This window comes from Roseburia sp. 1XD42-34 (assembly GCF_009917385.1).
In the GTDB taxonomy this organism is placed as follows: domain Bacteria; phylum Bacillota; class Bacilli; order Bacillales; family Amphibacillaceae; genus Virgibacillus.
In genome coordinates this window covers 1-230,686 of the sequence record NZ_QWLJ01000002.1, presented here as the reverse complement: position 1 = coordinate 230,686, position 230,686 = coordinate 1, and the positions used below count along the sequence as shown (strand labels likewise).

Below are 230,686 nucleotides of genomic sequence, written 5' to 3'. Positions count from 1 at the left end.
AACGTGCGCTCAGGATTCCAGCCTAATATTCTTTTAGCTTTTTCCGAGGTAGCAATTAATGCACTCGGATCACCAGCTCGCCTTTTACCGATTTGCGCAGGTATTACTTTACCTGTTACTTCTCTTGCAGTATGAATAATTTCTTTTACTGAAAATCCTTGACTGCTTCCTAAATTGAATACATTACTTTCTCCACCGCGTTGCAAGTAATCTAAAGCAAGCAAATGGGCAGCAATTAAATCTTCTACGTGAATATAATCACGAATACATGTACCATCTTCCGTATCATAATCATCCCCAAAGATGGTTATATGATCACGCTGTCCTAAAGCTGTTTGCAACACAATAGGGATCAAATGTGTTTCCGGTTGATGATCTTCGCCAATTTCTCCAGTTTCACGGGCGCCCGCAACATTAAAATATCTTAACGATACATAGTTTGTTCCATGCGCTTTTTCTGTCCATTTCATCAGCTTTTCCATCGTCAGTTTCGTTTCCCCATAAGTGCTTGTCGGATTGGTAGGCATGGTTTCAGTTATTGGCACTGCTTCTGGCTCCCCATATGTAGCAGCTGTAGATGAAAAGACAATCTGCTTCACGTCATATTCTGTCATGACTTGTAATAAAACTTGTGTACCGTACACATTATTATCAAAGTATTTCAAAGGTTTTTCCATCGATTCGCCGACAAGGGAATTGGCAGCAAAATGAATAACAGCCTCAATCGATTCGTTAGCGAAAACCGTTCGTAAAAAATCCTGGTTACGGATATCCCCTTGATAAAACGTGGCTTTTGGATGAATCGCTCCTAGATGACCGGTTTCTAAATTATCTACAACAACTACTTCTTCCCCTTTATCCATTAATTGATATACCGCATGTGAGCCGATATAGCCAGCGCCGCCTAACACCAATATACTCATACTCATTCTCTCCTTTTGTATGAAATATGTGTTCAAAAAAGAAGATAAACCAGTTAAAAAGCTATCTTATTTTTTCTTTATTATACGCATGTATCGTATAGTTTTTGGTAAATTAACCTTCTATTACCTTCAACCGACTAATTTAACCGATTTTTTTGAACACCTTTCTTGACGTACACGTTTTCATTATAAATCTTCTTTAGAGATATTTCACCTATCACCTTAAATTGCTTTAGTTTCTACAAACAACATAGTTCTTTATTTATACTAGAAGCATTTCCACTTTCCTAATCACAAAAGCATACAGATCGCTGTTTATCTTTCTTAATAATTGGATTTTACAAAGATCAGCTCCCATTTTAAAATATATACTTCTAATTCTCTGTTTGATGCATATATATCATTGGGTGCAGGAGTAAAAACAAAATGAGGAGGAATAATGCATTGCCTAACACCATTTGTAAAAGAAATATCACCATGAACATAGAAGACATTTGGAGATTTATCAGTGATCTTAATAACTGGGCACCATTGGTTCCCGGATATGAACAACATAAAATGATCGATCATGAAAAGTCCATCTGGGTTTGTAGGGGAAAAGTCGGAACCTTTCAAAAAACCGTTCATTTAACTGTCATGATTACAGAGTGGGCGGAGCCGAACAAGATTGCATTCACATTATCTAGTAGCAATAAACAGCTTACAGGCAAAGGGACTGTTTGTGCAAACAAGCTGAGTAACAGCGAAACAATTATCATTTTCTCACTTACGATTACCGCAAAAGGCTTAGCCGGGAAAATGGTAAATGGTTCTTTACGAGCGTTTTTACCAAAATTAACGAGCCATTTTATCGATAATATGATTTTGCAAATGCAAACAAAAAAGCCATCTGCTATTGCCTATTCCCTATAAAATGAACCTTCCAGCAGTGGGGGTTGTCAATCACCCCACGACTTATTAGTAGCCCAAGAGTATGACGTAAAGGCCACTTACGAAATCGGACATTTAGATGCTGTTATCTCCTTATTAGACTTGTTGCAGTACACAGATTATCCGACTTCTAAAGTCGCGTACTTTACAGCACCCTATACAGGATAAACTATAGTGATTAGCGAAGAAACTTGTGTACGTTTTTGAAATTTACACTAGTTCTTTGCTAGGTCTGACTATCATACTAGTTCAGCTCGTCCATATTTTCCTACCTTTCTATAAACCAAAGTCGACAGTCTATATCCTTCATGTTAGAATGATATCCGTGTTACTTTGCTTTTTAAAGAGAGGGAATTATGTAAATGACGACAATTACAAAAAAAATGAATCCAACAGTACTCGCATATTCACAAATTATTATTGGTGCTACACTGGTAGGTTTAGCTTATAATATCTTTTTACTACCTGCTAAATTAGCAGCAGGTGGCATATCGGGTGTTAGTACGATTCTTTTTGAATTATATCAAATTAGCCCAGCTACGGTTCAATTTTTAATTAATATTCCGATTTTTGTTATCGGCTGGATAGCGTTAGGAAAAGATTTTAGTTGGAAAACGTTAGTAGGTACATTTTGGGTCCCGTTCATTATCTGGTTAAGTGCAGATACCCCAATAACTTTAACAAATCCTTTACTTAGTGCGATCTATGGTGGGATTATCTTGGGCGCTGGCTTAGGCATTGTGTATAAAGGGAATGGCTCGACTGGCGGTACAGCTGCTATTGCACAAATTGTAAAGAAGTTTACAGGCTTATCCAGCGGCTACTCTCAATTAATCGTTGATGGCTTAGTAGTCATTTCTTCTATTGTCGTATTCAACTTGGAATTAACACTGTTTGCCTTAATGTGTATTTATATTACAAGTAAAACGATCGATATCGTTCAGCTACAAACATCGGCTACAAAATTGATCATGGTTATTACGGATAACGAAGAACGAATTCAATCACTGATTCGTAAGGAATTGGATCGAGGTTTAACAAAAGTTCGATCGATTGGCGGTTACTCTGATAAAAAGAAGACAATGATTCTGTGCGTTGCTGAACAACAAGAAGCAGTTCATTTAAAAAAGATTCTGCAACGCGAAGAAACCGATTCGTTTGTTATCTTCTTAAATGCCTCTGAAATATTAGGTCGAGGATTTTCTCTTGATAAGTATTATGGGCAGAAGCTTTAGCCCCAGAGGAAGCTGAAGAGACCTGCGAAAAGCGAAGTATGTTGACATAAAAATTAATACAAATAAGCCGAACAATGTGATAAATGGATTGTTCGGCTTTTGCTATATCGTATTTACTTATATCCCAGCCTCGCCACTTGTTTTTAGCCGCCAGTGACGTGCACTTGGTTATCCGGTTTATTATGAATAAACAAGCTCGCGGTTGGATGATTTTTCAGCCAGCTGTTGTATTTTAGGCATGGTACTAATATCCATATTTCCTCCACTTACAACGACGCCACAATGTCGGGAGTTAATCTGCTTGTTATGGGCGAATAAGGCAGCAATTGCCGCAGCTCCCGCTCCCTCCATCAATGTTTTATTTCGTTCCAGCATATAAACAATAGCTGAGGCAATGGTTTCGTCTGAAACAGTTACGATATCATCCACATATTCTCGAATGATTGGTAACGTTCGTTCACCTGGTTTTTTGACTGCAATTCCCTCTGCAATGGTATGAACAGAGTGAAGATTTTCTATTCTACCAGTATGATAACTTTTATAAATAGCGTCAGCCCCTTCAGCCTGTACACCAATAATTTTCATGTTACGATTTACATGTTTTGCTGCAACAGCGATTCCGCTAATTAATCCACCACCACCTATTGGAACCAATATAGTATCAATGCGATCCTCTTGTCGCAATAATTCCATCGCAATTGTACCTTGACCAGCCATAACATCATAATCGTCAAAGGGGTGAATGTATTCAGCTCCTGTCTGCAATTGATGTTGAAGAGAAGCTTCATACGCTTCTTGAAAAGTTTCTCCAGATAAAACGACTTGAGCTCCATAATTACGCGTTGCATTTACTTTTGCTAGTGGTGTTTTCTCAGCCATAAAAATGGTTGCTTTTGCCCCTAACTTAGCAGCCGCATAAGCTACTCCTTGAGCATGGTTTCCAGCTGAAGCCGTGATAACGCCCTTATCCAATTGTCGTTTCTTTAACTGCATTAATTTGAATGTAGCACCTCTAAATTTAAAAGCACCTGTTTTCTGCTGATTCTCCATTTTAAAATAAACATGTTTCCCTAAAAAATTATTTGTCGTTTGTGATGTTAATAAAGGTGTTCGATGAACAAGCGGAGCAAGTCGCTGCAACGCATTATATACCTTTTCGCCTGTTAAGCAATCCCCAATCTCTCCACACTCCTTATGGAAACTATCATTTTCCTCTTTTGTAAGTTTCATTTTAGCTCATACTTTCTTCATACTGCGCAATTTTTTCTTTGAGTTGTAGAGTTAACGCAATATCGTCCCAACCATTGATTAATTTTTCCTTATGATAAGAAGGAATTTCAAATGGATAGACCATATCTTGCTCGGTAATTTGCTGATTCTCCAAGTCTACATCTAATATAAGTGCTTGCTGATCGGCTTTTTTCATCCATTGATTCGCCTGCTCTTCGGTAACCTGAATAACAATTATGCCGTTTTTTAAAGCATTATTATAAAAAATATCTGCAAAACTCGGCGCTATAATAACGCGAAAACCATAGTCTAACAAAGCCCACGGAGCATGCTCCCTAGAAGATCCACACCCAAAATTTTCGCCTGCTAGTAAAATCGAGGCGTGTTCGTAGCGTTTCTCATTTAGATTAAAGCCTTTACGCAACTTTCCATCATCATCAAAGCGCCAATGATAGAAGAGATATTGCCCAAACCCTGTTCGTTCAATCCGCTTTAAAAATTGCTTGGGAATAATTTGATCCGTATCTACATTTGTTCGGTTCAAGGGATATACCAATCCTTTATGCCTTTGGATGACTTCCATTGCTTCCCCTCCTTCTTCGTAAATTTTCACTGCTTCGAATGCCTGATTTACGCAAAACTATCGGACATTATTTCCGTCGTTTCTTAGTCATTAAAGTGCCTCTTCAATTGGCAGAGACTTTTTACCGCTGACGACTAGTACCGCGAATGTATGACCTTAAGATACAGAACAGAATCGAGTATTCGACTTGCAGGTAGCTCCTCTCTATTTATCCTCCCAGGTTTACCTCAGGAGCATGTAATGGCAGTAGGTCTTACTGCCATTACATACCGGATAAAAGAGCGCCTTTTCTTTTTAACGCTGTGCAATTGATGAAGTTAGCCTATTACCAATGCCGGTGAATTTCTTACAGCAGTTTCCATTTTATAAAGTAATTTTCGCACTTGCATAATCACGTACATCTACAAAGTGTCCTTCAATCGCAGCTATGGCTGCCATCTCTGGACTGACAAGATGAGTCCTAGCTCCATTTCCCTGTCTGCCTTCAAAATTCCGATTGGAGGTAGAAGCACAACGCCCGCCTGGGGGAACAACATCATCGTTCATAGCCAAGCACATGCTACACCCGGCATCACGCCATTCAAACCCTGCTTCCAGGAAAATTTTATCAATTCCCTGCTCCTCTGCCTGCAATTTTGTACTGAATGAACCTGGTACAACGATTGCCCGTACTTCTGGATGCACTTTTTTGCCTTTTACAATGGAGGCTGCTTTTTGCAAATCGCTTAACCGAGAATTTGTACATGAGCCGATAAAAACATGGTCAATATGAATCGATGAAATCGGCTGATTTTCAGACAACCCCATATAATCAAGTGCCCGCTTCACATCTTCTGGATACGCTGTTTCGTCTATCCTCGGAGTCGAACCACTTACAGGTACACACATGGAAGGATTGGTTCCCCATGTTACTTGTGGCTCCACTTCATCCCCACGAATGCTCACATAATGATCGTATTCTGCCCCGTCGTCTGTAGCTAAAGCGAGCCATTGTTGAGCTACTTTTGCAAATTCCTCTCCTTGTGGTACATGTGCTCTTCCTCGCAAATACTCTACCGTCGTTTCGTCGGGGCTAATCAATCCTGCACGCGCTCCAGCTTCAATCGACATATTGCAAATTGTCATCCGCCCCTCCATGGATAGATTTCGGATCGCTTCACCCGTATACTCTATAACGTAACCCGTTCCGAAACGAACACCAAACTTAGCGATTATTGCTAAAATTAAATCTTTGGCAGTGACACCTGGCCCCAAATCTCCTTCTACATGAACATTTAATGTTTTTGGCTTCTCCTGCCATATGGTTTGTGTAGCTAAGACGTGCTCTACTTCACTCGTGCCAATTCCAAATGCAAGTGCACCAAAAGCACCATGTGTGGACGTATGACTATCCCCGCAAACAATCGTTTTCCCAGGTTGCGTTAAGCCTAGCTCCGGACCAATTACATGGACAATCCCCTGATCAGGATGAAACATATCGGCTAAAGGAATATTGTTTTCCATACAGTTTCGCCGCAATGTTTCCATCTGTTTACGAGAAACAGCATTCTTAATAACATCCCTATCCTTCGTTGGCACATTATGATCCATGGTGGCATATGTCAAATCTGGACGTCGTACTTGTCGATTATTTATTCGCAGTCCTTCAAAGGCCTGTGGGGAAGTTACTTCATGAATTAAATGCAAATCAATATACAACAAATCTGGTTTCCCTGTTTCCCGATGAACGGTATGCTGCTCCCAAATTTTCTCGATAATCGTTTTTGCCTTTTCCAATTTTCCACCTCCTCTACATTATGCATAGGAATTACAAATACACTTTGATGCTTCATTCGTCGCTAAGTTTCCAATTACCAAGTCTGTCATTTCCACTGTACCGACAACAGTGCCATTTTTAATCATTAAATCAGGTGTATGGTAGCCCTGTTCTAGTGTCGTTTGAATGGCGCTTTCGATCTCGTCTGCTTCCTGTTCCATCCCAAAGGATTGACGTAGCATGGAACTGGCAGAAAGAAGCATGCCGAGCGGATTTGCAATCCCTTTTCCAGCAATATCAGGTGCAGAGCCATGAACAGGTTCATATAGGCCTACCCCGTCTGTTCGAACACTGGCGGAAGGGAGCATGCCTAACGATCCAGTCAGAACAGACGCTTCATCACTTAAAATATCGCCAAACATATTTTCTGTGACGATGACATCAAATTGCTTTGGATTCGTAATTAACTTCATGGCTGCAGCGTCTACAAGTAGATGGTTAACAGTGACATCTGGGTATGCTTTGCTCTTTTCTTCTACCATCTCTCGCCACATCCTGCTTGACTCCAACACATTCGCTTTATCCACAGAGGTTACATGCTTCCTTCGTGTTCTCGCGGTTTGAAAAGCTTTATCAATAATTCGCTCTATCTCTTGTTGGGTATAATATAACGTATCAACGACGGCATTTTCTTCCGGGATTCTTTTTTTCGGCTCACCAAAATATAACCCACCTGTCAATTCACGAATAATGAGAATATCACTCCCATTAACAAGTTCTTCCTTTAATGGGGATGCATGAAGTAATGGACGAAACGCTTTAATCGGCCGTAAATTGGCAAATAAGCCTAACTCTTTACGAATACTCAATAACCCCTTTTCTGGACGTTGGTCTCCAGGTAGTGAATCCCATTTTTTACCTCCAACTGCACCTAGTAAAACTGCATCTGCTTTTTTGCAAGCTTTAATCGTCGCTTGCGGCAATGGCAATTGACCTTGATCAATCGCAGCACCTCCTATAAGCTGCTCGGAAAAGGTAAAATGATGGTTAAAATTTTCTGCAATCACTTGTAGGACACGTACAGCAGAATTCATAATTTCTTTGCCAATTCCGTCACCAGGAAGAACAACAATCTGCTTATTCATACATCCTTTCCCCTTTTCTAATGAGATTTCACAATTTCTTTCTTCCCTGCATTCACCCGTTGAATAATATACCGATTCACTGCATTTAAATATGCTTGCACGGAAGCCTCCATCACATCTTGTGCTGAACCTCTGCCATTAACGGTTTCTCCATTAACCTTTAGTTGAACACGTGATTCTGCTAATGCATCTTTTCCGCCGCCAACAGAGTTAATTTGATAATCAATTAATCTTGTTTCTTCCTCGGTTAGCGCTTCTAACGTCTTATACAATGCTTCTACACTTCCTTGACCCGTACATGCGGTTTTCACCTTTTTTCCCGAAGGTGTTCTTAACTCAATGGCAGCTGTCGGGATATTATTGGATCCATATTGCAGTTGAAACATTTCCAACGAATATTTATCCACTGCAGACGTATTTGTCTGGATTTCAGTTACAATCGTAAAAATGTCATCATCGGTTACTTCTTTTTTATGGTCAGTTAATCGCTTAAACGACTCAAACGCTTTTTTAATATTTTCCTCTGATAGCTCCATACCTAGTTCCTTAAGCTTATCTTTAAAAGCATGACGACCAGAATGTTTTCCTAAAAACAACGTATTTGCATGGACACCTACTAGTTCAGGAGTAATGATTTCATACGTGGAAGCATGCTTTAACACGCCATCCTGGTGAATTCCTGATTCATGTGCAAACGCATTTCTTCCAACGATCGCCTTATTTGCTTGGATATACATTCCTGTCAATTTTGCCACCATATCACTCGTTCTTTTAATTTCTTGTAATTTCAAGTTCGTTTGATACGGATAAAAGTCGGAACGAATTTTTAGAGCAACAGCAATCTCTTCCAAGGAAGCATTACCGGCTCGTTCCCCAATCCCATTCATGGTTCCTTCAATTTGTGTTGCCCCATTTTCAACAGCAGCAATTGAATTCGCAACTGCCATACCAAGATCATTATGACAATGACAGGAGAGGATAGCTTTATTGATATTTGGGACATTTGAGCGAATAAACTGAAACATATCTCCATATTCTTTGGGCGTTGTATAACCAACTGTATCTGGCAAATTAATCACTGTAGCCCCAGCATCAATCACTTTTTCAATGATTTGTGCTAGAAAGCTCCAATCAGAACGTGACGCATCTTCTGCTGACCACTGTACTTGTGGAAATTTTTCCTTTGCATAAGCAACCATTTCTTTTGCTGTTGCAATCACTTCATCAGGAGTTTTTTTTAGCTTATACGTCATATGGATGGGGGATGTCGCTAAAAAGATATGAATACAAGGTTCATCTGCCTCTTTTAACGCTTCCCATGCAATGTCAATATCGGATTTTACTGTTCGTGCCAAAGCAGTGACGGAGGTGTTTTTAATCGTATCCGCAATGGACTTAACTGCTTGAAAATCGCCTTCAGAGGAAGCAGGAAATCCTGCCTCCATCCGATCAACGCCTAACCGCTCTAACTGTTTCGCGATTTCTAATTTTTCCAATTTGTTCAGATTGACACCAGGTGACTGTTCTCCATCTCGAAGTGTGGTATCAAATATGTTAATTCGTAACATGAACATGCACATCCTTTTGTTTATTTTGCTTCGCTTGTAACGGTTCTGAAACAAAAGGCATTAATGCTCGTAACTCCTTTCCTACCTGTTCAATTGGGTGCTGATTCTCTTTTGCATTAATTGCATTAAACTGTGGACGATTCGCCTGATTCTCTAAAATCCAACCTTTAGCAAAAGCACCTGTTTGGACGTCTGTTAAAATTTCTTTCATTCTAGCTTTCGTTTCTTCGTTCACTACGCGTGGACCTGATACGAAGTCGCCCCATTGAGCCGTATCCGAAATCGAATAACGCATGTTTTCCAAGCCACCTTCATAAAGAAGATCAACGATAAGTTTCATCTCGTGCAAGCATTCGAAATAGGCTACTTCTGGCTGATAACCTGCTTCTGTTAATGTTTCAAACCCTGCTTTAATTAAGCTCGTAACTCCTCCGCATAGCACAGCTTGCTCGCCAAAAAGATCCGTTTCTGTTTCTTCTTGAAAAGACGTTTCTAGCACCCCAGCCCGAGCCGCACCAATTCCTTGTGCATAAGCCAAAGCAATTTCTTTTGCTTTTCCAGAAACGTCCTGATAAATGCCATAAAGTGCTGGAACTCCTGCTCCTTCTTCATACGTACGGCGAACTAAATGCCCTGGTCCTTTCGGTGCTACGAGAAATACATCGACATGGGACGGCGGTACGATTTGACTAAAATGAATGTTAAATCCGTGTGCAAACGCAAGTGCATTTCCCGCTTGCAAGTTTGGTTCAATGCTTTCTTTGTATACAGCTGTTTGCAACTCATCCGGCAACAGGATCATAACTACTTCTGCCTGTTTTACAGCCTCAGCTACGGAAAGGACAGTGAACCCATCCTCTTCTGCTTTTACTTGAGACTTCCCAGGTCTAAGTCCTACAACAACATCCAAGCCGCTTTCTCTTAAATTCAGGGCATGGGCATGACCTTGTGATCCATATCCGACAATCGCAATTCGCTTATCCTTCAAAACCTCTGTGTTTACATCCTGCTCATAAAGTACTTTTGACATGTTTGTTTCCTCCCTTTCATTAAATCGTAAATGAATTCAGTTCTGTTACTTGCGCTGGCTGCTGTCCACGTAAAAATGCTGTCACACCTGTTCTTGTTAATTCTTTAATTCCATATGGTTTTAATAAAGAAATAAGTGCTTCTACTTTGTCAGGTCTTCCTGTTACTTGAATAGTTAAGCTATCCCTGCTCACATCGATAACGGATGCACGAAACGGTGTAATGATTCCTTGTATTTCCGCTCGTAACTGCCCGCTTCCAACGACTTTAATTAATGCTAATTCTCTTGCTACAATCGCTTTTTCCGTAATGTCAGAAACCTTTAGTACATCGATCTGCTTATTTAATTGCTTTGTCAGCTGTTCTAGCTTCTGATGATCCTCGATTTCTACAACGAACGTCATTTTAGAAACCCCTTCTGTCTCTGACGCACCTACAGAAATACTCTCAATATTGAATTGTCGCCTATACAACATCCCTGTAATTCGATTCAGTACACCACTTCGATTCTGTACCGTTGCTGTAATAATCCGCCTCATTTCCTCACCCCGATCATTTCGTGGATTCCCTTGCCAGGGGCAATCATTGGATAGACAGACGTTTCCTGTACGACACGACAATCAACTACAACAGGACCATCGTACGTTAACGCTTCTTGTAATACTTGTGGTACATCTTTTTCTTTCTCAACCCGCATACCATGGATGCCATAACTATCGGATAATTTGACAAAGTCTGGATTTTCCATAAATAGAGATTCCGAGTAACGTTTTTCATAAAAGCTTTCCTGCCATTGCCTCACCATCCCTAAAGCCTGATTATTAACGATGATCACTTTCACCGGAAGACTTTTTTCTTTTACTACCGACAATTCTTGAAATGTCATTTGAAATCCGCCATCCCCGACAATAGAAACAACTAATTCTTCTGGAGCACCAAGTTGTGCTCCAATCGCTGCCGGAAAACCAAAGCCCATTGTTCCGAGCCCACCTGAGGTAACCCAGCGATTTGGCTTTTCAAATGGATAGTACTGTGCTGCCCACATTTGATGTTGCCCAACGTCTGTCGTGACAATTGCTTCGCCATTTGACAGCTTGTGCACTTGTTCAATTAGCCACTGTGGCGAAATAAATCCTTCCGATCGATCGTACCAAAGTGGATACTCCCTTTGATATGTTGCTAAATGATCACGCCATGATCCTTGATCGCCTGGTTCTGCAGAAGTATTAAGCAATGCTTGTAAAGCCTCTTTTGCATCTGCTACAACTGGGATTTCCGTTGGTACGTTTTTACCTATTTCCGCCGGATCGATATCAATATGAGCTACTTTAGCTGCTGGGGCAAAATGATTTAAATTACCAGTCAAACGGTCGTCAAAACGAGCGCCGATATTAATTAACAAATCACATTCATAGATTGCCATATTAGCTGCGTAAGTCCCATGCATACCAGCCATCCCAAGTGATAGTTCGTGTGATCCTGGAAAACTGCCAAGTCCTAACAATGTATTTGCTACAGGAAGTTTAAATTTTTCCGCAAACGCAATTAATGGTTCACTGGCTTTTGCAAAAACGACTCCTGCACCTGCTAATATTAATGGTCGCTTAGCTTTATTTAAAGCTTCGGCAAGCTTCGTAATCTGTAACGGATTCGGTTTTTTATTTGGTTGATAACCAGGAAGTATAAAGTGATCATCGTACACAGCATCAGAAAGCTGGGATGAAATATTCTTTGGTATATCAATGACTACAGGACCTGGTCTGCCAGTAGAAGCAATATGAAATGCTTCCTTAACAACTTTTGGTAACTCTAATAAATCCGTTACTTGATAATTATACTTTGTAATTGGTGTGGTGATCCCCATGACATCCGCTTCCTGAAAAGCATCCGTTCCGATAACGCTGTTAGCTACCTGTCCTGTAAAAATGACAATTGGTAAAGAATCCATCATGGCATCCGTGATACCAGTTACTAAATTGGTGGCTCCTGGACCAGATGTCGCAATCACAACTCCTGGCTTCCCAGTAACTCGAGCATACCCTTCTGCTGCATGAATGGAACCTTGTTCATGACGGGAGAGAACATGCTCAAATGGAGCATTACTGCGATAAATAGCATCATAGATTGGTAATACAGCTCCACCCGGGTAACCAAAAATAGTATCAACTTTCGCTTCAACTAAAGCATCGATTAACACATCAGCACCTGTCACTAATTTTTTTGTGCTTTCCATTTCCTGCTTTGCCTCAACTTTCACTGCTACGTGCCTCCTTTGATCAGAATGAGTATAAGAAAATCCGACTCTATATTTAGAGATTTTTGGATTATTCAAATATTAATACATTGCTTTTTGACAGAACGAGTAGGACCTGCTCTAGTTTGGCTTACTAATTAGGAAGACCAAAATAATAAAAAACGCCCTCCTCCCCATATGTCTGCAATATTCATTACAGTATTGGGGAGAAAAGCGTCTGCTATTCACGGTACCACCCAGATTTTTAGCATCCTCACGAATACTAACTTAGCGAGTCCAATGGTTATTGTAATCCCTAACTACATAACCTATACTCCTTTGGATAACAGGTACATATCATTTGCACCTGGCTGGCCTATTAAGTCACCCGTTCAGTCCAGCACTCAGAGATGATGTCAGAGTATATTGTATTTCCGGGCTTCCAGCAACCCCGGATCTCTGTGAATACAATGCCTATACTCCTTTTTTCCCTTCATCGTGTTCCGTAATTATTCATCATTTCTTTGAAACATTGAATTTTAAAAATTCTCGTTTGTTTAAATTTATTTTTTTGATATTGCCGTTAATAATATACTGTTTTTATCATTGCGTCAACAGATTTTTTGAAGTTTTTTGATATTTGGCATTTGAATGACTTATTGTATACGCTTACAGCATTATCAATCTTCACTTTACTCTTTTTATTACAATTTCTTTACAAAGACGATATATCAGTTAAAACATTGAAATAACAAAATTATAGGCAAAAAAATAAAGCGCAATATATCTTTAACGTATATGGCGCTTTTAGTAAATCTCAGAAAAATTTTATTTAACAAATATATTAATTTTTAAACGACATTATTTATTTAAATAATCTGTAATAGCACCCAATGAAGAACAAGACACATTATGTGCGTATTTACCTAATACCCCTTTTTTGTATAATGGTGGTGCCGCCCACTGTTTCTTTCTCTCCTTTATTTCTTGATCTGATACCGAGAAGGAAATTTCCTTTTTGTCAGAATCAATTGTTACCATATCACCCTCTTGTAAGAAAGCAATTGGCCCTCCATCCTGTGCTTCAGGTGCAATATGACCAACAACCAACCCATGGGTTCCACCAGAGAATCTACCATCTGTTAATAGAGCAACCTTTTCCCCTAATCCTTTTCCTACTAAAATAGCAGAAATAGACAGCATTTCTGGCATCCCCGGTCCGCCCTTTGGTCCAACATACCGGATTACAAGTACATCGCCTTCGTTTATTTTATTATTCATGACCGCTTCCGTTGCTTCTTTTTCGGTATTAAAAACCCGTGCAGGTCCCACATGACGACTTACTTTCACACCAGACACTTTTGCAACCGCACCGCTTGGAGCAAGGTTTCCTTTTAACACAATAAGTGGACCATCTTTACGTTTTGGATTTTCAAACGGCATAATGATTTCTTGCCCTTCTTGTAATGAAGGTGCTTCCTGCATATTTTCCGCAACGGTTTTGCCCGTTACTGTTAAACAATCTCCATGCAAATAGCCATGTTCATAAAGCAGTTTCATTACAGCTTGTACACCACCAACACGATGTAAATCTTGCATCACATACTTGCCACTTGGCTTTAAATCTGCTAAATGTGGCGTTTTAGCTTGAATACGATTAAAATCTTCCATGGTTAAATCAACTTCGATAGCATGAGCAATAGCTAGTAAATGCAAAATCGCATTGGTTGATCCACCTAGTGCCATGACAACAGTAATCGCATTTTCAAATGCTTCTTTAGTCATAATATCTTGCGGATAAATTCCTTTTTCTAATAAACGATAAACTGCTTTTCCCGATTTGACGCAATCTTTGGATTTTTCTGGTGATTCCGCAGGGTTGGAAGAACTTCCTGGCAAACTCATTCCGATAGCCTCTATAGCGGAAGCCATTGTATTTGCCGTATACATCCCGCCGCATGAACCTGCTCCAGGACAAGCACTACACTCTATTTGGCGTAATTCTTTATCGTTAATCGCACCATTATTATGCTTACCAACCCCTTCAAAAACCGAAACTAAATCAATGTCTTTACCATTTAGGGAACCTGGCGCAATTGTTCCGCCATATACAAAAACGGCAGGTACTTGGGCGTTAGCAATCGCAATCATACAGCCAGGGATATTTTTATCACAACCGCCAATAGCTACTAAACCATCGAGGTTTTCCGCACCTACAACTGTTTCAATGGAATCACCAATCAAATCTCTACTCGGCAAAGAATAACGCATTCCTTGTGTTCCCATCGAGATGCCATCAGAAACAGTGATCGTATTAAAAATTAATGGAACTCCTCCCGCTTCTCGAGCCCCTTCTTTTGCCTGCCGAGCCAATTCATCGATATGTATATTACATGGGGTTACTTCACTCCATGTGCTGGCGACCCCTATCATCGGTTTTTTAAAATCATCATCTGACACACCGACAGCTCGCAGCATCGCCCGATTCGGCGCTCGCATGACACCATCACTAAATACATGACTTTTAATTCGCAAATCTTTATCCAATGAAACCCCACCTTTCTTTCGGATTATTATATGCCTAATTATCAAATACTTCAATGTATTTTTTTAATGATGTAAAGAAAAAGAGGATTTCCTCTTGATTATCCTCAGTCAAAACTATTAGGATTTGTGCCACTTCGTTCATTTTTATTTAAACTATTAATTTGTTTCATTTCATCTTCCGTTAGTGAAAAATCAAATATAGCAGCGTTTTCTTTAATTCTACTAGGTTTGGTAGATTTCGGAATCGTGATAACCTCATTTTGAATATTCCAGCGCAAAATAATTTGCGCAGCTGTTTTTCCATATTTTTTGCCTAAACTTGTCAAAAATGGATCATCCAATAATTGACCTCGCTTCAAAGGTGACCATGCTTCTAGCTGAATTCCATGTTGTTTACAAAACGCATGCAATGTCTCTTGTGTTAAATGCGGATGATATTCTACCTGATTAATCGCAGGAACAATTTCCCTATTAGCCATTAGATTTTCTAAATGGTGTTGATGGAAATTACTAACACCGATTGCACGTACTTTTCCGCTATGATAAAGCTCTTCCATTGCCTTCCACGTGTCCACGTACATCCCTTTTACTGGCCAGTGAATTAAATATAAATCGATATAATCTAAACCAAGCTTTTGCAGACTACGTTCAAAAGCTTTTTTCGTTGCTTCATATCCTTGTTGGTCATTCCATACCTTTGTCGTAATAAACCATTCTTCACGAGGAAGATTCGCTTCCTTGAGGGCTTCTCCAACCCCTATTTCATTATCGTAAAAAGAGGCTGTATCAATTAAACGATAACCATTTTCCAATGCTGCGTGGACTGCTGTTTTAACTGTTCTTCCATTCTTCACTTTATACACACCTAGTCCAAATCCCGGCATTTTCACTCTATTATTTAACACAACTGTATCTTGTAAACGCGTAATCATTTCTCAACCCCCACTTCGACTACTTCTATTATTAGCATAAAGTACATCTTCCATCAATGAAGGGATTCCTCAATAATAAATCGATCCCTTAGCATGAAAGGCAACTCTTACGACCAATTCCAAGTAAGACAAAATAAGATGTTCCCTTCTAAAGCGTTTTCACTTCGGTATGATACTATTTTTATATAAATAAGTGTTGTTGCATAATCAACGGGGTATAGACAAAAATACAAAAGGGAGTGAAACCATTTTGATACCAGAAATTCAACAATCAAACATAACCATTCTTGCTATTTCTTTAATCCTCATTTTTAGTATTTTAGCTGTAAAATTCTCTGCTAAAGTGAACTCCCCTTCGCTGGTCTTTTTTATTGCTATTGGTATGGTTTTAGGCAGTGATGCTATTCATTTATTTCAATTTAGTGATCCTGCAGCAGCTCAGCTGATTGGGATGCTAGCTCTCGTTATTATATTATTCGATGGTGGGATCCAGACCAACTGGCAATCTATCCGCCCCTATGCCGGTCCAGCGTTGTCACTTGCTACGGTAGGTGTTTTATTAACAAGCTTTATAATCGGTGTTACAGCTAAACTACTATTTTCTTTTAGCTGGCCAGAAGCATTTTTATTAGGCGCCTTAGTTGGCTCAACAGATGCCGCTGCCGTTTTTGCTATGCTTAAAGGGAAAAATATGCCTAATAATATTACTTATACGTTGGAGGCAGAGTCTGGTGCAAATGACCCGATGGCCGTTTTTCTAACAACCTCTCTGATTGCAATAATAACGAACGAAAGTCCTTCTGGCTTAACCTTTCTCGGACAATTTGCTTGGCAAATGGGCGGGGCGGTCATACTTGGTTTTATTATTGGTAAATTTGGGAGTAAAGGACTGCATCGTATGTCGTTATCTTCGAGTGGTTTATATCCTTTATTGGCACTTTCTTTTGCACTGTTTGCTTACAGTTTTGGTTCTTTACTTCAGACAAGTGGTTTACTAACAGTATATATTGCAGCTATTGTTATCGGTAATCATCCTTTACAACAACGGCATACCATTCTCCGTTTTAACGAAGGAATAAGCTGGATAGCACAGATCGGGATGTTTGTGCTGTTAGGTATGTTTGTTATTCCATCTGACTTGTTTTCCATTTCGATCATCATTAAGGGCTTACTCCTTTCTTTTACATTGATGCTCGTGGCTCGCCCAATTGCAACTTACATCGCTGTAATAGGTGCAGCATTTAACTGGAAAGAAAAATACTTTTTATCATGGGCAGGCTTGCGCGGTGCTGTTCCCATTGTGCTTGCGTTGTTTCCAATGCTTGCCCGATTAGAGCATAGTCAGCTTTATTTCAATATCATATTCTTTATCGTGTTAACATCCAGTGTCATTCAAGGAACTTCATTACCTTGGCTTGGTAAAAAACTTGGTTTAGCAAAGCCAACAGGTACAAATCCACTACACATTGTAGATCTATTATCTGTAGGAAAAAAAGAGCTAGAGGTAGTAGAATATCAAATTGGAAAATCCAATCGGATAAGAGGAAAAACAATTGCTGATATTGACTTTCCGTCTAAAGCCAATATCATTTTAATTGTACGCGAAGGACAAACTCTCTCCCCAACAGCAAAAATGAAACTGCGGAATAAAGACATCGTCTACATTTTAATTCCTTATAGAGAAATCTCAAAAATAGATGCACTTTTACGTGATGAGAGGGAATAGCTTACGCAGGAAGCAAACGAAAAATATACAAATTAGGCAAAAAAAGCTTTAGTCAAGTTCTAGTGTTTGTGGGAACTTTGAGACAAAAGTTACCAATCATAAATGCAAGAGCTTACTTTGGCTAGAACGTGGCAGACTAAAATATCAATTAAGAATGTCCTTCACTATGAACTGTTTCTACATGAATGGATTCCGATTTCGTGTGATTATGTAAATCACAATAATACACGATTGTTTTTACCTTTTGAGATATGTCACAAGTTCGCGTATGCCTCATAAAATTTTTCCAATACGTAAACTCATGGCTTCCCGTATGTATCCTATGTACATCTGTACTGTCTTGCTCCCATTCATGCAGAGGAGCCGCATGGGAACTGCTTGTTTTTTCCAACCACTCAACCATTAGAGTGCATAATAAAATCGCGCAACAAACTTGCAAAAATCGCCTGTACACTATATAAATCACCAACTTATATTTAGGTTTTTTTATTTTGATACAGATGATTAAGATTTATACATGCTCCTTTTATGCAGTGTTCTTTCTACTTCGATATGAAAAGGTGAATAATGTGTAGTTTATTCAGTAGGATTTTTTCATCTCCTACTGAATGTTAGTAATGCAAAGATAGCTTAAATTCTATAACATGGTATGTTTTACGTATGCGACACAATAAATTCTGCATCTCCAATTAATCGATACGTACTTATACTGTGTGGAAGAATAAAATTATCTCCTTTTTTCAAAGCATATACTTTTCCATCAATTTCAATTTCTGCTGTTCCTGAAATGATACTACATTGCAGAAAATCAACATCTAATTGCTGCGTCACTCCTCCCTTTATTTTCCAATGATATACAGTAAAATATTTTTCTTGAACAAGGAGTTTCATTTGTAAATCTTCTTTTTGCGTTAGTTTCTGGTCAATAACCGGAGTTTGATGTGGAATATTGGTAACCTGCTTTGCCTTATCTAAGTGTAGTTCCCTTGTATTTCCATTGTTATCCACACGTTCATAATCATACACTCTATACGTAATATCTGAGCTTTGCTGCGTTTCTAGTAAAACAATTCCTCTACCTATTGCGTGAATGGTTCCACTAGGTACGTAAACAAAATCACCTGCTGTCACAGGTATCCGCCGTAACAATTGATCCCACTTACCCTCATCCATCAATTTTGTTAATTCTTCTTTTGTTTTTGCATAATGTCCTAAAATCAGTTCTGCTTCCGGCTCTGCTTGTAAAACGTACCAGCATTCTGTTTTCCCATAAGGTTGTTTTTCTACTTCTCTTGCATATGTATCATCTGGATGTACCTGTACAGACAGATTATCATTTGCATCTAATATCTTCACCAACAACGGATACGCTTCATTATTATTAGAATCTTTGTTAAAAAGTTCATGATGATTGTTCCAAGCATCTGCTAATGTCTGACCAGACAGAGGTCCGTTCACAATTTCACTTGGCCCGTTCGGGTGAGCAGAAATTACCCAAGCTTCCCCTGTTTGGTTAGATGGGATATCATACTGAAACAGAGGCTTTAATTTGTCTCCTCCCCATATTCGTTCTTGAAATACAGGTTTTAAAAAGATCGGCTCTTGATACACATTTCATTCCTCCAATTGTATAGACTCAGTTGAAATGCGGTCCAAAACTTCAAACGATGCAGCTACGTTTTTTCGACAATTAAATCGCCTAGCTAAATACACAACCTACTTAAGCTGTTTTACTTCGCATTGACCATGCCCGCTTCATGTAGAAACTATCTACCGCTAAGATTATTCGACAGTTTGAACCGCCTTTATTATACCAGAGAAAGAGATGGAACTAAAATCTCTTTCTCTTTCACATTAAGCCTTTCAGATTCCATTTAGGAAGAAATAGAAAATAGGGAGCAGCCCGTATTTTCCAGCCTATATATAAGGTGCTGTAAGATCCCCTTTAGGAGTTGGATCATCTGTACTGCAACATGTCTAAGTGGAAGATAGCAGCACTTAAATGTCCTATTCCAATCCATAAGAGCCCTTAAGACCATACCTTTTCGGTTCTAACAAACCGTAGGATGAATGAAAACCCTACAGATTAAAGGTTCACTTTTTTTGTTCGTCATTTATAAAGTGCATCATCAACGAAATGGACGCTGTCGGCAAAAATTTTTATGTTTATTGAATTTCTGCTAATAAATGATACGCTTCTTCTTTTGTTGTTACATTTAGCAACCTCTGTCTGTAATTGTCATCCATTAATTTACGTGATAGCATTTGCAAGATTTTCAGATGATCGTCACCCGCTTTTTCTTTTGGAACAGCTAACATAAATATTAATTTAGCCGGAGCACCGTCTAAGCTCTCCCAATCAACGCCAGAACGCTGAATTCCAAAGGCAACAGCTGGTTTTCGCACTGCTTCAGATTTCCCATGCGGAACAGCAATATGCATGCCCATTCCCGTTGTACCTTCATTCTCACGTGCGATGACAGCTTGCTTATACACTTTCGCATCACTTAATATTCCGGAGTGCTCCATGCTGGCTATGAGTTCATCCATTACTTCTTCTTTTGTCGAGCCTTTAAGATCTGCATGAATTAAATCATTTGTTACAATATCCGTTAGCTTTGTAATTTTGGTTGATGTAGCTTGATCATCTTTTGTTCTTTTTTGTTGATTTGTACCACCTTTTGCTTTGCTCTCTCCGATAACATCTTTTTTAAGAAAATTAACTAACAATGCAGTAACAACCGTACCGATGATCGCAGCAACAAAAAACATGAGCACATTGTCAACAGCACCTAAAACAGCAACAATAGGTCCACCATGAGCTACCCGATCGCCGACATTTCCCACCATAGCTATCACTGATCCTGTCATGGAGCCAACCATAATACTTGGAATAACCCGGAGTGGATCTTGAGCAGCAAACGGAATCGCTCCTTCGGTAATTCCAAATAAGCCCATTGTAAAACTTGCCTTCCCAGCTTGTTGTTCCGCTGCTTGGTATTTACGCTTATTGATAAATGTCGCCAGTCCCATACCTAATGGTGGTATACAAATTGCTACAGCAATTGGACCCATAATTTCATAGTTTCCTTCTGCGATCATAGCAGAGCCGAATAAAAAAGCAACTTTATTAAAAGGTCCACCCATATCAATTGAAATCATAGCTCCAAGAATCAAAGCCAGCAATATGGAACTTGCTCCCTGCATTCCTTCCAACCAAACAGTTAACGATTCAAACACTTGGGCAACTGGTGCTCCAACAACATATACAAATAGTAAGCCGACTGTTAAGGTTGCCAAAATTGGAATAAAAATTATCGGCATTACCGGTTGCATGACCTGAGGAACTTTAATTTTTTTAATAGCTAACGTAATATATCCTGCAAGAAAGCCTGCAATGATCCCGCCAATAAAGCCAGCACCAGCTTCACTTCCATAGAAGCTACCATTCGCAGCTATAAAACCACCAATAATTCCTGGCGCTAAACCTGGGCGATCCGCAATACTAACCGCAATGAAACCAGCCAATATAGGAACCATAAAGCTAAAGGAAGCTGCCCCAATTTCTTCAACCTTTTTCCAGAATGAATCTTCAGGAATAACGATTCCCCCTGGCGTTTGTTCACCACCTAAGGTTAGTGCAAGTGCTATTAACAATCCACCGACTACAATAAATGGAATCATATAAGAAACCCCACTCATTAAATGGCGGTATATTGGATTTTCTTTTTTCTGCTTTTTCACGTCTTCTACTGACATTAAATCAGCTTGATATACAGGGACGTCTTCTGTAGCAAGTCGCTTTATTAATTCTTCCGGCCTTTTTATCCCATCCTGCACCCCTGTAGCAATTAATCGCTTTCCAATAAAGCGTTCCTTCGTTACTTCTTTATCACTTGCAATAATCACTCCATCTGCTTCTTCAATATCCTTATCGGTTAATGCATTTTCTACACCAATGGACCCTTGTGTTTCAACTTTGATTTCAACACCTAGTTTTTCCCCCGCTTTTTGCAAATTCTCAGCTGCCATATACGTATGAGCAATGCCTACTGGACAGGCTGTAACAGCAATTATTTTCATAAACATGCCCTCCTACTTATCTACTTATAAATTAACAATGCTTATAAGTGTAGTATATAGCAGGTCTAGCAAATATATATTCTCTATTATTTCCGGAACTGGGGAAGTTTTATGTTTTTTATTTTCGTTGCAGTTCATTCCTTTTATTTATTACACTATAGCCATATAGTAACAATGTCTATACATTATAATTGTTTTTCAGTCAAAATTCGGATAAATTCCTGCTTGTCATTAGCACTTAATAAAGCATTCAATGTTATTGGATCTTTGGAAAGGGCGGACAATTTATGAATAATTGCTTTAATTGGGTTCGCTTTTTCATTTGCTAAAGCTAACATAAAAACAATGGATACTTTTTCTTTCCCCCATTCCAGCGGTTCGTTTAAAACAGCCACCGCAATGGCAGATGTAAGAACAAGTGTAGGGTCGCCATGTGGAATAGCTATTCCTCCTCCAATTGCTGTAGCCGATTTTCTCTCTCGTAAAAGTGCTTGGTGAACATAGGACTGCTCTACTTTTTCCCGTTTAAATAATGCATTACCAAGCGTTTCCACTACTTGAAAACGATGCTGTGGATAGATATTAATAAATAGTAGGTTCTCGTCAATAAACTCATATATTACATGAGGAGCCGCGGATAAAACAGAAGCTTCTACCGTTTTTTTCTTGAGAAATTTTTGCAGTTTTTCTTTGTCGGTTTCTTCTAGCAGCGGGGATATAATAACGATGGGAACACTTATTTGTTCCAAGGGCGTCGTCGATATAATTAAATTCACTTGCTTTTGCTTCATAAAATCTTGAACTTCAGCTTTACTAATAGCTCCTACAATTTCCAATTCCTGATACTGTTTTTCTATTTTAGCTTGAAGTAACCTGGACATACCTATTCCCATATCACAAACAATTAATACTCTAGGGATGACGTGTTTTTGTGCGTCAATTCTTTCTATGGAAGCCTGAAAATGAAGAACAATATAAGCAGCCTCTTCTTCAGGTATATCGTATTGAAATTCCTCCTTTACCTTCTCCATCGTAAGTGTCACCATGCTAAACATGTATGGATACATCTTTTTAATATCCTGTAACAAAGGATTTGTAATAGGCAAGCCATGTATGAAACGATGAATGACAGCCTCTAAATGAATCACAAGCCCATTCATTAATTGTTCATCTTCAGAAAAAGATACACGGGTTAAATGGTGCATCGTTTCAATAATGATGGATAAAATTTGTTTCGTTCTTTCTTCTTTGGATGACGTTTGCGCTGAATACTTCTTACTACCACGTAAATGCCACGTTAAATAAGTAATTTCATCGTTTGCAAAGGAAATTCCGAACTTTTCTTGCAATTGCTGTACACACCAAACTGCTGCTTGGTATTCTTTCGTCTTCATAATGGACTGATTTTTGTCCTCAATGTGTATAGGAAACTTATGCTTCGTTCTCTGTACAATAATAAGGATATGAACAACTAAATTTTCCATGGCATTACTTGTAATTGGGATCTCCCAAAGATCAATCATCCTATTCAATGTTTGCCTCACTGTAGCAATTTCAAACGGAGCGAATATATGTGATAAAAACGTCGTTGACTGATTGGTCACTTCTTCTATATGTGCCAAAGCTACGCGCTTATTTAGTTCTTCTCCCTTTACATAGTGTCCTAGTTTTTGCCTCGACTCTATTACTAGTCCAAAAGTATCGAACCATTGTTGGATCGATTCGATATCATTTTTTATAACAGTATGATTGACATAATGCTCATTGCTTAGTTGTTGCAAAGTAACTGGTTTTTCATTACTGAGTAAGCGATAAGCAATTTCCATAACCCGTTCATGCTCTGATTTTCCTTTATGAAAAAGTGCGTGGAATAAATTTGTTTGGTCGGTTTTTTCTATTTCTAAATATACACCTGTTCCTGGCTTTCGAATTAAATTAGCTGATGCATAATTTTGAAGATATGCATCAATAATTTGTAAATCATTACGGACCGTTTTCTCTGAATATTGGAGTTGGTTAGCAAGATCTTTAATTAATAATGCACGTTTATCATTGGATAATAAAATTACTAACAACTTTCTTTGTCTGTTATTCATTGCCACACCCACTTGTGTCGTCATTTAACTAGTTTGTTTAGAATACGGATTTAAAAAGACACGTTTAGAAATGGAGAATAAAAAAGTCTTAGACTGAGGCACGCGTTCAGATCTTTCCCCCTCTCTACCTACTACCGTACCACATCCATAACAGTAATGTCTTTTGTACCAACCTTATTTATGTAAACGACCCCTTCCCTAAGACAAATTAGAATGGATGATTACATCCCGCAAGTATAAAGTGAATGTTCAAACAGTGGATGTTCATTCGTCTTGGTTCAATTGAAGTTTTTTCGTTCCATCGCCGTACTATATGCAAAGCAAAATATCCAACCTCATTTTCATCAATCCCACTTCCGGTCATCCCTTCAATAAACTGATAGACTTTCTTACTGAACATGCTAATAGAATATGCTTCATTATTGCTTCCTCCTCATTTATCATTTATCTTTTTTATCTTTAGTTTATGAAAGCGGAAAACTAAACAAAGGCTTTTTCCGTCTTGAGACAGAAACTGTTACTTTTCGATAGACAACAACCTATCAAGATGCAAATGTTTTCTTTCTTCTTTATGAAGGAATATACTAGAATAAAGTGAAATTTCATTCAGAAGGAGGTTTCCTTTATCTTATATTGAATGTCTTTGTACCATAAGGGTATTAAAAGCTCTTGAACGAATTTGGCATTCAGGTGCTGTGATCAGCCACTTTGACTTTGTTTGTATTGCCACCGCCTCTTAAAAGAGGAGTAATACAGTACCCTACATGGGGGATAAATATAATTTTAATCTCATAAAGAAAGGAGTTTCCATTTTGGCAAACAAAATTATGGTTAAAAACCCAGCTACTGGGGAAGTTCTTGAGGAAGTAAAAGCTTGGTCGGTCGAGGAGGTTAAGGAGGCTCTCTATCGGGGGCACGCTTTTTTTCCGATTTGGGCGAAAACAAATGCGCATAAACGGTCGGAGTTACTACAAAATTGGGCGTTACAAATCAGGGATAAGAAAGATGAACTTGCGGAACTTATGACAAAAGAAAATGGAAAACCACTAAAAGAGTCTTATGGAGAAGTGGAATATGCTGCAAGCTATATTGATTGGTACGCGGAAGAAGCTAAACGCATCTATGGCAGAACGATCCCAGCAAATACAGTATCAAAGCGAATCCTCATCCGTAAACAACCAGTTGGTTTAGTTGCTGCGATTACTCCTTGGAATTTTCCAGCAGCTATGATGACTAGAAAGGCTGCACCTGCGCTTGCTGCGGGATGTACTTTTATTGTCAAACCTGCTTCAGAAACCCCACTTACTGGAATTCGCATCATTGAATTAGCCCATAAAGCAGGTATACCACAAGACGCTATTCAATATGTAGTCGGAGCAGGCAAGCAAATTGGAGATATATTCACAGAAAGCGAATATGTGCGAAAAATCACCTTTACTGGATCTACTGCTGTCGGGAAAAAATTAATTAAAAGCAGTGCGGATACCGTTAAACACGTGACGATGGAGCTTGGGGGGCATGCTCCTTTAATTGTTGCTAAGGATGCAGATATTGAATTTGCAGCAAAACAAACCGTTGCTTCGAAATTTCGTAATGCTGGACAAACTTGCGTATGCGCCAATCGTATTATTGTTCACAAAGATATTGCAGAGCAATTTTCTGAAGCATTTGTAAAGTATGCTGAGCAATTAACAGTAGGAAATGGCTTAGAAGAAAATACGGATATCGGACCAATTATTAATGAGCAAGGCTACGATAAGATCATCGAACAGATTAACGATGCAAAGCAAAAAGGTGCTGAAGTGCTATTAGGTGATACATTTGAAGCAAATCGTGAAAAGGGGTATTATTTTGTACACCCTACAATACTGAATCATGTGACGGAAGATATGACAATTATGCATGAGGAGACGTTTGGACCAGTAGCTCCGATAACAACATTTACGGAGCTTGAAGAAGCGGTTACCATTGCGAACAACACACCATTTGGTCTTGCAGCATACTTTTTCACAAACGATTATCGGACTGGCGTTTATTTGTATGAGCAATTAGATTATGGAATTGTTGGCTGGAATGACGGAGGTCCTTCGGCAGCTCATGCGCCATTTGGAGGCATGAAAGAGAGTGGGATCGGTCGTGAAGGTGGTCATGAAGGCATTGAACCGTATTTAGAAACAAAATACGTATCAATTGGTAATCTAAATTAAACGTTTTACCATGAAGCATCTTTGTACCAGAAAAGTGATCAACAAGGGAAATTTCCTATTACTGGAATTTCCCTTGTTTAAGCATATATGGGTTATTCCATTCCTCTACAGTTCTCCATGAAAACTAATAAATGACCGGCTGAAAATAGGCTTCATTTTCAATAAACATGTCCTGAAGTAGTGCATGTGCTGTTTCAGCTGACGGGACAAATGGATGAAGCGCCAGTGCTTGGATTGCTACGCCAATATTTTTGGAGATACCCGCTTCCACCGTTAATGATTCATAAGCTTTTATATATTGTAATAGCCCACGTATATGAGGTAAAACCTCGCTTATTTGTACGGGTGTAATCCTATGTCTCTCCACTACACTATTGACTTGAATACAGACATGATCAGGTACCCCCTCTACTGCTCCATTATTTCTAATATTGACCGCCAGTACTTGTTTCAAATCGTAGTGGATGGTCTTCATAACTTGAATAACCGCTTCCGAACAACCAGCGCCTCGTCGTTTTTCTATTCCCTTTGGCAATTCAATCGTTTTTGTATGTTTATATATAGAAAATAATTGCTTTTCTTCTTCCTGTTCAAAATCAGAAGGAAGGTCCCCCTGTTTGTACGCTTCTAATTGTTGTTCTAAAATTTGGTCAGCTTGGTAATAGTATGGCTGATATTCGCCTCCTATGGCACCAAATGTTTGTAAAAAATACGGATCCATTGCAATATCCTTTTGATTACGCATATGCAATTTTTTATAAAGCATCGCATCTGTTAGCTTCGCTTTTCCTTGAACGTATAATTCTGTAACCCATAGCAATTGACTTGTCCCTATTAGCTGCATACTTATATCTTTTTTCGCTACCCCATATGTTTTGGAAAAACGGTTACGAAAAACGGTAGGCCCCTCATTTATACCAACTACTTTAACATTGGTATAATTATCAATTGCCTCCGTTACAATACTACAAGGATTCGTCAAATTAATTAACCAAGCGTCAGGCGCAAGTTCTTCAATGTCTTCACAAATATCAAGTAGGATTGGAATGGTTCTCAGAGCTTTCATAAACCCAACTGGGCCTGAAGTTTCTTCAGCTATTATCCCATGCTTCAAACATAATTCCTCATCCACGCGCCTCATCTTTACTCCGCCAACTCGGATTTGTGTAATAATATAATTAGCATCCTTAATCGCTTCTCGCCTGTCAAGCGTTTCAATAATTTCTATATCACAATCTGCCTGTTTAGCCATACGCTTTGTAAATGAAGCCATAACCGATAGACGTTCTCTCCCAGCTAAAATATCTACAAGATAAATTTTTTTGACAGGTAAAGCTTCATACTGTTGAATAAATTCGTTAATCAATTGCGGTGTATACGATGATCCTCCTCCAATAATCGCTACTTTCAAGTTGTTCATGGATCCTGCCCCCTTTATCTTAAGCATTTATAAAGTATATGAAGGGAAACGAAGATTTAGTAGTTTCCTTTGTTATTTGCTCGTTAAAAAACGTAATAAGGCAGAAGTACTGGGTATTTGAGTATAAAACCAAATATGCCACGTTTCACAAAACTTGCACTAGAACACATACGCTAAAATCAACACATACTACTGGGCGAAGCGCAAAGTCGCGGGCGCCCGTTTAGCAACGTAAGCGATGGAACGAATCAACGAAAGATAAAGTGAACCTTCCACCAGCGGGTTTTTTTCATCCCCTTGATGGTTAGCACCGCAAGGGTATGACCTAAAGGCCCTTGAACGAATGGGGATTTAGGTGCTGTTACCTCCTACTTCGACTTGCTCCGCTCGCATCTCCCATTCTTAGACCTTGGGAGTCTACAATGCCTTTTTATGGAATAAAGGAATCATGCCACTACAACTGGGGTATGCCGACGTCTGGGCGGCAAGCCTGTTTTTAGTCGACCTTCCTCTTACAGCGAACCAATGATGCCTTATCGGAAGGAGATGGAGAGAAGTCGCATCGTTGCTGAGCTCACGTGCCAGCCGTGGCTAGTCGGTTATTTCGTTATCCATAAGCACATCATTTTATACTTTCTTATATTATGAAAAAGCCAATTAGGGTAACAGACCCTAATTGGCTTTTGAATTACAATTTAATAATATTTCCCTCTTTCGCTTCTACTTTACCACTTTTTTCAAGTGTTACTTGTTGACCTTCTTTTAAGTTAGTAAATACAATCGGTGTAATTGTCGGCATTCCTTTATCTTGAATAAATGACAAATCAGCTTTTAGCAGAGGTTGTCCTGCTTCTACTCTTTCTCCTTCTTCAATAAGAGTTTCGAAGCCCTCTCCTTTTAAGTTTACCGTATCAATACCTACATGGATAAGAATTTCCTTTCCTCCATCCGATTGTATACCAATAGCGTGCTTCGTTGGGAATACATTGACTACTTTACCATTTAAAGGTGCAACGACGAGACCGTCTTCTGGAGCAATTGCAAAGCCATCACCCATCATTTTACCCGAAAATACCTGGTCAGGAACTTCCGTAATTGGAAGTAATTCCCCTCTCATTGGGGAGACAATTGTCTCTCTTTCCTCTTCATTTTGCAATGCTTCCGGATTTACTTCTTCAATCTGCTGTTGAACTTCAGCTTCCTGATCTGTTTCAATTGGGCGTGGTGTTTTTCCAGACATAATATCTTGCATTTGACCTTTAATCGTTTCTGAACGTGGTCCAAAAATAGCTTGAATATTATCTCCAACTTCTAAAACACCTGAAGCACCTAATTTCTTCAATCTTTCTTTGTCAACCTTCTTTATCGAATTAACAGATACACGTAAACGAGTAATACATGCGTCCAGATGGGCAATATTTTCTTGTCCGCCCATCGCTTCCAGTACATCAAAGGCAAGCTCGCCAGTTTGACTAACGTTGGTTGTTGTTTCGTCCTCTACTTCTTCACGACCTGGTGTCATCAAATTAAATTTCTGAATGAAGAAGCGAAAAATCACGTAGTAGATAACAGCAAACGCTAACCCAAGCAGAATCGTAATCCACCACGGCTCTTTATTTGGCAAAATGCCAAATAAAGCAAAGTCAATCGCACCTCCGGAGAATGTATAACCTACATTCACGCTAAACAGTGTCATTAATACGAATGAAAAACCATCCAGTAAAGCATGTAAAAAGAATAAAATTGGTGAAACAAACATAAATGAAAATTCAAGCGGCTCTGTAATACCTGTCAAAAATGAGGTTAATGCCGCAGAACCTAACAAACCAGCTACTACCTTTTTCTTTTCAGGTCGAGCAGCGTGATACATTGCTAATGCTGCAGCTGGTAATCCAAACATCATAATTGGGAATTCACCAGCCATAAAATTGCCTGCTGTTATTTCCACACCGTCTTTCAACTGTGCGAAAAAGATAGTCATATCACCACGGACCAAATTACCTGCTTCGGTAGTATAGGAACCGAACTCATACCAAAATGGAGCATGGAAAATGTGGTGGAGCCCAAATGGAATGAGTAATCTTTTTATAAAACCGAAGAAAAATACAGCTAGATACGTTCCTTCTTCAATTAACCAGTAAGAAGCGCTGTTCATGGCATCTTGTACAGGTGGCCAAATAAATAATAGTGCAATACCTGTAATAAATGAGAAAGCTGCTGTTACAATCGGTACAAATCTTTTTCCAGCAAAAAATCCAAGAAAAGATGGCATCTCAATATCGTGATAACGATTATAACAAAATGCAGCGATTAAACCGACAATAATCCCGCCAAACACTCCTGTTTGTAAGGTAGGTATGCCTAAAACCGAGGCAAATCCTGGATCAGACTCAATCATTTCCGGTGTTACGTTTATCCACGATCCCATAACCTGGTTTAATACTAAGTAACCAACTAGTGCGGCTAATCCGGCAGCTCCATCACTAGCTAATCCAATTGCCACACCAATGGCAAAAATCAGTGCTAAATTATCAAAAATAATACCTCCAGCATCTTCCATGACGGTCGCAACGAGCTGAATCCAATCCGCTTCTAAAAACGGTAAATATTGCAACATGGTTTCTTGTTGTGCAGCATTACCTAAGCCTAATAGCAAACCTGCTGCTGGCAACAAGGCCACTGGAAGCATCAATGCCTTACCGACTTTTTGTAAAACACCAAAAGCCTTTTTAAACATGCTAGTTCCTCCTTTTATGTCAACAAACATTAAAAATAGTTTAAGAAAACAACACTGCATCTATTCCCATGGGACATTTCCCCTTAAAACTATACCCTTTACCAAAAACAAAAAAAGCATGAGCAGAGATCAGAAATAAGCAGTAGGATTTTTAGTATGTCCTACTGTCCTAGTTCATAATCTTTCCACTCATGCCTGATCGAATCAGTAACACGGAAAATTAAAATTATGATTCATATTTTTGATATAGTCGCTGTAAGTGCATCGTTAAATACACGGCTTCTGCCTCATAAACAGGTTGTTTCAACGTTTGTTGCATCATTTTAATCAATTTCCAAGCTAGATTATAACACGTTGGGTATTCCCTTTTCAAGAGAGAAGCAATTTTTGCTGGCTCTGCTACCGTTTCTCCCTTTAACACTCGTTCTATGGTATAGCGAATATGGCGAACAAGTCGGGTATACTCAATTCCTGTTCTATCTACTTTGATTTTTAATTGTTTTTCAATAATGTCCACAAATTGGGTGACGAGTTGCGAATACTTATTAATTTCCGAGAGGTTTTTATTGGTAATGGCACTATGGACATGTAATGCAATAAAACCGATTTCTCCATCTGGTAATTGCACCTCTAAATGTTGATTCAAATAATCAACGATTTCCGAAGCAATCTCATATTCAAATGGATACAATACCTTTGTTTCCGATAGAAATGGGTTTTTAATTTCCAAGCCTTTGAGCATGCGATTGTACGCAAATACAATATGATCCGTTAAAGCAACATGAATCGATTCATTCAGCATAACATCTGATCTTTTCCGTATCATATCAATAACAGCTATGATAGAATGCAGCAATGTTTCATCCACTCTAGGAAGTAATTGCTTGTATTGTTCCTGTTCCTGCTCATCACGTAACACAAACAGTTTTTCTATTTCTGATTTATGGATGATATCTTTTTTCTTATAATGAAAACCAATTCCACTTCCGATCAAAACAACTTCTTTTTCTTGATCGTCTAAAGCAATCAGTACGTTATTATTTAAAGTTTTCTTAACCGTAAACGTATTCAAGATGTTTATCTCCTTAAAGCAGTATTTACAATACATATGATAATAACATAGTTTTCGCTACAGGGAACATTATGCATATGCACAAGAAATATTGCAAGCAGTTACCTTTATTTGCGTCTATTACGGGTACGCAAGTCCCTCTTACCATGTAATTTTATTTGATGAACAAAGGCGCAAGACGCCCGTTTAGTAACGTAGCGACTGGAACGAATCAACGAAAGATAAAGTGAACCTTCCATCAGCGGGGGTTTCTTCATCCCCGCCGATGGTTAGTACCACCAGGGTATGAAAGGCCCTGGAACGAATCGGGATTTAGGTGCTGTTATTTCCCACTTACAGCACCTTATTTGGGGGATAAAAATAATTTGGTTTTTGAATGGTATTGTCATATGGCTTATGAAAAACATGGGTCGTTGCCGGTGACAGAGGGGGAATTAACCATGCCCAATTACCGGTAACCGTTCTCCCTGATTTTTGTTCCTGTTTTTCAAATACTTCAAATTGCTTCGCAGCCGTATGGTGATCCACGATTGAAACACCTGCTTGCTTAAATGACTCCAATACAGCAACGTTCAGTTCTACCAATGCACGATCTTTCCAAAGTGTATTTAAATGCTTCGTATTCAACCCTAACTGTTCAGCTACCAAAGGCAATAGATTATATCGGTTCTCATCGGCAAGATTTCTTGCACCGATCTCCGTACCCATATACCAACCATTAAATGGAGCAGCCACATAATTTAAGCCTCCGATTTCCAAGCGCATATCAGAAATGATCGGTACACCATACCATTTGACATCCTGACCGGCGAAAATATCTTCCGTAGGATGGTTAATCGGAACTTCTATTACAATGTTATTGGGTATCTCTATCCATTCAGGCTTACCATGATTGACTTGAATCACTAATGGTAATAGATCAAAAGCGGTCCCTTCCCCTCTCCATCCTAGTTCTTGGCACTGCTTTGTAAATGTTACGGAGGCAGGATCTCCTACAATACCATACTCTGTTTCATATCCAGCATAACGCATCAGTTGATGGTTCCATATTTTAACAGGTTGATAACTATCTTTAACTGGAGCAAAAATGGTAATTAATGGTTTAATTTTCCCGTCATTACCTGCATAACGAATATGCTCAATTAGTCGGGCAAAGACTTCTTCACTGTTAGTGACTAAACGAGCATCTATAACTTCCATTCGCTCCCAAAACAACCTACCAATACACCGATTAGAGTTACGCCAAGCTACTTTTGCTCCATATGCTAATTCTTCATATGTATGTTCATATGTACCTGTTTTTTCTATTTCACACTGTACTATTTGCAATCTTGCTTCTAGCTGATCTTCTAATTCAAGTTCACGGTGATACAATTGCAAAAACTGTACTGCTTCTTTCCATAATTGTTCTTGATCGTAATTCATATATTTATCCTCCGATGCTTGAGCTTTCTCCATAGTTTATCAGACCATTATTCTTCGTGTGTGACAAACTTCCAACATTTTTTCATGTATAAACATTTTAGTTTATAAGCAAACTTGTTCACGGTTGGATGAACGGAGTGAAGTTTTGCTTTATTTGACTTCAGCTAGTAAAATAGTTTAACTTACGTCTAAACTTGAAAAAACATTGACGTTTATCACTTCCTTCGTTTTTTCTATCCAGTTGTAGTAATATAGATTTGGAAGTATGAATGAAGGAGATTAGAATGGACGATTTACTGCATGATTTACTTAATGAGCAGCTTATTTTAGTTTTTGTTATTTTGTTTCTTGGATCATGTTTAGGGCAATTAAAATTTAAAGGAATCGGCTTAGGATCAGCGGGTGTTTTAGTTATTGCGATGATTTTTGGTCATTATGGCTATCAAGTATCGACAGCGATTCAAAATTTAGGTCTTAGCTTATTTATTGTTGCTGTTGGACTACAAGCCGGACCACGTTTTTTCCGGATGATGCGTTCTAATGGAATTGTTTTTTGCCTTATTTCTTTATTTATTGTCATCAGTGCAGTCCTATCCTCTGTAGCCGTTGCAAAAGCATTTGACCTTTCCACGCCGCTAGCGATTGGATTAATGACAGGTGCTTTGACGAATACATCAGGATTAGCGGCAGCTCTTCAAGCAACAAATGATCCTATTGCCTCGGTTGGCTATGGGATAGCCTATCCGTTTGGGGTGCTTGCCATTATATTATTTGTGCAACTATTACCTCGTGTAGGCAAAATAAACCTTAAGCAAGATTTAGAAAAAACAAACAATCCTATCAAGACGGAACATTCACCAGAAGTAATGACATTTAAAGTAACTAATCCAAAACTGCATAAAAAAACATTGCGAGAGCTTGACTTTAGTCGTAAATCTGTTGTCATTAGTCGAGTCATTCGCGGTGATCATACGATAATCGCCCTTCACGACACAACCATTTTATTAGGTGATTTCCTAGTTACAGTCGGTGAAGATCATGAATTAAGATCTTTTGGAGAATTTGTCGGTGAACCTGTAGATGCAACAATGGACAATCCTGATAATATACAATTACGAAAAATCACAGTTGAAGATGAGGACTTAGTTGGCAAAAGCATTAAAGAACTTAAACTCAGAAGAAAATATGGAGCAACTGTAACAAGAATTCAACGAGATGGAATTGAGCTTAATCAAAATCCAAATACGCCTTTGCTTCGTGGAGACGTTTTAACGATGGTAAGTAGTGAAGATCGACTGGATGAAATAGAAAAATGCTTTTCACGAAAAAAACTATCTGTAACTAATATTCACATCTTATCCATAAGTATTACACTATTAGTAGGCATCTTGGTCGGAATGATACCAATCCCTATTCCTGGACTTGGTACGATGCAACTTGGTTTAGCAGGCGGGCCCTTAATCGTAGCTTTAATTATTGGTCATTTTGGCAAACTTGGACCGATTCATGTACGATACTATGGTCCAGCAATTCATGTTATCAGCGAATTAGGGCTTGTGTTATTTTTAGCTGGTGCAGGGACGACAGCTGGACAAGGGTTAGTAGAAGTCATTCGAGATCAGGGACTAGAATTAGTTATTAGTGGTACGATTATAACAATGGTAACGATTTTTAGTGGTTATATTGTAGCTAGAAAATTCTTTAAATTTGGGGTTGTGTATTCTCTAGGTACATTGTGTGGCGGTAGAACCTGCACCCCAGGATTAGGAGCTCTTAATCTTCTAATAGATGCAGAAGACCCGGCAATTGCCTATGCTGCTGCTTATCCGTTTTCCCTTATTTTTGGAACCATTGCAGCTCAATTCGTTTTGATTTTCTATTAACATTTTCATTTATGAACTTGGTGGTTAACAACAGCCGATGTCAAACAAAAAGTATACAGCCAATCTACATCAATAATTTTATCAGTAACATCGCTGACACTAAGTTCATCATTACACAAGTAATCACCGTATTTGCTGTTTTAACACAAAGCTTCATTTCTCATGTAAAAAATGCAACATTCTTAAAAGGATAAAGTGAAACTAACATTCAAGGAGGTTTTTTCTCCTTGAATGTTATTTTAAACGAATTTGACATTTCATCATTATATGGTAAGAGAGAGACAATTCCTTATATGCAGGATAAATGTAAATGATGTGTAATCAGTTCAAGGAATACCTCTTATCCCTAAACTAGTTTATTTTTTAAACACTTTCCTAGTTATGGCATGTTTTTCTACTTCATCTACCAATACGTCATAACCAATTCCTGGGCGATCATTCACAGTTAGGATGCCATTTTCCGCAACTACTTCAGGTACAATGATATCCTTGTCCCAATATCTGGATGAGGAAGCCGTATCTCCAGGCAATGTAAAATTAGCAAGCGAAGCGATGGCAATATTATGCGCACGTCCTACTCCAGATTCCAGCATCCCTCCACACCATAATGGAATACTAGCTTGTTCACATAAATCATGAATCCGTTTTGACTCTGTCAGTCCTCCTACACGACCGATCTTCAAATTAATAATTTTACAACTTCCTAATGCAATCGCTTGACGAGCGTCTTCATAAGAATGAATGCTTTCATCTAAACACACAGGTGTTTTAATTTCCTTTTGTAATTTTGCATGGTCGATAATGTCACCAGCTGCAAGCGGTTGTTCAATCATCATTAACTTAAACTCATCCAATGCTTTTAATGTTCCAATATCTGCGAGCGTATAAGCAGAGTTTGCATCTACCATTAATGGTATTTCAGGAAAATGTTTTCGTACTTCTCGAACAACGTCAACGTCCTTACCTGGTTTAATTTTAATTTTAATTCGTTTATAGCCTTCATCCACTTTTCCTTGAATATTCTCTAGCAACTTTTCATAACTATCCTCTATTCCTAGACTAATACCTACTTCAATATGTTTTTTTGTTCCCCCTAGCATGGTAGATAAAGATTTGCCCTGTTGCTTTGCATATAAATCCCATACAGCACCTTCTAGAGCTGATTTAGCCATATAATTTCGCTTATACGGTTTATACAGTTCCTGAAGGTCATCTGGATGACTTATTTCTTGTTTCAACGCCTCAGGAATTAGAAATTGTTCTAGCATGGACCAACTTTGCTGAGTAAATTCTTCACTATAAAGCGGGCGTTCAGAAGCTACCCCTTCCCCCCAGCCAGAAAGACCACTGGAATCCTTCACTTCAACTAGTAAAAAATCACGATCCTGTTCTGTTCCAAAACTAGTTGTAAATGGATGTTTCATTCTCATTTGCATGTGATACAATTTAATTTCGCTAATCTTCATCATCTATCTACTCCCTTATCCATTATTAAGCTTTAATAACTCTGGTTTAGCAATCTCATGTAACCATGATAGATAAACGTCTAATTATGGTGACTTAGTTTCTATGTTACCATGTATCTTCCCTTCATGGCTTTTTAGACCATTTACAGTAAACCTATTTAATTTCCTCTTTCTGCTTTATACTAGACACAAATTCGTCCTCTTTATAAAGCACGCCTTACACAGGACCCCAACCAATCCATACCGCTACTGTTAAATAAATGACACCAATTAAAAACCAAATAATTACAAGGGGCATAATAAATTTTATCCACTTCACCCAGGAAACACCAGCTATCGCCAAAGTTGCCATTAGGATTCCGGAAATAGGAGTAATCACATTGGAAAATCCATCTCCTAGCTTATATGCTTGAACCGCTACCTGCCTTGGTATTTCCATCATATCAGCTAAAGGCGTCATAATTGGCATGACGATTACTGCTTGTCCACTCCCAGAGGAAACAATTATATTAAACAGAAAATTAGCTAAAAACATCATATTTGCACCCAAGACACTTGTGAACGGATCCATAACAGTAGCCATTCCTTGAACAATCGTATCCAAAATTTGGCCGTTTTCCAAAACGACAACAATGGAACGAGCCATACCTATTATTAATGCTCCATAAACTAACCCTCTGCATCCGTTAAAGAATTGTGTCACCAGTTCATTCGGAAGAATTCGAGCAATTACCGCTGTTCCAATAGCAATAACGATAAACATAGCGGCCATTTGGTTTAACGACCAGTCATACTGGAAAACACCAAAAACATAGATTGCTATTCCAATACCAAGCCATGCCAATACAAGTTTATGAACTATGGTTAACTGCGTGGGAGCACTTGCAACATCCTTTTCCCCTGATTTTGGAAATGGATTGTCTCCTAAAACACTCTTCAACGGATTTTTTTTAATCCGATTAGCGTACCACAAAATATAGCCAATCGTTGAAACAAGTACAGTTAAATAAATTAAAACTCGCAATTTAATACCAGAAAACAAAGGAACTTGAGCTATTTCTTGTGCCATACCAGTCGTTAAGGGATCAAGAAATGCAGTGTTAAATCCTGCATAGGCTCCTAAGTAAATAATGGATATCCCAACAATGGCATCTAGTTTCATAGAACGCGCAAGGATAATTCCAATTGGTATAAATGCAATAACTGCATTTACAATAATACCTAAGGCGCCAAATATCGAAAATAACGTACTAACAAGAATAATCAGTAAATATTCCTTGTTTTTTGTTTTGTTAATTGTCTTCATAATTAAAGCATCAATGGCTCCTGTGTATTCAATAACTCCAAAGGCGCCACCAATTATCAGCACTAAAAAGATAAGCCCAGCTGAATCAATCATTCCTTGCTGTATGGCAGTAAACAGATCAATAAATGCTGACGGTTGCTGCTCTGTTTGTTGGTAACTATTAGGTACAACCGTTGTAACTTTATTAACTGTCTCTCTCTCAAACTCCCCTGCTGGGATGATATACGTAGCTACGGCTGCTAGTACTAAAATAGCAAATAAAATAACATAAGCGTCTGGCAAACCAAACTTTTTTTTCTCTTTTTGTTTGAATCCTGATGTATTTTCCATAGTACCCTCCTAATTTTCATAATTTTTTCAACTTGCATTGTATTATAATAAAGGATATAATTTATTTCAACACTTAATAAAGCTAATACTTCAAAAAATGAATAAAGTGAACCTTCAATCAGCGATGATTTTCATTCGCCCCTACTGATTGTTAATACCGTAATGGCATACTTAAAGGTCTCTGAATAAATCGAGTATTTAGGTGCGATTATCTCCCACTTAGACGACTTGCAGTAAGATGGATCCAATTCTAAAGTAAGAGGCTTACAGCACCTTATATACGAGATAAACGTAAAATTCTATCCATCATTTATTTCAATACTATGAAAGGAGATAGTCGATATGACTGACATAGAACAAAAAGTTAAACAAACTTTTCATTACTTGCATACACATGCAGAAATTAGCTGGGAGGAAACTGAAACTACGAGGTATATTGCAAATATCCTAAAAAAAAATGGCTGTGAAGTCTCGACGTTTTCAGATCATACTGGTGTTATTGGTCGATTTGGCAACTTTGAAAAAGAACTGCCAGTTGTAGCCATTCGAGCAGATATGGACGCGCTTTGGCAGGAAGTGAACGGTACGTTTCAAGCAAACCATTCTTGTGGGCATGATGCACATATGGCCATAGTGTTAGGTGTATTGTGGGAATTAAAAAAGCACTCTGCTTTACATGAAAGCATTGCAATTAAGTTTATTTTTCAACCTGCTGAAGAGAAAGGCACCGGTGCGTTAAAAATGGTGGAAAAAGGCGTTGTAGAAGATGTCGATTATTTATTTGGCGTTCACTTGCGTCCTAAGCAAGAAACAGCTATGCACCATGCAGCGCCAGTCATTGTCCACGGAGCTGCTAAAACGTATCAGGCTATAATTAAAGGCGTAGACGCACACGGAGCTAGACCACATTTAACTACGAATGCGATTGAAGTAGGCGCGCAGATCGTACAAATGCTAAACAAGATACATTTAGATCCAACCATTCCTCATTCTGTAAAAATGACTAATTTTCAAGCTGGTGGCAAAAGCACGAATATTATTCCTGGGAATGCTTCCTTTGCAATTGATATGCGGGCACAGACGAATGAAGCAATGGTTGATCTTGATAAACAAGTAATAGCAATTTTTGAGTCTCTGCAAAGCCTTTACCCTATTGACATAGAAATTATAGAAAATCATGGCATCGCTGCAGCCAAAACAAATAAGGAAGCGATTGCTATAATGGAAACAGCAATTACCAATGTATTGGGTAAACAAGCTGTCGCGCCCCCGTTAGTTACTCCCGGCGGAGATGATTTTCATTTCTATACCATTAAGAAGCCCGAATTAAAAGCAACCATGTTAGGACTTGGCTGTGATTTAACTCCAGGATTACACCATCCACAGATGACGTTTAATCAAGAAGCGCTTATGAATGGTGTTCATATTTTATTAGAAGCAGTTCGAGAGGTATACCAAGTATCCTAAAGGGAAACTTCATTCAGTAGGAGTTTTTTCTCTCCTACTGAATGCTAGCACTACAAGAGTATAACTAAAAGCCCTTGAGCGGATCGGTCATTGAGCTGCCATTTTCCCCGTTTAGACTCACGTATGAATGCCCGTTTGAAGTAGTGACATAAGACATCTTACGTGCGAGTTAAAATAATATTTTCAACCCGGAAAGTTTTTTATTTCCCTCTACCTACTAATTGGCTTGTGTGTTACACTTCTCCTTATAAGTCCCACCTCGTAAAATGGAACGACAGGTATTACCGCCGGCTACACACATAATAAACGAAGCCTATTTTACTTGAAATGATCCCCAATATAGGCACTTTTTTTTATGCTGTGATCCTTTTCTGCTCGTAATTTTTTTCTTGCCTCCCTTCCCCAACTTTTTACTGCATCCTCGGAAACTCCTTCTTGTTCAGAAATCGATTTAATAGAGCGTTCTTGCAATAAAAATTGCTGAAACCATTTTAATTGATTTCTGCTTAATAACTGTTGGGCTTGTTCGATAATGGGCTCTATGTCCATTTCCTCTCCTGTTAGAGGTTGGACAAATTGCCTCTGGCTGCCAGTCTTATAATAGTTTCCACTTGTCCGTATGTTTTTTTGTATTGCTATATAAGCATTTAATCGTTCCTGTTCCTTTCCCTTTTTACGAATTAAATCTATCAATCGATTGCGAATGGTATAATTAAAATAGGTCGCCATTGGTCCCTTATCTGGTTGATATGTTTCATAAGCATTCCACATAGCTACTAAACCTTCCTGATAAAATTCTCGATGTGGATCGCGAATATTTAATTTATGCAACTGGTAATAAATTCTCCGTTCATTTTGCTTTACAGTTTCTTCAAATGTTATGTGAGCATTATATTTTTTATCCTCCATGATTCATCCCTCCAATTGAATACCTTCACTTCTATTTTCGTAGTTTAGCTTCATGAAGTAGCAAAAAATTGCAAATATTATATGCTATTACACAAAAGTTTTCCTTGTTTATTAAGATATCGTGTCTTAAATCCAAATTTTTGCAACAAAAACCAACATAAGGATATATGAAGCGGTTTCCATACTCACTTGTTCACGGAAGCTTGAAAAATTATTGAACAATCAGAGGGAAAGGGAGATTTTATAGGTGATTGTAGTAAAATAGAGTGTATGAATGAAAGAGGAGAGAAAAATGGAATCTTTACTACATGATCTACTCAATGAACAACTTATTTTAGTTTTTGCTATTTTACTTATTGGCTCCTTCCTTGGCCAAATTAAATTAAAGGGAGTAAGCTTCGGATCTGCTGGAGTATTACTTGTTGCTATGGTTTTTGGGCATTTTGGGTACCAAGTATCACCAATCATTCAAAATTTAGGATTAAGCTTATTTATTGTTGCAATTGGCTTGCAAGCTGGGCCGCGATTTTTCCGAATGATCCGGTCTAACGGCATCGTATTCTGTGGTATTTCTTTATTTATAGTCACCAGTGCTGTAGTAACCACTGTTATTGTTGCAAATTTTTATGATCTTTCAGCACCATTAAGCGTTGGATTGATGACTGGCGCATTAACAAGTACACCTGGTTTAGCTGCTGCATTACAGGCAACCAACGATCCTATAACCTCCGTCGGTTACGGAATCGGCTACCCTTTCGGCGTACTGGCTATTATATTATTTGTTCAACTTTTGCCTCGTTTTAGTAAAGTAGACCTAATGAAAGATTTGGAGGAGACGAATAATCCAATTAAAAATGAACATTCTCCTGAAGTGATGTCTTTTAAAGTTACAAACCCGAACCTCCATAAAAGAACCTTAAAGGAACTTGCAGTAAGTAAAAAGGATGTTGTGATTAGCAGAATTATTCGTAATGGGCATACAATGATTGCACTAAGTGATACTCCTGTATTAATCGGGGATAGTCTAGTTACGGTTGGTGAAGAAAAAGAACTGAAATTATTTGGCAATTACGTTGGTCAGCAAGTGAATACCCAGCTTAAAAACCCAGATAATATCCAATTCAAGAAAGTAACCGTAGAAGACGATACAATCATTGGAAAAAGCATTAAAGAGCTGAAGCTCCGAAGAAAATATGGAGCGACAGTGACCCGAATAGAGCGAGAAGGACTGGAACTAAATCAACATCCTAATATGCGCTTACTTCGTGGTGACGTATTAACAATCGTTAGCACAGAAGATCGATTAAACCAGGTAGAAAAACTGTTCTCACGAAAAAACATGACAGTTACCAATGTTCATATTTTCTCGATGAGTATAACGCTATTATTAGGAATCATAGTTGGTATGCTCCCCATTTATATTCCAGGATTAGGAACCATCAAACTTGGAATAGCTGGTGGTCCTCTCTTTGTCGCCTTGATTATTGGTCATTTTGGTAATATCGGTCCGATTCATGTACGCTATTACGCTCCTGCAAATCATGTTATTCGTGAATTAGGTCTAGTACTATTTCTAGCGGGTGCAGGTACAACAGCGGGAGATGGTCTCGTAAATGTAATACAAACAGAAGGCATTAAACTTGTAGTTGGAGGAACAATCATCACACTTGTTCCACTCTTTTTCGGATATGTAGCAGCGAAAAAACTGTTTAAGCTTAGCATTGTGCATTCACTTGGATCACTTTGTGGAGGCAGGACAAGCACACCGGCTTTAGGTGCATTAAACCAACTAGTCGACTCAGATGATGCCATTATTGCCTACGCTGCCGCCTATCCCTTTTCACTTATTTTTGTCGCTATTTCAACACAATTAATGATGTTTTTTCTATGATAACATGTTCACTAGTGAACAATATATGCTTATTTTACTAGCTTTATAATACACTAGAAGCAGTTATTAAAAGTAATTTATTACTAGATTTTAAAAAACATACGTTCAACTTTTTAGAAAAACTTGGCTTGTCGCCAAGTCTTATGGCGGAAGCCTTTGTTTTCCTTATACTATAAACCAAAAAAATCTTATACTTTCCTATAGTGAAACAAAGGCGTGGGACGCCCGGTTAGCAACGCAGCAACTGAGATAAAGGAATAAAGGAACCACGGTGAGGCATGAACCGATGGTGACTTATCCGTAGGGCGATTCGTGAAGTCGCATCGTTGATGGGCTCATGCGCAGGATGTGACTAATTGATTACTCTGTTATCCCCAAGCACCTCATTTTATACTTTCTTATCTTGAAACAAAATATAACAGCTACCTTCTTCTAAAAACGATAGCCGCATTTTTTGTAGACTATATATGATTTAAATTTCTTTTATCCCACTTTCATTTATAATTCTTTACAATCCTTTAACCAATTATTTACAGTCCCTCCAGTATACTTGTACATATACGTACATAGGGAGGGTAATGAATGACAAAAAGCAACGTCCGTGCAATATTTGCCGCATTAATTGCTATTGTGATTGTAATCACTAACTTTTTGCAATCAACAACCATTGCTTATGCTACTGTTTCCACACCGAAAATGGAAGTGGCGACAGAAGAACAGAATCAAGCAAAACAATTATCGAAAGAAGGGAAAAACGCTCTAGACAGGTCCGAAGAAGCTAGTAAAGAACCGCTAACGATTCAACATGAACCACCGAAAGCTATTGCCTATATGGAAAATCACCAATTAGTAGCAACCATACCTCATGCAGAGAAAGCAACTCTGTTTTATCAAACAACCAATGTTTCAAAGCCGGTAAAAGTGGAAATGAGGAAAGGGAATAATGGAGAATTCATGGCAACCGTTCCAGCTGCAGCACTTTGGGCTGAAAATGTAACGTACTGGTTTGAAGCAACAACAGATAGAGAGCAAGTAAAAACAGATACGTATACGGTACCTGTCCAAGCGCAAAGTAGTCATAACGTTGCAGCACTCCCAAAGCTAATGATCACAGAGGCGACATTTGGAAAGCAGCCATTTATTGAAATCTATAACCATACAACATTACCTATTAACTTGCAAAGCTATGCTCTTTTTCTAGGGGAAGAAAAAGTCTCCTTTGAGCAATCAAAAAACATTCCATCAGGAAAAAGCCATATTATTTGGTTTGCAAATGATGATCAGAAAATTGAAACTTTTAATCGATATTATGGGACCAACTTAAGTAATGAACATATAACAGCAGTAAGCGCAGTCCCATTTCCCATCACAGATCAAAAGATCTCCTTACGAGATAACAGCAAAAACGATATAGTGACGGAAGGAAACATCACTGTGGCTGAAAAGGCAACAGGACAGATTTTTTATTACACAAATCAAAAAACATGGGTCAATGGTGGTTTTACGACAAAAGCTACTCCAGGTGAAATTCTAGTAGGACAAGTTCCTACTGAACGCATGGAGGTTGAAGAAAACCAGACAGAAAGTAATCAAGAAAATGAATCAGCAGAAGATTCACCTACAAACCAGCAAAATAAACAACCGTTAAATGAGTCGAAACCAGAGGAAAAGAAACAAACGGAGTTGGCTAGCAATGAAAGCCTTATTCAACATGCTCCGACAAAGCAAGCAATAAATACAGAAGACCTTACTATCAAAGCAACTGCTTCCGATGACGTAACACAGCTTTCACTCCAATTCCAAACAGGACAACAAATGAACATCAAAGAATTGCCATTTACTAAAGCTGAAGGATCAAACACCTTTTCAGTTACTGTGCCTAAAGAAATGCTTTGGTCACCAAACTTTTTCTATCAAATCGTTGGCAAAACGATAGATGATACAGAAATAACCTATCCAGAAAAAGAATTCATACATGTGAACGTAGAACAAACAGAGAAAATAGATACACAAACCGTGCCCCCTATATTAATTACCGAAGTCACTCCAGATACATCGAATATAAATAAACAAGATGGCTTTGAATTTATTGAAATTTATAACAATACAAATAAAGCTATTCATATGAATGATTATCAATTAATCTATCGCTACCCAGATGGAAAATCTGATCAAATATGGGAGATTACCGAAGATAACGAAATCAAGTCACAGGAGAGCTTCATTGTTTGGATAAAAAATGAAGGTAATCAAGATAAAACAGTGGCAGATTTCAACGCTCACTACGGTCTAAGCTTGTCGGAAAGTCATGTAGCAGAAATTCAAAGTGATGGTATGTCTAACAGCGGAGCACGTACATTAATCGTTGCTGATAAATTCAATAATGAAATGGTTTCAGCAACGTACAATGATACAAAACAAGATGACACACAACCTGATCAAGGCCTTGTTTATCGTTATCCAAAACAAGGTTCCAGCATGAAAAAAACTGGTAGCGGTGAAACTATTACGCCATTAACAATTGTGCCTGGTCAAGTTCCAAAACAACCTGTCATCATTGAGGAAACCGGAGAAAAACCTAGTATTGATGAACCTAAATTTACGCTTAATGACGAAGCCCTTACGATTAAGGTTAACATATCATCAAAGCAACCATTGTTAGGAGCCACGCTTTCCATTTTACAAAGCGACAAAACGGAATATCAAACATGGCAATTAGAAGCTTCCAAAGATGAATCAACAACATATTCAGTGAAGATACCGCGGGAAGAAATATGGAGTGAAAATATAACGTATTATTTTGCTGCTTCCAACGAGGCTGGAGAAACACAAACAGAGACAAAGTCTTATCAACTACCAACAGAAGAAATAGACTATCAGCAAGTGCCACCACTAATTATTACGGAAGCAACCCCAGACACGACAAATAGTAATGGGGCCGATGCCTACGAGTTTATAGAAGTATATAACAATACAACGGAAGCAATTAACTTTAAGGACTATTTAATCCGTTACCGATATCCAAACACGGGAGCAGGAAATGATTTACTTTGGGGTCCGAAAGAAGAGGAGCAAGTTATTATTCCATCTGGTGAAACTGTCGTATTTTGGATTATTAATCACGGAAATACCGAAAAATCAGCAGCTGATTTCAATAGTAACTACGGTACACATTTAACAGAAGGTAAAAACCTGTTTAAAATGTATAATAATGGCATGGCAAATAGCAGTCATCGTACATTAGTTGTTGCTACTAAAGCGGGTAAAGAGCTTTCATATTCAAGTTATAACGATGAACTTGGTGTCGATGATACAACAGCAGATAAAGGGATGGTCTACCGTTATCCTACAGATGGCGGTTTGCACACAACAAAATTAAGTGCAGGAGAATGGGATGCTACACCTGGTTCTGTTTTAACCGAACAAATACCTAGTGAGAAAGTGATGCTGCCAAAAGATACCGAAAAACCTGTGATTGAAACTACAACTGAAAAAGAGGCGATTACTTCTGAACAACCAGTTACACTATCAGCAGCGATTACCGATAATGTGGATGTTAAATCCGTATCTATTCACTATCGTACAGATAATGGAGAGTTTAGAAAAGTTAACTTGGAAACACAACCAAATAACCGCTATGAGCACATCGTTTATGAGCCTGAGTTAATCGGTAAAAAGACATTAGAGTACTATTTCGTAGCTAGTGATGGAGGAAATAAATCAACTTCTGCTACGAATACAATGGATATTAATAACCCTTCTATGCAAGAAGGACTACGCTTGAACGTCCAAGATAAAGAACTTCTTTCTGGAGAAAAAGTGATTAAAGCAACAGCTGATGAAGCAAAAGATGAACCGATCCTATTCATTGATCAACAGGAAGTAAAAAACACCTTTAAAGCTATAGAAGCAGATGCTTATTTTGCATTTGATGTAAAAGAAACAAATATTTACTTTAAAAATGGTGTCACCATGGGAGATAAAATTCTTCACGTCTTCGATGATACACATACAAAGTTCACCACTTTAACTGTACCTGTTTCTGCTGATAAATTAAAGCAAGGGGAAAACACAATCTCCATTCGAGCAGGTAACAAAGTTGGACCGTTTGATGAAACGTCCAAAGAAAACCGTGATGATTTTACAATTAAAAATATTCGTTTAGTTCTATCAGACGGGACAACGATTTATGACCCAGCTTACAGTGATCCAGATCAAGATTACTCCATTGGGGATAGTGTGGGTAAGAAACCTGTTTACGATTTCACGTTCACTTTGGATCAAGCAACATTTGCTTCCACTGCCTATGTGTTTAATACAACTACAGTCCAAGATGGAGAACATGAAATAAAAACAATATTAGGTGATGACGAAATAACAAAACAAGTTGTTACAGATAACACCGCTCCGATCATAAATCCCTCTATAAAGGACGGTGAAACATACAAGGGGGATTTTACCATTGATGCAGAGGTGGATGATGCAACGAGTGGGGTTCAGTCTGTAACTGCACAATTGGATGGAGAATATATATCTTTACCTTATAACACTTCTTCCTCCCTTTTAGATCCTGGAAAACATGAAATCATCTATCAAGCTACGGATGATGCAAATAATATTGCAGAAAAGAAAATCACGTTTTATGTAGTGGAAGAGCACCCGTTATTACCAGATTGGCTAGGTTCTGATTCTGAAAACACAAGTGCAAATCTTTCTGTTACCGTAAAAGATCCAACCAATGATGTCATGGATGTTGATTTTTATCAATCTTATCAATATACGGCAGAAGATACTAACATGGTAATTTCCCAAAACGCGACAGACACGGAGCCACCAAAAAGCTATCTTCCCGATGGCGAAGAAAGGCTAACAGATGCCCAACTTAAACAATTGCAAGCAGTTGATGGTAAAACAATAGATACTACATCGGATTACCAATTTCCTTATCACCGTTTTGATGTTACGGTTGATAAAAAGGTCGGTCCGGATGATGAAGTAGAAATTGTTTGGAATGGTTCTTCCCTAGAAGGTCGAAAAGTAACGATGTATGTTTGGAACTATGCAACAAGTGAATGGGATGATCTCGTATCCACCATTGCTGGAAAAGAACCATTTGAACTTATTGGTTCAGTACAAGGTACAGAATATGTGCAAGATCAAAAGGTCAGTGTGATTGTTCAAGATCAAATTGCTGATGTTGGAGAAAATTTTAGCTTTGTTTGGATGGCAGATACCCAATACTATTCAGAAAGCTATCCTTATATTTACGAAAAGCAAACAGAATGGATTGCCGAAAACAAAGAAATTTTAAATATTGAGTATGTTTTCCATTCAGGTGACCTCGTAAATGTGTACGATGACTTAGAACAGTGGGATGTTGCTGACCGTTCGATGCAAACATTGGATGATGCTAATATTCCTTATGGCGTAGTTGCAGGAAATCACGATGTGAACAATAAAAGCCGTGACTATAGTTACTATGGACAATTCTTTGGCGAAGATCGCTTTAAAAATAATGCCTATTATGGGGGATCGTTTAAGGATAATCGTGGACATTATGATTTAATATCTGTGAATGGAATAGATTTTATTATGGTTCATCTTGGTTGGGGAATTGAAGAAGATGGAATAGAATGGTTAAACGATGTTTTACAGGCCCACCCAAATCGTAAAGCTATTCTTAATGTACATGAATATCTTTTAGCGACTGGAAGCAGAAGCCCTACTGGCGATCAACTGTTTGAAGAAGTCGTAGTTTCAAATGAAAATGTGTTTGCCGTCTTATCCGGTCATTATCATAACGCGCAAACGTTAATCGATGAAATAGATGACAATGGGGACGGAATAGCTGATCGTACTGTTTATCAAATGCTAGCAGACTATCAGGGTGGCCCTGAAGGGGGACAAGGTTATTTACGTATCTTGAATTTCCATATGGATACAAACCAAATTGGTGTGAAAACATATTCACCATACTTGGACGATTACAACTATTATGATCCAGAAGAATATCCTGAAAAAGATGAATTCTCATTTGACTTTAATACGTCGGCACAAACAAAACAAGTAGCCACAGATTATGTGGAAGTAAATGTATATACGGATGAAAAAATTGGTTCCGTAAAAAATGTGCCTAGCGGTGAAAAAGCATCGGTCGTTTGGGAAGGGTTAGATCCAAATAGTGAGTACTTCTGGTATGCCGTAGCTTCCGACCAATACGGTGGAGAAACACGCTCTGATATTTGGAGCTTCCTAACCGTTGATGGTGAGGTTGTGGAACCTGAAAAGCCAGAAGAACCTGAAATTCCGGAAAGACCTTCGACTGGAGATAATGGAGATGGAAAGGATCAAAATGACCAAGGGTTCCCTGACACTGTTCCGAACGAGGATGACAAAAACGAAGAAAAACCAATTATAGAACAACCAACCGCAGATAATCAAGAAAATAATCATATAGATAAGAATGACAACGAAGTACCAACGATTGAAAATACCTCCAATCATAACGATTCAGACTCATCCTTGCCAAATACAGCAACAAATATGTTTCATGCTTTATTTATTGGATTGCTGCTATTGCTTTTGGGTTCAGGGGGTTGGCTCATTCACTCATATCGTAAAAAGCGCCAAGCTTTAAGTTAAATGGATAAAATCGGGAGCCTTTGATCGGCTTCCGGTTTTTCTAATAAGATAAAAAAGTATAAAACGAGGTACTTTTAGATAACGAAATAACCGAATAGCTACGTCCGGCTCCAGCACCCAGCAACTAGGCGACTTCACGAATCGCCCTACGATAAGTCATCATTGGTTCGTACCTCACCATGGTTCCTAAAACTTTAGTTGCTTCGCTCCATTCGCTACGTTGCTAAACGGGCGCTCTGCGCCTTTGGTTCCGTATTTAATTTCCTGTCAAGGAATGAGCATGATGAAATTATTTGGGATAAAATTATCCCCACTATTGTTTACTGATTGTTCCACATGTTTACAAATGATTGATAACACGATAGAATGGATCAAGTGAGTCAATCCCCTCTGGTTAAGAAAATAATCGCATGTTATGTTACCGCTTCTAATTTAATTGGTAAGAAGCGGTTTACTATTTCATCCCTATCATGTTGCAAAGCTAAAAACAATCATGAATCTGCACCTATAGAATAAGAGAATCGCCGATATAATGAAACACCAGTTATTATGGATTTTTTCCACTGCTGGTTAGCACCTCCAGGATATGTTCTAAAGGATCTGAACAAAATCGGACATTTGCAGTTGGCTATCCCTCTCGCGCTAACCTTTTTGCATGGAAGTAGAGAAAGTCTTATAGAGTTACATGTGGAAAAAGGCACCTCTCGTATATATGAAACATATTTACTGCCTATTTTCTTCAACCAAAAATTATTATTTATACACCATATTATTCAACAGGAGAGATGAACATTTGAGTAATGAAGCAAAAATATGGACGAAAGATTTTATTAGTATTTCACTGACACAGTTTTTGATCTTTGTCGCTTTTTACACACTATTAACGACCCTGCCTATTTTTGTTATCCAAGAATTGGGAGGGACAGAGGCTGAGGGTGGGCTCGTTGTAACATCGATGTTGCTTGCCGCCATTATTATGCGACCATTTTCCGCCTTGTTATTACAAAAAACAGGAAAAAAACAAGGGCTGATCTTAAGTGTAACACTGTTTGTAATCATTACTTTTCTTTATGTATTTGTTGACAGCTTTATCCTATTATTAAGCGTACGTTTTGTGCATGGTTTAGCGTTTGGTATTGTAACTACAGCAACTGGCGCGATTGCCGCAGACATTATTCCTTCTTCACGTCGTGGTGCAGGGCTTGGCTACTTTGCCATGGCGATGAATCTTGCTGTTGTTGTTGGGCCATTTATTGGTTTGACCTTCATACAATACACCAGCTTCAAGCAACTATTTCTAGTATTAGGTCTATTAATGGTTGTGACTATCATTAATGCGACCATGATCCAAATGGATGAGCAAGTGCCTAAATCACAGGACATAGCAAAAATGAAATGGACGGTTCATGATTTTCTTGAATTACGGTCCCTACCTATTGCATTCATTTGTAGCCTGATTGCCTTAAGTTATTCCAGTGTGATGGCCTTTATATCCGTTTATAGTAACTCACTAGGACTTGCTTCGACGGCAGGTTATTTCTTTGTCGTTTTCGCTGTTGTAATGATTGCTTCTCGACCCTATCTTGGCAGGACGTTTGACTTAAAAGGTCCGAAGTACGTTATCATCCCATGTTTATTTATTTTTGCACTTGGACTTTTTGCTTTAAGCGTCACAGAGTCAGCTTGGATGTTGCTATTATCAGCAGCTTTGATTGGCTTGGGATTTGGTACATTATTACCAAGCTTTCAAACCATGGCCATTCAAGCAGCACCGAATAATAGAAGCTCGCATGCTACGAGCACATTTTTTATATTATATGATAGCGGAATGGCAACTGGCTCGCTTATATGGGGAGCCATTATTTCTTTTATTGGCTTTTCTAGCCTTTACTTACTAAATGCATTCATTATTTTAGGGGTTATCTTATTATTTCATTTTTATCATTCTAATTTTCGTTTTCCATTCGTCAGCAAAAAGCGTGAAAAAACAGGCTAATGCAGGCTCCTGTTTTTTCGCCTATCCCTTTTATTCAAACAAATAAAAGGCATTTCCTGCATAAGATTTCTTGTTTGTAACTCTGTACAAAAATAAGCACTAATCATCTTTGGATAACTTGCTTCCTATGTCTTCCTATAAAGAACATGCCCATTACACTATATTTGTTAGCGTACATATGATACAAATCTTGACTACTTTTACTTCCTGCAGGTCAACCTACACTATGAAAGTACTCTTTCCTCCTCTTTTCGTTTTTGTATTCGATGACATGCTACAAGATGTCCATCGTTTATTTTCTGAACAACAGGCTTTTCTCGCTTGCAAAGTTCATAAACATAAGGGCATCTAGCTTGGAAAGCGCATCCTTCAAGAAACTGTGAAGCATCTGAAATCTCCCCTTGTATCTGCATTACTGCGAAGCTATTTTCTATTGTTGGTAGCGCAGAAAACAGCGCTTCTGAATATGGATGTTCTCGTGCTTTTATTATGTCCGCTGTTTTTCCAAGTTCAACGATTTCTCCTAAGTACATAACAGCAATCCGATCACAAAAATATTGCACCACATTCAAGTCATGGGAAATAAAGAAGTAAGTTAAAAGATATTGTTGTTGTAAATCTTTTAGGAGATTTAGGATTTGGGCTTGCACAGAAACATCTAGCGCAGAAACACCTTCGTCGATAACGATAAATTGCGGCTCTAAAATCAACGCAGCTGCAATCGCTATCCGCTGACGCTGTCCGCCACTAAGCTCATGAGGATAACGCGACAGATAAGATTTATCTAAGCCAACATCGGATAATGTTTGAAGCATCTTTTTATAACGAGATGACTTATCTCCGAGCTTATGAAGCGCTAACGGCTCATGCAATATCCATTGTACCGTTTTTTTCGGATTTAACGAAGAATAGGGATCTTGAAAAACAATTTGCACTTCTTTGCGCCAAGCTTTTAATTGTTTGGCTGAAAATTTAGAAACATCCTTTCCTTTAAAACGGATTTTCCCTTCTGTTTGTTTCAATAATTGAACAAGCAACTGACCAGTAGTCGTTTTACCGCTGCCACTCTCTCCGACTAATCCAAATGTTTCTCCTTCATACAAAGAAAAGGATATACCATTAACCGCCTTGATTAACGAATCTTTTCCCCACAACTGTCTATGTGTTTGTTTGTAATATTTTTTAACTTCTTCTACCTCTATAAGTGGTTTCAATTCCCGTCACCTTCTTTAGCAAATAAATGGCAAGCAACCGTATGTCCGTCGTCAAATTCATATGTGTCTGGGAATGACGTTTCACACTGCTTTAATTTATATGTGCAACGATTTGAAAATGGACATCCTACCTGCCTTTCTTGCAAGTGCGGGACAGTCCCGGGGATGGTATATAATCGTTGTCCACGTTTTGTAGCGTCAGGGATGGACTGAATAAGACTCTGAGTATAGGGGTGTTTCGGTTCGCTGATCAGTTTCTCTACCTTCCCTTGTTCTACAATTCGTCCTGCATACATGACGATTACCTGATCACAAACTGCCTGTATGACGCCCAAATCATGGGAAATAAATAATAATGATGTGCTGTGGTTTTGCTTGATTGTTTGGAATAGATCTAATATTTGGGACTGAATAGTTACATCTAAAGCAGTTGTAGGCTCATCCGCAATCATAAGCTTTGGTCTACTAATTAGCGCCATCGCTATAGAGACGCGTTGGCGCATTCCACCGGAAAGTTGATGAGGATAAGCTTTCCATAATGCTTCAGCTCGTGGTAAACCTACCTCGTTCATTGTTTTAATCACTTGCTGCTTTCTTTCTATTTTCGAAAGCGATGTATGTTTTTTTAATACTTCTGCAATTTGTCTGCCAATCGTCAATACTGGATTAAGCGATGTCATTGGTTCTTGAAAAATCATCGTTAGCTCATTTCCTCTTAACTCCTGCCATTCTCTAGAAGATAAATCGTTTAACGAACAACCTTGAAACGAGATGTTACCATGTTTGATGCTGGCAACTCCCGGGAGTATCCCCATAATTGCTTGCGATGTTAAACTTTTTCCACAACCGGACTCGCCTACAATTCCGACCACTTCATTCGGATATATATGGAATGAAATGTTTTCCAAAGCAAGAAACTCCCCTTCAGGAAGCTGAAAGGCGACATCGAGCGCTTGAACCGATAATAAAGGTGCCATCACTATTTCCCCCCTATGCCTTTTTATCATGGACATCACGTAACCCATCGCTTAATAAATTGAATCCTAACACCAATATGGTAATCACCATTCCAACAATGATAACATACCATGGAGCGGAAGTAATATAAGGCTGCGCTTCCTTTAGCATTCTTCCCCAGCTCGGATCCGGTGGTTGCACACCTAAACCTAAATAACTTAAACCAGATTCCGCCAATATGGAGCCTGAAAAACTTAAACTGGCTGCAACTAATATTGGAGAGACGGCATTTGGTAGAATATGTTTGATCATAATATGAATAGCACCTCCACCTTTTGCAATGCTAGCTTTAACAAAATCATAGGATTTATATTGAATAAAACTGCTACGAATAATTCGGGCAAAGGCAGGTATACTCATAATCCCTAACGCAATGACCGTATTCTTCATCCCAGGCTCAAAAACGGCGATCAGCATAATCGCTAACAATATCCCTGGAAAAGCTAACATCGCATCAATAAAGCGCATGGTTAGTTCATCTATCCAGCCCCCGAAGTAACCTGCACTAGCACCTAACAGAAAACCCAAAAATAAACCAATGGAGGCTGCAACCGTTCCAATTAAAAATGCAGTCTTCGCCCCTTCCATTACACGACTAAAAATATCCCTGCCAAAATTGTCTGTTCCAAATAAGTGTGTCAGTGAAGGAGAAGCAAGTCGATTCGTTGGATCAATTGCATTAGGGTCATATGGTGTATAAAACAAGCTAATCAGCATCATGATAAAAGCAATAGATACAAAAGTTAACCCAATATATAATGGGAGTCGGTGTTTTTTAATCACCTGATCACCCCTTCTGCCTTATTCTTGGATCGATTAGTTTATATAATAGATCGACGGTAAAATTGATCACTAATACGATAACAGCAATATAGAGCACCATAGATTGCACCAGTGGAAAATCTCTGGACGTAATCGATTGAATAAGTAAGCTGCCTAACCCGGGCAGCGCAAATACATTTTCAATAATAATACTGCCCCCAAGTGTATCTGCAGTAATTAATCCCATGATTGTGATTACTGGAATTAGTGCATTTTTTAGCACATGTCCATATAAGACTGCTCGTTCGGATAGACCTTTGCATGTTGCTGTTCGTACATAATCCATCTTCCTCTGATCTAAAATCGTATTTCTTAAGTAACGAATAACAATAGCAATATTTGAAATCGCAATGGATAGGGATGGTAAAAAATGGGACCTTAGTGCACCAAAAAAATCATCCGACCAAGATACGTATTCAAATGATGTAACCCAATTTAAGGTGACGGAAAACAATAAGATGAGCATAAAACCAAACCAGAAAGAAGGAATTGATATGCCTAATTGCGTGATCATTGATAGAAACACGGATATTATTTTTCCGTCTGTCCGTGCAATTAGAATTCCTAATGGGATACCAATAACAACCGTGAGTACCGTTGCTAAGATTGCAATAGAAGTTGTAACAGGGATACGGTCAGCAAGCACTTCGCTCACAGGTAATTGATAACGTAACGATTCCCCTAAGTCGCCTTGAAATACACCAGCTATCCAATCAATATACCTTTCTATTGCTGGTTTATCCAGTCCTAATTCTTGCTCTAAATGTCGCACTTGTTGCTCATCCGCATCCAGCCCAAGAATGATTTGGGCTGGATTACCTGGCAATAGCTGAAAGACAAAGAAGATGATGAGGGAAACCATAACTAGTGTTATGCCAAACATAGAAAATTTGTATAGATAATACCTCACAGTGGATATCCCCTTTACGTGACGGTTATTGTGTGTAATATAAGTCTTCTAAATTAAACTTTTGAATCGGATACATCTTCCACCCTTGCAAACCCTTCTTCATGGCAACCGTTCGGTAAGGATCCATAATAAATACAGAAGCTGCCTCCTCTGCCAACATCGTTTGCGCTTGTTTATAAATGTTTGCCATTTCTGCTTCATCGGTAGCCAGCAACGCATCATGAATGAGTTTATCATATGCTTTATTTTCATATTGTACAAAGTTATTATCATAATCACTTACATACCTACGCAGGATTTCATATGGATCTAGTTTTCCAGTAAAGCCAATAATGGTGCTTTCGTATTGCGCTTCATTATAAACTTTTTCCAACCATGTACTGAACTCCATTAATTTAATTTCTACTTGAATTCCTACTTGAGCCAATTGTTCTGTAATGACCTGAGCTGTATCAACGTGAAATGGATAATCAGATGGAACCGTTAATTCTAAATCAAATCCATCTGGATATCCTGCTTCTGCTAATAATTTCTTAGCCTCATTGATATTCGTTTGATACATATCTTCAAGACCTTCCTGATAGTAAAGCTGCATCGAAGGACTAAAATTAGATCCTAACTTCACTCCATCTCCTTCAGCTACTATATCGATGATCATATCTTTATCAATGGCTAAATTAATTGCTTTCCGTACATGGATATCATTTAACGGCTCTACTTGATTGTTTAACGCCATTAATTGCACCATGTTTTGTGGAGCCGATATAGTCTCAATCGTATCACCAAGCTGTTCCTTACCCTGAGAAGAAATCCCCGGAATGACATCTATTTCACCAGATTGCATCGCTAGAATAGCAGATTCGGAATCAGGCATGATCTTAAACAATACTTCATCCAAGTTTGGTATTTTTTTTTCATTATAATAGTCTTCGTTTTTTACTAAGCGTAACTCTTGGCCTACTTTATATTCAGCAAATTTAAATGGTCCTGCACCAATCGGCTTTTCGCTATGGTTATCGTAATCCACAGGCAAAATCGGACGAATAGTTGCAGCTAAAAAAGCAGAGTTTTTTTCTTTTAATGTAATGACGACTTCAAAATCGGAAGGGGTTTCAATTTTTTCAATTACTTCATATTGTGAGGATATTGGCTCTTCTCCACTTAGGCCAGCTAGCTTTTCGTAAGAATATTTCACATCTTCAGCAGTTAATGGAGTACCGTCATGAAACGTTACATTTTCTTTTAATTTAAATGTATATACAAGACCATTCTCGGAAATGTCGTAGGATTCTGCAATTGCAGGTATTAATTCACCCGTTTCGTTCGTATCTAATAAACCATCATACACGTTATCCATTATCGACATTGTATCGGTTGCCGCTGATTGATAAGGATCTAAATTATCTACCTCTGTACTCATTGCAACTCGAATGGTACCACCCATTTTTTCTTCATTTTCATTTGCTTTAGCTGCCTGTTCGCCAGCTTCATTCGCACCTTTATCTGAACATGCTACGAGTAATACAGAAACAAAGAACAATAACAGAAAAGCTTTGCCTCCAACTTTTTTCACAATAAAATCCTCCCATTTATATAGTGATGGTAAGTCCTTCTTTCGCAAGATAAACAGATTGATCTGTTTTAGATTCCACTTCTGCTTTCAACTGGTTAATATCCCCATAGTGAGGAAAATGTGTAAGGATAATATTCTTCACAGCTGCTTTACTAGCAATTTCAGCTACTTCATAGCTAGCCAAATGACCTTTTGTTAACCCTTGTTGTTCAGCATAAAAACTGCACTCAATCAGTAATGTATCCGCTTTATTTGCGAAATCAATTAACCTTTTTGAGTAGCCTGTATCAGCAGAATATACGAGTACACTGCCCTGTGGATCACTTATTTTCATCGCACAACACGGAATTTCATGTATCGTTTCCGCAAAAGTTACGCTTAGCGATCCGATGTTGATAGACTCAGATAGATGAATTGGATGAACACGCATAACATGTGGAAACTCAAATAATAAATCACTAACGTTATCTGTGTACACATACACATCCAACGGCTCTTTTCTTTTCCCAAGCTGATGTAAAATGAGCATCGCATATTCCAAACTGTAAATATCCGCCATATGATCCGTATGCGTATGGCTAATCAATACTGCATCTAATTCCTCTAACTTGATTACATTTTGTAATTTAGAGAGTGCACCACTGCCGCAATCCAGTAATATTTTCGTCTGATTGTCTTCTATAAGGTAGCACGATGTTGCTTCGTTTATATTGGGATACGCACCCCAATAACCAATCGTATGTAATTTCATTATTCCATCCTCCTATTAAGATTCGCTTTTCTCTAAAAAAGCTGGATAATTTGCTTCAATTTGCTTAATATTTTTTTTAACCCGCTCACCTCCTAGATAGGATATTTCATTTACAATGGCCTGGCACACAGAAAGTGCAGCTGTATAAGAGTCTAGAAATCCTTTTGATGTTGTCCTTACAAATAAAGCGATATCTGCATATCTACAAGCCGGACATAATGATGAATCAGTTAAAATAATAATCTGTACTCCTTTGTCTTTTGCCAATTTAATTATTTGAAGTGTTTTACGATCATAACGTGGAAACACACTTGCGATGAGAACATCAGCTTTTTTAAAATGGGCGCTGTATTCAGCAGCCTCTCCTTGTGGGATTAAGGTGGAGTTACCTAACATATATGAAAAAACAAATCGCATATAAGTCGTAATAGATAGGCCTAGCCTCCAACCAGCAATCCATATATGCTTTGCTTGCAAAAGTTTTGCGGCGGTAGCCTGAATATCACTTTCCGTCACTGTTTTACTAGTATAAGCAATATTATCTGCTTCCTGCAGAAAATGCTTTTCTAACCAAGAATCTGGTTTTTCAGCTGTTGTAGTGAGCAAATTGTTAAGTGCTCGTTGGTTATTCCGTACGGTTGTATGGATGGCTTGTTTTAATTCTATAAAACTGGAATATCCTAAAGTTTGAGCGAAACGATGGACAGTTGCTTCACTTACATCAGACAAGGTAGCAATCTTCTGGGCTGATAAAACAACAACTTCCTCCATGTTTTTTAACATATAACGAGCAACCTTCCGTTGTGCCTCACTTAATTGGTCATATTTTTCCTGGATAAGTTTCTTCATTCATTGTCGCTCCTTAAAAAGATTGGAATAATAGAAACGGAAATTCAAGTTTTAGATCCACTTCGTTTTTCAATCGTTTACTTCATAAACATAGCATAAAGTGAATCTTCCATCAGCGGTTTTTTTCAACCATCCCTACTGCTCTAGTAGTCCAAAACGATGACCTAAAGAATCAGACACTTTGGTGCGGTTATCGCCGACTTAGAATTTCTACAGTACTGATTTATTCAACTCCTAAGGGGGGTTGAATAGTACTTGTATACGTGATAAGAATTGTAATACATCTACTTTCTTCATTCATATATATCTATTCCTACTTCAGTCCTGCTTCTTATTTGTAGAGTTTCCTACAAATAAGAAAGAAATGAGTGATTCCCTTCACATGTATATTTATGAACGTTATCAAAATTTATTTGAACGCCCCCCATATAGTATGCTTTTGATTTTTTCCAACCATCGAACCTATCTCCAAATCTCTGGAAACTTTTTCGAATAGTATAACACATATAAATTACATTGTGCGCAATAAGATGGAAAGGAATCATTGCTTTGTTTTATGGAGTTTTTCCTTCATCGCCTTTATAGGAAACATGTTCTTCAGAGTTTGAAAAAAGAAGCACGCTTTTTCTGTGTCCAAGTTGTTACTGATTCTTATCCTTAAAAAAGATTTTAAACCTATCTTTAGACTTTTTATTTAAAATGATGACTGGTAGAATTTAGTTAGGAAAGGAGTGCTTACAGTGGGAAAATGGATAAAAGAAAGCAGTTTGATTATTATTGGGTCCTTTATTTTTGCGTTTGGAATTAATTACTTTGCGATCCCCAACAACCTATCAGAGGGCGGTGTCATTGGTATATCAATTGTCACTTACTATTTATTTGACTGGTCTACCGGCATCGTTAACTTCGCTATTAACGCTGTTTTGCTAGCTATCGGTTACCGATATTTTAGTAAACGTGTCATGATTTATACGATTTTATCTATCGTATTTTCCTCCTTTTTTTTACATATAACAGAAAACATTGGCAAAGCTGGAAACGGAGATACGCTACTAGCTGCCTTATTTGCTGGCTTAACTGTCGGAATTGGGTTAGGACTAATTTTTAAAACTGGCGGAACCTCCGGTGGAACTGCCATTATTGTTCGATTACTTAATCAATTTATTGGCTGGAGTTTCGGAAAAGGAATGCTACTCACAGATATTGCTGTAATTGGGATTTCTGCATTTGTCATTGGGCAGGAAAAAGCAATGTATACCTTGATCTCTGTTTACGTTGGTGCCAAAGCTATTGATATTATTGTGGAAGGGGCAAATGAACGTACTGCTGTTCTTATTATTTCTAGTCACCCGGATGAGGTTTTAGAAAAAGTAACCAACAACATGTCGCGCGGGATTACTGTTTTAGAAGGAAAAGGAGGTTATACGAAAGCCAATAAAGAAATTCTTTACATTGTAATAAACAAACAAGAAATCGTTCATTTAAAACGGATCATCGAAAGAGTGGATAAAGATGCTTATATAACGGTTCATAGCGTACAGGAAATAAATCGCAGAGGATATAAAGGAAGATAAATGGGTTTTAAAAATTTTGTCGAAATCGTATCGTTCCTTATACAATATATGTAAAACATTTGAATAAATGGGATTTCATGATATAATTTTTGATTGTGGGGAGCAAGCAGAGGAGAAGATCATAGTTCGGATGGACATAGATGGGTAAAAAACTACTTCGCAATATGAAAGGGGAATTGGCTTATTAACCCATGCTAGTATTCCACACAAGACTTCCTATTCTAGTATCTGTTTCCATACTAATAAGTGGAGTCTTTTTTTAACAAGGGGGATAAGAAAAGTATGAAATGGTTTATAAAATGCTTAAAAAATTACGCTACTTTTAGAGGACGCGCTAGAAGAAAAGAGTTTTGGATGTTTAATTTGGTTTTCCTACTAATTCTTTTTGTGTGCGGTTTTTTGCTCTCACTAGTAAATCCTGAATTACTAGCTAATGATCCAGGCTATGACTCAATCAACGCAACTGATAAAATGGGTATCATCGAAGGAATATTATCATTTTTAATCTCCATATTCTATATTTCTATGATTTTACCAGCAATAGCTGTAACTGTTCGCCGATTGCATGATACAGGTAGATCAGGTTGGTGGTATTTTATCATTCTTATTCCAGTTATTGGTGGAATTATTCTAATTATCTTGTCAATTTTGGATAGTGAACCGAATGAAAATAAATATGGCCCAAATCCAAAGCTAAATTAACATTTTTTATTAAATGGATCACCTCACTTTAAATGAAGATAGATTTAGAGTAATAAAACTCCAAAACCCTGTAGAGATATCCGCGCAGTATTAGGGTGCGGTGATTGTTGAAGCATCGGTACTTATAGCTTATGATGATGGATAAATACAAGCTAACTGTACCCCTGATTAGGAACTTTCTCCTTACAACGGCACACCTATAGATACATTTGAATACGCTCACTACAGCAGCGGGTAGTGAGCGTTCACTCTATAATTTCACTCGATTGCTATATTTTTCTACCAACCGTTGATTATGCTCATCTGAACCTTCTATATTACCACTTAAGAATATAGGCGGCTCAAAGCCTTGCTCTGCCATGCTTTCAATTGCTTTCGCAAACACAGCATTTAATATTGCTGCACCGATGACTGTTGAACTTGGTGAGAAAGGCACTTTTACTTTTTCATGGGATAATAGCGCATCGCCCACTGGTGCATGGTTATCAATCACTATATCGACTGCGTCATATAAATGCTTGCCACTAGTGTGACGAGATGGCTGACTAGATGAATATGCAATGGAAGTAATTCCAATAACATAAGCCCCTTGCTGCTTTGCAAAATTTGCTACATCGACCGGTACTGGATTTCGTCCTGAAGTAGAAATCACAAACACCACATCGCCAGCTTCAATTCCCTGTTCTGTAATAAAATTTTTAGCGTAATCATTTTTTCTTTCTAACGTAGAAGAACGAACTGCACCCTCGTGAAGCATTAATGGTTCGTGAAGAATAGGATGAATCGGAACAAGTCCACCAGCACGATAATAAACTTCTTCCGTTAAAATATGTGAATGACCACAGCCAAATAAATGAATTACTCCGTCTGCTTCAATAGCTTCCGCCACTTTTTTGGCTGCTTTTTTCATTACGTCCGTTTCCTTCTTTTCTACAATGGTTAATCGTTCTTGAATTTTTTCAAAATATGCTTGAATCAAAACGGTTTTCCTCCTTCTTACCAGTAAAGTGGTTTAGCACAGCAAATTATTTTCCCCTCAATAAAATGGAAGGTTTCGTTTTGCCGTACTACTTTGCTTCCTTATTCGTTAACATTTCCACCATATTACCAATTGCAATATCAATAATATATTGGCCTTTTTCCTTCGTTGCCAATGTCGCATCACCTAGCACTGCGGACTCTGTAAACACTTCCCATGGTGTGGGGGTAACATCGGCATTTTCGGGGATCTGAGGAATGTCTTTGATCGCTTTACTCATATCTACGAATTCCGGTGCTAAATACAGCATATAAGATGTTTCAATTTCACAAGCATGAAAGTAAGTGGCATGTGCAGAATCTGCCTCTCGCACTTCCTTTGCAGCCTGATTCATACCTGGGTAAAAAAAGTAAAAAACCTTCATATCAGGACAAGATGTAAATAACACTCGTGCGGCGTCCTTTAAGGCTGGCTGGTTTCCCAAATGCCCGTTCACCATAGCAAATGTCCGAAAGCCTTGTCTGTATAAGCTTTCGCCAATATCTACGATAATAGAAATAAGTGATTCATTCGAAACATTAATACTTCCTGGAAAATGACGTAAGCTCCAAACTTGACCATATGGCAAGGTAGGTAAAACAAAAGCCTCTACTTTGTCTGCCACTCTTTCGGCTACGCGCTCTGCAAGTAGATTATCAGTACCCAAGGGCAAATGAGGTCCATGCGCTTCTACTGCTCCTACTGGTAAAATCGCAATCCTTGAGGATGTAATCTTTTCTTTTACTTCATATGAATTTTCATATTGAAATTCCACCATACACACCTTCTATCACATTGTTAAAAAATTCTCACATCGAAACTAACCTGTTACCATTTAAACGTAAAACACCTAGCGGGATTGCTTACAAAGAAATCCTTTACAAGTTCTTCCCCAACAAAGCCTCCTTGATTTGCTTCATCGATAAAGCGTGGCACCCATTTCCCTAATATGTTTTCCAGCCCTAAACCGTAATCATAATGCTTATAGTATGTTTTTCTAGCGGTATCACCACTGACTAGAATTTGCTTTCCATAACCTTTCTTAACTAATTCTAAAATGCAATGAATACGTGTACTTTCTGGTGCATATTTTATTTTGGATATTCCATCAAATGACAATAGTGCTCCAGTTTTGGCTACTTGTTCGTGGTAAAAGGGGTCAGGGTTTCGATCCATATGCCCGAAGCTAACGTATTCTAATGGCACATTCTCAGACTTTAAAATTTCAATCTGTTCTAGTGCCATTGTCCCGGCTTCTGTATGGGAATGGACGGGGGCTTTTGTTTCATGGTGAGCTCTAGCTACTGCACGAATTGTTTTTTCTTCTAAAGGTGTAATTCGATTATACCCGGTTCCAAATTTCACCTGACCTCCTGGAATATTCGTTCCTTCCAGTCCTTCTTCTACTTCACGAATAACAAAATCTGCTAATTCATTAATACTTTTCGCCTCGATCCATTCATAAAAAGTAGAATAATCACCGATGACTGGCTTTAAATGGTCAGGAATGTTTGCTGCCCATAAAAAGCTTTTATTAAACCCAGCTGTTCCAACAATAGTAATACCTGTTTCTTCAGCAATTTCTTTTACCGCTTTTACATCTCTGCCATAATCAATGGCTGTAGCATCGACAATCGCTTCGCCACCAAGTCGTTTAAAATCTAATACATCTTGCTTCGATTTCTCTTTATCATCAAGCAAAAGATCATCTGCTTCCTGTTCCACCCAATAGGGAGGGCGACAAACAATATGTTCATGAGAATATGTGATGCCTAGTGTTTTTGGTTCAATATCGCCATGAAATGTACGGATAAAGCTCATATCAATCAGCTCCTCTAGTTAAAAATGACTTTAATTAAATGACATGCATGGTAATAATATAAAGCAAAATCCCCCAAGCACTTCATTTTATAAAAAAACCTTTCAAAAGGGAAGAAGGAACAGAAGCCTGTTCCTCTATATTTATAGATCATAATCCCTCTTAATTAAAAGAATAGTTGGGACAAGAAACGAACAATTGGTCCGAGTAGGAACATATCCGAGTCCGCTGCCCACATCGCTGTATCAGGAATCGTATCGGAAAGAAGCATTTTTACCATGATAAATTGTCCCCAAGCTACAACAGTTGACGTAATAAACCCTGCCAAGAGTGCCCCACGAACCCCACCAGTGGCATTTCCAAATACGCCTGCAGTCGCCGAGTGGAAAAATAATACGATCATAGTTGGAACGAACACGTAACCTACTGTATTTCCTAGTACAACAAGCCAAATGAGTGATCCTACAAAAGCTCCTAAAAATCCTAAAATAACAGCGTTTGGTGCATATGGGAAAACAATAGGACTATCTAGAGCAGGCTTTGCTCCAGGTACGATTTTTGTTGCAATTCCTTTAAATGCTGGCACCATTTCTCCAATAAACATCCGCACCCCTAATAAAACGACGGCAATACCAGCTGCAAATGTGAATGATTGAATAATAGCGTAGATAATGAAATTTTTATCTCCGGCTGCAGCGACAAGTTCTTGGGCTCCTGGCGTATCTTTAAACGATATAATTATCGCACCTACCAAGAATAACAATCCCATCGTTAGTGCAGTGATAACGTTTGAATCCCTTAAAAATTCTAATCCTTTTGGTAATTTTATTTTTTCTGAATCATTATCTTTGTTTCCAAGTACTTTACCAGCTAACGCACCCAACAAAGCAACCGAAGCGGAAGTATGACCTAATGCAATGTTATCGTTGCCAGTAATTTTTCTCATAAATGGTTGCGTTAATGCAGGTTGTATGGTCCAATACAATCCCATAAATACACTTAAAAATATAACGAGTTTTCCAAACGAAATATCACCCGCTGCCTGAACAACTACCCCTGCAAATATGGTCGTTGTCCAAAACATCATATGACCTGTTAAATAAATATACTTTAATTTCGTGAATCGAGCTAAGATGACGTTTATAACAAATCCTAACGTCATAGCTAGCGTTACTGCACTACCGTATTTAGCATTAAATCCCTCTTGCCCCATAAATTCACCAAGTGGCTCTGCAGATAAATTAAACACTTCTTTCCAAAGCGGTTCGAATACGGTTAGTGCGTTTACAATGACGCCAGCGCCAGCACTAATAATTAGAAATCCGATAATAGCTTTAAATGTCCCACTAACCGTTTGGCTAGCTGATTTCTTTTGGAGCAACAAACCTAAAAGAACAATAAAACCTAATAAAATAGCAGCTTCTCCAAACACGTTTGTAGCAATCCAAATAATAATATCCATTGCTCATTCCTCCTTATTTTGTATTGAAACCTCTTGCTTTAAGAGGCTTCAATGTTGGCTTTTACAGCTTCGTTAATTTCATCCATATCAAAATAGTTGTTTACAATAACAATTTTTGCTTTATGCCCTTGTAAGCTTTCTGCTAATTCATTACTTGTGATGATATAATCGGCATTCATGCTGGAAGCAGTCGATACATCCGTATGTTCTACATCAGCACGTATCCCCATGTCTCCAAGCGCTTGCTCAACGTTCATCTTCAAAATTAAGCTTGTACCTTGTCCTAAACCACATACTGTTAATACTTTCATCTTGTTATCTCTCCATTCCAATTGTTTTTTGAATTTCATCTATTGTCGTTGCTTGTAACAACTGATCAATATTCTGTGGGTCATTTAATAAAGTTGTTAATTTACGCAGCAATGTTAAATGCTCAGCGCTGGAAGCAGCACCTAAACCAAATACGAGACTTACTGGATCATTAATAGCATGTCCAAACGATATCGGCTCCTTTAGCTGCACTAACGAAACAGCAGCTTCATTCACTCCATCTTCCGGTCTTGCATGCGGAATCGCGATTTGGGGAGCTAAAACAAAATAAGGACCGTTTTTTTTATATGCATGTTTCATTGCTTCAATATAGGATGGTTGAATCAACTGGTTTTTTAGGAGTAATTGACCAGCAGCATCTATCGCTTCTTCTGCATCATTTACTTCTACATTGAGCTGTATTATAGTTTCTTCTAAAAATTTCATAATATGCAAACACCTGTCTTTCTATCTGTTATGCTAATATGCTTTGCGAATACTTTGTAATTAATTCATAAATAATAGAAATGTTATCTGCCTCCATTACGAGTTGCTTATTATTCTTTTCCGAAAACAATTTCGTTAATTGTGCTAACGCCTTTAAATGCTGTTCATTGTCTTCAGAGGCTAGTACAACAATAATGGAAACATCTTTCCCTAATAAATCAACGGGTTGTTGCAAGCAAAGCATGCTAAGCCCTGTTTGATAAACATCTTCAGACGAGCCGGCATGTGGCAAAGCAAATTGATCAGAAATAACGATGTAAGGACCATTTTCGTAAATTGCTTCCAGCATTTTATCTATATAACCCCGCTTGATATATCCTTCATCCAGCAATGGTTGTGCAGCGAGTGTAATCGCTTGTTGCCATGTAGAGACACTTTCTTGTAATTGAACACGATTTATTGGCAATAACTGTTGCAGATTTTCTTTCTTAGAGCTGCTAATGGCTTGTGCCGGAGTATATAGAAACCTTCTTATTTCTTTACGTAAAGCTTCCTCATCTTTAATAGAAGCATACCGCTGAACAATGTCTAGCAATGAGTCGACAGAGTATTCTTTTCGAGTACCTACACCAAACATGCTATTTACATTTTTCAACAACTGCTCTTTCTCATCATTATTTAATACAGGACTAACAACAAAGACAGGTACTCCTCGATCAGGCAGCGGGATCGTAGAAACGATGAAATCAACAACTAAATCCATGTGCTGATATTCTCTTAATGAAGTAACCCCATGAATTTTCACATTGGAAAACAGCGCTAGTAATTGGCTCTCTAGAAGTTTAGATGTTCCTAATCCATTTGTGCAAACAATTAATAATTTCTTTGGTTTTTCTTCAAGGATAACTCCTTCTCTCCGAAGCCATCCGCCAAAATGAGTGGCGATAAATGCAATCTCATTATCATCGACCGTTTGCTCAATAAGTGCCTCAAAATGTTTCATCACCAGTTTTGTAATATGAAACACTTCAGGATACGTTTGTTTGACAGAGTCGCGTAACGTGTTTTCCAGTTTAATTCCATATTTAATCCGATAATAAGCAGGCTTTAAGTGCAGCAGTAAATTTTCCATAATTTGTTCTGGTTCATCGAATTCTACGGCAGCATACAATTGAAAATCAGTAACCATTTTTTCAACAACACCAATCAATGATTGCATCACACTGTTTTCTTTATATGGCGTTAAATCATAATTCACTTTGGCACTAAGCAAATATTTAGCAAAGTAGTAGCTTTCTTCTTTTTTATCAACTGCATTTGTAATGTTTACAAACAACTGCTGGCATAACCTTTTTACTCCTAAATATATTTCCGTTGTTTCTATTATTTCCTTCTCGACGGGATCCACCTGGACAGTAGCTCCTTGCTCCATTCGTTTGATAAAGCAATGAAACCAAAGTACTAGACTGTTTAACACATCATCAATAATTTCAATATTAAATTGCTTCTCATATTCAGCCAGAAGATGATGAATCTGATGAAGTGCTTTTACATCGAATATCAAATACGTTTGTGGCAGGTCTGCTTCATTTACATGTGGCTGATCTAACAAGCTGTACCAATTATCTGTGGGTGTGACGATAGAAAGGTACTGAGTAATTGTTTTTCTAACATCCATTTCTCTTCCTAAGATATGGTACCCTTTCTTTCTATCGGCATACATTTTTAATTGATCAAACTCTATTTCTTTTTTTATCGCTTTTATATCTTCCAGTACAGTATTTCTGCTTACTTGAAAAAGATTTTGTAAATCTTCAAGAAAATAAGGCTTTGAACTACATGCGATATGCAAGAAAGTCCACGCTCTGCGTTCTTCTTTTGTATATTCATAATAATGATCTTGGACAAGTATATAAGTCTGCTTTAATGTTTGTTTTGTACTTTCATCCAAGTAGAAACCTTCTGTCCTAACTTGTTTCACACTATCTAAGCCGCGCTCCTTAAGCCAGTCATTAATCCTGCCTATGTCATTGTAAATCGATCTTCTCGAAATACGAAATGCTTTCGAAAGCTGCGTATTGGAAAGATAACCTTCTTGCTCGACTAACATTTTTAATACTGCCATACTACGCTGATTCATAATTTTCCACCTGCCATCTAAGGAAGTAGTAGTATGTCTTAATTTAATTATAAGCAAACATCTTTATTCACATAAGACCAAATTGATCACAGAAGTTTGTGCAACAATTGGACGGATAAGGAATTAATCCCCAAAAGCAAAAAAATCTGCACAAACTGTTCCAAAAGACTCTGCTTTATTTAATTCAATTAGCTGTTAAATGGATGAACTCAAAAAGCAAGCTTATTATCTTTAATGATAATAAGCTTGCCGTTTTAAACTAATTGGTAAGGTCTAAACTTCAGTTACACTAGCTATATCAAAAAATTAATTTAAAAATTTCACACAAACTACTTCAGGAACTTCTACGACAGAGTCCAATTGTGTTAGCTTTCCAGTCTGCTGATCACGTGCAAATAAAACTAAATTACCACTGTGCTGATTAGAAGCAACAATAAATGACTCACTAGGGTCTAACACGAAATCACGCGGCCATTCCCCGCCTGTAGACGTAAACTCTACAAAGGTTAGCTTATCGGTTTTAGGATCAGCCTCAAATAGAGCAATGCTATTATGCCCCCGGTTTCCAGTGTAAACAAACCTTCCATCTGAAGATATATGAATAGCACTGGCATCGTTTGTATCTGTAAAATCCGCTGGCTTCGCTAGAATAGTCTGCTTTTCAGTGAAGCTTCCTGTTTCCGGATGATAATCTAAAACAATGACTTCAGAGCTTAATTCTGTAAGTAAATATGCTGTTTTTCCATGTGGATGAAATGCAATATGGCGTGGACCACTTCCTGGTTTTACCGTTAGCGTTTGGTGACGCTCAAGTTGATTGCCGGTGATTCGATACGTTACCAGCTCATCCGTCCCTAAATCACAAACGACCACATAGTTACAGTCCGGCGTAAACCCGGCAAAGTGGACATGTGACTTTTCTTGACGTTCGTGTGGACCACTGCCGGAATGTTGAATAAACGTTTCAGCTACGAACGTTTCCTTAGTTGTAAAAGAGTATAGCCCCACCTCTCCTTTATGATAATTTCCAGTTACTAACTTATCTTTATAAAAAGACAAATGACAAGGGGATTTCCCCTCTGCTAGTTGTTCCTCTAATTTCGTTAACTTTCCTGTTTCAGGACTAATTTTATACGCTTGTACTCCACCGGATGCTCCATCTTGCGCAATGGAGAATAAATAACGCTTGTCATCACTTATGGTTACATAAGTAGGACTCCCTACTTCTGCAGCAACTTCCACCGCAGTTAATTTTTGTAATTGTGGGTCCAATTCAAAACGATAAATCCCCTTGCTTGTTTTCCGCGTGTATGTGCCTGCATAGCCAACATAATTATTTTTCATGGTGATACCTTCCTTTTTAAAAGATATATACTTAAAGTCTAATCGTAAATCTATAAAAAGTAAAACACGGAAACAGGGAAAACTACATCTCCTTCTGAGCTCGTTTTGCTTCAGCTTGACTTGATAGTGAAACAGGCTAGTCCTACGTAGGACAATTATAGTAAACTATATTGAATACGAGGGAGTTAAGTAAATTACCGTACCCATTTTATGACGATTCCTGTTATGCTTTTATAAAATAAATCTTAAATAAGTGAGGCTTTCCAATCATGCGTATTAACTGACACAAAGGTATGAGCTAGAGCTTGGAACAACTCAGGTTTGACTTAGTTAAGCCTTCCACTAATTTCCTTGATTTTATTTTGTACTATTAAAGTGCAAGCTTTCCTTCTAATTACATGCAAGATAGATTTACAGCTATCCAACCGATTTGCCAATTGATTCATTACTCCTTTATTTGATATACTTTTTTAATAAGGAGGTAAAATGAATGAAAATAAAATCAATGATATTCATAATGTTAATTTTACTATTTGCGCTAGTTGCTTGTAGTAATGATGATACAGAAAGTAAAAATGCAGAAAAAAATGGCAACAACACTGATATTAAACAATTAGTAGCTGATTATAGCACGGATAAAAAAGAAGCTGATTCTGCTTCTATTACAGGCAAAGAACTGATTGTAAGTACAGATGATGGAAAAGAAAAAACATACGAGCTACCGGAAGATGAATTTTTCGTATCTATCGCTCCGTTTGTTGATCAAACACACCCTTGTACATTCCATAGTCTTACAGGGTGTCAAGGAGAAATGGTAGAGAAAGAATTCGATGTATATATTGAAGATGAGGACGGGAAAGTAATTGTAGATAAAAAGGTCAAATCGCTGGCAAATGGATTCATTGATTTGTGGGTTCCGAGAGATAAAAAATACGATATAACTATTGAGCATGATGGCAAGAAGGTCCAATCTGAATTTTCAACCTTCGCAGAAGACCCAACTTGTCTCACCAATATGCAGTTAACGTAATGTATGGATCGGTTTGAGAGTGCTCATTGCTCTCGAAGGCGACTCACCTGTATTTCCAAGTATCCCAAAGTAAAATGAAAACTATATAGGAATGATGGTGCATATAACTCGCTTTAAAAACATACTTTGCTTTCTGCGGGTTGCTCGTACCTGCTTACCCATAGCAGGTACGAGCATATATACCATCAATCGCAAACTATAACTATCTAAACTGAATATTAAAGCTCTTGCATAGATAGTAAAAATCTGCTATAGTACAGTCAATCGAATATATTCCTGTTTCAATATTCTGTTGAAACAAGGATAGAGGTGCGATGTTCAAGAGTACACTATTAGAGGATAATGAGGTCCTTGGAAAATAGTGAAAAGGGGACCTCGCCGAAGTTGTGGAAAACTCATTGCTTCTGCAGCTGGTTCTGCTATTGAAGAAGTACAGAACTGTCATATAGGTGACTATATGGAGGGCTATCTGACGCATGAAGCTAATAAATGTTTCAAGCAGCAGCGATATGCCGTCGCTGCTGCTTTTTTGCGAACAAATCTAGTGGCCTTCTCACCTACACTATCATGTACACAAAGGGTGTGAAGTAATGAATTTTGGCCAAGTTGTAACTGCTATGGTGACTCCATTTGACATGGAAGAAAATATTGACTTTCCCGCTGTGGAAAAACTCGTAACCTATTTAATTGAAAATGGTTCCGATAGCTTAGTCGTTGCCGGTACAACCGGAGAGTCTCCAACACTTTCCAATGAAGAAAAAATCACCTTATTTAAACGTGTCGTTGCAATTTCTAATGGAAGAGCAAAAGTAATTGCTGGAACAGGTTCCAATAATACAACAGCTTCTATTGAATTGACTAAACAAGCGGAAGCAGTCGGTGTGGACGCGATTATGCTTGTTACACCATACTATAACAAACCATCTCAAGAAGGTATTTTTCAACATTTCTCAACTATTGCCAGTGCAACCAGTTTACCGATTATGCTTTATAACGTGCCTGGTAGAACAGCAACAAATATAGAGGCAGATACTATTATGCGTCTGTCCCAATTGCCGAATATCGTCTCAGTCAAGGAAGCTAGTGGTGATTTGGATCAAATGACTACCATTATCCACAACACTCCCGATAATTTTAGCTTATATTCTGGAGACGACAGTTTAACACTGCCTGCTCTTGCCATCGGAGCAGATGGGATCGTTTCGGTAGCTTCGCATATTGTAGGTAATCAAATGCGGGACATGATACATCATTTTAGAAGCGGAGACATCACTACTAGTGCAAAACTACATCAAAAATTACTCCCAATTATGAAAGCAATGTTTGCTCAGCCCAGTCCCGCTCCTGTTAAAAGCGCTTTAAATATACTAGATGTGGCTGTCGGCGGTGTGCGACTGCCAATGCAGCCGTTAACAGAAAACGAAGTGGCAATGCTAAAACAGAAGCTTCATGCTAGTGGCATTTTGTAGGCTGGAAACTCGCATAGTCATTGGAGGTAGCTATGTTATATTAGATAAAACTATAGGAGATGACTATCTTACGATAGAAAAAAATGAGGTGTTCCTTTTTTAAGTACCTCATTTCTTTTTTTAGAAAATAATAAAGCTTAAAAACTGGTACTTTTGGGATTAGGACTTAACGGAATAGCTACGTCCGACGCAAGTTCCCAGCAACTAGGTTACTTCACTCCATTGCCCTACGATAAGTCACTACTTGGTCGTGGTTAAGAGGAAGGTCGACTAAAAACGGACTTGCCGCCCGACGTCGGCATACGCCTGTTTTTAGTGGCATGTTTCCTAAAACTTTAGTTGTTTCGTTCCATTCACTACGTTACTAAACGGGCGTCTCGAGTCTTTGTTCCATGTTCCATTTTGATCTACGAATACCTCTGACATACGCAGATCATCTATTCTATAAAAGATGCAATATCCTCCATTTAAGAGCTACTCCAACCACTCCTTAACACTGCCTTACATCCACTTTGTGAACAATTCATTACATTATTGCAAAATTAGACAAAAAGCTGTCGAATATTGTAATAGTAGGGTACAATGAAAGCTGGAGTTAGTTTTTATCATAATTATTTTTTTTGGGGGGAACATAAAATATGAAAGCAGCAGTATGGTATGGAAAAAAAGACATCCGTGTAGAAGAAAGAGAACTAAAACCTCTAAAAGACGACGAAGTTAAGGTAAAAGTGGCTTGGGCTGGACTCTGTGGTAGTGATTTGCATGAGTATCAGGAAGGTCCAGTATTTATCCCAACAGAGAAAGAAGATGATCTAGCTGGCGGGATTGCCCCACTTACAATGGGTCATGAGTTTGCTGGTATCGTAGAAGAAGTTGGGGCAAAAGTAACTAATTTTAAACCAGGAGACCGTGTAGCTGTTAATCCTACCATTACACATGGTATCAAATCAGAAGATCTTGATCCTTATGATGGTTTTTCTTTTGTAGGTTTGCATAGAGATGGAGGATTTGCATCTTTTGCAAATGTTCCTAAAAACAATGTGTATCTATTACCACAGTCGCTAACGCTACAAGATGGAGCTTTAGTGGAGCCTACAGCTGTGGCTGTTCAAGCTGTTAAAGAAGCGGGTTTGCAATTTGGTGACACCGTTGCAGTATTTGGTGCTGGTCCAATTGGATTGCTTACTATTTTAGCTGCAAGAGCTGCTGGAGCTAGCAAAATTATCGCACTTGACTTGTCTGAAACTCGTTTAGAAAAAGCAAAAGAAGTCGGAGCAACCCATCTGATTAATTCAGGAAAAACAGATCCAGTAAAAGCTGTTTTTGATATTGTTCCTGAAGGTGTCAATGCTGCATTTGAAGTGGCTGGTGTTGAAGTAACTTTTGAGCAAGCAATTGAAGTTACTACACCACGAGGTATGATGGTTGTAGTATCGATCTTTGCTAATGCGATTAAATGGAATCCATTACAATTAATTGGAAAAGGTGTAAAAATCACTTCTTCAATTGCATATACACCAACATCTTTCCAACAAACTATCGACTTAATGGCAAGTGGACAATTAAAACCACAATCCATTATTACTGGGCAAATCCAATTAGATGATATTGTAGAAAAAGGATTTGAATTATTGTCAACAGATAAATCACAAGCAAAAATCTTAATTGAACTAAGTGGCGAAAAATAAGTAATAATGGTATAGATTCTTTAGCCATAAAAGCATTAATGGTTAACCTAACTGCAGTACTGTATGAGAGTACACACATAAAGTGAAACTTCATTCAGTAGAAGTTTTCTTCCATCTCCTACTGAATGTTAGTACCTCAGTGGGTATGACCTAAAAGCCCTTAAACGAAGCGGGCATTTAGGTGCCGTTTTCTCCCACTTTGACCTTTTGTATCAACTCAAGATTTTAAAGCGGGGTATAAGGCACCTTACATGCGTGATAAAACGAACAAGGTCTTGCCAGAAAAGATTAATTGGGCAAAGACCTTGTTTTAAAAGCGGCTTCCTATTGAATACCAAAAAAAGCATATCCACATCGCCCAAATTCTAACACTAAATTTTTACTGGCAAAACAGTATCGAGCTATTTATTAGCTAAAGTGAATGAGAGTACTTATTTCTATTTTTTATACCAGTTTGGAACGATCTTTGTAAAAAAATCATGATCTTCTAAAACATTCATAGAATAGGAACACATCTGCTCAAAATTCCCCATTTTCTTTCCCCATACAAGTGCAGACACGAGGTGCATAGCACTGTACAAGGTGTACAACTCCCAAAAGTCTTCGTCAAGCTTCATATTCCAATGGTACCCATTAACGATACCATTCGTAAATGGAATACTAATCCGGCTTGAAAAGAAGCCAAGTTTTTGAAAATCATGAATTGGGTCGCCCCAATCCATTTTTTGGAAATCTATGATTCCAGAAAATCGTCCCTTATTGATTAATAAATTGGCTGGATGAAAATCATCATGCTGAAATCGATTTGGTCTGTTTTTCATGATGTCCTCATGTTCTCTTATGTAGTGGACTAATGCATTTTCTATTTTCGGATCTATGTTCATTAGCGATAGGTGTTGTAAATAATTATCGTTTTTACGTTTTTTTAGATCATACCACGATTCCTGATAATTTGGTGCAGGATAAGCATGCAATTTATTGAGCTCTTCTCCAGCAGAGTAACCAGCATCATATTGCTCCTTAGTTTCTAATTTCTGTAACGTTGCTTCCCCATCCTCACCCGGCATGAAAGATAGGACCATATAAGCAAGCCCTTGTTCTTTCACTACGTTGAATTCCATCGCTTCAGGAATAGCTTTGGACAATGAGCGTAGTTTTGCAAGTGTGTGAAACTCTTCCTTACGTTTTTCTATATGCTCATCAGAAAAAACACGTACAAGATATTGATCATCAAGGATATACTTTTGATCAAATGAAAAGCCTTTGTTTAGTGGTTTAATTGTGGTTGCCTGTTGAAAAAAAGGTATGTATGCAATTAAATTAGCCTCCAACCCCTTCCCCTCCTATCACAGCTATCTTCCTATTTTCTCATACTACAACTATAAATATCTACTTTAATTATAAGGTTTTACGCTAATTTTAATTTTCAATTTGAGTTCTCAACTTAATTGTACTGCTTGTAAACTTTGACTTAATTTACAATAAATCTAGTAGTTCAATTTTGTACTTCGGTGATTTATCTGAAATTAGGAAATTATTAGCCTCAGCCTTGTATTTTTTGAAATAAATACAAGGCTGAGAATGAACTTTATCAATGCCTCTAAAAAACGATAAAAGGGTGACCTTTTCTCGTTATGATTGAATTGCTTCTCTTTTTTTCTATAATTCGGAGTTGTACCTGTTTCTATGCCAAGCTCATCTAACCAGCGGCGATAAGCAATTGTTAAAGCATCACATTTTAAGTGCATTTCAGCCTGTAAGTCTAACGGCAACAATTCAGGCTTTTGGCTTTCGACAACATCTACATCGTGTTTAAAAATTAAATCTTGGAATTCAATAAACGGTTCATCCGGTTGATCTAAATCATAATTTCGCGTAAGCAGCATAAAAACTTTTGTTTGCTCATCTGCTTCTTGTACAGCTGTAACTAATACGATAAATTCTTCTTTGGATCCTGCAACCTGCTTCGTAAAGCGAGCCGTCGTCGGATTAAGAATTTCATACACATAATCATTATCCCCCCTACAGAGCGTCCATCTGGATTAGGTTGATAGATTGGAATTTTACTCGTTATGAAACGACCATCGATAAAGTTAACATCATAGTTTTGCACTTTTGCGTGCTCTTCATCTCCTAGTAAACCACTATAAACGAACATGAGATGTGAAATATCAAGGAAATTTTCAATAACTCTAGGTGCATTTGCGTTCACTGTATACGGAACACAAATAGTCGTCCGATATCCTTCCATATCATATTCGAGATAACGTATTAACGGTAACGGTTATTCACTCAAGTTCACCCAGATTAATCCCCCATAAACTTGACAATGATAAATCGTTGCTTTAGCCTTTTGTGGAATTGGTCGTTCACATGGTAAAGCTGTGGAAAATGATGAAACCCACACTAATGGAAGCTTCACTTTATCTCCCAATGGTTTGTTGACCAACAATGAATATATCCTGGTCGTTTACTTCCCACTTACCTTTCTGACGTTCTCCCCACAAGAAAAAAGAGCAGGATTCACACCAGTTACATATGGATACATAAAAGATTATTCTCGTTATTTTTCCATTTTTTCTTATAAAATTGCCGCTCGAACACCTAAAGTCGAACGTTACAAAAAAAATACTGAATATCATTCGATATTGACGAACGTTAAACATAATGTTAAGATGAATTCGTGTTTTTTCGACATAATTATTATCCATTATTGCTACGGGAGGTTTCCAAATGCAATTTAAACGCCAATATGAAGCTATCAAACAAATTGCTGAAGATATTTATTATCACCCTGAACTGGGATATAAGGAAAGGCGTACAAGAAGTCAAGTGATGGATTATTTAAACCAAATAAATCCGAACATTAAACTTAACGATTTTAGCATCACCGGTTTTTCCACAAGCTTAGGAAATAAAGAAGCTAAAGATTTACATGTCGCTTTTATCGCTGAACTAGATGCTGTTTATGCACCTACGCATATGTATGCTGATGAACTTACAGGGGCTGCGCATAACTGCGGACACTATACTCAGATAGGTATTGCAATAGCGTTGTACCAATATCTTTTTACAACGGAAGCCTATAAAGAATTAGCTTATAAACTGACGTTCGTATTTGTGCCTGCGGAAGAATACTTAGATTTAAATTATCGCGCCGAATTATTAAAAAAAGGTCAAATCAGTCATTATGGTGGAAAACCCGAGGCTATGAAATTGGGCGTATTTGATGATATCGATATTGGTATTTGCGTACATGCAATTGGTGGAGAATTTTCTAAACGGACGATAGAAATTAACTGTGATTTAGCTGGTTTTCTATACAAAAAGTATGCCTTTGAAGGCAAAGCAACACACGCAGGATTTGATCCATTTTCCTCCAAAAATGCTTATCATATGTCAACGCTTTTTAATACTGCGATTGGCTTAAGCCGCCAACAGTTAAAAGAATCAGAACATGTGCGGATCAACCCAATCGTTATGGAATCTGATATGTCTACAAATGTCGTTCCAAACCATATCATTATAGGAACAGATTTACGAACCAAGTCTGTTGCTTATTTAAAAGAAACAGCTAACAAATTAGATGATGCGGCGAAGGGAAGTGCCTTAGCTTTACAGGGAAATGTAACGATAGATACACAGATGGGTTACTTACCATTTATACAAGACAGGTATTTATCCACATTTGTCGAAACTGCGTTTCATGAGAACAATGAAATTGATGAGCTGTTGAATGACAATTTCATTAGCGCTGCAGGTGATATAGGAGATCTTTCCTTTATGATGCCATGCATTCAAATTGGTTATAGCGGCTTTACTGGAACTATCCATGGAGATGACTTTATTGACGTTGATCCAACATTTATCTACGAGGTGTTTCCAAGGTTTTTGATGCAAGTACTTCAACAAATGAACGGAAATATCGATAAAGCAAAGCTATATAAACGAAGTTATACAGCTTATCGAGAATTAATTGATTCCATTGTACAAAATAATATGAATCTATCATAGAAATGAGGCAACACATGAACAAAAATTTTCTTTACTTACTCGTTTTTGCATTATTCATTATTACTATTTCAGAATTTATCGGCTTTCAAGCTATACCGATAGGCTCGTTTACTATCGGATTACTTCCGTTAGTTTTTGCCATTTTATTAACCATGTTTTTAGGTCTTAAAGTATTTCGTAAAGGGATTTGGAAAAAAATCTACAGCGATAATAATATTCATTTTGCAGGAAAATATCTCATTTTCATTATGCTGCCGTTAATGGCTAGATATGGTGCCGACGTCGCTCCACAAATTAGAGAAATCCTGCAAATTGGCTGGGTATTTATCATTCAAGAGCTGGGAAATTTAGGGACCGTATTCCTTGGATTGCCAATCGCACTTTTATTAGGCTTACGACGTGAAGCAATTGGTGCTACATTAGGTATCGGCCGTGAAGGAGAGCTTGCGTACATTTCCGAAAAATATACACTTGAATCCAAAGAAGGAAGAGGCGTTCTATCCATTTATATAATTGGGACATTATTTGGAGCTATCTTTTTCAGTGTGTTTGCACCGATTTTACTTGATTTAGGGATACGAGTAGAGGCACTAGCCATGGCATCAGGTGTTGGTTCAGGTAGTATGATGAGTGCGGCTTCTGCAACATTAGTAGCTCGAATTCCGGAGATGGAAAGCACTATCCTAGCATATGCTTCTGCAAGTCAACTACTAACCAGTTTTCTCGGTACATTCACAATGGTATTTTTGGCTGCTCCGATTCAAGCATTTATGTATAAGAAACTGGTCCGAGGTGACAACAAATGAATATACAATTAAACAAATATGTAAAATATGGTTTGATCCTTCTGTTAAGTGTAGCATTAATTTTGTTTACGATGGAAATAAAATTAATCAAAAACCCTGATTCTACGCCTATTACATCCATGACATTTGTTGGTCTTGGGGTATTATGGCTCTTCTCCATGTTTGGTATTATTTTTTCCGATATAATGCAAAAATCCCCAGTGAAAATCATTCGCGATTTTCCCATTTTGGGCTGGGTATCCATTACTTCTCTTATACTATGTTTAATATCCGATTTTTTTGTCCAAGCCATCCAAGCAGTTGACTTTCTATCGATTACAACGCCTATACTAACCTTTGCAGGTATTTCTGTCGCTAACCGACTCGTTGATTTACGAAACACGTCATGGAAAGTTGCGATTGTAGCTATTTTTGTCTTTACAGGCACATATGCAGGCAGTGCTTTACTGGCGCAAATTGGATTGTTTTTATCAGGAAATTAATAACCACTTGTCTGAGTCTTTTTAGGAGATCCATTTTATTTCAGTTTCGAAGGATGCTGTTTGGTAAATCAGCATCCTTTTATGTGGACATAATTTTTCAAGATAGGATTATGTCCCCTTTGTTACTCATTTTATTTTTTATGTAAATAATTTCCTAAAAGAAGTTAATTAATAAACAATCTTTAAACTAGCTAGTGATAAGAGGTTACAAATATTCCCCCCGATTTTTTGTATGTAAAGAAGCATATTCAACATAAACCAAAATCACGTAACTTAGGTAAAAATGTTTAGAGATGTTTAGAAAAAAATATACCCCATGCCAGATTTTATTATTGCGACACAGGATATATCAAATTTCATTCTTTGCTTATTCGGTGTTAGCTTTTCAAAAGCTAATTTTCATATTGATATTGTTTCTTTACGATCTCAAGTATCCCTTGTTGCTGCAAATACCTATTCGGAGTAAGGAATGTAACAGTTACCACACCAGGATGACGACCAATTTCTATCGAACCGTTAATCGTTGCACGGTTCATTACTTCAGGAACGGAAATGCCCAAAAAAGATGCTGCCCTTTCCATCCCATTAGTTGTGGCTTCATTTAAATCAGCGCCAGATCCAACAAATGATATTGGGTACATTTCAACTATCTCCTGAATCTCCCATTCTTCTGCCAATTGCCTTGCCTGTTGCTGTTCAACCGTTGTAAAAGGCTTAGCTAAATAAGGAAGATCCTCATAGACTGGTAGAATAATTGGTCCATCTACTTTCATATCCTTTAATACACTCACTTTGAGACTTACAATCCCCGCTACATCTGTCGTATGTCCTGCTATCTCTCCATCACCTTGCATTGCATGCATATCCCCAAGGTAAACGCCTGCACCTTCTACTTTAACTGGACAAATAACAATAGCTCCAGCACGAACTCGATTAATATCCATATGCCCATCCGTGCGATCTGCTAAGTCTTCCTTCCTAATTCCATAGTCATGCGGTGCATCAATTAAAAATTGCCCAAAATCACCCGCGTTATGAGAATCTGGCAATGCGCGAGCAGGGGTTGTTCCTAACTGACCTAGAAACGGACGTACCCTGGCAATTGTCCCAGGCATGCTATGGGGAGCAAAAGCTACAATTGGATTTTGAATGGAATTTTCAGGAGTAGACATATATGCTTTTCCATCTTTAGCCACTTTCTCCGCAGCCTCTTTATTTAACGTTAACCCAACAGAGTTTTGCTCATTGAATGCCATCGTATAGGCATGTGTGAATGTAAACGGAGTTATATCTGCATCGCATTTTTTACAATGAACCGCCTGTTCGCCAATCCCTTTTAACTCGGTTTCTGGATTAATTGTTCCACATTCTGGACATGTTGCAGCAACAAAAGGGTCGCCTTTAAAACGTCCCTCCACTGGTTTATCATTTCCCGAAGCTGTAGCTAAAGAAGTGACTTCAATTGATTTTATCTCAATAGCAACAGCATCCCCGACTTTTGCTCCCTCCACATAAACAGGTTTAGTCACCTCGTGACCACCTTTTAAAGCCGGTGTGATCATTGGTCCCCAGCAACCTGGTGTGGTGTTAGCTATAATATTCCCCCCATCCTTAACTACATATTTCATGCTTTGATTTGGGTCCAATATACCATTAGTGAACTCGTTCACATAAACTACTTGCTTAGCATTCATATTAACCTCTCCTTTTTAAGTAAAATTAAATGCTGAGTCAAGTGACTTTTCTTACATACTACGCGCTTCTATGTTTGCCTATTTTTCTTCTACTTTATTATTATCGAGTTTGTCTATTCTTTATGTTATAATTGAACAAAGCAAACTATCATTGTAAGCGCTATTACTATACTCATAGTTTACCTGTTAATTAAACATTTTCCTATTAAAATGCCTTGCAAATGAAATCTTAACGTTTTTTTTCATATAAAGAAACTAGGATTCGCAAAGTATGCATTCTGGTTGTAAAAGTAATAGTCAACTTTTGAACAAAGGCGCAGGCGCCAGTTTAGCAACGTAGCGTCTGGAGCGAAGCAACTAAAGTTTTAGGAATCATGGTGTGGCACGAACCAATGATGACTTATCGTAGGGCGATTCGTCAAGTTGCCTAGTTGCTGGGCGCTTGCGCCGGACGTGGCTATTCCGTTAGATCGGTATCCCAAAGCAACAAAAATTATACTTTTTTATCTTCTTTAAAAAGAAAAGAGCATTTGCAGGTTTACTTATTTTCACTATAGTAAATCTTTTGCTTATACATTAACGCACTAATCTCCCTTATAATCATCACTCGTGGCTAACTGTTTTTTTACTTCCTCCCGCAACGCTGTTTTTAAAAATTTCCCCACAGAGGTTTTTGGCAGTTCATCCATAAATAAGATAGTATCCGGTAACCACCATTTAGCAAATTGTGGTTTTAAAAATGTGAATAGATCTTCTTTTGTCACCACAGTATCGTAACCTTCTTGCAGCACTACACAGGCAACAGGGCGTTCTTGCCATTTAACATGAGGAACAGACACAACGGCAGCCTCGTAGACTGCTTCATGAGCCATTAATGCATTTTCCAATTCGACAGATGAAATCCACTCACCGCCACTTTTGATCAAATCTTTAGTTCGATCCACAATTTTTACAAAACCTTCTTCATCAATAGTTACCACATCGCCAGTGTATAACCATCCATCTCTAAATGATTCTTCACTTCGTTCATCTTTATAGTAGGAATCTGCAATCCAAGGGCCTCGTATTAATAACTCTCCCATTTCCTTCCCATCATTTTTAATGGTTCCATTTTCATTTACTGCTTTAATTTCAACACCTGGAACTGCCATTCCCTGCTTTGATTTCAATTCCAAACGCTCTGCTTCAGGAAGTTGTTTTTGGTAACTCTTTAGTCGAGAAAACAGGGCTAGTGGTGTTGTTTCAGTCATTCCATAGGCATGATAAAACGGAATACCATATTTGCTTTCAAACGCCTGGATCATTCCCTTTGGTGCTGCAGCTCCGCCACATAATATCCCACGCAAACTATCGAGTTGATACCTTTTTTGCTCTAATTCTTTTACTAAACCTAGCCAAATCGTCGGCACGCCTGCTGAAATAGTCACATTTTCTGTTTCCATTAAGTTTGCTAAAATCGCCGGTGTTGGAAATGGACCAGGTAGCACTTGTTTCGCTCCAGACCAAGTCGCAGCGTGTGGCATCCCCCAAGCATTGGCATGAAACATAGGAACAACCGGCATCGAAACATCGGATTCAGACACAGCGGAAGTGTCAGCTAGACTTAGCGCCATAGCATGCAGAACAAGTCCTCGATGCGAATAGACAACTCCCTTAGGCTTACCTGTTGTCCCTGATGTATAGCATAACCCGGCCGCGTCTTCTTCACTCATATCCTGAACAAACGAAAAAGTGGAATCAGCCTCTTTAATAAGTTGCTCATAATTTAACAGCGTCTGCAGTTTGCATGAAGGAATGTTTATTTCATCTGACATAACAATAATTGTTTGTACCGTACGCAGCTGATCCGCTATATTTTCAATGGCAGGCAGCAATTCTACATCGACGAGAATTATTTTATCTTCGGCATGATTAATAATATACGCTAAGTGATCTGTTGATAAGCGAATATTAATCGTATGCAGGATCGCTCCGATCGACGGAACCGCAAAATAAGCTTCCAAATGCCGATGATGATTCCACGCAAAGGTCCCCACACGATCTCCTTTTTGTATCCCTAATCTTTCTAATGCATGAGCTAAAGCTCTCACTCTTCCACCAATCTCTCGATATGTTAAACGTTGGATACGATTTGCCGACCGTGACACGACTTCCTTTTTGGGGAAGTAACTTTCCGCCCGTTCTATTAAAGATCTTACTAATAGTGGACGATTCATCATATTAACTCACTCCTTCTTGAAATAACCCTTTCCTCCTTAGGACAATGCTTCTCTGAGGCGGTATTTTAAAATTTTTCCAGACGCATTTCGAGGAATAGTATCTTTAACAATAATTTCTGTTGGCACTTTATAGCTTGCAAGACGCTCGGAACAAAATAATTTTAGTGCTTCTTCATCTAGGTTTTCCCCTTTTTTCCCTACCACAATGGCTACTACTTTTTCTCCCCAGACTTCATCTGGCAGTCCAATCACTGCAGCTTCTAATATGTCCGGATATTGATAAAGGACTTGTTCTACCTCTGTAGAATAAATATTCTCACCACCAGAAATGATCATGTCTTTTTTTCGATCGACTAGCGTCACATAACCATCCTCATCCATGGTGGCTAAATCACCGGTATAAAGCCAGCCATCGCGAAGCGCTTGTCTTGTTTCTTCTGGATTTTTATAGTATTCCTTCATTACCATTTCACTTTTAATAATAAATTCGCCTGTTTCAAACGGGGCCACATCTTCTCCTCGTTCATTTACAACTCTCACTTCCGTGCAAAGCATTGCCTTTCCACCTGCACCCATTTTTGTTTTATGTTCATCTGGCAGTAATAAGACTCCGCCTGGTCCGGCTTCTGTTAAACCACACATATTAAAAAATTGCTTATGCCCAAACAATGTCATCGCTTTTTGTATTAAAGCTGTTGGCATGGGGGCAGATCCGTATCCGCATCGTTTGACAGATGTTAGATCGTATTTTTCGTAATTTGGAACTTGAAGCAAAAAGTTATACATCGTTGGAACAGCAAAGAAAAGGCTTATTTCATAATGCTCAATTGCCTGTAAGACAAGGTCGGGTTGAAAATCCTGTTGAATAACGTGCATAGAACCTAACAAGGTCCCTGTTATCATAAATAAATTTAACTGTGCAGAGTGAAATAACGGTGCCACATGCAGTAAGTTGTCTTCAGGACCCATCTTCATCATAATTGCAGAGGTAAATGCAACATAAAGAATACGATGGTGATCAAATACTGCCCCTTTTGGATTACCTGTGGTGCCAGATGTGTATAATATTTCTGCATCGTCTGATTCCAAAACTTCAACAACAGGTTCTGATACATTGTCATTCCTAATTGCATTCATCGTTATCTGGTTCTTCTCTGTCTTATTACCAACACAAACCTGTAGTTTAATATTTTTATTATTTTCTACTACTTGGCTAACCAATGTGGCGTACGATCTATCGAAAAATATCACTGCCGCGTCTGAGTCCTCTACAATATACCGAACTTCTACGGCTGTTAGACGAAAATTAATTGGAACAGCAATAGCACCTACTTTCATAATAGCGTAAAAAACGATCATGAATTGATCCGAATTTTTCATTAAAATAGCGATTTTTTCACCTTTCTTTATTCGATGAGCTATTAATCCATTGGCAAGTTGGTTTACTTTTTCATTCAACTGCTTATACGTATAGGAAATATCTCCAAAAATAACCGCCTTTTTTTCTGGAATTTGCCGAGCATTTCTCGCTAACGTCATTCCTAAATTCAAATCTATCCCTCCCGTTAAGTTGGTTTTTATCCCTATTTAATCAATTCTCCCCTTGATCTACCTAAGAAAGCTGTGGGCTTATATACCTTCATAGTAGGTTTGAAGTGTAAGAAATCAATTACTTGGGCTATTTGAGCTAGATATATACGCAAGTTCTTATCTAAAACTAGAGCTAGGACTAGACAACTTTATTTATAAGCAGCAACCGCCGTATAAAACGGGGATAAATCATTGCCCTAGAGAAAATGTTATTTATATGAATACATTAAAAAGCGATAAATAAAACCTCATTGCGTAGGCATTTTCTTCCATCCCCTACTGCAAGTTAGTACCGCCAGTGTATGACCTAAAGGCCCTTGAACTTGATTGGGCATTTAAGTGTCGTTTTCTCCCACTTAGATCTTTTGTTTCTACTCAAGGTTTCGAAGTGGAGTCTTACGGACTCTTACATGCGGGATAAATAGCCGAGTTAAATTTTGCTAAAGCTAACTTTATCTACCCTTCCCACATTCCTACTTTTATTCATAAAAATGAATCTTCAATTAATAATACATTCATTCCTCTCCGCTGCTGGTAAGGATGCGCTGAAAATGCATGAATACGCTTACAAGAAAAGCCATTAAGTACTGCTATCTTTCACTCCGATTTGTTGTAATGCAGATGATCCAACTCTTCGAAATGATGCACTTACAGTATTTTATATACCGAGTACATAACAAAACAATTCTTTTTTTAGTGGACGAATGGAGCATTGGACTTATCAGCTTCATCGGCCTTCGATCACTTATCATTTTCTGCTGAACGAGAAGTCGAAACAAACAGTTCGGTATGTTCACCATGCTTAGGCGCCAAAGAGGAAACTCTTCCAGGAGTTTTAGAAAGCTTAATTGGTATTCCAATTTGGTTTACTGTACCTAAAGTTGGATGAGGAAGAGATATAATCATATTCCGCGCCTTTACTTGTGGGTCATCCACTACTTCAGTGAAGTTTCGAACCGGAGTAACACAAGCTTCTACATGTTCAAATAATTGTAACCATTTTGCTAATGTTTTTTGCTGAATAACAGTCTGAACTTCATATTTCAACCGATGTTGTTCTTGTAAGCTGGCATGCTGTTGTGAAACAAGCCCTTCTCTACCAATCGTCTCACAAAATGCCCGCCAAAATTTAGGCTCCAACGCACCAACTGCTAACCAACGACTATCTTGAGTTTCATATACGTTATAGCAAGCAAGCGCCCCACTTAATTGATGGGTTCCTCGCTCTTGTAATTGATTTGTAGCTAAATAATTCGGTAAGGTCGCTTGTAGCCAAGCGATAACTCCATCCAGCATAGAAATATCGATGAATTGCCCTTTCCCTGAAGACTCCCTTTCCCATAAGGAAAGCAAGATGCCTAAGGCTGCGGGATACGCCCCACCGCCTATATCGGCAATTTGAGTGGCTGGTATATTTGGCCTCCCACCCTGCTCCCCCATAAGATGTAATAAACCAGCATAGCTAAGGTAATTAATATCATGTCCTGCCTCTTGGGCATATGGTCCAGTTTGACCATACCCTGTAATCGAGCAATAAATGATGCGAGGATTGATCGTTTTTAAAACTTCATAATCCACACCGAGTTTTTTCATAACGCCTGGTCGAAAGGATTCCAGTACAACATCAGCATCTTCCGCCATTTTCAAAAAACGTGCTTTGTCCTTTTCTAACTTCAAATCCAGACAAACACTTTTTTTATTCCGATTTAACGCATGAAATATAGCACTATCTTCATCTAGTAAAGGCGTATATCTTCGTGCATAATCTCCCATTTCTTTATCTTCAATTTTAATCACTTCTGCTCCAAAATCCGCAAGCATCATAGAACAATAAGGACCTGGTAACAAACGGGTCAAATCAAGCACCCGGATTGATGTAAGCGGCAAACTTCCACCTCCGATTTTTTAAATTTAATGACTTCTAAAAAAGTATATATACTACTAGCTTTCCGTTTTTTCTCTTATGGCAACCGTTCAATAATGGTTGCATTTGCCATTCCATGACCTTCACACATCGTTTGCAATCCATAACGTCCGCCCGTTCGCTCCAGTTCATACAGCATCGTAGTCATTAAACGCGCGCCACTAGCTCCAAGCGGATGCCCAAGAGCAATTGCCCCACCGTTTGGATTTAGTCGGTTTGGATCTGCCCCCGTTTCTTGCAGCCAAGCTAATGGGACTGAAGCAAACGCTTCATTTACTTCAAAAACATCGATATCTGAAATGGATAATCGAGCGGTACGTAATACTTTCTCAGTCGCTGGTATTGGACCTGTCAACATAAGTGTAGGATCAGAACCAACCACTGTACGTGCCACTACTCGGAACCTCGGCTTGAGCCCCAATTCATCTGCCTTCTCACGTGACATTAATAAAACAGCTGCTGCACCGTCACTTATTTGACTAGAATTTCCCGCAGTAATTTTTCCTCCTTCTTGAAACGCAGCCTTTAACTCTTTCAATTTATCCAAATTCGTTTGCTCTCTAGGACCTTCATCCTGATTAAACAGCGCCTGCGAACCATCTGAAGCATTCACTTCTATTGGCACCGTTTCCGCTGTAAAATAGCCTGATTTCATTGCTGCAATCGCTTTCTTATGGCTTGCAAGCGAAAATTCATCCAACTGTTGACGACTAAATCCCCACTTATCTGCAATTCGTTCTGCTGATATACCTTGATTAACCATCTCATATTTAGCGGCTAGATTTTCATTAATCGTAACTCCTTTCATATTTGAGCCCATCGGCACACGTGTCATATGTTCAACGCCACCAGCTATCACCACATCCATATCTCCGCTAATAATTGCTTGCGAGGCAAAATGTACCGCTTGCTGACTTGATCCACATTGACGATCAATGGTTGTCCCAGGAACCTCCACTGGAAAACCAGCAATTAATGCAGCCTGTCTAGCAATATCAAAAGCCTGTTCCCCTACTTGAGAAACACAACCATAAATCACGTCTTCTACAAGTGCAGGAGAGATACCTGTTCGGTTAATTAATTCTTGCAAAGGTATTGCAGCTAAATCTTCTGCACGTGTAGCTGACAACATTCCATTTTTTCTCCCTACCGGTGTTCTTACCGCTTCTATAATTACCGCTTCACGCAATATGGATCATCCTTTCATGATAAATGTATATTCTTATTCGAGTGATAAACCAAGTAAAACTTTTCAGTGAGCTTCACCTTCTAAAAAAGTAGATAGTCGTCCTGTCCACCTAACCATCCCCGTAAACAAGCGCGAGCGCCCGTTCAACAACGTAGCGACTGGACAGAATCAACTAAAGTTTTAGGAATCATGATCCTGCAACAGGATTATGCCGACACCTGAGCGGCAAGCCCGCTCTTAGTCGGCCTTCCTCTTAACCACTAACCGATGATGACTTATCGTAGAGCAATGGAGTTAAGTCGCCTAGTTGCTGGGCTCTTAAGCCGGACATGGCTATTCCGTTATATCGGTATCCCAAAGCCAAAATTTTTATACTTTCTTATCTCCTAAAATAAACCTCCATCCCTCACTTATAGAAGCTAAATACCACTGACATGGGAACCCTTTCAAAGATGTGGCTAATTTTTTTAGATCTTTTTTACCTATTTCCTAAAAGTTACTTTCAACTAAACCAATCTTTTTCGCAATCATCATTTTCATAATTTCATTTGACCCTGCATAAATAGAGGATACCGCAACATCACGATAGCGTCTTGCAATTTCAAATTCCTCCATGTAACCATATCCCCCATGTAGCTGCATACATATTGCAGCTACCTTTTTTACTAAATCGGTCGTCCACCATTTCGCCATCGAGACTTCCGTTGTAATCTGTTCTCCTGCCATATGTTTTTCTATCAAACGGTCGACAAACACAGTACCAATTTGCCACTCCGTATACAGTTCCGCGATTTGGAATTGTGTATTTTGGAATTCACTAATCCTGCGCCCGAATGCTTTTCGCTGCTTCACATAATCACTTGTTAAGGCGATCATTTCCTTTGCAGCAGTAATACTCTGCAAGCTAACGATTAGCCGTTCCTGTTGTAGCTTTTCCATTAAATAATAAAATCCCTTTCCTTCCTCCCCAAGTAGATTTTCACTCGGCAGACGTGCATCCTCAAAAATTATTTCGCATGTGTCATTGGCATGCTGACCAATCTTTTTTAGTTTTTTCCCTTTGCGAAAACCAGGGGTTCCAGTTTCTGCAACGATTAAACTAATTCCCTTATGAGCAGGTTTTGCATATGGGTCTGTTTTACAAACGACAACTACTACATCTGCCGTATAGCCATTTGTAATAAAGGTTTTCTCTCCATTTACAATATAAGAGTCTCCGTCTCTTATTGCCGTAGTTTTGATTGCAGCTAAGTCTGATCCAGCTTCCGGCTCAGTCATAGCAATAGCAGAAATAATTTCACCTTTAATTGCTCCAGGCAGCCACCGTTTTTTTTGGGACTCTGTACCATACGTTTCGATATAGGGCATTACAATATCATTATGTAACCCTAGTCCAACCATCGCGGTTCCTATTCTTTCTAGTTCTTCATTTAACACAACCGCATATCCGAAGTCTGCTTCGAGACCACCGTAGTCTTCTTTAGCCCATGAGCAGAGATAGCCTTGCTCTCCTGCCTTTTGCCAGAATGATCGTGGAATTTGCCGATTTTCCTCCCAGTCTGTAAAATAAGGCGCTGCCTCTTTTTCTAAAAATTTCCTTAGCGACTGACGAAAGATAGCATGTTCCTCCTGTAAAAAAGTTCGCTCCATTCCATAACCTCCTTATTTACAACGTTACCGAGTAATTATCATTTCGGTTGCATTCGAATCGCCCCATCTATCCTTATGGTTTCTCCATTTAGCATTGGATTCTCAATAATACTTTTAACTAGGTGTGCATACTCTTCAGGATAACCTAGTCTCGATGGAAACGGTGTCATTTTACCTAACGCCTCCTTTGCTTCTTCCGGTAATGAAGCAAATAATGGCGTTGCAAACAACCCGGGGGCAATCGTCATAACCCGAATTCTCAATGACGATAGATCTCTAGCAATAGGAAGAGTCATTCCCGTAATTCCTCCTTTAGAAGCACTGTATGCTGCTTGACCGATTTGCCCCTCATATGCTGCTACTGAAGCTGTGTTAATAATAACGCCTCTTTCGTTGGTTTCATTTGGTATATTTTCAGCCATTTTATCAGCAGTAAGGCGAAGGACATTAAATGTTCCAACGAGATTGACCTCAATCACGTTTTTAAACGTTGTTAAATCATGCACTCCTTTTTTACCAACTGTCTTTTCCGCAACCCCAATTCCTGCACAATTAACAAGTATATTAACTTGTTCAAATTGTTCTATTGTGCTTTCTAAAGCAGTCTGCACACTAGCTTCATTGGTTACATCTACGTGGTAAAATACTACTTGGCTGCCAAGCTCTTCCGCTAATGCAGTGCCGTTTTCTCTTGCAACGTCAAAAATAGCTACCTTCCCGCCTTCTGCTACAATTTGTCTTACTGTAGCTTCACCAAGACCAGATGCACCACCAGTAACAACCGCTACCCTATTTGCTATTTCCATTTATTCTCCTCCTGTTTTATTAAAATTCGCTGCAAATATACAGCAATATCCTCTGCTAGCTCTTTCCTGCTTTTTTGACCATCTTCTTTATACCATTGTGTTACCCAGTTCATAGCACCTAAAATAATATTTCGCACAACCTTCACATCTGCTGCATGAAAGACATTTTCCTCTATTCCTTCTGTAATCATTTGATCAAAAAATTCCCCATACGTATCTCTTAGCTTAAAAATAACTGCTAATTGTTCCGAAGAAAAAATTTGTTCAGGTTTTAGCATTAGTTCGAACCCTGATCGCTCTTCCAATAAGTATTCAATATGAGCAATAATCGACTTTTTTAATTTTTCCTCCACAGGAATCTGCTGTTGTTTAACCTCTTGTATTTGCTGCAGGCTTCGGTTCAATAACATGATTTGGCTATGGTAAAGCAACTCTTGCTTATCCTTAAAATAGTAATATACCGTACCCTTTGTCATTAATAAATTTGTAGCAATTTCCTCCATTGTTGTACCGTGGTACCCTTTTTCAGATAGAACATGTATAGCCATACGAATTATTTCTTCTTTCTTTTCTGCTACTTTCCTTTCTTTTAAAGACATAACGACTCTCTTCCTCCTTACCTTATCCATTATTCTAACTATTCCTATTTTTACTGTCAAGTTAATTTTCTAAATTTTTTAATTAATTATTCAATAAAGTATATCTTCCGTCAGTAGGGTTCTTCATTTATCCCACGGCTTGTGGTAGACAATACATGAAGAAATCGCTCCTATTGTCTTAGTTTGGTTATTTTAGTCTGTAGCATATGTGGCGACAATTTTATAAGCTTGCTCGGGAACAAAATAGTAAATTTAACTTGGTGGCTAAATTTCACCCTTATCTTTACTATACATATAAGTAGCTACAGATATAAAATTAAAAATTCTTTTTGAAAATTTTTAGTTCCACGCACCATTCTATTGATGATAGTGGTATAATCATACTAATTTCAGTATAAGGATTCACAACGATGAGGTGGTAACAGATGAATATAAACCTAGCTGACAAAATGAAACTTTTTCAAACATCTATTTTTAATGAACTTTCTAGTTATAAAAAGGAAAAAATGAGTGAAGGAGTGGATATGATCGACCTTAGTGTGGGAAGCCCTGATCTTCCACCAGCTCAATTTGTAATAGACGAATTGACAAAACAGGTGCAAGATCCTAAACAATATGGTTATACATTAACTGGTATAGATGATTTACACCAAGCAATCGCCACATTTTATGGTAGGCAATACAACGTACCTGTTAAATCAAAGCAGGAAGCACTTATGGTAATGGGATCTCAAGACGGTCTTGTCCATTTGCCCATGGTGCTAACTAATCCCGGGGATACTATACTTTTACCTGACCCAGGCTATACAGCATATCATACAGGGATTGCATTAGCTGAGGCAGAGCCTTATTTCATGCCCCTAAAAGAAGAAAATCATTTTCTTCCAGATCTCGATACTATTCCAAGAGAAATATTGCAAAAATCTAAAATGATGATTCTTAATTTCCCGGGAAATCCTGTACCTGCTCTAGCCACGAAAGAATTTTTCGAAAAAGTAGTGACAGTTGCTAAAAAATATAACATTGCGGTTCTTCATGATTTTGCATATTCCGAGCTTTATTATGACGAAAAGCCAATTAGCTTCCTTTCTATCGAAGGTGCGAAAGAAGTTGGGGTAGAGTTTAATTCCTTCTCTAAGAGCTTTAATTTAGCAGGATGCAGAATAGGGTATATTGTAGGAAATGAAGCCATCGTTGATGGACTAAAACAGTTAAAATCTAATCTGGATTTTGGAGTTTTTTTGCCCATTCAAAAAACAGCTATCCGTGCATTAGAAAATGCTACTGCATTCACACAGACATTAAGATCCGTCTATAAAGCACGTAGAGATCTGTTAGTTTCAGGCCTTCATGAAGCCGGGTGGAAAGTTGCTCCACCGAAAGCCTCCATGTTTATTTGGGCAAAAGTGCCGAAATCATATACGTCTACTGAGTTCACTTATCAATTAATGGATGAAGCAGGAATTGTCGTAGTTCCTGGGAATGCTTTTGGTCCTGCAGGAGAAGGTTACGTTCGGATCGGTTTAGTCCAGCCAGAAGAAGTATTAACAAAAGCTGTCCAAAGGTTACAAACCAGCAATTTATTTATAGCCACAACAGACAGCAGCTTTGTTTAGTAATTATGTTTATGAGGTGAATCTAAAGTTCAGTCTTTATCTAGTTGGTGTTCAATATGTCACTTTTTCACACCATTTCAGATGACTATTCCAAAAAAAGAGTCTACCAACAAATTAGTTATAACTCGTAACCAATGAGTGCTATATAAAACAGATGATACTTTACGAACGTATTAAAGATACTATATGCTTAAGGTAATGACGTTTAAGAAATAGATTTTTCCGGCTAGTAAAGGATTTATAGCGAATATGATTAATGGGTTGAGGTGGATGGATGTGCTAAGAGCATTATCAATCATTTTAATAGTGTGTGGAATAGCTATTCTTAGTTATGGCGGATTTCAATTATATAACTCAAAAGCATTGGAAAATGAACGGATGGATGAAGCGGAATCATTTGTTTCTAATAAAATAATTTCTGAAGTCGAAGATGTCGAAAAATTTAATTATGATGAAATCAAACAAGGAGATACAATCGGAGTCTTATCCATTCCAAAACTGGACCGAGAGATCCCGATTATTGAAGGTGCGAATGAAGAAGAGCTTGCTCAAGGCGTAGGACATTATACTGGTACAGGTTTTCCCGGGGAAAACAAACAAATTTTATTATCTGGTCATCGCGATACTGTTTTTCGAGAATTCGATAAATTACAAGATGGCGATGAGTTCCATGTTAAAATGGAACACGGAACATTCATCTATACCATGCAAGATCATAAAATTGTTGCTGCAGATGACACAACTGTCATTGATCCAGACCGTAAGGACGAAGTATTAACCGTGTCAACTTGTTATCCATTTTCCTATATTGGTGATGCTCCTGACCGTTATGTTATATATGCTTACCCTACAAAATAGTTCAATGTATCTAATTTAACTACTCAACGATTTTAATACTGTACTGCTGAATGAGTAGCATTTTCAAATACCGTAATGAGATGTTTGGCGTAACATATACTTGAGTTAAAAAACAACTTGCTCTGTTTTTTTCTTCATTGGTGTCATTTTCTAGAAAATGCTTATGCCTAGTAAGCTTACCCGAAGCAAGCGAGGAAAAGTTGTATTTTCCCCGTTTTGGAAGCATTCTAGGTACACGATGCATACTATGATTAGTGGGTATATCATCGGCGGATGACTTTACCCACTATCTGCCGTTCATTCCTTTTTCTATATAAGGATAAATGGTTTTCAAGTTGCTTGAAACGAAGTGATGTATTTGATTTATATTGCCTTTTCTTCTGGCTTTCTTACAAAACACATAATTGCTGCTGCGAGATATAATAGCGATTGAAATAAAATACCTGATAACAAGAGCCAACCACTTAGAACTGCAGCGGCAATAAAAAATCCACCAGCAGTTTTAGGATTTCGTTTAATATTTAATACCCCGATTAACCCCAAAGCAAAGCTGATAATACAGCCAATAATTGGTATCCAAATAAAAACAGAAAAAATAGATACAAAATCATCGAAAAAACCATATTCAGCAGGATCAATTGTACCTTCAAACAAACCAACGCTACTGTTGATAATTAAAATTACTACGATTCCTAAAATGGCTAAAGCTCCATCCATGATGAATCCTACAATGCCTAAAATCTTTTCAATTGTTCGATTCATTCCAAATACCTCCCTATATCATTGATAAGTTTATACATACATTACGTAAAGCGAACGCAAATCGTTTCACTTTCCCCTAACATTCCATTGATAAAAACAAGAAGCATCCTCGTTTATTCCACCATTCTTTAGCATTATTTTCAAGCTCCACGAAGTTATAGAAAATGACCTTTTAGTGCGTGTTCAAAAAGGTGAAAAAAGGAACAAGAAGTTCAAGGCGGTGAAGTTTCGAGTAACGGGCTTGGACTTCTACGCCCGTCACAAGACGTTTGGCAGTTTTAGTAGGAGATCATGAATCCTAAAGGAAACGCATTCTTATGTAGAAGGAAAAGGGGGATCCCTTTCCAAGCAACAGAGAAACAAGTTATCGAAGAAATGCGATGTGTCATTTTTAGTGCACTTTTTAAACAACCTCTTTAAGAATCTCTTTTTTTGGGAAAGCAAACTTTAACAGTTGTTCCTTCTCCAACCTCACTATCGTAATCAATAGTTGCATGATGTGCATCAACCAACGCCTTAACAATAGATAATCCAATGCCTATACCACCTGTCTTTGTTGCTCGGGATTTATCTCCTCGATAAAATCGTTCAAATAAAAATGGAATATCCTCTTTCTTTATGCCTATTCCCTCATCTTTTACAATGAAACAGATGGATTCCTCTTTGTCTTCCATAAAAATCGCTACTGTTTTTCCTTCTGGGGTATACTGTAATGCATTGTTGATCAGATTTGTCAAAATTTGTATAACACGATCCTGATCTGCCATAAAATGCGTCTTTTTAAACGGTAGATTAGCCTGTAGCGTAACCCTTTTTTTTTGAAAAGATGGCCGAAATTGATCTTCTAGCAAGCTAATGATTTTGCCTGCCTCCAAAGTAGAAAAATTTAATTTTTTCTGCGGATTTTCTACAGCAATCAATGTTTCCAATTCATTTACAAGTCGGACTAAACGCATTAATTCATGATGACTTTTTTGCAATCGTTCAGGAGTAGGCTCCCATATCCCATCTTGATATGCTTCCAATTGACTTCGTAACGTTGCTAATGGCGTTCTGAGTTCATGAGCAAAATCAGCTGTGAATTGTTTCCTTAACTTTTCTTCTTTTGTCAAAGAATTGGCGAGTTCATTAAACGACTCGCCGAGTTGCTTCATTTCAATACTTAAATCTTCTACAGGTACATTTACCCGCTTATGCTTTTTTAATTCCTGTACAGCTGTTGATAAGTGCATAAAACCAGCACTTAATCTTCTTGAGAATAAGAAACTAAATAAGATGGATAACACTAAAATCACAATAACCGCAATAAAAATATTTTGCTGAATCGACTTCAAAAAAGTAAAATCTTCACCAACAAGTTCTACAGGATAAACGACTTCCATTGTGCCTATTTTTTTTCCATTTACATTTATCGTATGGGAACTGGATTCGTAGTCTGCCGTTTCCGTTCGCTGGTGCATCCCCATCCCACGCATCATTCGTTGCATCCTAGTTGTATCAGCTACTACATTTCCTGATCGATCATATAATGTATAATACAGATTTTCCGTCATGGCTTGATCATGCAGCATGCTATTTGCCTGTTCACTTATTAAACGACCTGTTTGTTTATACGTTTGTATGATTTCTTCTTCAATGAATGATGTTTTTTCCTTCCTACTTACTTCCAAGTAATTAGAGAACTGATTCTCTACTCCAAAAAATATGGAAAAACTAGTCAAAAAGACACCACATAAGGAAACAATTAATAAATAAACAAAAATTTTAGTACGTAGTGTCCATTTCATCCGGCTTGCCTCCAAACTTGTAGCCCATCCCAAAGACCGTTAAAATATAATTTGGATTTCTTGAATCATACTCCACTTTTTTTCGCAAATTTTTAATATGTGTATCAATACTTCGCTCATAACCTTCAAAAAAGAGAGTCTCATCTTCTTGAATTTTTACGAGCAAATCCCCTCTGCTGTAAACTCTTCCAGGGTAACTCGCCATCGTTACTAACAGCTTATATTCATTCGGTGTCAAAGATACAATCTCTCCAGCGAATGTTACTTCCTTTTTTAAATGATCAATCATTAATTCCTGATGGTTGAAGCTGAACAAATCTTTTTTCTTTGTTTTAGAAACACGGCGGAGTAAACCTTTTGCCCTTACTACTACTTCCCGCGGGCTAAACGGTTTGGTAACATAATCATCTGCTCCGATTACAATACCATTGATAACATCGTCCTCTGCTGATTTTGCAGTCAGCATTATAATAGGAACATCGCTGTCTTTTCTTGTTAACCTGCAGACTTCCTCCCCAGAAATATCCGGTAACATCAAATCAAGAATAATAATATCCGGCTTTCCATCTTTAATTTGTTTCAATGCCTCTAGACCATTTTCCGCAAATAGGATGTCCCACCCCTCTTTTTCAAAATAGGCTTGTAATACTTCACGAATGATCTCTTCATCGTCTACTATTAGCAGCTTTGTCATATCTTTTTCCCCCTCTTACTTCTTGAATCCTACTGATTGGGGATGCAAGCACTTAATGAAAGTTCCCCTATTAAATTGTGTATACAGCTTTTCATGTTTTCGTCATTAGAATTTGAGGAAAGCGGCTTACTTCAAACAACCGATCCTCATCCGGGATCTATATCACGGTAAATAAAGTCCGTTTGCTTTATCGTTTGCTATTTCTAATCATATCATGCGCTTCCCTTTGAAACACACATCTTCACAACTTCTTCATAAGTTCTCCATAAAAATCACAAATACATTCGTTATGATAGAGATAATCAAAGAAAGGAGCTGGACATAATGAAAAAATTAGTTATTGGTGCGATAACAGGGGCAGTTATATTAGGTGGCGCAGCAACATACACATTTGCCGATAGCAATGATAATAATAAAGGATTTTATAATGATATGAAACCATTTATGGAAGAAATGCATCCAAACTTCTCTGATGAAGACTATGAAGCAATGTATAATTTTTGCCACGGCAACGGAAACTTTGAAAAAGGTCCCCATAGAGGAAATGAATTTGACCGAAATAATGAATAGTTAAGAGGTGAATAGGCATGATGAATGGCTACGGTCTTCATTTTGCAGGATTTGGATTTCTAGGCTGGATCATTAACCTACTTGTCATAGGTGTTGTTGTATATTATGCAACCAAATTAGCTTTAAAAAATCACGATAAGAACAACAACTAATAGGGACTGGCAGATTATGTTTGCCAGTCTTCTTTTATCCCGCCTATTTGTCCAAGACGCGCTGCTTTATCCATACTATAATACTTGAAAGATCATGATTTTTTTTGGAAAAACCATTTGCTTTCAGGTCGTTCTCGAGGTGTTAAATTCATGATAAAATAGCCGATAATTAGAATTAAAATAACTAGCGAATAAAACAACGTATCCATTGCATTATCATGTTCAACAATGATCAAACGAATCATTGCCGTTATGCCAATATACAAAAAATAGCGCAATGGGAAATGATAATTTTCTTTAAAGTATTTTACAATCATAGCAACAAATTCAAAATACAAGAAAAATAATAGTATATTTGCCAAAAATAATTGATAATCATTTGTATTTCCTTCCAGCAATATCGTTCCAAATAAAATAAGTTCTTTAACGAGTAATACCGCTAGAATAATAGCGAGGATGATTAGTGACACATTCAAAACAACCTGTAATAGATAAGGAAACATGTAAAGTGATTTCGCGTAGACAGTTTTTAATTTTTTCATGCTGGAATAGCCTCCAAGTTTAGAATGGCTTTTACATATTTTCGTACTTTAATCATAACATAGGCAGCTTTATTTGCAGTGTTAAAATTCCAATAAATGTAATACATACTCACCCTTTTATTTTTACTATTTCCTTTACATTTCTATAGGGCATTTTTCTAAGAAAACACAAACTGTAATTCCAATTTATCTTGGACTTTCGTTGACATTAATAAAAGAATAGTTATAATCCATTGGAACGATATTATGACTCGACCAGATTTTCGGAAACTATTGTCCCCGAATATAAAAGATTGCAAGTGAAAACATATAGTTGAATGGAGTTATCCAAAACAAAAGCTCGTTTCTACCTACTAAATTTTCGTTCTACTTGAGTTTTATATGAAGTAGAGCGAATGGAGTGGGAAAGGCGAAGTAAGCGTATTAACTAAAATTGGTCTTCCTTGTAAAAGTTAAGTGTAAAATCGCGGCTCTATAATATGACTGTTCAAGGAGAAACAGCTTTGAAATATATTTCCATTTCTTTAGCTAGTTGATTTTATAGCTTTGTAGATTGGAGACAAAACCAGGTTAAATAATGGAAATGGCTGGTGCAAAAGACTTTATCAAAGTGAAATCAGAACTATCTAGAATTGGTGGCTGGTATGACCAGCACCTCGCCTTCAAGAGTACTTTACTTTCCGCTAGCGGCTGGGTAGCTCCATCGCTAATGCAATGGAGGGACTTACCGATTCTTTTCCTTTCGCTTTAGTCTAGCTTATTTCCAGCCTATTTCCAGCATTCACCTTTTGAATGAATAGTTTAGTTATGCTTTCGGTGGTAACGTACCGGAAGTTTCTGTTCTTTCCTGTATGGCGGGGGGCATAATCTGAAGTTACTATTTCTTAATTGAATCCATCATTATCTACTGGTTCCTCGTCTACTTGTGGCTCTTTGTCCTCTTTTGGTTTCTCTGGCTTATCTGGTGGATCGGGAGTTGTTGGAAGTTCAGGTGATGTATCATCGTCATCTCCTTGTTCTTCTGAATTATTACCCGCTCCGCTATTTGAGGTATCGCCAGAACTAGAGGCGCCGCCCTTCCCAGATCCATCATTCGAATTTGGCTCATTTTGCGAACCATTATATCCACCGCTTCCGCCATTTTGATTAGTTGGCGGCGGATAAATAGGTGCATTCCATGGTTGCTCCCCGCTAGATGCGAGATTTTCTGACTCCACTGTATCGGACCCTATCGTATCTGCCGCTGATGATTCTTCATCACTTGCTGTGCCCCAAAGTTCACCAAAGAAGTAATCACCGTTAGGTCCATAAAACTGCGCGGTAATAGCCGCTTCATTCATTGGTTTTTCTATCCAATCATTTACCATATTAGCTATCTTGTTTATCGGAATACTAAATTGTACAGCAATATCCTGCACATGGGCAATGGAGTTTACAGCAACAATGTTTACCGTCTTTGCAGAAATTAAAGGTCCTCCGCTAAATTCCAATAAAAATGGCTCTGACAATTGATATGTGTGTTCATATGTATAATTACCGTAAGAAAAAAATGCCAGTCAGCCTCCTCAATAGTTGCCTTAGTCGTGTCGTTTTCTAATACTTGCTTACTGCCAATTGCAATCACCTCATCACCTTTAGCTAAAGATTTGCTCGTCTCCATAGGATGGAGGGGTTTTCAGCAAGCTCTGGAACAAGAATTGCAGCTATGTTAGCTTTTTTGGAATATCCAATAACAGAACCAGCAAATTCTTTCTCGTTTGCTAAAATGTGCACTTCCAATTGCCCTTCTACCAGATGTGCATTAGTTAGTAATATACCACGAGCATCATACAGGAAAGCGAACCCTTCTTTTGTAGAAGCGGAGACAGCATATATGTTTTTTTCAACAGCTTGTATTATTTCTTCGGTCGTTTTCTCACTATCTACTGATCCAATTTGTTTCTTGGTTAACGCCGGTTTGTAACGAACCGTAGCATTGGCGGATTCCTTTATTTGCTTGCTTTAGCTGTTTGCAACATTACTTTCTATCATTAAATTAGTTCCCCCAATCGCTACAACCAGAAATGGAATAATCACAGCTAACTTAATAGCAATTCCTCGCTTTAGTGTCCTGCCGCAATTAAGACAATAACTCGTCCTTTTTTCTTTTTTTCTTCCACATGTAGGACAACGCATTACTTGCTTCCTCCTTTCCAAGGATAATTTAGGTTTATTATACCACCATCTGGTAAATTACAAATTTAAAAGCAGACACATCCAGCTTTTTATTAATATTTTATTTTTATTAGTTGCACAAAGGAAACTTTTTGAGTTATAATCATAATATATTTAGAAAGGAAACAAGTAAACATTTAACCAAACTTTACATAACTTAAATATGTAGTATTCTAACGTTTCCCAACTTTAACTATTTGAGCTTAATCCAAAGGAGATGCAAAGAATGACAGCAAATAAACCCATTTACCACTTTCAAGTAGGTGATCGAATAGAGATTACATCTGTTGAACTGCAAGATGTAATGCGCCGTAGATTACTTGATTTAGGGTTTGTACCAGGAACAGTGATTGAAGTTGTACAAAAAAGCCCATTAGGGGATCCACTAGCTTTTAAGGTCTTTAATACAACAATTGCATTGCGAAAAGAAGAAAGCTCCTTGATTTATGGAAAAAAAGTTTATAAAGAGGTGGTATAAATGGCACATACCATTGCTTTAGCAGGAAATCCAAATACAGGAAAAAGCACTCTGTTTAATTTACTTACTGGTTTAAAACAGCACACAGGAAATTGGCCAGGAAAAACGGTATTACGTGCTGAAGGAGAACTAAAAACTGAAAAACATGTATACACTGTCATTGATTTACCTGGTACGTACTCTCTTTACTCCAATTCTGCAGATGAAGAAGTAGCAAGGGATTACATTATTTTTGAAAAGCCTGATATTACTTTAGTTGTAGTTGATGCAACTTCTCTTGAGCGTAATTTAAATATCGCTTTACAAGTATTAGAAATGACAGATCGAGCGATTTTATGCGTTAATTTAATTGATGAGGCTAGAAAAAAAGGGATTCATATTGATAAAGAGCCATTATCAAAACAGTTAGGAATTCCTGTTATATTAATTTCGGCAAGAGAAAAGATAGGAATTATCCAACTCTTAAAAACGATCGATCAAATGACAGAAGGTAAAATTGAAACCCAGCCATTTAAGATAAAATACAATCAAACAGTAGAAAAAAAGATTAAGCAACTCGAACCACAAATCAAGCAAATTATTGGTAATGCTTTACCTGCAAGATGGGTAGCTTTACGTATATTAGACGGAGATATAAAATTGCTAGATTCGCTAAAATCATATCTTCAAAATCCTGATTTTGTAGCGGAAAAGCACCAACCTGCACAAGGAGGATGCTGCCATGGCGCATGAAGCAAATCAGCATATGCAACAGCTTGATACTTTATTTAAAAAATATAGTGCTCAAGAAGATGATTTGAGAGATCATATTGTTTCGAGCATCTATCAATCTACGCAAAGCATTACGAAGGATTCAGTACATCGTTCAGGAAAAAAAACAACTTGGCTTGATGAAAATTTGGATAATATTTTGACATCCCGGCTTTATGGTTTTCCAATTATGCTTATGTTATTAGGAGTTGTTATTTATTTAACCATCGTTGGTGCAAACTATCCAGGCATTGCCATAACTAAATTATTTGCGATTGTGGAGGATTGGATTACGACTGTTTTCCAATGGGCGAACGCACCTCATTGGTTGTATGGTATCTTGGTAGAAGGATTTTACCGAGGGACCTCTTGGGTGGTCAGTGTTATGCTCCCGCCAATGGCCATTTTCTTTCCAATGTTTGCCTTACTGGAAAATTTTGGTTATTTGCCACGAGTTGCGTTTAATTTAGATCGCATATTTAAAAAATCAGGCGCCCATGGAAAGCAATCCTTAACGATGGCGATGGGGTTCGGCTGTAATGCGGCGGCGGTCATGTCATCACGTATTATTGAATCCCCACGTGAGCGTATGATTGCCATTTTAACGAATAACTTTGTCCCATGTAATGGGCGCTGGCCACTATTAATTCTTCTTGCAGGTCTGTTTATGGCAGCAGGATTTTCAGGTGGGATGAGTACATTTGTTTCAGCATCTGTGGTTGTAGGAATTGTGTTATTTGGTATTATAATGACCGTTTTTGTTTCTTGGGCATTGTCGAAGACCTTATTACGAGGGGTTCCTTCCCATTACACTTTAGAGCTCCCTCCGTACCGGAAACCTAAAATCTGGAACACCATAGTTAGAGCAACCTTGGATAAATCGTGGTTTGTATTAAAAAGAGCAGTCATTATTGCTGCCCCGGCATCCGTAATCACGTGGATTTTAGCTAATATTTTTGTCGGTGAACAAAGTGTGCTTCAACATTTTGTCGGATTTTTAGATCCTTTTGCGCAGATGATCGGATTAGATGGATTTATTTTAATGGCATTTATTTTAGGTTTCCCAGCAAATGAAATCGTACTGCCGATTCTTTTAATGGGATATCTCGCAACAGGTTCCATGATTGAAGTGGATAACTTAAATGACTTAAAACAAATATTCCTTGATCATGGCTGGACGTGGTTAACAGCACTTAATATGATGCTGTTCTCTTTATTGCACTATCCATGCGGCACAACGATGTTAAACATTTGGAAAGAAACCAAAAGTGCAAAATGGACCTTTGCTGCATTTGCTATACCTACTACCATTGCTATTGTTGTCACGTTTATTATTGCCCAAGTAGCAAGAGGCTTTGGCTTGGTCTAATCAAGAACTGCCTAGAAAGTCTATCGATTTTTTAGGCAGTTTTTGATTTATAAGATAAGAAAGTATAAACCGAAGTGCTTGGGGGATAACGAAATAACCGAATAGCCACGTCTGGCGTATGAGCCCAGCAACGATGCGACTTTAGAAGTGCGCCCTACGATAAACCAGCATCGGTTCGCCGCTAAAAAGAAGGTCGACTAAAAGCGGGCTTGCCGTTCAGGCATCCGCATACCCCAGTTTTAGTGGTATGATTCCTTTAGATTCATTCCATTCGCTACGTTGCTAAACGGGCGCCCCCGTTCCTCTGTTCTGCTTTGCTTAGGCTATATCCTCGTTTTTTGCGTAACTGTCGTCGTCAGCACCTCATTTGCCAAGGCATTATTAGACTTTTAGCTTTTTTCTTACCCACGTTCTACCATCTTTCACTTCACATTCTATTGGGAGCTGGTAAAACTGTGACAATGTTTTCGAACTCATGATTTCCTCTGTTTTTCCTCGCACAAATACAGTGCCTTGTCGGAGAAGTAGTGTATGTGAAAAGATCGGCAATATTTCTTCAATATGGTGTGTAACGAACAAAATAGTTGGAGCTTCTTTCTGTTCTGCTAATTGTTGAATAAAAAGTAATAACTCCTCACGAGCAAGAAAGTCTAATCCATTGGTTGGTTCATCTAAAATAAGCAATTGCGGTCTAGCCATTAATGCTCGGGCAATCAGAAGCTTCTGCTTTTCCCCTTGGGACAACGTTTGATATGCTCTCCCTTGTAAATAGCGAATCCCTAATTGCTCCATTAATGCGAATACTCGATCCATATCCTTTGCTTCTATTTTTTCATATATACCAATAGAAGCATGTTTCCCACTAAGAATAATCGTTTCGGCTGTATCAGTTACCCTTATCTTCTGTTGCAATGCTGAACTAACCCAGCCAATGTTCTTTCGCAGCAAGCGCAAATCTGTCGTTCCAAAAGTCTGTCCTAAAACCGATATTTCCCCAATTGTTGGCCAAATATAGCCATTGATCATTTGGAGTAATGTCGTCTTACCAGATCCATTTAAGCCTAAAATTGCCCAATGCTCTCCCTTTGAGACGTGCCAATTAATCTGCTCCAAAATGATTTGCCCTTGTCTTTTCCATGACACATTGTTCATCTCAATCACCATATTCACCCAGACTCCCTCCACTAAAAACCTGCTTTTTCTAATTATTGATGTTTGCAAAATTATCACATTTTCCCTTTTCATAAAAATAAGTTGATGACTATTATGCTGTTATTATTAAACAATACTACATTATTTTCATATTTTTCTCATTTAGTATATTCTACTAGGACGTGAAACTTATCGATAATTCCGTTTAGGCGATACATTATTCCAGCTCCTCTTGTTAGGATCTACTGTTCTGGCTGTTGTGTTCATTATTAATCTATTTCGCACATTTTTTAAACAACAGAAGCAAATCGATAACCTGGAGAGAAGAAAATAGATGCAAATAGATGATTTAAGTGGAGAAATAAAGTGAATTTTCCATCAGTTGAAATTTACATTTACCCGCTCCGTAATGATACGACCTAAAAACGCTTACGAAATCGGGCATTTACGTGCTATTATCTCCCACTTAGACTTGTGGCAGTACAGATTATCCAACCCCTTGAAGTGGAATTCTTACGCCACCTTATATGTGGGATAAAGAGTTAGAAAAACTAACCAATACCAACTAGACATTTTTCTGAGAATAACATCCTGGAATAAAAACTCCAGGATGTTATTGTTAAGCTCCAATATAACGCTGGTATAATTTCTTCGCTTGTTTTACATCTTTTACGCCATGGATTAGCGTGCGTCCATCCTTGAAAACAACAAAACGAGTATTTTCAATTGTAAAAATCAACAACTCTCCATTATCTTTCATTGATTCCGAGAACGGTTTTAACTGTTTTACCAAGGAAGCGATGGACAAATTGCCTGTCTGAGCAGGTCGGACTTGTACCGTATTTCTTCCACATAATACAGCTGTCTGGATCCCTTGTTGCTTCATTAAATAAGGATAAGTTGCCTTTGATGAACACGATAGACAATGAGGGTCAATCATTGAGCTAATATTGACAGAAACATGATTTCGTTGCCAAACATCAAAGTTGAGCATTTCCTGGGACAATTCGTATCCAGTCAAATACTTTAGGCACTCTGCTGTTTGATAAGCAGCCGTTATCTGGACTGCCGGCGCAATAACTCCTACGGTATCACATGTTCTTCCCTCTTGAGGAAGCTGATCAATCAAACATTGTAAACAAGGCGTCTCCCCGGGGACAATGGGTAGGACTATTCCGTAACTTGTTAAACAGCCTCCATATACCCAAGGAATGCCTGCTTTTGCACACGCGTCATTGATAATAAACCGTGTATTAAAATTATCCGTCCCATCCACTACAAAATCAGCCTGTTCCACAAGGTGTTCTGCAGTTTCTGGTCCAAACTCCTCCACAATTCCAAGAACTGTAATCGCAGAGTTAATTGCTTGAAGTCGTTCGGCAGCGGCTTTTGCTTTCGTTCGAGAAAGCTCAGCATCCTCCTCTGTAAAAAGCTGTTGCCTACTTAAATTGCTCCACTCAACATAATCACGGTCAATAATGGTGATTTTCCCAATCCCCGCTCGGGCTAACATTTCACTATTTGCACTACCTAATGCTCCTGCACCGACAATAACAACATGCTTCTCAGCTAATTTTTTCTGACCGTCTTTTCCAATAGGTGCAAACAGCGTTTGCCGTGAATAACGCTCACGTATCATTCTATCATCGCCGTTTCTGGACTGCTATTTGTTGCATATGTTTTTTTCGGTATCCTTCCCGCATCGTACCCTAATCGACCGGCTTCAACAGCTAGCTTCATCGCTTTAGCCATTTTCACTGGATCATCTGCACCCGATACAGCAGTATTTAACAAAATTCCGTCTGCACCAAGTTCCATAGCGTACGCAGCATCACCTGGTGAGCCAATACCAGCGTCTACAATGACAGGAACACTAGATTGCTCAATAATAAACTGTAAATTTAACCCATTTACTATTCCTTGCCCTGATCCAATTGGCGAAGCACCAGGCATCACCGCATGTACGCCAGCTTCTTCTAGTCGTTTAGCCAACACGACATCATCAGATGTGTAAGTTAATACAGTAAATCCTTCCCTAAGCAATTGTACAGACGCCTTCATCGTTTCAAATGGATCAGGCAGCAATGTTTTATCACAGCCAATAATCTCTACCTTGATCATGTCACATAATTCAGAGGCTTTCGCTAAACGAGCAATTCGAACAGCTTCTTCTGCTGTTTTAGCCCCCGCTGTATTTGGAAGCAACGTATATTTTTTTAAATCGAGTTCCTCTAATAAATTAGGTTCATTCGCATCAAAAATATTCATTCTTCGGACTGCAAATGTTAAAATTTCTGCTTTCGATACCCTTACTGCTTCTCTTTGCACTTGGAAGCTAGGATACTTTCCTGTACCTAGCAATAATCTTGATTGAAATGTTTGCTTACCAATTTGTAACATTGGATTAACCTCCCCCTACAAAATGAACAATTTCAATAGCGTCTCCATCAGCTAATATTGTTTGTTCGTAATCTGTTTTTTTAACAATCTCTTTATTCCGTTCAACAGCTGCTATCTTCTCTTGTATGTCATAGGCATCTAACAAATCAGCAATTGTCATTGCCTTATTGTCAAATTTCAATATTTTTCCATTTACTTGAATATCCATTAAAAACCCTCCCTTCTTATCCATTGATGTACATCAAAATTCAGAGTACGCTGCAAACACCATATTTCGTGAAGAAACGGTGACATCGTCCAGTAACACTAACAGATGGAATTCTACTACGAACGCTACTTTGAAATGAGGCACTTAGCTTCTTAAAAACGTTTAAAGGTAAAATTTCCCCCTATTTACTTCCTCCCCCTATCAGCCGCTCTGGTGAGATCATCGCTTTCATAACAGATTCTGTTTCCTGATTCATTATTAGATCGCTGATTAATTGGGCAGTAACAGGGGCTAACAATATACCATTTCGATAATGACCCGTAGCGTAATAAAGACCGGAAAGATAAGGGTGTTCGCCAATAACGGGAAGCCCGTCCTTCGTTCCAGGCCGCACTCCTGACCAGAAGGATTCCACCATTGCTTCACGAAACGTTGGAATAACTGAAAATAATCGGTTTAGCAACGTTTCTAATCCCCCTGCCGAAACATGCGAAGAGTGATTATAACGATCAGAAGTAGCGCCAACAATATAGCGACCATCCTGTTTTGGTACAAGATAAAAATCCTGACAGAATAGAGTTTCATGGATTTGGATATGGTTTGATGTAACCGATAAGCATTCCCCCTTAACAGGAACAATTGGATTAGATAGTCCCATCTCTGTAAACCAACGTCCACTTTCAGCACCTGTTGCGACTACAACTCTATCAGTCGTTATCTTTCCCTGATCTGTTGCTAAAGCAAAAGAATCAGTTGGTTTAGATAGGGTCCATACATGACAGTCTTCATGAACCTCCCCTCCACTTGCTACAGCAGCTTGTTTAAAAGCTTCACATATTCGGGTTGGCTGTACATGTCCATCTTTTTCCATATACAGACCCGCAGTAGCTTTTTTGCCTAACATCGGGAGCTTATCTTTTAATGTCTGAGGTTCCAACCACTCTAAATTAGGAAAGGCTTGCTGTTTTGCAACAAGTACTTGTTTTTCGTTTTCACTAAAAGCAATTTCCAGCATCCCTTTGGGAGCTAATTGAATATCAATGGCAGTAAGCTCATATAATTCCTGGCTTAATTCCTTATACATATTTCTACTTGTTTGACAAAAATGATAGAATTCATTGGAAGTGCTATTTTCTGTGTGTACTCCGAGCATTCCAGCTGCAGCTCGTGTTGCTTTTCTGCCACTCTTCTGCTTTTCGATGACCATTGCAGATAAACCACGTTTATTCAGGAAATAGGAAATAGCGTGACCAATAATTCCTCCACCAACAATGACAACTTCATAATGTTGCTTCAATTCACCTTACCTCCTCTCGTAATCTCATTGCCGCAGTTTGAGGACTAGGAGCACTAAAGATTGCTGACATAACAGCGATTCCGGAAATATTCGCGCCTGATAAGTCACATATTTTGTTGATTTTAATTCCTCCAATTGCAATTACTGGTATCGTAAGGGCATGAGCTAATTGTTTTACTTGTTCAACCCCTCTAGGGTTTATTCTTGGTTTACTATCTGTTGCAAAAACATGCCCAAATATGACATAATCGGCTCCACATCGTTCCGCATGTCTTGCACCCTGCAAAGAATGAACGGACACACCCACTTGTAATGAGGGAGATAATTTTTTCATGTCATCTATTAACGAGGCCTTATTTTCTGGTAAATGTAACTGATTTACTTCTGTTAAAGCTGGGACAGAAACATGATTATGAATACAAAGCACTTCTTTTGAAACACCAGCCTGTATCAACTTTTGAACAAAAGCTAGATACCCCTGTGATGACATCTGCTTCTCTCTTAAAATAATTCGATCTACAAACGGAGCAATCACTTGTATGGTATCTACTAATTTCGCTTCCTCCATCTTCCCGTTCGTTACAGCATATAGTTGCATAACTCACCTCATAGACTATTAACGTAATGACGAAAAACAAAAATGCCACTTTCTCCAACGAAGGAAAAAGTGACATGTATATGCACGAATTCAGTTAGACTAATCTTGTACCACATACAAAATAGTCCGCCTGCCACTTTCCTCCGCTGGTTTGTTAGCCAGTTCAGGTTCAAAGAGTCCCAACGTTGTACGTTGATCTCAGCCATTTAAAATGGCACCCCTAGTGATTTCATATATTTTTTATTTGATTCCACTCTAAGGTACATCAATTGGTTGCATATGTCCAGAAAAAACGATTAAGTTTGAAAAATGCGACCATTTTATCATGATTCACGCTTCAAGCTACGATCTCGTTTCAATTCCCGTTATCCAGCACCTACTACATGTATGCAAGCCACTAGGTAAGCAAGATACTCGTTCGTTATTAAAGTGATTAACATTCCGATTATACACGTATAGGTATAAAACTATTCATCTATCATCTTCTTTGTTATACTAATCTCAAATTCAAAAATTTAGGGGGATGAACATGAGTAAAGATTTAATCGAACAATTTGCGTTTAATCGCAACATGCTATTTACTGAACTGGATAAGCTCGATGAATCGCTTATCGACAAGCAGCTAGAAGGGCTGAATAATACAGTGCGCTGGCATATCGGACATATATTAACTGTGGCTGAACAGTTTTTATTTGGATTTCCAAACCAATCTAAGCATTTACCTGAAACGTATATTTCTCTATTTGGAAATGGAACAAAACCTGCTGATTGGCCAGAGGAAGTACCCAGTCTGAAAGAATTAAGGGCAAATCTGCAGCAACAATTAGACCGTGCTATGAAACTACAGCCTGCATATTTTGCAACGAAATTAGAAAAGCCTTTCCTAGGTCAAGATACCATCGGCGGACTCGCAAAAGTTGCCGTATTCCATGAAGCACATCATACTGGACAGTTACATACGATCAGCTTATTGACAGTAAAACAAGCATAAGATACGTCAGTGGGGGATTCTCTACTGATCTTTGAATTATTTATTCCGTATAAGGTGCTGTAAGACTCCCATTTCAGGAGCCTGAATAATCTGTACTGCAAACAAACAAGCCTGAGCGGGAGATAACAGCACCTACACCTATTTCGTAAGAGCTTTTCAAAGGATAAATGAAATCCCCTGTTTGAAGATTCACTTTATTCTTACTTATTTCCAATAGTACAAGTACATCATGAAGAGGTATTGCTTGAAAACCCTCTGTTTCATCATTCTTTATCTATCAAACATTCCCTACACTAACTTATAATTATATTTTTCAAGCACCCAAATAGGGAGTTCCATTCTCGCTGTCATTAGTGGATCAACAATTTGACATATTTTCAAATCTGCTCCTAGAGATAAAAACATTGCTGCTTCATGCTCCTCCATCTCCATTTCATTTACAAGGAAGGTATGCATGTTTTTAGTTGCTTGTTTGGAAGCTTCATCTAGTGTTTCTGAAGAAGCAATCGCCATCACATGTTCATCATCAGCTAAAAATGGAAGTGGGTAAGGCTGACCTTTAATAACAGTGACTTTAACTGTAATTTCAGCGGGGATTTCCAGTCCGCAAATCACTACTTCACCGTCTCCCATCACCGCATGAACATCGCCCATGGCCAGAAGAGCTCCATTGACATTTACCGGTAAATAAAGCGTTGCGCCTTTCCTGATACGCTTACAGTCCATATTTCCACCATGGTCTTTCGGTGTTCCAGTCGGCACATCTTCATCAAACGGAGCTGTACCAATGACACCAATCATTGGATTAATCGGTAATTGCAGCGTCTCATTAAAAACGGCCATGCCCTCTTTTATCGATATAATTTTAGTCTTTTCTTGTGCGAAACAGCCTGCTAATGCCCCCATTTCAGGTGTTATTGCCATCACTCCCTGATCAGCAATTTTAATATCCAGAATATCAATCTTTATTGTATCTCCTGGGCTAGCCTCTTTTACAAATACAGGACCTGTTGCTGGATTAATTTTATCCCACCCAACCGTATGAAATAAATCCTCCTCGCTCTTTATTTCGTTACTAAAACAGTCAAACGTTTCAAATAGCACCGTTTCCCCTGAAGCAATGGTATCTACAGGCTTATTTGTTGGTGACATGGATAAAATATAAGTTTCCTTAACAATCTTTTTCATTTTCATATACCTCCTTATTATTTTACGTCCCATTAGTGCTTGCTCCCACGAATTGTTCAAAAACTCAAATATTTCAAGCGATATATGATGCCTATTATACTATCATTTCATTATTTAACAATCTCGATATAATTACCAGCTCTCCTTATACAATGAATAGCTGATTATCAAGATCATTGCTATAATAGATAGTGGTTTTCATAATCTATTTACCGATTATTCAACAATGAAAATCAGTTTAATTTAGGAGGCATTCTATGAATCAAGTGAAATTAATGATTTTTGATATGGACGGTTTGCTGTTCGACACAGAACGAATTGCTTTCGAAGCCTTAAAAAAAGCGATAAAAAATGCCGGCTATGAGTTAACGTTGGATATATACCGAAAAATAATTGGTGCTGGAAAGCAGGAAGACGAAGCCATATTAAAAGATGTATATGGTGAAGATTTTTCCTTTAGCCTTGTTTTAAATGACTATCTCTATGAATCTGAAAAAATATTAACAACGGGTGGCTTACGAATAATGGAAGGGGTCACAGAATTACTAGATATATTAGATGAACGAAAGATTAAAAAGTGTGTTGCTTCTTCTAGTTCACTGGAAACGATTCATCGCTACTTGACTATGGCAAATTTAAAGGATCGATTTGATTTTTATATGAGCGGTGATGAAGTAGCACGAGGAAAACCGCATCCTGATATTTTCTTGGAAGCATGTCAACGTGCTGGCGAAAGCCCAGAAACAGCCATCGTGTTAGAAGACTCCCCAAATGGCTTAAGAGCAGCATATAGAGCAGGTATCAAGTGTATTGTTGTTCCCGATTTAGTGGTTCCTGATGAGGAGATGGAAAACAGAGCATATCGAATTGTTACTAGTTTAGTGGATGTTTGCCATTTGTTTACAGCACCACAATCCAAATAACCCTTTTGTTAGCAGGTCTTTTGACTAATTTTAAAAGCAAGCATTTTGGTCAATTTTTTATAAGTTATGAAAGATAAACCTTTCTTCTTTTCAAAAACAATTACAAGTTGTCATTTTTCCTTCACATAATCATATTGCGATCGAATGGTTTACTTGATACACTTTTGTTAAACTATGTTTTAAAATGTGAGTAGTTGTTGAAATCGCTTTTAGGCAGGAAGGGAAAATGATCTATGCAGTTATCTTGTTATAAAGTAACCTTCAATCAGTGGGCGATCTTTTACCACCTATTACTGGTAAATATCACAAGGCTATGTCCTAAAGTCTTTGAACAACAGCGGGGCAATTAACTTTGCAGTTGCGTCTTCACTTAGCTCCTTGGGTTTCCCTCCCTAGATGAAAGTAGAGATCGGACTGCCAGTTACATTTGGGATAAATACCGACGGGAAGGAAGTTGATGATGAAAAAGTATATGGGGGTTGCTTTCCTCGCGTTAGCTGTTTTTCTTACTGCTTGTGGTGGTGCAGAAGAGAAAATCGATCCAAATATGTCAGAAGAGGTAAATGATTTTACGTTCACGACACAAGACAGGGAAGAACTATCCTTAGAAGATTTAAAGGGCGAATATTGGATTGCCGATTTTATCTTTACCAATTGTACATCGGTATGTTTGCCAATGACATCCAACTTGGCAAAATTACAGCAAAAGACGGCAGATGAAGAGATGGATCTTCAATTTGTCTCTTTTAGTGTAGATCCAGAATACGATACTCCTGAAGTATTAAAAGAATATGCCAAAGAATATCAAGCAAACTTGGATAACTGGACGTTTGTAACAGGCTATGATTTTGAAACTATTAAAGAATTTTCCATCAAATCATTTAAAAGCATGGTCGCTCCTCCACCTGAAGGAAATGACCAGGTAACGCATGGAACCAGTTTCTTTTTAATTAATCCAGAAGGGAAAGTCATTAAAAAATACAACGGCGTACTAGCAGATAGTATCGACACCATTTTTGCTGACTTAAAAAAATTAGGTTTATAACATATTGGCTTTTTTAGCGTATTGTTCACTTTCATTTACTGATTAATAAGATACAAAGTGTTATACAGCGCCCTTACACTATGTCAAACAACCTTTGCAAAAATTCCCATCCGGAAAATATGTTTCCTAAGCAACAGAGAATAAAATGAATCTTTAATCAGCGGGGGTTTTCATCTTCTCCCACTGATGGTTAAGCACCACAAGGAATGCGACCTAGATACACAATGCTGTTGATGGGAAAAGCAGAATAAGGTAAGTAAATAATCAAGCTTTGTGGATTTCTTTATACACCACAAAGCTTGAGTTTAACAAATGAAGTTTTCTAAACATGTATAATATTTTGTAGTTAAGTTGCTTCTCATATATCCTGCTAACCAAAACTCCAGGTGGTCCTGCTGGAGAGATTTTTTTAAAGAAATAGAGTAAATAATTATCTACCATACTAAAAATCCCCATTTTATCATACATATAAACGATGAAGTGGGAATGAATTTTTTAATGATAACATGGTGAAAAGGTGTTCTATCTTCCTCAACATTAGTCCAAAATCTCTCCTCACGTATCCGTTGATATGTTTCTTCTGTTCCAATTCCAGATAACAGTGGTACTCCGTCAATCACCTTGTCTTTCTTTTCGTCAGGGACAATGGTCGTTGAAACAACCATATCATATGTATCCAACCGACCTATTTCATTCGCTACGCTAGATTGAAAAAGTGTCACTTTATTTGCTGAATTTTCTTTTTCCAACCACGCCTTCAACCTTTCTATCGCTATCGTAGAAGTTGCTACACCTGTCCCACACATAACTAGTATTTTCTTTGCCATTATGACCATCTCCCCTTATCATTATCATTTCTACAAAATTTTAATTAGATCTTACTTTATTCATATATATCATTAAAATAACTATGATTGCTCCCAAAAATACAATACTGAGCCAATTCAGTACGTTCGGTAACCAAACAAAAGGAAAGGTCGTCCAAACAGCTCCCTCTACGAGTGCTGAAATATTCGAATAACTTCCTATATCAAAACCTGCATGAATCGCTGTACTTGTTACTAAAGGAGCTACCAAGTTGCAATATAAAGACCGATCCCCATATAAATGGAGCCACCAATAATCGCGCGCACTATATTCCCGCTGAACACTGGAACCATTAAAGCAATCAGAAATGGAATAGTGGCTAAGTCTGTAAAAGGCAATCCTTTATTTCCTGGTAATGTAGCAGCTAATAGTAAAGTAATAGGTACCAACAACAATGATGCTGACAACACAATTGGGTGCCCTACCGCTAACGCACTATCCATACCAATATATAAATCTTTTCCTGGAAAGCGCTGTTTAACAAACGCTCCGCTGCTTCTGAAATCGGTGTAAGCCCCTCCATTAATAAAGCTACATTTAGGGCAACAACAACATAACCGCACTCATTTGGATAGCTAGCCGGACGAACAAAGCGCAGAGCGCCCGGTTAGCAACGTAGCAACTGGAACGAAGCAACTAAAGTTTTAGGAATCATGGTGAGACACGAGCCAATGATGACTTATCGTAGGGCGATTCGTGAAGTTGCCTAGTTGCTGGGCAATGGAGCCGGAGGTGGCTATTCCGTTAATTCCGTATCCCAAGGCAACAATTTTTATACTTTCTTATCTTTGAACAAAAGCTAGTAAACCTCCTAACCAGTTGCTAATCCCACAAATAAAGTAAGCAAAAATGCGTTCCATACATCCTTTTCTCCTGTTTCGCGCTCCTTTTATTTTAACATGATTTTTTCACCTTCATTCGCTTATTGTGCATAAATTCACATGAATATACTTCATCATCCATTCACTAATATAAAAAAATGGTGTCCTATCATTTACTAGCGAAAATTAGGCATACATCCAAAATTGTACTTCTTAATGGAGAAAAAATCATTACTACAATTCTATATAATAATTCAAATATTTATTCCAGCCCATAAAAGTTACTCTAAACTATTGCTTCAGCCAGTGACGTTTCACTAAGCGAAAAGGTAATACTTGATCTCATTTTAAAATTCTTTCGTAACTTTATATATTTCGGCATGCTATACTGGTAGTAAAACAAAAGGATGGGAAGACCATAATGTTTACCAACAGTGAAATTTCTTGGATACGAAATGAAGTAAAAAACAGCGAACAAACGAAAGCAATTAGCGAAAAACTGCTAACTTTTATCATAGACAAGCAGCTATTCAAGTTATTCCTACCACAAACATTAGGTGGAGCAATGCTTCCATTATCCGAAGCCATTCGCACATTTCAGCATTGCTCGTATATTGATGGAACGTTTGGCTGGTTAGTGACGATAGGTTCTGGTGGCGGCATGTTTGCACCGAACTTCACAGAACAAGCAGCCAAAGTTTTTTATACTCCTAAAGATGCGGTCATTGCTGGCAGTGGATTTCCTGCTGGAATAGCAAAAGAAGTAGAAGGTGGATATATTGTGAATGGAGAGTGGCATTATTGCAGCGGTTCCCAATATGCAACTATATTTACTGCTACTGCGAAAACAAATGCTGAGAATGACACGAAGCTCCTGTCGTTTATTTTCAAACCAGAGCAAGTAGAAGTAATAGAGGACTGGAATGCTATGGGATTGAAGGGGACAAGTAGTCATACGATTCGTATTACAGATCAATTTGCACCAACCTATCGTACGTTTTCCATTTTCAAGAAGCAATACCAACTGGAAGAGCCTATTTACGACTTTCCGTTCATTCCTTTTTCACAGGCATCGTTTACTGCTATCGTACTAGGAATTGGAGAGCGCTATATGGAAGAAACAAAAGCCACATTTCAAGAAAAAAGCTCTGTTTGGCAAACAGATCGACTCACGTTTTCTACCTATGTTTTAAAAACAGAAGCGGAGAAAATGAATCAAGCAAAAGCCGTGTTTTATCAACAGCTTGATAGCTTGTGGAAACAACATACTGATAAGAATACGATCACAGAAAGGCAACAGGAAGCGTTTTCTACGTGCTGTAAAAATACAGTGTCTACTGTATTAAAGGGAGCAGACAAATTGTTTAGGCTAATTGGGATGCAAGCAGTGAAAGAAACCTCAACCATAAACCGTATTTGGCGCGATTTACATACAGCTAGTCAGCACGCATTTCTGATGCCACAGAACGATGCTGACTTGGAGTCCTTCTAAAAAAGCAGGAAAGAGCCTTTGATTACAGATGGGGATTTTTTAAAAGCTTAAAAAAACTCTAGCAAGAGAGATTGATTTAATTTAACATGGGAGGAAAAAGCTTTTTTGCTTTTCTTTTACTTTGTCTCAAGTTATGGAAAACGTCCCTAACTTTGATAAGCTTACTTCCTATAATTATTTTCCATTTGAAAACCCGCTGGATGAGCCCAGCAGGTTTTTATTTTTCACCTTCAACATTCATCTCGTAAAATGGATATGCTCTTCTATGCCTAAATTTATCTTTGTTTTACTCGGTGTTGTCTTAGTAATCATATTTCCATTGCGAATAGAATGAGTGACGACAGCTTGCTTGCGAATCGCTTCATATTCATTTTCCGCATCCAAAACAATTAAATTAGCTGGCTTTCCAACCTCTATCCCATATTCCTGTTCAAGGTTCAACGTTTTGGCACTGTTTGTTGTAATTAGATCAATAGAATGAACAATTTGTTCATAGCCTAATAGTTGCGAGGCGTGAATTCCCATATGAAGTACCTGGAGCATATTTCCTGTGCCCAGAGGATACCATGGATCAAAAATATCATCATGACCAAAACACACATTCATTCCCGCTTCCAATAATTCCTTCACACGAGTTAGACCACGGCGTTTTGGATAGGTATCAAAGCGACCTTGTAAATGGATATTAACAAGCGGATTGGAAACAAAATTGATCTCGGATATTTCTAATAAACGGAACAATTTATAAGTATAAGCATCATTGTAAGATCCCATTGCTGTAGTATGACTGGCAGTCACTTTAGATCCTAGTCCTCGCTCATACGCTTCTTTTGCCACTACTTCGACAAATCGCGACTGTTCATCATCTATTTCATCACAGTGGATGTCAACCAATCGATCATATTTTTCGGCAAGATCAAAAACAATTCGTAAAGAATCCACACCGTATTCTCTCGTAAATTCAAAATGGGGGATCCCTCCTACGACATCTGCTCCTAGCTTTAGCGCTTCCTCCAGCAATTCCTGCCCATTTGGGTACGATAAAACTCCTTCTTGTGGGAAAGCAACCAATTGCAAATCCACATATTTCGCCATCTCTTCTTTCACTTCCAGCAATGCCCGCAGCGCTGTTAGCTTTGGATCGGTTACATCTACATGTGTACGAACGTGCTGGATACCTTGAGCAATTTGCCATTTCAAAGCCTTCACAGCTCTCTTCTTCACATCTTCATACGTTAACGATTGTTTTCGCTCCGACCAACGTTGAATCCCTTCAAATAATGTGCCACTTTCATTCCATTGTGGTTCTCCAGCTGTTAACGTTGTATCAAGATGAATATGCGGCTCAATAAAAGGTGCCAGCACTAGGGAACCATCGACATCAAGGAGGTCCCCCTCTTGCAGTCCGTTTTCAGCTGGGGAAATAGACACTATGGTCTTATCTTGAAGAACAATATCCCATAATCCCGTTTTATTACGTAATGTAGCATTTTTTATAATCAATTAGTGACCCACCTTTTCTGTTTTAGGAATTATTACTTCTTTTTCCTTTACACTCATAGTAAGCTTGGTACCTGCAACATGGATGGCTGCAGAACTAATTAACGCATTAATTGGTGGTATACCTGGTAATAAAGTTGCTGCTGCAATTCCCGCGCCCCAAGCAATTAAAGCAATCCAATTAACAGCTTTAAATGTCATTTTATGGAACGCACGATAATTGCCACGATGGACGATGAAAAAATCAGCTAACAAGATAGCGCCGATTGGGGGTAACGCAGAACCAAGCATAGTTAAAAATCCTATGAAATTCTCGTACAGCCACATTGCTCCAAGTGTCCCAATTATTCCATTAAAAATGACGATCTTATGTTTTGGTATTTTGGTAATGTTTGAAAGTCCAAGTCCTGAAGCATACAAAGCATTATCATTGGTTGTCCATATGTTTAAGCCTAAGACGATAATCGCTGGGAGAATTAAATTCTGCATGAACATTACTTCAGAAATATCAGCTTGGCCAGTTGCAACAGAGCCTACCGCACCAAACAAGAACATGAGTGAGTTTCCGATGAAAAAGGCGACTACTGTAGCAATTACTGCCGACCGTTTTCTCCGTGCAAACCTTGTGAAATCAGGAGTTAATGTCCCAGCACTGATGAAAGAACCAATGCAAATGGTAAGAGCAACTGCTAAAGTCATCGTTTCCGTCGGTTCATATTGCAATAGGCCTTGCCACCCTCCTAAACTTTCTGTTGCTTTTATAACAGAGGTTCCTCCAAGAAGAGCGATTAATGGTACCGCAATAAAGCTAATTATAGCCAATGCTTTCATTCCAAAGAAGGCTGTAAATGTCATTAATATACCAGCAACAGCAATAAGGACATAGATGTCAATGCCGGTAACTTTTTGTACTGGTACTGCAAACATTGCTGTTCCAACTCCGAACCAGCCAATTTGTGTAAAAGCTAATAAAAATGAGGCAAGATAAGAACCTTTCTCCCCAAATGCGTAACGAGCAAGTAAATGCGTAGACAATCCTGTTTTTGCAGCCATATATGCTAATAAACCCGTATATGCGCCTAAAATAAGATTACCTGCAAGGACAATCGCCATAAATTGTATAAAAGATAGCCCTTGTCCTAGTTCTCCACCAGACCACATGCTAGCTGAGAAAAAGGTTAGCCCAAGCATAACTACGAGTGTTTTCCAAAAGCCGTTGCGATAAGATGAAGGTACTGCTGTCAGTGAGAATTCTTTATCAATGTTTTTCATTCTGTTTTCCTCCTAGTTGTTGGTACCATACCAAAACAGAAAGGAAGTAAAAAGCTTCCTGCCAAATGTGACAAGAAGCCTTTCTCGTTAAATAGATTCATTGCTAGCTATACACCCACATAGGTTGTATTCGCTCATACAATAATTCCATCAACTTATCCGTTTCCTTGTCAGCCTCACAGGACTGAATTAAAGGTACCATATTTAACTTTACTTTATTATGACAAAAACAGATTGTCTCGTCAAGACCTTCTATCTATGGTAATTTTTTCTACTTAGGAGATGAGGAATAGGACAAAAGTATATTACTAAATATCTACCTATCTCCCGCCCAATCCATATAAAACAAAAATCTTAGTGCTGTTTTTTCCGCTTATAAATATATAACCCTACACCGATAAGAACGAATATAAAGCCAGTTAAGAGCCAATTGTAGAAGGAAGTTGCTGTATTAGGAAGCTCTTCTCCTTGCTTTTTCGTTACTTTATTTCCTTCACTCGTTTGTTTTTTATCTTGATTCAACCCTTTGTTTTCATCTTGGTTTCCTCGTTCTCTATCTTTATCTTAATTCAATCCTGTCCTTTGTTTTTATGTTGATTCTCTTGTTCTTTGTTTTTATCTTTATCCACTTCCGACGTCTGTTCTTCATCTGTCTTCTTTTCTTGCCTAGACATTGTGGTGTATGAGTATTATCCGTCTCCTCTGTGCCCTCATTTTTATGGTATATTTTTACAACAGCAGTTGTTAACGGCGCTAACTTAATCTGGTTAGCTGCTATTTTAACACCAATCGGATGCTTAATTTCCTCTGTCCCAGCTGTATTCGCATCCACAATTACTTTTCCTTTGGCCAAATCCGTATTCTTTAGCGTAAATTTACGTTCTTTACTATCTGCATTTACAAATACTTGATACACCTTCGAACCATCAGAAGACGATGCTTGGTATCCAATTACTAAATCTTCCTTTTGAACCTCTGGGGCTTCGATGCGTTTTACGTTGGTTTTTATCTCTTCCATGGTTCCTAACGTAAACGCATCGGTTGAGCGTCGGAGTTTGATTAAGCCTGCTGTATATTCACGTGTAGCATTTTGAGTCGGGTATCGTCCTTTATCCGTCGCCATCTTCCAATCAATCTTATTAATAGCATCTGTAGAATCATAGGAATCATGAATGAAATATGGATAAACAAATGGTTTTCCCTCTTTATCTGTCATATAGGTTGATTTATACGGAGCTTCTGACGTCTCCGTTCTAAACTGTTTTGTTCGCCCAAACTCTTGACCAGCATGGATAAAGGCTTTCCCTTGTGCAGTTAAAACCATCGCATTGCCAATTCTTATCCGTTTATGGATTTCTTCTTCATGGTATTCAGGGTCTTTCATAATCGATTGAGCAATAACATCGTGCAACGTCAAATTATCATGTGCAGCAATATAGGAAACGACATCACCCGGATCATCAGCGACAAAATTCTGCGGATTTGCAGTGACATTATCAAAAATTTGCTGAATGTTTCTAGCCCCACCGGTTAAGAATCTTGGTTGACCTTCACTGCCAAAACCCGATTTCAATTCATTTCTAAATTCATCGGAGAAAACAGCAACACTATCCGTATGTTGCATCCAATCTTGATCCGCTGGCATCACTTTTTCACCTTCATCGCCAACGTACGTTCGCCATCCCTCTCCAATCATGATTATATTTGGATTTAACTGCTTTGCCCTATCATAAGCCGCTTGAATACTTTCGGCATCGTGGTCTCCCATCATATCAAAGCGAAAACCGTCAATTTTGAATTCTTCTACCCAGTATGAAATGGAATCGACAAGCACTTTTCGTGACATAGCATGAGTTGTACCAAGACGCCCGCCACCAAAGCTTTCACGAGGAGTACCATCCTTATCCATAAAATGATAGTAATTTGGCAGCAAATCCTCAAAAATCTCAACTTTAGCAGTATGGTTATACACAACATCCAAAACGACACCCATATCTCGTTTATGAATTTCATGGATTAACCGCTTAAATTCCGCAATTCGCAGTTCAGGATCATCCGGATTTTCAGAATACATCCCAGATAGTGAAAAGTAACTATGTGGGTCATACCCCCAATTATAATTATTCCCAGTCGATGACCAATCTAGTAATCTCTTCTTATTATCCCACTCATTAGCAAAGTAATAACTCATGACAGGAAGCAGCTGAATATGCGTGACACCTAATTCTTTAATATAATCCAGTTTATCGATAAAGGAAGAAAATGTACCAAATCGAGCATTTAGTTCATCTTCAATTGCGGGATCTGAAGTAAAGTCTCTCACATGAACTTCATAAATAATAGCATCTTCGCGCTTTTCGAAACCATCAATAGTCGCAAAATTTAAGGCTGGACCAATCTCAGGTGGATTGACAATTGCTGCTTTTCCAATTGGATATTTCCCACCATTTCCTGGATTTGCCCATGCTGCCATTGATTTTGCGTATGGATCAAGGGTTAGCTTTGTCTTTCCATGATGTGTCATCTTATAATGATAATAATAGCCTTTAAGATTGTCCAAGCCCGTATTTTCTTTATTGAGCTTTACTTCCCACACGCCCCGCTCCCCTAGTTGCATTGGTATTTCATCGCGAACTACTTTATATTGGTTGTCTTTGTCATATAGTACCACAGTTACATTTTCTGCTTTTGGTGACCATATTTTTAACGTCGCTGTTCCATTCTCATGTAATGTTGCACCTAAATCTTCATTATAAGCATATAGCTCATCTATTAATTTCCAACTGTCTGTTAGTTTGAGCGTTTTATCACCATAAGTTACAGTAAGTGTTGTATGAATGGCGGAAAACTCACCATTAACCTCCAATACTTTATGATCGACTTTCTTGTCATTCGTTATGTTTATTTTGTTCCCCTTTTCATCCTGCACTACGATATCGCTTAATAACTTCTTCAAATCTAAATCTTTTATACTGGAAAAACGCAATTGAATCGTATCTTTGGCTACGACTGCCCCAGAAAGGAGGGCTGTTTCTACTTTCCCAGTTGGGTCCGTATACACCTGTTCATCACCATCTTTAACAAAAATTTCTTTATGCTCTAACATCGAAAAATGATAATTTCCTGTTTGCTCTCCGCTACGCTAATTTACAAATAAAAAACCAATTTTCTCTGCCTCTTTTGCTAATTGAATATCGTAATAAGCGCCATGCTCATTAATACCAGCAGCGCTTACTGCTCCGTCAGGCCATCCTTCAGATGGGGCAGCAACATCGTCCCATATCCAAATGTTCCATCCTTGTTTTCCATTTCAATTGCTTTTTCAACATTTCAGTCATGAAAGCTACCTAACAAGTATAGCTGTTCCTTCTCTCGTGAATTGCTTCAAACGTTACATTTCCATCTTTGTCGATGACGGGCCGCCCTTGTAGTTGCCTATCTTCTTCCTTAGCCATTACTGAGTGGGGCAATAAGACTAAAGGTCATTAGTAAAACTAGAAAAACAGATAGTGCTTTTCCATTTTTCGGCAACTTAATTTCTCCCTTTTCGGTAAAACGTTTGCATAAATGACCAAAAAAATAAATGTACTCCACTTCCTTTATTTGATAGATGCTATGCAAGCGGTTTCTTAACTTGTAGATTAACATAAAAATATCCATAAATCAATTCTATTTTTAGTAAATATACGAAGTATTCTCTGGAACTAATCGCACCATTTAACCTTTCTTCTCTTCTTCCGTTTGTACGAAAGATATTAATATATTGAAGTTATCGGATTAACATTTTGTCGATTATACATAAGAGCCCCTCCTAACTAATTTAAAACAGTACTTAGAGGGGACTTTTCTCGTGTTACAAAGTCATGAATTATTTATAGCAAAATTTATGTCTAATTGTCAGGTGATATACATAGTCTTTTCATAATTTTCTCTGGTGAGGTGACTTTTCCACTTTGCAGGTGACTACTATGCTATTTAGTAAAATAGTAAAAGCAGATGTTTTCTGTTTGCTTACGAATAACATCTCTAGCTTTGAATCCTTCCGCAAATAGCTTTTGAAAGACTTCTCTTGTTCGGAGGCGCCACGTCATTGCAAGCGAAACATCTGCTTGCTTTATGGATTGAAAATTGGTTGGAATACCAACCAACCAGTGATCGGTTACTAAGCTAGATTGGTCATAGAATAGTCGTGCTACAATTGGATTTCCATCTTGATCAGCATGCAATAATATGTTTGCTTCATCAAGTTCAATGGGCATATTCAATCTTTGCTCAGCAAATCTCCACTCTATTTGAATCCGATCTGTAGGCAGTCCATGATTTAGCTTCCCACTTAACTTACCGTAATGATTTTCCTTATATTGAACGCCTACTGCTCCAATTTTATGAAGGTTTAAATATGCATTTAAGCTTTCAAGTGGATCAAACGTCCATGTCATCATGCCATAGCCAAGATTTTGGGCAATTTCTGCTTGTTTATATTTCAGCTTTAAACCTAATCCCGCTTTACGATATTCAGGGAGAATGCCTAACATATGAGAACATAAGTATGGATGTTCCCCATCATATCCAGCAAAGCTATAAATAAAGCCAACCATTTGATCTTTATCATATGCTCCTAATAGAATACCACCATGATTTAAAGCAGTATACGTTTGGTGAATTGGGGTTGGAGGAGCATGCCAAACCGCTTCCTCTACACGTTGCATCTCATATAATTCTTCTATGGTCCTCAGTTCTTTTATACTAATTTGCTTTGTCATGCAGATATCCTCCTCTAGGTAAAATGTTTCCTGATGGTTGCCCTTGTACTCTATATATTTAAAAGTTTACAGCAGTATAAAGCTGTAAATAAAGTGAAACTACATTCAGTAGGAGTCTTCTTCCCTCTCCTACTGAATGCTAGTCCCAAGAAAGGTAGAGGACCTAAAGCCCTTAAACGAGTCGGGCATTTAGATGCCGTTTTCCCACACTTAGACCTTTTGCGTCAACTCAAGATTCCGAAGCAGGAATCTTACGTCACTTTACATGCGGGATAAAAATAGAACAAAGACGCAAGCGCCCGTTTAGCAACGTAGCAACTGGAACGACGCAACTAAAGTTTTAGGAATCATGCCACTAAAACCAAGGGTATGCCGACGCCTGAGCGGCAAGCCCGTTTTTAGTCGGCCTTCCTCTTAACCACGAACCAATGATGACTTATCGTAGGGCACTTTCGGGAAGTTGCCTAGTTGCTGGGCTCATGCGCCGGACGTGGCTATTCCGTTATATCGGTACTCATAAGCCAAAATTTTTATACTTTCTTATCTCCGCACAAAAACATGTAAGGTACCCGCTTCGGGAAAGCCTCAAGTAAGGAACGACAAAAGCTGAGCATCCCCCTATATATAGAACGTGTTTTCCTTCATAAGCTGGATTCTCTACCAAATCTAACTTTATCCGTTTTGAAAAAAATCATCTGCTTTCAATCCATCAAATTGTTTTACTCTTGCTTGAAAAGTTTCAGCATTTTGAAGAGATAGGTTGGAAACAATGCTATTCATTAAGGATACCACAACTGGCGCTGCATCTAGCGTGGATTTTACATTTAGTTGCACACATAACGAAAGATCTGAAAAGTCTGTAATCGGCGAGAATGGAGAATCCGTAAAAGCTATCACATATACTCCTTGTTGTTTAGCCAATTTCGCGATTCGCAATGTTTCCTTTGCATACCGGTGAAATGAAAAAACAATCAAAACACTTTTATCTGTCAACTCATTTACTCGGAGTAATATATCATCCATTTGATTTTGAAACAGCCTTGTATTGCCAATGACAAGATCTAAGGCAAACGCAAACCAGCTTGCGAGTGCATGAGATGAGCGAATCCCTGCTACTAGTACCCGATCAGCTGACGCTAGTACCGTAACAGCCTTTTCTAAATCAGCCTCTTCTATGCTTTTCGAAATCCGTATTATATTTTCTACATCGTGATACATCACTCTTTTAAAAGGAGTAGCATTTTCCTGATCTAATTTTTTCGTTTCCACATAATCCATCAAACTACTTCGCTGAAGAAGTAATTGCTGCACATCTTGTTGAAAATCACTAAAGCCAACATATCCAAGTTTATGCGTAAAACGAATAACCGTTGTTTCACTCACGCCTGCTTGCTGTCCTATTTGCGCAGCAGAATGCACTGCGAAAAATTTTGGATCTTTATGAAAAAAAGCTGCTGTCTTTTTTAAACCTGTTGTAAAATTGGCTTGCTCTTCCTTTATTTTTCCCCAAATATGATCCATTTCTACCCTCCCATCCAACGTTTTGTTTCGTCTACTTCACCTTCATTTTTTTGTCTAGTCAAGTGTAACCTATCCAGTACCATAAGGGTATGACCTAACGCATTTAGATGCCGTTTTCTCCCACTTAGACCTTTTGCATCAACACAATATTTCGAAGCGGGAAGCTTACGGTATCCTACATGCGGGATAAATAGAGGAGAGTAAGGCTTTAAACAATGATTTTTCCACCTTGGCTTACTAAAATATTATATTATACTAATAGTCCGTCTCATTACTTAACCTTTCATCAGTAGTTTCTTGCAAAGGAAATTTACTTATAGTAATAGACGGGATAAACACTATATCCTGTATAAGAAAATCACTTCCGTTTTGTACGTTTATGACGTTTTTTCGCTTTTATCCTTTTTTTAACGTTTGGTCTCTCCCATGCTCTATCACGTTTAGGAATTCGATTAGCCATTTTCCCCATATACATTTCTGCAAATGGATAAAAAGACTGGGGGTCACCAGGGAACACTTCAATCTCGGTGTCCAAATAATAAAATTCCTTGTTTGGAGTTGGAACTGATGTACTAGTAGCTTCTCTTTCTTCGTCTGTAGGAACAAAAGAAATTTTTCCATCTGAATGTTGATACAGGTAAAATAGTTTTTCTAAACACACAGCCAAAGCATCTCTTAGACTTTTTGCGTCCAACTTGTCATATTCACATGCGGTGACAAGCGCTTTTCTGAAGTAAGAAGCGGCTTCCTCGTATTCCGTTATTTCAAATAATAAATTAGCCAAGGTATAATACGATTCTGTTTGATAAATATCTAAACCAATAGAATGTTCTAACACACTTACAGCTAACTCGGGACGCCCTCCTTTATCATATATATTCCCAAGCCGGTTCCATATATAAGCATCAGAAGGGTCTTTTTCAAGTAGATTTAATAAATGAGCCTCGGCATCTGAAGTAAAAATGTGCTTGCTACCATCATATAAGCGATTTTCCCCAACTGTACAAATACTCTCCATAGGAAAATCCCCATCCATATTTTCGGCTATAAGACCCCATGTAGATCTCAAATAAAATTCATTTGGCAGTGTCCAATCTCCAGCTTCATTACAATGTTTGCAACGAAAATACCCTGTAGTTTGTATGTTGTCAGTCATGTTATCTAGTTCAGGATTTATAACCATCATCCCCACATCATATTTACCTTTACGCCCACAGCTATTACATGTAAGCATTAAATGGTTTTCGGGGAACTTTCGTTTTACCTGGTCTCTTTGCTTATATACCGTCATAGCGTATTTTCCCGGTAACCATGACCTGGTTGGCGAATCAGGAATATCTGCTCTCGATGTATGAGTTAATAATCGAATTAATTTAGGATTAATTTGTGCTTTAGACATATTTAAAACATACCTCTCATTTTGATGTATTCATTTGTTGTCTAACAATACTAAGTAATTAGAAGATTTTATCCTTTAATAATATTGTTCAGTTAATTCACTTCCCTCTATAATAGTAGCCTTATCCTCTCTTCCTTCGTTTGTTTTTTCACTTATATTGAACTTCCACTCATCTCCAAAATCAAACAAATATAAAATCTCATCCCTCCCCAGTAAGATTTTATCCCCTCGTTCTTGAAGTTGTTAAAAAAAGGTTTAGTAATTATGCCTACAATTCCACCTAGGGTTCATTCTGGTCTTCTTTTATAATAATAGATTATCTATGTTTTTTCATTGAAAACTCCTTACATATTTTACTTAATGACTTCTTGATTTTTAATGTTGGTAGTATAGCCAAAGTTAGAATCGAAATCGTTTTGACATAGAGCCTCGGCGGGCATGATTTATGAGTCAAGTTGCCAAGGTGACTCACATATAGAAATGGTATCATGTCCACCACTGGACGTAAAACCTCCTATGCTATCATCTATTTTTTCAATACTGCGAAGAAGCTATTTCATTTAATGTTTGTACTGCAGATGTTTTAAAAATATTATTGCTTAGTACAAGATATAAATCAAAACGCAATTAATCCATAATAAAAGTCACTAATCCACTTCATGGTATCCCAATAATACTTTTATAGGAAAAAATAGATGTGCAAAACCAACCGACAAATTCAACATATGTTCATTAATCGTGCGGTCCTCATTTAATGCCCCAAATACGATCCGATTACATTGCAAACTTCGCAGTGCGTTAATATCCTCATAAATAACTGCAAACCCCTCTTCTTTATAAAAAAATGGTTACTATGAGGGCGGAGCATAACTTGAACAGGAATATTGACACTTTCAATAACTGACTTCATCGTCCCAAAACTTGGTGTTCATCCACCTTCCTGTATAGCAGTAACAAGTTCTAATCGAACAGCTCCTAACTTCTCAGCCTGTATCGCGTCCTGTTTATTTTGTACAATCAATTCTAACTCCATTTTGTTTTTCAAACTCCTTTTCAACGTTATTCCAAGTGTATTTATAACGAATCATACGAGTGAAGTAAACAATCCCGTTTCACCATCTAGTTTACAATTCTTGCTTTACAGCTAAGGCAATCTCGCCACCTTTACTCCTTGCTCATCTTCCAACTAGGAGCGACAATCAACTCATCTACCCATGTAGTCATTTAATAGCTTCATAAATTGTTTACGGATCATAGTGTAAAGCTTGACCCGCTTCATGACCCCACCGCCAAGTATCATTTTTTCTGGTGAAAGGATAACGTAATAATTCATTAACGCCTGAGCTAAATAATATGTTTCTATTTCCCATATGTAATTATGTTCTGCCAGAAGATCTGCCTTCATGTATCGTTTTTCTATTGCTGTACCTGAAGCAAGACCTTCTAAACAAGGACCATGGCTTGGGCAGCTCCCAGCAAATAAATCATCTGAGTGTTGCTTCATTAAAATATCTCCCATTTCCGGATGAGTCCTACCTTGAAAAATTTCTCCTCGTACAACAAACCCGGCACTAATGCCAGTCCACACTGTCATATATAGGAAACTTCCACCTGTTTACCAGCACCATAGTGATACTCACCAAGGCAAGCTGCATTTACATCTGTGTCCAAGTAAACAGGAATTTTATAATCTTTTTCAAGCTTTTCAAGTATTGTGTAGTGGCGCCGTTTTATTTGCGGTGTATTTAAAACGGTACTATACTTCTCGCTTTTTCTATCTAAGTTAACAGCACCAAACATTCCTACGCCAAGTGCTTCGATCGCTCCAATTAACATAAACAGACCTCCTCTAAAGCAGGAGCGTTACATCTTCATTACCATACAAGTTATTTTAGCACCTGTAAGCAAGATATGAATCATTTTACCGTAATTAGCGGTATACATTTCCGCTCTCTAGCATATACCGTTTGCTAATTCCTTTCATTCACGACATTACTAGTCAGCTTTTCTGACAAAGATATCCGATATTTCTCTTTGACACAACAACTCGCCCCACGACGTCAATATCATCAAACTGTACAACTTGCCTTTATTGTCTCCGGCGATCCCTTGAGGGTTTCAATGCCCGTTAGAATATACAGCGGACGAATTCAATCCAACATTATTTTCTTTTAAAAGATAAAAGCCACTAAAATCAATCAGTTGATCTTAGTGGCTTCGGATGAAAAGCATCTAACAAGTTCTCTTGAATTAGTTTATAAACCTTATCATACTATTTTTTACTAAGAAGCTTTTCGCAAGCGAAGGTATAGCACTACTCCAATTAGTAACACTAGTATTCCCAGCGCCAACCAGTTATAAATAGAGGTTGCAGTATTTGGGAGTTTGCTTGTTTCTGTACGTTCAGCTTCACTTTGCTTAGTTGGATTCATTTGTTTGCCATCTGATCCTGTGCTGTTGTCCTCTATATTAATAGCAGTACCTTCCGGACGCTTTGGTTCATCTTCTGGCTTTTCAGGTTCTGTTGCTTGCTTTTGCGAGTCTTTCCCCGGTTTCTCTACAGATCCCTTCGAATCTTTTTCTTGCTCATCTCCCGGTTTCTGCTCCATTTCTCCTGGTCTTTCCTCTGTTTCCGGCTGCTCAGGCTTTTCCTCTGGATCGGTTGGTTTTTCTTGTTCACCTGGTTCTTCTGGTTTCTCCACAAGCTGCTTGGTGAACGTATGGGAATCAACTAATTCGTTATCCGTTGTATATGCTTCCACTTTAATTTCATTTTTATTTACTGCTAAAGAAGTGTAGACTTGTTTTTCTTCTGCATAAAGCACATCAACATACGCTTGTTTCTCCCCAGGATAAAATTTTGGTCCTGCTGATCCACCAATTATATACGGCGTACCTTTACCATCCTTCTGCGGTTTTCCATCCTTCATTGGGTAAGTCCGCATGTAAGCATGATCATGACCCGTTAAAACTAAATCCACACCCACTCCTTCTAAAACCGGTGCAAAAGTTTCAATAGTTGCATCCGTACCTCTTTTCGGATTACTTTTATATGGCGGACGGTGGAAGACAGCAATATTCCATAGCTTATCAGAGTTTTTAACTTCTTCTTTAATCCATGCTTGTTGCTCTTCCATATCCTTTACACCAAACTCAGAATTCAGCATAATAAATCGTACATTCCCATAATCAAAGGAATAAACAAAATTTTCCTTACCCTTTGGACCATTCTTAGGATAGGGGAATAAAGTTTTATACGTATTTTCTCCATTTCCATATACGTCATGGTTACCCATTATCGCCATAAAAGGAACTTTATTAACCAGTCCTTCAGATGCAGTTAGAAATTCGTCCCATTGTGCCAGTCTATTTCCTTCTTCTACAATGTCTCCGCCATGAACGGAAAATTTAGTATCCGGAAATTTTTCTAAAGCAGTTTCATACAATTTTGTCCATAATGCAAAGCCAGCTTGGTCATATGCTTGTGTATCTGTAAATAGTAAGAATCGAAATGGATCATCATTCGATGCACTCTCTGTTGTAAATGTACTTACTTCACTCCACACTTTCTCCGTACCATCCCCCACTCTGTATTGATACTTCGTACTAGGGGTTAATTTAGTTGCTTCTGCATTATGCTGTAAAAACTCGCCCGCTTCATCCGAAACTAATTTTGTATCTGCTTTAAAACGTAGTACATGTTCACTATCAAAGCCCGCTTTATCTCCTTTGGCCACTACTTCCAAAACAGGATTTAAAGCAGTGGTATTTGTCCGCCACGTTACATGCTGTGTCGTTTTCGGGTCTTTTGTCCAAGTTAATGTGACCTTTTTAGGTACTTGATCTCCAAGTTGAGGTAAAACTTTAAATGAAAGTACCTGACTGACTAATTTTCCTTTACTTGCTTGTAACTTTAATGAAATTTGGGACAATGTAAGTAAATTTGTTTTCGTTTCTCCATTCGCTCGGGTCAGATTTAAGAGCGAGCTCCAATCCACTTCCTCTACATCATCCTTTGGCACATGAAAATAACGCTGTTGACCATCTGGCATATAAATCCGATAAAAATCAAAGCCTTCATTTGGTGTCTTAGCAACAGGAATATATGTACCTGCTTCAACTATCTGGAAAGGCTCCCCAGCTATCCCGCTTCCACCTTTATAAATATGTGTTCGTTTTTTCACTTGAATAAGTTTTTGATCTCCTAAAATATCGATCTTAGCTCCTCCAACCGGGTTACCTTCTTGATCTACCACCTTCATGGTACTTGGTGTATGAAGTGATTTCCCTTCAATACTTAGCACTAATGGCTGAGAGATCTTATTTTTATAAGCATTTGCATAAAACGGTATGGTACCGATCGCATCATCTACAAATGTTTGTGTTCCTTCGGCTAGTGCAATTTCGAATCCTCCAGCTGCATCAATACCTACATTAAATCTTAATGTTGCAAGCACCTCATCATCTGACAGAATTACATCTTCTAGGTTACCCCATTCTAAAATGATTTCCCCCGTCTCTTCATTGACACTGTTCTCTACAACAGCTTGCTGTAATTTTTCAGGAATGATAGCCTTTGCCTTTACACCTGTTTCATTGTGAAGCTTTAATAAATTACTGTCATATGTTAAAATCAACTTCGTCCCGCTTAATGCTTTAGCATGTTGCATCGTGACATCAACTTCAAAGCTCGAACCAGCATAAATTTTATCTGGTCCTCTCCATGTAAACGTTGGCCCACCACTAGAAACATGAAACTCCCAGCTTTGAAACTTATGATTTCCTGCTTGATCAAAAACTTCAATTCTAGCCCGATTTAAGCCTTCAGCTAGTGCCTTTTGAGGTGTATAGGAAACTAAACCTGTTTTAGCATCATAAGAAGCAGATACCTGTTCGCCATTAATCGTTAAAGATATCTTTTTTGGATCAATTCCCAAACCGTCTCCATCACTTACAATGGCACTTATTTCAGGTTTGTTAGAATTAGCGACTTCCCCGTTTGCCGGTTTAATATTTGTAATGGTTGGATTGATGACATCTTCATCTGTATCCTCATATACAGCACGAATATTATCAATATACATAATCCCAGCTGATTTGGCTTGATCATTTGTTGCCATATAACGAATCGCTTGGCTACCTATTGTAAAAGGAGCTTGCCAATTATCAGGAATGGGTGCCTCTACATATTTCCACCCTTCCCATGTGACACCATTAGGATAACCACCTGTATAATCGATATTAAAATTTTGCCCATTTGCATCTGTAAGTTGCTGTCTAAGCCAATGTTTATGACCATCTCCATAAACCCACATCCCTATTTTCTTAGGTTTTCCCGGGATCTCTATTTTTTCTCCTAAAGATGCATAAATACCTGATGTACCTTGCGTGTTTAAAAAATCATACTCCAATCGTAATGCTTGATTATCAAACCTTACGACTTCATTTGAAATTCCAATATCAACCTTATTATGCCTTGCTCCGCTAACCGTCCAGCTTCCTAGCCCCCTGTTCGAAATCTTCCAACACAATATAGGGCTTATTCACCGTCGCGGCAGCCCCCTTTTCCTCCATTTTACTAGACTCTGCAACCTGTCTTTTTACTTCCTCCCTCTTTTGTTTGCTATCCATGTTTACTGCTGGTGCTGTTATGTCATCTTTACTTTTTTCTTTTTGTAAAATCGCTTCTTGTTCAGGTTGCTCTTCTTCTTTAGAGTCAGTCGCCTGATTTTCCGAATGTTGCTCTACTGATAAGTCATTTTCCTCTGTCGTTTCTACATCATTTGGTTGCTGATTTGCCGGTTCTTCCATGTTTGCAGATGGAGCCTGATTTACTGGTTTATCCCCCTCAGCATAAACCGGCCTTACATTACTCCCCATCTGCGTAAATAAAATAAAGATAATAAGAACAAAAATAAATAGTTTCTTTTTCACTTCAAGCACACTCCCCGTTGCAATAATAAGCTTCATATTTTTTCGAAAATCGACATATTTAACATATCACTGCAATAGTAATTAACGGTTAACATATTGTTAAATTAATGTAAATGTTGCATAAAAGATTTATTTTATTATTGTCAACATTTATACGTACAATCGTGACACTTCTATCGATTGGGGATTGCTTCATCGCTTAACAAAGTGATGAAGCCAAAAGCTAGGTGTACGAAAAGCACTTTTAACTGACTATTGAAGTAGGCTCTTTTAATATCTTTGATTTGTCAAAAATGTTTTGTCACATAATAATCCATTGCTTGCTGAAGCCATTCCTCTTGTGTAAAAGGTGAAGTAGTCATGTTTTTCACAGCTTCCACATCCAATTTATCTAAATCTACTTTCCTGATCGCTGCTAGTTGTTTCTCCCCTACATATAGCGCCTGGTTTAAATCACTATCAAATTTGGGAATCATTCATTAACTCTTCATTTCTCTTAAGCTATACCCTGAAAATTTGAAGACCACAATCTTCTGCAGCTTTCGTATATCATCCTCTGTCTACAAATGATGTCCAGAACTCGAACGTTTACTTGCTTTCTGATAGAAGGATTTGTTTTTCTCAACTCTTCAATGGAATAATTATCCACTAATCGCCTCCACTATCTTTTATAACTGTTATATTTTTATCCTACATCCTAACTGGAGATGCAAGAGATTTATTAAAATTATATTTAACGAAGACATTGAATGAATATTTACTCATCAATGCGTACTGGGCGTTCCACTCTCCAATCTGTATTTGGTAGTATCTCTTTTGAGTATGACCCTACTTTCACGAAACAAACGGGGTTTAGTTCTTTTACTTCCTACTTTAGAGAGTGTCGTGTGGAGCTATTCAACTTCTTACCATATTCAACCTATTCTACGTCCTTTTAAAGTTAATATTCCTCCTTTGTCTGTATCCATTGGCTATTTTTGTACAGGTAAAAACTAAAAGACATATCTTTAACCTTTCCTGTGAAAAATCACAGGATTTGTGCTAAATACCAAAAATTAAAACTATGTACCCGTTTTCACATAAATACTGACAAGGTATTTAAATTGTGTTATACCTAAATTAAATCACACGCAAGAATGGAGGACTGACATGATAGAAAAGTTACAGAGGTTTGGTGGAGCAATGATGGTTCCAGTGATGTTAATGCCTTTCGCGGGGATTATGATAGGTTTATCTACCATATTCATTAATCCTGATGTCATTGGTTCAATCGCTAATGAGAACACGATATGGTATAAATTTTGGTACATGATGTATCAAGGTGGATAGGCGATTTTTAATCAATTTCCATTATTATTTGCTGTTTCTCTCCCTTTAGGACTAGCGAAAACCGCTGCAAGAAGAGCTGCAGTAGAGTCCTTTGTCATCTATATTATATTTAATTATTTTATAGAAACCATCTTATCTTTCTGGGGAAGTTCATTTGGGGTTGATTTCTCTATTGAAGTTGGAGGGACAAGCGGTCTAACTATGATTGCAGGTATTAAAACACTTGATATGAGTGTAATAGGAGCCATCCTTATAGCTGCTATTGTAGTGTGGATTCATAATAAGTGGTATGAATCCAAATTACCTGAAGTGCTTAGTGTATTTCAAGGTTCAGCACTTGTGGTTATTATTGGCTTTATATGTATGATACCATTAGCATTCGTTGTTTCATGGTTTTGGCCGATGGTTCAACATGGAGTGAAGTCGCATGGTTGCTGGGCTCATGTGTCAGATGTGACTATTCGGTTATTCCCTTATCCCCAAGCAACAAGTTTTAGACTGTTCGCAACCAGTGGAACATCCCTACATAATGGTTGGGTTACCCAAGTTATGGCTAAAACCTTGTGGATGGATATATCTTATCTAGGTGAGACAGAGTAAAAGTCAGATATTCCTTTCTTGCAAAACCTGACGCACTTTCTCTACTGCCTTTGCAGATATTGGATGGGCGAATGACTCTTTCTCACGAATAGCTTTCCCAAAATGATACTGTTCTGCTTTGGTAGTTTGATTTATTTCAGCAATATTATCCGGAGTGAGCCCAGATCCCGGCATGACAACAGGACCTTGTACCTGTTGAGAAAGGGCAACAAGCTTAGCAAGCTGTTCTTTTCCTGCTTCACAATTTGCTTTACCACCAGAGGTCAAAATTCGTTTCACATGATGTTGATATTTTGCTAATGTTTTGTAAGCCGTATCTATGTCTGTTACTTCATCAAACGCACGGTGAAACGTTATATCCAAATTTGGAAAAAGTTCGATTAGTTTTGCCAACATCTGTTCATTAATCGTCCGGTCTTCATTTAGCGCACCAAACACAATTCGGTTACATTGCAAACTTTGAAGCGCCTTTATATCTTCGCAAATAACCTCAAACTCTGCTTCTTTATAGAAAAAATTATTACTGTGCGGACGGATCATAACTTGAACAGGAATATGTACACTTTCTATTACAGATTTCATCATTCCAAAACTCGGGGTCAAACCACCTTCCTGTATGGCAGAGACAAGCTCTAACCGATCTGCGCCTAATTCTTCAGCCTGCATAGCATCCTGTTTATGTTGAACAATCAATTCTAGTTTCATCTTATTTTTCAAACTCCTTTTCAACCAGCTTAGTTAATAATCGTACGCCAAAACCAGAAGCCCCCTTTACATAATACCCATGCTGCTTCCAAGGACGTACTGTATTGGCCATATCGATATGTATCCACTTCGTATTTTTCTGTATAAAATGGCTCAAAAACACTGCTGCTGTTATGGATCCACCATACTTGGAAGAACTCATATTATTAAGGTCTGCGCAATCACTTTGCAAATACGTTTTATAATCATTAAGGAGCGGCATCGGCCATACATGATCACCTGCCTCTTCTCCCATTTCCTTATATTCCCATAAATCCGCCTCTTGATTACTAAAAATTCCGGCTGTTTTTAAACCCAGCGCCTGCCCAATAGAACCAGTGAGAGTGGCTATATCAACAATCGTTTCCACTCCTAAAGCTTGTGCATACAACATACTATCCGCTAGAATAAGCCTTCCTTCAGCATCCGTATTGCCTACCTCAACATGTATCCCATTTGAAAAAGGAATGACATCTGCAGGCAAATAGGCATTGGTCCCGGCTAAGTTTTCTACTAATGGAATAACCGCAGTAACATATACCCCGCGATTCAGATCTGCTAAGAGCTTCATCGCGCCCACTACAGCTGCAGATCCTCCCATATCCATTTTCATTTCCCATAGCCCAGTTCCAGTTTTTACATTAACCCCTCCTGAATCAAATGTTACACCTTTCCCTACCAGTGCTACATGCTTGGTTTCTACCTTTTTCAAAGTAAGTACAACCATTTTCGGCGGATTAACACTTCCTTTTCCGACCATACTTACCGCTTCTAAACCATGTTTGGCAAGATCAGTTACATCCATTATATCTACAACGACTTCTGTTTCTTTAAAAATTTCCGTTATTTTCTGCGCATAGGAAGCTGGGGTTAGCTTATTAGGCGGTTCGTTACATAAGTCCCTAGCAATACATACAGCATCGCTTATAGTTTTCGCCGATTTTATACATTCCCCATATATAGAATAACTATATTCTACCAAATAGTCCAATTGCGAAGGAGTGCGTAAATATTTTTGAAATCGATATTCGGCTAAATACCATCCTTCCATAAAAGCCGTAACATACTGTTTTTTTTCAGCTGCCTCCGCCAACGCCTCGAAAAGATGGTTCATATAAATAATCAATTTTTTTTGAACAGAGATAAATTCTTTATGTAATCGCTTGAAGGTTTCTCCACCAAGATGACGAAAATCATCTATTTTTTTTCCTGAAGGTTGAATACAAAGTAGCAAGTACGTCAACGCTTCTGTATGGTATAACTTCATCTCCCCAAAAACGCTGCATTTTACTAAAGTACTACTTAGGACTGGATTTATTTTGTGCGGGCAAACGTGAATTTCCAATTCTTCCTCCTCCAATTGCATTCATAAATTTTTATTAACTATCTATATTTAGTATATGCAAGGAATAACTTTATCTTATCTGGAATAGGAAGAACAAAGACGCTGGGCGCTGTCAGCCACGTAGCGAATGGAGCGTATCAACGAAAGGATAAGGTGATACTTCATGCAGTAGGAGGTTTCTTCCAATCCTACTGCATGTTAGTACCTAGAAGTATGACCTTAAGGTCCTTAAACGAATTGAGTATGGAGGTTCCGGTTTCTCCCACTTAGACCTTTTATATCAACTCAAGGTTTTGAAGTGAGAGTCTTACGGCACCTTACATGCAGGATAAAAACGGATCTGACCAAAATAGGTCTTACATCTTACGCCTATATCCAATTATCTTGAAAGAGACATTGCTTGTAAATATGTATTTCTACACCCATGTGTAAACCTTTACAATGAGGCACTAAATCGTATTCATAGCTTAGAGTAAAAGGGACCGATGAAAAGCCTTTTACTAACCACAATAGCTGCATGTGATCGGTGTTTTACTTTTTGCATAAAAACGAACAGGAAGCAATTTGCTAAAGTACTCACTGCAAAAATAAAACAGTTAAATGAAAGATGACCGATAAAAATCAGTACTTCTTTATCAACACATTTTCTTTTCCTGCTCTTTAGCCAATACCAAAATGGTAAACTAAAAGTATTGCGCTACGCCGACTCTCCGCTTTTGCTTTTGATTTTCTATGTATTCTACAAAGAGCATATATGTTTAAGTATATAATGTAAGAAAAACAGTAGCCTCCAAAGGACGTAGTACCAATCCAAGCCATGTTTTTAAAAAATAGTAGAACTTAAGGTGGCTTCTCATTCATATAAAATAAAAAGGCGACTTAGCCATATCAAACAAGCTAGCCGCCAAAAAGCCTTCTTCATATATTACGGTAAATAATTATACTATCTAATCTATACAAGATCGTTTATCGCTAAAGCAATTGCTCCTTTTACTCCTTGCTCATCTTCCAGCTTAGGAGCAACGATCAACTCATCTACATGCTCTACTTCCATATAACCATTTAATAATTCCATAAACTGTTTCTGAACCATGGTATATAGCTTAGCCTGCTTCATCACTCCACCACCAACTATCATTTTCTCTGGTGACAGGATGACATAATAATTCATTAGTGCTTGAGCTAAATAATACGCTTCGATCTCCCATACATGAGCTATATTTTCAAGCAAATGTGCTTTCACGCCATACCGATTTTCCATTGCTGTTCCAGAAGCAAGCCCTTCTAAACATGACCCATGACTGGGACAGCTCCCTATAAAGGAATCGTTAGGATGGGGTTTTATTAAAATATGTCCCATTTCTGGATGGTTCTTTCCTTGAAATACTTCTCCGTCTATGACAAACCCAGCACCAATGCCAGTACCTACTGTCATATATAAACAGCTATCCGCCTGTTCCCCAGCACCGAAGTGATACTCACCAAGACAAGCTGCATTCACATCGGTGTCCACGTATACGGGAATTTCGTAATCGGTTTTAAGTCTTTCAAGTAGTGGATAGTAGCGCCATTTTATTTTAGGTGTATTTAAAATCGTACCATATGTCGCGCTTTTTCTATCTAAGTTCACCGGACCAAATGTTCCTACACCAAGTGCTTCTATTTTAAAGGAAGAAAAAAATTTTTTCGCCATAACAAGTGTATCCTCAGGTAAAGTAGTTGGAAAGCTCGTCTTTTCAATAATTCTTCCAGCCTCATCTCCAACAGCACAAACGAATTTCGTTCCCCCAGCTTCGATCGCTCCAATTAACATAACATTTGCATCTCCCTTTTTATATGTTCTTTTTAATATTCAGTCACCCTTCTCACATTCCATTTCTTCACATTCACTTTAATTTTTCCATTAGCTTGTAATCGAATCTTGTTAGTTTCTTGTTCCTCAAATATTCGTGAAGTAAATACTTCTTCTCCTTGGTTCAGAAAAATTTCCATCGATGATGTATCCTTTAAAATAAGGATATCGTGAAGAAAATCAACGGTACAATGCCTGCTTTCTATGGAATGTGGCTTTGTGAAACTCCTTCTCTTAAACGTAAACATATCGATCGCTTGATTATATATTAAATGCGATTCACCAATTTGCATCTCTAAATAATCAGCTCCACTACTTTCTACAGATAAATACATAGCAAATGCTGTTTCATCTATATTTGGCAATGGAAATGGTAAATCACCATCTAAATGAATTTCGCCAAAATCAACTTCATTTTCAAGCAATTGTTTGAACTCTTCCACTGGGTACTGTAACAATTTTCCATTTTTCCATTCCAATTGACGTGGAACAGTCAGAGCGTGAACCCACTTATATTTTGCAGTAGGATGCTGGGTGGGCCCTCCTTCTGCATTTCCCATCCACCCAAATAGCAACCTTCTTCCCTTCGCATCTCGCATAGTCTGAGGGGCATAAAAGTCAAAACCCCTATCCAATTCTATAAACTTTTCATGATGAAAAGACATAGACTGATTATCAAACTCTCCAGCAAAATACCCAGATTGAAAAATATTTTGGTAGGAAATGCCTTGAGCAGGAATTCCTTGTGGACATACGAGTAAAATATCTTTATCTCTTAACCGAAACATATCTGGACACTCCCACATATAACCAAAATTCTCTAATCCTCGGTAACCACTCCCGATTAAAGTCCCTTCAAATGTCCAAGTTGTTAGGTTTTTAGACTGATAAACTACTGTTTCCCCTTTTTTAGCTTCAGTTTGCGCTCCAAGCACCATCCACCAACTATCCCCTCTATAAAATACTTTTGGATCACGGAAATGAGCGGTATACCCGTCCGGAACATGTATGATCGGTCCTTTTTTTTCAAAATGAATTCCATCTTCTGATACCGCCAAACATTGATAAGATTGTCGATTATCTTTATCATCTTTTACATTTCCGGTGTAAAATACATATAATTGATCTTGATAAACGACAGCACTCCCTGAATAACAGCCGTTTTTGTCATACCATTTGTCAGGTAATAAGGCAACAGGTGCTTCACGCCAATGAATTAAGTCTTCAGACATATAATGTCCCCAGCACTTCACACCATGTTCGACAGCGAAAGGATTCCATTGATAAAAAATATGGTATGCTCCTTTAAAAAAGACAAAGCCATTCGGATCATTCAATAATCCAACGGGAGGCATTATATGGTAATGCAAGCGATAAGGGTCACTTGCTACTAATCCTTGATATTCCTCTACACGTTTGTATACCATATCTTTTGTTATCCTATTTTTCATATCCTTGTCTCCTAAACTTAAATAATAATTCTATCCCAGCTTCATTTATCTTTATCCCTTTTGGAATACTCGCTTAAACAAATCAGCAATTCTAGAGATCAAAGGCGCAGAGCGCCCGGTTAGCAACGTAGTGACTGGAGCGAATCAACTAAAGTTTTAGGAATCATGCTCCTGCAACAGGAGTATGCCGACGCCTGAGCGGCAAGCCCGTTTTTAGTCGGCCTTCCTCTTAACCTCAAACCAATGATGACTTATCGTAGGGCGATTCGTAAGTCGCCTAGTTCTGGGCGCTTGCGCCGGACGTGGCTTATTTAGTTTATTTCGTTATCCCAAAGCGACAAAATTTATACTTTCTTATCATCCAAGAAAAGACATTCGTCCTTCCCTTTTTAGGTTGAAGCAAGTTTAATAGCACCTAATACACGAGATCCATGATGCGGTCACATTCAACATTAGCCTAGCTTTATATAAGCTTGTGTGTGCATTAATCCTATCGTATCCTTTTTTATCCATTTTCTTTTAATTGCTTATCGGAAAACCCGAATAGCCATGTAAGCACAAAAGCTACCCCAATTGCTACAAGGTTAACAAAAAGGTAGGAAATGACTTGTCCGTTTAAATATAGCAACGTACCTGGAATTACCGTAACTGCCATCCCTGTCCCTTTTAAACCTAATAACGCAGCAACAAATCCACCAGCGCCTCCACCAATTAATCCCATAATAAATGGTTTTACATAGCGTAAATTAATTCCAAATATAGCTGGTTCTGTAATTCCTAAAAAAGCTGATAATGTGGAGGGGTAAGCTAATGCTTTTAACTTTTTCGATTTTGTTTTTAATCCAACTGCAAGCGCTGCCCCACCTTGAGCCGCAACAGAAGAAGTGACAATAGCGTTAAACGGATTACTGCCAGTACTTTCAAGTAACTTAATTTCTAATAGGTTAAAAATATGATGGACACCGGTTATTACGATAATTTGATTAAAGAAACCAATGAAGAGCCCTGCTAACCCAAATGGAAAGCTCAAAATATATAGTGTTCCATCTAAAATATAGCCTTCGATGAGATGAAAAATAGGGCCAATCATAAATAAAGATGCAACAATCATAATTAACAAAGTTAAAAAAGGCGTAAGAATTAAATCAAGAGCCTCAGGTACTCGCTTGCGAATCATACGTTCTAATTTAGCACCAATAATTCCAGCAATAAAGGCAGGAAGTACTGACCCTTGGTAACCTACAACCGGGATAAAACCAAAAAACATTAACGGATCTTCACCTGTTGCAACTCCCCACGCATTTGGCAAAGATGGACTAACTAACATTAGACCGAGAACTATACCAATAATTGGGGTGCCACCGAATACACGAAATGTAGACCATGCAACTAATGCTGGTAAAAATATAAATGCTGTATCTGTTAAGATTTCAGTAAACAAAAGGAAGTTTTCCGATATATCAGCTGGTGATAAGCCGAAAATCGCCAATATCTCCGCCTGCATGACTAATCCACGTACACCCATAAACAAACCAGTAGCTACAAGCACTGGAATAATCGGAACGAAGACATCTCCGAACGTACGAATAGCACGTTGAAATTTACTACTTTTTTTAGCTGCCTCTTTAGCTTGTTCTTGTTTAGAGGTACTGTTTATATCAAATTTCTCTACTTCCTCATAAATCTGATTAACAGTACCAGTTCCAAAAATTACTTGAAATTGCCCTGCGTGAAAGAAGGCTCCTTTTACTTTTTCAATCTTTTCTACACGTTCTTGGTCAATCTTTTTTTCGTCCATAATGATTAATCGCAATCTTGTAGCACAGTGGGCTACAGAAGAAACGTTATCCTTTCCCCCAACAGCTTCTAACAATTCTTGTGCAATCCGTTTATTAATCGACATTTTTCTAATCCTCCTCATGGGATCGATTCCATATTGGCGATAAAAAAACGAGACGTTATATTTTATTATACACAGCATTATTAAAAAACATAATACTAACTTCCATAAATTATGTGGTTATTATTATAAGGAAACAAGCCTGCCATTTTTTCATAGAAGCTAGATTTTTAAAATTGGCTAACATCAACAGCAATTATTCGAAGTTCTATTAATCTGTGTAAATAATACGTCTTGTATCATCACCAAGATCTATGGTATCGATACCACATTAAGTTAAAATATATGTGAAATCGATTTCACATATATCATACACTATCACGAAGAATAAGTCTATAGTCTAATACTAATTTTTTTTGATATTCCTTCCCTTGAATATGAGCTAATAATTGCTTTGCCGCTTCTTCCCCTGCTGATTCATTTTTATAATCAACAGTTGTTAAGGGCGGATCCACATACTGGGACAGCTCGGAAGCACCAATTCCTACGAGTGCCATATCTTGAGGGGTTTCCAACCCTTGCTCCTTCAAATAACTCATTGCACCGATAGCTAGCCTGTCCGTAACCGCAAATACAGCTGTTGGTTGCTGGATTGAACGATTGAGAATGTTCTTCATTGCCTCGTGACCAGAATAAATATCAAATACACATTTTTCTACCCATGCTTCTTCAACCGCTAAATGATGAGCTTGCATTTCGTCAAAGAATCCTTTTTTACGCATATAACCAACAGCACGATCTGTTTCGTCCACCCCAATAAAGCCAATGCGTCTATGCCCTTTTTGAATTAAAAATGCTGTTATTTCCCTAGCTACATGGTAGTCATCATATGTCACGCACATAACCTTTTCTGTTTCCTGACCTATCATAACAAGGGGAAGTGGGATGCTTTTAATTTTTTCCATGATTTCCGGTTCTGTATTAGTAGCAATTAAAACAATTCCATCTACTTGCCTAATGAGTAAATCCAAGTATTCCAATTCTTTTTCCTTATCGTGATCCGTATTCGCAAGTAAAATTTGATATCCATGTTTAGACAGCTCCCTGCCCAGTCCTGTTACGACTCTGCTCGGAGTTTCTGTCTGTATCGTCGGTAGAATAACTCCAATTACTTTTGTTTGCTTTGTTCGCAATGATTTGGCATATCCGCTAGGAACGTATCCTGTTTGTTCAATTACTTCCTCTACTCGTTTTCTGGCTTCCTCACTTACGTAACCAGAATTATTTAATACTCGAGAAACAGTCGATCTTGAGACGTTTGCCATTGCAGCAATATCTTTAATCGTTACCAAACTTCTACTCCCCCTTCAACCTATTTCGCAATCTTGTACAAGGTAGTTTTTCTTAATACTATAAACAATAGCTTTCTACTTTTGTAGAAAAAGCGCTATTTACCCCTTATATGACTTATTTATTTTTGACAGTATTTCAAGAATCTGAGCACTATAAAGTAACATTTTTCATCATAAATAGTGATTTGCGCTCTTGGTAAGCCAAAGCGGTTTATTATAAAAAACGTATAAACTGGTTATAGTGTTCTTAAGTTTAGACACTTTTTCTACAATCAACTTCGCTTTAACCATGTTGAAATTGATTGTTTATATAATTGATCTTACACGAAAAAAGATAATTGGTAAAACAAATATGGATTCATATAACTTGCTTTTAATTACTTATACGTCAACTGCATCTTCCCTCTCCTAGAAATTTCCTCATCTCTATGGATAATGAGAGAGGTGCTTCGTAATTCTTAGATGAACCCTCTAGCCCCCTTTTCTAGATTGAATATCGGGACGCTTGCTCAGCTATAAAAGATAAAACTAAAAGTGGATGGATTCTGAAATCAGCCCACACATTTGTAATTTGAAAAAGTATATAACCAAAAGATGGTGTACGATTTTGGAAGAGAAAAGCACTGTTACTGACTATTAAAGTGAAAGCTTTTGATATCTTATTTCGAGTTAACATTTGTGCGGTAACAAAGTTTCGTACTAACATATGTATCCATTGAAATTGTTTTTCCTTGGTCATCATTCTTTTGTATTCCTACTTGAATTGATTTCCCATGCATAAAAAGTGTCATTTCCATTGCAAATTTGCAAACAGAAATGACCTACATACTCCTTATCTTATAACAGCCTCTAGCTTTATCTCCACATTTCCTCGTATAGCCCTTGAAATCATACAGCTTTTCTCCGCTTTTTCAACAAGCTTTTTAAGCTGGCTTTTTTGTTCTTCTGTTGCTTCTTCCTTTAAAGCAACCCGTGGGCGATGAATAATTTTTTTATACGTAAATATACCGCCTGTAACGTCGACAATTCCTTCTGAGTCTAAGCCCATATTTTCTAAAGGAAGCTTGGCACGCTCAATCATAGCAGCAAGTGTAATTATATAACAAGTTGCTGCTGCACCTAACAACATCTCATCTGGATTCGTACCAATACCAGGTCCATCCATTTCTGGGGGGATGGATATTTTAGTTGTTAAATTTCCTGCTTCTATATAACCACTACTATTTCTACCACCAGGCCAAAACGCCTTTAAATGAAAATGATGCTCTGCCATTTCTATCACCTCACCTAGAAGAATAACAAAAAATAACAGAAATAACCAAAATTGAAGAGTAAAAAGATTCAAACCGGCTAGCTTCTCCTATCAACCTGATGTTTTGTCATATAATAACCCATTGCTTGCTGAAGCCACTCCTCTTCTTCTCGCGTAAAAGGTGAAGTAGTTCTATTTTTCACAGCTTCCACATCCATGTTATCTAAATCAATTTTACTGATCGCTTCTATTTGTTCCTCCCCTACATATGCTAAATTTGTTTCCACACTCCTCGCCACCATGGCTTGCACTTCCGGGTCATCTATCGGACGGTTTTTTAATCGTTTTACTTCCTTTGATAACTTAATAAATTCCTTATCAAAGGCAAGCATTTCTGCTTCTGGTTTATCAAATAAATGCTCCATTACTTCTTTCGGAGCAAACTGTTCCAACCAAAGCTGTTGTTCTTTTTCGGTTTGAATACTGTGGATCAAGCTCATTAGCACATCACTGTCCACTTCTCCAACTTCATCTAACCATTTCATTATCCGGTTAATTGCTTTTAATGCGGTGGATATTTGGGCTTCTTTCTCTTCGAATGCTTTTTTCTGATCATATAGTGTCTGTTTTAAATCGCTATTAAATTTAGAATCCTTCATTAACTCCTTAATTTCTCTTAAGTTATACCCTAAAAATTTGAAGACCACAATCTTCTGCAGTTTTCGTATATCATCCTCTGTGTACAAACGATGTCCAGAACTCGGACATTTATCTGCTTTAAGCAAACCAATCTCATCATAATAATGTAAAGTTCGAATAGAAGTATTTGTCTTTCTCGCTAACTCCCCAATGGAATAATTATCCACTTCATCGCCTCCCATTATCTTTTATAACTATTATATTTTTTATCTTACCTCCTCACGTAACTGGAGGTGCAAGAGAAACTAAGAATTATTCGGGATAGGCAATAAAATGAACCTTAATCAGCGGATCCGCTAAAATGGGAGTTTTACAGCACCATAACCATATATACCGGATAAACTAACATCACCCGTTAGCTGAATAATAAAATCATCCGAAAATCTGTGCAGCTATCCCGAATAATGTTTTATTACGTGATGGTAATTCCTTTGCAATTTTAATCATTATCGGAGGTTGACTTACTTTTACGAAACCGCATTTTTCTAGTTGCAACATAAAAGCCTCACCCCCTGATGGAATATCAATTCTTAATTCACCCTGATGATTGTTAGCTAATTTATCAATTAATAATGATGCTATATGATGATTAGGGGCTATAATAGGTCCTAGAATTAAATTAATACTTCACTTCTATACTACCTACCTTTCTATTGATATCCAAATAGATGAGGTTGCTTATTACAAAATGCCTACGCCTTCTGAATCTTTCTATTTTTAATAAAAGGAAAAGCAAAGGAAAGAATGGATAGGATAAATAGACCGATAGCAATTGGGCTTTCTACTAAAATCATAAAATTTCCATTTGAAATCGTTAACGCTTGTCTTAACGATTGTTCCATCATTCCACCTAGAATAAAGGCTAAAATAAATGGAGGAGCAGGAAAAGCAAATAAGCGAAATAAGTAACCGACGAATCCAAAGGCAAGCAATAAATATAAGTCAAAAATATTAAAGCTGATGGAATACACACCAATCATACAAAACATAATAATTAAGGAAATTAATAACGGACGGGGGATTTTTAATATTTTTGCTATGTATGGGATTAGTGGTAAATTTAAAATAAGTAGAAAGATATTCCCAATATACATGCTTGCTACTACTCCCCAAAACACTTCAGGATGATCTTGAAACAGTAACGGACCAGGATTTATACCTAAAACAAGTAATGCTCCCAGCATGATAGCCGTTGTTCCTGATCCTGGAATCCCTAAACTAAGCAATGGAACAAATGCCCCGCTTGTTGCGGCATTATTTGACGTTTCAGGTGCTGTAAGCCCTTTAATCGATCCTTTCCCAAACTCCTCTGGTTTTTTTGAAAACCGTTTTTCTGTTATATAACTTATAAATGAAGCTATCGTTGCTCCAGCCCCCGGCAATACCCCGAGAATAAAGCCTAGTGGAGAATGGCGTAATAAAGGCCCTGTCATTTCTTTAACATCTTGTCTTGTCAGTTTTAAACTTCCGATATTTTGTGTTTTTTCAATACCAACGTTATTTCGATTTTTTATTAAAAATGCCACTTCCGCTAGAGCAAACAACCCTAAAGCAACTACAAGAAAATCAATACCCTCTAATAAATTTGCATTTCCAAATGTAAACCGTGGGGTTCCTGTTTGAGCATCTATCCCAATAGTAACAGCCATAAAACCTAACACCCCAGAAATCAATGCCTTAATAGCTGAACCATCTGATAAACTAGATATAGCTACTAGCCCCATAAACATTAAAGCAAAATATTCCACAGGTCCAAACGAAACAGCAATCTGTGCTAATGTCGGTGCAAATAACATTAACAATATAATACTAACTGTCCCACCAGTAAAAGATGCTATTGCAGCAATAGCAAGCGCCTTCCCTGCTTCCCCCTGTTGAGCCATTGGATATCCATCAAAGGACGTAGCAACTGTACCCGAAACTCCAGGGGCATTTAATAATATAGAAGAAGTGGAACCGCCAAACACTGCTCCATAGTACACACCTGCCATTAATACCATCGCTATCGTTGGATCCATTCCATAAACCATTGGAATCATAATTGCAATAGCTGTAATTGGTCCTAGGCCTGGCAACATACCAATTAACGTACCTATCGTAACCCCGATAAAGACAAAAAATATCCCTTCCCAGCTAAAAGCAACTTGAAAACCTTGCCATAATCCTTGTACAGTATTCATCCCGTCCCCCCTTACTAAAATGGTAACATGCCACTAGGTAAATTAATTTGTAGTAAATAGTTAAAAATGTAAAAGACCGTTATAGGAAATAGAATGGAGACCATCGCATTTACTTTAAAGTTTTTATATCCGAGCAGCCAAGAACAGCTAAAGATAAATAACATCGATACGATAACAAATCCGATTACCTCAAGTAAAGAAATATAGAGAATAATTAGCACCGTTACGAGAATAAAAATTCGCAAGTCTTGTCTTGATACCGAGCTTTTCTTTTCTTCCTGATCTTTTGGATTAGCATTTAAAAATAGAATAATGGATAAAGCAATTAATAGAAACCCCAACACTTTTGGGACTAAATCAGAGTCGATAGGCACAAAAGGGTACGGGGGTAGTTGATAGCTTAAACTTAAATAACCAATTGCTAATAAAATGAAGACGATACTTATTTTTCGATCTGCCGATTTTAACACTCTATTCACACCCACTTTCTTTAAAAGAGCCAATGTGATGTATCTAACATTGGCTCTTAAAACTACTGTGCTAAACCTAGCTCTTCCATTAATTCCGTTAACTCTTCGGTTTGCTCTTTTAAGAACTTTTTATATTCCTCATGCCCCATAAACATCTCAGACCATCCATACTGATTACGTATTTTTGCAAATGCTTCCGAATCACTTAACTCTTTAAACTTTTCCTCATAGTATTGAATAGCATCTTCATCCATATTCGGTGGTCCAAAAAATCCCCGCCAATTAACAAATGTTGCATCAATCCCTTGTTCCAACGCAGTTGGAAAGGTAGACAACACATCCCCTTCTAATCGCTCAGGAGAGGTGATACCTAGCACTTTTATTTTCCCAGCTTTTACTTGCTCTACAGTTTCAGCTACTCCAGTAGAATAAACGTCGACACTACCATTTAAAAGATCTGTTAATGGAGCACCTTCCTGATTAGATACATATTTTATTTTCGTTACATCCACTCCAGCTTCCTTGGCGATTTTTACAAATTGCATATGATCCATGCTTCCTGGCGCCGAGGCTCCTACAATGGAAATACTTTCTGGATCTTTCTTCATATCTTCAAAAAGTTCATTCAAATTATCCCACTCCGCATCCGCTCTGACAGCAAATGCAGCATAGTCCGCAATTAAGTTAGCTAAAGGGGTGAAGTCTTCATACGTTAATTCTGTTTGACCATTCAGCGGTACAAAGATAAGTGGTGGTGAGGAAACAAACATATGATGATTGCTCCCTTTAAGGTTATGAATATAAGTCCAAGCAATAGCGCCTCCACCACCTTCTTTATTCACAACACCGATATCTTCGTCAATAATTCCCTCTTCACTAAATACTTTAGCTACCGTTCTAGCAGTAGTATCCCACCCTCCTCCTGCTCCTGCTGGGGCAACCATTTCAATTGCTTTCTCTGGTACCCATTTTTCTTCTCCACTCTTTGATTTTGTTTCCTGCTTACAAGCTGCTAAACTACTTATAACCCAAATTAAAAGTAATAGTGCAAAAATCCTTTTCATCAAACTCCTCCTCGTATCCTATATTTTCGTGCTCCTATTTTGCCTAATGGAAAACGGTAACTAACAAGTGCATCTGTTACTTATCACTGTAGAGCGCACTTTCAGTAAGATTACTTAAGTCTACACTGAAGAAAAATGCCCGTAGCAAGGATGAAGAGATTATTTCAATACTGTAAGGTTGGTTCTTATCATATAACAATCACCGGTTAAAGAAAACGTTTACAAATTAACGAACTTTAAAAATAATAACAAAATTTTGTTCATTTTGTTCACAGTGAAAATAATAGATGGTATGGAGTTTAAGAAATAATATATTTTCTTTCCGGCCTTCCTACTATTCCATATTCAAGCTCTGCATCTACTTCTCCCATAGAAATTAAGTATTCTAAATACCTTCTCGCTGTTGTTCTAGAAGCACCCATTCTGATCCCCATCTCCTCTGCAGTTATCCCTTGTCTTTCTTGTTTTAATATCGCCTTTACCTTTTCTAGTGTTAATGGGTCTATGCCTTTTGGTAAATTGGAACGGATTTTATTTACGGAAGTTACTTTTTCTCCTCTAAATAATTGATCAACTTCCTCTTGACTAACAGAAGCATAAGATTGTAGTAAATTTTTTTTCTGCTTAAATTTTTGAATAGTATGAAGAAACCGTTCCATTTTTAATGGCTTAATAATATAATCAAATACCCCATAATCTAAGGAATTCCTAACCATATCAATATCTGTTGCTGCTGTAATCATAATAATATCTATCGTAGAGGATATTTTTCTTATGTTTGGTAATAAATCAACACCGAGTATATCAGGCATATAAATATCTAACAGCAATAAATGAACCTCTTGGTTTTTAATTAGTTTGATTGTTTCCTCTCCATTTAGCGCTTTTCCCACTACTTCTACATCACCTAGTTGTAATAAAAACTGTTCATGGATATCTGCAACTCGAAAATCGTCTTCAGCGATAACTATTTTGATCATTTACAATCCCCCTTTTTTTGGTAGAAACACCGTAAAAATAGCTCCCTTTGTCCTGTCATTCTGTATTTCAATCCACCCCCCAAACCGGTTAACCGTATCTTGAACTATTGCTAAACCATAGCCTCTTCTCTCGCCTAATTTCGTAGAAAAACCTTTGGTGAAGATATTTTCTTCAACTAGTACACCACTTCCATTATCAGCAATTTCAAAAATAACATCGTTTCCGACATCAGTGGCGAAAAAAACAACTTTTTTTTCTTCGTTTTCACTAACTGCCTCAAAGGCGTTATCGATAATATTACCTAAAATAGCTATTAAACTAGAAAGATCTATATGTTTAGGTAAAGGCGAAAGTGAGCTGTTTTGATCCATGATAAATTGAATTTTTTTCTCAGAAGACTTTGCCATTTTTCCAAGTAAAATGGCTTGTACATGGCTATCCTCTATTCGATCGAATAAAAGGTGATTTTGCTTCATGCTTAATTTTAATTCAGCTTGAATCATGTCTACCGCCTCTGCAAATTTGCCAAGTTGCATAAGACCTGACAATACGTAAAGCTTATTAGCGTATTCATGCGTTTGCGCTCTTAAATCTTCTGAATACTGCCTAACCTCTGAGATAGTTTTAATCATCTTTTTTACGTCTGTTTTATCTCGAAAGCTTGCTACCGCTCCAACCACCTTCCCGCTTTCTTTAACCACCTCTCTATTCATAATAACTAAACGGTTATGAAGATATATTTCTTCATTTTCACAAGGGTTTAAAAAATTCTTCAGTAAAGTATTTGGAAACACCTTTTCTATTGACTCATAAAGATAACATTTATCACAGCCTAGCATCTGAATAGCAGGTTGATTTATCATCGTAATGAGTCCTTTTTCATCAATTGCTATGATCCCTTCTTTTATAGAATGTAAAATAGCGCTTCTTTCCCGATAAAGATTAGCAATTTCAAAAGGCTCCAGCCCTAAAGTATCTTTGCGGATATGATTGGTTAACATAATACCCCCAATAATCCCTATCAATAGAACAACTATAGAAACAGCGCCAATAGTTCGAATTTTTTGGTAAATTTTCGCATAGATATCTTCATATAAATAACCAACCGAAACAATTCCGATAATATTTCCGTCAGCTCCAAATATTGGTGCATTACCTGTTAAAGCTGTCCCAATAGGGCTGTCTGTTTTTGCGTTATAATATTGTCCAAAAATAAGGGCACGATAATTGCTTTCTCTCTTCTTCCCTATCGATAATAAATCAGGATGTGCATATATAACACCATCTGCATTTTTAATAACAATATAATTTGCCTCTACTTGCATTTTTATGCTATCTGCAATGGACTGCAATAATTGTATTTGATCTTTCTTTTTAAATGCTGCTTTTACCGATGGCATAAAAGAGACCGTCTTAGCTACCTGCAATGCTAGATTTCCGATATCTTCTTCCGTCTGCTTCTTCTCAAATATAATATAGATACCCGACAATAGAATAATCACAGCTAAAATTAATGAAATAAGTAACGTTAAAATTTTTGTCTTTAGTGAAACAGTTTTTAATTTACCGAACACAAATAACCCTCCTAACCACCTTTTACATATTTTACTTTTATGTCCTTGCATCACTCCTATACGATTTGAGATCGACTAAATACGAAGTAAAAAGATGACGTAAATATCGCGTATCATGCTTGCATTGCACTTTTTCTCCTTTCTTATTGAGTTGAAATGAAATAATGAGCATTAACCTACTGCTAATTTTCAACTGCATATTACTAAATATTTTACCTAACAACAAAAATTCAGTCGACACACTTTGCTTCCTTTGAGTTGTAAGATCACGAACCATTGCCTATTACTATTAGAAAGGATGATATTATCCGCTATCATAAAGCTTTACATGAAACCCTCTATGCATGGGCTAGCCAGGAGATTATTAGGAAGAGAACTTGTTAGCGTATTCCTTTACAACCAGTAATTTCACTTACTTACCAAGCTTTCTTCGTAGTTCCTATGGTTTCTAAACGTCTGAAGGGCGTGTATTCTCAGCTTTTTGATAAAAACTTAGCTTAAACGTACTGAACCCCAAAAATAAGATAAAAAATCTTACTTTTGGGGTTCTCTCATTCGCCTTCATTGCTTTGCTGCAATTAATTGTAATGAATCCCTTTGCCTAACCAAGCCGCTGCTGTTTCAAACAATGACTCTGACGCTGTGGGATGTGGAAAAATCATTGTTTCTATTTCCTCTACTGTAGCTTCTAAATGAATGAAAGCTGTTGCTTGACTAATCATTTCTGTTACATGCGCTCCGACCATGACAACACCTAGGATTTCTCCGTATTGCTTATCGGCAATTAACTTCATAAACCCTTGATTCTCACCGGAAGCTATTGCCTTCCCATTCCCTGTTAAATCTACCTTTTTAATCCTTACTTGATAGCCAGCTTCTTTCGCCTGCTCTTCTGTCATACCAACACTTGCTATTTCCGGGAAAGTATAGACACATCTAGGGACTGCTATATTTGAAGCAGGCTTTTCTCCCAAAATATGCCCTACAGCCTGTAGCCCCTCATGACTTGCTACATGTGCAAGTTGATAGCCGCCAATTACATCGCCAATGGCATATATTCCAGGAATAGAAGTTTGCATATGTTGATCAACCTGGATAAATCCGTTAGTAAATTCGAGTGGTAACTCTTCTGTACCAGAAAGATTCGGTGTTCTACCCGCAGAAATGAGTAACCGCTCAGTCTGGAGCTGAATACGCTCTCCTTTTGTCTCTATTTCGACAGTTGTTTTCTTAGCTTTCTTAAGTCCGATAATTTTTGTACCTGTATGAAGCAAGATGCCTTTTTGTTCAAGCTGTTCTGCCAAAAATGTCGCAGTTGCTTCATCTTCACTTGGCAAAATCCGTTCAGCCATTTCTACAATTTCTACTTTTGAACCTAGACTATGGAATACACAAGCGATTTCTAGTCCAATCACTCCTCCACCAACGATTACCAAACTACTTGGAATTTCTTTCAAATCAAATATAGTATCGCTCGTATCAAAGCTTACTTCATTCATGCCCTCTATTTGAGGTACAAAAGGCTTTGAGCCCGTTGCTAAGATAATGTGGTTCGATTGTATAGAATAATTTGTTTCGTTAGCCAATTGGATTTGAATCGTTTTATCAGCTTGAACTACCCCATAGCCATGGAAAAAAGTAATATTATTTTGCTTTAACAAGCCATTAATTCCATTCCTTAATTGGTTCACGATTTTATTTTTTCGTTGTACCATTTCCGGTAGGGAACAAGAGATATCGTTAACTGTGATTCCATAGCTTCTCGCTTTTTTCATTTGGTCAATTAACTCAGCATGCTTGAGCATTGTTTTCGATGGGATACAACCTCGATTTAAGCAGGTCCCCCCTAGCTCTCTAGCTTCGATTAATGCTACTGAAAATCCAGATTTTGCTGCCCGAGCAGCAGCTACATATCCCCCAGGACCGCCTCCGATAACAGCTACATCAAATTTATCCATAAATTTTTCCTCCTAAACTAACCATCTATATGGATCTTCTAGTAAACTTTTTAACTCTGTTAGGAAAGCTGCAGCTGGAGCCCCATCAATAGCTCTGTGATCAAATGATAAGCTAGTTACCATCATCGGTCTAACTGCCACCTCTCCATTTACAATGACTGGTTTATCCATAATTCTACCAACACCTAAAATTGCTGTCTCTGGAGGGTTAATAATAGGTGTAAATCCATCAATAGCATACATCCCTAAATTGCTAATCGTAAACGTACTACCGCTCATTTCCTCTGGGCTCAATTGATTGTTTCTTGCTTTTTCCCCTAACATTTTACTTGTTTTGGTTAGCTCTGCTAACCCTTTTGTATCGGCTTGTTTTACAGATGGTACAATAAGAGCATCATCCAGCGCTACGGCTAATCCAATATGGATGTCATGATTCATAATGATTTCGTTTTCTACCAATGAAGCATTCAATCTTGGGTGCAATCGCAATGCATAGGAAACTGCTTTCATAATAATTTCTGTATATGATAAGCGATAGCCTGTCTGCTGTTCAATAGTTGGCAGTAATGCTCTACGCAAGCTTACTGCATTTGACATATCAACCTCACTTGTTAGCGTTACATGAGGGATAGTTTGTACACTTTCGGTCATTTTTTGAGCAATAACTTTTCTTAAGCCAGAAAGCTTCCAAATTTCAGGGACTGTATCCACACTCTCTTTTATGTTCATATGGGTTAGAACATCTGATTTAACTATTTTTCCTCTAGAGCCTGTTCCAGCTATTGCGCCAATATCCAAGTTGTTTTCCATAGCTATTTTTCCTGCTAATGGAGTGCTCAACACACGCTTCTGATCAAAACTATCTCTAACATCTTGCTCCTGAATCCTTCCCTCTGGACCAGTACCTTGTATTGAACTTAGTTCTATATTATGCTCTGCTGCGACCCTCTTAGCAGCTGGAGTTGCACGAATCTTTCCTTGTTTTAAAAGGTTTTGATCGTTTTTAAGTTCCTCTTTTTCTGACATCGTCTCCAGACCTGTATCCTCTACATCTTCTTTGCTATAAACAGGCGGTTGTTCGGGAACTTCTTCGCCTTTCTCACCAATATATCCAATGACCGCATTTACGGGAACATCTTCATCTACTTTTGCGTACTTTTTTAGTAAAGTCCCTTCTTCATACGATTCTACTTCTATATTAATTTTGTCAGTCATAATCTCAAATAACGGCTCACCTACTTCAACATAGTCACCTACTTCTTTAAACCATTGCAGTAATGTTCCAATAGACATGGTACTGCTCAACTTTGGCATAAAAACTTCTTTCGCCATTGTATTACCTCCCTATGCTTTATTCATCGCTTGTTTGGTGGCAAGAATAATATCATTAACCTGAGGCGCATGCGCTTTTTCGAGCTCTGGATTATAAGGAACTGGAGAAAGCGCCCCACCTAATCGTTTAATTGGTGCATCTAAATAATCAAACGCTTCACTCTCGGCGATCATACTCGCAATTTCACCACCATATCCGCCACGTTTTACTGCTTCATGGACAACTACAACACGCCCTGTTTTTTTTACAGAATTGATAATCGTTTCGGTATCTAGTGGAACCAGTGTACGTGGGTCAACCACCTCGACACTAATTCCTTCTTTTGCCAATTCCTCAGCTGCTTCTAAAGCTCGGTGAACCATCACCGCTGTTGCGACAACCGTTACATCAGTTCCTTCCCGTTTAACATCTGCTTGTCCTAACGGAATACAGTATAGCTCCTCAGGAACATCCGCTATTGTTCTGTACAATAATTTATGTTCATAAAAGATCACTGGATTATTATCATCCATAGCACTTTTCAGCAAACCTTTTGCATCGTAAGCTGTAGAAGGTTGGATTACTTTAAGACCGGGAATATGTGCTAACCACGCCTCCAAGCTCTGTGAATGCTGAGCAGCAGCTCCTGTACCAGAGCCACTTGGTGTTCGTACTACCATTGGAATTTTTCCTTTACCACCATACATATACCGGATTTTTGCTGCTTGATTCACAATTTGATCCATAGCAATCGTAATGAAATCCGAAAATTGCAATTCTAATATTGGCCGCATTCCAGTTAAAGCAGAACCTACAGCTGCACCTGCAATTGCAGCTTCGCTAATCGGTGTATTGCGAACTCGTTCAGGGCCAAACTCTTCAATCATTCCCCGAGTAACTCCAAAAGCTCCTCCATATACTCCTATATCTTCACCTAGAATAAATACATCTTCATTTTGGCGCATTTCTTGGCTCATTGCTTCACGAACTGCCTCTAAATAAGTAATTTCTCTCATTGCTATCTCCTCCTAAGCATAAACATCTGTTAATAAATCATCTAATGTTGGCATCGGACTATCTTCCGCAAACTTCACTGCTGCTTCTATTTCTGTTTTCGCTTCTTGACGAATAGCTTCAGCCTGTTCTTCACTGAGCAAGCCTACGTTAAACAATGCTTCTTTATACTGCTTAATTGGGTCTTTTTTCCGCCATTCCTTTTCTTCATCTCTGGTCCGATATTTTTTAGCATCGCTTTTCGAGTGACCTTTCCAGCGATATGTTTTTGCTTCAATAAGCATCGGTCCATCACCATTTCTCGCATGCTTAACTGCGGTATTGGTAACATTAATCATTTCAATTAAATCATTTCCATCAGCAATCACACCTGGAATACCATAGGCCTCAGCCCGAGTAGCAATATGTTCAATATTCATCATTTCTTTTACCGAACCAGACATTCCATATTGGTTATTTTCACAAATAAACACTACTGGTAATTTCCAAATAGATGCTAAATTTAATGCCTCATGGAAGCTCCCTTCATTTGTAGCTCCATCCCCGAAAAAGCATAGGGTGACATAATCTTTTTTCTTCATATGAGCTGTTAAAGCAGATCCAACTGCAAGTGGAAGTCCACCTCCAACAATTCCATTGGCTCCCAGATTACCTTTATCCACATCAGCGATGTGCATGGAACCTCCTTTTCCTTTACAATAGCCGGTGGATCTTCCAAATAATTCAGCCATCATCTTTTTCACATCTGCACCTTTAGCAATACAATGACCGTGTCCACGATGCGTACTCGTAATTTTATCAGTAGCTTCCAAAACAGCACATGGTCCAGATGCGCTTGCTTCCTGTCCTACACATAAATGAGTCGTGCCATGAATCATTCCTTTAGCAAAGAATTCATCAACCTTCTCATCAAAATAACGAATTAACCACATCTCTTTATAAAGTGCAATTAATTTTTCCTCACTGAAATCTTTCGTAAGTTTTAACTGTTTGGAAATATTCATGAAATACACTCCTTTTTTTAAGCTGATTCTTTTCCAGCGGATACTAAAATCCATTGCTCATTCTAATCTAATCCGTTTATAATCGATTCCTCCTGGCAAATTTTTTCTCATGCCAGGAGAATCGGTTTTTTATTGATTTATTTGGTCGCGAATTTTATCATACATTTCTTCTATTCCTATCCCTGTTAACAGTGGCAAGCCATCAATCACTTGATCTCTTATGTTTTCCGGTACAATGGTAGTAGAAACAACGATGTCATACTCGTGAATTCTTCCTACTTCATCAGCAACTTTAGATTGAAATAAAGTCACTTCATCTGCCAAGTTTTCCTCTTCTAACCATTCCTTCACCTTTCCGGTAACTACGGTAGAAGTGGCTACACCTGTACCACACATAATTAATAATTTTTTTTTCATTTTTATCGCCCTTTCATTTCTTAGTTGTTAAACAGCTTCTTCCTCGGATTTCATCATTGCTTTTTTTGGCTTCACTTTATTCATGTAAATCATTATTCCTAAAACTAAGATGCCTATCAATCCTATGCTGTACCAATTAAACATTTTTGGTAACCAAACAAAGATAAACGTTGTCCAGACCGCCCCATCTACTAATGCAGAGATACTTGAATTATTCCCCATATCAAAGCTTGCAGAAGCGGCAGTACTTGTTACTAATGGTGCTACCCATGTTGCAATATAGAGACCAACGCCAATATAAAACGATCCACCTATAATGGTCCGCAGTATATTTCCTCGAAAGACAGGAACCATTAAGGCTACTATAAATGGAATTGTTGCAAGATCGGTAAAAGGAAGCACCTTATTACCTGGCAATACAACCGCTAAGAACAATGTAATCGGTACAAGAAGCAAGGAAGCAGATAAGACTCCTGGATGTCCTACAGCCAAAGCACTATCCATTCCAATATATAAGTCTCTTCCTGGAAAACGCTTTTTAACAAAAGTTCCCGCTGCTTCAGATATTGGCGCCAGTCCCTCCATTAACAATGCCACCATCCTTGGAAGCAAAAGCATAACAGCACCAGTTTGTACCGCTAAATTCAAAATTGCTTTTATATCATATCCAGCTAAAATGCCTATAATCGTACCTATAATCACACCCATTACCGTTGAATCACCAAACACACCTAATCTTTTTTGAATCGACTCTTGATTAGCCTCTAATTTATTAAACTTTGGAATGCGATCAAACACATAATTAAGAGGTTTAGCAACTAAATAAGATGGCGCCGATGTTCCATGTGGAAAGGTTATATTTTTAAAACCGTAAAACTTTTCAATATCCCTTTGAATTAAATCAGCAAGTAAGAATAAAAGCATAAGATGAACAATAATCGTCCCAATTCCCATTGCAAAGCTTCCAGTTAAAGCAAAGACCAATGATCCAGTAAATGCAGCATGCCAATAGTTCCATACATCAACATTTAATGTTCGAATAAGTCCGAATGTTAGAAAAATAATATTTGCAGCTATGCCAATAGGGATCGCTAAGCTCCCAAGTGCTGTACCGTATGAAATAGCTGCAGCTGCTGGCCATCCTACATCAATAACACTTAACTCAAGGCCAAAGTTATCTACCATCGCCTGAGCTGCGGGGCCTAAACTATCTCCAAGTAAACCGATAACAAGATTAATTCCAATAAATCCAATTCCAACAGTCAAGCCTGCACGAAAAGCTTTACTTACCTTCGTTCCTAACACTAACGCAAAAACAAAAATGATAATTGGTAGCATAACGCTTGCCCCTAAATCTACAAACCATTGTAAAACATCCATTTCTTCTCCTCCTTTTTTTCTTTATATTTAGTAAGCGCTATCTATAAGAAAGTGTTTAACTATATAGATACACTAACTGATGAAAATCTTTGATACTTTTAATATTTCCTAGCTGTGAAACAATCTTTTCATCTTGGAAAATAGCTGTTAATTTTTGTAGCATTTCTAATTGATCATTAGGACTATTTAGAGCGAGCATAAATACTATTTTCACTTCTAATTCAGTAGATTGGCTCCCCATAGCAGAGAAAGTAACTGGATTTTTTAATGTAGCAAAAGCAATTTTAGCTTCAATTACCTTATCGGGATCCGTATGAGGTATGGCAACTCCATATGGAACAGTAGGTAGCCCCGTTGGGTACTTTCTTTCTCTCTCTAGAACACCTTCCACATAGTCTTTTGTCACAAAGCCTAATTTGTATAATCTTTCCCCAATCATAGCCAATGCTTCTTCTTTTGTATCTACTTCCAAATCTAGCATGATTAATTCATCTTCAATTTTCATAAACATCCCCTCCTAAACGACGTTTCTATCTAACACTATAAATAAAAGAAAAAGTAGGGGTTTTAGATTACCCTGTCTTTTATTTACCTCGCTGTTTCGTAATACACTCATGTACTTTATACTATACTCAACTATTCAAACTTACCTTGACTTCTCTATTTTTAGGTTTCCTTTAAAATCCTTATAACCGTTTCTTGATCTTCAGCTGCTAAAATATTGCTTAACTTTTCTTCATTGTCAGCTAAATTACTTAATTGATAAATTGCTTTAACATGCTGATTAGCATCAGTAGGAGCAATGACAACAATGAAGTGAATACCGAGTTCTTTAGAAAAAAGAACACCTTCTTTTACCACTAACATACTCATACTTAGTTTATTTACACCATCTTCTGGTGCAGCATGTGGGATAGCCATGCTTTTCCCTAAAATCATATATGGGCTGTTAAAATCGTGGCTAGCTAACATTTTATACACATACGACTCTTCGATAGCTTCACTTTTTAATAATGGTTTTGCCGCCAGCCAAATCGCTTCCTGCCAATTAGTTACTTGATCAACGATTTGAATCGTCTCTTGATGTAATAGTTCATCTAAACCAGGATCTATTGGTTGTTGCTTCAGCAAATTATTCTTCTTATTTGGAAAACAAAATTCCTGAATATCAGCAATTAACTTATCTTTATTATGAATATTAGCTGACTTCTCTATAATAGTAACAAGCCCTTGAATATCTAAATTCTCGTAATCAAATTCATATAATGATTTCATTACACGCTGTCTTAACTGCCGCTTTTCCGAATTAGATAAAAATGCGTGAGTAATAAACAAAGGGACACTCGTTTGCATCGGTTCTGGGGTAAAAACAACATCGATATCTGCCGGTTTTACTTCATTAAATTTTCTCATTGACATCGTTTGTTTAAATTCAATCTCCGGAAAAAGCTCTGTCAACGTATTTTGTAATAACTTAGATATGGTGACCCCATTTCGACAAACAATAATTGCTTTTTTTCTTTCTGGCAATGCTTGTTTCGTTTCAATTAAATGTCCACCTATAAACAAAGTAATATACATTCTTTCATTTATTGGAAAAGTACAGTTCATAAACGCTTCTAACGGTTGTAACGAAACTTCTACAAGATGATCTAGCTCTTTATATGCGCGATCAAGCTTCACCGTAGCTTCTTGAAAACTAGTTAAATTATATTTAATCCGATAATATGCAGGTTTTAAATGGAGCATTAATTTATTGATTAGATAGTCTTTATTTTTTAATTTAATGAACGCATTCTCCTCAAAATGGAGAAGGGTGTCTGTTAAAGCTTGCTTTAACTGAGGAATTTCATTTTCCCGTAAAACATCACTTGAGAATACATTCGTTGATAATAATTGCAATGTAATGTATAGACGCTCCACTTTTGGAAAATTATTTTCTTCACTAATAAGAAATTCTGTTGCTGTATACTCTTTTGTATCTGATAGTTCATTGTATTGAATTTGGAAGTCAAAATGGATGATATTACCTCGCTCTATACGTTGCAAGATAATTCCGATGCAGTATGGCAACAGTTGGATTCTTTCATCAGAAAACTTAGTCCCTAAATATTCCTCAATTTTTTCCAATTGATTAAATAAATGATTTGTTTTTTTTCCATCAAGCATTGCAAAATCTTGAACCATTGCTAGTCCACCATAGCGTCTGCTTAAATCTTGCAACAAATAATACAATAGGTTACGTAACTCCCATTCATCGCCAGTTAATTGATAACCCTCTGTTCGAGAGTAAACAATTTGTAAGTGAAACGGCTCTATTTTTTGTTGCGCTTTTTTCATATCGCTTAAAATAGTTACATTGCTGACCTTAAGAGCTTGAGTAAAATGCACTAATGACAAATCATGCTGTGATAGCAAGATAAGTAAAATTAATAATACTCTCTCATTTTCAGAAGGAATATAATTGTCGACTACACGTAATTGATCTTGATCATATAACTCTCCTAAAACTGGATCGATAAGGAATTTACCATTTTTTAATCGTTGCAGAACAGGATAATTATTCTCCTTTAGCCAATTATTTATTTTCTCTACACTGTATTTAATTTGTCGTCTTGACAATCCAGTTTTAGTCTCGATATCTTTACTTGACAAATTAGGATGACTGATCAGTTCTTCCAGAATTTCTTTACTCCTTTTATCAAGATACATGTTTGCCTCCTCCTTACTTTTATTTTATCACCTATGAACGCGTTGTTGGTTGCGCTTTCATATAAGAATCTAGCTCATAATTTGTCCCACTTTTAAATCTGATATTCATCATTCTGATTATTGATTTTTATATCATAAAAGTATGATTAAAAAGATTTAATTATCGCAGCCACATGGTCGCCAGTGCTGCTTTCTTTTTATGTCTGGTTAATTTATCCGAAAAGAACCCCCTTAAAAATTCAGTCTTTTATATATAACGTTGGACTTGTTCCTAGCATAAACCACATAGGAATAAAACATCCTTATGTTAAGTAAAAGTCATCATACTATTGGACTTATCCCACTTATCATTAGGAGTTTAACTTTTTATGGACTTACTTATAATTTCAAGTATGATTTGAAGAAGAAAATAAGCGTATGGAACTGGAAATCAATTACAATATAAAAAGGAGACAGCTTACAATACATGTAACGACCATCTCCTTTATTCATCACTAGTTTGTTATTTTATGCTTGATTGCATTTACTATTATTATTCACAAAACTAGTTAAATATCCTACGCTCTTTTTAGTATTCTTCTTGTACAGATTAAAACTACTCCCAATCTAATTTTGGATCTTTTATAACACAGTCAATATGCACATCTGCATGAATCGTACCACCAAATGTATGATTAGAACCAAACGCAACATGTACGGTATGATATGCCTTTTCGTCTTCTAAAATATTTCCAGTCAATCTCGCTTTATAATTCGTACCAATCCCGAGTTCTGCAAGCAGTCTTCCTTGTTCCTCACCGAGTAATGCGAGTAATTTCTTTCCTTTTTCTCCTGTGGCATAGATAAGTTTTCCTTGTTCAATTGTGAGTGTGATTGCTTCATTTAATAAGCCTATTCCAGCTATGGAACCATTGATTTCAATTGAACCCTCTGCCATTCCTTCCAATGGAGCAATATAGGCTTCACCAGATGGAAGGTTTCCAGATGCACTTGTTTCTCTAAATACCCCAGTACTAGCTATCCCTTGCCTTCCTTTAATCGGAATGACTAATTTATTTGCCTCTCCCGTCAAAATCGTTACAGATTTGGCCGCTGTCAATTTTTCCGCCATCGCTACGGTTTCTTCTTCTACCCGGCTGTAGTCGGCACTCATCGCACCTTGCAAGAACATATCCTCTGTAATACCAGGCATTGTAATAACACTAACTCCTTTAGCATTCGCTTCTTTTCTTGCCACCGTATGCGTTAACGAATGCCTTGTAAGGCAAAATACAAGCCTGTATCGCAGCATAAGCTCAGCAGCTTCTTTTGGTGGCTCTTCTCCTGATTTTGAACGATCCTCCATCATATAGAAAGTAGATGTCCACCCATCATTTTTTAATGCTTCATTGAATTTTTTGGCTAAATTTTCTGTCGTTCGATCTGTTAGAACGAGTATTTTTTCAGTTTTTTCAATCTGGATATTATTCTTCATTAGTCGATTTACCGTTTGCTGAAATGCTTCCAAGTTTATTTCCTCCTTCTCTCTCTAGAAAAGTATACACTAATTAAAACAAAAATTAATGCGAATACGGTTCCTGCTACCAGATTCTCATTTAATAATAAAACACCTAATAAAATGGTGGTAATCGGCATTAAATAAGTGATTAATAAAGCAAAGATAGGACCAGCTTTCTGCACTAGATAAAAATACAGCAAATTGCCAATTCCTGAATTAAATACCCCTAACATCATCAATGCACCAACATTTTTAATGTCCATGAAAGCTTGATAACTGGATGGCTCGATGAATATCATAAATAAGCCTGAATAGACGCTTCCTGTAAGCAACGAAACAAACGAAATGGTATACACCGTTACATTCCTTAAATACTTGGATGTAAAAATTGCCGATAACGCATATAAACTCACTGCTAACAATAAAAGAACCGCACTGCTGAAGGTAAAGTTAATCTTGTCAGAGGTACCTAAAAAGAAGGCTACAAGTATCCCGCTAAAGCCGATAAGCACACTAAATATTTCTTTTCTACGAAGCGGTATTTTTAAAATAAAGAAGCTGAAAATCACGCCCCAAATTGGACCAGTCGCATTAAGAACCGCACTTATTGTAGTATCAAGCCCTTTTTGACTAAAACTCATAAATACCCAAGGGATACCTGTACTTAATAAAGTAATCCCTATTAACAGGAAGACATTTTTAAAATCCTGTTTTTTTCTCTTCCAGAAAAAGAAAGGGAGTAACGTCATACCTCCCAACAGACAGCGATAAAATACGATAGAAACAGGATGAAAGTCTGGCAATACCATTTTTGTAAAATAGAAAGTAGAACCCCAAAGTAAGCTTAAAACAAATAAAGCAATGACAGGCATTTTTTATCCCCATTTCCTTGTTCTCCGGACATAGAAAATAGACTCGGCATTCCCGAATCTATTTTTCTATGTATTCTAGAGCGATACGGGCAGTTAAAGTGCGCGGCAGGATAACCGGCAAACCGCTTCCAACTATCGCCATTTTTTTATGATGTTCATGGTACCCCATACAATCGAGCACAATAAGATCTGCCCCATGCTGTTGCAAACGTTCAGCAGCTCCTTTCACATCACTTTTTTCATAGGGAGAGGCGACTTCAGTTATCAGTGTTAAGTTACAAGTTGCCCATTTTTCAATTAACGTCTCCCTCTGTTCTTCTAATGGAATAATTAACCCTAATATACCAGTTGGTGAGATAGCTTGTACTGTATGAGTTAGAATCTGATCTGGATAAATAATCGGCTTGGTAGCATTTAAAGTCGGGAAATCACCTGTACAAAGCATGATAACTACTTCTACGCTCATTTCTAATTCGGTGAGTTCTCTTTGTAAAAGCGGAAGGAGCCTTTGTTTTCCTATCTTTACAGCTTCCCCATTCCTTAATCTTGATATATATGTTTGCTCCGTTAAATCTGGCGATATTGACTGCATCTCTTCCATTTTCAGCCTATCTAAAGCTCCGCGCTCGATTAGCTTGATTTCCTCACCGAGTATCTTTTCGAAAGATGGCGTTACGTCCGTTCTTGGTGACTGACCAATGGTTAACACACCAATTATACCTTTACTCATTTTTATTCCCTGCCTAATGTTTGTAAATGCTCCATAGAGCCATATTTAGCTTCTAAACGGGTAAATTCCTCCACATCATAAAACTCAAATTTTCTCTGTGTATACTCTTTAGCAACTTCAATACTAAAGCGAACTGCTTGCGCAATGTCGACTTCATGACTAGCACCTGTTCCACATCCAGGGACCGCAGTTTTTGTCGTAATTGCTAAACCGACGACAGGTGCACTTGTTGCTACGGATGGTTGTAAAATACTATTGATATGGTAGATATCATTCCCGTATGGAGTAATATCTTGTGTTGTTACAGCAAATGTTACTGGCAAATCACCTGTTGTCATTTCCATAATACGAATTAAATCATGGCTAAACTTTAAAATATATCCAGATTTTACAGTCGGGGATAAAGCAATTCCTCGGTGATTAAACACCTTGTTTCCTTTCGTTGTATCAATCGAAATAATCGCATCCATTTCAGGAACTACTTCATATTGATTCATCGTTAAAATATCAACTGGAGACCCCATAAATTCAACTGGTTCATGTGGCTGAGTTGGTGCATTTGGGCAAATATGAGTAGTTACGTATACGTCCCCCGGCATCCGATCACCTTGTTCCACCATAGCTGCTAATTTTAATGCTGTTGCTACAGCAGCGACTGCACCGTCACCATCCGATACGAGGCCAATTCGGCTTGGTCTTGCACCTAATCCTCCTAGTCTGCCAACAATACCTAAGGTCGGAGCGGAACCTCCACTACTCTTTCCTTCCGTACCTTTTATAATAATTTTAACAAAATCAGTAGAACCACATTCCCCCGTTACTGTCGTATACTCTGCTTCTACATGCTCTTTATCGGCAAATAAATCTATTACCAGCTTACCGCTTACATATGAACTATCTAATAATTCCAAAGCTTCTAGTGTGTATTTTAAAGACATTTTCTAAACAGCTCCTTAAACAATCTTCTTTTGAATATAGGGTTCAATAACTTTTAGCAATTTTTCATTAAACATAGTAGTACTAAGTTTCAAATTTTTCTTTGGTATGGTAATAACCGTAATCTCCATCCCGTCTTGAATTTCTGCACTTACCAACGGCATACCTGTATTTGTATCAAATGTCATAATCAAATCTGGAAAAGTACTTCTTCGATAACCTATTATTTCTGCTGTCATGTATTCATTCCAAAACGTTAGCTCAAGGTCATGATCTACATGTACTGTCCCAATATCAAAACCACCTGTTTTATTTAAGGAAAAGTATGTTACGATACCTGAATGAATAATTCTTCCTTTTAAATGGCTCGTTACTTGCTCAATTCGTTTCAAGCCTTCAGGCGCCGATAAAAACAGTGCTCCAAGTTCGATAGCCTGACTAATTCCACCGATGGCTGCATGTTCCTTGACATATTTTAGTTGAACTGGATTTCTGCATACCGCAACCATACCGCCTGCTTGAACGGATACAGAGCGAACAGCACTTGCTGCCGCATCAAGACTGGCAATAACTGTTCCCTTTACTTCTTTTGCTCCTTTCCCGCCTGCAAAGGTCTGGATCGAAACATAGTCTGATATTTCTGACAGATTCATCGAGCCCATTGAACCCGTTGGATGAGCTCTACCATTACTAGGTGCATCTAAAATTGGCAAGCCCGTTGCTGCCGCTTGCAGCCAGCCATTAATTGTGGTACTTGCCCCATTCTCATTCGTCATTAACGCTTTAATCGGTTTGTTACATTCCATTTGCATTCGTTCTACGGTTTCAATTAACTGCTTCGAATTAATAAACATCTCTTTGGCGGAAGGGGCACCAACTAATGAAACACACGCTACATAGTCGTCATCTTCTAATTCATCCACAGTAATCAATTCCGGCCTACTATTTTCCAAGAAGGCTAACTCCGCTTTCTCCAGACCATCATGAATCCAGCCTCCTCCACCTCCACCTAAAATACAACCACCATACACAGCATTTTTTGCATCATTTTTTGTTAGTAATTTTCTTGTCAATTAGATACAACCTCCCTTATTTTACTTTCCATATGGATGAAAAGAAGCTATAAATAGCGTCCCCAGCGATAAATCCGGCAGCTGTTGTATACATCGTATTTTCAGCTTCTGGACCTTTAACCTTCAGCACAATCGTACGAATTAATATTCCTGCCATTACAGCCCACCCGGCAATTGGATTAATGATTAAAAGACCAGTTGCTAAGAGAATCCCCATTTGTCGTTTTGGCCCGCCGATTAACTGAATGATTGCACCAGGAATGGCCCAAAGGAATAAAAGCATCCCTACATTTCCAGTTAGACCGGACTCTATTGTAATGGCATATGTTCTATCTACAGGCGGCACTAAATCCTTGGCAAAAAAGTTATTTGCAAACAGACTGACCATAACCATTGCTACTCCAAATCCTATTAATGCACTCTTTAATTGTTGTCTTCTTCCAAATAACTCTTGTTCAATAGAAGCGCCTTTACGAATAATTACCCCCGTTTTAAAGTCATAACCTAGATCAGCAAAGGCTGGCCCTGTTGCTGCTGTATAACCTGTTAATAGAGCAAGAGCGACAGGTGGAAACCCTAGCAACATGCCAATAATTAAAGAAATTAACGTTACTGCAAAGGCTGGAAACCATCCGGAGTGCATCGCAGCAATTCCTACAATAATCTCACTTGCTAAGGCGGCAAAAGCTGCGAATAAGACAAATAGGATGACTTGCCAAATTGGCATATCCCCGATAATTCCTGCCATCATTGCTACTACAATAGCTCCGATAACATAAAGGATATACCCGAGTCCAAATCCCATTTGAATATCTTTTTCGTTTCTTGTATTCTCATGGTTTTCATCTTGGAGAATTTTTTTATATTTTGTTTTTTTAGATCTTAATAACACTAAAATGAATTGTAATAAGGCTATCATTCCAGCACCAATCATCATTCCATGTGGTATATAATAAGCACTTAAATCCACTCCAAATAATTGGACGGAATATCCTCGAAGCAATAATCCTAAACCAAACATGGTTAAAGCCCAGATATTTCCGATAAACGCTACACCAAAGGCAGACATAGAAATACCGAAATGGGAGCCGATCATACCACCTAAAATTCCTAGTCCTAAAAATTTAGCTTTCGCTCCACCTTCATCTCCAGCTTTTAGTGCCTCTGCAGTAGCTACTCCTGGTGGCCATACTTCATCCGCACTAAAAAGTTTTGTATCGAACACTTTATAAAGGATGAATGTATCAATTAATAATGCTACACCTGCTCCAACTAACATTGGTACGATTAACTCAGGCATGCCCATTACATAAGGAATCCCAACTGGAATAAGAAGGCTGTTAGCCGCCCCAAACGTGGCAGCAGAAATCGTTGTTTGCACTAAGTTCTGATTTTCTAATGAGCGATACTTATAAAATAATTGCATTGGAATTCTGGCGATTAACATGGCAATTAAGGCACCTATAATGGAGGTATTGGGAGTTATCCCAAGAGATGTGATCAATTGCATACCAATAATTGCGCCAAATAGAGCTACAATAATGGAAAAGATAATAAATGTAAGATCAAATGTTTTATTCTTCATTCCGATTGTTCCTTTCTAAATAATTGATATGCAATTCCTTGTGCTTCTACTAAGTCAATCACTGGAACTTCTAGATGCTTTTGCAAATACGCTTTAAGGCGAATTGTAGAAAAACCAGTACAAGCAAATAAAATGACATCCGCACCAGCTTCTATAGCCTTATGGATAACCCGAAGCAACTCAGGCTTGGCATACTGTTGAAATAGGTCTGTCGTTTTTCGCAAACGTGGCGAAAATGCATAGTTATAAAATGTTTCACCTAACTGTTTTTTCATTGCCGGTGGAGGTTGCTCTGTTATTCCAACTACCGCCACTTTACTTCCCACCATACTCGCTGCATGTGCTCCACATATCCCTGCGCCGAATACTGGAATATCTACAGCTTGTCTTGCCTCTTTTAGCCCGGGATCTGCGGCACAACTTATTGTAATTGCCTCGATTTCCTCATCCTCAGCCATTTCTTGTGCTAAAGCGACAATTTTAGGTATAGCGGTCTTTTCCGATTCATCGTCATAAATGCCATTTGGCTGGGAAGCAATACAGCTCGACTTAGACTCAATCCCGTATAATTCGGTTAAACGACTCCCATGCTCCTCTAAGACTTGATTGTCTTTTGTAGTTAGTACTCTTATAATTCCTAGCATACATTCACCCCTTTGTATGATTATAAATTTTTAAACAATTCACAGGAATGGAATAAGTGGGAAAAAATCAAGTCCAAAGTTTTCCCATATTTTCTTTTTTATAGTACGTGTTCAGAGTAAGATTAATGGATAAGTTGGAAATACCGTCGTTCGTCTTTTCGTATTCTCTATAACGTAGAAAGAGGGGTTAGGACTGTTTGATACGGGGTAAAGTGAACCTACAATCAGCGGGGTTTTCTTTCATCAATCAGTTCGTGGAACTACCTTAAAAATAAAGCAAATTTAGCTTAATTCGAAAACAACTCAACCTCTTTGAAATTCTATATTCTATACGTCATTGTCTCTCAACAAAAGCTAGAAGGTTGGGTTAGCAATATACAATTGGAGACCTTCTAAAGCAATAAACCTTACAACAGAGGGATACCAACGCCGGAGCGGATAAGCCTGCTTTTAGTAGCCTTCTTTTAGACTCGAGCCAAAATTGACTTACCCGTAGGAAGAAAAACGAGGTTTGCTAGCAACACGAACGCTTAAGCTAAACGAAGAAATGCTTCAAAAAAGGGGATTCACCAGTCGTAGAATTTTATTTTCCAAGCCAAAATAGCGGCATTCTTATCCAAAATGATAAGAATGCCGCACTTTTAGTATTGTTTAGAAAAACTTGGTTTGGCGCAAGTGGTTATGGCGAAAGCTATCGTTTTTCAAATACCATAAACAATAAAGTTTTATACGTTCCTATAGTGTAAAAAAACGAAATTCATCATCTATTTTTCTGTTAACAAATGATACATAAACGGTTTACGATCACGTAAATAAGAAATTTCGGTGCGATATTTGCGAATATCTTCAAGATCAACCTCTATTACTTCGACTGCTTCTTTATCTTTAGGCAGCTCTTTTATAATTTGCCCACGTGGATTACATACCTTACTTTTACCAAATAAATGCAGCCCATGTTGGTCACCAACGCTATTTACACCAACTGTAAATAATACATTTTCTAAAGCACGCTGAGGAAGATTTAAATCCCACATGTCCTCATCTTCTATTCTCCATGCAGAAGGCACAAAGATAATATTTGCTCCTTGTAAACAAAGACTTCTAGATACCTCAGGAAATCCCGCGTCATAACAAATAGCAATGCCGATTTTTCCAAAGTCTGTATCAAATGCAGGAAACTCCGATCCTTCTTTAAAGTAAAATCGCTCTAATGCCCATAAATGTGCTTTTGCAAAACTTCCAACTATATTTCCTTCTCTGTCAAAAACAAAAGCAGAATTATAAGCCACTCCTGCCAACTCTCTTTGTTCCACAATCGGAGCAATGACATATACGTTATTTTCTTTTGCTGCTTGTCTCAATATTTCTACACTTTGCTGAAAATATTTTAAACCTAGTTCATTTGTTTTTTCCTTGAGATAAGCCAAATGATAGCCGGTAGAAAAGAGTTCTGGAAGACAGACGATATCACTTCCTTGTGATGCTGCCTGTTTAATAAATGTTGCAGCTTTTTGTAAATTAAACTCTACATCACCAAGCTTTGCCTCCATTTGAATGATGCCAATGGACACTTTTTTGGTCAACGAACTCAACTCCATTCTGTTTTTCAGTGAGATAACACTTTATTGTCAAATGCCTTTTCTAAAGCGAAATACAATAAACCAGCTACAATAATTGAATTAATTGGTGCAATTCCAAATCCCCATTTTGAAGATAGGTAGGCAGCAACTACCCCGAAAGTCCAGGCAAAGATTGCCAGCCAATGGATTCCTTTTCGGGTAACAAGCTTCTTTTTCTGAATAATATAATACTCTACCCAAATCACACCAGCGATTGCTGACACAGTCATACTCAGAAAGCTTAAAAATCCTTGAAAGGCATTAATAATATTAAATGCCGCTAAAATGATACCCACACTTCCTGCAATTAACGTTAAATAAATTCGTTTTACATTTGGGAAAATATTTTTTAAGGCTAGTCCACCTGAATAAGCATTAGCTAAATTCGTAGACCAAGCGGCAAGGATTAATACGACAAAAGCTACCCAGTTAAATCCTAATGATTTTAATACTTCCGTAATATCTGTAGTCAATGCATGAACAGACATTATTCCGGCAGCAACTTGTTGAAAAAATGTCACTAATGCCACAGCGATAAACCCCACAATAACGACATCTTTAATTCCGCGTGTATAGCGGAGATAATCAGGAGAAATAACTGCACCTACAATAATTAAGCCTACAACAATATCAATGCCTTTAATCATTGTCATTGGGTTTTCCGGAGTATAATCAAGTACTGGGCTCATCCCCCCACCTTGATCAATCGCTTTAATAAGTGCCCAAACAATTAACACAATTAGTGGTGGAATCGCAATATAATTAAACAATGCCATCGTGTTAAACCCATATGCTGCAACTACCACCATTAAAATTCCTATAATGATTACGGTTAACGTTAAGTTGATATTAGGAAATATTTGCTTTATTGATAGTCCAGCAACTCCAGCTTGAATACCAAACCATCCAAAACTGGTAATTCCAAGGATTAATGAAATAATCCAAGTTCCACCAATTTCTCCAAACGCCCCTTTAGCTATAACGTACGTATTTACCCCTTCACGGCTGCCAATATTCCCTTGAATAATGAGAATTGCCATAAGAATAAGATTCCCTACAATGGAGACCCAAATCAAATCCTTTAATGTTAAACCGGTTATTAATGTACTTCCTACCATTAAAGCAGAAATAGCAATGTTTGTCCCAAGTACGTTAAATAATGGTGCTTTCCAACCAATTCGTTCGCTTAGTGGAACAGGCTGTAATATTAAATCTTCTCTTTCTTCCATATAATATTCCACCTTTATGTTTACGTTTTTATCTTAACATTTATCAAAAGCGTATGAAAAATTTATTTATACAAGCATGCTGTTCAAAACAGCAACCAAACGACGGGTAGAAAGAGGAGCGAAATTTGCTCCAGCTTTACCCCTTAAGCTAGACGATAATTTTCAAAAAAATTATCCATAAAGTAGAAACGGAAATATTATCTAAAATAACATTTATTAGTGCTTGGCCAAAAGAATTCAACGAAACGTAGTTCATAAATACTACTCCATGATAATGAGAACTTCACTCAGCAGGGCTTTCCCTTACTGAAGTGAATACCGCAAAGGGTATGACCTAAAGGCTTCCTAAATAAATTGGGCATTTAAGTGACGTTAGTCTGAGTCATCACTTAAATTTCTTTGTATTCTCGATACCTCTGGAACTGGAAGGTCTTACGGTCTTGACATGCGGGATAAGATAAGCCAGCCAACAACAAAATGTACATGTTGAATCATCTCGATTATTTCAATAGCTCACCTGCTGCCTTTACACTTATACGTGTTGCATTACCAGGTAAATAAGCTAGTGGAACATCTTCAATCTCAACAATTTTGCAAGTATCAGGATTTGCACCAGCAGCGATTGCTTCCTCAATCGCTAAGCGTTTCGCTTCTTCCATTGCTTCAAGACGTCCGAATTGATCTAATGAATAAATGCGTTCTACTTGTCCACTAACCTGACTTATCGCTGACCCAATAGCATTAGCAACACCAAAATTTTCAGGTTTATAAACGTGGGCAGCTCCCTTTAATTGCCAAGGAAATAAAACACTTCCACCACCAACAAGAATGACAGGTTCAGATTCTCCACTTGTTTTCATTTGATCAATAGCATTCTCTACCATCGCTATCATTTGTTGATAAATTTTTTCCAGCAATAGGACATCTAAATGTGCCACATTATTGTAATCTCCAATATTTGCTTTTCCTAAAAAAACAGCAATATCCGTAGCTGTTAACGTGTCACCACCAAACACCATTGCTTTCTCCTTCAGACGATATCCAACACTATCTGGACCAATTGTAAATGTGTTATCTTCCTTAATACGTATAATGGTGCCGCCTCCTAAACCAATTGAAACAAGATCAGGCATACGGAAATTCGTACGAACTTTACCAATTTCAACAGCTAACGCTGATTCACGCGGAAAAGTGTCTACCAATACACCTACGTCTGTCGTAGTACCTCCGACATCGACAACAATCCCATTTTCGACATCTGACAAATAAGATGCACCACGTAGACTATTTGTTGGTCCACAAGCAATCGTGTAGATAGGGTATTTCATAGCATATTCCACTGACATCAGTGTGCCATCATTTTGTCCAAAATAAACTTGACAGTCGATTCCTTCCTCATTTAGAGCAGTGATAAATCCATTAGCCATCGCTTTTGCAACATTAACTACAGATGCATTTAAAATGGTTGCATTTTCGCGTTCAATAAGACCAACACTACCGATTTCAAACGACAAAGAAACAGGAATATCATCACCTAATACTTCTTTTACAATTGCCTGAGCAATTTCTTCATGATCCTGAGTTACAGGCGAAAAAATCGAAGTAATCGCTACAGAATCTACCTTTCCTTTCATCTTACCAGCAGCATCATAAATTGCTTGTTTATCCAATGGAACAATTTCTCTCCCGTCATATTCATGTCCGCCGCGAACAAGATATACTTCGTTACCTAAGCGTGACTGTAAATCTTCTGGAAATCCGATAAGTGGTTTAACAGCCATACTAGCAGGAGCGCCAATACGGATAATCCCAACTTTATTTAAATGTTTGCGCTCAACGATGGCATTGGTACAATGTGTCGTACCAAGCATAGCATGCGTAATTCGTTGTGTTGGGATGTTAGCTTGTTGCACAACTCCTTTTAAAGCTAATAAAATCGCCTCACTAACATTGTCTTGTGTAATTATTTTTGTCGCTGAAATTACCTCCATGGCTTCATTTAAAATAACCGCATCTGTGTTTGTTCCGCCTACATCAATTCCAATCCGATAGGAGCTCATTTTAGATCACCTCCTCGCTGGTTATTATTTCGATTGGTATATATTCTAAATCATAGCCGAAATATCTTGGACCAACCGTTTCGATTCCCTTTTCTGTTCTCCATTTTTCGTTACATGCAATGCCGATCACCGTACATCTCACTCCATACCTTAGACCTTCTGTTGTAATTGGCTGTCCAGTTTCACTATCAAGTAAACAAATTAAATCAGGAGTAATGCACACAGGCTTGCCATTTTCTACAGCTAATAAAAATTCATTTTGAAAGTGTAGGGATAGTGTTTTTCCCTTATCTTCATTTATTCCTTCTATTGTTGCAATTCCTCTAGCAAAACCTGTCGATGTTTTCCGATCTATGTCTATTACCTTTCCTTCAAATAATGAATAGCCACTTGTAAAAGATAATACTTCCTGAATCGGATTTTGTTTTGATTTTCTAATAATTTTTCCTATCCCTTCAGCAAACGTTAAACTTTTAGCTACACCACTATTCTTCACTTGCTTTCCAGACATGGAGTATTGAGCAACTGTAGAAGAACCACCCATTTGAATCGTGATGTTACGAGCAATTCGTTCTGACCAATGATTATCTATTGTCTGAAGGATGGAAGTATTCCCTCGTTCGTCAGCGATGACCAAAGGACTATTTGAAATACCGTCTAGATAGAATGTAACCATTTGTAGCTCTGGAAAAGCTCTTCCCATACCATCAACATTAATAATTGGTAGACCAAGGCGAGCAGAAATTGCTACCGGAAGCAAGGAATTTACTCCACCAATTTCAATCGGCATCGTTGCAAAAATCTTTCTTCCTAAATGCTCTTCCATGAGTTGAAACGCATTTTTTGCTTCATTTTCTCCAGGCGCTTTTTCAAATAATACAGTTGGAGCTCCCATCATGCCAATCGGTACAACAAGAGCATCGTCTGGTACTTCATCAACCTCAAGCATTTTTACAGGACCATGCTCTTTAATAGCTTGTAATGCCATTAATTCTCCAATGTAAGGATCACCCCCGCCTCCCGTACCAAGTACCGCAGCTCCAACCGCAATATTCTTTATTGCATTTTCATCCAAATAACGCATGACAAAGTCTCCTTAATTAACTTTTAAGATTTATTTTGAATATTAATATCAAAAATTAGAACAAACAGATTCCTAAATTTATCGCTATAAGAAATAACGTTGCTATAACACTGTTAATATCTATTCAGACCTTTTTATGATTATAAATTTTTAAACAATTCTCAGAAATGGAATAAGTGAGAAATAATCTTAACTTAAGTTTTCTCACTTTTACCATAGCAAGGTTTGCTAACATAATTTTCGATGGGTAACCCCTTTTAGAAAAACTTGGCTTATCGCCAAGACTTATGGCGAAAACCTTTGTTTTTCTTATACTATAAACCAAAAAAGCTTATATTCCTATAGTGGAACAAAAGTGAGGGGCGCCCGTTTAACAGCGTAGCGAATGAACAAATCCAACTAAAGAAAAAGTGAACCTTCCATCAGCGGGGTTTTCTTCATCCCCGCTGATGGTTAGTACCGCCAGGGTATGACCTAAAGACCCTTGCACGAATCGGGGAGTTAGGTGTTGTTATCTCCCGCTTCGACTTTTTCCGCTCACATCTTCCTTTCTTAGACCGCGGGGATCTACAACGCCTTTTTACGGGATAAAGGGAACCATGCCACTAAAACAGGGGTATGCGCCAACGTCTGGGCAGCAAGCCCCTTTTTTGTCGGCCTTCCTCTTAGGGACGTACTGATGAGGACTTATTGTAGGGTGCATTTCTAAAGTCGCCTAGTTGCTGGGCTCATGCGCCGGACGTAGCTTTTATCTGGCTGCCTTTTAATAAGAAAAAAAGCGGCATTTAACCAAGAAATTAAAATACCGCTTTAATAAGCTAGAGTTTAATTTATATCGTTACTAATCACAGCAAATCTTTAATCATAAGACAAAATTTTAAAATGAAGCGATGGTTGGCATCATTTAAATCCATATTTAATAATTGCTCTATTTTTTGTATTCGATAATTAAGTGTACGCCGATGAATAAATAACTTTTCTGAAGCCTTTGAGATATTGCCGTTTTCTTTTAAATACATTTGTAGTGTTTCTACCAAAACGTCGTCTTCTTGAAGCAATGGATACAAAACATTTTGCGTATATCTTCTAGCAAATGGGTCAGAAGTCAATTGGAGAAGAATCTCATAAATACCTAGTTTATCATGTGTATAAACCGTATGTTCAGGCTTTATTTTTAAACCGACCTCCATTGTTTTACTGACTGTATGCACGTATTCTTCAAAGTTAGTCGGAGTTTTAATACTCGGGCTTATAGCAACCCTCGTAAAATTCCAGTTGTCCTCTCGATTAAATTGTTCAATAATTTCGTGCCAATGAGTTACAATTTGCCCGTATGTTTCTTCTTTACAATACAAAAACAAATAAAACTTATTATATCTCTCAAAAATAAAAGTTTCACAAGTTGTTAACTGGTTAGCAAGTCCATAAAGTTCTTTTCTAATTAAGCTAGAGTAATCCATTACTTGTTGCTTTGGATAATTCGTTAATTTCAACCAATCTCCATAAAAGTTAACAATAATTGCAGTCTTCGTTGTATTAATGTCGTCCAGATGCAATAAAAATTGTTCAATGGCATCTAGATCATCTTGACGGTTTTTTTGTAAATATAGTTGATCACTAATAAACAACTGACTTACTCTATTTGCCACATTGTTTAAATGATTTGGGGAAACATCTTGAAATAATTCTTTATCAATGTAAGAAATATGCAAAATAGCAAACAAACTATTTTTCCATACGAGAGGAAGAAGAATCTTTCTGCGCAATCCCGGTTTATAGAATTCTGTATACTTTTTCGTTAAAACGTCATTCTCCCACCTAGAAATTTCTTTTACATAATTAGTATAGTACGGCTTTGAAAATAATGAGATGGACCTTCTCCATCCATCCCCATGAACTAAAGCAGCAGAGTACAACAATCGACCATCTAAATCTTCAATATATATAGGTGAATTAACCATTTCGGCCATTTTATTCAAAGCTTCAGGTAAAGAGGAAAAATTCGATTGTTCAAATTCATACAATGGATACTGCAGTTCAACCGTTTTTTGCTGTTTTTCTAAATATAGTTTTTCATATAGGGGTGTCAAAACACTAATATAGGTGACATCCTTTGGGATGGTTATAATTGGAAAATTATGTTGATTTGCTAAATGAATAATTTCGATTGGAATAGAAGTAATAAAACGCCCTAACTTGATGACAATGCCTGCCGCTTTTTGATGAATTAAGGCTTGAACAATCTCAATTTGCTTATCCGGCAGGCTTTTAATAGAATAAAAAGTTGTAATTACCAAAACACCCGAAGTCACCCAATCCATTACTTCTGGAACTTCCATTACCTCAATAGATGCTATGTTGCGAGTTATACCCTTTTCTCCAGCAACTACATTTCCTTTAGCTAATCCACCAACCAACAAAGCCTCCTGTATTTTCATAAAAATTCTCCAATCTATATTGTCATTTAAAATTTAAATAATAGTTCATATACTCCCTATTAATGTAAGCTATACCAATAACATATAAATCAAAGTTATTTTATTGATAAATATACATAAAAACACTCGAACTAGCAAATTCTTCTGTACAATTAAAATTTTCATGCTGTTATCATGCATAACAAGCAGGAAGAGGAAAACATAGATTATGTTAGCAATAGGACCGATAATTTCATCAATAAGTACTTGGTCCTCTAGCGTCATAACCACCTCACCTCAAAAGGCGAAATAAAAACAAAAGGTTCTAAAAAATGGATAGACGCGAAACAATGAGTTGATTGAACATGGAAATTTCTATAATTAAATGCTTTAATTAACTGGAGTTTCTTTCATAAAACAACTTAGGGTTGTAAAAGATGTGCGGAATTTCAACATGTCATAATGGTAGCAAATAAGTTAGCGCTGAAAGTTTTATGTAGTAAAAAACTGTCGGGTCAGAAGATGCCAAGCAAGTAAACACAGATGTTCATTAAAAGCAGAAAAAGCATTGGTAAATGCTAGCCCAGGTAACCGTCGCTATTATCTACCAAAATAAAGTAGCGGGAAATGCCATCGCAAAAGTTAATAGAAGTGTGCATCTCCACCCAGGATTTGGTATCTCTAAAATCTGCCCATTGGTCGATGTGTACCCCCACAGTGGACTTTCACCACCAAGATAGTTGCATGCCTGGCACATAGAACAAAGACGCGGAGAGCCCGTTTATCAATGTAGCGAATGGAACGAATCAACTAAAGTTTTAGGAATCATGCTACTAAAACAGGAGTATGCCGACGTCTGAGTGGCAAGCCCGTTTTTAGTCGGCCTTCCTCTTAACCACGAACCGATGATGACTTATCGTAGGGCAATGGAGTGAAGTCGCCTAGTTGCTGGGCGCTTAAGCCGGACGTGGCTAAATAACTTAGTAAGTTTATCCATAGTTGTAAAATTTGTAATTTACCAGACCACAAAAAAAGCAATTCGCACATCTACTATGCACGAATTGCTCGCTCTGCACGTTCCCTAAACGAGTCATTATCTAAACGGCTATTCTTAGTTTTGCGTTTGATAACTCGAATTTGCAACCTTATGATCTTGGACAATTAAATAGGATTCTTCAATAGGTTTATTTTTCATAAAGCTGGTCAAGATGTTATGGACACCTTGTTGAATTCTTTCCTGCGCTTCAACCGTCATCCCAGAGTAATGGACGGTAAGACCTGTTTGCTTAAGGGAGCGCCATGGGTGGTCTTTTGGCGCTGGCTGAGGATACCAAACATCACCACCATAGCGAATCTTGCCACTCTTAACTGCTTCAGCAATTGCTTCTTTTTCAACAATTCCGCCTCGAGCGCAATTAACAAGTACTATACCATCCTTCATTTTATTTATTACGTTTTTATCAAATTTATTTTTCGTATCCTTTGTTAATGGCGACTGAATTATAATAACATCAGATGTCTGAACCAATGTATCAAAGTCTACATAGCGAATTCCCATTTTTTCTTCTAGTTCTTTTTTACGGTAAGGGTCATGGTATTGTAAATGTACTTCAAATGGTTGCAACCGTTCTGCTGTTAATTGACCTATACGACCAAATCCAAAGATTCCAATCGTCTTACCAATTATATCATGAGCCGTTGCACCTACTTTCGGTAAGTCCCATTCACCTGCCTCAGCTTGTCTATGACCTTCTTCATAATTCCTTAGTAATAATAAGGCTTCCATAACATTTTGTTCCGCTACACTAACGTTGTTGCTTCCTGGTATTTCTGCAACAGTGATCCCCTTATCAATTGCTGCATCAAGATCAACATGGTCTGACCCAATTCCAGCCGTAATTGCCAACTTTAAGTTCTTTGCTTTTTCAGCCCTTTCTTTAGTAATATACGCTGGTAAAAATGGAGAAGAAATGACCACATCAACGTCTTCTATAAAGCGATCCACGTCCTTATCACTCGTAATCATTGTTAGTTCATGATCTGTGTTCTTTAAGAATTCTTTCAGCCCTAATGATTCTTCCTGAGATAATAATTGTGTATCGCTTGTAGTTTCTGGAAAAAGTGCTAGGATCTTCATGTTTTCAGCCCCCTTTGTTAATTGTTGTAAGTAAGATTCTTAACGACTTATAGAACGATTCCCTCATCTTTGGCAATATTAAACATAGTTAAATATTTCTATTGTTAAAGAGCTGTAAATTAGGTGATACGGCTTTTACTTCCTACGGTACTCATATTAATAAAAAAATTAACGTCATTTTTTAATAGAACAAAGGGGCATGCGCCCGTATAGCAACGTAGGGAATGGAACAAATCAACTAAAAATAAAGGAATCATGCCACTAAAAACAGGGGTATGCCGACGTCTGGGCGACAAGCCCGTTGTTAGTCGGCCTTCCTCTTAGCGACGAACCGATAAGGCCTTATCGGAGGGCGTTTCGTGAAGCCGCATCGTTGCTGGGCTCATGCACCAAACGTGGCTATTCGGTTATTTCGTTATCCCCAAGCACCTCATTTGATACTTTTTTATCTTTCTAAACCCTATTCATAAAATTGAATGGAGTCTTATGTTAAGTAGGAAGCACTAAGCAAAGGGATTATTTTCATAGGTTATAGTAAAGCGCTGACCTTTATTTCGTTGTCTCCCTCATTCATTTTTTTCAAACCTCCAATTATCAACCTTCTACCTAATTAAAACCGAGATGACATTACTTCTATGAAGGATTTTTTTTATATTTCCTTCCCTCTTAAAATGATAGTCTACAGACTAACTCGGGGATAGAGTTACTAAACTATTGTGATTAGTTGCTTGCTTCATGCTACGTACCAACATATACTAAATTTATAGCTACTATTTTGCAATAGGACATAAAATAAGTTATTATTCGTCTAATGTCTTTTTATACCAACTGTTGATTAATGCCGCAGACGAACTAAAAAGCCTAAGCATTAAATCCCACTGGCGTACTTCTTACATTCTTATCTTTCGCGGTCGGAATATGCACGGAATATGCAATGCAGCAAGTGCTTATTATTCCTGTACTACTAGAAGAAAGGCGCATGCGCCCGTATAGTACTTACTTATCTTATAAAAATATCGAACAAAGGATGATACACATGACGTTTGAACAAATATTACCTGAATTAAAAGCTGGGAAAAAGGTCATTCGAAATGGGTGGAGTGGCGCTGAATTATATGTGAAACTTGTTGGTGAGGGTCAACATGATGGTGAAAAACTCAATCCGTACTTTTTAATTAATGTATCTGGTGAAGGATACACGGTGTTTTCGCCTACTGTATGCGACATTCTTGCTGATGACTGGAAAATCATAGAATAACAAGCACTTCGAGGGAGATTTTTAAATGAAATGGGAAGAATTTGCAGGGCAAACTGTTTTTATTACTGGTGGTGCTTCAGGTATTGGAAAAGCACAAGCTATTGCTTTTTTAAAAAACGGGGCCAATGTGTTTGTGTTAGATAAAGTGGAAGGGAAACTAAAGGAAACACTTGTGCAATATGAGACTCAATTCGCCTACTCTGTTGGAAGTGTTACTAATAAGGATTCCGTGCAGCAAGCTGTAAAACATGCCTTAAATAAATTTAAACGAATTGATATTTTACTGAATACAGCAGGAATACTGGACGGTTATGCAAAAACAATAGAAACAGAGGAAAAGTTATGGGATAAGGTTATGAACACAAATATAAAAGGAACCTATTTTGTAACTAACACCGTGCTTCCTCATATGCTTCAACAAAAAAGAGGCGCTATTATCAATATGGCATCCATTGCCGGTTTTGTTGCTGGAGGTGGCGGCGCTGCATATACTGCTTCCAAGCATGCCATTATTGGTTATACAAAGCAACTTGATTATGATTATTGCCGAAATGGAATACGAGCTAATGCTATTGCGCCAGGTGCGATAAAAACACCAATGAACAAAGCTGATTTTGCTGGAGATGGGGAAATAGCAAAATGGGTAGCAGAGGAGACACCAGCTGGTAGATGGGCAGAACCGTCGGAAGTGGCTGATTTAACACTGTTTTTAGGAAGTGAAGCTGCTAACTATATTCATGGCGTTGTTATTCCTATTGATGGAGGTTGGATAAATAAATAAATAAATTCTAGCATTGCGAAAGTCGTTTTCTTTTAAATATAATAGTTTAAAGTTGCACTGCGACACTTCCTTCTTTGGTCGCAGTTATTACTAAAATAGCTATAAGCTATTTTACAAAGGAGAATACAAATGAATAAATCAGCTTCACAGATATCTTCAGCTTCGATGATCTCCGAGTTAACTAAAATTGCCATTATTAGTGCTCTCTATGTGATCGTCACCATTTCGATCGCTCCGATTAGTTTCGGTGCTATGCAGTTTCGTTTGTCTGAAATGTTTAATTTTCTAGCATTGTATCACAAGCGTTATGTTATTGCAGTAACGTTTGGAGTTATCATTGCTAATTTCATGTCACCAACGTGGTTTTTAGATGTCCCCATAGGTAGCATTTCTACTTTTCTTGTGTTGATTTTCTGTAGATATATAACAAAATCGATCAACCATGATATTTTTAAAATAGGTATAACTGCTATAATTTTCGCTGTTTCCATGTTTACAGTTGCAGCACAACTAACTATTCTATTCGATCTTCCCTTCTTTTACACATGGCTCACTGTTGGTATTGGTGAATTATTGTCTATGGCAGTTGGAGGAATAGTGATATATTGGCTGGCGAAGAGAATTGATTTTACAAAATAATTTAGATTAAAATATCAAAGACATTTAACATATAAGCAAGCCTCGAATAAAAGATAAGAGGCTTGCTTTTGTTATTAACCAGTTTTTGTTGACCTCATATCATGACGATGCTATTATATGACTAAATAAACATTTTTAGTCACACAGTATACAAGGAGGCCCAAATGGCTACTGCATTTACGGATAGCGAAAAGGAATTGATCAGAAATAAGCTGCAAGAAGCAGCAAAAGAATGCCTTGGGAAATATGGGGTTAAGAAAACCACCGTCGATCAACTTGTCCAAATGGTAGGGATATCAAAGGGAGCATTCTATAACTTTTACGAAAAAAAGGAAATATTATTTTTTCATGTCTTAGAAGATTATCAAAAATCGTTAGTAAGCGAATTAACACAAGAGCTTGAAAAGGAAGCTAATATAGGAATCGCAACATTTTCCGATATGATTTTTGGACTATATCAACATGTAAGGCAATCGTTTCTTATGAACATCATTCAACAGCAAGAATTAGAATACTTGATGAGAAAATTACCCAAAGAACTGTTGAGGAACCACCATTCTTTAGATGATATGTTTATGGATAAAGTTTTATCTTATATACCCGTGAAAGAAGATGTAACTATAAGTGTTATCGCAGCTTCATTAAGAGCTATTTTCATGAGCATGATGTACATCGATAAAATTGGTGATAAGGAATTTGATGAGGCCTTAAAACTTTTAATTAACGGGCTTGCCCTGCAGATAATCGAGGAGGACTGAAATGAGCGATGTGATTTATACAACCAATTTGACAAAAGCATATGGGAAAACACTTGTAGTGAACAATATTAATTTGTCTATTGCAAAAGGAGAAATATATGGTTTTTTAGGTCTAAATGGTGCAGGTAAAACGACAACCATACGGATGTTACTAGGCATGACTACTCCTACTTCAGGGGAATGTTATCTTAACGGAAAAAGGGTTAATCCTAATAATCTCGACATTTGGTGTGATGTCGGTTATATCGTAGAAACACCCTATTCCTATCCAGAACTAACCGTAAAGGAAAATCTTGAAATTGTACGTAAGCTAAGAGGAATTGCTGATAGAAATTGTGTAAGTTGGATTATTAAGAAATTAAACTTGGAAGCCTACACTACAAAGAAAACAAAGCATTTATCTATGGGAAACATCCAAAGGCTTGGTATTGCTAAAGCGATGATTCACAAACCAAAAATTCTAATTTTGGATGAACCGACAAATGGATTGGATCCAGCAGGCATCGTTGAAGTCCGCGACTTGCTTACTCACTTAGCAAAGAATGAAGGTGTAACCATCCTTGTCTCTAGTCATAAACTCGATGAAATTTCTAAACTGGCTACCAACATTGTCATTATCCATAAAGGGAATTTAATAAAGAAAATTAATGGAGAGCAATTAGAAAGCCAATTGCAAAAGTCCTTACTGGTAGACGGGAAAGATCGAGCTGCTATCCAAGAGATTCTTTCTCAAGCTGGTTACAAGGTTATGAATCAGAAAACACCTGCTGTTTTACAAATTAATCAAAAAAATGCGGTACAGAATCCGGGAAAGATCGCAACTTTACTTGTCCAAGCGAACCATCCCCCAACATTATTAAAAGTTGAAAAAGAAGATTTGGAAATGTATTTTTTAAGAACTATTCAAGGAACCGGAGGGGATCAAAGTGAATAAGTTTGCCACAAGCGCTTCTGTTGAGTATAAAAAGTTTTTCCATTCAAAAATCCCTTTGATAACGCTGATTGTATGTATGCTGGTACCTTTTATTGGCGGATTCTTTATGTTTGTTTTAAAAAATCCTGACTTTGCAGAACACTTAGGCCTCATATCAAATAAAGCCCAACTTATTGGAACTGCAGATTGGCCCTCTTATCTTAGCTTACTTGCACAAGCTATTTCTATAGGCGGCTTAATTGTTTTTGGATTTATTATGAGTTGGATTTTTGGCAGAGAATATTCCGATCGAACGATCAAAGATTTATTAGCTCTGCCTATATCTCGACATATGGTCGTATTATCTAAATTTGTGGTCGCTGTCTGCTGGTGCTTTATTCTTTCCATAGTTGTATTAGCGCTTGGATTACTCGTTGGAATTATGGTAAATATCCCAGGCTGGTCACAGGATACTTTTGTTCAAGATATAACAATTTATGGCGCTTGTTCTACATTGACCATTCTTGTTTCTACTCCCGTTGCTCTCATTGCAAGTATTGGACGTGGATATTTACCACCACTTGGATTTATGATCTTTACGCTCGTTTTAGCACAAATAGTAGCAGTATCAGGATACGGTCAGTTTTTCCCTTGGGCGATTCCAGCACTTTTAAGTGGTGGTGAAAAAGGTTTGAACATAGAAGAAATAAGTTTAGTAATTTTACTTCTTACAAGTTCGATTGGATTAATTAGTACGATGCTTTGGTGGAAGATAGCAGATCCATTCCATTAAACATATACGAGTGTAAAAGAACATACTAAAAACCTTTAAAAAGCAATTGTATGATTGGGATTAAAGCAAAAGCGCCCCATTAAAGCTAGAAGGAGAGAACATAGGCGCAGGACGCCCGTTTAGCAACGTAGCGACTGGAACGAAGCAACTAAAGTTTTAGGAATCATGCTCCTGCAACAGGAGTATGCCGACGTCGGGCGGCAAGCCTGTTTTTAGTCGGCCTTCCCCTTAACCACGAACCAATGATGACTTATCGTAGGGCGATTTGTGAAGTCGCCTCGTTGCTGGGATCATGCGCCGGACATGACTTATTTAGTTCATTTCGTTATCCCAAAGCGACAAAATTTATGCTTTCTTATCTTTTAAACATAGCCAAAAAGGTAACAAGATAGCATTTTGCCTCTCTCCTTTTAGCTAACTACAGGAAATACCTTTGAAGTAATAACCTAAGTTCTAATTGGCTTAACTGAATAGGTTCAACGGTCAGTTAATAAGTCTATACTTTCTAACGTGTGTACACGCTTATGAATGAAATAAATGAGTGATCGTAACTATCTAATTTCAATGACTTTAAGGGATAAAATCGCTCTTTGAGACGTCTTGCATTGCTTCAAGTAACTCTCTCTTCCCTCCAAAAGCCTTCATCGCCACACCAATGAGCTGAATAAAATCCCCCGTTACTACGATTTTTTGCCCCTCTACAAACAATTCTTGATCTGGAAAGCTAACTTGCTGGGATACCCCAATACTTTGGAGGAATTGACCAACTGTTTGAACCAGAGTTCCCATAAGAATATCATGTTCTCCATTTACATCTTCTTCATCTAAAGATAGCAATTTTGAAGTGAGAACCGTCTCTGCTATAAGAGCAAATGTTTGCAACCATACTGCTGTCTCTATTTGTTTTTCAATGGTTTTTTTTAACTCTTCTTTTTTGCCACCAGCATTTTTACTTTCCTTATTAATGCTTGCCATTTACTTCAACTCCTCCAATCCACTCCTCCTTATGATAGCTTATTCAATTATTGATTCAGCTCTCCTATAAAACGAAATACATTATTTTTATAATATGTTAGATAGCTTGGCTAGTTGTATCCCTATTCATTTTCGCTCCGCAGTATCAGCATTTCCTATTCAAATTAACTTAAGAAGAAGCAAATATAACTAGAGTTAATAAAATTTAAAATCATCCCCTTACGGCAGATTAAATTAAGCGGAAGATAAAAATCAATACGTATTGGTAAGAACAAAGGTGTAGGGCGCCCGTTTAGCAACGTAGCAACTGGAAAAGTTTTAGGAACCATGCTCCTGCAACAGGAGTATGCGGACGCATGATCGGCAAGCCCGCTCTTAGTCGACCTTCCTCTTAACCACGAACCAATGATGACTTATCGGAAGGCGATACGTGGAGTTGCCTAGTTGCTGGGCGCTTGCGCCGGGCGTAGCTATTCCGTTAAGCCCGTATCCCTAAAACAGCAATTTTCATGCTTTCTTATTTTCTAAAAAACAGGCTATCTCTAGCGGTTTTTCTTGTCTTCTACTCTTTCTGCCTGTATCAACAACCGTTCTCGATCAGTCGGATACGGATGACACGTAAATAAAGTTGCCAAATCGCGATTTTCTTGAATTTCCAATGGTTCTGTTTCATCAGGGGCGACTACCTTTTGATTATACACTTGATAGGTTAAAGTTCCACTTATCGTATGAATATAAAAAACGTCTCCATCCCTTAATTCATCCACATTTCGAAACATCGCTTTTGTTCCCATTCCTCTATGTCCTGCTAGTACGGTGTGATTGCTCTTTCCACCTACTGGCAACGAAGACCCCTCAATTTGTCCAATCCCTTTCTCTAGCGTTTCCTCCGTAGCTCCTAAAAAAATGGGAATCATTTCTCCCAGTTTAGGTATTTCGATCGCGGCAAACACTTCATCGTCGTCAATTCCGAGACAATTTTTAAATTTATTCAACTTTTCTTTATTGTCTTCAAACGGATCACGGAATCCAGAGCTATCATAGAAGATTTCTTTGTTACATGCAGAAGCCTTTTTCATTAGAGCATCAATCTCTTCGTCTGATCTTTCCTCTAAATCTGTTTGGAATTGACCTACTTGTTGTTTTTGTAAAAAGCTGTTAACCAGTTTAGCTGCATGTGGGTATACAAGAATAATGAGTCCGACCACAAATAATAATATAATTACCTTTTTCCCTTTCATGATCTTTCCACCTTATTCTTTCGTTTTCTCCGGCTCCACAACCAGAATAAAATGAGGATGAATACTATGCCTGCCCCTACCAGATACCAATAATTAAAAGTATCTACTTCTTCTGTTGCAGATTTCATCGATTCATCATACGGAACACGCTTCCCTTTCACAAGCATGCGGTGGGTATTCAACATATATGGCTCGCATGTTAACAACGTCATATACTCTTCATTATCATCTGTTTGAAGCCACTGTGTTTCATGCGGCAAAACGACTTCTACATCATAAACTTCATAAGCATATGATTCATCAAGGACATTGACAAAAAACTGGTCTCCTTTGCCAAGTTCATCTAGATTACGGAACAACTCGGCACTTGGCAATCCTCTATGAGCGGTTAACACACTATGCGTTCCTGGCTTACCAGTGGGCAAGGATGAATTCTCTAAATGCCCAACACCACGGGATAACACATCTTCTCCTGTACCATGATAAATAGGTAAGTTGGAACCTATTTTTGGAATCTCAATACTGCCAATTGCCGGGGCAATATTAAGGGCATCATAATAACTTTTGTTGCCAGCGGCTTTATTACCTTTCGATCCTTCTTCCGAAAAAGGATCGACGAAATCAACTTCGGAATTTTCCAACTTTTTATTATGATTGTCCGCTTTCTTTTTTTCTTGTTCAACCTCTTTTTTGTCCATTTTTTCAACTGTTTCAGCATATTCTTTGACTACAGATTGATGTACTTGGGTCGATAAAATATTACTTATCATAGGATAGGAAAAGACACCCAATCCAATCAAAAATATGATAATTATTATTGCACGTCTCATCATTTTCCCTTCCTATCGTAAATATATTTTATGGTTATAAATCTAAGTGGCAGGCATGAGTATTTAAACAAACAGGTAAGTTTGTTAAGGTTCACCATATTTATAGTAGGTTCAAGACATTTAAACCCTGAGGAGTAACATTAGAGGATAGGAAGCTCTTTTTTTATTGATACGAATTCGTATGATGTTAGTTAAGATCCTCTAAAATGTAGCTATTCATAGCTACAAACCAAGTATTATACATGGAAAATAGGAGAAAGAACGTAGCTCCCTCCTATCTCCCTTACTTAAGCTATTTATGCGATTGCTTGTTGTTTTTTGCGACGGAAATACAGCACAAGTGCTATTCCCATCAAGGTTAAGCCAACCAATGTAAATATGATGGTTCCAAGTCCACCAGTAGATGGAAGCTCCCAAAGTGATTTTGAGTTTTCTACCTGATAACTCAAATCTTTGTTGTTTTCTACCTTTACTTCTACAGGCTTGGATAGTAAGCGATATGGTTTTTCCTCGCCATTTTCTGTGTAAGTTGGTGCTTTTGTTTCGTGTAATTGATAAGTTCCTGGTGTTAGACCAGTAATAGAAAATGTACCATCTTCTCTAGTTGTTAAGTTTTCTAATTTACCATTGAATGCTTTGCCGTTTACTGCAATGACTGTCCCAGCATTAGACGTATCGATGACATTACCATCCATATCTGTTAATTTAAACTCTGCACCTTTTAGTTTTACATTGTTATCAGAAGCATCCACTTTAATTATCTCTAATCCACCTTCTGTAGGTACCACTACAGGTGGTTCCTCTGGAGTTATCGGGTCTTCTGGCTTAGGCTCAGGATGATTTGGATCTTTTGGATTGTTTCCTGGATTATCTGGATCTTCTGGTTCATATGGTTCATAAGGATCTGGATTGTTTGGATCAATTGGTTTCGTGTACGAACCTTTATTGTTGTTAAAATGTAGATCAGCAGTGTTTTCAATACCAGTTTCTCCAGCTTCTAACTCGGCATCTGGCTTAATTTTGGCAGTAAATGTAATGGTCACATTTTTACCTGGCTTGAGCTTGCTTAAGTCTTTGACTTCCCAAATAAGTTTCTGTCCCTCTTTCGTAAAGGTAATATTGGATTTATCTGTTCCAGATACATTCCAACCATCTGCAACACTACCATTCGTAAAAAATTCTAGGCGGTTATCTAATGTATCCGTAACACCTAGTGCTTTATACTTATGAATGTCTTTTGGTGTATTTATCGTAATATTATATTTATATTCTTTATTACGGTCCATATCTACCTTTTTTTCGCCCTCTACATCTTTATCCACTACTGGCTTTTTGTAGTTCGTTACTTCACCTTTGTCATTAGCAATTCCAGCTACTGGTGTCCATTCTACTACAACATCTTGTAATTTCTCTCCAGACTTTTTAACTTCAAATTGAATTTTAGTTGTATTTAATGCATATCCTTTTGGGGCAGTTGTTTCTTGGAAATAATACTTTCCCTGCTCTAACCCCTCAATAGCCAGTTTTCCTTCAGCATTTGTAGTTAACTCACTAATAATATTTCCATTTTTGTCCTTCACTCTGCTGCCATCTTCATGGTAGAGGGTAAATCCTACACCTTCTAGTGGGTTACCATCTTCACCCTTCTTTATTAACGTTACTTTACCAGACCGAACGGTTTCGTTCTTTGGATACACGTGAACATCGTAGTTTAATGTAGTACGATCTTTACCAGTCATTGGAACATCCACATAAAACGGATCGGGATTTAAAATAACATCTGCTGGTCCGTCTGTTTCTGTCACTTCATAACGACCTAATTCCAATCCATCTCCTTTTGTAAAGACTACTGTCCCATTAGAAGCCGTTGTCTTTTTTAGCGTTTTTCCATCAGCTACTTCCGTCCATTTATCATTCTCTGGATTATATTGATGCGTTTGCTTTAACGTAAATGTCACACCATCTACTGGTGTTCCATCTGCTTTTTGCCCAGGCAAACCGGTTCCTTCTTCACCAGGTGCTGTTCCTGGTTCTTGTTCGAATTTATGAATCGTTAATGACGGATTGCTCTCATCCCCTTTAACCTCTTTGGCAAATGCTGCCTGTGGAAGTAACAAGGATAGGATTAAAGTAAAAATTAATGCAAGGTGCAATGTCTTTTTCTTTGTTACGTTCATCTATTCTTCTCCTCTCTTTAATTACACATTAATTCTAGTAATTTTATCATTTTAATAAGGATTAGCGCTTAGATTTATCACCACCTTAAAGCAAAGTAATAGATAGGGATTATTCTTTTGGTGACGGAGCCGCCTTCTTTTTTCGCAATAAAAGGAGGAAAGCTACTAGCATGAATACTGCTCCGAACCCGTAAAATAAAAGCGTACCTAACCCACCAGTATCAGGTAAAAGCCAGCCATTTTTGCTATTTTCCACTTCTAGCTCTTCATAGAGATTTTCTCCAGTTATTTCTACATTTAGCGGCTTATTTAATAAACGGTAACCTTCTGGAGCCTTTGTTTCTACAAGTTCATACTTACCCCACGGTAAATTCTTAAATGTAGCTAGTCCATCTTCGTTAGTTGTCTGAGATTCGACCTCTTGTCCTTTACTACCTTTTAATTTAAATGTTGCCCCCTGCAATGCTTTACCATGTTTATCCACTTTCTGAATCGTTATGGTACCAAGCTTTTGCTTATATATATAACGGACAATTTGCGCTTCTTTTTGGAACTTTCCAGTTGCAGGAGCACCTTCCTCATCTACTTTAACAAAGGTATATCCTGGAATATTCTTTTGCTTCGTTGTATACGTATCTCCAATTTCACCGCTAAAAACCTCACTTGCGGCTATTTTATTGCCTTTTTCATCAACATATTCTGCTGTCACGTCACCAGCAATCAGATCTGTCGCTTTAACATAGCCGAACCAAACTGTTTCTAATGGCTTATCTGGTTGTAAATCGATACGTTCGGAATGATTGCCTACATGTAATGTGTAATCAGCAATATCCTTCGCCGTTACTTGGTATGTTTCATTAAATTTTAATTCTTCTTGCCCATCTTCTTTATGAACTTCTTCATAAAATTGCTCCGCTTCTGATGGGTCAGAAACGACATTTCCGTCCTTATTAACTGGCTGCCCATCAACATTTACACGATAGCCTTTTTTGATAATCTTTCCTTTGACGATTCCTGCTTTTGGAATAGGGAATGGCTTTGTTTGTGGGTTTCCATTTGGTTCCGTATAGTTTAACGGTGTATCTCCATTAGTTGGATACACCTCATTCCCTTTCGGATTTTCATCCCAATCAATAGTCACTTTATACTTTAACGTGTAAATTTCATTCTCTTTAATATCACCAATATCCCACGTGAACGTTTCGTTGGCGCCATCCCATTTTACCTCTCCATGGCTTGCAGCAAAATTTTGTCCACGATAACTGCCGTCTTTTACTAAGTTAAACATTTTTCCCATAGGGTCCGTTACAACAGCGCCATTTGCAGCATAACTTGACAAGCCTTTTGCAACTTCTGCAAAAATTTGACTTAGATCATCTTCACCGCCTTCATAATATCCTTTATTTTGGCTATTATGAAGCACATACCTTGCATCTCTGTTTCGTCCAACTTCAAGACCGATAGAATAAATATCCAAACCGGAATTTATAATATGGGCTGCTTCAGAGATAGTTGCAATTCCGTTGGTTTCTACTCTATACCAACCTAACCTATAGCGCTCTAGCCAACCTAATCCATATGAATTTCCTCTTCCTATTCGGGAATTATAATCAAAATCAGACAAAATAAAATTATATTTATTATTAGGCCAAGCGTAGGCTTCTGCATTTCTAGCTATAAAGCTAAAAGTCGGCTCTCCATCACTTAATAGAACAATAGTTTTCCTATCTGCATTACTATGAGTATCTAGTAGGTTCTGCGCCTGATGAAGCCCTGCTTGAATATTCGTTCCTCCGTCATTTCCTCCAGTAACTCTAATTGCATTAATTGCATTTTTTAATCTTGTTTTACTGTTATAGCCTATAAAACCCGTAGATGGATCGGCTTTACTGCCAAAAGGAACTAATGCAATTCTAGTTGTTAAATTTTCTACTAATAATTGATCCACAAACTGATTAGCAGCAAGCTTTGCTTTCTTAAGTCTGTTTGAGACCATGCTATTGGAGCGATCAAATACAAGAACGATATCTGAGCTACGCTTTAAATCTTTCCCTTCCACAGTCAATTCAACTTCCCACTCTGCATATTCATCCGTCGCCGTAGCTTCTTTATTTAACTTCAAAGAACCAGGTTCTGGCCAAGTGGATTGAATCGGAGGTTTGATGTTTTTCTTCTCCTGAGAAAGGGTTTCAGACGTAATCTCTTGTTGGTGTTTCTGTACTTGCGATGTGTTTTTTTCGGTATGTTTTGTCTCTTTTCCCTGGTTTTGGGTATTATTCTCTTTGGTAGTAATGTCCGTTACTGCTTCCTTGCTTACTTTTTCATCTACAGGTACTTGTTTTTTCTCTTCGGGCTGTTTTACTTTATCTGCGTCCAGATTAACTTGAAAAATAAGCTCTTCTTTAATTGCTTTTTTCTGATCAACTAGCCCAACCCCGACCAATTTATTTTCTAGTTGCTTTAGATTTGTTAACACAAAAGCTGTGTGCCATTTTTTAAAATCAGCACTTCTGGTTAGATGTATTTCATGCTGTTTGGAATCATATTTTGCTGTAATTCCTGTTTGTTGTAACTTTTCCGTTTGTTTTTCGTCATAAGAAGTATCAGCAGGAAGTTTAATTTTAATCATTTCCAATGCAGCACTAGCATTCAATTGAATAATTGCTTTACTTGAACTAGCTTTCTCAACAATTTGCATATCCAACATAAGTTGTTTCCGCTGATCTGTTTTGGCAAGAGATATAACTGGATGAATTACTTGAAAACAAACGAATATGGCAAGCATAAAAAACAAAATATCTTTCGATTTTCTCCTCATTAGTTGCCCCCCCTTCTTAAAAAGCTGCTTTTATAATAGATGTTGAATCTTAACAACTATTAAACAACCTTAGAAAGGCGGGCAAAATGCAAATGTTTTCTACTTCATTTCTTGTTTTCTTCTCTTTAGCAACCAAACAATGGCACCAATCATAAGTACTGCACCTGCGACATAAAACACCAAACTTCCAATACCCCCTGTAGAAGGCAATAACCAAGCTGACTTAGAATTTTCTATATCTTTCTGCACATGTAAGTCCTTAGCCGTTATTGAAATATCGATTGGTTTGGCAAGGAGTCGATATGTTTTTTCACCTCCATTTTCATCTATATAAGTTGGAGCCTTTGTTTCTACAAGTTGATAATCACCTAATGGCAAATATTCAAAAGTTATTTCCCCATTATCATCTGTTGTTTTTGTCGCTATCACATCGCCTTTCTCATCTTGAAGCTCAAATTCTGCTCCAGCTAATTTGCTTTTTGTTTCCTTATCAACCTTCGTAATTGTCAGAGCCCCTTTTAATTCGGGTGGTTTTACATAAGCTTCATTTGACGTTGTTGGTATATCATCAACCGTCAATACACCTTCATTCGGAATCCCGTTTGCTTCAATATAAGGAAGTAACTCTTGCGGTGTTGCTGTATCGCTAATTTTCGATTTTATTTTTAACTTATACACCTGATCTTGTAAATAGAGATAAGAATTATCCTTTTTTTCTGGTTTAAACGAAACTAAATTTGTTTTTTTGTTAACGTTTAATACACCATTACTACTTACATCATTACCTGCTTGATCCACCACTTCAACTTCAACGATTTCCAATAACTGGTGCAATTTATCACTCAGTTCAACAACATCCCATTTGCCGGTACGATTACCAAAATCAAAATCTACTTCCCACGTAAACGCTTGATTACGGTTTTCCAATTCTAATGAGTCTTTACCATTTACAGTTTTATTCACATTTGGATCAACTGTTTCTTCCATATAAACTCCTACTCGTGCTGGTTCTACAGGTTGACCATTGTCTGTTGCAATGGCGAATGAATTCCATGCTGCTCTTAGGGAGGGGTCTTCTTCTGAATCTAGCAGCTCTTTAGCTTGCTCTTCAGTGACCTGTGGTGCTTTCATTCGAAATTCTATTTCAATATCATGCCCCTTTATCCAGTGCACATCATCTTTCATTTCTAATTTAAATGAACGAACTTGGTTCCAATCTGTTACTTCATCTGCAGTTAACCAATTTGGTTCTTCTGCTTGAGGAGGATTTGTTAAAGGCGTGGCAGTTTCCGGATAATCCGTATGACGAATTAAGTCATCACGCTTTGGAGTCTGAACGGAACTGTAAAGTATATCTACTTTTTCTTGCCACTCTTTTGGTAAATGAACACCATCTGCTGTTAATGTTGGTGTAAATTTACTACCTCGCTCGATATTATCTGTAATACCGAGATCTCCTTCAGACGGTAAAACATCGATCAATGTCATATGATAGATGTCTTTTCCTGTTGTATTGGTTATTTTCAAGCGATAATCGATGAAGCCTCCAGGTATTGTTTTCCCAAAATTCGTATACGTATCGTCTAGTTCTCCTTTTACGAATTTTTCTGTTTCTAAGCTATAGTTTCCTGTCATCACATATTCATTTCCTGATTTTAATCTTGGCTGTTTTTTATCCCCATCCTGGTTCAAATCATCTTCATCCGTTTGTAATAACGTTGACGTTATCGTTTGCTCTTGACTATCAGGAGCTCTTAACGATTCATTACCAGAAAATCCATACACATCAAACAGTAAATAATTAGGAGCATACTCTGCTATCATCACGTTAATTTGAGCAGAAAGAGAACGACCAGGTTGTAAATATGAGTCATCCCATGTAAATTTCACTAATTGGCGTCCACTGTTGTTGTAATCATCACTTAATACTTTATACTTACCGCTTTGCCCCGAAAATTCGGCATTTGGATTAGAATCAATCATTACGCCAGCAGGTAACAAAACAGATGCTTCCATTTTTTTCGTTAATTTTTCCGTAGATGTTGGATCATTATTTAAATTCACGCTCATTCTATTTTTCCCCGTTATTACTTTACCATCGTCTTGATCCAATAACTCAACACCAATTGTTGCTACGGGCGGTTGTGAAGGAGGATTTTTAGAAATGGTTACATGACGTGGTGAACCTATAAAATCTGCACTCCTTGGATTCCCATCTGCTTTCTTATAAGGGACTTCAAACTTGTCTCCAAATGAGTTTATACCATAAAATTCAAGAATGTTTTTAGCCTTCCCTGTCTCATTTTCATTTACAGTAAATTGATAGGCAGCTAAACCAGTTCCAAACTCGGTAATTTTCTTCGATTGATCTACTGTCTTATCCGGTACTTGCGAAAAAACACCTTGCGGTGCACCTTTATCTCCCGTTTGCGGATTAAAGAAATCATATTTGACATACTCTATTCTATCGTTATCGTCTACGCCTAAATCTGCTCGCGTATATACTCTATTGTGATCAGCATTAGAAATAGCTAATTGTTCTCTTCCATTTACACTTACATAAACATCGAAGCCAACATAAGCATCTAGTGGAACAGATGATGCATAGCTCGAAGGAATAGCCGTGATAGGACGAAAGAAAAATTCACCTGGTGTTTTTAACTGCTCTAAATGTAGACGAGGGTCTATTCTATATGTCATCACATATTGTTTAAAATCACCTTGATATAAATTATAATTTGGTCCTCCGATTGCTGTGTTATGAGCAAACGTAACAATATCGTCCTCACCTATAACGGGGTTTTTGTCACTCTTATAGTCTGTGTTTAATTCCCCTGCACCATTAAGTGGTCCTAAATGTCCATGGCGAATAAATGTACCATTCACTTCTCCAGTAAAATCTTCTGCATCAATAATATATAACCCTTGTTCAGCATTTTCCTCTATCTTTTTACCGTCTATGGTATGTGCCTTTACTTTGGCTATGTTATTTTGTGTTGTTTCAATGGTATTTTTATCTTTAACCTTGAGCCATACTCTTATTTTTTTGGAAAATAACGAGTCGTTTTTGCTCTTTTGTTGCTCTATTGTAGGCGAAGTATATTCCCATGTAAGTCTACCTTCATTCTCTACAGGTTCTTTTCCTTCTTCCATAGAATCATATTCCAAACCTTCTGGCAGGATATCTTCAAGAACTAATATTTCATTTTCCTGTAAGAACATTTGCCCATTGCTCTCTTTGGGAATATTCACTTGAATTTCCCAAAGCGTCTTACTTCCTGGTATAGGAGCAGTAATAGGTTCACCATTTTTTTCTGATTTGATATACCTCTTACTTATATTCATTGGAGTTGAAGCATTCATAATTATAGAAGCTTGATCAGATATGGCTCCTATTTCATCAGCTGAGAAAGTTACTTTTGATTGTAATTCTTTCTCATTAGGTGATATTCCATTTTCTGTGTTTATCCTGTAGACCGTTTCATATGTTTTTCCTGACTTTATAGAATCGAAATGATAAACTAATTGATTCATTTCTTTATCCCAATTTGGAGTGACATCATTTATTTTTAATTCATCTAGACTTTGGGTAAAAGAGCTGAAATTTTCCTTTGGTAGATTAATTACGATTTTGGCGTTATTAAAAGTTGTCTTTGATCCAGTAAATTTTAAAGACAGCTGATAAACTGCCTGTTTGCCAGCTAGAACTTTAGATTTAAGTGGAGATAAATCTATATCTATATTTTCATTTCCGACCATGGGTTCTACTGTTAATTCTTTCTTTTTACTAGCATTTTTTGCATGTTTTTCTTTTTCATGCATTCGTTTATCCGTTTGCTTGTTATCTGCTGTATTTTTTGATTGTTCTACCTTATCCTCTTGCTGTTTGTTAGGTGGAACTGATTCTTTTACAGGCGTATCTTGTTGATCGTTTGTATTCGCTTCATCCATTTTTTTTGCTTTTTCCTGTGGAGGAATAAAAATAGTATTTTCTTTAACTGCAACCTGTTTTCCATCTATAATCCCTATTGCCGTTAACTTCATTTCTTCCTTATAGTTGTCTGTTAAAACAAATCTAGCTTCTTGTTTTTTCACACTTTTATTCCATTGAATATGAAGTTTGTGTTTTTTATTGTCATACTTGATTGTTGTATCCTTTGATTGTTCATTTAATTCTTTTGTTAGCGACTCGCTAAATACCCCTTCATCAGGAAGAACTACCTCTGCTTTATCAAGTACAGGTTGTGAAGATCTTAAAGTTATTACTGCTCTCTCTATTTCAGCATCTTTATTGACTTGAACATCAAGGGATGGTGAAGTTTGCTTTATATCACCTTGCCCGCTTATAACAACTGGGGCAAAAGCTGATGTTAATAGAATGAAAACCAAAAAAAACGCAAACCACATACGAGTTTTCTTCATCTTACGCATTCTTCTCATTTTGCTTGTCATTCGTGTTTGTCGCACGTGCTATACTCCTCCTTTCAGCTAAAAGTAATTCGTTCTCCTTATCCTGTAATTTAATACTAGCGATAGTGACCCATAGTTTAATAAACACATCTAAACATTTATTAAACGAACGAAACTAAAACGCCCATACATTAAACATAAGAACAAAGGGGAAGGGCGCCCGTTTAGCAACGGAGTGAATGGAATGAATCAACTAAAGATAAAGGACTTCATGCCCATGCAACAGGGGTATGCCGACATCTGGCGGCAAGCCCGTTTTTAGTCGGCCTTCCTCTTAGCCACGAACCGCTGACGCCTTATCGGAGGGTGCATTTCTAAAGTCGCATCGTTGCTGGCCAATGGAGCAGACGTGGTCTATTCGGTATTTCTTTTTCCCCAAGCGCCTAAGTTTATACTTTCTTATCTTTATAAAAAAATTCGAACTAAAATGGACTAACCATTTTAAGTTCGAATCTTTCATTAACCAACATATTATTATCAGGATCATATATAATCTATGTTCCTAATAAACATAAGCATATTGTAAGAATAAATTAATCTTAGGGATTCTGATAGTTGAAAGGATTTAACTAGGTCCACATTGTGCACGATTAACGAACTATCATGCCCTTAAAACTTCCTAACCATTTTTCTCTACATTGCCAAATAGTAACGTATAAAAATAGATGCTTAAATATATAGCAATCTTGATCTTCTGCTTTATTTAATTGATTTGCAATGCTATCTTTAGTAGTTTAGGAGTATAGAACGTTAATTCTACCTTCCTTCCAATCTTCATACCATTTTCCAATTTCCTTACTCGGCGACACTCCCATTTCATCTTGTAAATAAGTTTTCAAGGAGTCATATTGTTGGTGAACAAGTGCTTGGTTATCTTCAAATGCATAAATTTTCATTAAAGCAAAATGAGATTTTTCCATTTCCGGATGATATTGACAAATATGACTATACCACAGTTTTGCTCCTGCTATGTCATGGTTATCTTGATAAAATCTTGCTATCTCCATAGCCTTCGTTAACCAAATCTGTTCCCAATAATAACGTTCCGATTCTGCCCACCAAAAGTCGTATCCTTGTAAATAGCCTCCCTTATATAAGGACATTACTTGAATATAAGTATTAATCGATGTTTGGCTAACCGGAGGTAATGTTTTTATCTTTTCCTTCCATTCATTAAAATCAAGGATAATATTCTCTGTTTCCAAGACATAACCATCAGAAACGTTTTCTAATCTCAAATGTTTATGATATTTTCTTAACGTTTTTCGTACATAATAAATCGTCGTGTATAACAAAGCACTTGCCCGTTCCAACTCTACATCTGGCCAAAGCAAGTCAATTAAAAATGATTTCCTCACCATTTTCCCTTTTTGATGCAGTAAATATAAAAATAACTCTGCTGCTTTTTTAGTCCGCCAAGATACAAATTCAGGTTGTCCTTTTACCGGTTCAATTGAAAACTGGCCAAGTACATTTACATAGAGTGGTAAAGTTTTTTCGACAGTTGATTGCTGATTGCATTGATTTTCTATCCGTTCAACTGTCTTTTTCAAACGATCAAATGGAATCGGTTTAAGTAAATAATCAACTGCATTAAGCTCAAATGCTTTTACAGCATACTTGTCATAAGCCGTTACAAATACTATTGTCAAATTAGGCTTATTTTCCAAAACTTTTTCTGCCAAACGCATTCCATTAATTTCTGGTAACTGGATATCTAAAAATAGCACATCCACATCTTCTTTAAGGATACTTTCATGAGCATGTACCGGATTAGTAAATTTGCCAATAACTTCTACTCTACCAATTTTTTTAATTTGTTGTTCCAAATAATCTAACGCTAACTTTTCGTCGTCAACAAGAATCGCCTTCATAATAACTCCTCCAACTATTCAAATTTAATTCACTGTTTCCATATTTTATCAACAATTTCTAAACACAAACTAAAATGAAAGCGCAAACATAAGTCTAAAGTCCTAGTTACTTTGTATATTTCACCAAGAAAATTTTATAATATATAGTTCTAATAGACTAAAAAAAGACTGTTAAACAGGTCTTTCCTCGTATATAAGTCTCATATAGATAGACTTTTATAATTCGGTTACTTTTCATATGGGAAACTTATGAAAAAACATTCTAAAGTTGGTTAAAAATGAAGTCAGAAATGTGGAGGAGATATAAATTGTTAGAATAGAGAAATTATGTAAAAAAAGCTTGAGCAAAAGCAACAAGTTGAGTGGGTATTTTTGTGGAATATTCTTATATTTAATCTAATAGACAGATGCATAATGCCTTTATACCTTTATATGTTTTTAGAACAAACAAAGGCAGGAGCGTCCTTTTAGCAACGTAGCGAATGAAACGAATCAACTATAGATAAAGGAATCATGCCACTAAAACCGGGGTACGCTGACATCTGGGCGGCAAGCCCGTTTTTAGTCGGTCTTCCTCTTAGCGACGAAGCGATGATGCCTTATCGGAGGGCGCATTTCTAAAATCGCATCGTTGCTAGGTTCATGCGCCGAACATGCCTAGTCAGTTATTTCGTTATCCATAAGCACCTCATTTTATAATTTTCTATACAACAAAAAAACACCCAGATTTCGCATGTCACGAAGTCTGGATGCTTCTTTAATTTAACGAATTTACTTATTATAAGCAACGCGATTAATATTCATTAACTGACGAACACTCACGTTATCTGTAATACTGCTTCCACCGATAGCACCACATCCTAGTGTTAAAGAAGGAGCAAGGTTGGTGGAAAAACCTATTCCACCAAAAGTACCTGGTGTGTTGATTAAAATACGGGATGCTTTTATACGTAAGCCGAAATCCTGTACTAGATCATCATTGGTTGTATGCAACATTGCTGTGTGCCCAGCGCCTTCATTTTCTAAAATTGTATTACAAGTAACAACACCTTCGTCCCAATCGCCAACTGTGTACATTGCTAGAATGGACGCTAATTTTTCACGTGAATACGGGTTGTTAGGACCAATTGTTGTTTCCTCAGAAATGAGTACGCTAGTATCAGCAGGAATAATAATTCCACATAGTTTAGCAATTTCAGTTACAGGTTTTCCAACTATTTGTGGATTCATCGTGCCATTTTCACGCATAATAAAGTGGGAAACCTTCTCTGATTCTTCTTGTTTCATAAAGTAAGCATGGCGCTTTTTCAATTCCTGAACAACTTCATCTTTGATGCTTTTTTCAACGATGATAGATTGCTCTGAAGCACATATCGTACCATGATCGAATGTTTTACTTGCAATAATTCGATCAATTGCTTCTTCAACATTGGCTGATTTTTCAATGAACGCAGGACCATTACCAGGACCTACCCCAATTGCAGGATTACCTGAGGAATAAGCCGCTTTTACCATTGGACTCCCACCAGTAGCTAATATTAATGCCGTATCATCATGTTGCATTAACGCTTGTGTCCCCTCCAAACTCGGTGACTCTATTACTTGAACTAAACCTTTGGGAGCACCAGCATTCACTGCTGCTTCCTCCACTAAACGGGCAGCCTCAACAATGCAATTGACAGCTTTTGGATGTGGTGATAACACAATTGCATTTCTTGTCTTTAGAGCAATTAATGTTTTAAAAATAACGGTCGATGTTGGATTCGTTACTGGAACAAGTGCAGCAATGACTCCCATTGGTACCCCAACCTCCATCACCTTATTTACTTCATCACGATGGATAATACCTACAGTTGATTCATCTTTTATACTTTGGTATACTTGCTGACTAGCAAATAAGTTCTTCGTCGTTTTATCTTTAACATTACCAAAGCCTGTTTCTGTATGCGCCTTAAATGCTAAGTCCTCTGCAGCTTCGGTTAATTGCACGGATATAGCTTTAACAATTTCATCTACTTGTTCCTGGGTGAAGCTAGTATATATTTTTTGGGCATGCTTCGCTTTTTGAATCAGCGTCTCTACCTCATATTTTTGCACTGTTTCTTGCGCTAGATTAATAGCCATGTTTGCCATCCCCTTTTCATTTATTTCCTACACCTCTATAATAAAGCGTTTACAAAAATATCGTTAGGACTATTTATGTTTGTTTTTGGACAATTTTGATATTTGTTCATTTATTCACAATCCCTTAAAATAATCAGTATAATATTGCCATTATGTTCATGTTATACTTATAGTGAGATATATGTTTATAAGAAGTAAAGCGCAACGCAAAAAAAATTTTTAAAGGGGATAAGCATCCATATAGAGATAGAGATAGAGATAGAGATAGAATAAACTTAGTATATCTTTTACTGAGCGTTAGAGCTTGAAACATAGCGTATTCATAATTCCTTTTTAGTTAATCGAGAAATCAGAGAGTGTATCTCCTAATTTTATAGCATACTAGAAAAGCGATTCCCCCTATCAGTCCTCCTGTTTTTTTAAAAAAATGGTAAGTGAGCATTCTGTTAAAAGAGGTGATATTATGTGTCGCGTATTATTAGCTAGCCCTGAACAAGCCGACCGTCATTTTTTAAAACAAATCTTTTCCGAGCATTTTTTTAATGTAATATTTCTCGACGATGCTTTGTCTGCCGAAGAAGCGTATACACGTTCATTGGAACAACAACCCGACATGTTGATTTTAGATGTTAGTAAGTCAAGCGACGAAATTTTCCAATATAAAACAAACATCGTAAAACGTTATCCTAACATTAAAGTTATCTTGCTTGATAATGAAGAAAACTTTAAACATATTCAAACCGCAATTCGCTGCGGGGCTGTCGATTACCTAGTAAAGCCTTTAAAAACTGAGGAATGCAAGTCCGCCATTCACCGGGCAATATTAGCGTTAAACCAAGTTTCTTTATTGCATTATGAGCGTAAATCCGTTACAGATACGATAAAAGAAAGTGCTGCACAAATGATGCAATACGTGCATGAACAGTACCATGAAGAAATTAATTTAGACTCATTGGCAAGATTTATGCATCTGAATAAAAGTTATGTCAGCCGCTTTTTTAAAGAAACTGTTGGCATGTCTTTTGTGAGCTACTTACGCCATTACCGAATAGAACAGGCCAAAAAGCTGTTGCGAACAACGGACTTAACCGTCACAGAAATAGCCGAGCAAGTCGGCTATCTCGATCTCACCTATTTTAGTCGAATTTTTAAAAAAGAAACGAATTACACACCTAATGCATTTAAACAAGTATACCAAGGAGAGCATGTTCCGGCTGATATAGCCTTTGCTGAGGGAAAGACCAAATAAGATTTAGCTCATTTATTCGATAGGGATGAAATTTATGATTTAGAGAGCTGTGTTCGGTCGAGCGCAGCTCTTGCTACTTCGGAGAACGACATGCTCAATTTAGCTTGGCATTTGCTGTAATTTGGAAAGAAAGACACAGTCGGGTTATGGATGATATATTCGATTTCGAGATAGATTCGCTTAATTTGGGTCGGCTTACTTGATCGGAGCGGCGACATACTCGCTCACTTTGCGGGTAAACTCTCGATCTGGGCAGGAGCATACGTGCTCATTCAATCAGGTAGCAAGTAGACCATTTCTTAATAAACAACAGTATACTAGTGATTTTTACGGCTCTCCTTTTTACGCTTAAAAAATCGCCTGATTTGTAATTATCATTACATTTCTAATATTTATTTTATTTTATTGTACTTATGTATTACAATCCAGTCAACAACCGCATATACAATAATGAATGCTATACTTTCCCCATAAAAATTAGCTTCCTTCAAAGCTTACTCCCTTCATAAACCAATAATATGTTACATTTTTGTTTTTGGGAAAACCGTTTATTAGGTACCAAAAACTCCCCTTCAAGTTAATGGGGCTTGATATCTAAAGGGGAGCAAATTGAATTAAAAACGGACTTCTGGAATTATTCTGTTAAACTATTCTACAACCGAATCTACTAATTAAACTACTTTTCGAGTCAATTTCAATAAAAATTGCCCGGTTAATTTTGAATATATTTATCAAATACTTCTCCAAAATCCTTTTGTGTGTTTTCATCATATGTCGTTGTATACCATTCAAATGCAAATTTTGTAGCTTCCGCAAATTCTTTTGATATAACTCCTTCTTGGAATCGATTATCATTAAATAAGGATTGCGAGATTTGTAAACTATCCTTGGCAAATTTTTTCTTTCGGTCATTCGTATCTTGGATGTGGGAAATCGTTACTAATGATTTATATAAATCTGCAATCGCTTCCCCTTCTTTTTTACTGATATCCACAGAAACCGATTGTTTACCAATTGAAAACTTAATTTCTAAATCTAAATCAACAGTGCCGGCTGTCTCTACGGATACATTACTAATTGGGTATTTGTAATAATCATATCGATAAATATTGCGCTTGCTGCTCGTCGCTTTTTCCCCATCAAGATGAATCAAAGCACGATTGGTGAAACAGTACTCATCCGATTTCGACTTAATGAGAAAGTGAATTTTTTCTCCTTCCTCATGCAGTACATAATCATCCGATTCCGTCTTATCAAAATCCTCTGGAGAAATAATCTTGCCAATGTCACTTAATCCTAAAGCATCACTTGCAATCTTTTTAAACACCGTTGTTTGCCTCCTTAACAACTAATCCAAACTCTACCTCTTTTATCATATCGTATATGTTAGCAAACAGAAACCTTTTTAGGGAATTTCGCAGATAAATTATGCGTCTTAAACAGGAAAAACATTTAATAATTATGAGTTCTATTTTAAATTTATCGAACCGTTTTAAAATCCACCCAAAAATGTTAAAATAGAGGAAATAAACTAAATTTTCAAAGAGGTGATATGTTGATTATTCCATACAACCATCACAAGCCATCCATTCATGAGAGCGTTTTTGTTGCGCCAGGGGCATATTTAATTGGAGATATAACTATTGGCAAAGAATCTACTATTTGGTTCAATGCAGTATTACGAGGGGATGAAGATTCGATAACAGTAGGAGATAAATGTAGTATTCAAGACAATTCTACCATTCATTTATTTGCAGGTTGTCCTGTAGTTGTGGAGGACGAAGTTACCGTTGGGCATAATGTTATCCTACATGGGTGTAAGGTAGGGAAGCGGTCGATCATCGGAATGGGATCAACGATATTAGATCATGTTGAGATTGGTGAAGAATGCATTATTGGTGCAAACACCCTTATACCACCTGGGAAAAAAATACCATCTCATTCGCTTGTTGTTGGCTCGCCAGGAAAAATAGTTCGTGACGTATCTGCAAAAGACCTTGAACTCATCCAATTATCCATTGCTACATATGTAGCAAAAGGCAAAGATTTTAAACACATTTTAAAATAGTACAAATGAACTGTATGCTATATATCAATTTTAATGTAGGGGGAGTAAGGCGGTGAATGGCCCCCCTACTATCTATCAAAAAGTACATCTGTTAATATAACTTCTGATAATCTATGTATTTGCACTTTTGTTTTTAAACCCATACCGAAGAATGATATATTGTTCTTTAAACCAAGCAAAAATCCAAATAAAACAAGTATTAATATAGCCTTATACTGTTCGTTTTTTTATTGGGCAGGATTTTTAGCATTCTTGAATTATTTAATAAAAATCACTAGCGTTGCATAAATAATATCTAAATATTGGTATTTTAGTTCTTTAGCCAAAAAAGTAAACACCCAACTAAAGGTGGTTCCATCCATTTTGGAATATATTACAATTAAACTAAAGTGATAGCGCCTTTTTTTTATTAAGGTTGCAAAATAAAAAGCAGATTGAGTAATACTGTTCGTTACATTCGGGATATATATCTGCTTCTGATAATGAAGAAAAACATAATGTTGCTTTTCAACCAATTATAAAATAATTATGTGAGAAAGAATGAAAAGACAAGTCTAATTATCCCCTACTCATTTACGAGAAATTTTTTGCGGCGTATTTAATAAATCTGAGCAATCTTAAGTTTCTTGTACACGATGATAATACAAATACATTGACACCATATAAATGTTCCAGCTACACACGAAAACCTAGTGAGATCGCTAATTTAATTGAAGAATGCATGGGCATTTTCTTTACTAAAGGAGCAACTAAACACAGAACAAAGGCTCGGGGCGCCCGTTTCACAACGTAGCGACTGGAGCGAAGCAACTAAAGTTTTAGGAATCATGGTGAGGCACGAGCCAATGATAACTTATCGTAGGGCTCATGCGCCGGACGTGGCTATTCCGTTAAGTCTGTACCCCCAAAGCAAAAAGTGTAATTTTAAGTAACCTAATTATACAAACATACAAGCTGGTATGATGTACTAAGCTTTAGTAGCAATAGTAGGAACGATTAGGGTTACCCGTTGTTCTAGTAATAGTAGTTTTTATGCTAACTTATAATATTAAATTAGTTTCATTATCTGTTTTTGATGGTGAATGGACCTTAATAAAAAGTAAAAAAGATAATTTCCTAGAACATAAATAAAAAGCAATCTCATTAAGAAGACCGCTTTTTTATAACATAAACTACGCTACTCTAATTTCCCCAAGCTTTGTTTTAATATTTGTTTAGCGTCAGCTGTCATTGTTTCAAGCAAATCATATACAGAAGGACAGTCCTCAATAAGACCAGCAATTTGTCCTCCATTAATAAATCCATTCTTTATATCACCATCGAGAGCTCCTATCTTATGATGGGTTTCTGTTGTCTGCTCGGAAAATAACGCAGAATCATCATATTTATTTTCCACTTCTAACAGTTTGGATGTATATTCGCTTTTGATTAACCTCCGAATGCGATTAAATCTGCGTCCAACAATAACGGTTGATTCATCCGTAGCTTGGATAATTGCCTGTTTATATATTTCATGGTAAGGCGCTTCCTTTGTGGCAATAAAACGAGTTCCCATTTGTACTCCGGAAGCGCCAAGTGCCAAAGCTGCAGCAAGTCCTTTTCCATCGGCGATTCCTCCAGCAGCCACAACAGGGATATTTGCCTGTTGAACAACTTGGGGGATTAATGTCATGGTTGTACTTTCATTTTTGGCATTAATTCCTGCTGCTTCATAGCCTTCACATACAATAATATCGGCTCCTGCTTTTTCTGCCTTCTTTGCCTGTCGAACAGTAGCTATCACACATATGACAATTATCTTATGCTGTTGGAGTAAAGAAATAAACGGGGCAGGATTGCCTGCGGATAGTGAAACAACTGGAACGTTTAGATTAATCATCTGTTGAACGATGTGACTAACATTCGGGTGAACAGCGATGGGTATATTTACACAACACGGGTTTGACGTCTGCTTCAGCATTTTCGTGACTTTATAAACCGCCTCATTTACCGGTAAATCTCCAACACCAATTGTCCCTAGCCCTCCCGCGTTGGAAATAGCTGCAGCGAGATACGGATCGCTAATATTTCCCATCCCTCCCTGAATAATGGGATACGTTATATTCAATAACTGGGTTAATTTATTTACGATGGTCACCACTCCCTATCTTTCATTAAATGAGTCAGATATATTTACTAATTCTAAAAAGTTGGAGATAGTTGGAGTACTCGTATTTTTTTGATTCGTATATCCTTCTGCATAAACCTTCTCAAAAAATGCATTTGCCTTTTCTGCAAGAATGTTGTAATAACTGCTAAACAGTTTGGCTGCTTGTTCACCTAACCATTTTTCCGGTAACAATTCTTTCGGAATCCCTGGGTCGACAAACAGTGATTTACGGTAATAGTGAACTAGTAAAGTACGCTCTACAAAACATGCTTTATTACCCATTTGTCCCTGTTCTATTTTCTTACCGTTCTCCATCATTTTATTTTCATAAGCATGAATAAATTTTTGATAGAGACTGTTAATATGGTCAATATCCCAACAACTTCGTATAATTTGTTGGTTAGCTTGAAATCCTTCATTTTCAGCTTCAAAAAAATAAACATATTCTTTAATTTTGTATTTATCAATAATGTCATAAATCTGCTCTTTTAAATTATTCGGTGTAATCCAAACCCCATTGGATAGTAAACCAAACCCACTCCAAATCAACTCTTTTCGCAACTCGTCTCTAATTTGCCTTTTTTCCTCAGGGATATTGTATAAGAGCATACGCCATTTCCCGTCCCACGTCTCCGGTTCCAATCTATAGATACGCCCGGCTGCTTCTTCCATTCTTTTCTTTCCTCGCTCGGTTAAGGAATAATAGCTTTTGTTCGCCTCTTTACGACTAACAACCCACTCCTGCTTACTCATTCGGGAAATAGCTGATCGCACAGCTTGCTCATTATGATGAAACGGTTCCAATAGTTTAATTAGACTCCCCATCCATATTTCATTACCATAGTAACGAATATAGTCGCCAAACAAAGTAAAAATCATCGAACGTGTATTCAGTTTCTTTTGCATGTTGATCATCCTTTTTCTGTTCCTTCATCTATTTTTTGCTGTGTAACGATCTTTAAGAGAATGAACACGTTCCATGAAATGAAAAAACATAAATACCCAGTTAGCAGCATACAAACGGTAGAACTTCTGATAGGTAAAGGAAATTCACCCCTATAACAGAGGAGTATGTCTGAGCGGCAAGCCCGCTGTTTAGTCAGACTCTCTGAATTGGAGCCAATGTTAACCTATTATAAGAACCTCCAAATTATTTTATAAAATATATGCAGCAAGTAAAACCGAAATCGCTTTCCATGCAACCATACATATTATTCACCAATGAATTGGGGAGGTCTTTTTTCATTAAATGCTGCAAGTGCTTCTATACGATCTTTTGTTGGAATCGTCAGTCGGTATGCATTCTCTTCTAGTTTCATCCCAGTGTTCAAATCCGTGTTCATCCCATTTTGAATCGCAAATTTTGCTTGCTGAACTGCAATTGGAGCATTGTTCATCATCGTTTCAGCAAATAATTCACAGCTTTCAAAAAGTTCTTGCGGCTCTACCACCTTGTTAACGAGACCATACGCAAAAGCTTCCTCCGCAGATATTCGTTTCGCAGTTAAAATCATCTCCATTGCTCTCGCCTGTCCGATTAACCTTGGGAGTCGCTGCGTACCACCAGCACCAGGAATAATTCCCATACTTGTTTCCGTTAATCCCATTGTCGCATAAGAGACGGATATACGAAAGTCACAAGCTAGCGCAAGCTCGAATCCGCCACCAAATGCATATCCATTTATTAATGCAATCGTCGGTTGAGGTAAGTTTGCAACCTGTTCAAACACAGAACTAATCTTTTTTACATTCCGGATTACTTCTTTCTTTCCTAAATGTCGGCGTTCTTTTAAGTCCGCTCCTGCGCTAAAGGCTTTGTTACCGCTCCCTGTAATAACTACAATCCGTATTTCCTGATCGATCGATAAATCTTCTATCACTTTCTCTAACTCTAGCAATGTACAGTAATTAAAACAGTTCAATATTTCGGGTCTATTCATTGTAATATAGGCAATTCGTTCCTTCTTTTCCAATAAAACATGACTCATTGCTACACTCCTCACCATTTACATCTTTTCAACAATCGTTGCAATCCCTTGGCCTACACCGATACACATCGTGGCAAGACCATATTTAGCATTTCTGCGGCACATTTCATGCACTAATGTCGTGAGGATTCTCGATCCGCTTGCTCCTAGTGGATGACCAAATGCGATCGCTCCTCCATTTACATTTACGATATCGGGATTCAACTCAAGTTGTGTTATACATGCAAGTGCCTGTGATGCAAAGGCTTCATTTAATTCAACTAATTCAAGCTCTGGTCCTTCTAAATTGGCTCGTTGCAATGCCTTTTTAGTTGCTTCAATAGGTCCAAGTCCCATGATGGCAGGTTCAAGTCCGGCAGTTCCACTCGCTATGTAGCGTACCATAGGCTCGACACCTAATTGTTCCGCTTTTTCTTTACTCATTAATAACAATGCCGATGCTCCATCATTTATTCCTGATGCATTACCCGCTGTAACCGTTCCTTCTGTAAATAATGGTTTTAAGCTGGCTAATTTTTCACGGGTTGTTGTTGGACGTGGATGCTCATCTTTATCAACCGTAATTTCCTCCCCTTTGAGCGTATAGGTAACCGGAATGAGTTCATCGCTAAACCTTCCCGCTTTTAATGCCTTTTTCGCCTTCATTTGACTATTGTAGGCAAAATCATCTTGTTCCTCCCTCGTTATATGAAATCGTTTTGCTACATTTTCTGCAGTTTGCGGCATGGAATCAGCACCATACATTGCTTCCAGCTTTGGATTTATGAAACGCCAGCCAATGGTAGTGTCCATTAATGTCTTACTCCCTCGTGAAAATCCCAATTCAGGTTTGGAAAGAACAAATGGAGCTCTTGTCATGCTCTCTGTTCCTCCAGCTATATAAATGTCCCCATCCCCAACCATAATCGCTCGTGCGGCCATGTTAACTGCATCCAAACCTGAGCCGCAAAGGCGATTCACTGTTGTTCCGGTTACATGAACAGGAAGTCCAGCAAGTAGTGCAGCCATGCGAGCGACATTTCTATTTTCTTCTCCTGCACCATTAGCATTTCCAATAATGACTTCTTCAATTGCTTCTATCGGAAGTTTTGGCTGTCTATCTATGATCTCTTTTATTACCGATTTCGCTAAATCATCCGGACGTACAAATTTTAAAGAACCATTATATCGGCCGATTGGGGTTCTGACTGCGTCAACAATGACAACTTCTTTCATCCATCTCCCTCTCCTTCATAGTTGTAAATGCCCTTCCCTGTTTTCCGTCCTAATCTCCCAGCTTTTACATATTGTTCTAGAAGTGGTGCGGGACGATATTTATCACCTAATGTTTGATGTAAATAGCGGAGATTATGAAGTCTTGTATCCAAGCCGACTAAATCTCCCAACTCAAACGGTCCCATCGGATAATTTAATCCCAGTTTAATAGCTTTATCAATTTCCTCCGGAGTTCCCAGTCCTTCCTGTAACATATAAAATGCTTCATTTCCAACTAAACAGCTAATACGGCTTGTTACAAATCCAGGAAATTCATGGATGGTCACTGTTTCTTTTCCCATTTTCCGAGCAACTATTTCAGCGAATTCAGCTGTCTCATCACTTGTTTCCAAGCCACGTATAATTTCAATCAGTGGCATTTTATGAACTGGATTAAAAAAATGCATAGCAATGACTAAATCAGATTTGGTTGTATATGAAGCTATTTCCGTTGGGCTCATAGTCGATGTATTTGTAGCAAACACACAGTCCCTTGGTGCAGCACGATCAATTTTTTCAAATATTTCCCTTTTTATTTCTTTCACTTCAGGAACTGCCTCAATAACAATCGTGGCATCTTTTACTGCTGTTTCCAACTTTGTTTCATAACAAATATTAGCCTTTCCCTCATTTGCCTTTGCTTCCGTTACCTTCCCACGTAAGATTCCTTTCTCATAAAGCTTGTTAATTTCTGCTTTTGCTTGCTCCAGTATTTCCTGTTTCCTATCAACAAGTTTTACAAAATAACCACCTAATGAAGCGACATAAGCAATTCCCCGCCCCATTACTCCCGCTCCAACGACGACTAAACAATCACTCATCTGGAAAATCCCCTTTCTCTATTCTTTTCTAACTCATGAACATTTTTTGCTCGTATCGAATATCAGCTGACCCAATGTTTTCCTCTAAAAGGAACGTTAAAAAGTGGGTAGAAATGAACAGTCATTTCATCGTTCAATTGTAAACTATTCCCATTAAATTAAGACATAAGTAGGGGCGGTTAAGAGTGCTACTTCTTAAAAAAATGCAGTATTACTTTAGGCTTTTTTAAAGATAAGAAGTATAAAATTAGGTGCTTGGAGATAAAGAAATAACCGAATAAGCCACGTCCGGCGCATGAGCCCAGCAACTAGGCGACTTCACGAATCGCCCTACGATAAGTCATCATTGGTTCGTGGTTAAGAGGAAGGCCGACTAAAAACAGGCTTGCCGCCCGACGTCGGCATACTCCTGTTGCAGGAGCATGATTCCTAAAACTTTAGTTGCTTCGCTCCAGTAGCTACGTTGCTAAACGGGCGCCCCGAGCCTTTGTTCTTGTGCTAGTGTAAGATTTACTTTAACTCGTCCGAATGTTTTAATTTCAATTATTACAGTGAATGAATATAAGATGAAAAATAAGCCACTCCCACCCTCTTATGGAATGGTACTCGATAAGGGTAAAAAGCGAACTTTTTCCATAAGTGGATATTCGTTCGCTTTTATCTGACCAATATCTCTCTAAGAGTGCAAGGATCTTCGTATTTGAGGTTAGCCGTTTTTCTTATAAGTTAAATGGATTAAGTGGCTTTCTTCCTGCATAGGAAAGGACACTTTTTGTTTCAGTATACAGATCAAGAGTTTCAATACCTAGTTCACGGCCAAAACCGGACTCTTTATATCCGCCAAAAGGCGTTCCCGGAAAAGCAGAGAATGGACAATTTACCATGACAACACCTGCCTTTAGTCCATCTGTTACTCGCTTAATTAAGCCTTGGTCTTTTGCCCAAATAGCAGCCGCAAGACCATATCTCGTATCATTAGCTAGCTGGATAACTTCTTTTTCATCGGTAAATGTCATGACTACGACGACGGGACCAAATACTTCCTCTTGAGCAATTTTCATATCGTTGGTTACCCCTGTAATAATCGTTGGTGCATACCAATAACCATCTTCAAATCCTTCTACTTTTAAAGGGTGTCCGCCAGCTACGACGGTTGCTCCTTCTTTTTTTGCTTCTTCTACATAGCTATGAATTTTTTCCAGCTGTGTTTGATTAATAATCGCTCCAACATGAGACTTCTCTGACAATGGGTCTTCAATAATTAATTGACTGGTCTTGGCAAGAAAGCTTTCCATAAATTCATCGTAAATACTATCATGGATAAATAACCGCGATCTCGCTTCACACGATTGACCCGTATTATAGAAGATACCAAAGATCGATCCGTTAACAGCAGCATCCATATCTGCATCCGGGAACACGATGTTAGGAGACTTTCCGCCTAATTCCAACGTTACCCGTTTTAAAGTTTCCGAAGCTTTTGCCATAATATCTTTACCCGTACTCGTCTCTCCAGTAAAGGCGACCTTATCAATTGCCTCATGCTCCGTTAAGTAAGCACCAATCGTTGTACCCGGTCCAGTCACCACATTGACGACGCCATCCGGTACACCCGCTTCTGTACAAATTTCTGCTAACAAAATAGCAGTAATTGGTGTTAAACTAGCTGGTTTTAGCACGACCGAACAGCCTACAGCAATCGCAGGTGCTATTTTCCACGCCGCCATCATCAGTGGGTAATTCCAAGGTATAATCTGTGCTGCTACACCAGTAGGCTCCTTCTGTGTATAATTAAAAAACTGTCCCGGCACATTATTTACATCACCGCGATGCCCTACAATTGCGCCCGCATAAAATTCAAAATTCTCAATTGCCTGCATAACCTGACCTTGAGCTGCGGATCGTGTTTTACCACTATTGATAATTTCCACCTCAACTAATTCATGAAATCGTCCTCGCATAATAGAGGCAATTTTATTTAATACACGAGCGCGCTTACCGACTGGATAACGCTTCCATTTTCCATGATCAAAAGCAGTTCGAGCCGCTTCCACAGCTATGTCTACATCCTCCCGATCAGCTTTTGGCACTTCCGCAATTGGCTTACCTGTTGCAGGATTATAAACAGTCATCATCTCGCCTGATTTGGCATTAGCTGGCTTTCCGTTAATGACCATTTGGTACATATCACGTTTTACCTCTTTTATAAATATCGGTTTTTCATGTGTTTTTACCATATTCATCTCTCCTTTTGTTTAATATCCTTTATATTCAGGGGAACGTTTTGCAAGAAATGCCTGAACCCCTTCCACATAGTCTTCTGTTTCCCCGGCAATCTCCTGTCCGTAAGCTTCATAATCCAGCATGTTACTTAGATTCGTTTCAAAGCTTTTTTGCATGTAGCGTTTAATTAAGCCAATAGCTTTTGTTGGCATATTAGCTAACCGTTCAGCAAAAGCAGCTGTTTCTTTTTCTAATTCATTAGGCTTGACAACTTTTGTCACCATACCAAGCCTTTTCGCTTCATTAGCCTGTAGCTTCTCTCCTAAAATGGCTAACTCCAGTGCCTTGGCTAGACCGACAATCCGTGGCAGATAATATAAATTTCCGGAATCAGGAATCAAACCGATATGGATAAATGCCTCCATAAAGGAAGCCTTTTCTGATGCGATTCGAAAGTCACATGCAAGTGCCAGACTAAACCCGGCACCTGCTGCAGCACCGTTTACAGAGGCTACAACCGGCTTTTCTACTTGTGCAAGCTTCTCCATCATTGGCTTATAGCGAGATTTAATAATTTCTCCCAAGTTCATATCTGCTTGTAAGCTGCTTATATCTTCACCGGAGCAGAACGCTTTTCCGGCACCGGTAATAACAAGTACACGAACTTGATGATTATTTTCTACTTTTTTCAACACATCGATGATTTCCTGATTCATTGTATTCGTAAACGCATTCAATTTTTCAGGTCGGTTTAATGTCAGCCAACCAACCTGATCCTTTATTTCATAACGAATCGTTTCATACATTTGTCGTATCCCCCTATTTCCCTTTGAAATGAGGTGATCGTTTTTCCATAAAAGCCTGCATACCTTCTTGTTGATCCTCTGAAGCAAAAAGTAAATAGAAATTTTTTCGTTCATATTGCATTGCTTCATGTATAGGCAAGTCTTCTGCCTTTTCAACCGTGTCTTTGATTAACCGTAGGGATAAAGCAGGTTGCTTTACCAAGCTTTCAGCAAAAGCGATTGTCTCCTGCAAAAGAAGTTCATCTGGAACAACCTGATTAACGATACCCCAATGCTTTGCTTCTTCTGCTTCAAGTTGATTTCCGGTCCAAAGAATTTCCAGTGCCTTTCTTTTTCCCATCAGCTTGGTTAATTTTACAGTTCCCCCAGCGCTTGGCATGACGCCAAGTTGAACTTCTGGAAATCCAAACTTACTGTTTGCTGCAGCAAATACGATATCGGCACATAATGCAAGCTCAAATCCACCACCAAGAGCAAATCCATGAACAGCTGCTATAACAGGCTTTTTAGTTAACGCTATTTTGTCCCAGTCAGCAAATTGATTTTTTATCTCCATGGAAATCGCATTTTCCTCCGCCATTTCCTTAATGTCTGCTCCAGCAGCAAATGACCTGCCAGCACCAGATAGAACAATAACGTTTACTTGTTCTAATTGATCAAATTCCCGTAAAGCAGCTAAAATCTCTACTACCATAGATCGGTTGATGGCGTTTAAAACTTCCGGGCGTTGCAACTCTAATTTTCCAATCCCGTTTTCAGTCCAAGCCTTAATAAATTGATAGTTATTCAACTTCTTCACCGATCATCATGGTAACCAAGTCGCCTGCAAACGACATCAGGTCTTTTCCAGAGGCTTTTGCTTCTTTGGTTTTCATCGCAACTTTTAATGATTCATGGTCGTCGTAATACATTTCGCATAACAGATAATACTTACTTTCTCCTGTCGGCGAACCAACAATTTTCGTAACCTCCATCTTACGTAACCCGGGTATCTTCTTTGTGATCGGCGTATGAACATTCTGATAGTGCTCATCAAAAGCAGCCTTGTCCTCCGGCTGTTTATAAAGTGCAATTAACTTGATCATTATTTTTCCACCCTTTCGAATAAATTGAATTTTAGATCAGTAAAGTTGTCTTTTATCTTTCACTGATAATTAGTTGAACGAACGGGATAAATTTGCGATTGGCTTCATCGCTTCAAATGGATTTTTACATTGATTACAATAAAGAATGCTTCGGCATGCTGTTGGTCCAAAAATATTCTCCATGGTTGTGTACATGGAATTACAATAAGGACATGCAATTCTCCAAGATTCACCGGCAGTATACTGTGGTGGCGGTGGAGAAATTCCATTCCGTTTTAACTTTTCTTTTCCCTCCTCGCTGATTCGATCCGTTGTCCACGGAGGATGAAAGCTAAATATAACGTCAATCATAAGGTCATTATTCCATTCGTTTAATAATTTTTTTACCTTTTCTTTCACATCGGCTTTAATCATGTCTAACGCCGGACAACCGCTAAATGTTGGCAATAGCGTTACTTGAACAAAATCATCATTTTGAATAGTTATATCCTCAAGCATCCCTAGTTCAACAATATTAATAAATGGCATTTCTGGATCTGTCACTTGCTGCAGTACGCAACGTACTTCATCCTTTAGATGTGAATTTTTCACCTTAATCATCCCTCATCTCAGCTTTGTTACCAGGCAACTGCTTCTTTGTCACCTCCATATACTTCATTTAACACTTTCAATGCCTCTGTTAGATCATCCGTATGCTCTCCATTACGTCCATTTCCACTTTCCATTCCTTGGGGTTCTTCTATCTTGAACTTCAACTTTTGAAATACGTTTTCCATTTTATCGAACCACACCTTTCGTAAATTAGTTTCACTGCAAATCAATTTACGCTTACTCATTTCCGTACTGTACATGCCTAATGAAATCACTCCCGCAAACTCTTTCCAACAACGTAGAGTCGCTTGTTCCATCCGCTCACGCGCTTCCTTGGTACTTGACATTAACTGTATAAACCAAGTTTCCCAATGCATGAAATGATAATAGTGTTCGGATAATATTTTCACAGCAGTTTGCTTTAGCGGTTCATAGCTTGATTGCGTAAGTGCTTCTAAACGCACTTGTTTGAAAACACTAAAGAGAAAATTCCGAGTGACGGTAAAAGCCCAATCATAATCAGGATTCTCTAAATAGTGGCCTGAACCATTTTTTAATTCAAGTAAAATGGCATTGCGAAAGTTTTGTGGTTTTCTGGAGTGAGATAGATCATCCATATTTCCTGCCCCGATTTCTTCCAGTAAGCTGTAATACATTACCGCATGCCCCATCATATCTTGATTAATGGAAGAAAAAGCAACATCTTCTTCAATATGCGGTGCTAATCCAAGCCATTCCGATCCGCGATAGGCGAGAATAAAATTATCATCTGCTAATTGATACAATAATTCACGTAAATAATAGTCATGCTGCTTCATATTCTATGCCTCCTCTATTTGCGGTTCTTTTTTGAACTCCTTCCACTTCTTTGGCAAATCTGTGTAGCCTCTTGTTTCTCGATATGCTTTATTATCTAAGAGCTTAAATGATTCCCGCTCTTTTTGATTCATCATTCTAATATCTTTCCGCTTAACAACCCATAGCTCTTTTATCGGTTCCCGGCGAAAAAAATTCTCTTTAGCTAAAAGATAAGCCATCTCTTTATTAGGTGCCGTTAAACTAAATCGGTGCTCTAATGGCAGCCCATCTCTTTTCCGACTAAACACTTCAAATTCCTCATAAAATTCGCTTTCATTCATTGTTGCTTCCCTCCATCATGAGCGCTGTCTTCTTGCTTTAATGCCCCCATTTTTGAATACGTTGCAAGACTTTTCTATCGGCATACCTTTTTCAGCTGAGAAGTGCATCTTTTCTCACATTAGCGCTACATTTAGCTATCATATATGCCTTTCTGATTTGGACACCACTTTTATTAACTTCTATCCAATAAGCTCGCTGCGATTTTCTCGGTATGTTTTTAATGCATCGCGCACCCATTGGCTGTTTTGATAAGAATTTTTCCTTAAGTCGATTCTGGCGTCAGACTCCGGTCCATTTCCTGACACTATCATTTTAAATTTCTCCCAATCAGGTTCTGTATAGCACCACTCGTTTTTACTTTTATCAAAGTGCAAGTTTTCATCCGGAATGGTTAACCCAAGTAACTCTATCTTTGGTACGTATTTGGTTAAAAACTCTTGACGTAATTGCTCATTTGTTTTTGTTCTCAGCTTATACTTTAAGCTAATATCTACATTTGAATGCCCAGTTTCTTGTTTTGATTTTGGACCAAAAAAAGTTAGTAGTGATTCCCACCAGCGATCAAGCGCTGCTTGTAACATATCTTTTTGTTTTCCGGTTCCACTTGCCAGTGCCAATGTTAAGCTTTCTCCATGCTTGGCATGAAATGATTCTTCTTGACAGATTCGTTTTAATGCTCTCCCGTATGGACCGTAGGATGTATTCAACATCATTGTCTGTGATAAAATAGCTGCCCCATCCACAAGCCAAGCAATAATCGCAGCGTCCCCCCATGACGGTGCAGGCATATGGAAGACATTGTGAAATTTAAGCCTCTTCGTGAATAAATCTTGCAGCAAATGTTCCCTTGTTTTCCCAAATGGTTTTATTAAATCTTCTACTACACGCAAAAGTAATTGACCGTGACCCATCTCATCTTGAACCTTAGCCATAATGGCTAACTTTCGATATAAAGTAGGTGCCTTTGGTACCCATTCTTTTTCAGGAAGTGCCCCCATAATTTCACTTATACCATGCATGGAAATTAATCGGATCAACGCTTTTCTATATTCATCTGGCATCCAATCTTCCGCTTCCATTTTCTCATTATTTTCGATTCGTTCCATGAAATGCTCATATTTTTCATCGGATGTTAACTGATGGAATGGAATTGTTCTCATCCCCTGCAACTCCTCCTTTTTCTTCTTCATACTTTCAGTTGTGAATCTCTAACAATCCGGATAGCTTTACCACCTGACCTTGGAATCGTTCCTGGATGTTCAATGTGAATCTCTACACTAATTAAACACTTACTTTTTAATTGTTGAAACACCTTGTTAGTAAGCGCTTTTATAGCTTCGTGATCTAAATCTCTATTTAAATGATTGTAAATACTTTCGTTGATTTCTACTTTCAATATGACTTTATCTAGAGCGCCTTGATTTACGACATAGAGCTGATAATGTGGTACTAATTCCTCTAATTCTAATAGTGCACTTTCTACTTCAGAAGGATAAACATTCACCCCACGAATGATGAGCATATCATCAATCCTTCCTTTAACCCGAGACATCCTTGTTGTTGTTCTCCCGCATATACAAGGTTCCGAAGTAATGGAAGCTATATCTCCCGTACGGTAGCGGATGATCGGACATGCTTCTTTTGTCAAACTAGTGAAAACAAGCTCCCCCTCCTCTCCTTCTGCTACAGGTTCTAACGTATCTGGATCAATGACCTCAATATAAAAATGATCATCTGCTACATGCAGTCCACATTGTGCTTCCAAACATTCAAAGGAAATTCCGGGTCCCATCACTTCACTCAATCCGTAAATATCCATGGCCTTGATTCCTAACCTTTTCTCCAATTCTTTACGCATTTCTTCTGACCAAGGTTCTGCACCAAAGATACCGTATTTCAGGCTAGTTTCTCTTGCATTTTTGCCTAATTGTTCCATTTTATCTGCAACATTCAAAATATAAGATGGGGTACCGACTATGACGCTCGGTTTAAAATCCTCTATTAATAATATTTGCCTCTCTGTGTTACCTCCTGAAACAGGAACTGTCGCCATTCCAAGCTTTTCTGAGCCATAATGTAAACCTAGTCCTCCGGTAAACAACCCATAACCGAACGTATTCTGCAGAACACTGTTTGGTTCTCCACCACATCCAGCAATTGCTCTTGCAACGATTTCCGCCCATACTTCCAAATCATTTCTTGTATAGCCTACAACAGTTGGCTTTCCACTAGTACCACTGGATGCATGAATTCTTTCTACATCACTTATAGGCAGTGCGAATAAATCAAACGGATAGTTATCCCTAAGATCTTTTTTCTGCGTAAATGGTAGTTTACGAACATCTTCTAAAGATTGAATATCATGAGGTTTTACATTTAATTCTGCCAATTTTTTTTGATAAAAAGGAGTTTTATTATAGACCATTTGAACAGTCTGTTGGAGTCTTGATAATTGAAGTTTTTCCATTTCTTGTTTCGGAAGCGCTTCGATTGTTTCATTAAAAAACATAGTTTCACCTACCTATTTATTGAATTTAAGCAAACACTTTATAAAAAACTAGACAAGGAAAAAATCTCTATTCATCTCAATGTACTCCTTCTCTTCGTCAGGAATATCTTCTTCTGCGTATATAGCCTGAACAGGACAAGCGGTTTCACAAGCAGCACAATCAATACAGATATCTGGGTCTATGTAATACATGTTTTTTCCCGAATGAATAGCATCTACCGGACATACTTCAACGCATTCAGCTGATTTTTCATGTAAACAAGGGGAGGTGATTACAAATGCCATCTTTGATTTCTCCTTTCTTAACTTTGTACTTTCTCCCATTTTTCAAAAAGTGTAGTACTATGCTGCGGTTGCTGCCTTGCGTTTGGATCTATATAGGTTTTTGCACTACTAATGGCGGTAGCAGCATCGCCAAATCCTGAAGCTATTAGCTTCACTTTTCCAAAAAAAGTAACAACATCGCCCGCAGCATAAATACCTTGAATATTTGTATTCATTGCCGAGTCTACTTTAATGGAATTTTTCGCAAATTCTAAACCCCATTTCTTTATCGGACCTAAAGAAGAGATAAAACCATAAGACGCAATTAATTCATCTAATGATAATTTAATTTGCCCCGATCCTTTTACATTTTGAATAACGATTTCCTCTATCTGCTCTTCTCCATAAATTTCCTGTAATTGAAAAGGTGTAAAAATTTCAGCCTTCGATGCATAAAGGTTCGCGACACTTTGTTCATGTGCTCGAAATTGTTCCCTACGATGTATGACCTTAATACTTTTCGCGATTGGTTCTATCATCATTGCCCAATCTACCGCTGAATCTCCACCTCCTAATATACAGACATCTTTACCCTTATAACGTTTGATGTCTTGAACAAAGTAATGTAAGTTTTTTCCCTCATACAGAAGTGCGTTAGTTAATTTTATACGGCGCGGTTCAAACGCCCCAATACCTGCCGTAATAAGAATGGTTTTCGAATAATGCGCCTCCTTATCTGTAATGAGCTGAAATTGCCCATTATTTATTTTCACTACATTTTCTACAGTTTGATTAAGTTCCACAGTTGGGGAAAATTGCATCGCTTGTTCAGTGAGTTGTTCAATTAAATCCTGAGCTTTCACTTTTGGATAGGCAGCTACGTCATAAATATATTTCTCCGGGTATAGTGCAGACAATTGTCCTCCTAAATGCGGCAAACTTTCAATAATTTTCACCTTCATCTGCCGCATTCCTCCATAAAAAGCAGCAAATAAGCCTACTGGACCACCACCAATAATGGTAACGTCGTAAATGGATTCCTCATTCAAACTTACACCCCCATCATATAGTATTTATGGGACATTTATTTATATAACGTTTTATAAACGTCACATAAAATAACGTTATGTAGATGTTATCATCATGCCCATATTTTTGTCAATACTCAAATTTATAAATATTAAGAAAATAATAATTGTAAACGCAAACTACGAGTGAAAACACAGAAATCCCCGTTATCTCAGGGGATTTTCTAAACTATAAAGTATTTATTTTTTGGAAATCCACCAGTGAAAACAAAAGATACTAATTAGAAAAACTTGGCTTGTCGCCAAGTCTTTTGGCGAAAGCCTTTTGTTTTTCTTATACTATAAACCAAAAAAATCTTATCCTTTCCTATAGTGGAACAAAGGCGCAAGCGTCCGTTTAGTTACGTAGAGACTGGAACGAAGCAACTAAAGTTTTAGGAATCATGCTCCTGCAACAGGAGTATGCCGACGTCGGGCGGCAAGCCTGTTTTTAGTCGGCCTTCCTCTTAACCACGAACCAATGATGACTTATCGTAGGGCGCTTTCGTGAAGTCGCCTAATTGCTGGGCGCTTGCTCAGACTTATTTTGGTTATGTTGTGATACACAAACCACTATATGCTTTGTTAAAATAACCTAACGGAAAATATTCATTTTATTTTTCAGCATCCTTAGGTTGTCCATAATCCTTAAATCGTTCCACCATCATCGTCATTTCTTCATCTGATAAGATGACTGGATTGCCGATTGCTTTTGCCTGCCAGTACAAGCGGGCACAAAATTCCAACTGCTCTGTAATTGCATAGGCTTCTGCAAGAGAACTGCCGACTACATTGATTCCATGATTAGCTAATAATACTGCTTTTCTATCTTTCATTGCTTCCAGCGCATTCTCAGCTAATTCGTTTGTGCCGTATGTTGCGTAATTAGCACAACGGATATTTTTTCCTCCGCTATGAGCAACAAGATAATCAATAGCCGGTAAATCAACATTCAAGCAAGAAATCGTTGTGGAATACAAAGCATGCATATGAATCATAGCAACTGCATCATATCTATTTTTATAGACAATGGAATGCATTTGATGTTCACTGGATGGTCTTAGCTCCCCCTCAACCACATTACCATATAAATCCATAATGATGACATCTTCCTCAGTTAAATTATGATATTCAATCCCGCTTGGTGTAATTCCCATAAGTCCTGAGTCTTTATCAAAAATACTAATATTTCCACCGGTGCCAACGGTTAGCCCAGAATCGATTAATTTCTTTCCATATTCAACAATTTGTTTTCTCTCTTCTTTTAAATATTTCATCCGTAAACCCTCCGTTGTAATTATTATTCGTGAATGTTCAAAAAGTCGTAGTTAATGACCTAAACAAATTTTCTCATACATTAGAATGTATAAAATATAGTACTGAAGTTAAGAGCACAGTAGAAAATTCAATCCCTCAAGTAAAGCACCGCAATTTCTCTTCCTTTAATGATGTTGAAATTGAAAGGCGAAGTGCTGAGATACCTGAGCTAACATTGGTCCGGATAACAGGAACATATCGTACGAGAGGAAATCTAGTACGTTAATTCATAGCTGATCTCATATCCATTGTCCTCTTTTTGAATATCATTATTGATTTATTATTATTTATTTTCCGACTTACTAAATTGCTCTTTCTCGTATTTTTTCTGAATTAATTCCTTATATGATCTTGCCTTATGAGGATACCATTTTCTGTATTTACTTTGAGCTATGGTTGCCAAAATTAGAGCTAACATAGTAGGAATCATCCATTTCGTGAACACGGAAATGAGCAGACACAATGCCGAAAGAAAAATATATAAATGAAGCAAAAGTTTTTGCTTATTCATCTACGTTATAATTCAGCTCTTTATTTTCAATCTCACAAATGCCTAACTTATCAAACAGTAACGCTTTTTCGGCAATGTATGCGTTGTATTCCAGACGTCCCAGATTATCATAAGCTTTTATTAAATTTGTATCTGTGATTAACACCCCATGCTTATTCAATAAAATGGCGTTTATTACAGAGTCTAAGGCGTTATTCTCCAAATAATGTTTAACTTTTTCAGCTAATTCTTTCGAAGTTGCAGGAGCAAAATCCAGACATGGAATATCCCCAAATTTTTGCGTCGCTTCTGTTAAATTAGGCATATCTATCCCCATCGTTGCAAAGACCATTGATTGAAGTGCATGTGCATGGAGTACACAGCCAATCTCTCGATTATGTTTATAGCATGCCATATGCATATTCATTTCTCTTGTGATTCTGCCATCACCTTCAACTATATTTTCATCCATATCCACCACTAAAACTTGGTAAGGGGAAATATCACAATGGTATGCTTGCGACATATGGGTTGGTGTCATAATAATATGTTGATCATTCATCCTGACGCTAACATTTCCCCCAGCTGTGTTCGTCTCATATCGAGAGAACATTTTTTTCACAATCTCAGCCAACTGTTCTCTTTCCTCTTGATATAACAATGTTATCGCCACCTTATAGTTGCGTGATTTTTACTTGTTGCTTTAACTTCATTGCCGTCTTCACATCAAACGTTGAACTATCCTTGTTCATCACTTTACTAGCAGCACAACCACTAGCCAGCTTTACTATTTCTTCTATCGAAAGCTGATTCGCAAGTCCAGCTAAAAAGGCACCTACAAAGCAATCCCCAGCACCAGTATCGTTTATTTCTTTTACCCTAGGTGGAATGACACGATAGATCTTTCTATCATACCCACAGTAGCTACCTTTTTCGCCTAACGAAGTAACTACATAATCAATGTCTTGGTTTAGTCTTTTTACTGTATCTAATAGATTTTCATGAGAAGCTTTTAGCTGCTTTAATTCAAATTCATTTGGTTTAATAAAATCCACCTTCATTTTTACAGCTAATTCAATTGCCTCACCAGATAAGTCACAAGCAATAAAACAACCAATTTCTTTTAAAATACGTAATAATTGTCTTAAATTATCGATTGTGAAATTAGCCGGTAATGAACCGGCGATTAATACCATATCCTCCGCTTTCACTCTGGATTTTATCCTATTAAAAAGTCGATTTATATCAGCTTCTTCTACATGAAATCCTTTTTCTGTCAACATGATAGAGCCGGCTGAGACTTGCTCCGGTTCTATCATGATATAGCATTCCCTAGTAGCTTTACCATCTATAATCGTGAAGTCATGCTCCATGTTTTTTTCACTTAAAATCTGTTTAAACTTATCTATATTCTGACTCCCTGCAAAACCTAGAGCTAGGTTTTTTACTCCTAATTTCGACATAACGTAAGAAGCATGGGTTCCTTTTCCACCAATATCATAAGAAACTTCCGTAATTCGATTGCTTTTTCTTCTTTCCAATTTTTCATTCAAGCATAATAATCGATCAATAGCTGGATTTAATGTTATCGTATAAAGTGAAACTTCATTCAAGATCCTTCATCTCCTGTTGAATGTTAGTACCACAAGGGTATGACCTGAAGGCGTTTGAACGATTCAAGAATTTAGGTGGAGTTCTCTCCCACTTAAGCTTCTTCCTATTCTTCACTACGAAGACTTACGGCATCTTTCTACTTGTTCCAGTCTTTTTCGTAATCGAAATATGTTTGAACTGTCTACCAAGTTTTTCTCTTCTAACAATATTCTTCCTGCTAAAGAACGAAGTACATCTTTTACTGCTGTCACCAGCAAATTCCGTATGGCAAACTCTGAACCTTTCATAACATATCCATGTTTTCGAGAATAGTCTACATCAATCTCTTTCTGCTCTAAATCCTGCTTCATTAATTTCATATCATTTAGTATCGTGTTTTTACTAACTAAACATATATCTGCTAATTCTAATAAGGATAAATATTTTTTCTTTACAGCTAATACAATAATGATTAAATTGTATCGAGTCGCAAATTCATGATGACTAAATAATTTTCCTTTTTCTCGAAAAAATTTCATATAGCACAGCATCTTAGCCGCTTCCGTCATGTAAACTGCTTGATCGCTCGAAATAATAACATTCTTACTAAAGGAATCGTTAATCTTGTTAATCATTTTTCTGACCTCAAGCTTGGTTAATTGGAACTCCCTCATTAACTCTTGAATTTGGACATTATCTTTTCGTATCAAATGTTGTATGATTCTTGTTTTATCGCCTCCCATCCCTTCACCTCCTTGCCTTCATTAAGATCGTACCATAGGAAATACGACTATTTTCAACAATCTATCACAATATAAATAAAGCGCTTTATTTATATTGTGATGAACTTTGTACAAAAAGTACAAGCGGCATTTTTGATTTTAACTACAAAGTAACAGGAAATTGGGAATAATGTCCGATAATGTGAAAACCAGTTCCCAAATACACAATGAATATTGTCATTTGTTGTCATATATTGTCAAAACTATCGTTAATTTTCCCAATACCAATATCGGTCATACTTGTGTTACGATGAAATCATACACCAATATATGGAAGGATAGAACTATTTATAAGCTCAGCGAAAAAGTTTGTTTACATATTATAAAGTGGCTTTGGAAATCTTTGGTTTAATAAATAGAAATATGTAAAAAGCTTGTAAAAACAATAGGCTTAACGAGTATAGCGTATCTGCTTCCACCTATACGACCTATCCTCTGTTAAACTATTAAACATCTATTAATTTAAATTAACAAAAATTTCTTATTTGACTATTTTTTGGCAATATATTATAATTTTTTACAAATAAACCAAGGTGGTGATGGAAATGGTTAAATGTGTAAAACGTTATACATCTGGAAACAACAAAAAATGCTAATTAAAATGAAGAAGCCGATTCTTTCCAAGAGTTGGCTTCTTCTCACAGGAGGGGAATTTAAATTGGCGCAATATTGGCTAAAACAACCCGATGTACAGGTGGAAGAAACGGAACATGGACAAATTATTTGCACATTGCTGAACCGTACCGAGAGCATCGTTTACGAAGGTCTGAGTGTATTTATAAACTTTTTAAAATATTTACAAGAGCCTCGTTCTTTTGAAGAACTCCTCTCGTGGGGAAAGCAACATGAAATTAGCAACGAGTTAATAGAGGAAACATTGCAAACTCTAGTAAATGATAAAATCTTGTTAGTTGGGAATCTACCCTGGAAGTTAACAGTGGATAGTCGCTTATGGAGCTATCTTGCTGCACAAACATCATCTCTGGATAAATTATATAATAGTGAGCAGGCGTGGAATTCTAGTCGTGTTGGAATTATTGGAGTAGGCGGCGTTGGAAGTAGGGTTGCACATGAACTTGCCGCAATGGGAATCCCCTCACTTATTCTGATTGATCATGATGATGTAAGCAGCCACAATCTAACCCACCAACCATTATATGCTAGAGACTCTGTTGGTAAATTAAAGGTAAATGTTTTAAAAGATATTTTACATAATAGATACGGAACATTGATAGAGGGGCTAGCTTCCCCTATTACACAGGAGATCTCTCCCCTCCTCTTAGAAAGACTTAATACATGTTCCATAGTAATTCTATGTGCCGATGAACCTTCCGTAGATATACTTGCGTCTTGGATCACTCCTCACCTTACGAAATTTAACATACCGCATATTGTGGGTGGGGGATACCATGGTCATTCTACGAGTACTGGTACTACTGTTATTCCTGGATTAACTGGGTGTTGGCAATGTTATGACTCACTGATTGAGAAAAAGGAGACTTATCGTTCCTTCCAACATATACGTGGGGTTTCCGGTTCTTTTAATCCATTAATTCAAGTTCTTGTAAGTTTTATTATAGCGGACACAGTTAGTGTTATTACCAAATTAACAAAGCCTTTACTGACAAACGGAGTAGGTGATTTTAATTTAGAGACTGGTAAATTTAATTGGCGAGCTGGTTCGCGGGATGAAAAATGTGAAATATGCTCCCACATAACCAACCATTATGTTAATTTTACCTAAGCAAGACAAAAAACACTGTTTATAGAAGGTCCACTTTATCTTTAGTTGATTTGTTCCAGTTGCTACGTTGCTAAACGGCGTTCTTCATCTTTGTTCGTTTAGATGGTTAATACATTACGCAAATCCCAAAGAAGGTGATAAAATGTCAATTTTAAACTTTAATAATCTATTACAATTTCAATCCATTTGGAAAAGCATTCCCTTTTATACAAAAGAGGATCAAGAACTGGCATACCGATTTTTTAAAAATATCGTAGAAGAAGAATTGGAATTAACAAGGGAACAATTAGAAAAACAACAACAAAAATATTTAAAGGTTATCAATACTTTTCCAAAGTTGAAGCCGCTTGCCGAGGAAGTCAGTCATGCCTATAGTTTATTTGTGGAAAAAAGAAAGTCTGCTTGGACTTACTTATCACTTGCTTTATACTCTAAACAATACGATCGGATTATTAATCAAGACAGTGATCGCTTATTACAAACAATGAAAAAGCCTGATTCCAAAAATCGGATTATTTTAGCGCCTTTTCATATGGGCATGCATACTATGTCTATGCCTTTAATTACACGTTTTTTTGACAACACTACCATACTCGTAAACAGTGACGAAATAGATATTATTTATCAATGGATGTCTACATATCTAGACGAAACGTTCAACACATCAATAACGATGGTTCCCGTTCCCTCTCATACAAGCCCTTTACGGTTTTCCAAAGCGATCATGCGTGGAGCCGTTGGTATTATTTTTCCAGAGTTTTCATATGGAATTAATCAAGAGGAAGAAGAAGTACGTTTTTTAGGAGGAACATTTAAAGCTCCAATTGGTGTCTATGTGCTTGCTAAACGTTTATCAGCAAAAGTATACCCAATCGGTTCCATTTGGAATGAAGATGAACAAAACGTTCAATTTATGGTTGGAGATGTTCTTGATCCTAACATATTATCCCAATCTACTTTTATACAAAAGTTATTTACCCAAGGAGAAGAATGGATTATGAAACATCCCGAACAGTGGCTCTGGGATCATTTAATTGATTAAATAAATTCACTCTGAGATACTGTAAATCTTTCTGGATAAAAGACTCCTAATTGCGGTTTAGAGAGGATGTTTTTCTTAGAAAACAGAAAAAACCTTCGTTACAAACACGTACAAATGCTTATCGCCATTTTGCAATTAAGCTAATGAAAAAAAGTTGACAATCCATAGGGATAAGTTTTTATCCTGTGGTTGATTCTTCTTCTGCTAGATTTATATTTGAATAAATATTATAGAAACGGGTTGCTCTTGATGTGGGTCCTTTTAAGAAACAAACCATTTATAAAGCTGTTTTTAGGTAAAATCGCCTCTAATATTGGAGATAGCATGTATGCTATTGCGGCAATGTGGTTGGTCTATGAGTTAAGCCACTCTGCTTTTTATACCGGCTTAGCAGGATTCTTAACCAAGACTCCTGATGTTTTTCAATTTTTAGCTGGACCTTTTATCGATCGCTGGTCATTACGGAAAACATTAATGTTGACCCAACTATGTCAAATCATTTTAGTACTTATTATCCCAATAGTTCATTACACCGGAAATTTACATGTGTGGATGGTCCTTCTTATTATGCCAATTATATCTTGTATTCAACAATTTTCTTATCCAGCGCAAACAGTCGCATTGCCAAAATTATTGAAAAAAGATGATTTGGTTAAAGGAAATTCGCTTTTCTCTTTTGCCAATCAAGGCATTGATATGACATTTAATGGTATTGCCGGTGTTCTTATAAGTCTCATTGGTGCTGTTACCATCTATTTATTAGATTCTATCGTTTTTATGGTTGCCTTCCTCCTATTCTGGTCATTACCTTCTTTTAAAACGGAGGAAAAAGAGAAAAAAGGTAAACAAACACTAACACACGCATTTAACAAGTACGCAAGGGACTTAAAAGAGGGTTTTCAGTATGTTTTTCAATCCATTATTAGCAAATTTTTTATCGCTACCATTATAGCTAATTTTTCTTTTGGTGTTGCTTTGGCAGTGATGCCTGTTTACGCAGATTTCCGTGGCGGGTCGACTATCTATGGATTTCTAATGGGTGCGTTTTCAGCGGGATTTTTAATTGGAGCGTTGTTAAGTTCGGTTGCCGGCAATTTTCCGCTTGGTAGGACAATGATCATAACCTATTTATTCAGTGCGGCACTTTGGATTAGTTCGGCATTTCTACCATGGGATATTCCCGCTGTTATCTTGTACGGCATATCACTGATACCACTTGGCGCAACACAGGTACTGTTGGCTGCAACAGGCCAACGGATTATTCCAGATTCACTACTTGCAAGAGTTTTTTCTGTTATCTCAAGCCTATCGTCCGCGGCCATGCCACTTGGATTTTTGATTGGCGGCTCACTTGGAACTGTTTTAGGTGGACAATTAGTCTTCGCTATTGGTGGTCTTGGGATGCTTTCTATATCATTGGTATGGTTTATCGTGTCAGATTTGCGACGTATTCCAAGAGTCAGTGATATCCATGCTGAAGTATACGGACTGAGTAAAACAGTGGATTAGCATGAGGTCTATTTTGCTTTTATAACCTTTTGAGAACAACTAAATTTTATGAGGATAAAACATAAACGCAAGTGGTGGAATGCATTTTTATTGGTGGAGATTCAAAGCAAACCCTTGCTTCTTTGTTGTGCCTGAATTTTAAATGGCACCTAAACCAGTCCAGTCCTACCACTATTATCAACTATAAAAGCATCTTAACACCGGGATAGTATCTGCTTTCACTAACTACTACTCAAAGAAAACAATTATAAGAACAAAGGCGCGGGGGCATCCGTTTAGCAACGTAGCGACTGGAGTGAATCAACTAAAATTTTAGGAATCATGCTCCTGCAACGGAAGTATGCCGACGCCTGAGCGGCAAGCCCGTTGTTAGTCGGCCTTCCTCTTTGTGACGAACCGATGAGGCCTTATCGTAGGGCAATGGAGTGAAGTCGCCTAGTTGCTGGGCTCATGTGCCGGACGTGGCTAAATAACTTCGTAAGTTTATCCACAGCCGCAAAATTTTTTTATAATTTCCTAGACAGTTAAAAAGCGTCAACATAGCTGATCAAAGCCATGTGACGCTCATTCTACTAATCTCCCATTTCAGCAGATTCTCTTCTACTGCTATCCGACTCATTCCCACTTTTTCAAGCACTTTAATAGATGGTAAGTTCGCCACTAAACATTCCGCAATGACCTTGTCTACATAGGAAGATGTGAAGGACCATTTTATAAGCGCTTCTACAGCTTCGGTTGCATATCCTTGGTTACGAGCAAAATCCATAATTCCATAACCGATTTCTACCACATGTGCCACATTCGGTTTTCCTTTAAAGCCAGCATCCCCTATCATCTGACTACTCTTTTGTTCGAATATAATCCATGGTCCCCATCCTAATTGAGTCTGGTCTTCTATCAACTTTTGGAGGTGATAATATATATGGTTTCCTAAACTTTCCCCACTGTTTGAAATAGCCCTTACTAACTTTTCCGTACAAGGAACTAATTGAAGTCGTTTCGTTTGAATTTGTATATTGTTTTCCATTCTAACTTCCAAGCCCCTCTTCTTATCCGTACTATAATTTCAAAGAATTACTCTATTAATTCATCTAATAAAAACTGGGCAGTTCTTTAAAAATTTTACTTCCATCGGCTGCCCCCTGTAACCCCTATCCATGGGATAATCACTTGTTAGGTACGGATCATCTTCATCCATCACGAACTCAGCTTGTTTTATTAATACAAATGGATATTTTTTACATCGTTCAAGATGCTGTTTATCATAATAAACTTTATCCTCTCAATAGTGACGTGAAAATACATAATTTCACTTTCAAATATTCAGAATTTTAAGTATATTAGACTTTTTACCTAGTGAAACAAATAACAATTTTTATTTACAATCTATTTAGATTCATGTTTCTAGTATATTTAGTTAGAAAACAACCACTTATTTTGTAGGTAGTTTATATTGCACATAAAAAGTTGAGACAAAGGTTCAAGATCATAGTCATAAATTACGCTTCGCCATTTCTCTCATTGACATTTCGATGGGAATGGCTCTAAGTATTCGAATAGTATCCACGGTCAAAATATTTAGTCATCATCCCGTACAAATATTGCGTTACCACTAAACTGCTTCCACCAAATCAAGATCAGATTTTATGTAGTTCTATTTATTTCATCCTCCACCTAAGTCATAAAGCAGATCAAAATTATTTTCAGAGAGATATTTAATTTATCGACACCATATTTTATGCTAATTATTTGGTTTATACTTATTACTCCCCGGAAGCTGTTTCACCTTATTCCAAGCTTTAATAGCGTCTTCACGGCTTTTCCCATGATTATTCGAATCAGCGAAAAAATCACGAATAAATTGATTATATTCAAATTGTGGAGCAATGTTCTTTTTGTACGCAGAATTTTTTTTCCGTTCTTCTTCCTCACGCCATGCTTTAACAGCTTCACGATATGTTTTACCAACATTTTGTTTAAAGTAGTTCTGAATGTATGTAGAGAAATGAAAGTTTGGAATAATGGTTTTGAAAAAAGCTCGCACATGCTGACTGCAGCGATGGTTTTCCGGGATTACTGTATCTAAGCTTAATGCTTCTTTCGTTTCTACTTTGCTATTTTTTTGTGTTGTTCTAATTGGTTTTTTAATCTTCCCAGTACGAAGAAACTCTTCAACTCGATGGGAGATTTCCAGTTTTGAACCAGAAGCACTTATTCCATTTTTCCTGCAAAACGCTTGTAATTCCTCTTTCAACCAATAGAAATCTTTAAATGCTTGCATACTTAATTCCCTAGTTAGATCAGGTCTCATTTTTAGAATTCCTCCTTTCAATTATATTAGAACAAGAGTTCGCGTTCGTCAAGTGGAATGAGTAAGAACTTTCGACAAGACAGCCTCCTGCTATAACTACATTTCCAAAATAGGATTGACTTTATATCACACTATGGTATCCTTCAAGTGTAGTTGTAATAAATTTCTACTGGGGGGGCCTTACTAGGCTGAGACATCGACCCTTAGAACCTGATCTGGTTAATACCAGCGGAGGGAAGTGGAAAACTACTTAACCATGCAATCTATTTTTGTGTTTATATATAACCAAAGTCTGAGTTTACAGATAGATTGCTTTATTAAGTATATCCCTTTTCTCCTCGATCCAGTTCAAAAAACATGACTGAGGAGGAATTTTTTTATGCAATTTACAGACACATTACGAGAGGTAACTGCTAGTAGCTGGGAGCAAAGTGTGAATCATCCATTTGTAAAAGGGATTGCCAAAGGGGACTTACCACTAGACATTTTTAAGTATTATATTCTTCAAGACACTTATTATTTGAAACACTACGCAAAAGTACATGCTTTAGCTGCAACCTTGGCAGAGGATTTCCGAGTTACAGCCATGCTTGCTGAAAGAGCAAAAGGAACTGCACAAGCAGAGTTGACAGTCCATAAAGAACATGCAGAAACACTTCACATAACAGAAAGCGACTGGGAGAATTTCAAACCAGCACCGACTGCATATGCATATACATCACATCTTTATCGTGCTGCGGATTCTGGTAGCCTAGGGCAAACCATCGCAGCGATGTTACCTTGCTACTGGCTTTATGCGGATATCGGAAAAACGTATAAAAATGAGAAACCAGCTGAAAAAATTTATCAAAATTGGATTGCCACATATGCCAGTGACTGGTTCCAAGACTCGACCGACGAGCAAATTAATTTACTGAATCAAATTGCTGCAGAATCCAGTGAAAAGGAAAAAGAAAAAATGAAAGAGCAATTCATTATTGCGAAAGAATATGAGCTCGCCTTCTGGGAAATGGCTTATTCAAAAGAGGAATGGTTCTCCAATAGACATTGGCATAGTCACTCCATGGCATAAGTGAAACGTCATGCAGTAGGGGAGCCTGCTGCATGTTAGTACTATAAGCTTATAACCTAAAAAGCACTTACACGAGTCAGGCGCCATTATTTCTCCCATTTGAACTTATTACTCCCGTCTTTTCCTCTAAAAGCTGGAGTCTTACATCATCTTAGATGCGTTATAAATCAATGTATGGAAGAGCGTTTATACTTGGCTGTTTTTTAAAAAATGAATCAAAGCTGTATATATGAAAGGAAATAGACAACTAATTAGCTATTTTTAGGGTCGAGTTTCGGATGGAGCATACAACCTTTGTATGAAAATACCCTTGGCTAAAGGCAATACGAAGCTAAGCCCTTCATCATTGATTTTTTTTGAGGGGGCTCCTATTTATATCACTTTGTTTTTAAATCTACCTTCTACCTAAGCTGGTTGCTGATATGATGGTGAAATACGATATCCCTTCCTCTTTAAATATTCGATCATTTTTAACTCTTTATTTTTATGATGCTGTTTCAAATAAT

Annotated in this window: 181 protein-coding genes, 3 pseudogenes and 3 riboswitches (1 of these 187 cut by a window edge); of the genes and pseudogenes, 42 read left to right on the top strand and 142 right to left on the bottom strand. The window is 37.7% G+C overall.

All coding sequences use genetic code 11. The features are described 5' to 3' along the window. Nucleotides 1-923 carry the 5' portion of a UDP-glucose 4-epimerase GalE gene (gene galE / locus D1839_RS02060; protein ID WP_120378226.1) on the bottom strand. The gene continues 67 nt to the left of window position 1, outside the view, so only the first 923 of its 990 coding nucleotides appear in the window; the start codon lies at nt 921-923; its stop codon lies beyond the left edge, outside the window. A gap of 426 nt (nt 924-1,349) precedes the next feature. On the opposite strand from galE, the gene D1839_RS02055 reads away from it, so the two are divergent. Together D1839_RS02055 and D1839_RS02050 are read left to right on the top strand one after the other, a co-directional pair. After that, complete coding sequence (locus tag D1839_RS02055; protein ID WP_120378225.1) at nt 1,350-1,835, top strand: CoxG family protein; 486 nt, start codon at nt 1,350-1,352, stop codon at nt 1,833-1,835. A gap of 380 nt (nt 1,836-2,215) precedes the next feature. Further along, nucleotides 2,216-3,088 (top strand): YitT family protein, encoded by an 873-nt coding sequence (locus D1839_RS02050; RefSeq protein WP_199689899.1) that lies wholly within the window; start codon nt 2,216-2,218, stop codon nt 3,086-3,088. Between the two features lie 180 nt (nt 3,089-3,268). Here the strand turns inward: D1839_RS02050 and ilvA are convergent, their stop codons facing one another. From ilvA to D1839_RS02000, 10 genes are all read right to left on the bottom strand, one after another. Beyond that, nucleotides 3,269-4,318, bottom strand: coding sequence for a threonine ammonia-lyase (gene ilvA, locus D1839_RS02045; RefSeq protein ID WP_120378224.1), 1,050 nt, complete (start codon nt 4,316-4,318; stop codon nt 3,269-3,271). A gap of 1 nt (nt 4,319) precedes the next feature. Next, nucleotides 4,320-4,901, bottom strand: a complete 582-nt coding sequence (gene leuD / locus D1839_RS02040; RefSeq protein ID WP_120378223.1) for a 3-isopropylmalate dehydratase small subunit — start codon at nt 4,899-4,901, stop codon at nt 4,320-4,322. A gap of 363 nt (nt 4,902-5,264) precedes the next feature. Then, complete coding sequence (gene leuC, locus D1839_RS02035; RefSeq protein WP_120378222.1) at nt 5,265-6,677, bottom strand: 3-isopropylmalate dehydratase large subunit; 1,413 nt, start codon at nt 6,675-6,677, stop codon at nt 5,265-5,267. Between the two features lie 18 nt (nt 6,678-6,695). Beyond that, entirely contained in the window at nt 6,696-7,802 is a 1,107-nt protein-coding gene (gene leuB / locus D1839_RS02030; protein ID WP_120378221.1) for a 3-isopropylmalate dehydrogenase, read from the bottom strand. A gap of 17 nt (nt 7,803-7,819) precedes the next feature. Next, nucleotides 7,820-9,370 carry a 2-isopropylmalate synthase gene (locus D1839_RS02025; RefSeq protein WP_120378220.1) on the bottom strand — a complete coding sequence of 517 codons (1,551 nt, stop codon included), beginning with the start codon at nt 9,368-9,370 and terminating at the stop codon, nt 7,820-7,822. After that, the gene (gene ilvC / locus D1839_RS02020; protein WP_120378219.1) at nt 9,357-10,400 is read right to left on the bottom strand and encodes a ketol-acid reductoisomerase; all 1,044 of its coding nucleotides are present in this window, start codon (nt 10,398-10,400) and stop codon (nt 9,357-9,359) included. The genes D1839_RS02025 and ilvC overlap by 14 nt, the downstream gene beginning before the upstream one ends. A gap of 19 nt (nt 10,401-10,419) precedes the next feature. Next, entirely contained in the window at nt 10,420-10,938 is a 519-nt protein-coding gene (gene ilvN, locus D1839_RS02015; protein ID WP_050352127.1) for an acetolactate synthase small subunit, read from the bottom strand. Beyond that, the gene (gene ilvB / locus D1839_RS02010; RefSeq protein ID WP_120378218.1) at nt 10,935-12,656 is read right to left on the bottom strand and encodes an acetolactate synthase large subunit; all 1,722 of its coding nucleotides are present in this window, start codon (nt 12,654-12,656) and stop codon (nt 10,935-10,937) included. Before ilvB ends, ilvN begins: the two co-directional genes overlap by 4 nt. An 837-nt stretch (nt 12,657-13,493) precedes the next feature. Beyond that, nucleotides 13,494-15,179, bottom strand: a complete 1,686-nt coding sequence (gene ilvD / locus D1839_RS02005; RefSeq protein WP_120378217.1) for a dihydroxy-acid dehydratase — start codon at nt 15,177-15,179, stop codon at nt 13,494-13,496. A 104-nt stretch (nt 15,180-15,283) separates the two neighbouring features. Beyond that, the gene (locus D1839_RS02000; RefSeq protein WP_158589588.1) at nt 15,284-16,111 is read right to left on the bottom strand and encodes an aldo/keto reductase; all 828 of its coding nucleotides are present in this window, start codon (nt 16,109-16,111) and stop codon (nt 15,284-15,286) included. Nucleotides 16,112-16,361: 250 nt separating this feature from the next. On the opposite strand from D1839_RS02000, the gene D1839_RS01995 reads away from it, so the two are divergent. Further along, entirely contained in the window at nt 16,362-17,837 is a 1,476-nt protein-coding gene (locus tag D1839_RS01995; RefSeq protein ID WP_120378216.1) for a potassium/proton antiporter, read from the top strand. 654 nt (nt 17,838-18,491) lie between these two features. Here D1839_RS01995 and manA read toward each other — a convergent pair. The 3 genes from manA to D1839_RS01980 form a co-directional block, all read right to left on the bottom strand. Then, the gene (gene manA, locus D1839_RS01990) at nt 18,492-19,448 is read right to left on the bottom strand and encodes a mannose-6-phosphate isomerase, class I (protein ID WP_120378215.1); all 957 of its coding nucleotides are present in this window, start codon (nt 19,446-19,448) and stop codon (nt 18,492-18,494) included. A gap of 555 nt (nt 19,449-20,003) precedes the next feature. Continuing rightward, a complete protein-coding gene (locus D1839_RS01985; RefSeq protein WP_120378214.1) occupies nt 20,004-21,920 on the bottom strand; it encodes a PTS fructose transporter subunit IIABC in 1,917 nt (638 codons plus the stop codon). Between the two features lie 185 nt (nt 21,921-22,105). Then, a complete protein-coding gene (locus tag D1839_RS01980) occupies nt 22,106-24,016 on the bottom strand; it encodes a BglG family transcription antiterminator (RefSeq protein ID WP_158589587.1) in 1,911 nt (636 codons plus the stop codon). Between the two features lie 812 nt (nt 24,017-24,828). Here D1839_RS01980 and D1839_RS01975 point away from each other — a divergent pair. Further along, on the top strand, nt 24,829-26,223 hold the full coding sequence (locus tag D1839_RS01975) for an NAD-dependent succinate-semialdehyde dehydrogenase (RefSeq protein WP_120378258.1): 1,395 nt from the start codon (nt 24,829-24,831) through the stop codon (nt 26,221-26,223). 124 nt (nt 26,224-26,347) lie between these two features. On the opposite strand, the gene D1839_RS01970 is transcribed toward D1839_RS01975, so the two are convergent. The 4 genes from D1839_RS01970 to D1839_RS01955 all read right to left on the bottom strand — a co-directional run bounded on the left by D1839_RS01970 (nt 26,348) and on the right by D1839_RS01955 (nt 32,877). Further along, nucleotides 26,348-27,643, bottom strand: a complete 1,296-nt coding sequence (locus tag D1839_RS01970) for a family 4 glycosyl hydrolase (protein WP_158589586.1) — start codon at nt 27,641-27,643, stop codon at nt 26,348-26,350. Nucleotides 27,644-28,331: 688 nt separating this feature from the next. Then, on the bottom strand, nt 28,332-30,380 hold the full coding sequence (gene ptsG, locus D1839_RS01965) for a glucose-specific PTS transporter subunit IIBC (protein WP_120378210.1): 2,049 nt from the start codon (nt 30,378-30,380) through the stop codon (nt 28,332-28,334). Between the two features lie 226 nt (nt 30,381-30,606). After that, on the bottom strand, nt 30,607-31,452 hold the full coding sequence (gene glcT / locus D1839_RS01960; protein ID WP_120378209.1) for a glucose PTS transporter transcription antiterminator GlcT: 846 nt from the start codon (nt 31,450-31,452) through the stop codon (nt 30,607-30,609). A gap of 333 nt (nt 31,453-31,785) precedes the next feature. After that, the gene (locus D1839_RS01955; protein WP_120378208.1) at nt 31,786-32,877 is read right to left on the bottom strand and encodes a nitric oxide synthase oxygenase; all 1,092 of its coding nucleotides are present in this window, start codon (nt 32,875-32,877) and stop codon (nt 31,786-31,788) included. Between the two features lie 284 nt (nt 32,878-33,161). Between D1839_RS01955 and D1839_RS01950 the strand changes: the two genes are divergently transcribed. Further along, the gene (locus D1839_RS01950) at nt 33,162-34,760 is read left to right on the top strand and encodes an aspartate:alanine exchanger family transporter (protein WP_120378207.1); all 1,599 of its coding nucleotides are present in this window, start codon (nt 33,162-33,164) and stop codon (nt 34,758-34,760) included. Between the two features lie 356 nt (nt 34,761-35,116). On the opposite strand, the gene menC is transcribed toward D1839_RS01950, so the two are convergent. Together menC and D1839_RS01940 are read right to left on the bottom strand one after the other, a co-directional pair. Continuing rightward, the gene (gene menC, locus D1839_RS01945) at nt 35,117-36,229 is read right to left on the bottom strand and encodes an o-succinylbenzoate synthase (RefSeq protein WP_286164694.1); all 1,113 of its coding nucleotides are present in this window, start codon (nt 36,227-36,229) and stop codon (nt 35,117-35,119) included. Between the two features lie 214 nt (nt 36,230-36,443). Beyond that, nucleotides 36,444-37,862, bottom strand: a complete 1,419-nt coding sequence (locus D1839_RS01940) for a YfcC family protein (protein ID WP_120378206.1) — start codon at nt 37,860-37,862, stop codon at nt 36,444-36,446. A gap of 342 nt (nt 37,863-38,204) precedes the next feature. Here D1839_RS01940 and D1839_RS01935 point away from each other — a divergent pair, with 342 nt between their 5' ends. Then, complete coding sequence (locus D1839_RS01935; RefSeq protein ID WP_120378205.1) at nt 38,205-39,329, top strand: M20 peptidase aminoacylase family protein; 1,125 nt, start codon at nt 38,205-38,207, stop codon at nt 39,327-39,329. A 318-nt stretch (nt 39,330-39,647) separates the two neighbouring features. Here D1839_RS01935 and D1839_RS01930 read toward each other — a convergent pair whose 3' ends face one another. Continuing rightward, nucleotides 39,648-40,238, bottom strand: coding sequence for a sigma-70 family RNA polymerase sigma factor (locus D1839_RS01930; RefSeq protein WP_120378204.1), 591 nt, complete (start codon nt 40,236-40,238; stop codon nt 39,648-39,650). 292 nt (nt 40,239-40,530) lie between these two features. Here D1839_RS01930 and D1839_RS01925 point away from each other — a divergent pair, with 292 nt between their 5' ends. The 3 genes from D1839_RS01925 to D1839_RS01915 all read left to right on the top strand — a co-directional run bounded on the left by D1839_RS01925 (nt 40,531) and on the right by D1839_RS01915 (nt 50,767). Next, on the top strand, nt 40,531-42,129 hold the full coding sequence (locus D1839_RS01925; protein ID WP_120378203.1) for an aspartate:alanine exchanger family transporter: 1,599 nt from the start codon (nt 40,531-40,533) through the stop codon (nt 42,127-42,129). Between the two features lie 582 nt (nt 42,130-42,711). Next, nucleotides 42,712-48,771, top strand: coding sequence for a metallophosphoesterase (locus D1839_RS01920; RefSeq protein WP_120378202.1), 6,060 nt, complete (start codon nt 42,712-42,714; stop codon nt 48,769-48,771). 793 nt (nt 48,772-49,564) lie between these two features. Next, nucleotides 49,565-50,767, top strand: a complete 1,203-nt coding sequence (locus D1839_RS01915) for an MFS transporter (protein WP_120378201.1) — start codon at nt 49,565-49,567, stop codon at nt 50,765-50,767. Nucleotides 50,768-50,991: 224 nt separating this feature from the next. On the opposite strand, the gene D1839_RS01910 is transcribed toward D1839_RS01915, so the two are convergent. Genes D1839_RS01910 through D1839_RS01880 form a run of 7 tightly spaced genes read right to left on the bottom strand, consistent with a single transcriptional unit; the run spans nt 50,992 to nt 57,903 of the window. Then, nucleotides 50,992-51,981 (bottom strand): ABC transporter ATP-binding protein, encoded by a 990-nt coding sequence (locus tag D1839_RS01910; RefSeq protein WP_120378200.1) that lies wholly within the window; start codon nt 51,979-51,981, stop codon nt 50,992-50,994. Next, complete coding sequence (locus D1839_RS01905; RefSeq protein ID WP_120378199.1) at nt 51,978-52,958, bottom strand: ABC transporter ATP-binding protein; 981 nt, start codon at nt 52,956-52,958, stop codon at nt 51,978-51,980. Before D1839_RS01905 ends, D1839_RS01910 begins: the two co-directional genes overlap by 4 nt. 13 nt (nt 52,959-52,971) lie before the next feature. Further along, nucleotides 52,972-53,781: an ABC transporter permease gene (locus D1839_RS01900; RefSeq protein ID WP_286164693.1), complete on the bottom strand. Its 810-nt coding sequence runs from the start codon at nt 53,779-53,781 to the stop codon at nt 52,972-52,974. Nucleotides 53,782-53,785: 4 nt separating this feature from the next. Next, nucleotides 53,786-54,730, bottom strand: coding sequence for an ABC transporter permease (locus tag D1839_RS01895; RefSeq protein ID WP_286164692.1), 945 nt, complete (start codon nt 54,728-54,730; stop codon nt 53,786-53,788). Nucleotides 54,731-54,755: 25 nt separating this feature from the next. Continuing rightward, nucleotides 54,756-56,303: an ABC transporter substrate-binding protein gene (locus D1839_RS01890; RefSeq protein WP_199689898.1), complete on the bottom strand. Its 1,548-nt coding sequence runs from the start codon at nt 56,301-56,303 to the stop codon at nt 54,756-54,758. A 16-nt stretch (nt 56,304-56,319) separates the two neighbouring features. Then, entirely contained in the window at nt 56,320-57,054 is a 735-nt protein-coding gene (locus tag D1839_RS01885) for an MBL fold metallo-hydrolase (RefSeq protein ID WP_120378198.1), read from the bottom strand. A 15-nt stretch (nt 57,055-57,069) separates the two neighbouring features. Then, complete coding sequence (locus D1839_RS01880; protein ID WP_120378197.1) at nt 57,070-57,903, bottom strand: MurR/RpiR family transcriptional regulator; 834 nt, start codon at nt 57,901-57,903, stop codon at nt 57,070-57,072. A gap of 740 nt (nt 57,904-58,643) precedes the next feature. Between D1839_RS01880 and D1839_RS01875 the strand changes: the two genes are divergently transcribed. Both D1839_RS01875 and D1839_RS01870 read left to right on the top strand, forming a co-directional pair. Then, the gene (locus D1839_RS01875) at nt 58,644-59,477 is read left to right on the top strand and encodes a YitT family protein (protein WP_120378196.1); all 834 of its coding nucleotides are present in this window, start codon (nt 58,644-58,646) and stop codon (nt 59,475-59,477) included. A gap of 282 nt (nt 59,478-59,759) precedes the next feature. Continuing rightward, entirely contained in the window at nt 59,760-60,179 is a 420-nt protein-coding gene (locus D1839_RS01870) for a DUF805 domain-containing protein (RefSeq protein WP_120378195.1), read from the top strand. 250 nt (nt 60,180-60,429) lie between these two features. On the opposite strand, the gene D1839_RS01865 is transcribed toward D1839_RS01870, so the two are convergent. The 8 genes from D1839_RS01865 to D1839_RS01830 form a co-directional block, all read right to left on the bottom strand. Continuing rightward, nucleotides 60,430-61,158 carry an SIS domain-containing protein gene (locus D1839_RS01865; RefSeq protein ID WP_120378194.1) on the bottom strand — a complete coding sequence of 243 codons (729 nt, stop codon included), beginning with the start codon at nt 61,156-61,158 and terminating at the stop codon, nt 60,430-60,432. 88 nt (nt 61,159-61,246) lie between these two features. Further along, nucleotides 61,247-61,975 (bottom strand): creatininase family protein, encoded by a 729-nt coding sequence (locus D1839_RS01860; RefSeq protein ID WP_207710013.1) that lies wholly within the window; start codon nt 61,973-61,975, stop codon nt 61,247-61,249. Between the two features lie 50 nt (nt 61,976-62,025). Further along, the gene (locus tag D1839_RS01855; protein WP_120378193.1) at nt 62,026-63,018 is read right to left on the bottom strand and encodes a phosphotriesterase family protein; all 993 of its coding nucleotides are present in this window, start codon (nt 63,016-63,018) and stop codon (nt 62,026-62,028) included. A gap of 164 nt (nt 63,019-63,182) precedes the next feature. Further along, a complete protein-coding gene (locus D1839_RS01850; protein ID WP_120378192.1) occupies nt 63,183-64,478 on the bottom strand; it encodes a PTS ascorbate transporter subunit IIC in 1,296 nt (431 codons plus the stop codon). Between the two features lie 38 nt (nt 64,479-64,516). Further along, a complete protein-coding gene (locus D1839_RS01845) occupies nt 64,517-64,789 on the bottom strand; it encodes a PTS sugar transporter subunit IIB (RefSeq protein ID WP_120378191.1) in 273 nt (90 codons plus the stop codon). A gap of 4 nt (nt 64,790-64,793) precedes the next feature. After that, nucleotides 64,794-65,234 (bottom strand): PTS sugar transporter subunit IIA, encoded by a 441-nt coding sequence (locus D1839_RS01840; protein ID WP_120378190.1) that lies wholly within the window; start codon nt 65,232-65,234, stop codon nt 64,794-64,796. Nucleotides 65,235-65,262: 28 nt separating this feature from the next. Continuing rightward, nucleotides 65,263-67,374, bottom strand: coding sequence for a BglG family transcription antiterminator (locus D1839_RS01835; protein WP_120378189.1), 2,112 nt, complete (start codon nt 67,372-67,374; stop codon nt 65,263-65,265). Nucleotides 67,375-67,680: 306 nt separating this feature from the next. Next, nucleotides 67,681-68,718, bottom strand: coding sequence for a lactonase family protein (locus D1839_RS01830; protein ID WP_120378188.1), 1,038 nt, complete (start codon nt 68,716-68,718; stop codon nt 67,681-67,683). Nucleotides 68,719-69,208: 490 nt separating this feature from the next. On the opposite strand from D1839_RS01830, the gene D1839_RS01825 reads away from it, so the two are divergent. The 3 genes from D1839_RS01825 to D1839_RS01810 all read left to right on the top strand — a co-directional run bounded on the left by D1839_RS01825 (nt 69,209) and on the right by D1839_RS01810 (nt 72,905). Then, on the top strand, nt 69,209-69,748 hold the full coding sequence (locus D1839_RS01825; RefSeq protein WP_120378187.1) for a CueP family metal-binding protein: 540 nt from the start codon (nt 69,209-69,211) through the stop codon (nt 69,746-69,748). A gap of 296 nt (nt 69,749-70,044) precedes the next feature. Next, nucleotides 70,045-70,224, top strand: a riboswitch (Lysine riboswitch). Between the two features lie 114 nt (nt 70,225-70,338). Next, nucleotides 70,339-71,217 carry a 4-hydroxy-tetrahydrodipicolinate synthase gene (gene dapA / locus D1839_RS01815; RefSeq protein WP_120378185.1) on the top strand — a complete coding sequence of 293 codons (879 nt, stop codon included), beginning with the start codon at nt 70,339-70,341 and terminating at the stop codon, nt 71,215-71,217. 638 nt (nt 71,218-71,855) lie between these two features. Next, nucleotides 71,856-72,905 (top strand): 2,3-butanediol dehydrogenase, encoded by a 1,050-nt coding sequence (locus tag D1839_RS01810; protein WP_120378184.1) that lies wholly within the window; start codon nt 71,856-71,858, stop codon nt 72,903-72,905. Between the two features lie 437 nt (nt 72,906-73,342). On the opposite strand, the gene D1839_RS01805 is transcribed toward D1839_RS01810, so the two are convergent. The 3 genes from D1839_RS01805 to D1839_RS21255 form a co-directional block, all read right to left on the bottom strand. After that, entirely contained in the window at nt 73,343-74,236 is an 894-nt protein-coding gene (locus D1839_RS01805; protein WP_199689897.1) for an aminoglycoside phosphotransferase family protein, read from the bottom strand. A 195-nt stretch (nt 74,237-74,431) separates the two neighbouring features. Then, nucleotides 74,432-74,911 (bottom strand): hypothetical protein, encoded by a 480-nt coding sequence (locus D1839_RS20275; protein ID WP_199689896.1) that lies wholly within the window; start codon nt 74,909-74,911, stop codon nt 74,432-74,434. Further along, a complete protein-coding gene (locus D1839_RS21255) occupies nt 74,833-75,156 on the bottom strand; it encodes a hypothetical protein (protein ID WP_353616248.1) in 324 nt (107 codons plus the stop codon). Before D1839_RS21255 ends, D1839_RS20275 begins: the two co-directional genes overlap by 79 nt. Nucleotides 75,157-75,638: 482 nt before the next feature. Between D1839_RS21255 and D1839_RS01795 the strand changes: the two genes are divergently transcribed. The 3 genes from D1839_RS01795 to D1839_RS01785 are packed head-to-tail and all read left to right on the top strand — an operon-like array spanning nt 75,639 to nt 78,207. Further along, the gene (locus tag D1839_RS01795) at nt 75,639-76,919 is read left to right on the top strand and encodes a carboxypeptidase (RefSeq protein WP_120378183.1); all 1,281 of its coding nucleotides are present in this window, start codon (nt 75,639-75,641) and stop codon (nt 76,917-76,919) included. Between the two features lie 14 nt (nt 76,920-76,933). Beyond that, nucleotides 76,934-77,725 (top strand): DUF3100 domain-containing protein, encoded by a 792-nt coding sequence (locus D1839_RS01790; protein WP_120378182.1) that lies wholly within the window; start codon nt 76,934-76,936, stop codon nt 77,723-77,725. Next, complete coding sequence (locus tag D1839_RS01785; RefSeq protein WP_120378181.1) at nt 77,722-78,207, top strand: hypothetical protein; 486 nt, start codon at nt 77,722-77,724, stop codon at nt 78,205-78,207. The genes D1839_RS01790 and D1839_RS01785 overlap by 4 nt, the downstream gene beginning before the upstream one ends. A gap of 392 nt (nt 78,208-78,599) precedes the next feature. On the opposite strand, the gene D1839_RS01780 is transcribed toward D1839_RS01785, so the two are convergent. The 8 genes from D1839_RS01780 to D1839_RS01745 form a co-directional block, all read right to left on the bottom strand. Further along, complete coding sequence (locus D1839_RS01780) at nt 78,600-79,901, bottom strand: acetamidase/formamidase family protein (protein WP_120378180.1); 1,302 nt, start codon at nt 79,899-79,901, stop codon at nt 78,600-78,602. A 584-nt stretch (nt 79,902-80,485) separates the two neighbouring features. Beyond that, nucleotides 80,486-82,120 (bottom strand): long-chain fatty acid--CoA ligase, encoded by a 1,635-nt coding sequence (locus D1839_RS01775; protein WP_120378179.1) that lies wholly within the window; start codon nt 82,118-82,120, stop codon nt 80,486-80,488. A 36-nt stretch (nt 82,121-82,156) separates the two neighbouring features. Then, entirely contained in the window at nt 82,157-83,671 is a 1,515-nt protein-coding gene (locus tag D1839_RS01770) for a class I adenylate-forming enzyme family protein (protein WP_166554431.1), read from the bottom strand. Between the two features lie 780 nt (nt 83,672-84,451). Continuing rightward, a complete protein-coding gene (locus D1839_RS01765; RefSeq protein WP_120378177.1) occupies nt 84,452-85,597 on the bottom strand; it encodes a CaiB/BaiF CoA transferase family protein in 1,146 nt (381 codons plus the stop codon). A gap of 74 nt (nt 85,598-85,671) precedes the next feature. Next, complete coding sequence (locus D1839_RS01760; protein WP_120378176.1) at nt 85,672-86,823, bottom strand: thiolase family protein; 1,152 nt, start codon at nt 86,821-86,823, stop codon at nt 85,672-85,674. A gap of 489 nt (nt 86,824-87,312) precedes the next feature. After that, complete coding sequence (locus tag D1839_RS01755) at nt 87,313-88,473, bottom strand: acyl-CoA dehydrogenase family protein (RefSeq protein WP_120378175.1); 1,161 nt, start codon at nt 88,471-88,473, stop codon at nt 87,313-87,315. Between the two features lie 38 nt (nt 88,474-88,511). After that, entirely contained in the window at nt 88,512-89,279 is a 768-nt protein-coding gene (locus D1839_RS01750) for a 3-hydroxyacyl-CoA dehydrogenase (RefSeq protein ID WP_120378174.1), read from the bottom strand. Next, nucleotides 89,270-89,878: a TetR/AcrR family transcriptional regulator gene (locus D1839_RS01745; RefSeq protein WP_120378173.1), complete on the bottom strand. Its 609-nt coding sequence runs from the start codon at nt 89,876-89,878 to the stop codon at nt 89,270-89,272. Before D1839_RS01745 ends, D1839_RS01750 begins: the two co-directional genes overlap by 10 nt. 425 nt (nt 89,879-90,303) lie before the next feature. On the opposite strand from D1839_RS01745, the gene D1839_RS01740 reads away from it, so the two are divergent. Both D1839_RS01740 and D1839_RS01735 read left to right on the top strand, forming a co-directional pair. Further along, nucleotides 90,304-91,494, top strand: coding sequence for an LL-diaminopimelate aminotransferase (locus D1839_RS01740; RefSeq protein ID WP_120378172.1), 1,191 nt, complete (start codon nt 90,304-90,306; stop codon nt 91,492-91,494). Nucleotides 91,495-91,770: 276 nt separating this feature from the next. Continuing rightward, entirely contained in the window at nt 91,771-92,352 is a 582-nt protein-coding gene (locus tag D1839_RS01735; RefSeq protein WP_199689895.1) for a class D sortase, read from the top strand. Between the two features lie 363 nt (nt 92,353-92,715). Here D1839_RS01735 and D1839_RS01730 read toward each other — a convergent pair whose 3' ends face one another. The 3 genes from D1839_RS01730 to D1839_RS01720 form a co-directional block, all read right to left on the bottom strand. After that, nucleotides 92,716-93,114: a DUF4064 domain-containing protein gene (locus D1839_RS01730; RefSeq protein ID WP_120378170.1), complete on the bottom strand. Its 399-nt coding sequence runs from the start codon at nt 93,112-93,114 to the stop codon at nt 92,716-92,718. 416 nt (nt 93,115-93,530) lie between these two features. Beyond that, the gene (locus tag D1839_RS01725; RefSeq protein WP_120378169.1) at nt 93,531-94,901 is read right to left on the bottom strand and encodes a sensor histidine kinase; all 1,371 of its coding nucleotides are present in this window, start codon (nt 94,899-94,901) and stop codon (nt 93,531-93,533) included. Beyond that, entirely contained in the window at nt 94,879-95,595 is a 717-nt protein-coding gene (locus D1839_RS01720; RefSeq protein WP_120378168.1) for a response regulator, read from the bottom strand. Before D1839_RS01720 ends, D1839_RS01725 begins: the two co-directional genes overlap by 23 nt. A 324-nt stretch (nt 95,596-95,919) precedes the next feature. On the opposite strand from D1839_RS01720, the gene D1839_RS01715 reads away from it, so the two are divergent. Further along, nucleotides 95,920-96,165, top strand: coding sequence for a hypothetical protein (locus tag D1839_RS01715; protein ID WP_120378167.1), 246 nt, complete (start codon nt 95,920-95,922; stop codon nt 96,163-96,165). Nucleotides 96,166-96,182: 17 nt separating this feature from the next. Continuing rightward, nucleotides 96,183-96,317 carry a hypothetical protein gene (locus tag D1839_RS20680; protein ID WP_286164691.1) on the top strand — a complete coding sequence of 45 codons (135 nt, stop codon included), beginning with the start codon at nt 96,183-96,185 and terminating at the stop codon, nt 96,315-96,317. Nucleotides 96,318-96,409: 92 nt separating this feature from the next. Here D1839_RS20680 and psiE read toward each other — a convergent pair whose 3' ends face one another. The 4 genes from psiE to D1839_RS01700 form a co-directional block, all read right to left on the bottom strand. Continuing rightward, nucleotides 96,410-96,859, bottom strand: coding sequence for a phosphate-starvation-inducible protein PsiE (gene psiE, locus D1839_RS01710; protein ID WP_120378166.1), 450 nt, complete (start codon nt 96,857-96,859; stop codon nt 96,410-96,412). An 884-nt stretch (nt 96,860-97,743) separates the two neighbouring features. Further along, nucleotides 97,744-98,367, bottom strand: coding sequence for a hypothetical protein (locus D1839_RS01705; RefSeq protein ID WP_166554430.1), 624 nt, complete (start codon nt 98,365-98,367; stop codon nt 97,744-97,746). Between the two features lie 130 nt (nt 98,368-98,497). After that, the gene (locus tag D1839_RS20675; protein ID WP_286164690.1) at nt 98,498-98,632 is read right to left on the bottom strand and encodes a hypothetical protein; all 135 of its coding nucleotides are present in this window, start codon (nt 98,630-98,632) and stop codon (nt 98,498-98,500) included. 228 nt (nt 98,633-98,860) lie between these two features. Next, the gene (locus D1839_RS01700) at nt 98,861-99,034 is read right to left on the bottom strand and encodes a hypothetical protein (RefSeq protein WP_158589585.1); all 174 of its coding nucleotides are present in this window, start codon (nt 99,032-99,034) and stop codon (nt 98,861-98,863) included. 265 nt (nt 99,035-99,299) lie between these two features. Here D1839_RS01700 and D1839_RS01695 point away from each other — a divergent pair, with 265 nt between their 5' ends. The 3 genes from D1839_RS01695 to D1839_RS01685 are packed head-to-tail and all read left to right on the top strand — an operon-like array spanning nt 99,300 to nt 101,670. Further along, nucleotides 99,300-99,551: a FeoA family protein gene (locus tag D1839_RS01695; RefSeq protein ID WP_120378164.1), complete on the top strand. Its 252-nt coding sequence runs from the start codon at nt 99,300-99,302 to the stop codon at nt 99,549-99,551. Continuing rightward, nucleotides 99,552-100,283 (top strand): FeoB small GTPase domain-containing protein, encoded by a 732-nt coding sequence (locus D1839_RS01690; RefSeq protein ID WP_120378163.1) that lies wholly within the window; start codon nt 99,552-99,554, stop codon nt 100,281-100,283. Beyond that, nucleotides 100,273-101,670 (top strand): nucleoside recognition domain-containing protein, encoded by a 1,398-nt coding sequence (locus tag D1839_RS01685; RefSeq protein ID WP_120378162.1) that lies wholly within the window; start codon nt 100,273-100,275, stop codon nt 101,668-101,670. Before D1839_RS01690 ends, D1839_RS01685 begins: the two co-directional genes overlap by 11 nt. Nucleotides 101,671-102,051: 381 nt before the next feature. Here D1839_RS01685 and D1839_RS01680 read toward each other — a convergent pair whose 3' ends face one another. From D1839_RS01680 to D1839_RS01655, 6 genes are all read right to left on the bottom strand, one after another. After that, the gene (locus tag D1839_RS01680) at nt 102,052-102,834 is read right to left on the bottom strand and encodes an ABC transporter ATP-binding protein (protein WP_286164698.1); all 783 of its coding nucleotides are present in this window, start codon (nt 102,832-102,834) and stop codon (nt 102,052-102,054) included. Between the two features lie 607 nt (nt 102,835-103,441). Next, on the bottom strand, nt 103,442-104,461 hold the full coding sequence (locus tag D1839_RS01675) for a ThiF family adenylyltransferase (RefSeq protein WP_199689894.1): 1,020 nt from the start codon (nt 104,459-104,461) through the stop codon (nt 103,442-103,444). Further along, entirely contained in the window at nt 104,458-105,222 is a 765-nt protein-coding gene (locus tag D1839_RS01670) for a thiazole synthase (protein WP_120378160.1), read from the bottom strand. The genes D1839_RS01675 and D1839_RS01670 overlap by 4 nt, the downstream gene beginning before the upstream one ends. Nucleotides 105,223-105,226: 4 nt before the next feature. Beyond that, entirely contained in the window at nt 105,227-105,430 is a 204-nt protein-coding gene (gene thiS, locus D1839_RS01665; protein ID WP_120378159.1) for a sulfur carrier protein ThiS, read from the bottom strand. A 181-nt stretch (nt 105,431-105,611) separates the two neighbouring features. Then, on the bottom strand, nt 105,612-106,727 hold the full coding sequence (gene thiO / locus D1839_RS01660; RefSeq protein WP_120378158.1) for a glycine oxidase ThiO: 1,116 nt from the start codon (nt 106,725-106,727) through the stop codon (nt 105,612-105,614). A 1-nt stretch (nt 106,728) separates the two neighbouring features. After that, nucleotides 106,729-107,325, bottom strand: coding sequence for a thiamine phosphate synthase (locus D1839_RS01655; RefSeq protein ID WP_120378157.1), 597 nt, complete (start codon nt 107,323-107,325; stop codon nt 106,729-106,731). A gap of 121 nt (nt 107,326-107,446) precedes the next feature. Then, nucleotides 107,447-107,557, bottom strand: a riboswitch (TPP riboswitch). 297 nt (nt 107,558-107,854) lie between these two features. On the opposite strand from D1839_RS01655, the gene D1839_RS01650 reads away from it, so the two are divergent. Further along, nucleotides 107,855-108,316 (top strand): DinB family protein, encoded by a 462-nt coding sequence (locus D1839_RS01650; RefSeq protein WP_120378156.1) that lies wholly within the window; start codon nt 107,855-107,857, stop codon nt 108,314-108,316. A 288-nt stretch (nt 108,317-108,604) separates the two neighbouring features. On the opposite strand, the gene D1839_RS01645 is transcribed toward D1839_RS01650, so the two are convergent. Then, nucleotides 108,605-109,504, bottom strand: a complete 900-nt coding sequence (locus tag D1839_RS01645) for an acetamidase/formamidase family protein (RefSeq protein ID WP_120378155.1) — start codon at nt 109,502-109,504, stop codon at nt 108,605-108,607. A 257-nt stretch (nt 109,505-109,761) separates the two neighbouring features. On the opposite strand from D1839_RS01645, the gene D1839_RS01640 reads away from it, so the two are divergent. Together D1839_RS01640 and D1839_RS01635 are read left to right on the top strand one after the other, a co-directional pair. Next, on the top strand, nt 109,762-110,427 hold the full coding sequence (locus D1839_RS01640; protein ID WP_120378154.1) for an HAD family hydrolase: 666 nt from the start codon (nt 109,762-109,764) through the stop codon (nt 110,425-110,427). Nucleotides 110,428-110,887: 460 nt separating this feature from the next. Next, entirely contained in the window at nt 110,888-111,472 is a 585-nt protein-coding gene (locus tag D1839_RS01635) for an SCO family protein (RefSeq protein ID WP_120378153.1), read from the top strand. A 434-nt stretch (nt 111,473-111,906) separates the two neighbouring features. Here the strand turns inward: D1839_RS01635 and D1839_RS01630 are convergent, their stop codons facing one another. Next, nucleotides 111,907-112,299, bottom strand: a complete 393-nt coding sequence (locus tag D1839_RS01630) for a PTS sugar transporter subunit IIB (RefSeq protein ID WP_120378152.1) — start codon at nt 112,297-112,299, stop codon at nt 111,907-111,909. Between the two features lie 243 nt (nt 112,300-112,542). Continuing rightward, a complete protein-coding gene (locus D1839_RS20270; protein ID WP_199689893.1) occupies nt 112,543-112,902 on the bottom strand; it encodes a PTS transporter subunit IIC in 360 nt (119 codons plus the stop codon). A 679-nt stretch (nt 112,903-113,581) separates the two neighbouring features. Between D1839_RS20270 and D1839_RS01620 the strand changes: the two genes are divergently transcribed. Continuing rightward, nucleotides 113,582-114,652, top strand: a complete 1,071-nt coding sequence (locus D1839_RS01620; RefSeq protein WP_120378151.1) for an acyl-CoA dehydrogenase — start codon at nt 113,582-113,584, stop codon at nt 114,650-114,652. 237 nt (nt 114,653-114,889) lie between these two features. Here the strand turns inward: D1839_RS01620 and codA are convergent, their stop codons facing one another. From codA to D1839_RS01555, 13 genes and pseudogenes are all read right to left on the bottom strand, one after another. Next, nucleotides 114,890-116,155 carry a cytosine deaminase gene (gene codA, locus D1839_RS01615; protein ID WP_120378150.1) on the bottom strand — a complete coding sequence of 422 codons (1,266 nt, stop codon included), beginning with the start codon at nt 116,153-116,155 and terminating at the stop codon, nt 114,890-114,892. After that, complete coding sequence (codB, locus tag D1839_RS01610) at nt 116,156-117,424, bottom strand: cytosine permease (RefSeq protein WP_120378149.1); 1,269 nt, start codon at nt 117,422-117,424, stop codon at nt 116,156-116,158. Between the two features lie 354 nt (nt 117,425-117,778). Then, a complete protein-coding gene (locus D1839_RS01605; protein ID WP_120378148.1) occupies nt 117,779-117,946 on the bottom strand; it encodes an LPXTG cell wall anchor domain-containing protein in 168 nt (55 codons plus the stop codon). Between the two features lie 37 nt (nt 117,947-117,983). Continuing rightward, nucleotides 117,984-120,542, bottom strand: a pseudogene (locus tag D1839_RS01600) (pullulanase); the annotation flags it as partial. Between the two features lie 24 nt (nt 120,543-120,566). Further along, on the bottom strand, nt 120,567-120,713 hold the full coding sequence (locus D1839_RS21250; protein WP_199689901.1) for a pullulanase-associated domain-containing protein: 147 nt from the start codon (nt 120,711-120,713) through the stop codon (nt 120,567-120,569). 682 nt (nt 120,714-121,395) lie between these two features. Continuing rightward, on the bottom strand, nt 121,396-122,187 hold the full coding sequence (locus D1839_RS01595) for a GNAT family N-acetyltransferase (RefSeq protein ID WP_120378147.1): 792 nt from the start codon (nt 122,185-122,187) through the stop codon (nt 121,396-121,398). Nucleotides 122,188-122,859: 672 nt separating this feature from the next. Next, a complete protein-coding gene (locus D1839_RS01590) occupies nt 122,860-123,708 on the bottom strand; it encodes a MurR/RpiR family transcriptional regulator (RefSeq protein ID WP_120378145.1) in 849 nt (282 codons plus the stop codon). A gap of 358 nt (nt 123,709-124,066) precedes the next feature. After that, a complete protein-coding gene (locus tag D1839_RS01585) occupies nt 124,067-125,107 on the bottom strand; it encodes a tetratricopeptide repeat protein (RefSeq protein ID WP_120378144.1) in 1,041 nt (346 codons plus the stop codon). A gap of 751 nt (nt 125,108-125,858) precedes the next feature. Beyond that, nucleotides 125,859-126,023 (bottom strand): annotated as a pseudogene (locus D1839_RS21245) (hypothetical protein); the annotation flags it as partial. Between the two features lie 288 nt (nt 126,024-126,311). Next, a pseudogene (locus tag D1839_RS01575) lies at nt 126,312-126,907 on the bottom strand (ROK family protein). 482 nt (nt 126,908-127,389) lie between these two features. Continuing rightward, nucleotides 127,390-130,638, bottom strand: coding sequence for a metallophosphoesterase (locus tag D1839_RS01565; protein ID WP_120378141.1), 3,249 nt, complete (start codon nt 130,636-130,638; stop codon nt 127,390-127,392). Then, nucleotides 130,592-131,041, bottom strand: coding sequence for a hypothetical protein (locus D1839_RS01560; protein ID WP_120378140.1), 450 nt, complete (start codon nt 131,039-131,041; stop codon nt 130,592-130,594). The genes D1839_RS01565 and D1839_RS01560 overlap by 47 nt, the downstream gene beginning before the upstream one ends. A gap of 287 nt (nt 131,042-131,328) precedes the next feature. After that, entirely contained in the window at nt 131,329-131,517 is a 189-nt protein-coding gene (locus tag D1839_RS01555) for a hypothetical protein (protein WP_120378139.1), read from the bottom strand. Between the two features lie 673 nt (nt 131,518-132,190). Here D1839_RS01555 and D1839_RS01550 point away from each other — a divergent pair. Together D1839_RS01550 and D1839_RS01545 are read left to right on the top strand one after the other, a co-directional pair. Continuing rightward, the gene (locus D1839_RS01550) at nt 132,191-132,370 is read left to right on the top strand and encodes a hypothetical protein (RefSeq protein ID WP_120378138.1); all 180 of its coding nucleotides are present in this window, start codon (nt 132,191-132,193) and stop codon (nt 132,368-132,370) included. 3 nt (nt 132,371-132,373) lie between these two features. Next, complete coding sequence (locus D1839_RS01545) at nt 132,374-132,970, top strand: PTS transporter subunit EIIC (protein ID WP_120378137.1); 597 nt, start codon at nt 132,374-132,376, stop codon at nt 132,968-132,970. Nucleotides 132,971-132,973: 3 nt separating this feature from the next. Here D1839_RS01545 and D1839_RS01540 read toward each other — a convergent pair whose 3' ends face one another. The 35 genes from D1839_RS01540 to D1839_RS01370 form a co-directional block, all read right to left on the bottom strand. Further along, nucleotides 132,974-133,675 (bottom strand): copper homeostasis protein CutC, encoded by a 702-nt coding sequence (locus D1839_RS01540; RefSeq protein WP_120378136.1) that lies wholly within the window; start codon nt 133,673-133,675, stop codon nt 132,974-132,976. A 1-nt stretch (nt 133,676) separates the two neighbouring features. Then, a complete protein-coding gene (locus D1839_RS01535) occupies nt 133,677-135,059 on the bottom strand; it encodes a leucyl aminopeptidase family protein (RefSeq protein ID WP_158589584.1) in 1,383 nt (460 codons plus the stop codon). 952 nt (nt 135,060-136,011) lie between these two features. Beyond that, the gene (locus tag D1839_RS01530; protein WP_120378134.1) at nt 136,012-136,872 is read right to left on the bottom strand and encodes an ROK family protein; all 861 of its coding nucleotides are present in this window, start codon (nt 136,870-136,872) and stop codon (nt 136,012-136,014) included. Nucleotides 136,873-136,904: 32 nt separating this feature from the next. After that, nucleotides 136,905-138,362 carry a glycoside hydrolase family 32 protein gene (locus D1839_RS01525; RefSeq protein ID WP_120378133.1) on the bottom strand — a complete coding sequence of 486 codons (1,458 nt, stop codon included), beginning with the start codon at nt 138,360-138,362 and terminating at the stop codon, nt 136,905-136,907. A 505-nt stretch (nt 138,363-138,867) separates the two neighbouring features. Beyond that, complete coding sequence (locus D1839_RS01520; RefSeq protein ID WP_120378132.1) at nt 138,868-140,265, bottom strand: sucrose-specific PTS transporter subunit IIBC; 1,398 nt, start codon at nt 140,263-140,265, stop codon at nt 138,868-138,870. A 305-nt stretch (nt 140,266-140,570) separates the two neighbouring features. After that, nucleotides 140,571-141,554 (bottom strand): LacI family DNA-binding transcriptional regulator, encoded by a 984-nt coding sequence (locus D1839_RS01515; protein ID WP_120378131.1) that lies wholly within the window; start codon nt 141,552-141,554, stop codon nt 140,571-140,573. Between the two features lie 832 nt (nt 141,555-142,386). Then, nucleotides 142,387-142,827 (bottom strand): OsmC family protein, encoded by a 441-nt coding sequence (locus D1839_RS01510; RefSeq protein ID WP_120378250.1) that lies wholly within the window; start codon nt 142,825-142,827, stop codon nt 142,387-142,389. A gap of 77 nt (nt 142,828-142,904) precedes the next feature. Next, on the bottom strand, nt 142,905-143,672 hold the full coding sequence (locus D1839_RS01505; protein ID WP_199689890.1) for a MerR family transcriptional regulator: 768 nt from the start codon (nt 143,670-143,672) through the stop codon (nt 142,905-142,907). 205 nt (nt 143,673-143,877) lie between these two features. Next, the gene (locus D1839_RS01500) at nt 143,878-144,120 is read right to left on the bottom strand and encodes a hypothetical protein (RefSeq protein ID WP_286164697.1); all 243 of its coding nucleotides are present in this window, start codon (nt 144,118-144,120) and stop codon (nt 143,878-143,880) included. 77 nt (nt 144,121-144,197) lie between these two features. Beyond that, nucleotides 144,198-145,685: a tripartite tricarboxylate transporter permease gene (locus D1839_RS01495; RefSeq protein ID WP_120378128.1), complete on the bottom strand. Its 1,488-nt coding sequence runs from the start codon at nt 145,683-145,685 to the stop codon at nt 144,198-144,200. Nucleotides 145,686-145,699: 14 nt separating this feature from the next. Continuing rightward, entirely contained in the window at nt 145,700-146,155 is a 456-nt protein-coding gene (locus D1839_RS01490; protein WP_120378127.1) for a tripartite tricarboxylate transporter TctB family protein, read from the bottom strand. A gap of 62 nt (nt 146,156-146,217) precedes the next feature. Beyond that, complete coding sequence (locus D1839_RS01485) at nt 146,218-147,219, bottom strand: tripartite tricarboxylate transporter substrate binding protein (protein ID WP_120378126.1); 1,002 nt, start codon at nt 147,217-147,219, stop codon at nt 146,218-146,220. 299 nt (nt 147,220-147,518) lie between these two features. Continuing rightward, the gene (locus tag D1839_RS01480) at nt 147,519-148,199 is read right to left on the bottom strand and encodes a response regulator (protein ID WP_120378125.1); all 681 of its coding nucleotides are present in this window, start codon (nt 148,197-148,199) and stop codon (nt 147,519-147,521) included. Beyond that, entirely contained in the window at nt 148,200-149,774 is a 1,575-nt protein-coding gene (locus D1839_RS01475; protein ID WP_199689889.1) for a sensor histidine kinase, read from the bottom strand. It abuts the gene before it with no gap. A 578-nt stretch (nt 149,775-150,352) separates the two neighbouring features. Next, the gene (gene lpdA, locus D1839_RS01470; protein WP_120378123.1) at nt 150,353-151,732 is read right to left on the bottom strand and encodes a dihydrolipoyl dehydrogenase; all 1,380 of its coding nucleotides are present in this window, start codon (nt 151,730-151,732) and stop codon (nt 150,353-150,355) included. 12 nt (nt 151,733-151,744) lie between these two features. Continuing rightward, nucleotides 151,745-153,064 (bottom strand): dihydrolipoamide acetyltransferase family protein, encoded by a 1,320-nt coding sequence (locus tag D1839_RS01465; protein WP_120378122.1) that lies wholly within the window; start codon nt 153,062-153,064, stop codon nt 151,745-151,747. Nucleotides 153,065-153,076: 12 nt separating this feature from the next. Next, complete coding sequence (locus D1839_RS01460; protein WP_120378121.1) at nt 153,077-154,060, bottom strand: alpha-ketoacid dehydrogenase subunit beta; 984 nt, start codon at nt 154,058-154,060, stop codon at nt 153,077-153,079. A 12-nt stretch (nt 154,061-154,072) separates the two neighbouring features. Next, nucleotides 154,073-155,062 carry a thiamine pyrophosphate-dependent dehydrogenase E1 component subunit alpha gene (locus D1839_RS01455; protein WP_120378120.1) on the bottom strand — a complete coding sequence of 330 codons (990 nt, stop codon included), beginning with the start codon at nt 155,060-155,062 and terminating at the stop codon, nt 154,073-154,075. Nucleotides 155,063-155,191: 129 nt separating this feature from the next. After that, a complete protein-coding gene (locus D1839_RS01450) occupies nt 155,192-155,479 on the bottom strand; it encodes a PTS sugar transporter subunit IIB (RefSeq protein WP_120378119.1) in 288 nt (95 codons plus the stop codon). 27 nt (nt 155,480-155,506) lie between these two features. After that, a complete protein-coding gene (locus D1839_RS01445; protein ID WP_120378118.1) occupies nt 155,507-156,859 on the bottom strand; it encodes a PTS galactitol transporter subunit IIC in 1,353 nt (450 codons plus the stop codon). 55 nt (nt 156,860-156,914) lie between these two features. Further along, nucleotides 156,915-157,364, bottom strand: a complete 450-nt coding sequence (locus tag D1839_RS01440) for a PTS sugar transporter subunit IIA (protein ID WP_158589583.1) — start codon at nt 157,362-157,364, stop codon at nt 156,915-156,917. Between the two features lie 161 nt (nt 157,365-157,525). Further along, complete coding sequence (locus D1839_RS01435; RefSeq protein ID WP_120378116.1) at nt 157,526-159,571, bottom strand: BglG family transcription antiterminator; 2,046 nt, start codon at nt 159,569-159,571, stop codon at nt 157,526-157,528. Between the two features lie 595 nt (nt 159,572-160,166). Then, on the bottom strand, nt 160,167-161,078 hold the full coding sequence (locus D1839_RS01430) for an aminopeptidase (RefSeq protein WP_199689888.1): 912 nt from the start codon (nt 161,076-161,078) through the stop codon (nt 160,167-160,169). 2 nt (nt 161,079-161,080) lie between these two features. Beyond that, nucleotides 161,081-161,941: a DMT family transporter gene (locus D1839_RS01425; protein WP_120378115.1), complete on the bottom strand. Its 861-nt coding sequence runs from the start codon at nt 161,939-161,941 to the stop codon at nt 161,081-161,083. Nucleotides 161,942-161,999: 58 nt separating this feature from the next. Continuing rightward, the gene (locus D1839_RS01420; RefSeq protein WP_120378114.1) at nt 162,000-162,671 is read right to left on the bottom strand and encodes an AroM family protein; all 672 of its coding nucleotides are present in this window, start codon (nt 162,669-162,671) and stop codon (nt 162,000-162,002) included. Nucleotides 162,672-162,673: 2 nt separating this feature from the next. Then, nucleotides 162,674-163,609 carry a DUF1177 domain-containing protein gene (locus tag D1839_RS01415; RefSeq protein ID WP_120378113.1) on the bottom strand — a complete coding sequence of 312 codons (936 nt, stop codon included), beginning with the start codon at nt 163,607-163,609 and terminating at the stop codon, nt 162,674-162,676. Between the two features lie 15 nt (nt 163,610-163,624). Further along, complete coding sequence (locus D1839_RS01410; RefSeq protein ID WP_120378112.1) at nt 163,625-164,680, bottom strand: DUF917 domain-containing protein; 1,056 nt, start codon at nt 164,678-164,680, stop codon at nt 163,625-163,627. A gap of 16 nt (nt 164,681-164,696) precedes the next feature. Beyond that, the gene (locus D1839_RS01405; protein WP_120378111.1) at nt 164,697-166,265 is read right to left on the bottom strand and encodes an OPT/YSL family transporter; all 1,569 of its coding nucleotides are present in this window, start codon (nt 166,263-166,265) and stop codon (nt 164,697-164,699) included. Continuing rightward, nucleotides 166,262-166,909, bottom strand: a complete 648-nt coding sequence (locus D1839_RS01400; protein ID WP_120378110.1) for an aspartate/glutamate racemase family protein — start codon at nt 166,907-166,909, stop codon at nt 166,262-166,264. The genes D1839_RS01405 and D1839_RS01400 overlap by 4 nt, the downstream gene beginning before the upstream one ends. A gap of 764 nt (nt 166,910-167,673) precedes the next feature. Then, a complete protein-coding gene (locus D1839_RS01395) occupies nt 167,674-168,492 on the bottom strand; it encodes a nitrilase-related carbon-nitrogen hydrolase (protein ID WP_120378109.1) in 819 nt (272 codons plus the stop codon). 23 nt (nt 168,493-168,515) lie between these two features. Then, nucleotides 168,516-169,757, bottom strand: coding sequence for a cytosine permease (locus D1839_RS01390; protein ID WP_120378108.1), 1,242 nt, complete (start codon nt 169,755-169,757; stop codon nt 168,516-168,518). A 500-nt stretch (nt 169,758-170,257) separates the two neighbouring features. Continuing rightward, nucleotides 170,258-171,817, bottom strand: coding sequence for a hydantoinase/oxoprolinase N-terminal domain-containing protein (locus D1839_RS01385; RefSeq protein ID WP_120378107.1), 1,560 nt, complete (start codon nt 171,815-171,817; stop codon nt 170,258-170,260). Between the two features lies 1 nt (nt 171,818). Continuing rightward, entirely contained in the window at nt 171,819-172,901 is a 1,083-nt protein-coding gene (locus D1839_RS01380; RefSeq protein WP_120378106.1) for a DUF917 domain-containing protein, read from the bottom strand. Nucleotides 172,902-173,746: 845 nt separating this feature from the next. Beyond that, on the bottom strand, nt 173,747-175,339 hold the full coding sequence (locus D1839_RS01375; protein ID WP_120378105.1) for a PucR family transcriptional regulator: 1,593 nt from the start codon (nt 175,337-175,339) through the stop codon (nt 173,747-173,749). A 1,090-nt stretch (nt 175,340-176,429) separates the two neighbouring features. Further along, nucleotides 176,430-177,455, bottom strand: a complete 1,026-nt coding sequence (locus D1839_RS01370) for an NAD-dependent formate dehydrogenase (RefSeq protein WP_120378103.1) — start codon at nt 177,453-177,455, stop codon at nt 176,430-176,432. Between the two features lie 1,036 nt (nt 177,456-178,491). On the opposite strand from D1839_RS01370, the gene D1839_RS01365 reads away from it, so the two are divergent. The 6 genes from D1839_RS01365 (at nt 178,492) to D1839_RS01340 (ending at nt 182,597) form a co-directional block, all read left to right on the top strand. Further along, entirely contained in the window at nt 178,492-178,713 is a 222-nt protein-coding gene (locus tag D1839_RS01365; RefSeq protein ID WP_120378102.1) for a DUF2829 domain-containing protein, read from the top strand. Between the two features lie 25 nt (nt 178,714-178,738). Beyond that, nucleotides 178,739-179,494 (top strand): 3-oxoacyl-ACP reductase, encoded by a 756-nt coding sequence (locus D1839_RS01360; protein ID WP_120378101.1) that lies wholly within the window; start codon nt 178,739-178,741, stop codon nt 179,492-179,494. A 129-nt stretch (nt 179,495-179,623) separates the two neighbouring features. Next, nucleotides 179,624-180,133, top strand: coding sequence for a QueT transporter family protein (locus D1839_RS01355; RefSeq protein WP_120378100.1), 510 nt, complete (start codon nt 179,624-179,626; stop codon nt 180,131-180,133). Nucleotides 180,134-180,297: 164 nt separating this feature from the next. Beyond that, a complete protein-coding gene (locus D1839_RS01350) occupies nt 180,298-180,891 on the top strand; it encodes a TetR/AcrR family transcriptional regulator (protein WP_120378099.1) in 594 nt (197 codons plus the stop codon). A gap of 1 nt (nt 180,892) precedes the next feature. Beyond that, nucleotides 180,893-181,825, top strand: coding sequence for an ABC transporter ATP-binding protein (locus D1839_RS01345; protein ID WP_120378098.1), 933 nt, complete (start codon nt 180,893-180,895; stop codon nt 181,823-181,825). Continuing rightward, on the top strand, nt 181,818-182,597 hold the full coding sequence (locus tag D1839_RS01340) for an ABC transporter permease (protein WP_120378097.1): 780 nt from the start codon (nt 181,818-181,820) through the stop codon (nt 182,595-182,597). The genes D1839_RS01345 and D1839_RS01340 overlap by 8 nt, the downstream gene beginning before the upstream one ends. Nucleotides 182,598-183,167: 570 nt before the next feature. Here D1839_RS01340 and D1839_RS01335 read toward each other — a convergent pair. The 8 genes from D1839_RS01335 to D1839_RS01300 all read right to left on the bottom strand — a co-directional run bounded on the left by D1839_RS01335 (nt 183,168) and on the right by D1839_RS01300 (nt 199,106). Further along, nucleotides 183,168-183,572 carry a hypothetical protein gene (locus D1839_RS01335; RefSeq protein WP_120378096.1) on the bottom strand — a complete coding sequence of 135 codons (405 nt, stop codon included), beginning with the start codon at nt 183,570-183,572 and terminating at the stop codon, nt 183,168-183,170. Nucleotides 183,573-184,114: 542 nt separating this feature from the next. Beyond that, nucleotides 184,115-184,813, bottom strand: coding sequence for a class C sortase (locus tag D1839_RS01330; protein WP_120378095.1), 699 nt, complete (start codon nt 184,811-184,813; stop codon nt 184,115-184,117). Next, nucleotides 184,810-185,643 (bottom strand): class C sortase, encoded by an 834-nt coding sequence (locus tag D1839_RS01325; RefSeq protein WP_120378094.1) that lies wholly within the window; start codon nt 185,641-185,643, stop codon nt 184,810-184,812. The genes D1839_RS01330 and D1839_RS01325 overlap by 4 nt, the downstream gene beginning before the upstream one ends. A 296-nt stretch (nt 185,644-185,939) precedes the next feature. Beyond that, nucleotides 185,940-187,820, bottom strand: a complete 1,881-nt coding sequence (locus D1839_RS01320; RefSeq protein ID WP_120378093.1) for a SpaA isopeptide-forming pilin-related protein — start codon at nt 187,818-187,820, stop codon at nt 185,940-185,942. A 109-nt stretch (nt 187,821-187,929) separates the two neighbouring features. Then, nucleotides 187,930-190,638, bottom strand: coding sequence for a MucBP domain-containing protein (locus D1839_RS01315; protein ID WP_120378092.1), 2,709 nt, complete (start codon nt 190,636-190,638; stop codon nt 187,930-187,932). Nucleotides 190,639-190,737: 99 nt separating this feature from the next. Then, nucleotides 190,738-195,105: an adhesive domain-containing protein gene (locus D1839_RS21060; protein WP_120378091.1), complete on the bottom strand. Its 4,368-nt coding sequence runs from the start codon at nt 195,103-195,105 to the stop codon at nt 190,738-190,740. A gap of 737 nt (nt 195,106-195,842) precedes the next feature. Further along, nucleotides 195,843-196,982: a response regulator gene (locus D1839_RS01305; protein WP_120378090.1), complete on the bottom strand. Its 1,140-nt coding sequence runs from the start codon at nt 196,980-196,982 to the stop codon at nt 195,843-195,845. Nucleotides 196,983-197,753: 771 nt separating this feature from the next. Further along, nucleotides 197,754-199,106, bottom strand: a complete 1,353-nt coding sequence (locus tag D1839_RS01300) for an acetaldehyde dehydrogenase (acetylating) (RefSeq protein WP_120378089.1) — start codon at nt 199,104-199,106, stop codon at nt 197,754-197,756. Between the two features lie 463 nt (nt 199,107-199,569). Between D1839_RS01300 and D1839_RS01295 the strand changes: the two genes are divergently transcribed. Beyond that, nucleotides 199,570-200,355: a helix-turn-helix domain-containing protein gene (locus D1839_RS01295; RefSeq protein WP_158589582.1), complete on the top strand. Its 786-nt coding sequence runs from the start codon at nt 199,570-199,572 to the stop codon at nt 200,353-200,355. Nucleotides 200,356-201,067: 712 nt separating this feature from the next. On the opposite strand, the gene D1839_RS01290 is transcribed toward D1839_RS01295, so the two are convergent. After that, entirely contained in the window at nt 201,068-201,682 is a 615-nt protein-coding gene (locus D1839_RS01290) for a PH domain-containing protein (protein WP_120378087.1), read from the bottom strand. A 228-nt stretch (nt 201,683-201,910) separates the two neighbouring features. Here D1839_RS01290 and D1839_RS01285 point away from each other — a divergent pair, with 228 nt between their 5' ends. Next, the gene (locus D1839_RS01285; protein WP_199689887.1) at nt 201,911-202,423 is read left to right on the top strand and encodes a gamma carbonic anhydrase family protein; all 513 of its coding nucleotides are present in this window, start codon (nt 201,911-201,913) and stop codon (nt 202,421-202,423) included. Between the two features lie 1,177 nt (nt 202,424-203,600). Here D1839_RS01285 and D1839_RS01280 read toward each other — a convergent pair. From D1839_RS01280 to D1839_RS01185, 20 genes are all read right to left on the bottom strand, one after another. Next, nucleotides 203,601-204,560: an NAD(P)H-dependent flavin oxidoreductase gene (locus D1839_RS01280; protein ID WP_199689886.1), complete on the bottom strand. Its 960-nt coding sequence runs from the start codon at nt 204,558-204,560 to the stop codon at nt 203,601-203,603. Nucleotides 204,561-204,566: 6 nt separating this feature from the next. Beyond that, nucleotides 204,567-205,478, bottom strand: a complete 912-nt coding sequence (paaX, locus tag D1839_RS01275; protein ID WP_120378085.1) for a phenylacetic acid degradation operon negative regulatory protein PaaX — start codon at nt 205,476-205,478, stop codon at nt 204,567-204,569. A 305-nt stretch (nt 205,479-205,783) separates the two neighbouring features. Next, the gene (locus tag D1839_RS01270) at nt 205,784-206,560 is read right to left on the bottom strand and encodes an enoyl-CoA hydratase-related protein (RefSeq protein ID WP_120378084.1); all 777 of its coding nucleotides are present in this window, start codon (nt 206,558-206,560) and stop codon (nt 205,784-205,786) included. A gap of 18 nt (nt 206,561-206,578) precedes the next feature. Continuing rightward, nucleotides 206,579-207,775 carry a thiolase family protein gene (locus D1839_RS01265; protein ID WP_120378083.1) on the bottom strand — a complete coding sequence of 399 codons (1,197 nt, stop codon included), beginning with the start codon at nt 207,773-207,775 and terminating at the stop codon, nt 206,579-206,581. Next, nucleotides 207,772-208,635 (bottom strand): 3-hydroxyacyl-CoA dehydrogenase, encoded by an 864-nt coding sequence (locus D1839_RS01260; protein ID WP_120378082.1) that lies wholly within the window; start codon nt 208,633-208,635, stop codon nt 207,772-207,774. Before D1839_RS01260 ends, D1839_RS01265 begins: the two co-directional genes overlap by 4 nt. A 719-nt stretch (nt 208,636-209,354) precedes the next feature. Further along, nucleotides 209,355-210,872 carry an aldehyde dehydrogenase family protein gene (locus D1839_RS01255; protein ID WP_120378081.1) on the bottom strand — a complete coding sequence of 506 codons (1,518 nt, stop codon included), beginning with the start codon at nt 210,870-210,872 and terminating at the stop codon, nt 209,355-209,357. Nucleotides 210,873-210,890: 18 nt separating this feature from the next. Further along, nucleotides 210,891-211,664 (bottom strand): enoyl-CoA hydratase-related protein, encoded by a 774-nt coding sequence (locus D1839_RS01250; protein ID WP_120378080.1) that lies wholly within the window; start codon nt 211,662-211,664, stop codon nt 210,891-210,893. Between the two features lie 13 nt (nt 211,665-211,677). Further along, nucleotides 211,678-212,454 (bottom strand): enoyl-CoA hydratase/isomerase family protein, encoded by a 777-nt coding sequence (locus tag D1839_RS01245; RefSeq protein ID WP_120378079.1) that lies wholly within the window; start codon nt 212,452-212,454, stop codon nt 211,678-211,680. Next, nucleotides 212,447-212,749: an EthD family reductase gene (locus tag D1839_RS01240; RefSeq protein WP_120378078.1), complete on the bottom strand. Its 303-nt coding sequence runs from the start codon at nt 212,747-212,749 to the stop codon at nt 212,447-212,449. The genes D1839_RS01245 and D1839_RS01240 overlap by 8 nt, the downstream gene beginning before the upstream one ends. A 69-nt stretch (nt 212,750-212,818) precedes the next feature. Next, nucleotides 212,819-213,340: a 1,2-phenylacetyl-CoA epoxidase subunit PaaD gene (gene paaD / locus D1839_RS01235; protein WP_199689885.1), complete on the bottom strand. Its 522-nt coding sequence runs from the start codon at nt 213,338-213,340 to the stop codon at nt 212,819-212,821. 26 nt (nt 213,341-213,366) lie between these two features. Then, on the bottom strand, nt 213,367-214,158 hold the full coding sequence (gene paaC / locus D1839_RS01230) for a 1,2-phenylacetyl-CoA epoxidase subunit PaaC (RefSeq protein WP_120378076.1): 792 nt from the start codon (nt 214,156-214,158) through the stop codon (nt 213,367-213,369). Between the two features lie 3 nt (nt 214,159-214,161). Next, nucleotides 214,162-214,479, bottom strand: coding sequence for a 1,2-phenylacetyl-CoA epoxidase subunit PaaB (gene paaB, locus D1839_RS01225; RefSeq protein WP_120378075.1), 318 nt, complete (start codon nt 214,477-214,479; stop codon nt 214,162-214,164). A 180-nt stretch (nt 214,480-214,659) separates the two neighbouring features. Further along, the gene (gene paaA, locus D1839_RS01220; RefSeq protein WP_120378074.1) at nt 214,660-215,640 is read right to left on the bottom strand and encodes a 1,2-phenylacetyl-CoA epoxidase subunit PaaA; all 981 of its coding nucleotides are present in this window, start codon (nt 215,638-215,640) and stop codon (nt 214,660-214,662) included. 26 nt (nt 215,641-215,666) lie between these two features. Then, entirely contained in the window at nt 215,667-216,989 is a 1,323-nt protein-coding gene (locus D1839_RS01215; protein ID WP_120378073.1) for a phenylacetate--CoA ligase family protein, read from the bottom strand. Between the two features lie 48 nt (nt 216,990-217,037). Continuing rightward, a complete protein-coding gene (locus D1839_RS01210; RefSeq protein WP_120378072.1) occupies nt 217,038-217,274 on the bottom strand; it encodes a DUF362 domain-containing protein in 237 nt (78 codons plus the stop codon). A gap of 17 nt (nt 217,275-217,291) precedes the next feature. Beyond that, complete coding sequence (locus tag D1839_RS01205; protein ID WP_120378071.1) at nt 217,292-218,302, bottom strand: NAD(P)/FAD-dependent oxidoreductase; 1,011 nt, start codon at nt 218,300-218,302, stop codon at nt 217,292-217,294. A gap of 632 nt (nt 218,303-218,934) precedes the next feature. Then, entirely contained in the window at nt 218,935-219,597 is a 663-nt protein-coding gene (locus D1839_RS01200; RefSeq protein WP_120378070.1) for an L-fuculose-phosphate aldolase, read from the bottom strand. A 543-nt stretch (nt 219,598-220,140) separates the two neighbouring features. After that, entirely contained in the window at nt 220,141-220,788 is a 648-nt protein-coding gene (locus D1839_RS01195) for a class II aldolase/adducin family protein (protein WP_120378068.1), read from the bottom strand. Nucleotides 220,789-220,801: 13 nt separating this feature from the next. Further along, complete coding sequence (locus D1839_RS01190) at nt 220,802-221,740, bottom strand: 1-phosphofructokinase family hexose kinase (RefSeq protein WP_120378067.1); 939 nt, start codon at nt 221,738-221,740, stop codon at nt 220,802-220,804. Nucleotides 221,741-221,854: 114 nt separating this feature from the next. Next, a complete protein-coding gene (locus D1839_RS01185) occupies nt 221,855-222,463 on the bottom strand; it encodes a helix-turn-helix domain-containing protein (protein ID WP_120378066.1) in 609 nt (202 codons plus the stop codon). Between the two features lie 697 nt (nt 222,464-223,160). On the opposite strand from D1839_RS01185, the gene D1839_RS01180 reads away from it, so the two are divergent. The 3 genes from D1839_RS01180 to D1839_RS01170 all read left to right on the top strand — a co-directional run bounded on the left by D1839_RS01180 (nt 223,161) and on the right by D1839_RS01170 (nt 226,797). Beyond that, nucleotides 223,161-224,246 (top strand): ThiF family adenylyltransferase, encoded by a 1,086-nt coding sequence (locus D1839_RS01180; protein ID WP_158589581.1) that lies wholly within the window; start codon nt 223,161-223,163, stop codon nt 224,244-224,246. Nucleotides 224,247-224,388: 142 nt separating this feature from the next. Then, nucleotides 224,389-225,288 (top strand): LpxL/LpxP family acyltransferase, encoded by a 900-nt coding sequence (locus D1839_RS01175; protein ID WP_120378064.1) that lies wholly within the window; start codon nt 224,389-224,391, stop codon nt 225,286-225,288. 249 nt (nt 225,289-225,537) lie between these two features. Continuing rightward, the gene (locus D1839_RS01170; protein ID WP_120378063.1) at nt 225,538-226,797 is read left to right on the top strand and encodes an MFS transporter; all 1,260 of its coding nucleotides are present in this window, start codon (nt 225,538-225,540) and stop codon (nt 226,795-226,797) included. 547 nt (nt 226,798-227,344) lie between these two features. Here D1839_RS01170 and D1839_RS01165 read toward each other — a convergent pair. Both D1839_RS01165 and D1839_RS01160 read right to left on the bottom strand, forming a co-directional pair. Further along, a complete protein-coding gene (locus D1839_RS01165) occupies nt 227,345-227,824 on the bottom strand; it encodes a GNAT family N-acetyltransferase (protein ID WP_120378062.1) in 480 nt (159 codons plus the stop codon). Between the two features lie 714 nt (nt 227,825-228,538). After that, entirely contained in the window at nt 228,539-229,108 is a 570-nt protein-coding gene (locus D1839_RS01160; protein ID WP_120378061.1) for a DUF6434 domain-containing protein, read from the bottom strand. 161 nt (nt 229,109-229,269) lie between these two features. Then, a riboswitch (TPP riboswitch) is annotated at nt 229,270-229,362 on the top strand. Nucleotides 229,363-229,487: 125 nt separating this feature from the next. Here D1839_RS01160 and tenA point away from each other — a divergent pair. Beyond that, on the top strand, nt 229,488-230,180 hold the full coding sequence (gene tenA, locus D1839_RS01155; protein ID WP_120378060.1) for a thiaminase II: 693 nt from the start codon (nt 229,488-229,490) through the stop codon (nt 230,178-230,180). Nucleotides 230,181-230,686: the final 506 nt, after the last annotated feature.

Excerpts from the sequence above, each read along its gene's own strand:
- D1839_RS02055 (WP_120378225.1), top strand. The coding sequence starts at position 1,350 with ATGAGGAGGAATAATGCATTGCCTAACACCATTTGTAAAAGAAATATC.
- D1839_RS02050 (WP_199689899.1), top strand. The coding sequence starts at position 2,216 with ATGACGACAATTACAAAAAAAATGAATCCAACAGTACTCGCATATTCA.
- ilvA (WP_120378224.1), bottom strand. The coding sequence starts at position 4,318 with ATGAAACTTACAAAAGAGGAAAATGATAGTTTCCATAAGGAGTGTGGA.
- leuD (WP_120378223.1), bottom strand. The coding sequence starts at position 4,901 with ATGGAAGTCATCCAAAGGCATAAAGGATTGGTATATCCCTTGAACCGA.
- leuB (WP_120378221.1), bottom strand. The coding sequence starts at position 7,802 with ATGAATAAGCAGATTGTTGTTCTTCCTGGTGACGGAATTGGCAAAGAA.
- D1839_RS02025 (WP_120378220.1), bottom strand. The coding sequence starts at position 9,370 with ATGTTACGAATTAACATATTTGATACCACACTTCGAGATGGAGAACAG.
- ilvC (WP_120378219.1), bottom strand. The coding sequence starts at position 10,400 with ATGTCAAAAGTACTTTATGAGCAGGATGTAAACACAGAGGTTTTGAAG.
- ilvN (WP_050352127.1), bottom strand. The coding sequence starts at position 10,938 with ATGAGGCGGATTATTACAGCAACGGTACAGAATCGAAGTGGTGTACTG.
- D1839_RS02000 (WP_158589588.1), bottom strand. The coding sequence starts at position 16,111 with ATGATTACGCGTTTACAAGATACAGTTGTGTTAAATAATAGAGTGAAA.
- D1839_RS01985 (WP_120378214.1), bottom strand. The coding sequence starts at position 21,920 with ATGAAAATAATTGCTGTTACAGCCTGTCCAGTAGGCATTGCTCATACG.
- D1839_RS01980 (WP_158589587.1), bottom strand. The coding sequence starts at position 24,016 with ATGAATAACAGACAAAGAAAGTTGTTAGTAATTTTATTATCCAATGAT.
- D1839_RS01970 (WP_158589586.1), bottom strand. The coding sequence starts at position 27,643 with ATGAACAACTTGAAAGTAGCGATTATTGGAGGAGGATCATCGTATACA.
- ptsG (WP_120378210.1), bottom strand. The coding sequence starts at position 30,380 with ATGTTTAAAAAGGCTTTTGGTGTTTTACAAAAAGTCGGTAAGGCATTG.
- D1839_RS01955 (WP_120378208.1), bottom strand. The coding sequence starts at position 32,877 with ATGAATTACGATCAAGAACAATTATGGAAAGAAGCAGTACAGTTTTTG.
- D1839_RS01950 (WP_120378207.1), top strand. The coding sequence starts at position 33,162 with ATGGACGATTTACTGCATGATTTACTTAATGAGCAGCTTATTTTAGTT.
- menC (WP_286164694.1), bottom strand. The coding sequence starts at position 36,229 with ATGATGAAGATTAGCGAAATTAAATTGTATCACATGCAAATGAGAATG.
- D1839_RS01940 (WP_120378206.1), bottom strand. The coding sequence starts at position 37,862 with ATGGAAAATACATCAGGATTCAAACAAAAAGAGAAAAAAAAGTTTGGT.
- D1839_RS01935 (WP_120378205.1), top strand. The coding sequence starts at position 38,205 with ATGACTGACATAGAACAAAAAGTTAAACAAACTTTTCATTACTTGCAT.
- D1839_RS01930 (WP_120378204.1), bottom strand. The coding sequence starts at position 40,238 with ATGGAGGATAAAAAATATAATGCTCACATAACATTTGAAGAAACTGTA.
- D1839_RS01925 (WP_120378203.1), top strand. The coding sequence starts at position 40,531 with ATGGAATCTTTACTACATGATCTACTCAATGAACAACTTATTTTAGTT.
- D1839_RS01920 (WP_120378202.1), top strand. The coding sequence starts at position 42,712 with ATGACAAAAAGCAACGTCCGTGCAATATTTGCCGCATTAATTGCTATT.
- D1839_RS01905 (WP_120378199.1), bottom strand. The coding sequence starts at position 52,958 with ATGGCACCTTTATTATCGGTTCAAGCGCTCGATGTCGCCTTTCAGCTT.
- D1839_RS01885 (WP_120378198.1), bottom strand. The coding sequence starts at position 57,054 with ATGAAATTACATACGATTGGTTATTGGGGTGCGTATCCCAATATAAAC.
- D1839_RS01880 (WP_120378197.1), bottom strand. The coding sequence starts at position 57,903 with ATGAAGAAACTTATCCAGGAAAAATATGACCAATTAAGTGAGGCACAA.
- D1839_RS01870 (WP_120378195.1), top strand. The coding sequence starts at position 59,760 with ATGAAATGGTTTATAAAATGCTTAAAAAATTACGCTACTTTTAGAGGA.
- D1839_RS01860 (WP_207710013.1), bottom strand. The coding sequence starts at position 61,975 with ATGGTGGAATTTCAATATGAAAATTCATATGAAGTAAAAGAAAAGATT.
- D1839_RS01855 (WP_120378193.1), bottom strand. The coding sequence starts at position 63,018 with ATGAGCTTTATCCGTACATTTCATGGCGATATTGAACCAAAAACACTA.
- D1839_RS01850 (WP_120378192.1), bottom strand. The coding sequence starts at position 64,478 with ATGGATATTATTATTTGGATTGCTACAAACGTGTTTGGAGAAGCTGCT.
- D1839_RS01845 (WP_120378191.1), bottom strand. The coding sequence starts at position 64,789 with ATGAAAGTATTAACAGTATGTGGTTTAGGACAAGGTACAAGCTTAATT.
- D1839_RS01840 (WP_120378190.1), bottom strand. The coding sequence starts at position 65,234 with ATGAAATTTTTAGAAGAAACTATAATACAGCTCAATGTAGAAGTAAAT.
- D1839_RS01835 (WP_120378189.1), bottom strand. The coding sequence starts at position 67,374 with ATGAATCAGCGTAGTATGGCAGTATTAAAAATGTTAGTCGAGCAAGAA.
- D1839_RS01830 (WP_120378188.1), bottom strand. The coding sequence starts at position 68,718 with ATGAAAAATAATTATGTTGGCTATGCAGGCACATACACGCGGAAAACA.
- D1839_RS01825 (WP_120378187.1), top strand. The coding sequence starts at position 69,209 with ATGAAAATAAAATCAATGATATTCATAATGTTAATTTTACTATTTGCG.
- dapA (WP_120378185.1), top strand. The coding sequence starts at position 70,339 with ATGAATTTTGGCCAAGTTGTAACTGCTATGGTGACTCCATTTGACATG.
- D1839_RS01810 (WP_120378184.1), top strand. The coding sequence starts at position 71,856 with ATGAAAGCAGCAGTATGGTATGGAAAAAAAGACATCCGTGTAGAAGAA.
- D1839_RS21255 (WP_353616248.1), bottom strand. The coding sequence starts at position 75,156 with ATGGAAGGATATCGGACGACTATTTGTGTTCCGTATACAGTGAACGCA.
- D1839_RS01795 (WP_120378183.1), top strand. The coding sequence starts at position 75,639 with ATGCAATTTAAACGCCAATATGAAGCTATCAAACAAATTGCTGAAGAT.
- D1839_RS01790 (WP_120378182.1), top strand. The coding sequence starts at position 76,934 with ATGAACAAAAATTTTCTTTACTTACTCGTTTTTGCATTATTCATTATT.
- D1839_RS01785 (WP_120378181.1), top strand. The coding sequence starts at position 77,722 with ATGAATATACAATTAAACAAATATGTAAAATATGGTTTGATCCTTCTG.
- D1839_RS01780 (WP_120378180.1), bottom strand. The coding sequence starts at position 79,901 with ATGAATGCTAAGCAAGTAGTTTATGTGAACGAGTTCACTAATGGTATA.
- D1839_RS01775 (WP_120378179.1), bottom strand. The coding sequence starts at position 82,120 with ATGATGAATCGTCCACTATTAGTAAGATCTTTAATAGAACGGGCGGAA.
- D1839_RS01755 (WP_120378175.1), bottom strand. The coding sequence starts at position 88,473 with ATGGAGCGAACTTTTTTACAGGAGGAACATGCTATCTTTCGTCAGTCG.
- D1839_RS01750 (WP_120378174.1), bottom strand. The coding sequence starts at position 89,279 with ATGGAAATAGCAAATAGGGTAGCGGTTGTTACTGGTGGTGCATCTGGT.
- D1839_RS01745 (WP_120378173.1), bottom strand. The coding sequence starts at position 89,878 with ATGTCTTTAAAAGAAAGGAAAGTAGCAGAAAAGAAAGAAGAAATAATT.
- D1839_RS01740 (WP_120378172.1), top strand. The coding sequence starts at position 90,304 with ATGAATATAAACCTAGCTGACAAAATGAAACTTTTTCAAACATCTATT.
- D1839_RS01730 (WP_120378170.1), bottom strand. The coding sequence starts at position 93,114 with ATGAATCGAACAATTGAAAAGATTTTAGGCATTGTAGGATTCATCATG.
- D1839_RS01725 (WP_120378169.1), bottom strand. The coding sequence starts at position 94,901 with ATGAAATGGACACTACGTACTAAAATTTTTGTTTATTTATTAATTGTT.
- D1839_RS01720 (WP_120378168.1), bottom strand. The coding sequence starts at position 95,595 with ATGACAAAGCTGCTAATAGTAGACGATGAAGAGATCATTCGTGAAGTA.
- D1839_RS01715 (WP_120378167.1), top strand. The coding sequence starts at position 95,920 with ATGAAAAAATTAGTTATTGGTGCGATAACAGGGGCAGTTATATTAGGT.
- D1839_RS20680 (WP_286164691.1), top strand. The coding sequence starts at position 96,183 with ATGATGAATGGCTACGGTCTTCATTTTGCAGGATTTGGATTTCTAGGC.
- psiE (WP_120378166.1), bottom strand. The coding sequence starts at position 96,859 with ATGAAAAAATTAAAAACTGTCTACGCGAAATCACTTTACATGTTTCCT.
- D1839_RS01700 (WP_158589585.1), bottom strand. The coding sequence starts at position 99,034 with ATGCGTTGTCCTACATGTGGAAGAAAAAAAGAAAAAAGGACGAGTTAT.
- D1839_RS01695 (WP_120378164.1), top strand. The coding sequence starts at position 99,300 with ATGACAGCAAATAAACCCATTTACCACTTTCAAGTAGGTGATCGAATA.
- D1839_RS01690 (WP_120378163.1), top strand. The coding sequence starts at position 99,552 with ATGGCACATACCATTGCTTTAGCAGGAAATCCAAATACAGGAAAAAGC.
- D1839_RS01685 (WP_120378162.1), top strand. The coding sequence starts at position 100,273 with ATGGCGCATGAAGCAAATCAGCATATGCAACAGCTTGATACTTTATTT.
- D1839_RS01680 (WP_286164698.1), bottom strand. The coding sequence starts at position 102,834 with ATGGTGATTGAGATGAACAATGTGTCATGGAAAAGACAAGGGCAAATC.
- D1839_RS01675 (WP_199689894.1), bottom strand. The coding sequence starts at position 104,461 with ATGATACGTGAGCGTTATTCACGGCAAACGCTGTTTGCACCTATTGGA.
- D1839_RS01670 (WP_120378160.1), bottom strand. The coding sequence starts at position 105,222 with ATGTTACAAATTGGTAAGCAAACATTTCAATCAAGATTATTGCTAGGT.
- thiS (WP_120378159.1), bottom strand. The coding sequence starts at position 105,430 with ATGGATATTCAAGTAAATGGAAAAATATTGAAATTTGACAATAAGGCA.
- D1839_RS01655 (WP_120378157.1), bottom strand. The coding sequence starts at position 107,325 with ATGCAACTATATGCTGTAACGAACGGGAAGATGGAGGAAGCGAAATTA.
- D1839_RS01650 (WP_120378156.1), top strand. The coding sequence starts at position 107,855 with ATGAGTAAAGATTTAATCGAACAATTTGCGTTTAATCGCAACATGCTA.
- D1839_RS01645 (WP_120378155.1), bottom strand. The coding sequence starts at position 109,504 with ATGAAAAAGATTGTTAAGGAAACTTATATTTTATCCATGTCACCAACA.
- D1839_RS01640 (WP_120378154.1), top strand. The coding sequence starts at position 109,762 with ATGAATCAAGTGAAATTAATGATTTTTGATATGGACGGTTTGCTGTTC.
- D1839_RS01635 (WP_120378153.1), top strand. The coding sequence starts at position 110,888 with ATGAAAAAGTATATGGGGGTTGCTTTCCTCGCGTTAGCTGTTTTTCTT.
- D1839_RS01630 (WP_120378152.1), bottom strand. The coding sequence starts at position 112,299 with ATGGCAAAGAAAATACTAGTTATGTGTGGGACAGGTGTAGCAACTTCT.
- D1839_RS01620 (WP_120378151.1), top strand. The coding sequence starts at position 113,582 with ATGTTTACCAACAGTGAAATTTCTTGGATACGAAATGAAGTAAAAAAC.
- codB (WP_120378149.1), bottom strand. The coding sequence starts at position 117,424 with ATGAAAAACATTGATAAAGAATTCTCACTGACAGCAGTACCTTCATCT.
- D1839_RS01595 (WP_120378147.1), bottom strand. The coding sequence starts at position 122,187 with ATGACAAAGCAAATTAGTATAAAAGAACTGAGGACCATAGAAGAATTA.
- D1839_RS01590 (WP_120378145.1), bottom strand. The coding sequence starts at position 123,708 with ATGGATCATATTTGGGGAAAAATAAAGGAAGAGCAAGCCAATTTTACA.
- D1839_RS01585 (WP_120378144.1), bottom strand. The coding sequence starts at position 125,107 with ATGTCTAAAGCACAAATTAATCCTAAATTAATTCGATTATTAACTCAT.
- D1839_RS01555 (WP_120378139.1), bottom strand. The coding sequence starts at position 131,517 with ATGATTCCCAAATTTGATAGTGATTTAAACCAGGCGCTATATGTAGGG.
- D1839_RS01550 (WP_120378138.1), top strand. The coding sequence starts at position 132,191 with ATGATAGAAAAGTTACAGAGGTTTGGTGGAGCAATGATGGTTCCAGTG.
- D1839_RS01540 (WP_120378136.1), bottom strand. The coding sequence starts at position 133,675 with ATGAAACTAGAATTGATTGTTCAACATAAACAGGATGCTATGCAGGCT.
- D1839_RS01530 (WP_120378134.1), bottom strand. The coding sequence starts at position 136,872 with ATGTTAATTGGAGCGATCGAAGCTGGGGGAACGAAATTCGTTTGTGCT.
- D1839_RS01525 (WP_120378133.1), bottom strand. The coding sequence starts at position 138,362 with ATGAAAAATAGGATAACAAAAGATATGGTATACAAACGTGTAGAGGAA.
- D1839_RS01520 (WP_120378132.1), bottom strand. The coding sequence starts at position 140,265 with ATGTCGATTAATAAACGGATTGCACAAGAATTGTTAGAAGCTGTTGGG.
- D1839_RS01510 (WP_120378250.1), bottom strand. The coding sequence starts at position 142,827 with ATGGCAGAGCATCATTTTCATTTAAAGGCGTTTTGGCCTGGTGGTAGA.
- D1839_RS01495 (WP_120378128.1), bottom strand. The coding sequence starts at position 145,685 with ATGAATACTGTACAAGGATTATGGCAAGGTTTTCAAGTTGCTTTTAGC.
- D1839_RS01485 (WP_120378126.1), bottom strand. The coding sequence starts at position 147,219 with ATGAAAAGGATTTTTGCACTATTACTTTTAATTTGGGTTATAAGTAGT.
- D1839_RS01480 (WP_120378125.1), bottom strand. The coding sequence starts at position 148,199 with ATGATCAAAATAGTTATCGCTGAAGACGATTTTCGAGTTGCAGATATC.
- lpdA (WP_120378123.1), bottom strand. The coding sequence starts at position 151,732 with ATGGATAAATTTGATGTAGCTGTTATCGGAGGCGGTCCTGGGGGATAT.
- D1839_RS01465 (WP_120378122.1), bottom strand. The coding sequence starts at position 153,064 with ATGGCGAAAGAAGTTTTTATGCCAAAGTTGAGCAGTACCATGTCTATT.
- D1839_RS01460 (WP_120378121.1), bottom strand. The coding sequence starts at position 154,060 with ATGAGAGAAATTACTTATTTAGAGGCAGTTCGTGAAGCAATGAGCCAA.
- D1839_RS01455 (WP_120378120.1), bottom strand. The coding sequence starts at position 155,062 with ATGAATATTTCCAAACAGTTAAAACTTACGAAAGATTTCAGTGAGGAA.
- D1839_RS01450 (WP_120378119.1), bottom strand. The coding sequence starts at position 155,479 with ATGAAAAAAAAATTATTAATTATGTGTGGTACAGGTGTAGCCACTTCT.
- D1839_RS01445 (WP_120378118.1), bottom strand. The coding sequence starts at position 156,859 with ATGGATGTTTTACAATGGTTTGTAGATTTAGGGGCAAGCGTTATGCTA.
- D1839_RS01440 (WP_158589583.1), bottom strand. The coding sequence starts at position 157,364 with ATGAAAATTGAAGATGAATTAATCATGCTAGATTTGGAAGTAGATACA.
- D1839_RS01435 (WP_120378116.1), bottom strand. The coding sequence starts at position 159,571 with ATGTATCTTGATAAAAGGAGTAAAGAAATTCTGGAAGAACTGATCAGT.
- D1839_RS01425 (WP_120378115.1), bottom strand. The coding sequence starts at position 161,941 with ATGCCTGTCATTGCTTTATTTGTTTTAAGCTTACTTTGGGGTTCTACT.
- D1839_RS01420 (WP_120378114.1), bottom strand. The coding sequence starts at position 162,671 with ATGAGTAAAGGTATAATTGGTGTGTTAACCATTGGTCAGTCACCAAGA.
- D1839_RS01415 (WP_120378113.1), bottom strand. The coding sequence starts at position 163,609 with ATGTCTTTAAAATACACACTAGAAGCTTTGGAATTATTAGATAGTTCA.
- D1839_RS01405 (WP_120378111.1), bottom strand. The coding sequence starts at position 166,265 with ATGAAGAATAAAACATTTGATCTTACATTTATTATCTTTTCCATTATT.
- D1839_RS01400 (WP_120378110.1), bottom strand. The coding sequence starts at position 166,909 with ATGCTAGGAATTATAAGAGTACTAACTACAAAAGACAATCAAGTCTTA.
- D1839_RS01390 (WP_120378108.1), bottom strand. The coding sequence starts at position 169,757 with ATGGAAGAAAGAGAAGATTTAATATTACAGCCTGTTCCACTAAGCGAA.
- D1839_RS01385 (WP_120378107.1), bottom strand. The coding sequence starts at position 171,817 with ATGAGCTCCTATCGGATTGGAATTGATGTAGGCGGAACAAACACAGAT.
- D1839_RS01380 (WP_120378106.1), bottom strand. The coding sequence starts at position 172,901 with ATGCGTTATTTGGATGAAAATGCAATAAAGAATATTGCGGTTGGAGCT.
- D1839_RS01375 (WP_120378105.1), bottom strand. The coding sequence starts at position 175,339 with ATGAAAATACAGGAGGCTTTGTTGGTTGGTGGATTAGCTAAAGGAAAT.
- D1839_RS01370 (WP_120378103.1), bottom strand. The coding sequence starts at position 177,455 with ATGAAGATCCTAGCACTTTTTCCAGAAACTACAAGCGATACACAATTA.
- D1839_RS01365 (WP_120378102.1), top strand. The coding sequence starts at position 178,492 with ATGACGTTTGAACAAATATTACCTGAATTAAAAGCTGGGAAAAAGGTC.
- D1839_RS01360 (WP_120378101.1), top strand. The coding sequence starts at position 178,739 with ATGAAATGGGAAGAATTTGCAGGGCAAACTGTTTTTATTACTGGTGGT.
- D1839_RS01355 (WP_120378100.1), top strand. The coding sequence starts at position 179,624 with ATGAATAAATCAGCTTCACAGATATCTTCAGCTTCGATGATCTCCGAG.
- D1839_RS01350 (WP_120378099.1), top strand. The coding sequence starts at position 180,298 with ATGGCTACTGCATTTACGGATAGCGAAAAGGAATTGATCAGAAATAAG.
- D1839_RS01345 (WP_120378098.1), top strand. The coding sequence starts at position 180,893 with ATGAGCGATGTGATTTATACAACCAATTTGACAAAAGCATATGGGAAA.
- D1839_RS01335 (WP_120378096.1), bottom strand. The coding sequence starts at position 183,572 with ATGGCAAGCATTAATAAGGAAAGTAAAAATGCTGGTGGCAAAAAAGAA.
- D1839_RS01330 (WP_120378095.1), bottom strand. The coding sequence starts at position 184,813 with ATGAAAGGGAAAAAGGTAATTATATTATTATTTGTGGTCGGACTCATT.
- D1839_RS01325 (WP_120378094.1), bottom strand. The coding sequence starts at position 185,643 with ATGAGACGTGCAATAATAATTATCATATTTTTGATTGGATTGGGTGTC.
- D1839_RS01320 (WP_120378093.1), bottom strand. The coding sequence starts at position 187,820 with ATGAACGTAACAAAGAAAAAGACATTGCACCTTGCATTAATTTTTACT.
- D1839_RS01315 (WP_120378092.1), bottom strand. The coding sequence starts at position 190,638 with ATGAGGAGAAAATCGAAAGATATTTTGTTTTTTATGCTTGCCATATTC.
- D1839_RS01305 (WP_120378090.1), bottom strand. The coding sequence starts at position 196,982 with ATGAAGGCGATTCTTGTTGACGACGAAAAGTTAGCGTTAGATTATTTG.
- D1839_RS01300 (WP_120378089.1), bottom strand. The coding sequence starts at position 199,106 with ATGGCTATTAATCTAGCGCAAGAAACAGTGCAAAAATATGAGGTAGAG.
- D1839_RS01295 (WP_158589582.1), top strand. The coding sequence starts at position 199,570 with ATGTGTCGCGTATTATTAGCTAGCCCTGAACAAGCCGACCGTCATTTT.
- paaX (WP_120378085.1), bottom strand. The coding sequence starts at position 205,478 with ATGCAAAAGAAACTGAATACACGTTCGATGATTTTTACTTTGTTTGGC.
- D1839_RS01270 (WP_120378084.1), bottom strand. The coding sequence starts at position 206,560 with ATGAGTCATGTTTTATTGGAAAAGAAGGAACGAATTGCCTATATTACA.
- D1839_RS01265 (WP_120378083.1), bottom strand. The coding sequence starts at position 207,775 with ATGAAAGAAGTTGTCATTGTTGACGCAGTCAGAACCCCAATCGGCCGA.
- D1839_RS01260 (WP_120378082.1), bottom strand. The coding sequence starts at position 208,635 with ATGAGTGATTGTTTAGTCGTCGTTGGAGCGGGAGTAATGGGGCGGGGA.
- D1839_RS01255 (WP_120378081.1), bottom strand. The coding sequence starts at position 210,872 with ATGGTAAAAACACATGAAAAACCGATATTTATAAAAGAGGTAAAACGT.
- D1839_RS01250 (WP_120378080.1), bottom strand. The coding sequence starts at position 211,664 with ATGTATGAAACGATTCGTTATGAAATAAAGGATCAGGTTGGTTGGCTG.
- D1839_RS01240 (WP_120378078.1), bottom strand. The coding sequence starts at position 212,749 with ATGATCAAGTTAATTGCACTTTATAAACAGCCGGAGGACAAGGCTGCT.
- paaC (WP_120378076.1), bottom strand. The coding sequence starts at position 214,158 with ATGAAGCAGCATGACTATTATTTACGTGAATTATTGTATCAATTAGCA.
- paaB (WP_120378075.1), bottom strand. The coding sequence starts at position 214,479 with ATGAATGAAAGCGAATTTTATGAGGAATTTGAAGTGTTTAGTCGGAAA.
- paaA (WP_120378074.1), bottom strand. The coding sequence starts at position 215,640 with ATGAGAACAATTCCATTCCATCAGTTAACATCCGATGAAAAATATGAG.
- D1839_RS01215 (WP_120378073.1), bottom strand. The coding sequence starts at position 216,989 with ATGTTTTTTAATGAAACAATCGAAGCGCTTCCGAAACAAGAAATGGAA.
- D1839_RS01210 (WP_120378072.1), bottom strand. The coding sequence starts at position 217,274 with ATGGCATTTGTAATCACCTCCCCTTGTTTACATGAAAAATCAGCTGAA.
- D1839_RS01200 (WP_120378070.1), bottom strand. The coding sequence starts at position 219,597 with ATGAAATATTTAAAAGAAGAGAGAAAACAAATTGTTGAATATGGAAAG.
- D1839_RS01185 (WP_120378066.1), bottom strand. The coding sequence starts at position 222,463 with ATGGGAGGCGATAAAACAAGAATCATACAACATTTGATACGAAAAGAT.
- D1839_RS01175 (WP_120378064.1), top strand. The coding sequence starts at position 224,389 with ATGTCAATTTTAAACTTTAATAATCTATTACAATTTCAATCCATTTGG.
- D1839_RS01170 (WP_120378063.1), top strand. The coding sequence starts at position 225,538 with ATGTGGGTCCTTTTAAGAAACAAACCATTTATAAAGCTGTTTTTAGGT.
- D1839_RS01165 (WP_120378062.1), bottom strand. The coding sequence starts at position 227,824 with ATGGAAAACAATATACAAATTCAAACGAAACGACTTCAATTAGTTCCT.
- D1839_RS01160 (WP_120378061.1), bottom strand. The coding sequence starts at position 229,108 with ATGAGACCTGATCTAACTAGGGAATTAAGTATGCAAGCATTTAAAGAT.
- tenA (WP_120378060.1), top strand. The coding sequence starts at position 229,488 with ATGCAATTTACAGACACATTACGAGAGGTAACTGCTAGTAGCTGGGAG.